This window comes from Paenarthrobacter nicotinovorans, assembly GCF_021919345.1.
GTDB lineage: Bacteria > Actinomycetota > Actinomycetes > Actinomycetales > Micrococcaceae > Arthrobacter > Arthrobacter nicotinovorans.
The window spans coordinates 112712-337145 of record NZ_CP089293.1 but is presented as its reverse complement, the minus strand read 5'-3'; the positions used below and the strand labels follow the sequence as shown (position 1 = coordinate 337145).

General features: G+C 63.1%; 217 protein-coding genes, 1 tRNA gene, 6 rRNA genes and 2 pseudogenes (2 of these 226 cut by a window edge). 91 read left to right on the top strand and 135 right to left on the bottom strand.

What is annotated here, in order from left to right; genetic code table 11:
- Positions 1 to 140: the start of an EamA family transporter gene (locus tag JMY29_RS01680; RefSeq protein WP_039239372.1), read on the bottom strand. It extends 718 nt beyond the left edge of the window; 140 of the gene's 858 nt are visible here — the first part of the coding sequence; it begins with the start codon at positions 138 to 140; the stop codon falls past the left edge of the window.
- 85 nt (positions 141 to 225) lie between these two features.
- On the opposite strand from JMY29_RS01680, the gene JMY29_RS01675 reads away from it, so the two are divergent.
- Positions 226 to 1077 carry a LysR family transcriptional regulator gene (locus JMY29_RS01675; RefSeq protein ID WP_079582353.1) on the top strand — a complete coding sequence of 284 codons (852 nt, stop codon included), beginning with the start codon at positions 226 to 228 and terminating at the stop codon, positions 1075 to 1077.
- A 44-nt stretch (positions 1078 to 1121) separates the two neighbouring features.
- Here JMY29_RS01675 and JMY29_RS01670 read toward each other — a convergent pair whose 3' ends face one another.
- Together JMY29_RS01670 and ilvD are read right to left on the bottom strand one after the other, a co-directional pair.
- On the bottom strand, positions 1122 to 2780 hold the full coding sequence (locus JMY29_RS01670; protein WP_189076422.1) for an HNH endonuclease signature motif containing protein: 1659 nt from the start codon (positions 2778 to 2780) through the stop codon (positions 1122 to 1124).
- 165 nt (positions 2781 to 2945) lie between these two features.
- Positions 2946 to 4808, bottom strand: coding sequence for a dihydroxy-acid dehydratase (gene ilvD, locus JMY29_RS01665; RefSeq protein WP_189076421.1), 1863 nt, complete (start codon positions 4806 to 4808; stop codon positions 2946 to 2948).
- Positions 4809 to 4894: 86 nt separating this feature from the next.
- On the opposite strand from ilvD, the gene JMY29_RS01660 reads away from it, so the two are divergent.
- Positions 4895 to 5731 (top strand): helix-turn-helix transcriptional regulator, encoded by an 837-nt coding sequence (locus JMY29_RS01660; RefSeq protein ID WP_064723575.1) that lies wholly within the window; start codon positions 4895 to 4897, stop codon positions 5729 to 5731.
- A gap of 10 nt (positions 5732 to 5741) precedes the next feature.
- Here JMY29_RS01660 and JMY29_RS01655 read toward each other — a convergent pair whose 3' ends face one another.
- Positions 5742 to 6692 (bottom strand): cation diffusion facilitator family transporter, encoded by a 951-nt coding sequence (locus tag JMY29_RS01655; protein ID WP_189076420.1) that lies wholly within the window; start codon positions 6690 to 6692, stop codon positions 5742 to 5744.
- A 113-nt stretch (positions 6693 to 6805) separates the two neighbouring features.
- Between JMY29_RS01655 and JMY29_RS01650 the strand changes: the two genes are divergently transcribed.
- Positions 6806 to 7687 carry an SGNH/GDSL hydrolase family protein gene (locus tag JMY29_RS01650; protein ID WP_018778906.1) on the top strand — a complete coding sequence of 294 codons (882 nt, stop codon included), beginning with the start codon at positions 6806 to 6808 and terminating at the stop codon, positions 7685 to 7687.
- A 94-nt stretch (positions 7688 to 7781) separates the two neighbouring features.
- Here the strand turns inward: JMY29_RS01650 and JMY29_RS01645 are convergent, their stop codons facing one another.
- Both JMY29_RS01645 and JMY29_RS01640 read right to left on the bottom strand, forming a co-directional pair.
- Complete coding sequence (locus JMY29_RS01645; RefSeq protein ID WP_189076419.1) at positions 7782 to 8888, bottom strand: EAL domain-containing protein; 1107 nt, start codon at positions 8886 to 8888, stop codon at positions 7782 to 7784.
- A 133-nt stretch (positions 8889 to 9021) separates the two neighbouring features.
- Entirely contained in the window at positions 9022 to 9609 is a 588-nt protein-coding gene (locus JMY29_RS01640; protein WP_189076418.1) for a MarR family winged helix-turn-helix transcriptional regulator, read from the bottom strand.
- 105 nt (positions 9610 to 9714) lie between these two features.
- Between JMY29_RS01640 and idi the strand changes: the two genes are divergently transcribed.
- The 6 genes from idi to JMY29_RS01610 are packed head-to-tail and all read left to right on the top strand — an operon-like array spanning position 9715 to position 15550.
- Positions 9715 to 10269, top strand: a complete 555-nt coding sequence (gene idi, locus JMY29_RS01635) for an isopentenyl-diphosphate Delta-isomerase (protein WP_039239340.1) — start codon at positions 9715 to 9717, stop codon at positions 10267 to 10269.
- Positions 10266 to 11453: a polyprenyl synthetase family protein gene (locus JMY29_RS01630; protein WP_189076417.1), complete on the top strand. Its 1188-nt coding sequence runs from the start codon at positions 10266 to 10268 to the stop codon at positions 11451 to 11453. The genes idi and JMY29_RS01630 overlap by 4 nt, the downstream gene beginning before the upstream one ends.
- Complete coding sequence (locus JMY29_RS01625) at positions 11450 to 12355, top strand: phytoene/squalene synthase family protein (protein ID WP_055977341.1); 906 nt, start codon at positions 11450 to 11452, stop codon at positions 12353 to 12355. Before JMY29_RS01630 ends, JMY29_RS01625 begins: the two co-directional genes overlap by 4 nt.
- Positions 12352 to 14004: a phytoene desaturase family protein gene (gene crtI / locus JMY29_RS01620; protein ID WP_189076416.1), complete on the top strand. Its 1653-nt coding sequence runs from the start codon at positions 12352 to 12354 to the stop codon at positions 14002 to 14004. Before JMY29_RS01625 ends, crtI begins: the two co-directional genes overlap by 4 nt.
- Complete coding sequence (locus JMY29_RS01615) at positions 14004 to 14354, top strand: lycopene cyclase domain-containing protein (RefSeq protein WP_018778913.1); 351 nt, start codon at positions 14004 to 14006, stop codon at positions 14352 to 14354. Before crtI ends, JMY29_RS01615 begins: the two co-directional genes overlap by 1 nt.
- Entirely contained in the window at positions 14351 to 15550 is a 1200-nt protein-coding gene (locus JMY29_RS01610) for a prenyltransferase (RefSeq protein WP_189076415.1), read from the top strand. The genes JMY29_RS01615 and JMY29_RS01610 overlap by 4 nt, the downstream gene beginning before the upstream one ends.
- On the opposite strand, the gene JMY29_RS01605 is transcribed toward JMY29_RS01610, so the two are convergent.
- Positions 15545 to 16066, bottom strand: a complete 522-nt coding sequence (locus JMY29_RS01605; RefSeq protein WP_018778915.1) for a MarR family winged helix-turn-helix transcriptional regulator — start codon at positions 16064 to 16066, stop codon at positions 15545 to 15547. The two genes, JMY29_RS01610 and JMY29_RS01605, sit on opposite strands and share 6 nt — an antisense overlap.
- A gap of 111 nt (positions 16067 to 16177) precedes the next feature.
- Here JMY29_RS01605 and JMY29_RS01600 point away from each other — a divergent pair, with 111 nt between their 5' ends.
- Positions 16178 to 16999, top strand: a complete 822-nt coding sequence (locus JMY29_RS01600) for a tryptophan-rich sensory protein (RefSeq protein ID WP_189076414.1) — start codon at positions 16178 to 16180, stop codon at positions 16997 to 16999.
- 25 nt (positions 17000 to 17024) lie between these two features.
- Here JMY29_RS01600 and srmL read toward each other — a convergent pair whose 3' ends face one another.
- Both srmL and JMY29_RS01590 read right to left on the bottom strand, forming a co-directional pair.
- On the bottom strand, positions 17025 to 18143 hold the full coding sequence (srmL, locus tag JMY29_RS01595; RefSeq protein ID WP_110505960.1) for a PheS-related mystery ligase SrmL: 1119 nt from the start codon (positions 18141 to 18143) through the stop codon (positions 17025 to 17027).
- Positions 18144 to 18413: 270 nt separating this feature from the next.
- Complete coding sequence (locus tag JMY29_RS01590) at positions 18414 to 19169, bottom strand: class I SAM-dependent methyltransferase (protein ID WP_189076413.1); 756 nt, start codon at positions 19167 to 19169, stop codon at positions 18414 to 18416.
- A gap of 121 nt (positions 19170 to 19290) precedes the next feature.
- On the opposite strand from JMY29_RS01590, the gene JMY29_RS01585 reads away from it, so the two are divergent.
- Complete coding sequence (locus tag JMY29_RS01585) at positions 19291 to 19671, top strand: hypothetical protein (protein WP_018778919.1); 381 nt, start codon at positions 19291 to 19293, stop codon at positions 19669 to 19671.
- Positions 19672 to 19863 (top strand): YegP family protein, encoded by a 192-nt coding sequence (locus JMY29_RS01580; RefSeq protein WP_018778920.1) that lies wholly within the window; start codon positions 19672 to 19674, stop codon positions 19861 to 19863. It begins immediately after the preceding gene.
- Between the two features lie 5 nt (positions 19864 to 19868).
- On the opposite strand, the gene JMY29_RS01575 is transcribed toward JMY29_RS01580, so the two are convergent.
- From JMY29_RS01575 to JMY29_RS01560, 4 genes are all read right to left on the bottom strand, one after another.
- Positions 19869 to 22226 carry a glycoside hydrolase family 65 protein gene (locus tag JMY29_RS01575; protein WP_189076412.1) on the bottom strand — a complete coding sequence of 786 codons (2358 nt, stop codon included), beginning with the start codon at positions 22224 to 22226 and terminating at the stop codon, positions 19869 to 19871.
- Between the two features lie 30 nt (positions 22227 to 22256).
- Entirely contained in the window at positions 22257 to 22988 is a 732-nt protein-coding gene (locus JMY29_RS01570) for an HAD family hydrolase (RefSeq protein WP_189076411.1), read from the bottom strand.
- Between the two features lie 8 nt (positions 22989 to 22996).
- Positions 22997 to 23998, bottom strand: coding sequence for a LacI family DNA-binding transcriptional regulator (locus JMY29_RS01565; protein ID WP_229778651.1), 1002 nt, complete (start codon positions 23996 to 23998; stop codon positions 22997 to 22999).
- 204 nt (positions 23999 to 24202) lie between these two features.
- A complete protein-coding gene (locus JMY29_RS01560; RefSeq protein ID WP_189076409.1) occupies positions 24203 to 24820 on the bottom strand; it encodes an alpha/beta hydrolase in 618 nt (205 codons plus the stop codon).
- A 26-nt stretch (positions 24821 to 24846) separates the two neighbouring features.
- On the opposite strand from JMY29_RS01560, the gene JMY29_RS01555 reads away from it, so the two are divergent.
- Positions 24847 to 25296 carry a helix-turn-helix transcriptional regulator gene (locus JMY29_RS01555; protein WP_018778925.1) on the top strand — a complete coding sequence of 150 codons (450 nt, stop codon included), beginning with the start codon at positions 24847 to 24849 and terminating at the stop codon, positions 25294 to 25296.
- Between the two features lie 10 nt (positions 25297 to 25306).
- Positions 25307 to 25708 carry a VOC family protein gene (locus tag JMY29_RS01550; protein WP_026267320.1) on the top strand — a complete coding sequence of 134 codons (402 nt, stop codon included), beginning with the start codon at positions 25307 to 25309 and terminating at the stop codon, positions 25706 to 25708.
- 87 nt (positions 25709 to 25795) lie between these two features.
- Here JMY29_RS01550 and JMY29_RS01545 read toward each other — a convergent pair whose 3' ends face one another.
- The 3 genes from JMY29_RS01545 to JMY29_RS01535 all read right to left on the bottom strand — a co-directional run bounded on the left by JMY29_RS01545 (position 25796) and on the right by JMY29_RS01535 (position 28403).
- Positions 25796 to 26932 carry a glutamate--cysteine ligase gene (locus JMY29_RS01545; protein ID WP_189076408.1) on the bottom strand — a complete coding sequence of 379 codons (1137 nt, stop codon included), beginning with the start codon at positions 26930 to 26932 and terminating at the stop codon, positions 25796 to 25798.
- 40 nt (positions 26933 to 26972) lie between these two features.
- Positions 26973 to 27422 carry a hypothetical protein gene (locus JMY29_RS01540; RefSeq protein ID WP_018778928.1) on the bottom strand — a complete coding sequence of 150 codons (450 nt, stop codon included), beginning with the start codon at positions 27420 to 27422 and terminating at the stop codon, positions 26973 to 26975.
- Positions 27423 to 27638: 216 nt separating this feature from the next.
- Complete coding sequence (locus tag JMY29_RS01535; protein WP_370584097.1) at positions 27639 to 28403, bottom strand: GAF and ANTAR domain-containing protein; 765 nt, start codon at positions 28401 to 28403, stop codon at positions 27639 to 27641.
- 287 nt (positions 28404 to 28690) lie between these two features.
- Between JMY29_RS01535 and JMY29_RS01530 the strand changes: the two genes are divergently transcribed.
- The 5 genes from JMY29_RS01530 to JMY29_RS01510 all read left to right on the top strand — a co-directional run bounded on the left by JMY29_RS01530 (position 28691) and on the right by JMY29_RS01510 (position 33883).
- Positions 28691 to 29023, top strand: a complete 333-nt coding sequence (locus tag JMY29_RS01530; protein WP_229778650.1) for a hypothetical protein — start codon at positions 28691 to 28693, stop codon at positions 29021 to 29023.
- A gap of 734 nt (positions 29024 to 29757) precedes the next feature.
- Complete coding sequence (locus tag JMY29_RS01525) at positions 29758 to 30549, top strand: DeoR/GlpR family DNA-binding transcription regulator (RefSeq protein ID WP_018778931.1); 792 nt, start codon at positions 29758 to 29760, stop codon at positions 30547 to 30549.
- Positions 30546 to 31538, top strand: coding sequence for a 1-phosphofructokinase family hexose kinase (locus JMY29_RS01520; protein ID WP_039239324.1), 993 nt, complete (start codon positions 30546 to 30548; stop codon positions 31536 to 31538). Before JMY29_RS01525 ends, JMY29_RS01520 begins: the two co-directional genes overlap by 4 nt.
- Positions 31535 to 33565 (top strand): PTS fructose transporter subunit IIABC, encoded by a 2031-nt coding sequence (locus tag JMY29_RS01515; protein WP_039239323.1) that lies wholly within the window; start codon positions 31535 to 31537, stop codon positions 33563 to 33565. The genes JMY29_RS01520 and JMY29_RS01515 overlap by 4 nt, the downstream gene beginning before the upstream one ends.
- Before the next feature lie 39 nt (positions 33566 to 33604).
- Positions 33605 to 33883: an HPr family phosphocarrier protein gene (locus tag JMY29_RS01510; RefSeq protein ID WP_018778934.1), complete on the top strand. Its 279-nt coding sequence runs from the start codon at positions 33605 to 33607 to the stop codon at positions 33881 to 33883.
- Between the two features lie 122 nt (positions 33884 to 34005).
- On the opposite strand, the gene JMY29_RS01505 is transcribed toward JMY29_RS01510, so the two are convergent.
- From JMY29_RS01505 to JMY29_RS01490, 4 genes are all read right to left on the bottom strand, one after another.
- The gene (locus JMY29_RS01505; protein WP_189076407.1) at positions 34006 to 34593 is read right to left on the bottom strand and encodes a TetR/AcrR family transcriptional regulator; all 588 of its coding nucleotides are present in this window, start codon (positions 34591 to 34593) and stop codon (positions 34006 to 34008) included.
- 4 nt (positions 34594 to 34597) lie between these two features.
- On the bottom strand, positions 34598 to 35155 hold the full coding sequence (locus JMY29_RS01500; protein ID WP_018778936.1) for a hypothetical protein: 558 nt from the start codon (positions 35153 to 35155) through the stop codon (positions 34598 to 34600).
- An 85-nt stretch (positions 35156 to 35240) separates the two neighbouring features.
- The gene (locus tag JMY29_RS01495) at positions 35241 to 36200 is read right to left on the bottom strand and encodes a DNA topoisomerase IB (RefSeq protein WP_189076406.1); all 960 of its coding nucleotides are present in this window, start codon (positions 36198 to 36200) and stop codon (positions 35241 to 35243) included.
- 41 nt (positions 36201 to 36241) lie between these two features.
- Positions 36242 to 36721 (bottom strand): Dps family protein, encoded by a 480-nt coding sequence (locus JMY29_RS01490; RefSeq protein WP_014920468.1) that lies wholly within the window; start codon positions 36719 to 36721, stop codon positions 36242 to 36244.
- 308 nt (positions 36722 to 37029) lie between these two features.
- On the opposite strand from JMY29_RS01490, the gene JMY29_RS01485 reads away from it, so the two are divergent.
- Positions 37030 to 37200 carry a hypothetical protein gene (locus tag JMY29_RS01485; protein ID WP_018778938.1) on the top strand — a complete coding sequence of 57 codons (171 nt, stop codon included), beginning with the start codon at positions 37030 to 37032 and terminating at the stop codon, positions 37198 to 37200.
- A gap of 82 nt (positions 37201 to 37282) precedes the next feature.
- On the opposite strand, the gene JMY29_RS01480 is transcribed toward JMY29_RS01485, so the two are convergent.
- Positions 37283 to 37504 (bottom strand): hypothetical protein, encoded by a 222-nt coding sequence (locus tag JMY29_RS01480; protein ID WP_018778939.1) that lies wholly within the window; start codon positions 37502 to 37504, stop codon positions 37283 to 37285.
- 115 nt (positions 37505 to 37619) lie between these two features.
- On the opposite strand from JMY29_RS01480, the gene JMY29_RS01475 reads away from it, so the two are divergent.
- Positions 37620 to 38132, top strand: a complete 513-nt coding sequence (locus JMY29_RS01475; RefSeq protein ID WP_018778940.1) for a DUF6328 family protein — start codon at positions 37620 to 37622, stop codon at positions 38130 to 38132.
- A 69-nt stretch (positions 38133 to 38201) separates the two neighbouring features.
- Entirely contained in the window at positions 38202 to 38468 is a 267-nt protein-coding gene (locus tag JMY29_RS01470; protein WP_055977300.1) for a DUF7218 family protein, read from the top strand.
- Between the two features lie 43 nt (positions 38469 to 38511).
- Here JMY29_RS01470 and JMY29_RS01465 read toward each other — a convergent pair whose 3' ends face one another.
- Positions 38512 to 39198 carry a FadR/GntR family transcriptional regulator gene (locus tag JMY29_RS01465; protein WP_018778942.1) on the bottom strand — a complete coding sequence of 229 codons (687 nt, stop codon included), beginning with the start codon at positions 39196 to 39198 and terminating at the stop codon, positions 38512 to 38514.
- A 280-nt stretch (positions 39199 to 39478) separates the two neighbouring features.
- Here JMY29_RS01465 and JMY29_RS01460 point away from each other — a divergent pair, with 280 nt between their 5' ends.
- The 4 genes from JMY29_RS01460 to JMY29_RS01445 are packed head-to-tail and all read left to right on the top strand — an operon-like array spanning position 39479 to position 43826.
- Positions 39479 to 40660: an aminotransferase class V-fold PLP-dependent enzyme gene (locus JMY29_RS01460; RefSeq protein ID WP_052247094.1), complete on the top strand. Its 1182-nt coding sequence runs from the start codon at positions 39479 to 39481 to the stop codon at positions 40658 to 40660.
- Positions 40661 to 40719: 59 nt separating this feature from the next.
- Positions 40720 to 42015 (top strand): ABC transporter substrate-binding protein, encoded by a 1296-nt coding sequence (locus tag JMY29_RS01455; protein ID WP_026267322.1) that lies wholly within the window; start codon positions 40720 to 40722, stop codon positions 42013 to 42015.
- A 6-nt stretch (positions 42016 to 42021) separates the two neighbouring features.
- Positions 42022 to 42993: a carbohydrate ABC transporter permease gene (locus tag JMY29_RS01450; protein WP_110505953.1), complete on the top strand. Its 972-nt coding sequence runs from the start codon at positions 42022 to 42024 to the stop codon at positions 42991 to 42993.
- Positions 42990 to 43826, top strand: coding sequence for a carbohydrate ABC transporter permease (locus tag JMY29_RS01445; RefSeq protein WP_039239318.1), 837 nt, complete (start codon positions 42990 to 42992; stop codon positions 43824 to 43826). Before JMY29_RS01450 ends, JMY29_RS01445 begins: the two co-directional genes overlap by 4 nt.
- 88 nt (positions 43827 to 43914) lie before the next feature.
- Here the strand turns inward: JMY29_RS01445 and ku are convergent, their stop codons facing one another.
- Positions 43915 to 44781: a non-homologous end joining protein Ku gene (ku, locus tag JMY29_RS01440; RefSeq protein WP_026267323.1), complete on the bottom strand. Its 867-nt coding sequence runs from the start codon at positions 44779 to 44781 to the stop codon at positions 43915 to 43917.
- A 38-nt stretch (positions 44782 to 44819) separates the two neighbouring features.
- Between ku and JMY29_RS01435 the strand changes: the two genes are divergently transcribed.
- On the top strand, positions 44820 to 47390 hold the full coding sequence (locus JMY29_RS01435; protein WP_189076405.1) for an ATP-dependent DNA ligase: 2571 nt from the start codon (positions 44820 to 44822) through the stop codon (positions 47388 to 47390).
- Between the two features lie 68 nt (positions 47391 to 47458).
- Here the strand turns inward: JMY29_RS01435 and JMY29_RS01430 are convergent, their stop codons facing one another.
- Complete coding sequence (locus tag JMY29_RS01430) at positions 47459 to 47719, bottom strand: hypothetical protein (RefSeq protein WP_189076404.1); 261 nt, start codon at positions 47717 to 47719, stop codon at positions 47459 to 47461.
- Positions 47720 to 47753: 34 nt separating this feature from the next.
- Complete coding sequence (locus JMY29_RS01425; RefSeq protein ID WP_039239315.1) at positions 47754 to 47954, bottom strand: hypothetical protein; 201 nt, start codon at positions 47952 to 47954, stop codon at positions 47754 to 47756.
- A 237-nt stretch (positions 47955 to 48191) separates the two neighbouring features.
- Here JMY29_RS01425 and JMY29_RS01420 point away from each other — a divergent pair, with 237 nt between their 5' ends.
- Both JMY29_RS01420 and JMY29_RS01415 read left to right on the top strand, forming a co-directional pair.
- Entirely contained in the window at positions 48192 to 48995 is an 804-nt protein-coding gene (locus tag JMY29_RS01420) for a putative protein N(5)-glutamine methyltransferase (protein ID WP_189076403.1), read from the top strand.
- A 278-nt stretch (positions 48996 to 49273) separates the two neighbouring features.
- Positions 49274 to 50908, top strand: a complete 1635-nt coding sequence (locus tag JMY29_RS01415; RefSeq protein ID WP_018778952.1) for an MFS transporter — start codon at positions 49274 to 49276, stop codon at positions 50906 to 50908.
- A 127-nt stretch (positions 50909 to 51035) separates the two neighbouring features.
- On the opposite strand, the gene JMY29_RS01410 is transcribed toward JMY29_RS01415, so the two are convergent.
- On the bottom strand, positions 51036 to 52451 hold the full coding sequence (locus tag JMY29_RS01410) for an aminotransferase-like domain-containing protein (protein ID WP_026267325.1): 1416 nt from the start codon (positions 52449 to 52451) through the stop codon (positions 51036 to 51038).
- Between JMY29_RS01410 and JMY29_RS01405 the strand changes: the two genes are divergently transcribed.
- From JMY29_RS01405 to JMY29_RS01395, 3 genes are read left to right on the top strand one after another with little or no spacing between them, the layout of a single operon-like run.
- Positions 52450 to 53382 (top strand): DMT family transporter, encoded by a 933-nt coding sequence (locus JMY29_RS01405; protein ID WP_189076402.1) that lies wholly within the window; start codon positions 52450 to 52452, stop codon positions 53380 to 53382. The two genes, JMY29_RS01410 and JMY29_RS01405, sit on opposite strands and share 2 nt — an antisense overlap.
- A 20-nt stretch (positions 53383 to 53402) precedes the next feature.
- The gene (locus JMY29_RS01400; protein WP_189076401.1) at positions 53403 to 54026 is read left to right on the top strand and encodes an FMN-binding negative transcriptional regulator; all 624 of its coding nucleotides are present in this window, start codon (positions 53403 to 53405) and stop codon (positions 54024 to 54026) included.
- Positions 54027 to 54035: 9 nt separating this feature from the next.
- A complete protein-coding gene (locus JMY29_RS01395) occupies positions 54036 to 54455 on the top strand; it encodes a VOC family protein (protein WP_018778956.1) in 420 nt (139 codons plus the stop codon).
- On the opposite strand, the gene JMY29_RS01390 is transcribed toward JMY29_RS01395, so the two are convergent.
- The gene (locus JMY29_RS01390; protein WP_039239309.1) at positions 54456 to 54971 is read right to left on the bottom strand and encodes a GNAT family N-acetyltransferase; all 516 of its coding nucleotides are present in this window, start codon (positions 54969 to 54971) and stop codon (positions 54456 to 54458) included.
- Complete coding sequence (locus JMY29_RS01385; protein WP_189076400.1) at positions 54968 to 55432, bottom strand: SRPBCC family protein; 465 nt, start codon at positions 55430 to 55432, stop codon at positions 54968 to 54970. The genes JMY29_RS01390 and JMY29_RS01385 overlap by 4 nt, the downstream gene beginning before the upstream one ends.
- A 122-nt stretch (positions 55433 to 55554) precedes the next feature.
- Between JMY29_RS01385 and JMY29_RS01380 the strand changes: the two genes are divergently transcribed.
- Both JMY29_RS01380 and JMY29_RS01375 read left to right on the top strand, forming a co-directional pair.
- Positions 55555 to 56625, top strand: coding sequence for an FUSC family protein (locus JMY29_RS01380; RefSeq protein WP_229778655.1), 1071 nt, complete (start codon positions 55555 to 55557; stop codon positions 56623 to 56625).
- Positions 56626 to 56669: 44 nt separating this feature from the next.
- Positions 56670 to 57224, top strand: coding sequence for a TOPRIM nucleotidyl transferase/hydrolase domain-containing protein (locus tag JMY29_RS01375; protein WP_189076399.1), 555 nt, complete (start codon positions 56670 to 56672; stop codon positions 57222 to 57224).
- Here the strand turns inward: JMY29_RS01375 and JMY29_RS01370 are convergent.
- The 17 genes from JMY29_RS01370 to JMY29_RS01290 form a co-directional block, all read right to left on the bottom strand.
- Positions 57221 to 58000: an SDR family NAD(P)-dependent oxidoreductase gene (locus tag JMY29_RS01370; RefSeq protein WP_018778961.1), complete on the bottom strand. Its 780-nt coding sequence runs from the start codon at positions 57998 to 58000 to the stop codon at positions 57221 to 57223. The two genes, JMY29_RS01375 and JMY29_RS01370, sit on opposite strands and share 4 nt — an antisense overlap.
- A 54-nt stretch (positions 58001 to 58054) precedes the next feature.
- On the bottom strand, positions 58055 to 59260 hold the full coding sequence (locus JMY29_RS01365; protein WP_018778962.1) for a YcaO-like family protein: 1206 nt from the start codon (positions 59258 to 59260) through the stop codon (positions 58055 to 58057).
- Positions 59250 to 60497 carry an iron-containing alcohol dehydrogenase gene (locus JMY29_RS01360; RefSeq protein WP_189076398.1) on the bottom strand — a complete coding sequence of 416 codons (1248 nt, stop codon included), beginning with the start codon at positions 60495 to 60497 and terminating at the stop codon, positions 59250 to 59252. The genes JMY29_RS01365 and JMY29_RS01360 overlap by 11 nt, the downstream gene beginning before the upstream one ends.
- Positions 60494 to 61741, bottom strand: a complete 1248-nt coding sequence (locus JMY29_RS01355; RefSeq protein ID WP_018778964.1) for an aminotransferase class III-fold pyridoxal phosphate-dependent enzyme — start codon at positions 61739 to 61741, stop codon at positions 60494 to 60496. The genes JMY29_RS01360 and JMY29_RS01355 overlap by 4 nt, the downstream gene beginning before the upstream one ends.
- Complete coding sequence (locus JMY29_RS01350; RefSeq protein ID WP_018778965.1) at positions 61734 to 62510, bottom strand: class I SAM-dependent methyltransferase; 777 nt, start codon at positions 62508 to 62510, stop codon at positions 61734 to 61736. The genes JMY29_RS01355 and JMY29_RS01350 overlap by 8 nt, the downstream gene beginning before the upstream one ends.
- Complete coding sequence (locus JMY29_RS01345; RefSeq protein WP_018778966.1) at positions 62507 to 63595, bottom strand: hypothetical protein; 1089 nt, start codon at positions 63593 to 63595, stop codon at positions 62507 to 62509. Before JMY29_RS01345 ends, JMY29_RS01350 begins: the two co-directional genes overlap by 4 nt.
- Complete coding sequence (locus JMY29_RS01340; RefSeq protein ID WP_018778967.1) at positions 63588 to 64685, bottom strand: glycosyltransferase family 2 protein; 1098 nt, start codon at positions 64683 to 64685, stop codon at positions 63588 to 63590. The genes JMY29_RS01345 and JMY29_RS01340 overlap by 8 nt, the downstream gene beginning before the upstream one ends.
- Complete coding sequence (gene mpaP / locus JMY29_RS01335; RefSeq protein ID WP_189076396.1) at positions 64682 to 66301, bottom strand: daptide biosynthesis intramembrane metalloprotease; 1620 nt, start codon at positions 66299 to 66301, stop codon at positions 64682 to 64684. Before mpaP ends, JMY29_RS01340 begins: the two co-directional genes overlap by 4 nt.
- The gene (locus JMY29_RS01330) at positions 66298 to 67035 is read right to left on the bottom strand and encodes a hypothetical protein (protein ID WP_018778969.1); all 738 of its coding nucleotides are present in this window, start codon (positions 67033 to 67035) and stop codon (positions 66298 to 66300) included. The genes mpaP and JMY29_RS01330 overlap by 4 nt, the downstream gene beginning before the upstream one ends.
- Positions 67032 to 67763, bottom strand: a complete 732-nt coding sequence (locus tag JMY29_RS01325; protein ID WP_162239614.1) for an ABC transporter ATP-binding protein — start codon at positions 67761 to 67763, stop codon at positions 67032 to 67034. The genes JMY29_RS01330 and JMY29_RS01325 overlap by 4 nt, the downstream gene beginning before the upstream one ends.
- Before the next feature lie 29 nt (positions 67764 to 67792).
- Positions 67793 to 67984: a hypothetical protein gene (locus JMY29_RS01320; protein ID WP_018778971.1), complete on the bottom strand. Its 192-nt coding sequence runs from the start codon at positions 67982 to 67984 to the stop codon at positions 67793 to 67795.
- Positions 67985 to 68075: 91 nt separating this feature from the next.
- Positions 68076 to 68252 carry a hypothetical protein gene (locus JMY29_RS01315; RefSeq protein WP_018778972.1) on the bottom strand — a complete coding sequence of 59 codons (177 nt, stop codon included), beginning with the start codon at positions 68250 to 68252 and terminating at the stop codon, positions 68076 to 68078.
- Between the two features lie 53 nt (positions 68253 to 68305).
- Entirely contained in the window at positions 68306 to 68452 is a 147-nt protein-coding gene (locus JMY29_RS01310) for a hypothetical protein (RefSeq protein ID WP_018778973.1), read from the bottom strand.
- Positions 68453 to 68674: 222 nt separating this feature from the next.
- On the bottom strand, positions 68675 to 70570 hold the full coding sequence (locus JMY29_RS01305; protein WP_189076395.1) for an IucA/IucC family protein: 1896 nt from the start codon (positions 70568 to 70570) through the stop codon (positions 68675 to 68677).
- The gene (locus tag JMY29_RS01300) at positions 70567 to 71157 is read right to left on the bottom strand and encodes a GNAT family N-acetyltransferase (protein WP_079582630.1); all 591 of its coding nucleotides are present in this window, start codon (positions 71155 to 71157) and stop codon (positions 70567 to 70569) included. The genes JMY29_RS01305 and JMY29_RS01300 overlap by 4 nt, the downstream gene beginning before the upstream one ends.
- A complete protein-coding gene (locus tag JMY29_RS01295; RefSeq protein ID WP_189076394.1) occupies positions 71154 to 72497 on the bottom strand; it encodes a lysine N(6)-hydroxylase/L-ornithine N(5)-oxygenase family protein in 1344 nt (447 codons plus the stop codon). Before JMY29_RS01295 ends, JMY29_RS01300 begins: the two co-directional genes overlap by 4 nt.
- The gene (locus JMY29_RS01290; protein WP_272932232.1) at positions 72494 to 74056 is read right to left on the bottom strand and encodes a pyridoxal phosphate-dependent decarboxylase family protein; all 1563 of its coding nucleotides are present in this window, start codon (positions 74054 to 74056) and stop codon (positions 72494 to 72496) included. Before JMY29_RS01290 ends, JMY29_RS01295 begins: the two co-directional genes overlap by 4 nt.
- 288 nt (positions 74057 to 74344) lie before the next feature.
- Between JMY29_RS01290 and JMY29_RS01285 the strand changes: the two genes are divergently transcribed.
- On the top strand, positions 74345 to 74716 hold the full coding sequence (locus tag JMY29_RS01285) for a hypothetical protein (RefSeq protein ID WP_189076393.1): 372 nt from the start codon (positions 74345 to 74347) through the stop codon (positions 74714 to 74716).
- A gap of 74 nt (positions 74717 to 74790) precedes the next feature.
- On the opposite strand, the gene JMY29_RS01280 is transcribed toward JMY29_RS01285, so the two are convergent.
- From JMY29_RS01280 to JMY29_RS01270, 3 genes are all read right to left on the bottom strand, one after another.
- Positions 74791 to 75219, bottom strand: a complete 429-nt coding sequence (locus JMY29_RS01280) for a hypothetical protein (protein ID WP_055977230.1) — start codon at positions 75217 to 75219, stop codon at positions 74791 to 74793.
- Between the two features lie 92 nt (positions 75220 to 75311).
- Entirely contained in the window at positions 75312 to 82706 is a 7395-nt protein-coding gene (locus tag JMY29_RS01275; RefSeq protein ID WP_229778649.1) for a DUF7507 domain-containing protein, read from the bottom strand.
- Positions 82707 to 82983: 277 nt separating this feature from the next.
- Positions 82984 to 84618 (bottom strand): sigma-70 family RNA polymerase sigma factor, encoded by a 1635-nt coding sequence (locus JMY29_RS01270; RefSeq protein WP_189076392.1) that lies wholly within the window; start codon positions 84616 to 84618, stop codon positions 82984 to 82986.
- A 373-nt stretch (positions 84619 to 84991) separates the two neighbouring features.
- Between JMY29_RS01270 and JMY29_RS01265 the strand changes: the two genes are divergently transcribed.
- Positions 84992 to 85393 carry a hypothetical protein gene (locus tag JMY29_RS01265; protein WP_155845952.1) on the top strand — a complete coding sequence of 134 codons (402 nt, stop codon included), beginning with the start codon at positions 84992 to 84994 and terminating at the stop codon, positions 85391 to 85393.
- Positions 85394 to 85403: 10 nt separating this feature from the next.
- Here the strand turns inward: JMY29_RS01265 and JMY29_RS01260 are convergent, their stop codons facing one another.
- Both JMY29_RS01260 and JMY29_RS01255 read right to left on the bottom strand, forming a co-directional pair.
- Positions 85404 to 85766: a GNAT family N-acetyltransferase gene (locus JMY29_RS01260; protein WP_018778983.1), complete on the bottom strand. Its 363-nt coding sequence runs from the start codon at positions 85764 to 85766 to the stop codon at positions 85404 to 85406.
- The gene (locus JMY29_RS01255; protein ID WP_189076391.1) at positions 85763 to 87115 is read right to left on the bottom strand and encodes an acyltransferase family protein; all 1353 of its coding nucleotides are present in this window, start codon (positions 87113 to 87115) and stop codon (positions 85763 to 85765) included. The genes JMY29_RS01260 and JMY29_RS01255 overlap by 4 nt, the downstream gene beginning before the upstream one ends.
- Before the next feature lie 161 nt (positions 87116 to 87276).
- On the opposite strand from JMY29_RS01255, the gene JMY29_RS01250 reads away from it, so the two are divergent.
- A complete protein-coding gene (locus JMY29_RS01250; RefSeq protein WP_018778986.1) occupies positions 87277 to 87696 on the top strand; it encodes a VOC family protein in 420 nt (139 codons plus the stop codon).
- Here the strand turns inward: JMY29_RS01250 and JMY29_RS01245 are convergent.
- The 5 genes from JMY29_RS01245 to JMY29_RS01225 form a co-directional block, all read right to left on the bottom strand.
- Positions 87693 to 88085 (bottom strand): DUF1304 domain-containing protein, encoded by a 393-nt coding sequence (locus JMY29_RS01245; protein WP_039239292.1) that lies wholly within the window; start codon positions 88083 to 88085, stop codon positions 87693 to 87695. The two genes, JMY29_RS01250 and JMY29_RS01245, sit on opposite strands and share 4 nt — an antisense overlap.
- A 38-nt stretch (positions 88086 to 88123) precedes the next feature.
- A complete protein-coding gene (locus tag JMY29_RS01240; protein WP_189076390.1) occupies positions 88124 to 88993 on the bottom strand; it encodes a class II fructose-bisphosphate aldolase in 870 nt (289 codons plus the stop codon).
- Positions 88993 to 90459 carry a GntP family transporter gene (locus tag JMY29_RS01235; RefSeq protein ID WP_018778989.1) on the bottom strand — a complete coding sequence of 489 codons (1467 nt, stop codon included), beginning with the start codon at positions 90457 to 90459 and terminating at the stop codon, positions 88993 to 88995. The genes JMY29_RS01240 and JMY29_RS01235 overlap by 1 nt, the downstream gene beginning before the upstream one ends.
- Before the next feature lie 175 nt (positions 90460 to 90634).
- Complete coding sequence (locus JMY29_RS01230) at positions 90635 to 91537, bottom strand: NAD(P)-dependent oxidoreductase (RefSeq protein ID WP_189076389.1); 903 nt, start codon at positions 91535 to 91537, stop codon at positions 90635 to 90637.
- A 25-nt stretch (positions 91538 to 91562) separates the two neighbouring features.
- Positions 91563 to 93077, bottom strand: coding sequence for a four-carbon acid sugar kinase family protein (locus JMY29_RS01225; RefSeq protein ID WP_189076388.1), 1515 nt, complete (start codon positions 93075 to 93077; stop codon positions 91563 to 91565).
- A gap of 129 nt (positions 93078 to 93206) precedes the next feature.
- On the opposite strand from JMY29_RS01225, the gene JMY29_RS01220 reads away from it, so the two are divergent.
- Positions 93207 to 94010 carry an alpha/beta fold hydrolase gene (locus JMY29_RS01220; protein ID WP_189076387.1) on the top strand — a complete coding sequence of 268 codons (804 nt, stop codon included), beginning with the start codon at positions 93207 to 93209 and terminating at the stop codon, positions 94008 to 94010.
- 68 nt (positions 94011 to 94078) lie between these two features.
- The gene (locus tag JMY29_RS01215) at positions 94079 to 94780 is read left to right on the top strand and encodes a FadR/GntR family transcriptional regulator (RefSeq protein WP_039239287.1); all 702 of its coding nucleotides are present in this window, start codon (positions 94079 to 94081) and stop codon (positions 94778 to 94780) included.
- Here the strand turns inward: JMY29_RS01215 and JMY29_RS01210 are convergent, their stop codons facing one another.
- Complete coding sequence (locus tag JMY29_RS01210) at positions 94781 to 95749, bottom strand: AraC family transcriptional regulator (RefSeq protein WP_039239285.1); 969 nt, start codon at positions 95747 to 95749, stop codon at positions 94781 to 94783.
- A gap of 149 nt (positions 95750 to 95898) precedes the next feature.
- On the opposite strand from JMY29_RS01210, the gene JMY29_RS01205 reads away from it, so the two are divergent.
- The 7 genes from JMY29_RS01205 (at position 95899) to JMY29_RS01175 (ending at position 104182) form a co-directional block, all read left to right on the top strand.
- On the top strand, positions 95899 to 96048 hold the full coding sequence (locus JMY29_RS01205) for a hypothetical protein (RefSeq protein WP_189076386.1): 150 nt from the start codon (positions 95899 to 95901) through the stop codon (positions 96046 to 96048).
- Positions 96049 to 96171: 123 nt separating this feature from the next.
- A complete protein-coding gene (locus tag JMY29_RS01200; protein ID WP_055977204.1) occupies positions 96172 to 96960 on the top strand; it encodes an SDR family oxidoreductase in 789 nt (262 codons plus the stop codon).
- A gap of 37 nt (positions 96961 to 96997) precedes the next feature.
- A complete protein-coding gene (locus JMY29_RS01195; protein WP_055977200.1) occupies positions 96998 to 98239 on the top strand; it encodes a styrene monooxygenase/indole monooxygenase family protein in 1242 nt (413 codons plus the stop codon).
- A 39-nt stretch (positions 98240 to 98278) separates the two neighbouring features.
- Complete coding sequence (locus tag JMY29_RS01190; protein WP_055977196.1) at positions 98279 to 100057, top strand: flavin reductase; 1779 nt, start codon at positions 98279 to 98281, stop codon at positions 100055 to 100057.
- A gap of 21 nt (positions 100058 to 100078) precedes the next feature.
- Positions 100079 to 101710 carry a phytoene desaturase family protein gene (locus JMY29_RS01185; RefSeq protein WP_189076385.1) on the top strand — a complete coding sequence of 544 codons (1632 nt, stop codon included), beginning with the start codon at positions 100079 to 100081 and terminating at the stop codon, positions 101708 to 101710.
- A gap of 7 nt (positions 101711 to 101717) precedes the next feature.
- On the top strand, positions 101718 to 102509 hold the full coding sequence (locus tag JMY29_RS01180; protein WP_189076384.1) for a cyclase family protein: 792 nt from the start codon (positions 101718 to 101720) through the stop codon (positions 102507 to 102509).
- Positions 102506 to 104182 carry a thiamine pyrophosphate-binding protein gene (locus JMY29_RS01175; protein WP_189076383.1) on the top strand — a complete coding sequence of 559 codons (1677 nt, stop codon included), beginning with the start codon at positions 102506 to 102508 and terminating at the stop codon, positions 104180 to 104182. The genes JMY29_RS01180 and JMY29_RS01175 overlap by 4 nt, the downstream gene beginning before the upstream one ends.
- A gap of 76 nt (positions 104183 to 104258) precedes the next feature.
- Here the strand turns inward: JMY29_RS01175 and JMY29_RS01170 are convergent.
- Positions 104259 to 104926: pseudogene (locus JMY29_RS01170) on the bottom strand (recombinase family protein).
- 271 nt (positions 104927 to 105197) lie between these two features.
- On the opposite strand from JMY29_RS01170, the gene JMY29_RS01165 reads away from it, so the two are divergent.
- From JMY29_RS01165 to JMY29_RS01150, 4 genes are all read left to right on the top strand, one after another.
- Positions 105198 to 105410 (top strand): hypothetical protein, encoded by a 213-nt coding sequence (locus tag JMY29_RS01165; protein WP_189076382.1) that lies wholly within the window; start codon positions 105198 to 105200, stop codon positions 105408 to 105410.
- 85 nt (positions 105411 to 105495) lie between these two features.
- On the top strand, positions 105496 to 106020 hold the full coding sequence (locus tag JMY29_RS01160; protein WP_189076381.1) for a hypothetical protein: 525 nt from the start codon (positions 105496 to 105498) through the stop codon (positions 106018 to 106020).
- A gap of 873 nt (positions 106021 to 106893) precedes the next feature.
- Positions 106894 to 107355: a DUF6188 family protein gene (locus JMY29_RS01155; protein ID WP_110505921.1), complete on the top strand. Its 462-nt coding sequence runs from the start codon at positions 106894 to 106896 to the stop codon at positions 107353 to 107355.
- Positions 107356 to 107453: 98 nt separating this feature from the next.
- The gene (locus tag JMY29_RS01150; protein WP_110505920.1) at positions 107454 to 108032 is read left to right on the top strand and encodes an SMI1/KNR4 family protein; all 579 of its coding nucleotides are present in this window, start codon (positions 107454 to 107456) and stop codon (positions 108030 to 108032) included.
- 227 nt (positions 108033 to 108259) lie between these two features.
- Here JMY29_RS01150 and JMY29_RS01145 read toward each other — a convergent pair whose 3' ends face one another.
- From JMY29_RS01145 to JMY29_RS01135, 3 genes are all read right to left on the bottom strand, one after another.
- Positions 108260 to 109192: a hypothetical protein gene (locus tag JMY29_RS01145; RefSeq protein WP_064723804.1), complete on the bottom strand. Its 933-nt coding sequence runs from the start codon at positions 109190 to 109192 to the stop codon at positions 108260 to 108262.
- 100 nt (positions 109193 to 109292) lie between these two features.
- A complete protein-coding gene (locus JMY29_RS01140; RefSeq protein WP_039239260.1) occupies positions 109293 to 109655 on the bottom strand; it encodes an immunity protein Imm33 domain-containing protein in 363 nt (120 codons plus the stop codon).
- Between the two features lie 816 nt (positions 109656 to 110471).
- A complete protein-coding gene (locus tag JMY29_RS01135; RefSeq protein ID WP_018780363.1) occupies positions 110472 to 110903 on the bottom strand; it encodes a universal stress protein in 432 nt (143 codons plus the stop codon).
- 160 nt (positions 110904 to 111063) lie between these two features.
- On the opposite strand from JMY29_RS01135, the gene JMY29_RS01130 reads away from it, so the two are divergent.
- Both JMY29_RS01130 and JMY29_RS01125 read left to right on the top strand, forming a co-directional pair.
- Positions 111064 to 111870 carry an SDR family oxidoreductase gene (locus JMY29_RS01130; protein ID WP_110505918.1) on the top strand — a complete coding sequence of 269 codons (807 nt, stop codon included), beginning with the start codon at positions 111064 to 111066 and terminating at the stop codon, positions 111868 to 111870.
- Between the two features lie 111 nt (positions 111871 to 111981).
- The gene (locus tag JMY29_RS01125) at positions 111982 to 112191 is read left to right on the top strand and encodes a dodecin (RefSeq protein WP_011773002.1); all 210 of its coding nucleotides are present in this window, start codon (positions 111982 to 111984) and stop codon (positions 112189 to 112191) included.
- 53 nt (positions 112192 to 112244) lie between these two features.
- On the opposite strand, the gene JMY29_RS01120 is transcribed toward JMY29_RS01125, so the two are convergent.
- The gene (locus JMY29_RS01120) at positions 112245 to 113135 is read right to left on the bottom strand and encodes a helix-turn-helix transcriptional regulator (RefSeq protein WP_189076380.1); all 891 of its coding nucleotides are present in this window, start codon (positions 113133 to 113135) and stop codon (positions 112245 to 112247) included.
- Between the two features lie 216 nt (positions 113136 to 113351).
- Between JMY29_RS01120 and JMY29_RS01115 the strand changes: the two genes are divergently transcribed.
- The 5 genes from JMY29_RS01115 to JMY29_RS01095 are packed head-to-tail and all read left to right on the top strand — an operon-like array spanning position 113352 to position 118148.
- Complete coding sequence (locus JMY29_RS01115; RefSeq protein WP_018780205.1) at positions 113352 to 114173, top strand: aldo/keto reductase; 822 nt, start codon at positions 113352 to 113354, stop codon at positions 114171 to 114173.
- Between the two features lie 33 nt (positions 114174 to 114206).
- The gene (locus JMY29_RS01110) at positions 114207 to 115178 is read left to right on the top strand and encodes an aldo/keto reductase (RefSeq protein WP_039239253.1); all 972 of its coding nucleotides are present in this window, start codon (positions 114207 to 114209) and stop codon (positions 115176 to 115178) included.
- The gene (locus tag JMY29_RS01105; RefSeq protein WP_189076379.1) at positions 115175 to 116212 is read left to right on the top strand and encodes an NAD-dependent epimerase/dehydratase family protein; all 1038 of its coding nucleotides are present in this window, start codon (positions 115175 to 115177) and stop codon (positions 116210 to 116212) included. The genes JMY29_RS01110 and JMY29_RS01105 overlap by 4 nt, the downstream gene beginning before the upstream one ends.
- Before the next feature lie 60 nt (positions 116213 to 116272).
- The gene (locus JMY29_RS01100; protein ID WP_018780208.1) at positions 116273 to 117103 is read left to right on the top strand and encodes an aldo/keto reductase; all 831 of its coding nucleotides are present in this window, start codon (positions 116273 to 116275) and stop codon (positions 117101 to 117103) included.
- A gap of 1 nt (position 117104) precedes the next feature.
- The gene (locus tag JMY29_RS01095; RefSeq protein ID WP_189076378.1) at positions 117105 to 118148 is read left to right on the top strand and encodes a lactonase family protein; all 1044 of its coding nucleotides are present in this window, start codon (positions 117105 to 117107) and stop codon (positions 118146 to 118148) included.
- Positions 118149 to 118220: 72 nt separating this feature from the next.
- Here JMY29_RS01095 and JMY29_RS01090 read toward each other — a convergent pair whose 3' ends face one another.
- Together JMY29_RS01090 and JMY29_RS01085 are read right to left on the bottom strand one after the other, a co-directional pair.
- Positions 118221 to 118451 carry a hypothetical protein gene (locus JMY29_RS01090; RefSeq protein ID WP_018780210.1) on the bottom strand — a complete coding sequence of 77 codons (231 nt, stop codon included), beginning with the start codon at positions 118449 to 118451 and terminating at the stop codon, positions 118221 to 118223.
- The gene (locus tag JMY29_RS01085; RefSeq protein ID WP_064723466.1) at positions 118448 to 118645 is read right to left on the bottom strand and encodes a hypothetical protein; all 198 of its coding nucleotides are present in this window, start codon (positions 118643 to 118645) and stop codon (positions 118448 to 118450) included. Before JMY29_RS01085 ends, JMY29_RS01090 begins: the two co-directional genes overlap by 4 nt.
- Positions 118646 to 119007: 362 nt before the next feature.
- On the opposite strand from JMY29_RS01085, the gene JMY29_RS01080 reads away from it, so the two are divergent.
- Complete coding sequence (locus JMY29_RS01080) at positions 119008 to 121734, top strand: alpha-amylase family glycosyl hydrolase (RefSeq protein WP_229778654.1); 2727 nt, start codon at positions 119008 to 119010, stop codon at positions 121732 to 121734.
- Here JMY29_RS01080 and JMY29_RS01075 read toward each other — a convergent pair.
- The 4 genes from JMY29_RS01075 to JMY29_RS01060 all read right to left on the bottom strand — a co-directional run bounded on the left by JMY29_RS01075 (position 121731) and on the right by JMY29_RS01060 (position 124009).
- Entirely contained in the window at positions 121731 to 122159 is a 429-nt protein-coding gene (locus JMY29_RS01075) for a GNAT family N-acetyltransferase (RefSeq protein WP_229778648.1), read from the bottom strand. The genes JMY29_RS01080 and JMY29_RS01075 overlap by 4 nt on opposite strands.
- Positions 122160 to 122192: 33 nt before the next feature.
- Positions 122193 to 122342 (bottom strand): hypothetical protein, encoded by a 150-nt coding sequence (locus tag JMY29_RS01070; protein WP_229778647.1) that lies wholly within the window; start codon positions 122340 to 122342, stop codon positions 122193 to 122195.
- A gap of 135 nt (positions 122343 to 122477) precedes the next feature.
- Positions 122478 to 123494 (bottom strand): hypothetical protein, encoded by a 1017-nt coding sequence (locus JMY29_RS01065; RefSeq protein ID WP_189076376.1) that lies wholly within the window; start codon positions 123492 to 123494, stop codon positions 122478 to 122480.
- Positions 123495 to 123499: 5 nt separating this feature from the next.
- Complete coding sequence (locus tag JMY29_RS01060; protein WP_189076375.1) at positions 123500 to 124009, bottom strand: RNA polymerase sigma factor; 510 nt, start codon at positions 124007 to 124009, stop codon at positions 123500 to 123502.
- 151 nt (positions 124010 to 124160) lie between these two features.
- Between JMY29_RS01060 and JMY29_RS01055 the strand changes: the two genes are divergently transcribed.
- On the top strand, positions 124161 to 125138 hold the full coding sequence (locus JMY29_RS01055; RefSeq protein WP_018780216.1) for a serine hydrolase domain-containing protein: 978 nt from the start codon (positions 124161 to 124163) through the stop codon (positions 125136 to 125138).
- Here the strand turns inward: JMY29_RS01055 and JMY29_RS01050 are convergent.
- The 8 genes from JMY29_RS01050 to JMY29_RS01015 all read right to left on the bottom strand — a co-directional run bounded on the left by JMY29_RS01050 (position 125135) and on the right by JMY29_RS01015 (position 131703).
- On the bottom strand, positions 125135 to 126181 hold the full coding sequence (locus JMY29_RS01050; RefSeq protein ID WP_189076374.1) for a HoxN/HupN/NixA family nickel/cobalt transporter: 1047 nt from the start codon (positions 126179 to 126181) through the stop codon (positions 125135 to 125137). The genes JMY29_RS01055 and JMY29_RS01050 overlap by 4 nt on opposite strands.
- Positions 126181 to 127101, bottom strand: coding sequence for an urease accessory protein UreD (locus JMY29_RS01045; RefSeq protein WP_039239233.1), 921 nt, complete (start codon positions 127099 to 127101; stop codon positions 126181 to 126183). The genes JMY29_RS01050 and JMY29_RS01045 overlap by 1 nt, the downstream gene beginning before the upstream one ends.
- A gap of 202 nt (positions 127102 to 127303) precedes the next feature.
- Positions 127304 to 127921 (bottom strand): urease accessory protein UreG, encoded by a 618-nt coding sequence (gene ureG, locus JMY29_RS01040; protein ID WP_189076373.1) that lies wholly within the window; start codon positions 127919 to 127921, stop codon positions 127304 to 127306.
- A gap of 21 nt (positions 127922 to 127942) precedes the next feature.
- Positions 127943 to 128614 carry an urease accessory protein UreF gene (locus JMY29_RS01035; protein ID WP_189076372.1) on the bottom strand — a complete coding sequence of 224 codons (672 nt, stop codon included), beginning with the start codon at positions 128612 to 128614 and terminating at the stop codon, positions 127943 to 127945.
- Between the two features lie 198 nt (positions 128615 to 128812).
- Positions 128813 to 129289 carry an urease accessory protein UreE gene (gene ureE / locus JMY29_RS01030; protein ID WP_189076371.1) on the bottom strand — a complete coding sequence of 159 codons (477 nt, stop codon included), beginning with the start codon at positions 129287 to 129289 and terminating at the stop codon, positions 128813 to 128815.
- 7 nt (positions 129290 to 129296) lie between these two features.
- Positions 129297 to 131027, bottom strand: coding sequence for an urease subunit alpha (ureC, locus tag JMY29_RS01025; RefSeq protein ID WP_189076370.1), 1731 nt, complete (start codon positions 131025 to 131027; stop codon positions 129297 to 129299).
- Positions 131024 to 131392, bottom strand: a complete 369-nt coding sequence (locus JMY29_RS01020) for an urease subunit beta (RefSeq protein ID WP_018780223.1) — start codon at positions 131390 to 131392, stop codon at positions 131024 to 131026. Before JMY29_RS01020 ends, ureC begins: the two co-directional genes overlap by 4 nt.
- An 8-nt stretch (positions 131393 to 131400) precedes the next feature.
- A complete protein-coding gene (locus JMY29_RS01015; RefSeq protein WP_018780224.1) occupies positions 131401 to 131703 on the bottom strand; it encodes an urease subunit gamma in 303 nt (100 codons plus the stop codon).
- A gap of 196 nt (positions 131704 to 131899) precedes the next feature.
- Here JMY29_RS01015 and JMY29_RS01010 point away from each other — a divergent pair, with 196 nt between their 5' ends.
- A complete protein-coding gene (locus JMY29_RS01010; RefSeq protein ID WP_055973678.1) occupies positions 131900 to 132421 on the top strand; it encodes a flavin reductase family protein in 522 nt (173 codons plus the stop codon).
- Here JMY29_RS01010 and JMY29_RS01005 read toward each other — a convergent pair.
- Complete coding sequence (locus tag JMY29_RS01005; protein ID WP_189076369.1) at positions 132418 to 133518, bottom strand: D-TA family PLP-dependent enzyme; 1101 nt, start codon at positions 133516 to 133518, stop codon at positions 132418 to 132420. The two genes, JMY29_RS01010 and JMY29_RS01005, sit on opposite strands and share 4 nt — an antisense overlap.
- An 18-nt stretch (positions 133519 to 133536) precedes the next feature.
- On the bottom strand, positions 133537 to 134541 hold the full coding sequence (locus JMY29_RS01000) for a LacI family DNA-binding transcriptional regulator (protein WP_189076368.1): 1005 nt from the start codon (positions 134539 to 134541) through the stop codon (positions 133537 to 133539).
- 181 nt (positions 134542 to 134722) lie between these two features.
- Here JMY29_RS01000 and JMY29_RS00995 point away from each other — a divergent pair, with 181 nt between their 5' ends.
- The gene (locus JMY29_RS00995) at positions 134723 to 135088 is read left to right on the top strand and encodes a hypothetical protein (protein ID WP_055973688.1); all 366 of its coding nucleotides are present in this window, start codon (positions 134723 to 134725) and stop codon (positions 135086 to 135088) included.
- A gap of 69 nt (positions 135089 to 135157) precedes the next feature.
- Here JMY29_RS00995 and arfA read toward each other — a convergent pair whose 3' ends face one another.
- Positions 135158 to 136681, bottom strand: a complete 1524-nt coding sequence (arfA, locus tag JMY29_RS00990) for an arabinosylfuranosidase ArfA (protein WP_189076367.1) — start codon at positions 136679 to 136681, stop codon at positions 135158 to 135160.
- Positions 136682 to 136874: 193 nt separating this feature from the next.
- On the opposite strand from arfA, the gene JMY29_RS00985 reads away from it, so the two are divergent.
- A complete protein-coding gene (locus tag JMY29_RS00985; protein ID WP_189076366.1) occupies positions 136875 to 137480 on the top strand; it encodes a class I SAM-dependent methyltransferase in 606 nt (201 codons plus the stop codon).
- A gap of 124 nt (positions 137481 to 137604) precedes the next feature.
- Here the strand turns inward: JMY29_RS00985 and JMY29_RS00980 are convergent.
- Positions 137605 to 137677: transfer RNA gene (locus JMY29_RS00980), tRNA-Lys, on the bottom strand.
- Between the two features lie 235 nt (positions 137678 to 137912).
- Between JMY29_RS00980 and JMY29_RS00975 the strand changes: the two genes are divergently transcribed.
- Positions 137913 to 138572 carry a hypothetical protein gene (locus JMY29_RS00975; protein ID WP_018780231.1) on the top strand — a complete coding sequence of 220 codons (660 nt, stop codon included), beginning with the start codon at positions 137913 to 137915 and terminating at the stop codon, positions 138570 to 138572.
- 234 nt (positions 138573 to 138806) lie between these two features.
- Here the strand turns inward: JMY29_RS00975 and JMY29_RS00970 are convergent, their stop codons facing one another.
- Positions 138807 to 139532 carry a hypothetical protein gene (locus tag JMY29_RS00970; RefSeq protein ID WP_018780232.1) on the bottom strand — a complete coding sequence of 242 codons (726 nt, stop codon included), beginning with the start codon at positions 139530 to 139532 and terminating at the stop codon, positions 138807 to 138809.
- Positions 139533 to 139729: 197 nt separating this feature from the next.
- Between JMY29_RS00970 and JMY29_RS00965 the strand changes: the two genes are divergently transcribed.
- A complete protein-coding gene (locus JMY29_RS00965; RefSeq protein ID WP_018780233.1) occupies positions 139730 to 140347 on the top strand; it encodes a DUF47 domain-containing protein in 618 nt (205 codons plus the stop codon).
- 1 nt (position 140348) lies between these two features.
- Positions 140349 to 141365 (top strand): inorganic phosphate transporter, encoded by a 1017-nt coding sequence (locus tag JMY29_RS00960; protein WP_189076365.1) that lies wholly within the window; start codon positions 140349 to 140351, stop codon positions 141363 to 141365.
- A gap of 99 nt (positions 141366 to 141464) precedes the next feature.
- On the opposite strand, the gene JMY29_RS00955 is transcribed toward JMY29_RS00960, so the two are convergent.
- The 8 genes from JMY29_RS00955 to pstS all read right to left on the bottom strand — a co-directional run bounded on the left by JMY29_RS00955 (position 141465) and on the right by pstS (position 148982).
- The gene (locus JMY29_RS00955) at positions 141465 to 142337 is read right to left on the bottom strand and encodes a hypothetical protein (RefSeq protein WP_189076364.1); all 873 of its coding nucleotides are present in this window, start codon (positions 142335 to 142337) and stop codon (positions 141465 to 141467) included.
- A gap of 2 nt (positions 142338 to 142339) precedes the next feature.
- The gene (locus JMY29_RS00950) at positions 142340 to 142846 is read right to left on the bottom strand and encodes an RNA polymerase sigma factor (protein ID WP_189076363.1); all 507 of its coding nucleotides are present in this window, start codon (positions 142844 to 142846) and stop codon (positions 142340 to 142342) included.
- Positions 142847 to 143017: 171 nt separating this feature from the next.
- Positions 143018 to 143230 carry a hypothetical protein gene (locus tag JMY29_RS00945; RefSeq protein WP_189076362.1) on the bottom strand — a complete coding sequence of 71 codons (213 nt, stop codon included), beginning with the start codon at positions 143228 to 143230 and terminating at the stop codon, positions 143018 to 143020.
- Between the two features lie 31 nt (positions 143231 to 143261).
- Positions 143262 to 144344: a hypothetical protein gene (locus tag JMY29_RS00940; protein WP_189076361.1), complete on the bottom strand. Its 1083-nt coding sequence runs from the start codon at positions 144342 to 144344 to the stop codon at positions 143262 to 143264.
- 500 nt (positions 144345 to 144844) lie between these two features.
- The gene (pstB, locus tag JMY29_RS00935; protein ID WP_039239203.1) at positions 144845 to 145624 is read right to left on the bottom strand and encodes a phosphate ABC transporter ATP-binding protein PstB; all 780 of its coding nucleotides are present in this window, start codon (positions 145622 to 145624) and stop codon (positions 144845 to 144847) included.
- Between the two features lie 63 nt (positions 145625 to 145687).
- On the bottom strand, positions 145688 to 146791 hold the full coding sequence (gene pstA, locus JMY29_RS00930) for a phosphate ABC transporter permease PstA (RefSeq protein ID WP_039239201.1): 1104 nt from the start codon (positions 146789 to 146791) through the stop codon (positions 145688 to 145690).
- On the bottom strand, positions 146792 to 147724 hold the full coding sequence (gene pstC, locus JMY29_RS00925) for a phosphate ABC transporter permease subunit PstC (RefSeq protein WP_018780127.1): 933 nt from the start codon (positions 147722 to 147724) through the stop codon (positions 146792 to 146794).
- 136 nt (positions 147725 to 147860) lie between these two features.
- A complete protein-coding gene (pstS, locus tag JMY29_RS00920) occupies positions 147861 to 148982 on the bottom strand; it encodes a phosphate ABC transporter substrate-binding protein PstS (RefSeq protein WP_189076360.1) in 1122 nt (373 codons plus the stop codon).
- Between the two features lie 249 nt (positions 148983 to 149231).
- On the opposite strand from pstS, the gene JMY29_RS00915 reads away from it, so the two are divergent.
- The 8 genes and pseudogenes from JMY29_RS00915 to disA all read left to right on the top strand — a co-directional run bounded on the left by JMY29_RS00915 (position 149232) and on the right by disA (position 156653).
- On the top strand, positions 149232 to 150359 hold the full coding sequence (locus JMY29_RS00915; RefSeq protein WP_018780125.1) for an FUSC family protein: 1128 nt from the start codon (positions 149232 to 149234) through the stop codon (positions 150357 to 150359).
- 53 nt (positions 150360 to 150412) lie between these two features.
- The gene (locus JMY29_RS00910) at positions 150413 to 151120 is read left to right on the top strand and encodes a phosphatase PAP2 family protein (RefSeq protein WP_189076359.1); all 708 of its coding nucleotides are present in this window, start codon (positions 150413 to 150415) and stop codon (positions 151118 to 151120) included.
- Positions 151121 to 151242: 122 nt separating this feature from the next.
- Positions 151243 to 151392 (top strand): annotated as a pseudogene (locus JMY29_RS20955) (helix-turn-helix domain-containing protein); the annotation flags it as partial.
- Positions 151393 to 151586: 194 nt separating this feature from the next.
- Entirely contained in the window at positions 151587 to 152417 is an 831-nt protein-coding gene (locus tag JMY29_RS00905) for an ImmA/IrrE family metallo-endopeptidase (RefSeq protein ID WP_189076358.1), read from the top strand.
- Positions 152418 to 152420: 3 nt separating this feature from the next.
- Positions 152421 to 153083, top strand: a complete 663-nt coding sequence (locus JMY29_RS00900) for a PIN domain-containing protein (RefSeq protein ID WP_189076357.1) — start codon at positions 152421 to 152423, stop codon at positions 153081 to 153083.
- A gap of 138 nt (positions 153084 to 153221) precedes the next feature.
- Complete coding sequence (gene radA, locus JMY29_RS00895) at positions 153222 to 154595, top strand: DNA repair protein RadA (RefSeq protein WP_189076356.1); 1374 nt, start codon at positions 153222 to 153224, stop codon at positions 154593 to 154595.
- Positions 154596 to 154648: 53 nt separating this feature from the next.
- Positions 154649 to 155272 carry a Pr6Pr family membrane protein gene (locus JMY29_RS00890; protein ID WP_018780122.1) on the top strand — a complete coding sequence of 208 codons (624 nt, stop codon included), beginning with the start codon at positions 154649 to 154651 and terminating at the stop codon, positions 155270 to 155272.
- 304 nt (positions 155273 to 155576) lie between these two features.
- On the top strand, positions 155577 to 156653 hold the full coding sequence (gene disA, locus JMY29_RS00885; RefSeq protein WP_018780121.1) for a DNA integrity scanning diadenylate cyclase DisA: 1077 nt from the start codon (positions 155577 to 155579) through the stop codon (positions 156651 to 156653).
- A gap of 36 nt (positions 156654 to 156689) precedes the next feature.
- Here disA and JMY29_RS00880 read toward each other — a convergent pair whose 3' ends face one another.
- On the bottom strand, positions 156690 to 157391 hold the full coding sequence (locus JMY29_RS00880; RefSeq protein WP_189076355.1) for a hypothetical protein: 702 nt from the start codon (positions 157389 to 157391) through the stop codon (positions 156690 to 156692).
- A 125-nt stretch (positions 157392 to 157516) separates the two neighbouring features.
- Here JMY29_RS00880 and JMY29_RS00875 point away from each other — a divergent pair, with 125 nt between their 5' ends.
- From JMY29_RS00875 to JMY29_RS00865, 3 genes are all read left to right on the top strand, one after another.
- Positions 157517 to 158467, top strand: coding sequence for an A/G-specific adenine glycosylase (locus JMY29_RS00875; protein WP_189076354.1), 951 nt, complete (start codon positions 157517 to 157519; stop codon positions 158465 to 158467).
- A gap of 31 nt (positions 158468 to 158498) precedes the next feature.
- Entirely contained in the window at positions 158499 to 158981 is a 483-nt protein-coding gene (locus tag JMY29_RS00870; protein ID WP_189076353.1) for a hypothetical protein, read from the top strand.
- 158 nt (positions 158982 to 159139) lie between these two features.
- Complete coding sequence (locus JMY29_RS00865) at positions 159140 to 160525, top strand: cation:dicarboxylate symporter family transporter (protein WP_189076352.1); 1386 nt, start codon at positions 159140 to 159142, stop codon at positions 160523 to 160525.
- Here JMY29_RS00865 and JMY29_RS00860 read toward each other — a convergent pair.
- Complete coding sequence (locus JMY29_RS00860) at positions 160485 to 161291, bottom strand: helix-turn-helix domain-containing protein (protein WP_189076351.1); 807 nt, start codon at positions 161289 to 161291, stop codon at positions 160485 to 160487. The genes JMY29_RS00865 and JMY29_RS00860 overlap by 41 nt on opposite strands.
- A gap of 262 nt (positions 161292 to 161553) precedes the next feature.
- Between JMY29_RS00860 and JMY29_RS00855 the strand changes: the two genes are divergently transcribed.
- On the top strand, positions 161554 to 162285 hold the full coding sequence (locus JMY29_RS00855; RefSeq protein ID WP_229778645.1) for a GAF and ANTAR domain-containing protein: 732 nt from the start codon (positions 161554 to 161556) through the stop codon (positions 162283 to 162285).
- 30 nt (positions 162286 to 162315) lie between these two features.
- Here JMY29_RS00855 and JMY29_RS00850 read toward each other — a convergent pair whose 3' ends face one another.
- Entirely contained in the window at positions 162316 to 162468 is a 153-nt protein-coding gene (locus tag JMY29_RS00850) for a hypothetical protein (protein WP_229778644.1), read from the bottom strand.
- A gap of 166 nt (positions 162469 to 162634) precedes the next feature.
- On the opposite strand from JMY29_RS00850, the gene JMY29_RS00845 reads away from it, so the two are divergent.
- Positions 162635 to 163147: a VOC family protein gene (locus tag JMY29_RS00845; protein WP_189076350.1), complete on the top strand. Its 513-nt coding sequence runs from the start codon at positions 162635 to 162637 to the stop codon at positions 163145 to 163147.
- Here JMY29_RS00845 and JMY29_RS00840 read toward each other — a convergent pair.
- The 15 genes from JMY29_RS00840 to lysS form a co-directional block, all read right to left on the bottom strand.
- A complete protein-coding gene (locus tag JMY29_RS00840; RefSeq protein ID WP_018780112.1) occupies positions 163144 to 163503 on the bottom strand; it encodes a VOC family protein in 360 nt (119 codons plus the stop codon). The genes JMY29_RS00845 and JMY29_RS00840 overlap by 4 nt on opposite strands.
- 2 nt (positions 163504 to 163505) lie before the next feature.
- Positions 163506 to 163766: a DUF4235 domain-containing protein gene (locus JMY29_RS00835; RefSeq protein WP_018780111.1), complete on the bottom strand. Its 261-nt coding sequence runs from the start codon at positions 163764 to 163766 to the stop codon at positions 163506 to 163508.
- A 91-nt stretch (positions 163767 to 163857) separates the two neighbouring features.
- Positions 163858 to 164034, bottom strand: coding sequence for a CsbD family protein (locus JMY29_RS00830; RefSeq protein ID WP_018780110.1), 177 nt, complete (start codon positions 164032 to 164034; stop codon positions 163858 to 163860).
- A gap of 89 nt (positions 164035 to 164123) precedes the next feature.
- Complete coding sequence (gene dhaM / locus JMY29_RS00825; protein WP_189076349.1) at positions 164124 to 164825, bottom strand: dihydroxyacetone kinase phosphoryl donor subunit DhaM; 702 nt, start codon at positions 164823 to 164825, stop codon at positions 164124 to 164126.
- Positions 164822 to 165484 (bottom strand): dihydroxyacetone kinase subunit DhaL, encoded by a 663-nt coding sequence (dhaL, locus tag JMY29_RS00820; protein ID WP_189076348.1) that lies wholly within the window; start codon positions 165482 to 165484, stop codon positions 164822 to 164824. The genes dhaM and dhaL overlap by 4 nt, the downstream gene beginning before the upstream one ends.
- A 2-nt stretch (positions 165485 to 165486) precedes the next feature.
- Positions 165487 to 166488 (bottom strand): dihydroxyacetone kinase subunit DhaK, encoded by a 1002-nt coding sequence (gene dhaK / locus JMY29_RS00815; RefSeq protein WP_189076347.1) that lies wholly within the window; start codon positions 166486 to 166488, stop codon positions 165487 to 165489.
- A 147-nt stretch (positions 166489 to 166635) separates the two neighbouring features.
- On the bottom strand, positions 166636 to 166824 hold the full coding sequence (locus tag JMY29_RS00810; RefSeq protein ID WP_018780106.1) for a hypothetical protein: 189 nt from the start codon (positions 166822 to 166824) through the stop codon (positions 166636 to 166638).
- 14 nt (positions 166825 to 166838) lie between these two features.
- Positions 166839 to 168284: an FAD-binding oxidoreductase gene (locus tag JMY29_RS00805; RefSeq protein WP_189076346.1), complete on the bottom strand. Its 1446-nt coding sequence runs from the start codon at positions 168282 to 168284 to the stop codon at positions 166839 to 166841.
- Between the two features lie 191 nt (positions 168285 to 168475).
- A complete protein-coding gene (locus tag JMY29_RS00800; RefSeq protein ID WP_237567105.1) occupies positions 168476 to 168985 on the bottom strand; it encodes an amino-acid N-acetyltransferase in 510 nt (169 codons plus the stop codon).
- Between the two features lie 273 nt (positions 168986 to 169258).
- Positions 169259 to 171361 (bottom strand): S9 family peptidase, encoded by a 2103-nt coding sequence (locus JMY29_RS00795; protein ID WP_189076439.1) that lies wholly within the window; start codon positions 171359 to 171361, stop codon positions 169259 to 169261.
- 84 nt (positions 171362 to 171445) lie between these two features.
- The gene (locus JMY29_RS00790; RefSeq protein ID WP_189076345.1) at positions 171446 to 172669 is read right to left on the bottom strand and encodes a glycosyltransferase; all 1224 of its coding nucleotides are present in this window, start codon (positions 172667 to 172669) and stop codon (positions 171446 to 171448) included.
- 80 nt (positions 172670 to 172749) lie between these two features.
- Positions 172750 to 175242, bottom strand: coding sequence for an ATP-dependent Clp protease ATP-binding subunit (locus tag JMY29_RS00785; protein WP_018780101.1), 2493 nt, complete (start codon positions 175240 to 175242; stop codon positions 172750 to 172752).
- Between the two features lie 357 nt (positions 175243 to 175599).
- Positions 175600 to 175923 (bottom strand): histone-like nucleoid-structuring protein Lsr2, encoded by a 324-nt coding sequence (locus JMY29_RS00780; RefSeq protein WP_189076344.1) that lies wholly within the window; start codon positions 175921 to 175923, stop codon positions 175600 to 175602.
- A 129-nt stretch (positions 175924 to 176052) separates the two neighbouring features.
- Entirely contained in the window at positions 176053 to 176226 is a 174-nt protein-coding gene (locus JMY29_RS00775) for a hypothetical protein (protein WP_018780099.1), read from the bottom strand.
- 2 nt (positions 176227 to 176228) lie between these two features.
- Positions 176229 to 177758 (bottom strand): lysine--tRNA ligase, encoded by a 1530-nt coding sequence (gene lysS / locus JMY29_RS00770; RefSeq protein WP_039239172.1) that lies wholly within the window; start codon positions 177756 to 177758, stop codon positions 176229 to 176231.
- A gap of 76 nt (positions 177759 to 177834) precedes the next feature.
- Here lysS and JMY29_RS00765 point away from each other — a divergent pair, with 76 nt between their 5' ends.
- The 3 genes from JMY29_RS00765 to JMY29_RS00755 all read left to right on the top strand — a co-directional run bounded on the left by JMY29_RS00765 (position 177835) and on the right by JMY29_RS00755 (position 180493).
- Positions 177835 to 178731 (top strand): alpha/beta fold hydrolase, encoded by an 897-nt coding sequence (locus JMY29_RS00765; protein ID WP_018780097.1) that lies wholly within the window; start codon positions 177835 to 177837, stop codon positions 178729 to 178731.
- Between the two features lie 9 nt (positions 178732 to 178740).
- Entirely contained in the window at positions 178741 to 179595 is an 855-nt protein-coding gene (locus JMY29_RS00760) for an alpha/beta fold hydrolase (RefSeq protein ID WP_018780096.1), read from the top strand.
- Between the two features lie 64 nt (positions 179596 to 179659).
- A complete protein-coding gene (locus JMY29_RS00755) occupies positions 179660 to 180493 on the top strand; it encodes an alpha/beta fold hydrolase (protein ID WP_018780095.1) in 834 nt (277 codons plus the stop codon).
- Positions 180494 to 180588: 95 nt separating this feature from the next.
- On the opposite strand, the gene rrf (JMY29_RS00750) is transcribed toward JMY29_RS00755, so the two are convergent.
- The 3 genes from rrf (JMY29_RS00750) to JMY29_RS00740 all read right to left on the bottom strand — a co-directional run bounded on the left by rrf (JMY29_RS00750) (position 180589) and on the right by JMY29_RS00740 (position 186063).
- Positions 180589 to 180705 (bottom strand): 5S ribosomal RNA (gene rrf / locus JMY29_RS00750).
- A gap of 150 nt (positions 180706 to 180855) precedes the next feature.
- Positions 180856 to 183999, bottom strand: a 23S ribosomal RNA gene (locus JMY29_RS00745).
- A gap of 545 nt (positions 184000 to 184544) precedes the next feature.
- Positions 184545 to 186063, bottom strand: a 16S ribosomal RNA gene (locus JMY29_RS00740).
- A 468-nt stretch (positions 186064 to 186531) separates the two neighbouring features.
- Between JMY29_RS00740 and JMY29_RS00735 the strand changes: the two genes are divergently transcribed.
- Complete coding sequence (locus JMY29_RS00735; protein WP_055975588.1) at positions 186532 to 187125, top strand: HhH-GPD-type base excision DNA repair protein; 594 nt, start codon at positions 186532 to 186534, stop codon at positions 187123 to 187125.
- Between the two features lie 284 nt (positions 187126 to 187409).
- On the opposite strand, the gene rrf (JMY29_RS00730) is transcribed toward JMY29_RS00735, so the two are convergent.
- The 19 genes from rrf (JMY29_RS00730) to dacB form a co-directional block, all read right to left on the bottom strand.
- A 5S ribosomal RNA gene (rrf, locus tag JMY29_RS00730) occupies positions 187410 to 187526 on the bottom strand.
- Positions 187527 to 187674: 148 nt separating this feature from the next.
- Positions 187675 to 190818: ribosomal RNA gene (locus JMY29_RS00725) — 23S ribosomal RNA — on the bottom strand.
- Positions 190819 to 191363: 545 nt separating this feature from the next.
- Positions 191364 to 192882: ribosomal RNA gene (locus JMY29_RS00720) — 16S ribosomal RNA — on the bottom strand.
- The 16S, 23S and 5S rRNA genes sit together here, the layout of an rRNA operon.
- 731 nt (positions 192883 to 193613) lie before the next feature.
- Complete coding sequence (locus JMY29_RS00715) at positions 193614 to 195101, bottom strand: DHA2 family efflux MFS transporter permease subunit (protein ID WP_189076524.1); 1488 nt, start codon at positions 195099 to 195101, stop codon at positions 193614 to 193616.
- Positions 195102 to 195206: 105 nt separating this feature from the next.
- On the bottom strand, positions 195207 to 196109 hold the full coding sequence (panC, locus tag JMY29_RS00710; RefSeq protein WP_079581979.1) for a pantoate--beta-alanine ligase: 903 nt from the start codon (positions 196107 to 196109) through the stop codon (positions 195207 to 195209).
- A gap of 6 nt (positions 196110 to 196115) precedes the next feature.
- On the bottom strand, positions 196116 to 197024 hold the full coding sequence (locus JMY29_RS00705; RefSeq protein ID WP_018778335.1) for a Rossmann-like and DUF2520 domain-containing protein: 909 nt from the start codon (positions 197022 to 197024) through the stop codon (positions 196116 to 196118).
- A complete protein-coding gene (locus tag JMY29_RS00700; protein ID WP_229778664.1) occupies positions 197017 to 198561 on the bottom strand; it encodes a PH domain-containing protein in 1545 nt (514 codons plus the stop codon). Before JMY29_RS00700 ends, JMY29_RS00705 begins: the two co-directional genes overlap by 8 nt.
- Entirely contained in the window at positions 198558 to 199070 is a 513-nt protein-coding gene (locus JMY29_RS00695; RefSeq protein WP_018778337.1) for a PH domain-containing protein, read from the bottom strand. Before JMY29_RS00695 ends, JMY29_RS00700 begins: the two co-directional genes overlap by 4 nt.
- Positions 199051 to 199572: a DUF3180 domain-containing protein gene (locus JMY29_RS00690; RefSeq protein ID WP_018778338.1), complete on the bottom strand. Its 522-nt coding sequence runs from the start codon at positions 199570 to 199572 to the stop codon at positions 199051 to 199053. Before JMY29_RS00690 ends, JMY29_RS00695 begins: the two co-directional genes overlap by 20 nt.
- Positions 199569 to 200114 carry a 2-amino-4-hydroxy-6-hydroxymethyldihydropteridine diphosphokinase gene (gene folK, locus JMY29_RS00685; protein WP_055976521.1) on the bottom strand — a complete coding sequence of 182 codons (546 nt, stop codon included), beginning with the start codon at positions 200112 to 200114 and terminating at the stop codon, positions 199569 to 199571. Before folK ends, JMY29_RS00690 begins: the two co-directional genes overlap by 4 nt.
- On the bottom strand, positions 200111 to 200470 hold the full coding sequence (gene folB / locus JMY29_RS00680; RefSeq protein ID WP_018778340.1) for a dihydroneopterin aldolase: 360 nt from the start codon (positions 200468 to 200470) through the stop codon (positions 200111 to 200113). The genes folK and folB overlap by 4 nt, the downstream gene beginning before the upstream one ends.
- 12 nt (positions 200471 to 200482) lie before the next feature.
- On the bottom strand, positions 200483 to 201388 hold the full coding sequence (gene folP, locus JMY29_RS00675; RefSeq protein WP_018778341.1) for a dihydropteroate synthase: 906 nt from the start codon (positions 201386 to 201388) through the stop codon (positions 200483 to 200485).
- A 6-nt stretch (positions 201389 to 201394) separates the two neighbouring features.
- A complete protein-coding gene (gene folE, locus JMY29_RS00670; protein WP_018778342.1) occupies positions 201395 to 202027 on the bottom strand; it encodes a GTP cyclohydrolase I FolE in 633 nt (210 codons plus the stop codon).
- A gap of 10 nt (positions 202028 to 202037) precedes the next feature.
- Positions 202038 to 204107 carry an ATP-dependent zinc metalloprotease FtsH gene (ftsH, locus tag JMY29_RS00665; protein WP_018778343.1) on the bottom strand — a complete coding sequence of 690 codons (2070 nt, stop codon included), beginning with the start codon at positions 204105 to 204107 and terminating at the stop codon, positions 202038 to 202040.
- A 193-nt stretch (positions 204108 to 204300) separates the two neighbouring features.
- Positions 204301 to 205146, bottom strand: a complete 846-nt coding sequence (locus JMY29_RS00660; protein ID WP_189076523.1) for a hypothetical protein — start codon at positions 205144 to 205146, stop codon at positions 204301 to 204303.
- A gap of 171 nt (positions 205147 to 205317) precedes the next feature.
- Positions 205318 to 205869, bottom strand: coding sequence for a hypoxanthine phosphoribosyltransferase (gene hpt / locus JMY29_RS00655; protein WP_011772910.1), 552 nt, complete (start codon positions 205867 to 205869; stop codon positions 205318 to 205320).
- A 31-nt stretch (positions 205870 to 205900) separates the two neighbouring features.
- Complete coding sequence (gene tilS, locus JMY29_RS00650; protein ID WP_189076531.1) at positions 205901 to 206971, bottom strand: tRNA lysidine(34) synthetase TilS; 1071 nt, start codon at positions 206969 to 206971, stop codon at positions 205901 to 205903.
- Positions 206972 to 207081: 110 nt separating this feature from the next.
- The gene (locus tag JMY29_RS00645) at positions 207082 to 208203 is read right to left on the bottom strand and encodes a zinc-dependent metalloprotease (protein ID WP_189076522.1); all 1122 of its coding nucleotides are present in this window, start codon (positions 208201 to 208203) and stop codon (positions 207082 to 207084) included.
- A 61-nt stretch (positions 208204 to 208264) separates the two neighbouring features.
- Positions 208265 to 209710 carry a D-alanyl-D-alanine carboxypeptidase/D-alanyl-D-alanine endopeptidase gene (gene dacB / locus JMY29_RS00640; RefSeq protein ID WP_189076530.1) on the bottom strand — a complete coding sequence of 482 codons (1446 nt, stop codon included), beginning with the start codon at positions 209708 to 209710 and terminating at the stop codon, positions 208265 to 208267.
- Between the two features lie 212 nt (positions 209711 to 209922).
- Between dacB and JMY29_RS00635 the strand changes: the two genes are divergently transcribed.
- The 6 genes from JMY29_RS00635 to JMY29_RS00610 all read left to right on the top strand — a co-directional run bounded on the left by JMY29_RS00635 (position 209923) and on the right by JMY29_RS00610 (position 214316).
- On the top strand, positions 209923 to 210414 hold the full coding sequence (locus tag JMY29_RS00635) for an inorganic diphosphatase (protein WP_039239147.1): 492 nt from the start codon (positions 209923 to 209925) through the stop codon (positions 210412 to 210414).
- A gap of 220 nt (positions 210415 to 210634) precedes the next feature.
- Positions 210635 to 211648 carry a hypothetical protein gene (locus JMY29_RS00630; protein WP_189076521.1) on the top strand — a complete coding sequence of 338 codons (1014 nt, stop codon included), beginning with the start codon at positions 210635 to 210637 and terminating at the stop codon, positions 211646 to 211648.
- The gene (locus JMY29_RS00625; RefSeq protein ID WP_189076520.1) at positions 211645 to 212451 is read left to right on the top strand and encodes a hypothetical protein; all 807 of its coding nucleotides are present in this window, start codon (positions 211645 to 211647) and stop codon (positions 212449 to 212451) included. Before JMY29_RS00630 ends, JMY29_RS00625 begins: the two co-directional genes overlap by 4 nt.
- A gap of 46 nt (positions 212452 to 212497) precedes the next feature.
- The gene (locus tag JMY29_RS00620; protein ID WP_189076519.1) at positions 212498 to 213133 is read left to right on the top strand and encodes a hypothetical protein; all 636 of its coding nucleotides are present in this window, start codon (positions 212498 to 212500) and stop codon (positions 213131 to 213133) included.
- Positions 213105 to 213755: a hypothetical protein gene (locus JMY29_RS00615; protein WP_229778662.1), complete on the top strand. Its 651-nt coding sequence runs from the start codon at positions 213105 to 213107 to the stop codon at positions 213753 to 213755. Before JMY29_RS00620 ends, JMY29_RS00615 begins: the two co-directional genes overlap by 29 nt.
- Positions 213756 to 213848: 93 nt before the next feature.
- Positions 213849 to 214316: a hypothetical protein gene (locus tag JMY29_RS00610; RefSeq protein WP_237567104.1), complete on the top strand. Its 468-nt coding sequence runs from the start codon at positions 213849 to 213851 to the stop codon at positions 214314 to 214316.
- Between the two features lie 81 nt (positions 214317 to 214397).
- On the opposite strand, the gene JMY29_RS00605 is transcribed toward JMY29_RS00610, so the two are convergent.
- Genes JMY29_RS00605 through JMY29_RS00595 form a run of 3 tightly spaced genes read right to left on the bottom strand, consistent with a single transcriptional unit; the run spans position 214398 to position 216333 of the window.
- Positions 214398 to 214973, bottom strand: coding sequence for a DUF3618 domain-containing protein (locus JMY29_RS00605; protein WP_018778354.1), 576 nt, complete (start codon positions 214971 to 214973; stop codon positions 214398 to 214400).
- Positions 214970 to 215401 carry a phage holin family protein gene (locus tag JMY29_RS00600; protein WP_018778355.1) on the bottom strand — a complete coding sequence of 144 codons (432 nt, stop codon included), beginning with the start codon at positions 215399 to 215401 and terminating at the stop codon, positions 214970 to 214972. Before JMY29_RS00600 ends, JMY29_RS00605 begins: the two co-directional genes overlap by 4 nt.
- Positions 215398 to 216333: a hypothetical protein gene (locus JMY29_RS00595; RefSeq protein ID WP_189076518.1), complete on the bottom strand. Its 936-nt coding sequence runs from the start codon at positions 216331 to 216333 to the stop codon at positions 215398 to 215400. The genes JMY29_RS00600 and JMY29_RS00595 overlap by 4 nt, the downstream gene beginning before the upstream one ends.
- Positions 216334 to 216516: 183 nt before the next feature.
- On the opposite strand from JMY29_RS00595, the gene JMY29_RS00590 reads away from it, so the two are divergent.
- Complete coding sequence (locus tag JMY29_RS00590) at positions 216517 to 217599, top strand: FUSC family protein (RefSeq protein ID WP_227453624.1); 1083 nt, start codon at positions 216517 to 216519, stop codon at positions 217597 to 217599.
- Positions 217600 to 217659: 60 nt separating this feature from the next.
- Here the strand turns inward: JMY29_RS00590 and JMY29_RS00585 are convergent, their stop codons facing one another.
- A complete protein-coding gene (locus tag JMY29_RS00585) occupies positions 217660 to 218496 on the bottom strand; it encodes a sigma-70 family RNA polymerase sigma factor (RefSeq protein WP_189076517.1) in 837 nt (278 codons plus the stop codon).
- Positions 218497 to 218630: 134 nt separating this feature from the next.
- On the opposite strand from JMY29_RS00585, the gene JMY29_RS00580 reads away from it, so the two are divergent.
- Positions 218631 to 219371, top strand: coding sequence for a GAF and ANTAR domain-containing protein (locus JMY29_RS00580; protein WP_189076516.1), 741 nt, complete (start codon positions 218631 to 218633; stop codon positions 219369 to 219371).
- A 10-nt stretch (positions 219372 to 219381) separates the two neighbouring features.
- On the opposite strand, the gene JMY29_RS00575 is transcribed toward JMY29_RS00580, so the two are convergent.
- Positions 219382 to 220227 carry a Cof-type HAD-IIB family hydrolase gene (locus JMY29_RS00575; protein ID WP_039239123.1) on the bottom strand — a complete coding sequence of 282 codons (846 nt, stop codon included), beginning with the start codon at positions 220225 to 220227 and terminating at the stop codon, positions 219382 to 219384.
- Positions 220228 to 220308: 81 nt separating this feature from the next.
- Positions 220309 to 222492: an RNA polymerase recycling motor ATPase HelR gene (gene helR / locus JMY29_RS00570; protein ID WP_189076515.1), complete on the bottom strand. Its 2184-nt coding sequence runs from the start codon at positions 222490 to 222492 to the stop codon at positions 220309 to 220311.
- Between the two features lie 186 nt (positions 222493 to 222678).
- On the opposite strand from helR, the gene JMY29_RS00565 reads away from it, so the two are divergent.
- A complete protein-coding gene (locus JMY29_RS00565; protein WP_189076514.1) occupies positions 222679 to 223419 on the top strand; it encodes a class I SAM-dependent methyltransferase in 741 nt (246 codons plus the stop codon).
- On the opposite strand, the gene serS is transcribed toward JMY29_RS00565, so the two are convergent.
- Positions 223420 to 224434: the 3' portion of a serine--tRNA ligase gene (gene serS, locus JMY29_RS00560; RefSeq protein WP_189076513.1), read on the bottom strand. Its footprint extends 266 nt past the window's final position; the window shows 1015 of its 1281 coding nt (coding positions 267-1281); the start codon falls outside the window, past its right edge; its stop codon occupies positions 223420 to 223422. It abuts the gene before it with no gap.

Here is a 224434-nt window from a genome sequence, read left to right as displayed (position 1 = left end):
CGAACAGCAACGACGCCCACAGGTCCCATGACAGGAAAAGCGAGCGAACCGCTGGCGGCCCCCAGTTGGTTGGAGAGCGCACTGGCGACAAGGGTTGCGGCTCCCCCGGCCTTGCCCGCTGCGGCGTTGGTCTGTTCCATGAGGAGATTCTGCACGCCGGGGGTTCAGGCGCTAAATGCATGAATTGGCGTATTTATGCGCTGCGTGCATGAATAAGATGAGGACATGGACGTGGAACTGCGCCAATTGCGCTGTCTTATCGCGGTAGTGGAGCAAGGCACGTTCACCGACGCCGCCATCGAGCTTCGAATGTCCCAGGCCGCCGTGTCACGAAGCATCGCAGCCCTTGAGCAAGCACTGGGGACACGCGTTGTGGAGCGAACCACCCGCAGCGTGGGGCTGACAGCCGCCGGTGAGCGCGCACTGGGCAAGGCCCGCAGGATCATCGCTCTCCTGGCCGATCTTGAACGTGATGCCCGGGCCGGAACGGGGCAGATCCGCATGGGTTACGCGTGGTCGGCTCTGGGTGAGCACACAACCGAATTCCAACACCGCTGGAAATTGCGCTTCCCGCACACCGGGCTTCAACTCACCCGTTCCAACACCCCCAGCGGCGGCCTGATGGATGGAACCACCGATTACGCAATCCTTCGACGACTCCCGCAGGCCGCCGCCGTCGAGCATGTGCGCGTCGGCGAGGAAAAGCGCTACTGCGCCATGTCCACTGACGATCCGCTGGCCCCAAGGAGGTCAGTGTCTTTGGCGCAAATCGCCACATTGCCCGTGGCAATGGACCTGCGCACAGGCAGCACAACACTGGACCTATGGCCGGAGCAGGGTAAGCCCCCGGAGGTTATCCCTATCCACGACATCGACGATTGGCTGACCGTGATCGGCAGCGGGGCCGCGCGGGGTATCACTGCAGCCTCCACGGCACATCAATATCGACGCCGGGGAGTCGCCTACCGGCCGGTGCGTGACGCACCCATGGTTCCGGTGTACGTGGCGTGGCTGAAGAACGACCCGCCCCAGGATCACCAGGCTGTGGTTGCATTGCTGGCCGAGCTCTATCGGTAGGCCGCCTTTGACAGTCGCCCGCCATGGCCGTGAAGGCTGGCGGTCTATGTCCGCAGCGGTGCGTGGTGATGGTTCCGTCGGGCGGCTTGGCTGGGATCGACGTGCGCCGGCGGGATGAACCACGGGATGCCGTTTCTGCTCGCAATCATCCACTGTTCCTTGTGGATGACGTGATGATGGTGTGAGCACAAGAGCACGCCGTTGTCGGTGTTGGTGGGGCCACCTTGCGACCAGTAGGTGATGTGGTGGGCTTCGCACCAAGGCGCCGGCATGGTGCAGTCCGGGAAAGCACATCCTTGGTCGCGGGCCTGGAGGGCCTTGCGGATGTGGGGCGGGAAGATCCGGCTGGTCCGGCCAATTCCGAGGACCTGGCCTTCGGTGCCGAGCAGGACCGGGAGGATATCGGCGTCGCAGGCGATCTTCCGGATGACGTTCGGGTGGATGGGTCCTTGGAAGGTTGATACCGCGCTGCTGAGCCTGGGGTGCAGGCCGCCCGTGCCTGTTGTGCCGTTGCCTGCCGCTTTTGTGCCCGGGTCGGTTTCACCGGCGCCCACAGGGTTGCCGGTTTGTTGATTGGCAGCGTGGCTCTGGAGCTGGTCAAAGAGATCCCGGTAGTCGATGGTGACCATGACTTGGGGTTTCAAGCCGCCATTGGCTGGTAGCTGACCGGTTCTCAGGGCCAACGCGCAGCCACCGACCAGACCGTCGAGGAGTTTCTGGGCGCGGGAGCGGCGACCCGGTTCCGGAATCGGGTTCCTCCCGTTCGCGGGCTCCATGCGAACGGTGGCGGCTACCCTGCCCTCTGGGGTGCGGACCTGAGCGGCTGAACTCCGACCCCTGGTGTCCGCGCCACGCTGGGTGGTATGGACAGCCGTGCGGCTTGGGCCATTTCTCCCTCCCGGGCCGCCAGAACTGCCAGTATTGCGCACCTCGCCCTCAACGAGGCGGGGGTTCGTGGCGGCGTTCATGACGGTGGTGAGGGTCTCGAACTGCTCGGCCGTTGCGAAGATTTCGAGATGATTCAGGCCAAAGCGTGGCTTTCGAATGAACGCACCTTGGAGTTGCCGAAGCACTTCTTCCGTGGGTTCGGCACCGTCTTGGTCAATGAAATCCATCCAGCGGCGGGCCGTCGTGGAAACGAAATCCGTGTCGGACTGGATGGCTGTGGACGTGAGGTCCTTCTCCATCCTGGTGATGGTGTCCTGATCGGTCAGAAGCTGGACGCTGTCCAGTGCTGTGCTGATCAGGGTGGCCGAGCCGCCGGATACCAGTGCGTCGGCCACAGCGAAGGCCAGCTGTTCGCGCTGCGGCGGGACCGGCTCTCCGGCAATGCCGACGCCGGGCAGGACGGCGTCCGCAAGGGCCAGGCGACGCCGGGCTTCCTTGGCTGTGATCCGCAGCCGTGCACGGAGGAAATCTGCAGCGTTCCGGTACCCGTCATCGAGCACAGCGGCAGTTCCGGCTTCCTTGCGGGTTCGCTCCACGGCCCGGGCTGCGACGAGCTGAAGGTACTCCACGGTCCGGGCAATATCCTCGACCCTGGCTGCGAAAGCGCTCGCCTCGCCGAAATCGAACATCGAAGCTTGAGCAAGGATCGACGCCCTCACACCATCCAGGGCATCAACACCGTCTTCGAGGCAGTCCACCGCAGAGTCCGATGAAGACTCCGCCTGTCCTTCAGCCACCTGCCCTCCGATCCCCATAAAGCAAGCCTGTCACGGCCACAATCCCCAGTAACCACGCCAATCTGTGTATGTGGATAACGCATCAACCGCAGTTAAGCAGAAAAAGGCCGCCTGCCGCCGTCGTGCGTTGTAAAAGCACGACGGCGGCAGGCGGCCCGGGCACAAAAGGCGCGGCGCTAGGCCTTAGAGGTTTTCCACCAGCGAGACGTCCCGGACGGCGCCCTTGTCAGCGGAGAGTGCCATGGCCGCGTAGGCGCGGAGAGCCGGCGACACCTGGCGGTCGCGGTTCTTGGGCTTATACCCGCCGTTGACTTCGAGCTTCTCGCGGCGTTCGGCGAGGATCTCGTCGGAAACCTGCAACTGGAGCGAGCGCTGGGTGATATCGATGCTGATGATGTCACCGTTCTCCACCAAGGCGATGGCGCCGCCGGAGGCAGCTTCCGGGGAAATGTGCCCGATCGACAGCCCGGAGGTACCGCCGGAGAAGCGACCGTCGGTGATGAGGGCGCACTTCTTGCCCAAACCACGGCCCTTAAGGAACGACGTCGGGTAGAGCATTTCCTGCATGCCCGGGCCACCGCGGGGGCCTTCGTAGCGGATGACCACCACGTCGCCTTCCTTGATGGTTTTGTTCAGGATCATTTCCACGGCTTCGTCCTGCGACTCGCACACAACGGCAGGGCCCTCGAAGGTCCAGATGGACTCGTCCACGCCTGCGGTCTTCACCACGGCACCGTCCACCGCCACATTGCCGCGCAGCACAGCGAGGCCGCCGTCCTTGGAGAACGCGTGCTCCACGGAACGGATGCAGCCACCCTCGGCGTCGGTGTCCAGGGAGGTCCACTCATTCGATTGCGAGAACGCTGTTGAGGAACGGACGCCGCCGGGAGCCGCGTGCCACAGTGCCTGCGCCTCTTCCGTTGCCTTGCCGCCGCGGATGTCCCAGTCGTCCAGCCAGCCGTCGAGGTCGGCGGAGTGCACTGAGTGGACGTTCTTGTGCAGGAGGCCGCCGCGGTTCAGCTCACCCAGCAGGGCGGGGATGCCACCGGCGCGGTGCACGTCTTCCATGTAGTAGGTCTTGTTTCCGGCGACGTTCGGGGCCACCTTGGCCAGGCAGGGCACCTGGCGGGACTTGGCGTCCATTTCGGCCAGTCCGTACTCCACGCCGGCTTCCTGGGCCGCAGCCAGCAGGTGCAGGATGGTGTTGGTGGAGCCGCCCATGGAGATGTCCAGCGCCATGGCGTTGTCAAAGGCCTCAGCGGTGGCGATGGAGCGCGGCAACACGGAGTCGTCGTCGCCGTCGTAATAGCGCTTCACGAGCTCGACGACGGTGGCACCGGCCTTCTCGTACAGCGCCTTGCGGGCGGTGTGGGTCGCGAGGACCGAGCCGTTGCCCGGCAGGGCCAGGCCGATGACCTCGGCGAGGCAGTTCATGGAGTTGGCCGTGAACATGCCCGAGCACGAACCGCAGGTGGGGCAGGCGTTCTCTTCGATGAGGTTGATGTCCTCGTCGGAGATGGATTCGTCCACGGCGTCGGCGATGGCGTTCACCAGGTCCAGGGAACGCACGGAACCGTCGGTCAGGGTCACGCGGCCGGCCTCCATGGGACCGCCGGAGACGAAGACCACCGGGATGTTCAGGCGCAGCGCGGCCATGAGCATGCCCGGAGTGATCTTGTCGCAGTTGGAGATGCACACGAGGGCGTCCGCGCAGTGTGCGTTGACCATGTACTCAACGGAGTCGGCGATCAGGTCGCGGGACGGCAGGGAGTAGAGCATCCCGGAGTGGCCCATGGCGATGCCGTCGTCCACTGCGATGGTGTTGAATTCGCGCGGTACTGCGCCGGCGGCGAGGATCGCGTCCGAGACGATCCGGCCCACGGGGGCAAGGTGGGTGTGACCGGGGACGAACTCGGTGAAGGAGTTTGCCACGGCAATGATCGGCTTGCCGATGTCCGTGTTGGCGACGCCGGAGGCGCGCAGCAGTGCGCGGGCGCCGGCCATGTTGCGGCCGTGGGTGACTGTTCGTGAGCGTAGTGCAGGCATAAGTACCATCCTGCTGGGGTTTTGTTACCCCCGGAAGACGGTGCTGCTACTAGTAGTGAAAGTACCAGAGTAATAGTGTTGTCAGTGTGAAAGATGAGAGGCGCAAGGAACTGGGGCTTTACCTCAGGACCCGCCGCAACCAGGCCCTGCGCTCCGACTACGGGCTGCCCCCGGTGGGGCGGTCCCGCGAGCGCGGACTGCGCCGGGAGGAGATCGCGTTCCTGTCCGGGGTGAGCGTCACCTGGTACACCTGGCTCGAACAAGGCCGGGACATCAGCCCTTCCCGGCAGGTCCTTGAGTCCATCGCACGGGCCCTGCACCTTTCGGATACCGGGCTCGGCTACGTGCTCTCCTTGGGCGGATACGCCTCCACCATTCCCAAGGGTCCGGTTGCCGCCGATGCACCGGCGCATGTCCAGCGCCTGTTGGACGCCTTGGATCCCAATCCCTCGTATGCGCTTTCACCGGACTGGGGCGTGGCCGGGTGGAACCGCGCCTACGAGGCGCTGTACCCGAACATTGGAACTTTCGACGCCGCCGACAGGAACCTTTTGTGGCTCGTCTTCACCGACCCCTACGTCCGGGACCTGCTTCCGGACTGGGACGTCACCAGCAAGAGGTTCCTCGCCGAATTTCGTGCAGAGACGGGTCAGCGGCTGGGTGATCCGGATGTCGCCTATCAGGTGGAACGACTCAAGGAGGCCAGCCCGGAATTCCAGGAAAGCTGGGACCGCTACGACATCCTTGGCTTTGAGTCCCGCGAGCGCCTTTTCCACCATCCCGCAGTGGGAGTGCTGCAGCTGGAGCACCACCAGGTATCGCCGTCGGACCGGCCGGACCTGCACATTGTGGTTTACACCCCGGCACCAGGCAGTGACGCCGGTGAGCAGATGGAGCGACTGCTGGAGACCGGGCGGTCGTAACCCGGCGTTCCTACAACTGCAGGGACGATTCGTCCGGGGTGGCAAGCGTCAGCACTGCTTCCTCCACAGTCTCGTGGTCCTCCAGCTCCCTCTCGATCCTGCGCAGCACCACGGCAACCTCGTGTTCCGGGTGGTCGCCTTGCAAGTCCACGGCCGCTACAAGATAGAGCCTGCGGGGGCCCACGAATTCCAGGTGGAGGTACGTCAGCCGTGCAATGTCCGGGTGTTCCAGGAGCTGCCGCCCCATGGACCGTTCTATGTCCGGCGTGACCCCCTGCCCTACCAGGAACCGGCGGTTGCGGTCGATCAGAACGACGGCAACAACCGCCAAGAGGACACCGACGACAATCGATCCGACAGCATCGGGCAAGGGCGAACCCGTGACCTGATGGAGGAAGACGCCAGTGAATGCGATCACCAGCCCAGCCAGGGCTGCGGCATCCTCCGCAAAGACGGCACGCAGCGTGGGATCCGAGCTGACAAGAACCTGTTCCAAGGTCCGCCGTTCCAGCTTCCTGGCCGCCTTTCGGGTCTGGCGGAAGGCCTGGACGAAGGAAAACCCTTCCAGGACAAAGGCCACTGCCAGAACCACGTACGCAATCAGGAAGTCAGACGCAGGCTCCGGCTCAATGATCTGCTGGATCCCGTGCATGATGGAAACCACGGCGCCGGCAGTGAACAGCCCGAAAGCGGCAAACATGGACCAGACGTACGCTTCGCGGCCATAACCCATGGGATGTCCCGTATCGCGCGGACGTTGAGAGCGGCGTTCGGCCAGGAACAGGAACACCTGGTTGCCGGTGTCGGCCCAGGAGTGCGCCGCCTCAGCAGTCATGGACGCCGACCCGGTGAGCGCCGCGGCCACTGATTTGGCCGCTGCAACCAGGGCGTTCGCCGCGAAAGCGATGACGACGGTCAGCAGGGTGGAGCTGGAGTCCGATCGCTTTCGTGAGGCAGCCATAGGCTTACCGTACCCAACAGCGCAGGAAATGGACGGCGGACCGAGGTTCCGCAGCTGAATAAAAGAATTCCCGTTTCAGCACACATTTTCAGGATGTGGCGCACTATGGAGGGATGGACGCTCCTGATGCCGGCGGTTTGGCGCAGGACGGTTCCGGTAGCTTCCGGGCTGGACTGCACCCGTGGAGCCGTTATGTGGCATTGGGGGACTCGTTCACGGAGGGTCTGGGCGACCCCGAACCCCGCAGCCCGGGCGGACTCCGGGGATGGGCGGACCGTGTTGCTGAAGAGTTGAGTACGGACCACCACGATTTCGCCTATGCCAACCTGGCGATCAGCGGGAAGCTCCTCCATCAGATCCTGGAGGAGCAAGTGGGTCCGGCATTGGACCTCAAACCCGATCTCATTACTCTCAACGCCGGCGGCAACGACCTGCTCTTTCATAGGAGCGACCCCGACAAGCTGGCACTGGAACTGGATCGTGGCGTGGAAACGCTGGCCTCAACGGGCGCCACCATCGTCCTCTTCACCGGCCCGGACTGGGGCGCGACCCCGGTGCTTGGCAGGACCCGCGGCAAAGTGGCTGTTTTCAACGAGAACATCCGCGTGGTGGCCGCCCGTCATGATGCCGTGATTGCCGATCTCTGGGCTTTGCGCCAACTCACCGATCCCCGGATGTGGGATCCGGACCGGCTCCATTTCTCTCCGCTCGGCCAGCACATCATCGCCATCATGGTCCTGGAGTCATTGAACGTCCCGCATTCCCTTGAACCGCTGGCTCCGCGGCCGCTTCCCGAGCGCCGTTGGCGCGAGGCCCGCGCGGATGACATCGTGTGGGCCCGGGAGCACCTTTTTCCTTGGGTTGTGCGGAGGTTGACGCAGCGGAACGCCGACGGCGGTCGGCACCCCAAGCGTCCACAACCCGGGCCGGTTTTCGGTGCGGCGATGCCGCCAGGCAGCTATGTCGGGAACGATCCCCGCCGTATGACGGACTGAACAACTGACTGACCGGCCGCCGAACAACTGACCGGCCACGCGGCCTGCCGTCTGGCACCCCGGGCGTGGACCGGCGTCGTCGATTCAACGACGGTCAGCTGGCAGGCTGCGGTTCCGTTTGCGCCCGGACGCTCCAGGCCGACCAATCAAGCGGGTGCACCGAGGGGCGGCCCAAAAGGTATCCCTGCGCAGCGGTGACCTTCAAGGCGGTGACTTCCTGCAGTTCTTCGGCCGTTTCGATGCCTTGCGCGTGGACATCTGCCCCGATCTCACGGGCCAGCTCAACGATGGCCTTGGCACGGAGCTTCTGGCCGTCGTTTCCGGCGATTCCTTCAATCAGGTGACGGTCCAATTTGATGATGTCGGGGCGCAATTGCTCGATTCTGTCCAGCGAGACCAATGCGGCACCCGAGGCGCTGATCGCCACCCGCAACCCCAAGGCCCGCAGTTGTTCGAGGCCTTCGCCGGCCGGCTGGGCCGCCATGGATTCCAGGCTGCCCGTCAGCTCAACGATGATCCTCTCGGGGGCCAAGGCGGCAGCGGCCAAAAGGTTCCGCACCCGGGGATCGTGCGAGGTGGCCGGGGTGAGATTCAGAGTGACAAACATGTTTTCCGGGACGTCGTGCGCAGCCATCAGGGCGCAATGCAGCGCTGCAATCTCCAGCTCAGTTCCCAGACCGGCAGCAGCAGCTTCACTGAACCACACGTCGGCGCCCGCACCGTCCTCACCGATGAACCTTGTCAGGGCCTCGACGCCGATCGGGTCGCCCTTGGGAAGGGAGTGGATCGGCTGGAACGCCGTCAGGAGAAGCTTGTCGGCCAGGATCGATTGGATGCCGGCGCGGACGTCGTGGCTGACAGGGACCAGCACGGTTCGTGACGCGTCGGACGATTCCAGATGCAGGCTGGCGTGTTCCAAGTGAACAGGCACGTTGGACGCCGGCTGTGATGTTTTCCGAGTGAGGAGCAGGTGCTTCAGCAATGCACCCTCGGGGTCGTCCGGCCGCGCGTCAAGAAGCTCACGGAGCTTGTTCCTGGCCCCTTCACTGCGCGGTTCAGCGTCCTCAAGAATGGACTCGATGATGTCCAGGACCTGTGCCCGCATGGTCTCTTCATCCGCGAACGGTGTGTCCCCTGCGCCGTCATGGTTGCTGCTGTCCGCGTCGTTACCCGGTGATAGAGAGCCCGCTTCTTGAGCCATCAATTATTCCTTTGTGTATCCCCCGCTGGCCAGGCCAGACAACTGCCGGCCCGCCGCATGAGGGCCTTGCCTCGAATCTTACAGAGAAAAGTGTCACTTGGCTCACACTTATCACTCGAATCACAGGAAGCTTTTAGCGTGGAGCCGCAGCCCACGGCTCGTCCGCCACTTCGATCTCCCGCGCCATGTCATCGAGGAACCGCATCACGGCCACGCGCTCGTCGGGAGTGAGGCGTGCGGCCGCTAGGAACCGCTTCGCCTGTTGCTTGCCCACAGTACGCATAGCGGCTTCGTGCGTTTCCGGGGTAATGGCGATCGCGAGGGCCCGACGGTCGGAGGGGTGCGCCTGCCGGGTGACGTGGCCGGCACGTTCCAGCCGGTCCAGCAATTTGGTGGTTGACGCCGTCGAGATGTTCAGGTGGGAAGCTATGGCTCCGGGCGTGGCTATGACGCCATGGTTGGCACAGACGATCAGGTAATGCAGCGCCCGCATGTCCGATTGGTTCAGTTTCATATATCGGAGTGAGGCCTCCGCCAAGCGCTGTTCGGCGTCGCGGAGCCTCCCGAGCGCTGCCATGAGTTCGCTGATCTGTACGATGTCGGCTTCGGAGAACCGGGAGCGGTCAATCAACTGTTGATGGGGATCGTTGGCGTCCAGATGATAGAGGCCGGATGAGACCGGGAACCCGGCTTCTTCAGGCAGTTCTTCAAGACTGGACATGCTGAGTATGTTACACCTAACTTCCTACATGGTAGCCTTTCTTCTAGCTTGTCTAGCAATATTCGGGCTGCTGTAAAGACTCAGGTTGCAGGAGGAAGGCGCAGTATGAACGCTACAGAGATGGTTGTCCTCCTTGACGACGCCGGCACACCCATAGGCGAAGCCCCCAAAGCAGGGGTCCACACACAGGAAACGCCCCTCCACCTCGCATTCTCCTGCTACCTCCTCAACGATGACGGCGAGGTCCTCCTGACCCGCCGCTCGCCGGAGAAGAAAACCTGGCCCGGAGTGTGGACCAACAGCTTTTGCGGACACCCGGCACCCGGCGAGGACCCCTTGGACGCAGTAGCCCGCCGGGCGCAGTTCGAACTCGGGGTGGATGCCAACCAGGTTGAAATGGCGCTCCCCCACTTCCGGTACAGGGCCGTGGACCCCACGGGAATTGTGGAAAACGAAATCTGCCCGGTCTACGTCGCCAGGATCGCCGGCGATCTAAACCCCAATCCTTCAGAGGTAGCGGACTGGGCCTGGATGTCACCGGCCCTGCTGGCCAACTCCCTGGAGCGCACCCCCTCCGCTTTCAGCCCGTGGTTGGGACTCCAGTTCCCCCAGCTGCTTGAAGCGCGGGTACTCCCCCTCGGGACCGGAGCCAAAGCATGACCGTCACCTCCGGTGCTTTACGCAGCCGCACCGACCTTTGCACGGCGATTGAGAACGAGCTCAGCGGGCTCATCGGCAAGCGGGCCGCCGCCGCAACAACGTATGGGCCGCATTTCACCAGACTCTGGGAACTGGCCGGCCACAACGTCCTGGGTGGAAAGTTCGTGCGTCCCTTGCTGCTCATGGAGACCTACGATGCCCTCAGGGGGCGCGGCACGGACGGGACAGCCCCGCACGGGACAAGCCAGCCCCGCACCAACCAGCCCCAAGCCAGCCCACCGGACACGGGCCACCGCGAAACGGCCATCAGCATTGCGGCCGCGATCGAACTCCTCCACTACTCCTTCCTGCTCCACGACGACGTGATCGACGGAGACCTGGTCCGGCGCGGGCACCCGAACCTCATCGGCTCCCTCCTCGCAGAAGCAAAGTCGCTTTCAGAAACCCAGTCACTTCCCCGGACCAACAGTGGTGAAGGCGCCCGGGAAGGCAGCGACCTCCACTGGGCCCAAACCGGCGGCATCCTCATGGGGGACATGCTCCTCGCCGCCACCCACCAGGCCTTCGCCAGGGCAGACCTCCCGCATGCACTGAGGCTGCGGCTCCTGGATCTCCTGGAACACACCATCAACGAAACAGTGGCCGGTGAGCAGCTGGACGTGGGCCTCGGGGACGGCATCATCGACCCCCACCTCGAGACCATCCTGGTGATGTGCGGCTACAAAACCGCCACCTACACCTTCGAACTTCCCCTGCGGGCCGCAGCCGCGCTGGCGGGCGCGGACTTCGCCGTCGAAAATGCGCTCGCCACGGCCGGCCGCCATCTGGGCCTCGCCTTCCAACTCCAGGACGACCTCCTATCAACGTTCGGGGACCCCCGCCGGCACGGCAAGGATCCCTTTTCGGATCTGCGGGAGGGAAAAGAAACGGCCATCATCGCCCATGCACGAACCACGGCGGCCTGGCCGGACATTGAGCCTTTCTTCGGCAGGCCGGAGCTGAACGGCTCGGAATGCGAATACGTTCGCCGGCACTTGGCCGATTGCGGGGCGGAAACGTTCGTCAACGGACTCATCGAGGAGCAGATGCGGGCCTTCAACGAGCTGCTGACCAGCACCATCCCGCAGGGCGTGTGCAATGTGTTGCTGGACCTCGCCGGGCAATTGGAAGGACGGCAGTCATGAGCCTCGCCTCAGACACCTCATTCACCCATTTCACCCGGACGGCCGAGCGGGCCGCCAACCAGGTGATCGCCGCGTATTCCACCTCGTTCGGGCTGGCGTGCAGGCTGCTCGGGCGGCGGCACCGCCAACATGTCCGGAACATCTACGCCTTGGTGCGCGTCGCGGACGAACTCGTGGATGGTGTCACCGCGGAGGCCGGCCTCAGCTACCAGGAACAGTGCGATGCCCTGGCCCACTTCATCGACGAGACCCACCGGGCCGTCAAGCTGGGCTACAGCAGCGACCTCATCATCCATGCCTTCGCGCAGACTGCCCGCGCGGCCCGGATTGACGAGTCGCTCATTAATCCGTTCTTCGACTCCATGCGCACGGACCTCGGCGAGCGCACCGGGACGCCGGAGACCCCCCTGCGTTTCGACGCCGACGCCCACCAGGGTTACGTCCACGGCTCCGCCGAGGTTGTAGGGCTGATGTGCCTGCGCGTTTTCATGCGGGATGAAAACATCGACGACGGCGACGCCGCGGCTTTGCAGCATGGCGCCAGCCGGCTGGGGGCTGCTTTCCAGAACATCAATTTCCTGCGCGACCTGGCCGATGACACCACCCGTCTGGGGCGAAATTACCTGGGCACCTCCGAGCACCTTGAGGACCGCGACCGCGTGGAATGGGTACGCACCATCCGCGCCCAGTTGGCCGACGCCGACGCCGTCATCCCCTTGCTGCCGCGCGATGCCCGGGCCGCTGTCCGCAGCGCCCTTTCCCTCTTCACAGCCCTGACGGACAGGATCGAGCAGACCACCGTGGACGAGCTCTACCGTTCACGGGTACGCGTCCCGGATGCCGTGAAGGCCGGCCTTGCCGCGCGGGCAGTCACCTCTACCTGGATGGAGCTGCACCGATGACCCGGACAGTAGTGATCGGCGGTGGCATCGCTGGGCTTGCCACCGCCGCCCTCCTCGCCCACGAAGGACACGAAGTCCAACTCCTTGAGCAACGTGACCGCGTTGGCGGGCGCGCCGGCAGCCTTGAGCGCGACGGCTTCCGCTTTGATACGGGCCCCTCCTGGTACCTGATGCCCGGCGTCTTCGACCATTTTTTCGAGCTTCTGGGCACCAGCACCGCGGAACAGTTGGATCTCCGCACGCTCAGTCCCGCGTACCGCGTGTTCAGCGAACCAAACCTCGACGGCGTCCGGCCGGACACGCTAACCGTTCCCTTGGGCAGCGAACAGGTTTTGGAAACGTTCGAGGACGTGGAACCCGGCAGCGCCAGGAAGCTGGCCACCTATCTGGCATCGGCGCGGCACACCACCGACATGGCGGAGCGCTTCTTCCTCTACAACCCCTTCACCAGGTTGCAAGGACTGCTCCAACCCGAGGTGCTGCGCAGCCTGCCCAAGCTTGCGCAGCTTCTGCTGACGCCCCTGGACAAATACGTTGCCCGGCGTTTCCAGCATCCTGTGCTGCGGCAGGTCCTGGGTTATCCGGCCGTCTTCCTGGGCACCAGCCCTTCCGATGCTCCTGCCATGTACCACTTGATGAGTGCGCTGGACCTCGGTGACGGGGTGCAATACCCAATGGGCGGCTTCTGGGAGCTCGTGGGCCGGCTTGAGGATCTGGCAGTCCAGGCCGGGGTTCGGATCCACACCGGCGCCGAGGCCCTCAAGATCACCACCCGCGCCGTCAGCAGGACCAAGAAGGTGGGACGGTTCGACGGCGTCAAGCTTCCGGCCGCCTTGACCGGCAAGGACAGCCGTGAAGTCACCGGCGTGACCTGGCGTGACACCTCCGGGAACGAGCACTACAGCGTGGCGGACCTCGTGGTCTCCGGCGCCGATCTGCACCACACCGAAACCCAACTGCTGGGCGTGCGGGACCGCAGCTACCCCGGTTCCTGGTGGCAGCGGCGTACCAGCGGTCCGGGAGCAGTCCTGGTGATGCTGGGAGTCAAGGGCAAGCTCCCTGAATTGCCGCACCACTCTTTGTTCTTCACCCGTGATTGGGAGGCAAACTTCGCCTCCATCTTCGGTGAAAACCCGGCCATTCCGGACCCGGCGTCAATCTATGTCTGCAAACCCAGCGCAACCGATCCCGCCGTAGCGCCCACAGACCACGAGAACCTCTTCGTCCTGGTTCCCATCCCGGCCGATCCCGCACTGGGAGCCGGCGGGCCGGACGGGGCGGGAGATGTGCTCATAGAACGAACCGCCGACGCGGCGATCGACCAGATCGCCCAATGGGCAGGCATCCCGGACCTTCGCGAGAGGATCGTGATCCGGCAGACAACAGGACCAGCGGACTTCGCCCGTGACTACAACTCGTGGCGCGGAGGCATGCTGGGACCGGCCCACACACTGGGACAAAGCGCCATGTTCCGGCCCCAGAATGCCTCCAAGCGCGTGCAGGGCCTCTACTACGCCGGTGCCACAACGGCCCCTGGCGTGGGTGTGCCCATGTGCCTGATCAGCGCCGAGCTGGTCTTGAAAAGGATCCGCGGCGATCACAGCACCGGCCCTGTCACCGTGAGGCCTGTAGCCAGCAGGATTGGCTGATGGGAGTCCTCTACTTGGCCTCGTTGCTGCTCGGCATCACCTGCATGCTGCTGCTGGATCACAGATTCCGCCTGTTCTTTTGGCATGACGCGAAGGCAGCGGCGATCGTAACCGCCGTCGGGGTTTTGTTCTTCCTCGGCTGGGACGCGGCCGGAATCGGACTCGGGATTTTCCTCCGCGGGGAAGGAACCATAGCCACGGGCCTGTTGATCGCTCCCGAGCTGCCCATTGAGGAGCCCGTGTTCCTGCTCTTCCTGACCCTGTGCACCATGGTCCTGTACACGGGCGCCCGGCGGTTGCTGGAACGGTCTCCCGCGAGGCAAGCGGAGCGGGAGCGGGAGAACGCATGACGTACCTGTGGCTCGCACTTGCCTTCATCGCCGCGGCAGCCGTCGCCGGCGTGATCTTTGCCCGCCGGGGTGCCCGGCAGGGCGAAGCCTCCAGGCATTGGAAAGCCGTGGGGCTGGCGTTCGCCGCCCTGGCTGTGCTGACCGCGGTGTTCGACTCCGTGATGATCGGCATGGAGCTTTTCCACTACGACGCCTCGCACATTCTTGGCTTGAAGGCCGGGCTGGCACCCATCGAGGATTTCGCCTATCCGCTGGCAGGGGTCGTGGTGCTTCCCGGGCTGTGGATGTGGCTGACCCGCCGTCGGAGTGCCGGAGCAAAATCCGACCTCACAGGCCTGGTTCCGCAGGCAATACTGGCGTCCCGGCCGGTCAGTTGGATCAACACCGCGTATCCGTTTGCCGCGGCCATGCTCCTGACCACCCGCGAAATCGACTGGGTCCTGATCGTGGGCACGTTCTACTTCCTGATCCCCTACAACCTGGCCATGTACGGCATCAACGACGTCTTTGATTACGAATCGGACCTCAAGAATCCGCGCAAGGGCGGCATCGAAGGCGCACTCCTCCGGCCCCAGCTGCACCGGCCAATGCTGTGGCTCGCCGCCGTCACCAACGTGCCGTTCCTGCTGGTCCTCGCCTTCGCCGGCGGACCGGCAGTGTGGCTGAGCCTGGCCGTGAGTGCCTTCGCCGTGGTGGCCTACTCCGTGGCGGGACTCCGCTTCAAGGAACGCCCCGTCCTGGACTCGCTGACGTCGAGTACGCACTTCGTGAGTCCCGCCGTCGTCGGTTTGGCCCTCGCCGGTGCCGAGGTGACGCCCGGCCTCCTCCTTCTGCTGGCCGCGTTCTTCCTCTGGGGCATGGCCGCCCACGCCTTCGGTGCCGTACAGGACATCGAGCCCGACCGGCAGGCGGGCATCGGCTCCATCGCAACGGTCATCGGTGCCCGCCGGACGGTGCGGCTCGCCGTCGTCCTGTGGTTTGTTGCGGGACTGGCGATGCTGGCCACGCCGTGGCCCGGGCCGCTGGCGGCTATCATCGCCGTCCCGTACATCGTTAATTGCGCACCGTACTGGAACGTCACGGATACGACGGCGGCACGCACCAATGTGGCATGGCGGCGGTTTATCTGGCTCAACTACGGTTCAGGATTCCTGGTGACCCTGATCTTCATCCTGCAGTGGGGCCTGACGTCATGACCCGGACGGTTCTCCGGGCTCTTCGTCGATGGTGTCCAACGCCTCCCGCATATGCTGCAGGAAATCCACCACGACCCGTGACTCGTCCGGGCTCAGCGCAGACGCTGCGTCCAACATCCGGCGGTGCATCCCGCCCAGGGTGTGCCGGACTTCCTGGTCCGATCCCGGGGTGGCCTTCAGGATCAGCGCGCGACGATCGGTGGGATGGGGTTCACGGCGGATGTGGCCGGACTCCACCAGACGGTCAATCAAGGTGGTCATGGACGCCGACGTTATTCCCAGCTTGTCGCCCAGGTCCTTCGGCTTCATCACTTTGCCGTCGGCTTCCGCCTCAAAAAGGTACCGCAGGGCCAGCAAGTCTTTCTCGCCCATCCCCATGGACGAGCGGGTCCTGCGGCGCATCGCTTGTTCGGAGGCTCGATAGTCCCGCAGCGCGTTCAGGACATCGATGGCGATGGCCTTCTGCCCGGGGTCTTTCCCGTACCAATAGCCCTTTGCGTGGCCTTCCGAATCCATCCGATGTTCCTTCGATAAGCATAAAGCTCGCTTCACTAGCAATTTGATACTAAGTCACGGACACCCCGAATGCATGAATCCGCACATCCCATCAGGAAAGAGGCGCAGCATATGGCAACCGGAAGCCCCGATCCCACACGACAGATCGCTGTAACGGCGAGTCTGGCTGTCTGCATTGTTGGCTCGATGATCGGAGTCGGAGTCTTTGGCGGCACGCCCATTGCCCAGGCCGCGGGCGGTGCCCTGGCCGCTGATTCCACCCTCCTGGCGCCGGCCACGCCCGCGTTCTCCATCTGGTCCGTGGTTTACACCGGACTGGTTGCCTACACCGTGTGGCAGTGGTTGCCGTCCCAGCGTTCCAGTAACCGGCAGCGGGCGTTGGGCTGGGTGGTTGCCGCGTCGATGATCCTGAATGCGGCATGGATCTTGTCAGTGCAGGCGGGATGGCTTTTTGTCAGCGTCCTGGTGATCCTGGCACTCCTTGCGACCCTCGTCCTGGCGTTTCTCCGCTACAGCCGGACCCGCGCGTCCTCATGGGTGGAGGCCGTTGTGGTGGACGGAACTTTGGGCCTCTATCTTGGGTGGACCAGCGTGGCGGTGTGCGCCAATATCGCTGCCGCTTTGAAGGCTGCCGGATTCTCCGGATTCGGCCTGCAACCCGAGGTGTGGTCCGTTGCCGTGCTGGTGGTGGTGGCGGTCATTGGCGTCGCCTTGGCCTTCAAAGGCCATGGCCGTCTCGCCCTCGCTGCGGCCATCACGTGGGGCCTGGTATGGATCACGGTTGGCCGCAGCTCGGACGCACCTGAGTCATTCCCGACGGCGGTCGCGGCCGCCGTCGCAGCTGCACTGGTCCTGGGTGCTGCGATCGCGGTAAGGACGCGGGTGGCCTTGGCCGGGGCAGGTACCCGGAGTTCGTCCTCCCCGCTGCAATAGCCCGGCGGCCTTGGCACGGGTTGCTTCAGCCTGCGATGAGCTCCTTCACCGGGCCTTCGTGCAACGCCAGATAGACATCGTCCCGGACTTGGTTGGCTTCCGGATCCGTCATCGTGCGGCCGAGAGGCCGCAAGACGAGCCGGATCAGCGCGTTGGCCTGCCCGGCGAGGATCTGCAAACGGTCCCGCGCTCTGGCAGGAAGCTCGTCGTACGCAGTCAAGGCCATCAGTTCGACGCTTTCCAGGTCCTCCGCCCGGTAACCCAGAGCCGTCCGCACCCGGTCTCCGAGCACTTCGCCATCCATATCCGCGGCAACGACGATTGAGATGTCCCTGCTGATGGACGGCATGTGGGACACCGGTCTCCACGGTGAGAGGTCCAGCATCTGCTGTTGAATCCGGGGATCGTCCGAGCTGAGCAATCTGATGTCGGGAACGCCCTTGCGGAGCATCAGGGCCCGGTCCAAGCCCATCCCGAGAGCCAGTCCCGACCAGTGACCGGGGTTCAATCCGGCATCCAGGAACAGCTGTGGGGCCATCAGCCCGCACTCCGCAAGCTCCAGCCACTCACCGTTCATACGCACATCGAGCTGCAGGCCGTTGTGCGTGTAGGGATGGGTTGCCGGAACCGTCCGCCACTCCGCGCCCGGCAGCACAGCGTTCACCAGCGAGGCAACCATTTCCCCTAGATGGGAGGCCGTCAGCGTCTCCTTGGAAGAGACGCGCCACAAATCCACTTGGTGCGGCGTCCCTACATGGGTCCGGTCAATGGCGTCCCGACGATAAACCACGCCGGGGATTGCCCAGAGCTCGTCGAGGGACCCATCCGGATCCAGCGAACGCAGCAACGACGGGATGGACGCGGAGGTGTGACTGCGCAGCATGACGGTAGGGCTGATGTAGCGGGAGTACTTCTGGTCGCGCGTGACGTCCGCGGCGCTGAAGCCGAGCCGATCGTAATTGTCGGAAACGCTGACCAAGGGACTATGGCGGATGATCCGCTCCGACACGTTCCACTGCCCGCGCAGGCCGCGCACGGTGTCATGGAGGAGTTGCTGCATGGCGTGCGGGCCTTGGTCCGGATTGGAGAGGTCCCGGATGGTCAGGGCTTCATGGAGTTCTGTGGGTTTGAGATATGAAGGCATGGCTGGTCCTTGGATTCGGTGTGGGTGGAGGTCTCCTCCCCCGACCCTCTCCGTGCCAGGACCTAGGCGCGCGCCAAACAGCCCTCGCGACCGGAGACCGGTCGGGGGCAAGTAAATCGACGCAATGAAGGCATGGGCCGACTATACCCGGGTCCGTGGCGACTGCACAGGGCACCGGACCTATGGCAAGGCCCGGAAGCCTTACTGCAGACCGCTTGACAGGCCCGCACCGGACAACCCGTGATGGGCTTGGTCACAGTCAGGTTGACCCTAACGGTGCACGAGCCGGTACACCGACACGTGGCTCCTGGACTCGGCCGTGAAGTCGCTGCGGTCCCAGTCCGCCCACCTGGATTCGAGCTGGAACCCGGCTATCCGCGCCATGAGGTCCAGTTCGCTGGGCCAGATGTAGCGGTGTGGCGTCCGGCTGATGCGCGCATCCCTGCCGTCGGACAGGCCCGGGCCGAAGCGCACGTGGTGGGAGATGACATGCTGGCGAAGAACGTCATAGCTGTCCACCAAGAGGTAACCAGGCTGGCTCACTTCAACTGTTCCACCGTGTCCGGGCGGCAGTGAGCGCAGCTGCGGCACCCACAGCTCAATGACGAAACGACCGCCTGGCGCCAGATGCCTGGCCGCGTTCTGGAAGCAGCGGACCTGCTCCTCCTGGGTCAGGAGGTTGGCGATGGTGTTGAACACCAGGTACGCCAACGTGAACTCGCCCTGCACCTGCGCTTCGGCCATGTCGCCCTGAACCACCGGGATGGTGGCCGCGTCTGCCTTCGACCGCAGCCGCCGGATCATCGCGTGGGAAAGTTCTATGCCGCTCACGGGCACACCTGCTTCGACGAGGGGCACCGCCACCCTGCCGGTACCGATCGCGAATTCGACGACGGCACCGTCACCGGCGAGTTCCGACAACACCTGAACGGTGGGGCCCAGCACGTCGGGCGAGAACATGCCTTCACCGGGGGTGTCGTACTGCTGCGCGGTTTCTTCGTTCCAGAGCTCCTGCTGGTCGGTCATCCTGCCACTATTGCAGGTCCCGGCAACCGCGCGTAACGATTGACATGACATAACTCACATTCTGTAAGCTGGATTCAGAGTCACGCAGTCGGCTTTCATCGCTCTCATCAGGGAGGTCCTCATGGCCCCCAATTCCTTCAAAGCCAACATTCTTCTCACCCATGGTGTCGCAGCTTCCGCAGCCTCCGTTGCTCGACGAAGAGCAGCAGTCACCCAAGGAAGCCATGGCGCAGCCAACAAACCCGACGCCCTGCTGGGTGCCATAGCCGTAAGGCAGCTTTTTCACCGCTGGCCGCTGGTGCCCTCCCGCGAACTGGAGAGGATCCGCCACGTCCTCCTTCACTGCGACCAGCTGGGTTCCCCGGACACCCACCACCTGTCCGAGCCGGCCCAAGCGCTGCTGGAACTGATCAACAGCGAGTTGGACCGGCGTCGAACCGCGGAAGGCCGCCCGCAGGCGCCCGCAGCAGAGGCACCCGCCACCAGGAAGGGGGCGGCGTAAATGGCCGGCCACTTTGAACTGTTCGACGAATCAGGCGGTGATTGCCGGGTCCGCCTCGTCGATGCCGACGGGACTGAACTCGCGCTCTCCATCTGTTTCCAGGACAGGGCCACGGCAGCCAAAGCCATTTATTCGCTGCGGGAAATCGCGGCGAGTGGCCTGATTGAAGACCACACGTCGCGGGCTTCCTGAACGGGTTACCGGATGATCGGAAGACCCGCCGTCGGGAAAACGCTGGGGAAGATCGACGGCGGCGGGACGGGAACGTCCTCCAGCGGCACCTGGACGGTGGCGGCACCAACAGTGACGTCGTAGTCCCGCACTTTCACCTGCAACGGCTCCTCGCTGTAGTCGGGGCCAGGCACGAGGGTCAACGCAATGGACCCTTGTTCCAGCTCGACGGCCAGCAGTCGGCCCTGCACCTTGAGCCGGAAGGACAAGCCGTCCCATTCAACAGGCAGCCGGGGATCGAAGCGCAGCACCTCGCCCTGGTCCCGCATTCCCGCGAAACCACAGACCAAGGAGCTCCAGATGCCGCCGGTGGAGGCAATGTGGACGCCGTCAATGGTGTTGCCGTGCGAGTTGTCGAGGTCGATGAACAAGGCCTCGGTGAAGTGCTGCAACGCGACGTCCCCGTAACCGACCTCGGCCGCCATGATGCCCTGCACGCACGCGGACAGGGTGGAGTCGCCGGTCGTGATGGGATCGTAGAAGTCGAAAGCGCGCTGCTTCTCTTCAGCGGTGAAGTCCTGCCACTGGAGGAACATGGCCAGCACCGTGTCAGCCTGCTTGAGGACCTGGTGGCGGTAAATCACCAGCGGGTGGAAGTTCAGGAGCAACGGGTACTTGGACTTGGGCGTATTCCAGTCCCAGGGTTCCAGGGTCATGAAGTCGTTGTCCTGGCTGAAGACCTGGAGGTGGGGGTCGTACGGGAGGGACATCCGTTCAGCGGCCTGCCTCCACACCATGCGCTCGGTTTCGGCGATGCCCTCGTGTTCCAGCGCGGCCGCTGCCCGGAGGTTAAAGCGTGCCATGACGTTGGTGTACAGGTTGTCGTTCACCACAGCCGTGTACTCGTCCGGCCCGGTGACGCCGTGGATGTGGAACATTCCGTCCTTGCCGAAGAATCCCAGCGAGGCCCACATGCGGGCCGTCTCGATCAGCAGGTCGGCACCCAGCTCTGCGCTGAACGTGTCATCGCCGCTGGCCCACTGGTAGCGGTTGGCAGCGAACGCAATGGCGGCGGCGATGTGGAACTGGGCAGTTCCCGCCGCATAGTAGGCACTCGCTTCCAGGCCGTTGATGGTGCGCCACGGGAACAACGCACCGTCCACGCTGAGTTCCTTGGCCCGTACCCTCGCATCCGGCAGCATCGCGTGGCGTGATTCGAGCACTTTCCTGGCGCCGCAGGGGTTGGTGTAGGTCAGGTAAGGCAGGAGGTAGATCTCCTGGTCCCAGAAGTAGTGGCCCTCGTAGCCGGAGCCGCTGACCCCCTTCGCGGGAATGCCGGCCACACCGGCACGGGCAGTGGCTTGCGCGAGTTGGAACAGACCCCAGCGCACTGCCTGCTGCATCTCGGCCTGGCCGCCGATCGATACATCAGCAGTGGTCCAGTACTCGTCGTAATGCGCTTTGCTCTGGGCCAGGATCTCGGAGAACGGCACCAGGTTGGCCTCCGCCTCAGCGGCCAGGCTCTCGCCACGGTCCTCGGCATCCCCGGCTGACCCGGCCACGACGTAACTGACCGTCTTCTCCAAACGGAAAGTGTCGCCGTCGTGGATTGCCAGAACGTAACGGACGGAGGACTCGTCCTCCGCCACCAGCGTTTCGAACGGCTGGCCTTCGGCCGAAATCCAGTGGTCGACGGCCATCGCCACGCGCTGGCGCGACTCCGACGTTTCCCAGGCAAGGCGGAGCGAACCATCGGCGCCTTGGAGGTGAAGTGGCAGCAGTACCCGCCCGGCGTGCCGCCCCGAACGCCGGGGGTCATGGACCGAGTGGTCCTCCACAGGCTGGTCCTGGCGGTTCACGACGCCGGAGGTGATGTCCGCGGACACGTCACGGTCCGCTGACAACGACAGTTCAAGGCCAAGGCATCCGCGGGAATCGAAGCCGACCGCGCGGCGCTCCACTGTGGTGACGGTCGCGCCGGACCGGCAGGACCACACGATGCGTTCCTCGTAAACGCCTGTGGAGAAGTCCACACTGCGGTGATAGTCCAACACCGTGGACTCGGCAAGGCTCAGGGCTTCGCCATCAATGGAAACCGTGAAGTTGTTGGCATCCGGTACGTACACGATCCGTTGGCCCGTCCGTGCGAATCCATAGGCGTTTTCGGCATGCTTGATGTCCCAGATCTCATGGAAACCGTTGATGAACGTGCCGGGAAGCTCGCTGTCTCCCGCCGTGGAATGGGATCCACGGATGCCGAGGTGGCCGTTGCCGAGCGCGAACAGCGTTTCCAACGTTCCCTCGTCACCGGGTACGTGGATGTTTTCCACAAGCTTCCAGGGCTCGCAGGGGAAACGCAGCCGATCGGAGCTGATGAGTGCCATGGGCTGTTGAAGTCCTTCGAAAAAGTAGGGTCAGAGAAGTTCGTTGAGGTCGTCGACCACCAGCGTGGCGCCGGCATCGAGCAAGGTCTGGCGGCCCGCACCGCGGTCCACGCCGATCACGGCGTAGAAGGGAGCTCCCGCGCCGGCCTGCACCCCGGACACGGCGTCTTCCACGACGATGCATTCCTCCACGGGTACGCCCAGCAGGCCTGCTCCATACACGTAGGTGGCCGGGTCCGGCTTGCCGGGAAGTCCGACGGCGGCGGCCACCTGGCCGTCGACGACTACCTCGAAGTTGTGGTCGAGTCCCGCTGCCTTCAGCACGGCAGGAGCGTTCCTTGACGAGGAGACGACTGCGATCTTGAGTCCCCGTTCCAAGGCCGCATTGATGAATTTGACGGAACCTTCGTAGGGCTCCACTCCCCGGGTGTCCACGATTTCGTTGAAGATGGCGTTCTTGCGGTTGCCGAGCCCCTGGACGGTCTGGTTCGTGGGTGAGTCGGCCGTTGGGCCTTCCGGGAGCGTGATGCCCCGGGAGGTCAGGAAGTCCCGGACGCCGTCAAAGCGCGGCTTGCCATCGATGTGGTCGAAGTAGTCGCTCTCCTGGTAGCCCTCCTGGTGCCCGATCCGGGCCAGGTAACCGTCGAACAGTTCCTGCCATGCCTGCTCGTGCACCACGGCAGTGGGCGTCAGCACGCCGTCGAGATCGAACAGGAGCGCCGAGGCGCCGGTCCAGGCATTACGAAGGTCAGTCATGTGCATAGTTCCGTTCAGCGCTTGTGGCGCGTGGTTTTGCGTTCGATGAGCTTGGTATCGAGCAAGTGGTTGGAGGGTTGGTGGGGGGATTCGTTATTCAGGAGTCGTTCGCACAGCAGGTTCGCAGCGAAGGCGCCCTGGTCAGCTACCGGCTGCGCCACGGTGCTGAGACCCAGGAACCAGCTCATCGGGTGGTCATCTATTCCGATCACGGACACGTTTTTCGGCACGGACAAGCCGTATTCCCGGAGCGCGGTCAATGCACCGAACGCGGCCTCGTCACAGTGGGCGAACACTGCCGTGGGCTTCGCGCCGCGGGTGATGAGCTCAGTCATGGCCCGCCGCCCGTCGTCGATACCTGGCCCTGAAGCCACCACAAGGTCCGGGTGGACGGTGAGGTGGTGTTCATCCAGCGCACGCCGGAAGCCACGGAACCGAGGTGTCTCAGTCACAACGGAGTGTTCATTGCTCGAGAGAACGGCCAAGTTCCAATGGCCCAGCCCCAGCAGGTGTTGGGTTGCCTGCCAGGCAGCGTGTTCGTCATCGATACCTACATTGTCCCACGGAACATTTCGCATGCCCACGCTGGTCACTGCCAGTCCGCAGGCTTCCAACGCTTCCAGTTCTCCGGGGTCGAGGTCAATGTTGAGCAACAGCAGTCCGTCGACCCTCTGCGCGAGGTTTTCAAGGTCCGCGAAGAACTGCTTCCGGACAGTGGCCTTGTTGCGGAGGCTGATCAGGACCGTGTCGTAGCCACTGTCACCCAGAACCTCCTCTGCAGCTTCCACGGCCTGGGAGAAGAACCACGATGTGGCGGTGGGGGCGACGATCGCCACCGCCCCTGTGTTTCCGCCGGCCAGCCTGGATGCGGCGGCCGAGGCTTTGTAGCCGAGCTTGCTGGCAGCTTCAGCCACCCGCGACTGGGCCTTTTCGGAAACGTTGGGGAGCTTCCTGAGTGCCCGCGATACCGTGCAAATCGACAACCCGGAAAGGACGGCTACGTCCTGGATTGTCACCCTGTGAGTCCTAACCATGCAACACGGCCTCAACCCTTTCCATGCTCGCCTGACGCCTTGGCGTATGTCCCGGACCGGGTCACCAGCCAAAAGTGTAAGCGCTTACAATTTTGTCATTCAATAGAGTGCGGTTGAATGCGAAATTGTGACGCGAATCTCACCAACAGGTTTGATTCCGGGGTGGGAATGCCTTCTAATCCAGCCCTAGCCCAGCACGTAGTACTTCAGGAAAGCACTGACATCCACCAATTCGACAGGGTCTATCCGGTGCCCCATCCCGGGATAGGTACGTGCCGTCAACGCCGTGTTGGCGTTCAACCACTCCTCCGTGTGGGCGATCGCGTCCTCGTTGATCACGGGGTCCGCATTGTCCCTTCCCCAAAAGAACGGCGGCGGGGTGTCGAATGATTCACTCAGGGCAAGCAGGTCGTTGTCCAGGACAAATCCGGACAAGCCGACGGTGGCTTTGAACGACCCGGGCCGCAACCGCAGAAGCGTGCTGGCCATGGCCATGCCCTGTGAGTAGCCGAGCAAACTGACGCTGCTGTGGTTGTCTTTCACGGAGTTGATCCAGTCGAACACCGCATTTGTGGAGGCAATCACATCCGCGAAGTCGTTGGTCAGGAAGTAGTCCAGCAGGAACCACCCGTAATCGTCGCCGATAACCTTGGGCCCCCGCAACGCGGCACAGGTGAAGTCCGTGGGCAGTTGGTCAAAAAGGTTGACCATGCGCTGCTCGCTGGTGCCGTAACCATGCAGCATCACCAGCAAAGGAGTGCCCTTGCGCTGGTTTTCGGGCTTTGACCAGACCACTGATTCCATGGGCATGAGCCTAGTAGACTGACGCCATGACACCGCAGGAACTGGCCAATCTGGCCCATCTGCGGCGCGCCCGCGACTTCATAGACCGCGAGTACGCGCGTCCTTTGGACGTGCCCACCATGGCAGCCGGCGCCCTCATGTCACCGGCGCACTTCTCCCGCCAGTTCAAGGCCGCATACGGCGAATCGCCCTACAACTACCTGATGACCCGGCGGATAGAACGGGCCATGGCCCTCCTTCGTGCCGGGACCAGCGTTACGGATGCCTGCATGGAAGTCGGCTGTACCTCCCTGGGCTCCTTCAGCAGCCGCTTCACTGAAATCGTAGGGATCACGCCCAGCGAGTACCGCTCCCGGGAGCACCACGCCGTGAAAGCCATGCCGAACTGCATCGCCAAACAGCACACTCGCCCCGACAGGAAGGGCAACACCAACCTGAGCAGGATTGAAGAAGCGCAGGCTCCCAAGCTGCAATAGCGTGTGGTTCATGAACATTTCATTGAAGTACGCACACGTCACTGTCAACGATGTCGATGAGTCGCTCGCCTTCTACCGCGACGCGCTCGGCCTGGAGGTCCGCAACGACGTCGGCTCCGATGGCCAGCGCTGGGTGACCTTGGGCAGCGACGCCCAGCCCGACCTCGAACTGGTCCTCTCCCCGCCGCACGCCGGCCGCTCCCAGGCTGACGGCGACGCCATCCAGGAACTCCTCACCAAGGGCGTCATGCCGATGCTCGTCTTCAGCACGGACGACCTCGACGCCACCTTCGAGAAACTCCGGGCGTCCGGCGCAGAGGTCCTCCAGGAACCGATCGACCAGCCGTGGGGACCGCGCGACTGCGCCTTCCGCGACCCCTCCGGCAACATGATCCGCATCAACCAGGGCTGACCGTCCGGGCACTTCATCGGAGGCTACGGCCCGCACAAGGCGCGACGACGGCGGCTCCTCGGCCCGCCGTCGTCGGGCCTTCGACTGCTAGTGGCTGAGCAGCCCGGCGTCCGAAAGTTCCCCGTACTCGTGCGTGGAGGCGATGGCTGCGGTCACGACGTCGGACAGCCGCCGCCGGCGCGCGTACGCCTGGCGCTGCAGCCGCTCGCCTGAACCGCGGCGGAGGATGCCGGCCACCCCGGCCCGCGCCAGCGACAGGTCTCCGGCCTTGCCCAGGGCAGGCTTGATGTGGCGCAGCAAGGCGCCGGCAACTTCCGGAGCAGCAACCGGGCTCTGGTCCTGCGGGTGAAGCAGCTCGCGGTTGATGCCAAAGCGGCTCGCCTTCCAGTTGGCCATGCGGATGACCTGGGTCAAAGCACTCGACGGCGGATCGCCCGACCGCCATTCAGCGGCCGAAGTTTCCACGAGAGCGCGCGCGATCACCGCCAGGGTGAGCGCGTCTTCTGCGTAGAGGCAAACATCCGCGATCCGGAGTTCGACAGTTGGATGGCCCCTGGAAAGGCGGGCGTCGAAGTAGATCATGCCCTCGTCCATGGGAACTCCGGTGCCCAGCAGCGCCCCCAGGACTGCGCGGTATGCATCGGCCGAACCAAATACGTCCATGGGCCCGGCAGTAGGCCACCGGTTCCAGATCTGTGTTCGATAGCTCGCGAAGCCGGTGTCGGCCCCCATCCAGAAGGGAGAGTTGGCGCTGAGGGCAAGCAGCACGGGGAGCCAGTGCCGCATGCGGTCCAGGACCCCAACGCCTTCCTCAGGCGACTCGATGGATACGTGGACATGAAAACCGCATGTGAGTTGCTCACGCGAAATCAGGCCGAATTCCGTGCCCATGGCAGCGTAGCGCTGATTGCCCAAGGTGGGCGTCGCATGGAATACCGGCGGGGTAGCCAGCGCGGCCACCCGCGCACCCACGGCTCTGGCCGCCTTGTCGGACAAGGCCCGGCCGGCACGGATTTCAGCCCTGAGCTCAGCAGCCGTCCGGCAAGGGCGGGAGTTAACTTCGATCTGCTCCTGCTTGAATTCGGACTTCAGGGAAGCGGCGTCACCGTCAACATCCCCGCCGTGGGCAGCCGCCACGTCCAGAATGTCTGTGGCGAGGGCCAATGGCATGCCGTCCGAAGGATCGGCAATCAGAAGTTCCTCCTCGACACCAAACGTGCGCACAGACCCACCCCTCCCGCTATGGATTATTCAGAGACGGTGGTTACCCAACGTGGCGCGGAACCTCCATTTGGAAACCACAACGGCAATGCAGGACCTGGGTCTGCAAGTAGACCTCAAGGAGATTGGGGCTTTCAGGATCTTCAGTGCTCCGGGGGGCCTCAATCACGCGTTCAGTGGGACGTCCCAGCGTCATGGGGTCGCCGCAATGTGTGCAGCTGAACCACAGTCCTGCTGCTGCAGTGGAAAGGAATTCCTGTTGGATCTCCGGCACCAGCGTTGCCAGGCGGACGGGGTGGGCGTAGAAGGTATCGCATTCGCTGCAGGTGTAGCTGACGTCGACCACTTCCGTCTGGTGTGGTTCGGCTTCCACCACGGTCTCAACAAAAATGTAGGAATCGGTGCCGCAGACAGTGCACCATGGCCGCACTCCGGCCTGGGCAGGTTCGGGCCCTTGTGAAGGTTTCGGGACAGGAAGGGAACCAAGCGTCATTGCCATTCTCCTTTTACAACTCCAAGGAGCCGCATGCATTGACGCTGCGAGCCGGCCGATAATGGCCACGGCTGAAAGTGCAGTTCTTGGACCATCCGGGATGGCACCACGTCATGAGGCTCCAAGGGCTATCTGCTTAACCCACCTAAAATGTAGTTCACCAGTGGCTTGCGTCACAAGTCATCGGCTGGCCGCGGACCCTCGGGGCGATGTCCCTCAGGGTTCGAAATGAGCCACGGGTGACTCTTTCGCAACGCTCTTGATCAGCGACTCGGCGACGTCACGCAGCTTCTGGTTCCGGGCGCTTGAGGCCTTTTTGAGGATCTGGAAGGCGTCGTCCTGGCTGCACCTGTTCTGCCCCATGATGATGCCGCACGCGAGGTCGATCACGGTGCGGGACTGCATCGCATCCTGGAGGTCATCGGCGTGCTGCTGCTTTACTCCGATCCGGACTGCCAGGCGCAATGAGCGTTCGGCCTGGCTGGCATAGAGCTCACAGTCCCGGATGGTGGCCGCGTCAAAAGCGTCGATCCGCGGAGCGAAGAAGTTAAGGGCCGCGGTTGCACCTTCGTCCAGCTCCAAAGGGACACAGAGTGCCGAAAGATGGCCACGGTCCGCGATGACCTTGCAGTAGTCGGGCCAGCGCCCCTCGGTGGAGGTGTCGGGCACATGCACGGTGGCATGGCTACGCATTGCTTCCAGGCATGGGCCGTCCCCGTACGCCTGCTGTACTTCGTCAATCAATCTGGCTTCCGGGGTGCTTCCGGCCACCGTGGCCGTCCGCCTCCGCCTGCTCAATGTGATGCCACAATGCACGTTCACACCCACCGCATTGGACACTGCCGCTGCGGAAAACACAGCAAGCTCTCCGAGGAATCCACCGACGTCTTCGCTATCGATAACGAGGTCCTGAAGCTGCTCGGGCACCGAAACTTCGTCGGGCGCCGAGGCGGCATCAGGCAGCGCCAATTCAACGTTCATTTCGTCCATGCCTTAGTTTACGATCGCCGGGTCACTGCCTGTCACCCCTTTGGGGAATGACAACAGAATCCTTGCATATGCCGTGCACCTATGTGCACAATCTAGCTACAGTCCCGCATTTTCAGGACCAGGCTTTACAGCTCATGCAGACGGGCGACCCGCATTTTTTGATGCCGAGGTAAACACCCATGCCGGCCCAGCCAGCGTCCAGAGTCCCGGACGAAGCCCACCAACCGCCCGATGAGCGTCTTTGGTGTACCCGGTGCAATACGGACAAGCACCTCCTGGTGAATTCGATCCAGTCCCACTATCCGCCCGCGCCCAACTTGGTGGACGTGGCGTACGAGTGCCATGTCTGCAGGTATTCCTACCAGCAGATCGCGTCTGTCCAGAGGGTTGCCGCGGTACTCAACCGACCCGGTATTTCCCAGGGGGTACTTCAGTTCGGCGGTCAGTATCTTCACTGCGGCGAACCCATGAAGACCAGCAGCTGCGAGCTCCGGAGGATTCAAACTCCCCTCGTCCTGAAACCGGGTGGGCAGCTGCGGATGTACGAGGTTCTCATCAACACGAGGATTCTTGGATGCCACTGCGGCTTCCGGATGGAAATTCCGGACTGAACGTGACGGGCGCAGCCATGAGGAGCAGCACCAATTCTGAAGCCACAGGAAGGGACAGCATGCACGCAGAATCACAGAAAAGAGAGTCTTCCACTGCCACCCGGGGCCTTGGCCAGCATAACCAGCATGGTCAACCCGGCAAGCACAAGCTGCCGGATCCACCTGACCCGGACAACCTGCCCATCGACTACATGGGGTCCGGATGGGATTCCAGCCGGTACCCTTCCAGCACGCCGCAAAGCCTCCGCCCGACGCATTCGTCCCGGAGAAGGAGCGCTTGATGATGAGCGGTTTCCCCACGGATCCCTCACACCCCGATCCAACCCGGGAACCCGGGCCTACGCCTGAGCCTGTACCGTTGCCGGAACCGGGCCCGCCGCCAGTCCCGGAACCCACCCCGGGACCGGCAGTCCCACCGCCCCCGGGACCAGGGAACCCCCCTTCGCTTTAGGGCTGTTCCGCACCCAACAAGACCGGATCCCGGCATATCCCCCAGTCAGGATCCGATAGAAGGGCATGTCGCGCTACAGGGAGCGCGACATGCCCTTTCGTCGTCTCCGGAGCCCTCACGGTACGCGCCCGGACCACCTCGGACGCAGCAGTGATCTTTGTTTATGTTGGTTTCTATTGACTTACCAACATAAACAAAGATAGAGTCAAGCAATTCCACATCGTTGTGACAGCAGTCACGGAAGTGGCCGCAACGAACTTGGCTTTACCGCAATGGAGGGTAAGTGTTCGCAGAAGAACGCCAGCAACTGATCTCCGCACTCGTCGCAGAGCGCGGACGCGTGAGCGTCACGGACCTCGCAGACCGTTTCAGCATCACCACCGAAACCATCCGCCGCGACCTCGCGGCCCTTGAAGTTTCCGGAAATCTCCGCCGCGTCCACGGCGGCGCAGTCCCCTCCGACCGCCTGAGCACCCGCGAGGAGAGCATCCTGGAGCGGGCAGTGCAGCGCCAGGCCGAAAAACTCCGTATCGCGAACGCCGCTCTTGCACTGATCCCGGAACCCACCACCGGCAGCATCCTGCTCGACGCCGGTTCCACCACTGAAACCCTGGCGGACCTGCTGGCCCAGCGGACTCCGTCCACCAATGGGAACGACGAGCTCGTGGTCATCACCCACGCGATTCCGATTGCCGGCAAGCTCTCCTCCACGCAGGGCGTCGCACTCCAGATCCTCGGCGGCCGTGTCCGCGGACTCACGCAGGCCGCCGTCGGGCAGTCCACCGTTGAGGCCGCTTACAGGCTTCGTCCGGACATCGCCTTCGTGGGCGCCAACGGGATCCACGCCGTCTTCGGGCTCAGCACGCCGGATCCCGAGGAAGCCGCGGTGAAAGCCGCTTTCGTCCAGTCCGCCCGCCGCGTTGTAGCCCTGGCCGACTCGTCCAAGCTGGATGCCGAAACACTGGTCCAGTTCGCCACCCTGAAGGATGTTGACACCTTGATTACTGACCAGCAGCCCTCGGCTGAACTTGCGGCGGCTTTGGCCGACGCCGGCGTCGACGTGGTGATCGCATGATCGTCACGCTCACCGCCAACCCCAGCCTGGACCGCACGGTGGAACTCCCGGGCGCCCTGGCCCGCGGCGAAGTTCAGCGCGCGGTGGCCGTCCACCAGGAATCCGGCGGAAAGGGCGTCAACGTTTCCCGGGCGCTCGTGGCCTCCGGCCTCGAAACGTTGGCAGTCCTTCCCGGCGCGGATTCAGACCCCGTCCTGTCCGGACTGCACGACGGCGGCGTGCCCTTTGCGGCGCTGCCCATCGGTCAGGCGCTGCGCAGCAACGTCACGCTCACCGAACCGGATGGGGTCACCACCAAGATCAACGAACCCGGCCCGGAGCTGAGTGGCGAACAGCAGGAAGCCCTGATCGGGCTGCTGCTGGAGCGCTCCCGTGGCGCCAGCTGGGTGGTTCTCGCAGGCTCGCTCCCACCAGGGGTGCCCGCGGATTTCTACGCCACAATCGCGCGTCGGCTCCGGTCGAACGCTGATGGAACGGCCGCCCCCGGCATCGCCATCGACTCCTCCGGAGCTCCGCTTGCGGCGGCCCTGGTGGGCGATGCCGCAGGAAAGCCCGACCTCCTCAAGCCGAACGCGGAAGAGCTTGCCGAGCTCGCCGCCGCCGCCGGTTTCACCAACGTCTACACAGCTGACGAACTGGAAGCGGACCCGGCCAAAGCCGCCCAAGCCGCTGCCGCCGTCGTCGCCAGCGGTGTAGGCGCCGTTCTCGCAACACTCGGGTCCAAGGGCGCAGTCCTGGTGACCGCAGACGGAGCGTGGTTCGCCACGCATCCGCCGATCAAGGCAGTCAGCACGGTGGGCGCAGGGGATTCTTCCCTTGCCGGCTACCTGCTGGCCGCAACCCAGGGCGGTTCCGCGCAGGACTGCCTCCGTCAAGCCGTGGCACATGGTGCCGCAGCTGCTTCGCTGCCGGGCTCCACTGTCCCGGCAGTCCACCAGACAACCCCCGACGCCGTATCCATCACGGCCCTCCAGAAGGAATCACAGTGACCCAGCTGATCACCCCACAATTGGTCACCCTCGACCAAAACCTGGGCGACTCCCCCGCCGACGTCATCCGCGTCCTGGCAGGCAAAGTTGCCGCCTCCGGCCGAGCTTCCGAGGTTGAGGGGCTCTTCGCCGACGCCTTCGCCCGCGAGCAGAAGACGGCGACCGGCGTCCCCGGCGGCATCGCCATCCCGCACTGCCGCTCGGCCGCCGTCACGGAGCCTGCCCTTGCCATGGCCCGCCTCTCCCACAAGGTGGACTTCGGTGCCAAGGACGGCCCGGCTGACCTCATCTTCTTTATCGCAGCCCCGGACGGCGCCGACCAGGAACACCTGAAGCTGCTCTCCAAGCTGGCACGTTCACTGATCAAGAAGGACTTCACCGCAGCACTGCGCGCGGCGGCCTCTCCCGAAGAGATCGTGGAACTGGTTGACGGCGCCTTGGCAGACAAGCCGGCTGCTGCACCAGCCGCTGCGGCTGCTCCCGCAGAAAACACGACGACGACTGCCGCACCCAAGCGCATCGTCGCAGTGACCGCCTGCCCAACCGGCATCGCACACACGTACATGGCGGCTGATTCGCTGGTTGCCGCTGCAAAGGAAATGGGCGTTGACCTGCAGGTCGAGACCCAGGGCTCCTCCGGCGCCAAGCCGCTGGATCCGGCAGTGATTGCTGCGGCCGACGCCGTGATCTTCGCCGTCGACGTCGACGTCCGCGGCAAGGAGCGCTTCGCCGGCAAGCCGGTCATCAACGCTCCGGTCAAGCGTGGCATCGATGAGCCCACCAAGATGGTCGAGGAAGCCCTGGCTGCCGCCGTCGACCCCCACGCACGCCGTGTTCCGCACTTCGGTGCCGAAGAGCAGGCTGAGCGTGCCGAGGAGGAAAAGGGCGAGCACATCGGCCAGAAGCTGAAGCGCGCACTCCTCACCGGCGTCAGCTACATGATTCCGTTCGTTGCGGGTGGCGGCCTCTTGATCGCCCTTGGCTTCCTCATGGGCGGTTATCTCATCACCAACTTCGCCGACAAGATCGTTGTTGAAAACAGCATCTTCAACCTTCCCACCGATTTCCCCGAGAACGCCTGGGGTCCGCTGGGTGCCTACATCGGCGCAGTCCTGTTCAAGATCGGCGCCCTGTCCCTCGGGTTCCTGGTTCCCGCACTGGCCGGTTACATTGCCTACGCCATCGCTGACCGCCCGGGTATCGCCCCCGGCTTTGTAGCCGGTGCTGTGTCCGGCTTCATGGGCGCCGGCTTCCTGGGAGGCATCGTTGGTGGTCTCCTGGCCGGCTACGTGGCCTACCAGATCGGCAAGCTGGACGTCCCGCGCTGGCTTCGCGGCCTGATGCCCGTGGTGATCATCCCTCTGCTCGCGTCCCTGGTGGCGTCCGGTTTGATGTTCCTGATCCTCGGCCGTCCGATCGTGGATCTGACCAACGCCCTCAATGCCGGACTTTCCAGCCTCACGGGAGCCGGAGCTGTGGTCCTCGGCATCATCCTGGGCCTCATGATGTGCTTCGACCTCGGTGGTCCCGTCAACAAGGTTGCGTACGCATTTGCCGTTGCGGGCCTCGGTGCTGCGAGTGTCAGCAACCAGGCTCCCTGGCAGATCATGGCAGCCGTCATGGCTGCAGGTATGGTTCCGCCGCTGGCCATGGCCCTCGCCACCGTCCTGGACAAGAAACTGTTCTCCTTGGCAGAGCGTGAAAATGGCAAGGCAGCCTGGCTCCTCGGGGCATCCTTCATCTCCGAAGGCGCCATCCCGTTCGCAGCTGCTGATCCACTCCGTGTGATCCCCGCCAGCATGGTGGGCGGCGCCGTCACCGGTGCCCTGTCGATGGCCTTCGGTGTCACCTCCAAGGCTCCACACGGCGGTTTGTTCGTCTTCTTCGCCATCGACAACTTCCTGCTGTTCTTCCTTTCGATCGCCGTCGGCGTGGTCATCACTGCGCTGCTGGTCATCGCCCTCAAGCGTTGGGCCGTGAAGAAGCCGGTAGAGGCAGAAACCACCCCGGCAACCGTCAGCGTCTAGACTTCCCACAAAGCCACCCACCACCACAAAGGAGCACCAATGCCTGAACGTACAGCCACCATCGCTAGCCGCGTCGGCCTCCACGCCCGCCCGGCAGCCATCTTCGCCGAGGCTGCGGGAGACCTGGATATCGATGTCACCATCGCCCGCCCGGGAGAGCCAGCCGACGACGCCATGGACGCCGCCAGCATCCTTTCCCTGATGAGCCTGGGCGCTGCCCACGGTGACGTGGTGGTGCTGCGTGCCGAAGGTGAAGGTGCGGACGCAGCACTGGACAGCCTGGTGAAGATCCTCGAAACGGACCACGACGCCGAGTAGGGACACCCAAACCCCTCAGCGACACGCAAAGAGCCTGGTGCCACCCGGATATGGGTGGCGCCAGGCTCTTTGCATGTCCGAGGTACTTTTGCGTGTCCGGGGTGCTCTGCTTGCCTAAGGTGCTAGGGACCCGCCAGCTCGTCGAGATGGCGCGAGAGCACCCGGAGCATCGGACCCGCCTCCGGGAGTTCACCGCTCCACAATCCGTGCATCGCGATCCCATCAAGGAGCGCACGCAAGCGCTGGGCTTCATAGCCGGGGTCGCGCCCCGGGTTGAACTGTCCCGCTTCGGCCAGGAGCTGGAGGGCAACGTGACACACGCGGTCCACTCCCTCGCTGAGCCTGATCGCGGCAGGACGTAGTGCACTATCCGTCAGTGAGAGGACACCAAGCTGGACCTGCGCCACGAGTTCCAGCCGCCGTTCCTTGTCGAGAGGAAGCAACTGCAGGAGCAAGCCATCAACCAACGCCCGGCCAGTGAGCTCAAGGGCGGCGATTCGGGCGGTGACCCGGTCCTCAATGAGTTGCAGGCAGAACTCCCGCAGGGCATGTTGCGTGGCAAACGCACGCCGTAGCGAAGCGGCTGCGATGCCCGCTTCCGCTGCCACCCCGCGCACTGAAAGGCCCGAAAGGCCATCACGTTCGAGGACCCGCAGGGAAGCTTCCGCAATTGCTGCACTGCGTGCCTCTGTATCGATTCTCCGGGGCATGGAATCAGCGCGACGGCGTAGCAGCGGGCAAGGCGCGGGCAGCCTTCTTCGGCCAGATCGTGTAGCTCAAAGCCCAGAGGAAGTCGATGGCGAAGATGATGCCCAGGATGCGGAAGAAGTCCGAGAGCGCTGCGGTTCTTTCGGCGTCGTTGACGAGGAAGATAATCGCGCCAAGGGTCGCCGCTGCGATGGCAACCGCCAACCCGGTAAGGAGCACATCCCGCCAGCATTTGATGGTGTAGCGGGTTCCAGTGAGACGTTCCGGCGCAGGTCCGCCCGCGAACCGGTGCTGGAAGTGCGCATCGGCCCAAGCCACCATGCGCTTGCCGTACGCGACAGAGACACCGATGTAGACCGCGGCGAGTCCGTGGTGCCATGAGGCTGTACCGCCGCCCAGCAAATCGACGGCGACCAAGGCAAGCAGGATGGCATCAATAACCGGAGCAAGGATCAGGAGGGCTCCGCCCAGGCGGGGACGACGCAGCAGATACCGTGCTGCGAGCCCGGCAAGGATCGCCACCCAGAACGCAACTTCACACACCACGATTGCCAACAGAATCATTTACGGCCCCCAGACGCCACGTCCATCAATTTTTATTAGTACGAGTGTACTCATAAAAACGACAGGCCTTCTCGAGAGGCACGGTTTAACTCGATGTTTCGCCGTTCAAGTAGGCGGCAACCGACGCTTCCGTTGGCTTGACGTCTTTAAGCTCCTCCGAGAGGTAGCCCTCGATAATCCGCGGATCCACATAGGAGGAACGCGCCACAGAGGGCGTGTTGCCCAAGAGTTCGGACGCCTCTTTGATGGCCCGCACAATGGCTTGCCTGGGGGTTCCCTTATGCCCGGACTTGATGAGGCAGAGGGCGGCAGCCGCAGTGCCTTTCCAGGTCCGGAAATCCTTGGAGGTGTACGCCTCCCCTGAGATGCCCCTGAGGTATTCATTGATCATGGACGCATCCACCGACACCCAGGTGCCGTTGGCCTGGTAAGCAAGCAGCCGTTCCTTGCCGGGACGGTCCGCCAGCGGCTCCAAAAAGGCCGCCAAAGCGGGATCGTGGATGGAGGTATCCCAGAGCTGGCCGCTCTTGCCGGGGAACTTAAGGAAGACGTCAGGGCCCTCCACCCGCGCGTGGCGGCATCGGAGGGTGGTGAGTCCGTAGGAACCGTTCTGTTTCATGTAGACCTCGGAACCTACGCGCAGCGCGCCAAGGTCCATGAACCGTACAGCTGCTGCGAGCGTCTGCTGCCGGGGATCCGCGGCGTCCTGGAGATGGACCGTCACGTTGCGGCGGACCGTTGGCAGCACCAGGCCAAGTTTGGCTGCACGGATGAACTTCTCGGTGTCCTTACGTTCCCGCCACCCAGGGTGATAGATGTACTGGCTCCGTCCGGCAGCATCCACTCCCGTGGCCAGGATGTGGCCATGCTCGTAGGGACTGATCCACACATCGGTCCATGCAGGCGGGATCGCCAGCGCGTTGATGCGCTGGCGATCCTCCTTGCTGACCAGACTGCCGTCAGGGTGGCGGTAGCTGAACCCCGTACCAACCTTCCGGCGGACGATGCCGGGCTTGGAAAGGTCGCTTCTCTTCAGCCGCGGCATGGTCGGCGGGTCTCTCTGTCTTCAGCCGGTCCGGTTGATGCTCAGGCTTCGTCCGGATCGGTAACGGCAGCGCCGGCGTTCATGATCTCTGCGTTGATCATCCAGACCAGTTGCTCAAGGCGGGCGATAAACGCGTGCAGCAGGTCCGCCGTCGTGGGATCTTCCTCGTCCACCTCGTCATGGACGTCGCGCATGGTCTGGACAGCGCGTTCCACGCGGTCGGTAACCAGCTTGACGGCGTTCTTGGTGTTGACCAGGCCTGCCGGGAATTCCTCCAGGCGGGTGCCCTTGGCGATGGTCGCGCTGCGGCCGTCCGGCAGGGCATGGAGGGCACGCATGCGCTCGGCGGTGTCGTCAGCGAACTGGCGGGTGGCCAGGACGAGTTCGTCCAGCTGGAGGTGAAGATCGCGGAAGTTCGGTCCCACGATGTTCCAGTGTGCCTGCTTTCCCTGGAGCTGCAGCTCGATGAGGTCTGTCAGGACGATTTGAAGGTTGTCTGCAAGCTGCTGTGACGCTTTCATGTGTTCCTCTCATGGACTTTCATGTGAGCCAAAAACGCGCCGCAAGATTTCTGCGACGACTGCCCAATCATCAGGTGACGACTGCAATAAGCCTTTCATAAGGGCGCTTAGTAGTACAATGAGGAGTGTTACTGTTCACAGCTGGCGAACTTCATCACCCGATGAAACGCCGGCTGACAGGGGCAAAGGCACTTCGAGGCGGCGGAACGCCTCCAAGTACCGGCAAAACTAAATCGAAGTAAAACCGGAATGCATAGTTGGGAATCGGCGATTATTCAATGATTTCCCCGGAAAGGAATGTGCTGACCATGAATACGCTTCTGATCATTGCTGGTGTAGTAGCAATTGTTCTTCTTCTTGTGGGCGGCTTCTCGCAGGCCCTGAACTGGTTGCTGTGGGTAGGCGTTGTCCTTCTCGTCATCGCGGCCATCGGGTGGCTGCTGAGCTTCATGTCGGGACGCCGGGGCCATACGGTATAACCACCACCGAGGACTTCCGACAGGTCAACGAGGGCTGTACCTGCGCCCATCATTTGCACGCAGGGACGGCCCTCAGGCGCCCTTACCCTCCCTCAGGCTCCTGCCCTGTAGCCTCTGACGGCGGCGCAGCATCCGGATCCTTGGGCGTGGGGAACTCGTCACCCGGCACTTCGGGAACTCCTTCAGCCGGCCGCTCCGGCGTTTCGCGCCCGTCGCCGCTGCCGGGCATCTCCTGTTCGGGAGTCGGCGTACCGTAGCCGCCGGGCTCGCTGTCCGGGTCCACGCGGTGCTCGTCCTGACTCATTTTCTTCCTCCTTGGAAATCCGTTGAGGCCCCGATAAGAGTTCGAGGAATGCTGACAGTCCGACCGTAGTCCGGCACATCCCCGGCGTCCACCACACAGCTGCGGAGGCATGCGAATGGCAGAACAGGAACAAGTTCCCAGAATCGGCAGGAACGAGTCCACGGAAGAACGCATGGACCGCAACTGGATGGAACTCATCCAGGAGCTGCGGGTATTGCAAACGGGCGTCCAGATCCTGGGTGGCTTCCTGTTGACACTGCCGTTCCAGTCACGATTCGGGGAACTGGACGACTGGCAGCGCGGCCTTTACCTGTTCAACGTGATGGTGGCTGCCCTCACTACAGTGCTCATCGTCATTCCGGTCAGCGTTCATCGGCGACTCTTCCGCCGCGGGCTCAAGGCCACACTCGTCTCCAGCGCCGACATTGTCACCAAATGGGCCTTGGGAGGCGTCGCACTACTGATCGTAGGGTCCGCCACGCTGGTCTTCGATTTCACAGCTGGAAGGACCGCAGGCATTGTGGCCGGCGGCTTCATTGTCCTGACGTTGCTGTTGCTGGTGGTCGGCATGCCCCTGTGGCTCTACCGCCGGGGAATGAGCAGCAACGGACACAACAAGGAGGAGTGAGTCGCCCTGGAAGCTGCCACGAACTCCGAAGTATCACATGACCACAAACTCAGGGAAAGGAACCTGAACATGCCGGAAAAGAAGAACCCAAGCATCAAAGACCCTGAACTCTACGAGGAACTGCGCGACGACGGAGCCTCCAAGGAAAAAGCAGCCCGGATCTCCAACGCAGCGGCAGCCCGGGGACGCAAGGACGTGGGCCGTAAGGGAGGCAAATCAGGGGACTATGACGATTGGACCGTCGACAAACTGAAAGCCCGCGCCAAAGAACTCGGCCTGAAGGGTTACTCGGACAAGAAGAAGTCCGAACTCATTTCAATGCTGCGGAACCACTGACCCCGGAACCACTAACTCGTCCCCCGCCCCGGCCATGGCAACGTCAGAGCCGGGGCTCCGGCCTTAGTTTCCTGAGCCAGGTCTCCGTCTGGGCGATATGTGCGGCCGTCGCTGTCGCCGCCATGGTGGGATCACGCCGGGCGATCGCAGCCACGATCGCACTATGGCCTGCAGTGCTGTCCCTGCGCACGGCCGCGCCGTCCTCGCCGTCGAAAATGTGGAAATGCCCGCCTCGGGAGCGGAAAAGCCTGACCAGCGCATTCAGCGTCGAGTTGCCGCCCGCACGGCAAATTTCCTCATGGAACTCTGAATCCAGCTCGGAGTATTCGCCGGGGTCGACCGTGGCCTCCATGCTCTCCACAAGCGCGGTCAACTTCGCCAGGACTTCAGGAGTGGCATTGGCAGCCGCCGCCGCAGCGGCATGGGATTCCATGAGACGGCGGATCTCGAAGAGTTCCAGCAGACCGTCCAACGGCAACAGGTCCACCAGCAGGGCAAAGTTCTGAAGGATCACCGTGGGCTCCAGGGACGAGACATACGTTCCAGAGCCATGCCTGGATTCCATGACGCCCAGTGCCGACATCGCCCTCACTGCCTCCCTGAGGGAACTCCGCGATACGCCCAGCTGCGCCGCCAACTCCGCTTCCGGAGGACATTTCTGACCAGCCGCGAGTTCACCCGAGGCAATTTTGTTCCTCAGGCCCTGCATCGCCGTTTCGACAGCACCCAATACGTCGCCTCCTCCAGATTCCGGTATCACGCTACCGCACCGGGGCGTCCGGGCAGCTGAGTGAGGGCATTGTCATGCCTTCTGTTCAAGACATCGTATCTTTAGACCCAAACATGGGCTGATGAGGCAGGAATCTCATCGGAAAACGACAGAGTCATCTTATGACTATTTTGGATTGTCCGTTGTCTTGGTCAAAGCTGTGATGTAACTTACAGAGCGTTGACCCATTCCTCCGACGAAGGACGCCGTGTTCCCAGCACCCCTCACAGTCCCCCGCCCGATGTTGACCCCAGAGGGCCAGCCCGCAATGGCCGACTGGAGCCTTACACCGTCCAAGGTCCACCTCAACCACGGTTCATATGGGTCCGTTCCCCGCGCTGCCCAGGCACATCAGTTGAAGCTCAAGGAGCTTATGGACCAGAACCCCTGTCCGTGGTTCATGGGCCAATTCGAGCTGGTAGCCACGGCGCGACGGGAGATTGCAGAGTTCCTCAGGGTCGATCCGCAACACGTGGCGCTGGTCCACAACGCCAGCGCGGGCGTCAGTGCCGTCTACAACTCACTGGACTTCGCTCCCGGCGCCGAAATCGTGACCACCAACCACGCCTACGGAGCGGTGCTGCAGGGCGCAGAGCGGGTCGCTCGCAGGTGCGGCGGCCAGGTCCGGATCGCAGAGATACCCCTCGAGGCGGATGCGGAGGCAGTTTGCGCCCTGGTCATGGCGGAAGTAACGCCCAGGACAGCTCTGATCGTGGTGGACCACATCACCTCCGCAACTGCCCGGGCCTTCCCCGTTGAGGGAATCGCCCGCGCGGCTTCCCGCCTGGGTGTACCTGTGCTGGTGGACGCCGCCCACGCTCCGGGAGTTCTGGAGTTCCCGGTCCCCGATTTTGAGGGCTTTTGGGTTGGTAACCTGCACAAATTCGCTTGTGCGCCACGAGGCACCGCAGCGTTGGTGGCGCGCGGACCAGAAGCACAGGCACTGGAACCGTTGATCGATTCGTGGGGGTTCCCGTACAGCTTCCCGGAGAACTTCGACCACGTGGGAACCCAGGACGTGACCTCGTGGATGGCGGCCCGGACCGCCTTCGACACCATAGAGGAGCGATACGGCTGGGCAGCTTTCCGCAGCTACGCCAAGGAGTTGTGCGACTATGGCCAATCACTGATCAGCGAGGCATTTGCCAGTGCCACAGGGCAGAACCCGGCAGTGGACGTCGGCATGCCGGTGGGACCCCTGCGCCTGATCCGCCTGCCGGAGGGGCTCGCCACTACCCACGAGGATTCCCACGCGGTCCGCGGCTACATCTCAGACCACCTGGACATCGAAACTGCCATCACCACGTTCAACGGACAAGGTTTCCTGCGGCTTTCGGCCCATTTGTACAACTCCCCCAAGGACTACGAGATATTCGCGGAAAAGGCAGTCCCGGAACTCGTCCGGCTTGCCCGTTCCCTCTAGACCCCACCCGCACCCGCTCAGCCGGTGCAAATCACTTAACCAATCAACGGAGGACCCACGTGAAATCCAGAATTATGGCGTCTGCGGCAGCAGGCCTGGCGGCAGTTCTTGCACTTGCCGGGTGTGGAGGCGGCCAGTCAGCGGCCGATGGCAAGGTCACCTTGAAGATGGTGGAAAGCCTGACGAACCCCACCCGCACGGAAACCCTGAAGAAGCTCATTTCCGGTTTCGAACAGGCCAACCCCGACATCAAGGTGGAGCTCATTTCGCCTCCCACCGATCAGGCGGACCAGAAAATCCAGCAGATGCTCCAGTCCGGCAAAGGCATCGATGTGGTGGAGGCCCGTGACATCACCGTGGGTTCCTTCGGCGCCAACAACTGGCTCTACGACATGACCAAGGACCTCGATGGCTGGGACGGCTGGAACAACCTGACAGACAACGCGGTCACGTACTCGAAGCAAAACGGCAAGACCTACTACATCCCGTACGGTTTCTACGGCCTTTCCCTTTTCTACCGTTCGGACCTGGTCAAGGAGGCCGGATTCGACGGCCCTCCGAACAGTTGGGAAGAGATGGCGAAGCAGGCCGAGGCACTCAACAAACCGGCCGAAAACAAGTTCGGTTACGCCTTCCGTGGCGGCACCAATGCCAACTCCAACGCCGTCGCCATCATCGAGGCATACGTGGCAGACGAGATCGACCGGGAAAACGCCTTCAAGCTGACGAACGGCAAGACGATCTTCTCCTCCCCCAAGGCCCAGCAAGCCATGGATCTGTACATTGACCTGTTCAAGAAGGGTTCCCCGCCGTCGTCGGTAGCCTGGGGCTACCCCGAAATGGTGCAGGGCTTCAGCAACGGCTCCACGGCTTTCCTGCTCCAGGACCCCGAAGTCATTGCCACCGTCAAAGAGTCACAGTCCATCAAGCAGGACCAATGGAACGTCGCACCCTTGCTGGTAGGACCAGGCGGCAAGGCAATCCAGCCCGTGGCTTCGGCGGGTTGGGGCATCGCTGAGTCATCCAAGTCCAAGCCCGAGGCAGTCAAGCTCATCAAGTACCTGGCACAGGGAGATGCTGCCACTACGTTCAGCAAGGACAACAGCCTGGTGCCCACACTGAAGTCCGCAGCGCAGGACACCTTCTACAGCACCGGACCATGGGCTGCCTACGTCAAGATGACTGAGAACCCTGATACGTACGTCTCGGCGATCCAGCCCCGCAGCGTCTCCTGGTGGACTGAATGGATCAAGAAGTCCGACGGTGAACTTCAACGGGTCCTCACGGGCCAGATGTCCACGTCTGACCTGCTGTCCAGTTGGGACAGTTACTGGACCGAAAAGATGAAGGGATAGCTTCCGGTGACTCTCGACGTCAAGCAGGCCGCACCGCCCCCTTCCGGGCGGAAAGCCGCGCGGTCGGAACCGGGCAGGGGCAACCCGTCCAAGCGACGGTTCAGCGGCCGGACAGCGCTGACCCTGCTGGCTTTCCTGGCTCCGGCTGCGGTCTTCGTGGGGATCTTCACGTACTACCCCATGATTGCCGGCAGCCAGATGGCGTTCCGGAACTGGAACCTGAACGACCTTTCCGATACCTCCTGGGTAGGTTTGGGGAACTTCCAGAGCCTGTTCGATGCCCCCGAGTTCGGGACGATTGTCCGCAATACGGTGGTGTGGGTTGTTGGCTCCCTGGTTCCGCAGGTGGTCATTGGCTTCGCGGTGGCACTGTTCCTGAAGCGCCGGTTCCGGATGCGCGGGGCGTACCAGGCCATGATCTTCTTCCCGTGGGCGGTGTCGGGTTTCCTCATCGGCATGCTGTTCCGGTGGATGTTCAATGCGGAGTTCGGGGTGGTCAACGACCTTCTGATGAAGGCGGGGCTCATCAGTTCGCCTATTCCGTGGCTGTCCGACCCCGGCTTCGCGATGACAGCGATCATCATTGCCAACATCTGGTACGGCGTGACGTTCTTCGCCATCATGATCCTCGCGGCGCTGCAGTCGGTGTCCGACGAAATGTATGAGGCAGCCGCTTTGGATGGTGCGGGCAAGGTACGGACGTTCTTCAGCATCACGCTGCCAAGCATTTCGACGACACTGGCGCTGACCATCCTGTTGCGGGTGATCTGGATCTTCAACTTCCCGGACATCATCTTCGCCATGACAGGCGGCGGACCGGCCGACCAGACGCACATCATCACCACGTACATGATCAAAATTACCCAGGAGGGCGACTACGGAAAGGCGTCCGCCCTGGGGTTGATCGTAATGGTCACCCTCATGCTGTTTGCAGCCTTCTACCTCATGGCTGTCCGTTTCCGAAAGGCAGACCGATGATCAACACTCCCTCGCTCTTCGGCCGGGTTTCAAAGGTCGTCTTTTTGGGCTTGTGCCTGATCGTCACCGTCTTTCCGCTGTATTGGATCGTGGTGACATCCCTCAAGGAGCCGGGGGCCATCTATTCGCTGCCCTTGGATTACTGGCCACGGCAGCTGTCGCTGGACAACTACATCGGTCTTTTCACTAAGTCCGACTTTGGCCAGTACATGCTCAACAGCCTGGTGGTAGCACTGGTGGCGTCGTCGGTGGCCACGCTCATCTCGTTGCTCTCCGCGTATGTCCTGGCGAGGTTCCAGTTCTCCGGACGAGGGGCTGTGCTTGGCGCGTTCCTCATCACGCAGATGATTCCCGGGTTCATTGCATTGGGCCCGCTGTACCTGATGATGACCGACTTCGGGCTGGTGGATTCCAAGACCGGCCTGATCCTGATCTACATCGCCATCTGCATCCCGTTCTGCACCATCATGCTCCGCGGCTTCTTCGAGAACGTCCCCGACGCTTTGGAAGAGGCCGCCATGATTGATGGCTGTTCGAGGCTGAGCGCGCTCTTCAGGGTGATCGTTCCGGTGATGCTTCCGGGCATTGCGGCGAGTTTCGTCTTCAACTTCGTCAACTGCTGGAACGAGTTGTTCCTGTCCGTGACACTCATGAACAGCGACAGCAACAAGACCATCCCGACGGCGTTGGCCGGCTTTATCTCCAGCTTCAACATTGACTGGGGTTCCATGTCCGCTGCCGCGGTTTTGACAGTGGTACCCACGCTGGTGATTTTCGCGTTCGCCAGCAAGTTCATTGTCCAGGGGCTCACTGCGGGCTCAGTCAAGGGCTGAGCCAGGCACGCAAGAGGAAAGCAGCGCCGGTACCTTCCAGCGCTGCTTTCCAATTGCGTATCAAACGATTAGACACCCGACGCCGGACTCACGCCTTTTTCTTCGCCCGCGCCTTTGGCTTGCCGGCAGTTTTGCTGGCGGCAGCGTCGTCGTCGGACGCTTTTTCCTTGCCGCGTTTCTTGTCGAGGCTGCGTTTCAGGGCCTCCATGAGGTCGATGACGTCGCCGCCTTCTCCTTCGCCTTCGACGTTGCCGAAAGTGGCCTCCGTGTCCAGGGCCTCACCCTTTTCGAGCTTGGCTTCGATGAGTGTCTTCAACTGGGCCTGGTAGTCGTCGGTGTATTCATCCGGGTCGAAGTCGTGGGCCATGGATTCCACCAGTGCGGAGGACATTTCCAGTTCCTTGTCGGAAATCTTGATGTCTGTTTCCAAGGACGGGAACTTGGCTTCGCGGACTTCGTCACCCCATAGGAGCGCCTGCAGCAGCAGCACATCTCCACGCACGCGCAGGGCCCCCAACCGGGTCTTCTGGCGCAGCGCATACTGGACGATCGCGATCCTGTCCGTGTCCTCCAGCGTCTGGCGCAGCAGCATGTAGGCCTTGGGCGATTTGGAATCAGGCTCCAGGAAATAGCTGCGCTCGTACATGATCGGGTCCAGCTGCTCGGCGGGGATGAACTCCACCACCTCTATTTCGCGGCTGTTCTCCTCCGGCAGGGACTTCAGCTCGGCGGCGGTGAGGACCACGGTGCGGCCCTCTTCCTCGTAGGCCTTGTCGATGTCCTCGTAAGCTACGACTTCGCTGCAAATTTCGCATTTACGCTGGTACCTGATGCGTCCGCCGTCCTTATTGTGGACTTGGTGCAGGCCAATGTCGTGATCCTCCGTGGCACTGTAGAGCTTCACTGGTACGTTGACCAGACCGAACGCGATAGATCCCTTCCATATAGCCCTCATGCACCCAGTCAACAGCACAACACAGCGGAGGAGAAGAGGTGGCAGGCAAGCAGCAGGAGCGGGTGACCGTGGAAGGCCACGAACTCACCCTCACCAACCTGGGCAAAATCATTTACCCGGAAACCGGGACCACCAAGGCTGAGGTCCTTGAGTACTACGCCACCGTGGCCCCCTTCCTCATCCCCGCCGCGGCCAACCGGCCCGTCACGCGCAAACGCTGGGTCAACGGCGTGGGCACGGCCGAACATCCCGGTGAGGTGTTCTTCCAGAAGAACCTGGAGGACTCAGCGCCACGCTGGATCCCCCGGGCCGCCATCCAGCATTCGGACCACACCAACGTCTATCCGATGGTGAACAACCTGGCCACGCTCACGTGGATGGCCCAGATCGCGTCCCTGGAAATCCACGTTCCGCAATGGCAGGTGGATGCTGCGGGCAAGCCCCTCAGGCCGGACCGCTTCGTCCTGGATCTGGACCCCGGTCCCGGCGCCGGACTGCCCCAGTGCGTGGAAGTGGCCACCCTGGCCCGTTCCATCCTGCAGGACATGGGCATGGAACCTGTCCCCGTCACCAGCGGAAGCAAAGGCATCCATCTCTATACAGGGCTCGACGGCACGTTGAAATCCGAGCAAGTGTCCGCGTTCGCCCATGAGCTCGCGCGCGCCCTGGAAGCCGATCACCCTGACCTCGTGGTCAGCGATATGAAGAAGTCCCTGCGCAAGGGCAAGGTCCTGGTGGACTGGAGCCAGAACAGCGGGAACAAGACAACGATCGTGCCGTACTCCTTGCGTGGCAGAGCCCAACCAACGGTGGCGGCTCCCCGGACGTGGCAGGAGCTGGCCTCTCCTTCCCTTGACCAGTTGGACTACACGGAAGTGATGGAACGGGTCAGTTCGGGCAAGGACCACTTCGCGCCCATTTCGGACCGGCACCTGCCGCCGCATAGCGAGGACGACAATGACGACGCCGGCGCGTCCGCTGTGTCGGGCGGTGGCCGCGAGCGCGGGGTAACGGTCGGGAATCGTCTCGCCAAATACGTCGGGATGCGCGATCCGGGCAAAACCCCGGAGCCGTTTCCGTCGTCGTCGGCTGCTTCTGCGGTGTCGCAGGGCCCCGCTCCCTCCGCGCAGCCCAAGCCGGGCGATCCTGCGCCGGCCGGCGGAATCTTCGTGATCCAGGAGCACCACGCCCGCCGCTACCATCTTGACCTGCGCCTGGAGCACAACGGCGTCCTGGCTTCCTGGGCGCTGCCCCGCGGTGTCCCGGAAACGTCCGAGCGAAACAACCTGGCCGTGCACACCGAGGACCACCCCATGGAGTACGCAACGTTCGCCGGGGTCATTCCGAAGGGCGAGTACGGGGCGGGAACCATGACCATTTGGGACCGCGGCGAGTTCACGTGCGAGAAGTGGCGCGATGGCAAGGAAGTCATCGCGACGCTCACGGGCGAGCCGGGTGGTGGACTGGGCGGCACCAAACGCCTGGCCCTGATCAATACGGGCGACCGCTGGCTGATCCACCTGATGAAGGAACAGCCGGGCGCCAGGCGGACCGCCGCAACCGCGCCCGCAGCGAAGCGCCAGGCCCCGCCGGAACCGGAGTCAGCGCCCGAGCCCAAGCAGGAGCCACAGCCCTTGCGCGACTACGCTCCGATGCTCGCCACGTCCGGGACCACCGCTGATCTTCGCGGCGACAACTGGCTGTATGAGCTCAAGTGGGACGGTATCCGGGCCATCATCACCGGTACCGAGGGCCGGATCCGCCTTATGAGCCGCAATGGAAACGACCTCACCGCGGCCTATCCAGAACTGACGGACCGCGCGTGCTGGCCCGAAGGGGACTTCGTGGCGGACGGCGAAATCGTCGCCCTCGGCAAGGGGTCCAGGCCGGATTTCGGCCGGCTGCAGCTCCGTATGAACCTGGTGAAAACGGCCGACATCGAGCGGGCCCGGGTCTCGGTGCCGGTACAGCTCATGCTCTTTGATTTGTTGTACGACGCCGGCGCGGACTTGAGCGGGCTGCCTTTCGTCGAGCGTCGCGAAAGGCTGGACGCGTTCGCCGGACGCATGCCCGGCGGCTGCCCGGTTCACATTTCCGCCGTGTTGGATCACGACGTCGACGACCTCATGACCAGCGCCGCGGATCTGGGCCTGGAGGGCATGATGGCCAAGAAAGCCGACAGCCGTTATGTGGTCGGCCGTCGCAGTGCTTCATGGATCAAGCTCAAGCTGGAGCAGAGCCAGGAGGTAGTGGTGGGCGGCTGGCGGCCCGGCGCGGGCGCCCGAAGCGGAACTTTCGGGGCGTTGCTGCTGGGCATTCCCGACGGCGACACCTTGCACTACGTGGGAAGGGTGGGCACGGGGTTCAAGGACTGGCAGCTGCGGGACATCATGGAGCAGTTGGAGCCGCTGGTGGTGGACGACTCCCCGTTCAAAGACATTCCGAGGGAGGACGCAGCCGGAGCGCACTGGGTGAAGCCGGTGCTGGTGGCCGAGGTGACTTTCGGCAACTGGACAGGCCCTGGCAGGCTTCGTCATCCGGTGTGGCGGGGCTGGCGTCCGGACAAGTCTCCCTCAGACGTCAGCCAGCCCAACCAGGGGGATCGATAACGCTGTACTGACGGGTCAATACGACGCTAGCTGTCCCCCGGTTGGGCTGGCTGTGCTGCTTGGTGCGGCTAGGAGGAGTGTGGCATCTGCGGGCGGCTGGTCCGGTGGATCGCCGTCACGGCTGCTCCCTGGCCCATGCGTCCGTGGGCCTGGTCGCGTTCCTTCGGGTGGCGGCGTTTGCCGTTTCCGTCAGGCCACTGCTTGCTTTGGTCCGCGCCCAAGGCCACGGCAATGGTTGTTGGCTCGGGCATGGGAGCCATGTCCATGGCCTCCACCAAGTGGCTTGCAACCTCAGGATCGATGCTCTCAGTATTGTGATTCGCAGTCATGGTTCTTCCTTTCCAGTGCGCCTGTCCGCTGGACTTACCAGCGGACCTTTTTCTCGGTCTTGGCCTGCTTACCGCTCGCGGCCGTGGGTTTGTGCCCCTTACCGGTGCTTTGCCAGCCGGCCGGTGCGCCACCGCCGGACTTACTGGCCAGCATCGCCCTCTGGGCGTCGGTCAGCTTGGATTTGATACCGCCGGCAGCGGGGGTTTTGTTGTTATCTGTCGGGTTGGCAGTCATATGGACTCCTGGAAGTAAGTGAGTCCTGAAGAGACACGTATCCCGTGGCGTTCGGTTCGAGAAAAGGCGTCGACAACGGGAACGGCATGGAGGCAAGCCTCAACAGGCGTGGATTTTTGTCTTCTGTCAGGCAGGGCGTGCTCACAGCAGAGCACGGGCCTGTCTACTCAAAAATCAGTGTTCCCATGCGTCATACCCTAACCGCGATCCTCCATATTTGTGAACCCCTCGGCTAGCATGACTCTCGTGATCCGGACTACGTCGATCGTCGCTGCCCTTCGCGATGCCGGTTGTGTTTTTGCCGAGGACGAGGCCCGTCTCCTGATCGATGCCGCCACCCATCCGGAGGAGCTCAACCGGATGGTGGACCTGCGCGTCGCCGGACTGCCACTGGAGCACATTCTCGGATGGGTGGATTTCTGCGGGACCCGGATAGCTGTTGATCCGGGGGTGTTCGTGCCCCGGCGTCGCACCGGGTTCCTGGTGCGACAAGCGGCTCTCAAAGCCTGTCGGTCAATCGTTGGGCGCCGTGCCGTCGTCGTGGATCTCTGCTGCGGGTCCGGAGCGATAGGTGCCGCCCTCAACGACATCCTGGACGGCTGCGAACTGCACGCCGCGGATATCGATCCTGCCGCGGTGGCGTGCGCCAGGCGCAACCTGGAGCCTCGTGGCGGCACTGCTTATCTGGGCGATCTCTTCGATCCGCTCCCCCGCCGGCTGCTGGGCCGGGTTGACGTGCTCCTGGTCAATGCTCCCTATGTCCCCACGGAGTCGATCAGCCTGATGCCTCCGGAAGCGCGGCTGCACGAGCCCGCTGTGGCGCTCGACGGCGGCGCTGACGGTTTGGATGTGCAGCGTCGGGTGGCGCTTGGGGCGCCTGGGTGGTTGGCGCCGGGCGGGTGGCTCCTGATCGAGACCTCGCGGCAGCAGTCCGTCGAAACGGCCGCCCTTCTGAGCGCCTCGGGGTTGATGGTCGACGTGGTGACGGATGAGGATCTCGATGCCACACTGGTGGTGGGGGCTGCACTCGGCCAGGGATGATTCGTCACTTTTAGGGCCGGAAATGGCCCTGTTAAGTGGGCATAGCTAAACAATTTGGTAACAACGCGCCTCGCGGGGCAAAAACCACCCGACTTCCGCGTCCTTACAGGGCAAAAGCCGGTAATGAGATGCAACACACCTAGGCAATTTGCACCCTCTTAGGGGCCAAAAATAGGATCTCAACTCGGGTTTTGGGGCTGAACCGCGTAAAATTGAAACCCTGCCCAGAGCGGGGCAGCAGAAGTCGCAAGCAAATGACCTCCCTAGGAGAAGCCCAAATGCCCACAGACCAAAGCAACACCGTCTCTCCGGATGGCGCAAGGAACGCCACCGGGAACCAGGTATTGGCAGGCCACACCCCGGCCGCCACGAACGCAGCAAACGCAATTAAGACCGCAGCAAAGAAAACGAAGCTCCGCCCGAAGCGCCGATTGAAAGAATCGGACGTCAACGTGGTGGATAAGCCGATGCTGCGCAAAGCACTCGGCGGCACCATCGTCGGCAACACCATGGAATGGTACGACGTCGGTGTCTTCGGCTACCTCATCACAACCATGGGCCCTGTCTTCCTCCCGGAAGCAGACAAGTCCGTCCAGACACTCTTCCTTCTGGGCACCTTCGCCGCAACCTTCATCGCCCGCCCCCTCGGCGGCGTCGTGTTCGGTTGGCTCGGCGACAAGGTGGGCCGCCAGAAGGTCCTCGCAGCAACACTGATGCTGATGGCGGCAAGTACGTTCGCCGTCGGCCTCCTTCCCGGTTACGCGCAGATCGGCATCTGGGCCGCCGCGTTGCTGGTGATCCTGAAGCTCATCCAGGGCTTCTCCACCGGTGGCGAGTACGCCGGTGCCACAACCTTCGTCAGCGAGTACGCCCCGGACAAGCGCCGCGGCTACTTCGCCAGCTTCCTTGATATGGGCAGCTACATCGGCTTCGCCCTCGGCGCCGCCCTGGTTTCGGTCCTGCAGCTCACGCTGGGACAGGCCGCCATGGAGGAATGGGGTTGGAGGATTCCGTTCCTGATTGCCGGTCCTCTGGGCCTCATCGCGGTGTACTTCCGTAGCAAGATCGAAGAGTCCCCCCAGTTCCAGGCAACCCTGGACGCGCAGGAGGCTTCCGCCAAGGACGCAGCTTCGCAGGACGCCGCAGTCGCCAAGGGGCCCATCGGCATCGTCAAGGCCTACTGGCGCCAGATCGTGCTGGCCATGATCCTCGCGGCCGCTGCCAACACCGTCGGCTACGCGCTGACGTCCTACATGCCTACGTACCTCACTGACTCCAAGGGCTACGACCCCGTGCACGGCACCTTGCTGACCATCCCGGTCCTGGTGATCATGGCTGTTTGTATCCCGCTGACAGGTAAGTTGTCCGACCGCATCGGACGCCGCCCGGTCCTGTGGGTTGGCGCAGGCAGCACCATCGTGTTCTCCGTCCCCGCGTTCCTGCTGATCGGTATCGGCGAGATCTGGTCCACGCTGGCCGGCCTTGCGCTGATCGCCTTCCCGGTGACGTTCTACATCGCCAACCTGGCCTCGGCTTTGCCGGCCTTGTTCCCGACGTCCAGCCGTTACGGCGGAATGGGCATCGCTTACAACTTCTCGGTTGCGATCTTCGGTGGAACCACACCGTTCATCGTGCAGGGCCTGATCGAAGGCACGGGCGATGACATGATGCCGGCGTACTACCTGATGGCCACGTCCATTGTGGGCGCCATCGCCATTTACTTCCTGCGTGAATCGGCCCAGCGTCCGTTGCCGGGCTCCATGCCCAGCGTTGACACCCAGGCTGAAGCACGCGAGCTCGTAGCAACGCAGGACACCAACCCGCTCATCAACCTGGACGAGATGCCGTTCGACGGCCAGCCGATCGATGATGCCGTGTTTGGTAAAGGCAAGTCGGATCTGACCCCCGCGTAGGCCCCCTTTGCCTGCAACTTCTGCATAGCGACGCTCACTCCAAGCGTCACGGATAGTTCGCGGCAGCTGCCGCCCACCGCAGCCACCAGCCCCAAGGCGCTCTCCTTGAGGTTGGTGGCTGCGGCTGTTAAAGCCCGGATTGCGCAGCCACTGCCTCGCCGATAATCCGCGCCCCCTCAGGGAATCGACCGGGATTCGGACCGGCGTAGTTGAGCCGGATGTAGGGGCCTTCCGGTTCTGCCGGGAACCACTCGGTCCCGGCCGCAATCAGGACACCGGCCGCTTCGCAATCCTTGGTGAGCTGCTCGACGTCGAACCCGTCCGGCATCCGCAGCCACAGGTTCAAACCGCCCTTGGGAAGGTGGCTCAGGTGCGCCTGCGGTACGTGCTCGCGGAGGCTGGTGACCAGGAGGTCGCGCCGCGACTGCAGCTGATGACTGAGTCCGCGAAGGTGCGTTTGCCACGCGGGCTGAGTGACGACGTCGAGCGCTGCCGCCTGCAGCAGCCCGCTGACGTACATCGACTCGGCAGCCTGGGCGCCCATGATCCGTTCACGGGCGGGGCCTCGGGCGATGATCGCAGCCACCCGGATGGATGGCGAGACGCTTTTGGTCAGGGAGCGGATGTAGACGACGTGCCCGGAGTCGTCCTTTGCCGCGACGGGCACCGACGGCGCCGTGATGCCAAAATCGTGGGCCCAGTCGTCCTCCACAAGGAAGGCCCCGTGGCGCTGCACGATCCGCAGCACTTCCTCGCCGCGCTCCGCGGACCACTGAGCGCCCGTGGGATTGGCGAAGTTGGGCTGCGCATAGAAGAGCCTCGCCCCGGATTCCTCGAACGCCCTGTCCAGTTCGTCCGGGTCCGGCCCCTCCGGGCCGCTGGGGACAGGAATGACGTTCACGCCCGCCTGCCCGGCGGCAAGCAGCGCTCCCCAGTAGCTTGGCGACTCCACCAGCAGCGGCTGCCCATGGCCCACCAGGCCGCGGAAAATCGAGCTCAGTCCGCTTTGGCTCCCGGGAAGAATGACGACGTCGCTCGGCTGGGGAGGCGTGACGCCCACCGGCGTTGAGGTACTGAGCTCCTGCGCGAACCAGGATTGGAGTTCCGGAAAACCCTGCGCCGGGGGCCGCGACAACGCGGCATCGCCCCGGGCTGCGCGGGTCAGCGCGGCGCGGACCTGCCGCTCCGGGAGGAGTTCCCGAGCAGGATAGCCGGAATGGAAAGCGATGACGTCGTTGGAGGCGCTGCGCATGGCGGCGGAGTTCAATGGCCTGGCGGTTTGGGCCGATCGCAGGGCGGCTGTCTGCCAGCCGTAGTCGGAGGGCCTGGCCGTGCGGTAGGCGCGAACGAACGTCCCCACGCCCGGCCGGCTCTCGATCAGGCCTTGCGCAGTGAGGGTTCGCAGCGCTTTTTGCACCGTTACGGGGCTCGCCTGGTACTCCGCGACGAGTTGCCTGGTAGATGGCAGTTTTGCTCCCGGAGCGGCTCCGGCGATCCACTCTTTTACTCGCGAGACGATCCGGGAACTGCTATCGTTGTTCATGAGTCACAATAGTAGCGCTACTACACTTTCGCGGCCAGTGATATCCACCAAGACCTCGACCGGCATCTGGTGGGGGCTCCTCGGCGTCCTGGCATTTTCCTTCACGGTCCCGCTGACCCGCGTGGCTGTAGAGGGCATGTCTCCTCTCTTCATCGGAGCCGGAAGGGCAGTGGTTGCGGCCCTCCTTGCCGCGCTGGCACTGGGCCTGACCCGTCAACGCTTCCCCCGCGGCCGTCAATGGTTCCGCTTGGCCGTAGTAGCGGGCGGGATCGTGGCAGGTTTCCCCTTGCTGACGACCTTCGCCCTCACCAGCACCTCTGCAAGCCACGGTGCTGTCGTGATCGCGCTACTGCCCGCCGCCACCGCCACGATAGCGGTGATCCGCGGCAGGGAACGCCCCCGTCCATTGTTCTGGATCCTCACGGCAGTAGGTGTCGTGGCCGCCCTGGTTTTCGCCCTGGTCCAATCCGGCGGATTCGGCTCCCTGCACTGGGCTGATCTCCTGCTGCTCGGTGCTGTCCTGGCTGCAGCCATCGGCTACGCGGAGGGCGGACTGCTGGCCCGTGAACTGGGCGCCTGGCAGACCATCTCCTGGGCATTGGTGGTGGCCTCCCCCGTCATGATTTTGCTGACACTGGTCTCGCTGGGTTCCGGAATGCCGGCCGCGTCACCCGTCCAGTGGTTGTGTTTCGCCTACCTGGGGGTCGTGAGCATGTTCCTGGGCTTCTTCGCCTGGTACCACGGACTCGCGATCGGTCCCATGGCCCAGGTCAGCCAGATCCAACTGGTCCAACCCGTCATGAGCATCGCGTGGGCCGGGCTGTTGCTGGGTGAGCCGATGACGTGGACCACCGTTGTGGGCGGACTGGCGGTGATCCTCTGCGCAGGAGCCGCTGTCCGCGTAAGGCTCAACCCGCCGTCGAAATCCTGAACGCACTGAAAGGAAGAAACATGTACACCCCAGCGCATTTCGCGGCATCCGATGAGGCCATGGCCAATCTGCTCAACCACGGCGGGGCCGCCAACCTTGTCACCATGACGCCGCACGGGCTGCTCGCCACCCTCCTGCCCTTCGTGTACGAACCGGCGGTCGGTGAGCACGGGGCGCTGCAGGCCCACATGGCCCGGAACAACACCCAATGGTCCTCCCCCGTTACCGGTGAAGCCCTGATGATCGTCCAAGGCGCGGACGCGTACATTTCGCCCTCGTGGTACGCGTCGAAAGCCGAGCACGGCCGTGTGGTGCCAACCTGGAACTACTCCACAGCGCATGTCTACGGTGAGCTTGTTGTTCATGACGACGCCGAATGGCTGGGCCGGCATGTCCGTCGCCTCTCCGGGCAGCACGAGGCCGGCATGCCCCGGCCGTGGACGGTGGATGAAGCACCCGAGCGGTTCATTGCCGGACAACTGAGGGCGATTGTCGGCGTCGAACTCGTGATTACCCGGGTGGAGGCGAAGACCAAACTCAGCCAGAACCGTCCTCCAGCGGATGTTGACGGCGTGATTGCCGGGCTCCGTGCCTCCGGCGACGCGGCGAGCGCGGCGGATGTGGAACGGGCGCGGACCTCGTAGACTCGGCGCATGCGCGAGGAAACTGCACAATCCCGGGGGCCTGTCGGCTCGATCCACCATCTGGAAATCTGGGTGCCGTTCCTTGAACGCGCCAGGGAAGAGTGGGGTTGGCTCCTGGGCCAGCTCGGCTACGAGCCGTTCCAGCAGTGGCCCACCGGGTGCAGTTGGAAGCTCGGCGGGACGTACGTGGTGGTGGAACAGACCGATGCGATCACGGGTACGGCCCACCGCCGGACCGATCCCGGGGTCAACCACGTGGCCTTTCACGCAGGCACGCGGGAGAACGTGGACAGGATCCGGTCGCTCGGTGCGGACGCGGGCTGGTACGAGATGTTCGAGTCCAAGTATCCGCATGCCGGCGGTCCGGACCACTACGCCGCCTACCTGCTTAACACCGACAGCTACGAGGTTGAACTCGTAGCTGAATAATTACACCGGAGGAACAGCAGGACGCCACATCGCCACCCGCGGCCAACGGGTCAGCCCCAACTGTGCCTCGTGTTCCATGAGGTGAGTGAGCTCCGGACCCCAGCTGCCGGCGTCGAGCACTTCAAAACCAAGCCGACGATAGTACGGAGCGTTCCAGGGCACATCCCGGAACGTGCTCAATGTTTGCCGTTGCATGCCGTGGCCGCGCGTCCAGATCCGCGCGGCGTGCAGCAGTTCGTGGCCGATGCCCTGATGTGCGTAGTCGGGGTGGACGCTGACCTGCTCCACGTGGCCGTTTCCATCGACGACGTCGGCCAGCAAGTACGCCACGGGATAGTCGAGTCCGTCGACGTACACCCAAGCACGTCCGGCTGCCGCGTAGGCGCCCAACGTTTCCACGGGAAAAGGCTCGTCGTCCGCGATCTGGTCCATGCCGAGCTGCCGGAAAGTCTCCCCCGCGGCGCGCTCGATGTCCTGCATCATCTGCAGGTCGTCCGAGTGGGCCAGCCGGATCATTGCCGTGCGTCCAGCGCGGGAGGAGCCACCAGGAATTTATTACGTTCTTCAATGAGGTTCTGCATGTACCGGGCGAGGACCAGCTTTTCCGCCAGCCGGCCCAGCGGTCCGAACGGCGCCGCGAATTCGATCGTGTCCACCATCAGTGTCCCGCTGCCCTCGGGCCGGAACTCATGCGTGTGGCGGAGGTACTTGAAGGGGCCCTTCACCTGTTCGTCAGAGAACGACGCCGGAGCCTCCATCCGCTCGATGCGGCTGGTCATGCGGAACCGGACTCCCAGGTGCCAGGCCTGCCAGGTGACGGTCTCGCCTTCCGAGATCAACCCGGACGTCACCCCGGCGATGGCTTTCTCACGACTCTTGGTCATCGAACCCACGTGGGCGTCGATGTTCCGTGACAGGTCGAACAGCTCCTGCGGCGACATGCTGGAGCGGGTGCGGCAAACGAAGGCGACAGGCATACCTCGATCTTCCCAGACGTTCCCGGTTCGGCATGCCCCGGTTCACTACGGGTTGTGACCGGGCTTATGGCGGCGTACGGACAGCCCTGATAATTTCGAGAACAAACCCTGAATGATTGGTGGTGTTCCCTGTGCCCGCGCTTCTGATGCACGCCCGCGAACTCCACCGTCTTGGCCCGGCGAACAACGATCGTCTTTCCGCCGTGAGGGTCGCCCTGAGCGTTGCGCTGCCTGGGCTCTTCCTGATCCTCGTCGGCCGCCCCGACCTCATGCTGTACGCAGTTTTCGGTGCGCTCACGGGGATGTACGGCCGCAACGAGCCCCACCAACTCCGGCTCAAGCACCAGGCACAGGCCGCGTTGATCCTGGTGGGCGGACTTACGATCGGCGTTTTCCTGTCCGTGAACCACATCCATTCGTGGTGGCTGGTGCTGGTGGCTACCCTGTTTGCCGGTGCCGGGTCCCTGTACTCGGACCGCGTCCGCCTCAAACCGATCGGACCGTTCTTCGGCATCCTCGCGTTGGGCGCCTGCGCTTCCGTCCCCACCAGCGTGCCCTTCTCGACGGCGGTACTCATCGGAGCTGCCTCGGCTGCCTTCTCCTTGGTGGTCGGTTTCGCCGGCTGGTTCAGGCGCCGCACCTGGGTGGCCGGTGCTGCGCGGGAAGCCCCTGCCCTCCGGGGCGCGCTTCGCCATGCAGCCCTGGTCCATGCCGCGCGCTACTCCTTGGCGGTGAGCGCGGCCGGCGCCATCGGTGTTCTGAGCGGCAGCGGCCACCCGCACTGGGCCATGGCTGCAGCCGCAGTGCCGCTGGCCGGTGCCGACCTCCCAAGCCGCGTCCACCGGGGCATCCACCGCATTGTGGGGACGTTCCTCGGGTTGGCGGTGGTCGCCGTCGTCCTCTTCCCTGGTCCGTTGTCGCCACTGCAGTACTTCCCCGGCCATTCCGCCCTGGTCCTGGCTGTCGTGGTGATGCTCTGCCAGTTCCCCACGGAGCTGTTCATGGCCCGGCATTACGGCTGGGCGATGGTGTTCTTCACGCCGGTAGTCCTGCTGATCGCGCAGCTTGCGGCTCCGGTGGACCCGGGTGTGCTGGTGATGGAACGCGCCATTGAGACGTTTATAGGTGCAGTGGTCGGAATCTCGGTGGCGGTGTTCGTGCGGAAGCCGCGCACCAAGGCACTCCCGGCCTGACATCCACGGGCCCCGTCTTCAGCTGCCTGCGGCATACTGGTTCAATGCAGGCGACGACTGTCCTGGTCGAGGGCGAAAGCGACCGGCTCGCGGTCGAGATGCTCGCGCGCCGTCGCGGATATGACCTGGACGCGGCGCATGTATCGGTGGTCCCCATGGGAGGCGCCACCAGCATCGTCCGTTACCTCGATATTTACGGCCCGGCCGGCGCAAACCACCGGCTCCTTGGGCTGTGCGACGAGGGCGAGTCCCGTGGCGTTGCCCGCGCGCTGGGCCGGGCCGGACTCGGCGCGGGCCCCTTGTACGAACTCGGATTCCAGGTTTGCCGTGCTGATCTTGAGGACGAACTCATACGCTGCCTCGGCATTGATGCCGTGCTCGGTGTCATCGACGCCCAGGGTGAGCTGGCGTCGTTCCGGCTGCTCCAACGCCAGCCTTCGCAACGAGGACGGCCGGTTCCGTCGCAACTACGCCGTTTCTTTGGTGGACGCAGCGGGAACAAGATCCGCTACGCGCCCCTGTTGGTGGCAGCCCTGCCAGCGGGCCAAGCTCCGGATCCACTCGCGCGGCTTGTCGACGCGTTGGCGAACGGGAGTTAGGGCTCCAGCGGCCGGCGCGGTGGTCCGGCGGTCAGCTTTGCCGGAAGAACGCGAGCGAAGAAGCTGACCACTTTGTACCGTTTGGTGGGGATGGAAACGCCCTTCCCCTTGGCGTTGTCCTCCAACCCTTCCCGCACCACACGCTCGGCGGTGAGCCACAGGAAGCGGGGGGCCACCGATTTGTCCATGCCCATGCGGTCGTGGAATTCGGTGTGGGTGAAACCCGGGCAGACGGCGGTGACCAGCACCCCGGACTTGGCGTACGTGGTGTTGGCCCAACGGCTGAACGTCACCTGCCATGCCTTGGCTGCGGAGTAGGTGCCCCGGTTGGCGAAGGCGGCAACACTGGCCACATTGATGATCCGGCCCTTGCCGCGGGCCAGCATCACTTCCAGCGCGGCATGGCACAGTTCCATGGGCGTTTGGACGTGCAGCCTCAAATGGCGGCGTTCCTCGGCCAATTCGTTGTCCTCGAACGACTTCAAGAGCCCCACTCCGGCGTTGTTGATCAGCACATCCACCGGCCTCGCAGCGTCCCGGAGGCGGTCCGCCACAGCCGAAACGCCGACGTCGGTGGTCAGGTCCGCGGGCAGCACCTCTGCCAGGATGCTGAAGTCGCGTTCAAGCTCCGCGGCTTTTTCCTTCAACCGCTGCTCGTCCCTTGCCACCAAAACCAGGTGGTGTCCCGACTCGGCGAGCTGACGGGCGAACTCGGCACCGAGCCCGGCAGTTGCTCCAGTAACAAGTGCGGTGAGTTCATTGGCTCGAGTCGTCATGGCCCAAGACTAGCCCCCGCTCCTTACCAGCAGGCCCCGATCGACGCAGGGTTCCTAGATGAAGGGATGCGGGAGCACGTTTGCTTGCAGGCCGCCGGGTCCGGACAAGCTGCCACGGTGGAGGACGTTCCATTCCAGGGCATCGGACATGCGCAGTGGCTGCAACGTGTCGCAGAAGATTTTCACCACACACCAGCCCATGTCCCGGATGGCTGGCGGAAGGCGCGGCGTCAGGTCAACCACTGTGTGCTCCGGCAGGCTCTCCAGCCATGCGGCGTTTTTTCCCTTGACGTGCGGCGGCTCCGCGGCTCCGGCAAACCGCTCTGCCCGGGGTATACGCGCCAGCCACCCACGGATGCGCCCAATGCTGGCGTCCGAGGCCCAATACCGCGCTCTGTCCATCTCGTTCGCAACCGGCAGGGACACGGCCTTTTCGCCCTCGAAACTCTTCATATTGATGAGCAACGACCTGATCTGAAGCGACTCCTGGACGGCCCGGAGTACTCCGATGGAAGGGTCCCGTTCCAGTCCGAGGCCCGCCCCCACAACCCCCTGAACGCCGTCAATGGCCACCACCATCCATACCGCGTGGCCGTGTGGCTCTTCAAGCCGGATGACTTCCAGCTCCACACCCTGGGCGGCTGCCACGGAGCCAAGGTCCAGGGCCTGCCGGCCGAACGCCTCATCACGCAGGGCGTACCGCCGGGCTCCTTCCGGTTGTGCCCAACCCAGCATCGCCGAGCTCCGTTCGATGATCTCCTTCGCGGCAGAATTGGCCGCCGAGGTCAGATCAACGCCGGCTGCGGTTCCGGAAGGGCCGGGGTCAAAAAGGTCTGTCACGCCGGGCAGCGGCGGAAAGTCAACCGCGGCCGCAGGGACAGCAACGGCCGCCGTCGCGCCATCTCCGCTGTACCTTGTTCCTGTATAGAGAGGCAGATCCGTCGCTACGGAAATGTCGCCCCACGACGCACCGCGGGGAGCCATCGGAAATCCGTCGCCGGCAGGCAGTTTTGTCCCGGGAATGAGAGCACTGCGCTCAACAGCTTCGCCGGCGGCACGGGCAAGGGTAGGCGCACGCCGGATTCCGGCCGCGCCAACCCAGCTCATGTCGATTCCGGCGTCCGCCTCATCGGGTCGTTCCTGACCAATATCCACTGCGACGGTCCAGAGCAGGTTCGTGGACCCGTCGGGACGGAGCACACGGACGCTGCGGGCAAGCCCGTTCGCAGGATTCAGTGTCTGCTGATAGTCAACGGCCATATGAATCGCTCCCTGTTTGCTGCAGGCCGGCTTGCTGGAAATTGGCAGGGGACAAGGCAGCCGCAAAGAGATCCACGAGCTCCCCATGTCCCACTGCCCGCTTCATGGGACGTCCACGGCCGAAGCGTCCAAGGGTCCTGGTGGCCAAGGAATCGGCCAGATCGTCCACCTGCATTCCGTCTCCGCCGGCCAGTCCGCCGACCAAGGCACCGCCGTCGGGCCCCTTCAGTGTTGCGGTCACCGCAGCGGCGGCTCCAACGGAAACCAGGGGCCAGAGCTCGTCCAGTTTCCGCTGGTTTCCCCATGCTGCCTTCCCGTTGCCTACAGCTTCCAACCAGGGCCGCAGCAGGAGCGCGGAGGCTTGGTTCTTGCGCAAACCCAAAGCCATGGACAGCTCGTTGGCCGGAAACCAGAGCGACGACGGCGCGGGGCCACGTCCGCGCAAGGACCAACCAGCGTGCGATTCGGCGCTCAGCAGGGCAGCATCCACTCGTTCAGACGGGGACAACCGGAAGTCCGTCTTCTGCCCGGCCGCCAAGTGTTCTCCTGCCTCCGCAAGGAGCCAGCTGCCCTGCGCATCGGAGTAGGCCAGGTCCGGGGTCCCCTCAACAAGGGACGTCAGGAGCCGGACTGCCGGTTCCAGGAGGCCTTCGGCAATGAGCCAGGGCGGCGCTTCAAGGAATTCCGGATCATAAGCGACTGCCGAGGTTTTCAGTCCCTCCAGCAGGACAAGGCTCTTGGCACGGAATCCGCCGTGACCGTCGGCCGGCCCAGCGGATTCGAAGCAGGCGCCTGAGGTGACCTCGGACCCGGTGCCAAAGGTAGTGGGTATGGCGGACACTTCGATGTGGCTACTGAGCGGCCGGGGCAGGACCACCACGCCGGCAGGGCCACCGCTACGGGTCACAACTGATTCCACCAACGGATCCGCCGCCATGGACACCGCCAGCTTCGCGAAGTCCATGGTGTTTCCGCCTCCAACGCTGAGGACACGCTCCACTCCGTGCTCCCGAAGCCTGCGGCCGAACCCGGCTGCATGTTCTGCGCTGACCACCGGCGGAGCAATTTCCAGCCACAGGAATCCTCCGGCCAAAAGTCTCTCGGCCCGACCCATCACGGCAGGGTCCACCACCAATACCGACTTGGTGTCGCGGAAACCGGCAGCCAGATGGCGGGCGGACCCCGCTCCTGCAATCTGCAATGGGGTGGGAGGCCTGCTGACGGGAGCAGGGATCACGCCGGCTTCCCGGCCACGTAGTCCTCCACAACGCTGTGGATCCGTGAGAAGAGCACATCCAGCTCCTCGTCGGGATAGTTGAGGGCCGGAACGAATTGCAGTGCCCCCGGAGAAGGCTGGACAATCGCCCCGCGCCGGCGGCACTCGCCCACCAGCTCGAACACCTTGTCCGTTCCGATGAGTTCCCCCGCCCCATCAAACAGCTGGACCGCCCGGAACGCTCCCAGGCCAAATCCCTTGACCCGTGGGGACAATCCCTCCAGGGTGCTGACAAATTCGGCCAGCTTCTTCCCCACACGGGCTGCCGACTCTTCGATGTCCAACCGCTCGATTTCATCCAGTGTCGCCACAATCGCTGCACAGGACTGCGGCGATCCGGCTTGGGTCTCACCATGCCAGAAGACTTGCTGGGCCTGGTCGAACGAGTCCACTACGCGGCGCCCCAGGAGGAGCGCAGACGCTGCACAGGTGCCGTTGGTCAGGGCCTTGCTCACCACCATCACGTCCGGTTGCGGCCAAAGGTGGCTGGCGAATTTCGGTCCCGTTCTATGGAAACCGGTAGCCACCTCGTCGGCAACAACAAGGAAACCCTCGGACTCCCGGAAAGCGTAAACAGCATCAACGATTTCCTGTGGAACAGGTAAGGTTCCGGAGCCAAGAACGGGCTCCATGATGACTGCTGCCACTTCCGGGCCAAACCTCTTCATCACGATTTCCAAGGCATTGACATCGTCGTACGGGATCTTGATGTTGAGCCGTTGGTCCACTTGATAGACGTCCTGGAAGAGATAAGACCCGGTCACGGCCATAGCCCCCATGGTCACTCCGTGGTAACTGCCTGTAAAGCTGATCACGCGGCGGCGTTTTGGGTTACCGGCGATGTCGTGGAACTGCCGGCTGAGCTTCACCACGGCGTCAAGAGCGGAACTGCCGGACGTTGAATAGAAGACCGATGCGTATTCATGGGGCCGTGCGAATTCCAGGAGCCGCGCGGCCGCTTCGCGGGAGTAAGCACTACCCCTGCGGAATATGGGCAGGGTAGCCGCGTGGAGGTTCGCGTGGTTGATCGCTTCGGCCACCGCCAGGTTGCCGTAGCCCAGGCTGGCATTCCACAGGCCGCTGATCCCGCAGAGCGCTTCACTGCCGTCGGAGAACGTAACGGTGTTACCGCGGGCCGTGACGGCCTCCGCATTGCCCCAGTCCTTCGATGGCAAGTAGAACTCGAAGTAATCCCCGCTACCCATGCGTGTGGCCCTCCTTGATACCGGCACCCGCAGCTGAAGCATGGGCCCTGAAAAGTTTGTAATTGCCGATGGCATCTGCGCGGTTCCGCGGGCCAACATCGAATGCTGCTGCCACAGCAAACCCGGCAGCACCCAGTTCCGCCCTGAACTCAGCCTCGGTCAGCAAATGGGTTGTCACGGAATACTCCGCCACCCGTTCCCCGGCGTCATTCCGTTCCACCAGCTTTGAGGTGAACGTCCCGGCAGTGACATCAAAAGATTCCTCGATGGCCAGCTGAGGGGAAACCTCGTGCACGTAGAAGTCACTTCCCCCCAGCTCGGGGGTCCGCAGGGAAATCAGGAGCTCCCCGCCGGGAAGCAGCCATCGTTGGATGTCGCCCAAGAGCGAGCGGCGTTGGTCCGCGTCAAAGAGGCAAAGGGAGGTAGTCCCCAGAATCACGGCGTCGAACTGGTCCGTCAGCTCCAACCGCAGGATGTCGGCCAGGACCGCGTCCACTTTTGCTGCGTTCTTGACCCGCTCCGGCTTGGCCAGTTCCTCCTGCAGGATGGACAGGAGCTCAGCCGAATTGTCCACTGCGGTCACCGATCTGACAAACGGCAGGACGGCCAAGGTTATCCGCCCGGAACCTGCCGCCAGTTCAAGCACCCGCGCGTCCTTGCCCCGGAGGCAGCGGATGATCTCCCGCAGCTCCGAGCTGTCAGACTGAACAATCGCATGGTAGAGCTCTGCGCCCCGTCCGGTGTATAACGTTGCCGGCTTCCCGCTCATGTGACGATGACCGGAACAATGGTCAGGGCAGGGTTCACCGGGACGGCCACCGCGGGGATTCCGGGCGTCTCCGTTTCAGGAGCAATGGCGAGGTGCTCGAAAAGCTTCTGCAGTTCTTTGCTCCGGCGGATCTGTGCCGCCGGAGAAAGGTCCTTGCCTGAGAGCTTCAGGCCCAGCCGCGCCTGAAGTTCCTGGCTCGGCTCCGCAGCAGACAGGACACACTCCACCACTTCGGCCACATCCTTGGGAACCTTGCTGAGCTTTCCCGTGCTGAGGTCCGTCAGGTAGTACGCGTCTTCAGCGACCAGCACGTAAACACTGTCGCGCCGAGACCGCTCACCCGGGGTTTCTCCCTGGACCAGCCGGAAACCGAACCCTGCCACCTGGACGCCGGCGGGGAAACGACTCTGCGCAGCGCGGAGGACTTTGGCCGCGCCAAAAAAGCGCCCGATACCAGGGTTATCCGCAAGCAGCCGGGCGTTGTCTTCACCGGCTACGGGGGCGGATGTCCGGCAGCTGTCGCCGGATACCTCCACTGATCCGCCGGCCGGACCGGAAAGCAGCTCCGATCCCCCCTCGGCCACGTAAAGGCGGGCCGGGTCAGTCCCCAGCCGTCCGCTGTTCTGCCAGAACTGCTGGTCCAGGACCGTCACCAACTGCGTCAGGAGAAACCGTGGAAACACCCCGGACGCGAAGGCAGTATCGGCGTCGGCTGCAGCAGCTTCGCGGTCTGCATCCTCATCAAGTGAGAAAACTGTGGGACACGAGATCGCGACATAGGGCGCAGTTGCATACCCCTCCAGCTGGAGGACAAAGCTGTCACCGATCCCGATTTCGCCACCGTTGGTGGAGAACTCACCGCTATAGCCGACGACGGTCGACGTCGTCAGGGATTTGGCTGTCTCAACCTGCGATTCCTCGACGAACACGAGCGAGGTGCCCGACGCCGGCAACAGCCGCATCCGCTCCTCGTCCACGTCCCCCACCATCAATGCGTCCCGGATACCGGGGCCGGGGCGTCCTCCTTCAAGCCACAAACGCAGGCGTTCTGACATTGCGGGCTCCGCCAACAACTCTTCACTCATGATTCCCCCTCTTGGATTGTGCATTCTTCATCTGCTCGCCTATGCCCCCGCACCGGAGCGACACTCCGGATTCCAGGCGCCCCATCGCTTCGGGGAACCGCGTCCTCAGGACCCGTTGCATCGCCTGGCGATGACCACGGCTGACAACAGGAGCTGCGATGCCCACCAACCAACCATCGTGACCACCAGGGAATGCACCCACAGTGAACGCCATGTGCGGCGCGGTTGAAACTGAGGGGCCCGGGCGTTCTGCCGTTTCCTCCGGCAGGCAGCCGCCAGACCCGTTGTTCGCCAACGGCAACATCACCAGCGGGTCGAGGTCGATCTCCCCTGCCCAGCGGAGGAAGTCCGCGGCAAATACTTCGGCCAGTCTCGCCTGGGACCAGTCTTCAACCGCGGCCCGGGCCGCTGACGCACTGGCAGTTCCCGCCAAAGGAACCACCAAGTGGTGGTCCAAGGTGTGCCGGCGGGTCGTCCCGGAAATGGACACAACCGCCGTCGTTTCATCCACGGGCTGAAGGCCGGCCCCTCGGGAACTCATACGCCACCAAAGGTCCCAGTCCTCCAGTCCCCTGGCTGCTCTGCGCCAGCCGCCGGCCGCCGTGAGGACAGGCATCCTGTGCGCCACACGGGAAGGCTCCGCGTAGGGATCCACCACGGCAAGTTCCGGATGCCACAGCAGGCTGCGTCCGCCGAGAATGGTTGACGAGCCGTCGTCATGGCGATAATCCCCACCGCTGGCCGCCCACTCTGCACCAGAGTCCAAGACCGACCCCAGAACCGCCAGGTGGTCCTCCCGCCACACATCGTCGTGGTCAATGTAGGCCACGTACCCCTGGCCGGCTTGCCCGCACAGCCGGTTTCGCACCAACCCGGGATCGCCCGTGTGGGCCAGCCGCACTAACTTCACACGGCTGTCGGCGCGTGCGAACCCGGCGACGATGTCGTCCGTATCATCTGTTGAACCATCAGAGCCAACAAGTAGTTCGAAGTCTCCCCTGGTTTGTTTCAGGACACTCTCAATGGTTGCCGCTATCGGAGCCGAGCGGTTATAGGCGGGGCAAATAACCGTAAACCTCGGGCGGATCATGGGCCGACCGCCCTTGTTCCCAGATTGGCCACCCACTGGGCGATTGTCTGGCCGGGGACCTGCCATACTGCCGTGCCGGTGCGGGGCGCCGTGCCGGCATAGTCCAGCCGGACGCACAGGGCGTCCAGGGTCAGGTCCGACTCCTTGACGGCAACCGTTGCTGCCAGGGGAACCGTACACGGCTCGGGATCGCCGGCGGCTGTCGCCGTCCCGATCCTGCTGCCCGGCACAAGCCCTGGCCCGAACAGGTCAACTGTCCCGCCCGTTGCTCCAGCGGATCCTCCCAGGACCACGAACCTGGGCCCATCACCATCACTGTAAAGGCCGCCGCGAACGTTGTTGGGGAACGGAACAACGACCACCAGTGCCACTGCGGCAAGCAACAGTGCAGCGCCATAGACCGTTACAGGACCCTTGGCGATGCCGGATTTCCGCAGTCCGACCATATGGCCGATCCCCCTCAGCAGCAGCCAAACGACAAGTCCACCTGCCAGGAACAACTGGATCCACGCTGCAACTTTCCCCCATGACGCCAGGTAGCTTCCAGCAGCGGCCACCACTCCAATAAGGATCAAGAGTGGGAAAACGATGCACAGGAATCCGAAGATCAGCCGCTTTGGGGACGCCGGGACCTGGCTCGGGGATCCCTGACGGAAGATCAAGCCTCTGGTCCATGCCTGGAACTCTGCCATGCAGCTCGCCCGGAGGTTTGGCTTGTCGAGGTATCCCACCAACGCGATGTACCCGTCCAACTTCACGAAGGGGATCAGGTTCAGCAGCCCGTAGAGGAAACACAACACACTAAAGGCCGCGGCAAGGGTGGCAAGGTCTCTGGGCAGAACAAAGGAGAGGACCCCGGCAATTGCACCCAGATTTCCTTGGGCTGCGATGCCCGCCAAGGCAACCTTGGCGCGATCAGCAGGCTTGAGGTTCCACGCATCCGTTACATCACAGAAGAAAGCAGGAACCAAATAGAACAGCATGAAACCGACGCGGTGCGAACGGCCACCGAAAGCGACCAACGTCGCCGCGTGGGAAAACTCATGAATGAAGACGGCAAGGTACAGGGCCACCAAAAGCCAGAGGTAGCCAGTCACCGTCGTGGTGTCATGAAGGGCGCTTCCCTGGTCCATGAGCAGCACGGCCACGGCAGCCACACCCACACCGTTGAGGGCGGCGACAGTCCACCAAAAGCCGGAAGAACGAATGATCCGCCGGGTCCAGGGCATGCGGCCAAGCAGCCACGATGGGTCCAGAAGGGTCAGCTGGATGGAAAATGGCTTTCGGAACTGCAGGCGCCGGACCGGAGACACGTCCAGCCGGGCCAGTGCCGGGTTCTTTGCCAGCGTGTCCAGCAGCAGTTGCACTTCTGCCGCCGTCAGCTGCGAACGATCGGTCTTGGTCTGGCCACTCTGCGTCCCGCTGCCGGCACGTATCCGTTCCGCGATACCGTGGGCATCCACGTCGGGCAATGCTTGCTGGGCTTCGCGGACGATTTCTCCGAGGGCCTGCGGCAGACGCAGGACCGGACCTGCAGCGGTGCTGATGAGGATCCGCCCGCTCTCGTCCTGCTCGGAGAGCCGGATCTGGCTGAGCCACTGATACTGGCTGCTCACAGGAGGTCCGTTCGTCTGAGCCGGATCCCCGCGGCGGCAAACAGGACCACCAGCCATCCCAAATAGACGGCATAACCGGCACCTACTGGAAGCGTGTCAAAGGTGGCCGAGGCATCAAGGGTCATGGCTTGGCCCGCGCCGCCGGGCAGGAACTTGCCCGCGGCAGGAAGAATGTTGATCAGATTCGGTTCCAAGACCAGCGTCCACGCGACCAGGGCGATAACCACGGGCAGGGACTTCCTGCCCTGCCAGGCGATGAAATGACCAAGGTAGGCCGCGAAGATGATGGTGAAGAACACTCCGGCCAGGGTTGCGCGGCCGTCGCCGTCGAGGACAAAGTGGCCGCCCTTCGAGGAAACGGCAACCATGGCGACCACCACCACTGAAACTGTTCCTGCAACCGCGAAGGCAATCGCGGGAACCGCCAAGGCAAAGGCCCGCAGGGACAGCAGTCGCACAGCGCCGCCTGAGAGGAATGCACTCCGGCCGATGGACGCATTGCCAAAATCACGCGTGACGCTGATGGCCCCGAAAATCATGGAAAAGAGGCTGGCACCGAAACCGAGGCCCACCAGTGCCGCGGTGGCCTTCTCTGAAGCACCGGGGGCAGCGAGTCCCGCATCGAAACCCGTGGACGTGCCATATGCAGCCAGGACATTGAGCACCAGGGCTGTCAGGAGCAGGATGGGAAGTGACCATCCCCTGGTCAGGCGGAAAACTTCGGCGCGTATCACGAAGCGTCACCCTTTCCAGCACTGGAGGCTTTGTCCAGGGTGTTCTCCGAGCCATCATGGACGAGGGAGAGGTACCAGCGTTCCAAGTCGGCATCCCCAAGTTCGGGAACAGGGCCGTCATAGCGTTGGGTCGTACGGACCACAATTGCCCTGTCCGCCAACCGCCGGACTTCCGAAAGATTGTGGCTGGAAATGAGGGTCGTTTGGTTGCGGGCGGTGCGTTCTTCGATTTTTATTCGAAGCCAGCGCGTCGATTCGATGTCGAGTCCGTTCATGGGTTCGTCCAACACCAGGACATCGGGCCCACCCATCATGGCAGCCGCCAAGGCTGCCCTCTGCCGCTGGCCTGTGGACAGCTTACGGACCCGCCGCCCCATGAACTCCGTCAGATCAAAGTCCTCGGCAACCGCGGCGACGGCGCCGCGTCCCAGGTTTTGGGCCATCGATTCGATAGTCAGGCAGTCCCGGACAGTAAGGTCCGGCGGGAGGCCGGCAGGGTCAAAGACAAAGCCAAGCGTCTTGCCCGGCTCCTTCACCGCCCCGGGATCCTGGTTGAAGATCCGGACGCTTCCCTCTGTGGGCCGCATCAGACCGCACAAGATCTTCAAAAGCGTGGATTTCCCCGCCCCGTTGGGGCCCAGAAGCCCCACACACTCACCCCGGCCCAAGCCGAAGGTGACGCCTGAAACTCCCGTTTTTTGGCCGTACCTTTTTTCAACGCCTGTCATCGAAACGATGGGCTCCACTGGCATGGTTGTCAGCTGCGCTTTCTTAGGAGTCCGATGAAGATGCCCAGCACAACAAGCAAGATCATGCCAATAGCCAAGGTGAGGCCGAAAAGCACTGGCTGGTTTCCGGTTGCCGCGAGCATCGCGGTGAGACCGCCCATGATGGCAACCAATGCACCAAGTACGGCGATGAGCGGGATGAATGCCTTGCTTTGAGTCATTCGCGTCGTCACTCTTTCTGCAGATTGATGTTTGGACAATGCCTGTGGGGGCCGAATCACAATGCCCGGCCCCCACAAGTACTGTCATTTCCTAGGTGATGGCTACGCCGATGCCGATGCCGCCGGCGACAACGCCTGCAGCACCGACTCCGATCGCCACGCCGCCGAAGAATTCTCCCCAGTTCCAAGCCGCGTCAAGCGACTCCAAGGGTTCAATTCCGGCAACGAGGGCACTGAATTCGCTGTTCACATCAAGAGTGGTTTCCATTTCACCTCCCCATAGGCTTCATGTCTGACGGTCTGGAAGGTCAATCTCCTGTGTCAGGTGATCGCAACGCCGATGGCGATTCCGCCGTAAATCAGGCCGCCGCCAACAACTGCGCCTACGCCGATTCCGGCAACCCACTCGCCCCAGCCGGGTGCGTCGAGTTCATCAAGCTGCTCAATCTGAGCCAGTTGGTTCTCCATATTTTTTACCTCCCCCCAAAGAGATAGATGGTCGAACTAATCCATTCACTGGACAAAACTGAACCTAGCAAAATCCGGAGGGCACATCGTTCCCGGGTTTTGTCGCTGGGCCGTGTGACTTGCAGTGTTTGGCAACCCGTGAAATATTCTGCGGCCACAAGCGGATCCGAAGGTTTCCGAACCACTGCAGGCGGAAATTCGGGCCTCCAGGCCTCGGGATGCCTATGACTGTGATGGACCAGTGATTCCAGATTTTGCTGACAGCGAAACAGCATCCCCGTGTCTTCCCGCCAAGGGGTTGGTCAAGCGGCCGGCCATTTGCAGCCCTCCGGAAGGGTCCGAGATGTCAAGCATCTGCTGGTTGTTCCGGAGCTGGAGACGGTTGAGGCAGGACAGCTCGAAGTCCGCCGCGAACAGGTCATGCATGGCGAACTGGTCTGCAAGCTCCGGATGGCGCTGCTGGTATTCGCGCAGCACAGCAGCGGTGGTCTCCCAGAATTCGTCCTCGGCCAGTGTCCCGTCCTCCACGAGAATTGCGGACAGGAAACGGAAGATGCAGTCGAACACGTCGGTGAAGATGGCCAGAACCATTTCCTCGGCGGGGATCTCGGCCTTGACCCGGGAGACTTCTTCCGGCAGCTCCAGCCGGTCCCCCATGACAACGATTTCCTCGGCGATGTCCTTCATGATCGCCCGGACCGGCACGCCGTTTTCGAGGATCAGGATCACGTTCTCCCCGTGCGGCATGAAGGCGAGCTCGTACTCATAGAGACAGTGGACCAGCGGCACCAGGTAGGCCTCGAAGTAGCGGCGAAGCCATTCGGTGGGCGCCAGGCCGGACCGGGAAATCAGGGCCGAAACCACGGAGTTCCCGGACGAATCCACGTGCAGCAATGAAGCCATGGTGGCCAGCTGTTGCCCGTCCTTGAGCATCGGCAGCGGACTCTCCCTCCACAGGGCCGAGAGCATCTTGCGGTAGGGCGAACCCTTGGCGGAAGCCGCCTCGTAGTAGTGGTTGTGATAACCGATGGCAGCGGTTTCACGGATCATGGCCAGGCCCCGGCTCTGGAGCTCCTGGTCATTGCCGATCAGTTCCTGAAGCCAGTCGTTGATGGCCGGCGTTGCCTTCATGTACAGCGGAGACAGGCCACGCATGAAGCCCATGTTCAATACGGACATGGCCGTCTTCACGTACGCCTTCTCCGGTGAGGTGGTGTTGAAGAACGTACGGATGGACTGCTGCGCCTGGTAGTTGTCCTCCCCCGTACCCAGGTTCACGATGTGTCGCTGGGCGATTTCTGCCGCGAACGTCACGGTGAGCTTGTTGTCCCACTGCCACGGATGGACCGGCATGAGGAGATAGTCCTCGGGATCCAGGCCGGACGCGGATAGCTCTGCGTTGAACCACGCCAAGGTGGCCGGCCCGAGTTCAGCTTCGAAGTGTGTCCGGTAGTCCAGCCCCGCGCTCGAGGTGAAAACTGCCTTGCTGCGGTGCACTGCGATCCATTGAAGCTTGACGGTTGCCCCGGTTTCCGGCGCGAACGCATGGTAGTCCGCGATCCCGAAACCAAGCCGGCCGTTGTTGGCCACGAAACAGGGGTGGCCTTCGGTCATGCTGTGCTCAATGGCCTGGAAGTCAGCGGCCGGGTCGGTCCCGCCCGTGATGCCCGCTGCCAGCTCGGCCGAGCTGAACGGCTTGCCCTGCTTATACGCGTGGCTGGCCAGCGTGCTGCTGATCTCCTCGAGGTACACCGGCAGCATTTCCATCCGGATGGCCAGTGCCTCGTGAAACTCGGCGATGAAGTCCAAGGCGTCAATGGGCAACTCCCCGCCGTCGCGCAGGCGCACTATGGAGTCGGCGAAAACAGACCAGTGCTCAAGCTGCAGCAGCCGTGCACGGAAACGGTATTCGGTGGCGTCATCGTCGCTCATTACGCGGTAAAGCCCAATGCCGGCGCCTTCATCGCGAATAAGCTCCGGCACCAGGATGCGTTCGTGCGAGAACTCCGCGATTGCCTTGCGAACCAGATGGCGGTTTGCTGCCGCCCAGCGTTCAGGGGTCAAGTGCGACACGGAATCAACGGCGGTGGTCGTCGCTTTGTCGGCAGTGGTGGTCACAGGGATTCTCCTCTGGTCGCCGCGGCAGGCGCGGCCAGAATCGGGGTCAGGGTGGCGAGGAAATCCTCGCGGGCGCAGAAGCTCAACAGAGCCTTTTTGTGGTCTTCGGCAGGGTCGACGGCGGGCAGGGTCACCACGCCGCGCGGGCGGAAGCCCACCTTTTCGTTGAGGACATGGATCTTGTGGTTGCGGGCGTCAGGCTCGACGACGATCCGCCGGGTTGCGGGGTCCGCGAACAGTTCCGTCATCACGGACTGCATAACGGCCGTGGTGTAGCCCGGTTGCGGCTCACCGACCGGCGGCGACACCAGCAGGTGCATGCCAACATCGCCGGGCTGGACGTCGTAAACGTCCGCCAGCGGCGAAGACTCCGGACGGTACCGCTCCATCAGGAAGGCGGGGACGCCGTCGTCGAGTCCCAGGAACGCTTGGTGGTGACCGGAGGCGGCGATCTTTGAGTATTCCTCCACAACGTCCTGCTCAGTGGCCGAAACCATTCCCCAGAAGCGGGCATACTCCTGGCTCACCCAGCTGTGAAGGACAGGTGCGTCGGCTACGGGGTCCACAGCGCGGAAGGTGAAGCTCATGCCGTCACCCCGGCGTTCTCCGGGACGCCGGCCGGCACGGGAGCGGGCGCTCCAAACTGCTGGAAGGCGATGCTGCGCTCGATCGGGTAGACCTCGCGTCCGGTAATTTCGCGCAGGATGCAGGAGTTGCGGTAGGCGGCCATGCCAAGGTCCGGAGTCACGAAACCGTGAGTGTGGAGTTCAGCGTTCTGGACGAAGATCTCGCCGGGTTCGACGCCGGTTCCATAGTTGCGCTCGACGTCGAAGCGGCCCTTGGAGTCGCGGCGGATGCGGTCGTTGATGCCGGCGAGGAAGGCAGGTTCCTTGTAGCTGTAGCCGGTCGCCAGGACCACGGCTTCGGACTCGAGGCTGTAGTCGCGGCCGTGTTCCTCGTGGTGCAGCTGGAGGGTATGGGTGCCCGTCGCCGCGTCCCACGCCGCTGCGGTCAGTGTCGAATGGGTGTGCAGCTGCGTGTCCACCATGCCGGAGAGGCTCTTGGTATAGAGGAGGTCGTAGATGTCGTCGATCAGGTCCGAGTTAATGCCCTTGTACAGGTTCTTCTGGCTCTTGATCAGTGAATCGCGCTGCTCGCCCGGCAGCGAATGGAAGTAGTCGACGTACTCCGGCGACGTCATCTCGAGCGTGAGCTTGGTGTACTCCAGCGGGAAGAAGCGCCCGGAGCGGGTGACCCAGTTCAGTTGGTAGCCGTAGACGTCGATTTCCTGAAGGAGTTCGTAGTAGAGCTCCGCAGCGCTCTGGCCGCTGCCCACGATGGTGATGCTGCGCTTGGACTGCAGCTCACTCTTCCTCGACAGGTAGTCGGCGTTGTGGAGGACGAGTCCCCCGGCGTGCACTACTCCTGCACAGGAGTCCGGAATGTACGGGGACGTTCCGGTGCCAAGGACCAGTCGACGGGCGCGAAGCACCTCAGCGCCATCCGGTCCCTGCACCGAAAGGCGGTACACGCCGTCGTCGTAGCTGATATCCAGCACATCCGTGCTAAAACGAACGGACTCAAGCTGGCCCGCGACCCACTGGCAGTACTGGTTGTACTCGGCGCGCAACGGGTAGAAATTCTCCCGGATGTAGAAGCGGTACAAACGGCCCGTCTGCTTCAGGAAGTTCAGGAAAGAGAAAGGCGACGTCGGGTCGGCAAGGGTGACGAGGTCCGCCATGAAAGGAACCTGCAAGTGCGCCGGCTCAAGCATCATGCCAGGGTGCCAGTCGAAGGACTCACGGCGGTCCAGGAACACGCAGTCCAAGTCTTCCAGCGGCTCGCTCAGCGCGGCCAGCCCCAGGTTGAAAGGCCCGACGCCGATGCCTGCGACGTCGTAGATCCTGCCGTTGTCAGGGGTGCTCATGCTGCTTCCTCCGTGGTGTTTGCGAGGAGGCTGGCGCCGGTCCTGCGGATCAGTTCGATGATTTCGTGGATGTCCCCCAGGCTGGCTTCAGCGTTGAGGAGGGTGAATTTCAGGTAGTGGCGTCCGGCGACCTTGGTTCCGGCAACGACAGCCTCACCCGAGGCGAAGATGGCCGCACGGATGGCTGGGTTGAGGATGTCTGCCGCGTCTTCGGCCAGTCGTGAACCCTCAGCCTCGGGGCGGTACCGGAACACGAGGGTGCTCAGCTGCGGTGCTGCCGCGAGCTCGAATTCAGGGTCGTCAGCCAGCAGCATGCCCACGCGGCCCGTCAGGTCAATGGCCTCGTCGAAGAGCGCCCCAATGGCGTCCGCACCCATGATGCGCAGCGTGAGCCATAGCTTCAGGGCATCGAAACGGCGTGTGGTCTGGATGCTCTTGTCCACCTGGTTGGGGATCTCGGCCTTCGCGGCGCTCTCAGGGTTGAGGTAGTCCGCGTAGTAGGTGACGTGGCCAAGCATGGAACCGTTACGGACCAGGACTGCACTGGAGCTGACCGGCTGGAAGAAGGTCTTATGGAAGTCCACAGTGACGGAATCGGCCAGGTGGATACCGTCCAAAAGGTGCCGGTAACGCCCGGAAACGATCAGGCCTCCGCCGTAGGCCGCATCGACATGCAGCCAGGAATCGTAGGCGCGGACCAGTGCGGCGAGCTCGGAGAGCGGGTCAACCGAGCCGAAGTCCGTGGTCCCGGCGGTGGCCACGACGGCCATGGGTACCAGACCGGCGTCGTGAGCTTCCGCCAAAGCGGCCGCAAGCGCGGCGGGGTCCATGCGGTGGTCTTCGGCAGTAGGAATCGCGATGACGGCGTCAAAACCGAGGCCCAGCATGGAAGCCGACTTCTGGATGCTGAAGTGGCTGTCCGCGGAGGTGAAGATCCGGAGCCGGTCCAGGAGGTGCGGCAGGCGGGCGTCCCCGTTCGCGGCCCGCAGCTTGGAGACGGCGTGGTTGCGGGCGATCAGCAAGGCCTGGAAGTTGGACTGGCTGCCACCTGAGGTGAAGACGCCATCAGCCTCCGCGTTGAAGCCGATGCGCTCAGCGGTCCAATCGATAAGGCGACGCTCGATCATGGTGGCGCCCGCGCTCTGGTCCCAGGTGTCCATGGAAGAGTTCACGGCCGAGAGCACTGCTTCACCCACCAAGGCGGGGATGACCACGGGGCAGTTCAAGTGCGCTGCGTAGCGGGAGTCGTGGAAGTAGACAGCGTCCTTGAGGTAAAGCTCATCGAGTTCCTCAAGGGCGGCAGCGGTGTCAGGCAACGGACGCTCAAGGTCAACCGCGCCGACCTTCGCTTTGAGATCTGCATGCCCCACACCAGTGAAGGGCCGGGCGGTCCGTTGGACCTTGGTGGAGACGGCATTGACTCCCTGAAGCACCTGCGCCACGTAGCTGGGCGAATTGCGGGCGTTGAACAGCTGGTTTGTGGCAGCGAGGGCCAGCTCCACCTTGGAACCAAAATCCGGTTCCTGAGCGATCCGCTCTTCGACACTGGGTGACGTCACGTCAGCTTCCTTCCGTTTGCGTTGGGGCGCTTGTTAGCAAGGTAAGCCTTACTTAGGTAAGCCTTTCCGTCAAACTTTTGTGACCTATTTCGCTCGGAAGGCGGTTTCTGGGTCCACAACTGCAAGATCGCTCCGTCATTGACTTTTCCGGACGGGGTTTTGCGTGGAGAATACGGCCGCTTTCGGCGGAGACGGCGGGTATTTAGGTCCTTCAGGAGCCGGTACCCCAACCTCGGATCTACGGGGAGTAGAGTGCAGGAACAAGGACATTCCGCGGTTGGGGGACCCATGAAAGACCACGTTCACGAGCGGATCGGTTTCCGCGAAATCGACGAGCATGGCAATGCCGTACAGGCAGTCAGCCCGCATGTTCCGGAGACAGCGGGCCCGCCGCCCCGGCGCCTGTCCGTGAACCCCTTCATCATCGCCCTCTGGGTTCTTGACGCAGGCTTGCTCTGGGTGGGGATCTGGGCCATTAGCACCGCTGCCGCGGCATTGGTCGGGCCCGCGCCGGCGCCGTATCAATCAGCCTCAACGGCCCAGTTCACGTACATGATGTTGTCGAACGCTCCTTACGCGCTCCTGGGCGGCGTTCTGCTCACGGCAGGGCTTCTCTTTTGGCATGCCATCCAGTGGCAAAAAAAGCGGCCAACCGGGTAGTGGATACCTGGTTGGCCGCTTCTCCAAAGGAACAGCGGTCCCGGCTGCTTGAGACCGGCTGCTGGAGCCGCGCGCTAGAGCACCGTGGCCCCGAGGACGCACTTGACGTCCACCCCTGGCTTGGAGACTTCTGCGTTGATGGTCCAGTCGAGAGCTTTGTCTGCTGCGGCATCCTTGAAGGTCTGCTCTCCACGGGCAAGCACGGCAGAAGTCTTTGAATCCACCCAGCTGACGGTGATCTTGACTGCTCCTTTGGCACGGGCCGGAGGAGTCACCGTCCCTTTCGCCGTCACCTTCCCGGGCGCCGTGTCACAGGAGGTCATGGAGGTTGCCTCGATGATGCCAGTGCCCGGGTTCGCCGGCTTTGCCTCGCCTGTGGTGGCGGCTTGGGTTGTGGTCGACGACGGCGGATTGCCCGCTTCGCTGCTTTGCGGCGAAGAGCAAGCGGACAATGCCGAGACTGCAACCAGCACGCCCACGAGGCCCGCGACTGATTTCTTCATGTGATGGCTACCTGGATCTTTCGTGATGTGTAAATGAACGGACGTGTGCGTGGCAGCCGGGCTGTGAACCCGGCTGCCACGCACACTGCTACCTAGGCCTCGGAACGCTTGCGGCGCCCAGCGAGGAACAGGAAGAGACCCGCGCCAACCACCAGAAGGCTGATGGGCAGCACGGTGAGAACAACACCAGTGCTGGCCAGCGACCCTCCGGACTGATCCGACGCCGACGGCGCGGCCGGCGGGACGGTCGGCGGGAAGGTCACTTCAGCCGTTGCAGGTGGCGTGCTCACCGGCGGTCCCGCGGGCGGAATGCCGGTGGCAGTTGCGGTGTTGGCCACCTTGCCTGCGTTGATATCCGCCTGCGTGATGGCGTACGTCGCCGTAGCCGTCACCGTCTGGCCGGGGAGCAGGACTCCCGCATCACCGGGCCAGGCGTAGTTCAAGGCAGACAGACCAGGCATGGAGTCGTTCACCACAACGCCCTTCAGGGGAACGTTTCCGGTGTTCTTCACCGTGAACGTGTAAGTGATCAGATCACCCACATGGGTGGGATCACCTACCGCAGAAGCGTCAGCCGTCTTGGTGAACTCCAAACCTGCCGCCGGGGTCAACGGAGTGTCCGTGGTACCCGGAGGAGGCGTCACCGAGGGACCGGTGGGAGGAGTTCCCGTGGTGGTGGCCGAGTTGGCGACGTGACCGGCATTGATGTCCGCCTGGGTGATGGCGTACGTTGCCGTAGCCGTCACCGTTTGACCCGGAAGAAGGGTTCCTGCTGCACCGGGCCACGTGTAGCTCAGCGCAGAGAGTCCAGCCAGGGGGTCGTCGATGGAGACGTTGGTCAACGTGACGTTCCCTGTGTTCTTCGCCGTGAAGGTGTAAGTGATCAGGTCACCGACCTTGGAAGGCGAGTGAACAGCGGAGGCGTCAGCCGTCTTGGTGAACTCCATGCCCGGAGCCGGGGTCAACGGAGTGTCCGTTTCACCCGGAGGCGGCGTTACCGGCGGACCAACGGGAGGAGTGCCCGTGGTCGTGGCCGAGTTGGCGACGTGGCCGGCGTCGATGTCCGCCTGGGTGATGGCGTACGTTGCCGTAGCCGTCACTGTCTCACCGGGAAGCAGGGTTCCTGCTGCACCGGGCCAGCTGTACGTCAAAGCCGAGAGGCCAGCCAGGGGATCATCAATGACCACATTCTTCAACGTGACGTTGCCGGTGTTCTTCGCCGTGAAGGTGTAAGTGATCAGGTCACCGGCCTTCGACGGGTCATGAACTGCGGAATCATCGGCAGACTTGGTGAACTCCATTGCCGGAGCCGGGGTCAACGGGGTATCCGTCGTTCCCGGAGGAGGCGTCACCGGAGGACCGGACGGAGGAGTGCCCGTCGTCGTGGCGCTGTTAGCCACGTGACCGGCGTCGATATCCGCCTGGGTGATGGCATACGTTGCCGTAGCCGTCACCGTCTGACCCGGAAGCAGCTCACCCGGAGTACCCGGCCAGTTGTAGCTCAGAGCCGACAACCCAGCCAGCTGATCCGTGATGGTCACGTTCTTCAACGTGACGTTACCCGTGTTCTTCGCCGTGAATGCGTACTTGACGATGTCACCCACCTTGGTGGGGTTCTGGACCCCCGAGGCGTCCGCCGTCTTGGTGAACTCCATCGCCGGAGCCGGGGTCAACGGAGTATCCGTCGTTGCCGGAGGAGGCGTCACCGGAGGACCGGACGGCGGAGTGCCCGTCGTCGTGGCGCTGTTAGCGACATGGCCGGCGTCGATATCCGCCTGCGTCACCGCGTAGGTTGCCGTAGCCGTCACCGTCTCACCGGGCAGCAGGATTCCTGCAGCACCGGGCCAGGTGTACGTCAACGCCGACAAGCCAGCCAACGGATCCGTGATTGCCACGTTCTTCAGCGTGACGTTGCCACTGTTCTTCGCCGTGAACGTGTAAGTGATCACGTCACCCACTTCGGTGGGGTTCTGAACAGCCGAGGCATCCGCCGACTTGGTGAACTCCATCGCCGGAGCCGGGGTCAACGGGGTATCCGTCGTTCCCGGAGGAGGCGTCACCGGAGGACCGGTGGGAGGAGTACCAGTAGTGGTGGCCGAGTTCGCAACGTGGCCCGCCTCGATATCCGCCTGCGTCACCGCGTACGTTGCCGTAGCCGTCACGGTCTGGCCCGGAAGCAGCTCGCCTGCGGTGCCCGGCCAGGAGTAGACCAAAGCCGAGAGACCAGCCAACTGATCCGTGATGGTCACGTTCTTCAGCGTGACGTTGCCCGTGTTCTTCGCGGAGAAGGAATACGTGATCACGTCGCCCACCTTGGTGGGGTTCTGGATTGCCGAGGCATCCGCCGTCTTGGTGAACTCCATGCCCGGCTCGGGGGTCAACGGAGTGTCCGTCGTTCCCGGAGGAGGCGTGACCGGAGGACCGGACGGCGGAGTACCAGTGGTGGTGGCGCTGTTGGCGACATGACCGGCGTCGATATCCGACTGGGTGATGGCATACGTTGCCGTAGCCGTGACGGTCTGGCTCGGAAGCAGCTCGCCCGGAGTACCCGGCCAAACGTAGTTCAGGGCGGACAACCCAGCCAAGGGATCCGTGATGGAAACGTTGCTCAGGTTCACGTTGCCGGTGTTCTTCGCCGTGAAGGTATACGTGATCACGTCACCGACCATGGAAGGATCCTTGACGGCCGACGTATCAGCTGACTTGGTGAACTGCATGGCCGGAGCCGGGGTCAACGGAGTGTCCGTCGTTCCCGGAGGAGGCGTCACCGGAGGACCAACAGGCGGGGTGCCCGTCGTCGTGGCCGAGTTCACCACATGACCTGCATTGATGTCAGCCTGGGTAATGGCATACGTTGCCGTAGCCGTCACCGTCTGACCCGGAAGCAGCTCGCCCGGAGTGCCCGGCCAAACGTAGCTCAGGGCAGACAACCCAGCCAACGGGTCAGTGATGGAAACGTTCTTCAACGTGACGTTGCCGGTGTTCTTGGCCGTGAACGTGTAGGTGATGATGTCACCCACAACCGACGGATCCTGGATCGCCGAGGAGTCAGCAGACTTGGTGAACTCCATCGCCGGAGCCGGGGTCAACGGGGTGTCCGTCGTTCCCGGAGGAGGCGTGACCGGAGGACCGGACGGCGGAGTACCAGTGGTGGTGGCGCTGTTGGCAACATGGCCGGCGTCGATATCAGCCTGGGCGATTGCATACGTTGCCGTAGCCGTGACGGTCTGGCCCGGGAGCAACTCGCCGGGAGTTCCCGGCCAGGTGTAAGCCAGAGCCGACAGACCAGCCAGCGGGTCAGTGATGGAAACGTTGCTCAACTTCACGTTGCCGGTGTTCTTCGCCGTGAAGGTGTAGATGATGCGGTCACCTACTACGGACGGGTTCTGGATACCGGAGGCGTCCGCCGTCTTGGTGAACTCCATTGCCGGAGCCGGGGTCAACGGGGTGTCCGTCGTTCCCGGAGGAGGCGTGACCGGAGGACCGGACGGCGGAGTACCCGTCGTCGTGGCGCTGTTGGCGACATGACCGGCGTCGATATCAGCCTGGGCGATTGCATACGTTGCCGTAGCCGTGACGGTCTGGCCCGGAAGCAACTCACCGGCAGTACCCGGCCAGGTGTAAGCCAAAGCTGACAGACCAGCCAGCGGGTCAGTGATGGAAACGTTGCTCAACTTCACGTTGCCCGTGTTCTTGGCCGTGAACGTGTAGGTGATGATGTCACCTACAACAGAAGGGTTCTGGATGCCGGAGGCATCCGCCGACTTGGTGAACTCCATCGCCGGAGCCGGGGTCAACGGGGTATCCGTCGTTCCCGGAGGGGGCGTGACCGGAGGACCGGACGGCGGAGTGCCCGTCGTCGTGGCGCTGTTGGCGACATGGCCGGCGTCGATATCCGCCTGCGTCACCGCGTACGTTGCCGTAGCCGTCACGGTCTGGCCCGGAAGCAGTTCACCCGGGGTGCCCGGCCAGTTGTATGCCAGGGCAGACAAACCAGGCAGCGGATCCGAGATGGAGACGTTCTTCAACGTGACGTTGCCCGTGTTCTTCGCGGAGAAGGAGTACGTGATCACGTCACCCACCTTGGTGGGGTTCTGAACAGCTGAGGAGTCAGCCGACTTGGTGAACTCCATGGCCGGACCCGGGGTCAACGGAGTGTCCGTCGTTCCCGGAGGAGGCGTCACCGGAGGACCGGACGGAGGAATACCCGTCGTCGTGGCGCTGTTAGCCACGTGACCGGCGTCGATATCCGCCTGGGTGATGGCATACGTTGCCGTAGCCGTCACCGTCTGACCGGGAAGCAGTTCACCCGGGGTGCCCGGCCAGTTGTAGGCCAAAGCCGAAAGACCAGCCAGCGGATCCGTGATTGAGACGTTGCTCAACTTCACATTGCCGGTGTTCTTCGCCGTGAACGTGTAGGTGATGACGTCACCCACGACGGAGGGGTTCCGGATAGCCGAAGCGTCCGCCGTCTTGGTGAACTCCATGGCCGGGCCAGGGGTCAGCGGTGTATCGGTGCCCGCAGGGGGCGGGGTCACGGCAGGACCTGTGGGAGGGGTACCGGTGGTGGTTGCCGTGTTCGCAACGTGGCCGGCCTCGATGTCCGCCTGGGTCACTGCGTAGCTTGCCGTAGCCGTCACGGTCTGACCCGGAAGCAGTTCACCCGCGGTGCCCGGCCAGGTGTAAGCCAAAGCCGACAAACCAGCCAGCGGATCCGTGATGGAGACGTTGGTCAACTTCACGTTGCCGGTGTTCTTCGCCGTGAAGGTGTAAGTGATCACGTCGCCCACCTTGGTGGGGTTCTGAACAGCTGAGTCATCCGCCGTCTTGGTGAGCTCCATGGCCGGAGCCGGGGTCAACGGGGTGTCCGTAGTTCCCGGAGGAGGCGTCACCGGAGGACCAACGGGCGGAGTGCCCGTGGTGGTTGCCGTGTTGGCCACGTGGCCGGCCTCGATGTCAGCCTGGGTAATGGCGTACGTTGCCGTAGCCGTCACTGTCTGGCCCGGGAGCAACTCGCCCGGAGTGCCCGGCCAGGTGTAAGCCAAAGCCGACAGACCAGCCAACGGATCCGTGATGGACACGTTCTTCAACGTCACGTTGCCGGTGTTCCTTGCAGTGAAGGTGTAGGTGATGACGTCACCCACGACGGAGGGGTTCCGGATAGCTGAAGCGTCCGCCGTCTTGGTGAACTCCATGGCCGGGCCAGGAGTCAGCGGTGTATCGGTGCCCGCAGGGGGCGGGGTCACGGCAGGACCTGTAGGAGGGGTTCCCGTGGTGGTTGCCGTGTTCGCAACGTGACCGGCGTCGATGTCCGCCTGGGTGATGGCATACGTTGCCGTAGCCGTGACGGTCTGGCCCGGGAGCAACTCGCCCGGAGTGCCCGGCCACGAGTAAACCAGAGCCGACAGACCAGCCAGCGGGTCATTGATGGAAACGTTGCTCAACTTCACGTTGCCGGTGTTCTTCGCCGTGAAGGTGTAGGTGATGATGTCGCCGACGACGGACGGGTTCTGGATGTCGGATGCATCGGCCGACTTGCTGAATTCCATGGCGGGGCCAGGAGTCAGCGGAGTGTCGGTGGTGCCGGGTGGCGGGATGACGGGCGGACCGGTCGAAGGATTACCCGAGGTGGTGGCCGAGTTGGCTACGTGTCCTGCGTCGATGTCCGCCTGCGTGATGGAGTAGGTTGCCATGGCGGTGACAGTCTCGCCCGGAAGCAGAGTACCCGGGGTGCCGGGCCAGCTGTACGTCAGGGTGGAGAGGCCAGCCAGCGGATCGGTGATGACAACATCCGTCAACGCCACATTTCCGGTGTTGGTAGCCGTGAACATGTAGGTGATCTTGTCGCCCACTACAGCCGGCGACTGAATCCCGGACGCGTCCGCGCTCTTGGTGAACGTCATCGAAGGAGCCGACTGCGCGGTGTTGGTCAGCACGCAGTCAATGTCGGCGCCGGCCACAGGTACGAGCGCCAGGGATCCCTCAAATGCAACGCCGCTTGGCAGATTGGCCTGCAGTCCGTTGGCATCTGTACAGGTGATGGTCTTCGCGTAATCGGACAAGTTGGAGCCACCCGACTCGGTCAGGTAGTAGCTGGCACCAGTGTCAGCGACGTACTTCCCCGTGGTGCCGGTTCCGGTGGAAACGGTGGAGCCGGAACCACTGGTGGTGGAGTTGGCGGGGTTGCTGACAACCTGGCCGGTGGCAGAGCCCGAACGGATCTCCATGGTGAACTGATCAGCATCAGACAGTCGCGGAGCGTCCAGGGCCTTGCTCAAGGTAATCCGGGGGGCACGCACAATGAGCGTCGCGTCTGCCGGCGGGTTCAGGTTGGTGACGATGTTATCCGGACCGTTGACGTACGTTCCTTCGGTATCCGATGTGACGTCAACCGTGACGGTGCAGGACTCCATGCCGGCAGCGAGGTCGCCGCCGGTGACAGAGATGGAATTGCCGCCGGCGACCGCCGTCTTGACGAACGGCGCAGTGCCCGCAGCCTGAACACAGGTCCCGCCAATATTGGGGGTACCTGCGACAACCAGCCCGGCCGGAAGGGTATCCGTAATGGACCAGTCGCTCTTGGCCTTGACGTCGTCAGTGTTGGTTACGGTCAGGGTAACCGTGGAGGTTCCACCCGGCCCGATGAGGGCAGGCGTGAAAGCTTTGTCCAGCTGCGGCGTTACATCCACGATCTGGGGAAGGTCGAAGGTCACATCGTTGCCCGACCCGGTGGTTGCTTCGTTGCGAAGCTCCAAGCCCAACGATGGCGAGGTGCCCTCGGGAATCTTGAACGCGCCGGACTGCAGCTTGGTGACCTGGACTTCCGGCGAGGTGCTGCCGCCGCAGGGGTCGAGACCCGTCCCCAGCACGATCGGTGTGCCGTTGACCAGGAGGCTGAAAGTCTCGCTGGCGTGCGCCGCGTGGCAGTTAACCTCCGCAAAGTACGCCGAGACAGCGTAGTAGTGGCCGGATACGGCTGGGATGGAATTCTTTGTCGTCCGGAACATCACGCCGGGATCGATCACGCCGGAGCTTGCGTTGGTGTACTCGGAGAGAGCCTGGTTGCTGGCGGCTTGGGCAGCAGTTTGGCCCTGAGCCAGGCCAAGCGCCTGAGCCATGGACCGGATCTGGTTCCAGCCTGCCGGTTGGTTCCTGTAGCAACCCAGGTCGGTTGGCGGCGTTGGTGTTGAAGAGTTGAGGATCCATCCGTCGCACTGCCCGCCGGCGGGCGTATACGGGGTATCGGCCGTGTACGTCTCATTGGCGGCGGCGGCGCCTCCGGTGTAGTTCAGGAGGCTGATGGCATTACTTGTCGCGTTCTGGTTGGAGAAATCCTCCGTGTAGACCGGCGTCCCTGGCTGGGTGACGCCCGGGGTTCCCGGCGTGGTTGCCAGGGCTGGCGGCGCCATGGCACCACCCACTCCCAGGGAAATTATGGCTGTAGCGAGCGCACCCGCCAACAGCTTTCTTGGATATGAATGTTTCATTGGCTCTCTTGCCTGTCTGGACCACGCCTGGGATCCGGTCGAGCTTGGAATCCTCGCGTGATGGCTGTGAAATGCGGAAGGCTACTCCCAGTTGCCTTGTGCGCTTCCATAACCATTCGTGACGCAGAAAAGCGCCAAATTTTCCTGACAGCACCAGGGCATAGAGCACCCAACTTCTTAGTGGGCGAAACTCACGAATCGTGACGCGAAATCAGCAAGAATTTTTTCAAGCCGCCAAGAACAGCCCTTTCGGGCGCCTTAATGACTTTCGGGCGCCTTAATGAAAGGTATTGGTGAACGTCTTCGGCACGATTCCTTGCCCGCTGAACTGGTAGTCCAGGGTGCCGCTCTCCGCACCGTCCGGCAGGGTCACAGCGACGACAAAGGTCAACTGCTGCGGGTCCAGCGTGGCTGTGGTGCAGCGGATCCGGCGAGCCTCGGATGCGCTGCACTCCCAGCCCTCCGGCACCACCGTCTTCCCTGCTATGAAAGTAGCGTCCGCCGGCAGGGCAAAGACCACTTCTCCGGATGTCGGCGAACCATCCCCGGCCAGGGAAAACTGGACGCCAAGGTCGCGTTCAAGGGGGCTTGGTCCCTGGCTGGCCGAGAACGTCGCCTCAACCGTTTGCGTCAAGGGTGCCGCCGAAGCGGTGGCCTGCGGCGCCGTCGTCGAATAGATGACGCCCGGGTCTACGACAACAGCGCGCCGTCCCGACGGCTCTTCCGGCGGAACCACGACGGCGGGAGGTTGACTGGGAGCCAAAGATGGCACAGCCGTTGGGGCAACGACAGGGAGGAGGGGCGGCTCCACAATGGCACTGGGTTCAGGCGACGCACTGCTGCTTGGAACCGGGGCCGACGCCGTTTCCTCGGCCGTCGGAATACTGGCAGGAGATTCTGCAACAACTACAGAAGCGGGACCGGGTTCGGGTTGCAGGAACCAGGTGATGACCCCCGCCAGAGCTGCGGCACCCACCACCATGGCCGCCGGGATTTTCCAGGATTGGCTCACTCCGTGAAGGCCAACGACGGCGGCCTTGCCGCCGCCCGCTGCGACACCGCCTCCCGCTGCGACACCGGCGCCTGGCCACCCGACCGCTGCGGCAGCTGCCGGGGTAAAGGCAACGCCCGCAACCAAGGGGAAAAGGATGGCACGCATGCCGCCCTGGACGTCATTGAGTTCCATCAACAACGCGGTGCACTTGGCACAGTCTTCCAGGTGGGCACCCACTTTTTCCTTGGACGTGCGTTTGAGGGCGTTGCGCACATACTTGCCGAGCTGGCTGGCAAATTCGTCGCAGGCCTGGTCAACGCTGCGGCTGATGTGGTGTTGCAGGTAGGCCTGACGCAAACCTTCCCTGGCCCGGATGGCCAAGGATGAGACGCCGTTCGGCGTGAGACCCACCAGTGGCGCAACAGCAGCCGGCTTCAATCCCTCGATATCAAGGTGGAAGAGAACGGCCTGCCAACGTTCCGGCAGCGATTTGAAGGCATTGGCCATGATGCTCGACTCAAGATCGCCAACCACGGGATCGTCATCATGGACGGCCGCGTCCAGGATGGCGTCGTCCGCGGCGGTTTGCGTGAGCCTGGCTTTTCGGTTGCGTTCATGCGCCGTACGCCGCACCACCGTCAGGAGGTAGGAACGGAAAAACTCCTTGGGGCCTTTGCCGTCCTTCAAGGACTGGAAGATGGTGGCAAAGGCCTCTGCGACGACATCATCGGCGTCGCTGGGGTTGTCGGACTGTGTGCGCGCGACGTAGTGGGCGATCTGAACGTGCCGCTTGTAGAGGGTGTCAAAGGCGTCCGTGACGCCCTGGCGGACAAGGTTCAGGATATGGGGATCGCTGTCATTTTCGGCAGCCAAAGTTGGGGACGCCCCACCGGCCCCGGACATTAATACTTGATCCATAAACAATAGTGTGACACCAGATTGCATCTTGACTTGAATCACAGGTTACTTAGGACTATAAGGGGCGAAAAGTTTCGTCGAATAAGCGACATAAAACTGTTCCCGCCACCACTAATCAGGCATGAAGTTTCACAACTCCGGCGAAGTGCGACGAGTAGCGCGTTTCAAAGGGCGGTCGTCATTGTCGAGGGCGGTCCGGAGTGTCTCCGCGGGCACCGCAATCCACTCGCGAAGTGCGAAAACACCGTTTTCGCACTTCCGGCATCACGGCAACCGGCCGCTGGTTGCGCAAGCGAAATGCATCACATTGATCCACGGCGCGGACAAGTGCACGGCCGTCCCCGGTGAGACGGTGATCTTCACGGCATGGATCATGAACGACTCCACGTGCCATCTCCGTAACATTCGTCTTATTCCGCGGTCCTTCACCAACGAGGCCATGGAGCCCCTGGTTTATACCTCCAGCCCGGACCGTCGCCATCTGTCAGTCGGCTCCCTGGCCCCGGGCGAAGGCGTCATGCGGAGTTTCTCCTACCGCGTCACGGAGTCGGACCATGTCCACGGCGGCAGCCTGGTAAGTGCCATGCAGGTCAGGGCGTGGTGCCGCGGCCAGGAAGTTGTTGATGAACACGACGCCATCGTGGCGCTCTCGGATGCGCGGCTGGATTGGCTTCCACGGTCATCGCGACCAGGCCTGGGCTACTGGGCTTCAGCAACGGTCACGTCAGTCTCGCCGCGACGAAGGCCGCATTCGCCGAGAGGGCGGACCGACTGACCCGGCGCGGTCAGTTGTTGTCAGGCTCCGCGTCAACCGTAGGCTTTTCTTTCGGCCAGTCGACGTCCTGTTCATATCCCTCGTGCCTTTTCAGGTAACCGGCAATGAACGGGCAATGCGGAATGATGCGCTTCCCCGACGCCACAACGTCATCCAGGGCGAAGTGTGCCAGAACGTTCGCCAGTCCTTGGCCCTTGAATTGGGGTTTCGTCTCTGTGTGGATGAAGTCGATGTGACCGGGCCTGTCCAGGAACTGCGAAATCACCGCCAACTCCCCGTCTACGTGTAACTCGTAGCGGTGGAACTTGTCGTTGCGCAATGTAGTTACACCGGGGCGGAACGACTCGGCCAGTGAATCCGTATTCTCGGTCATGGTTCGAGATTGGCACTTAAATCGTGTGCTGGCAACGTGGCCGGGGTCGCCTGCGGCGCTTCCGCAGGTTCTGCCTCCGCCGCCGGGGGGACCGGCGTCGGAACCCTGCCCAAAAGCAGGACGGACAGCGCGAAGCACGCCGCTCCCCCACCCAGCAACGCGAGCGTCAGTCCGTTGAAGGCGGCGTCCGCCACTGGGATAAAGACCACGACGGCGGCCGTCACCACGGCGGCCCGCCCCGGGCCTCGAGCATGGCTGGCTGCCATGGGACGATCCTCAAGCCGGCCGAAAAGCATCGTCACCGGGACGAGCAGTGCAACCACGGCGATGAAGACGGGAATGCGGGCCCACCACCACTCTGCGGTCTCGGCCACCGGCCTGGGCACGTCGGTGAGCAACAACAAACCGGCCATGCCGACCAGGAGGGGGAGATGCCATAGATAAACGGTCATGGAGCGGCGTCCCGCCACAGCGATCCCGGCACGGATCCACCGGACGTCAGCGAGCCACCGCAGTCCTGGACCCAGCAGTTGCAGGGTGGCTGTCTGGGAAATGCCCAGCAGAAGCAGGCACAAGTTGGGCGGGTTGATGTTCACCACCATGTTCCCCGGATACACAGCGACTCCGGTGACAAGTCCCAGGAGGAGATTGCTGCAGATGATGGCGCCCACCAGCCAGGTGCGGCTCCGGTGTTCGAAGAAGCCATCGGCCTTGAAGAAGCCCAGCTGCTGCACGGCGCACCATACGAAAATCATGTTGGTAAACGCCAGCACGGGAATGGCGCCGCGGAGGGAATCGACGGCGATGATGAAGGCCACCAGAACCCCGAAAGTCAGCAGCGGTGCACGTTCATGGAATCTTGCCAAGAGGGGGATGCTCAGCTGGGCCGTGAGGTACGCGGCGAGGAACCACAACGGCATCGCAGCTCCGGCAGTCATCAGCTGGATGACTTGCGGATGGACACCCAGCAGCAGCGCGATCCACAACCCTCCCCACATGACGGCGAGCAGGGCCATGGCGGGACGCACCAATCGCAGGAGGCGCAGCTGGGCGAAGTCGAATCCTGTCCCGCCGGCCGTTCTCAACCGCCGCCACGACTGGAGGCCGGTAACACCGCCAAGGACAAAGAAGAGCGGAACGATCATCAGGACCCAGAGCACAGGCGTGAACCAGGCTTGCTCCATGAGGACGTTGCGGGTCTCGACTGTCCCGTCCTTGTGCAAAACGGGGCTCACCATCATGCAGTGGGCTGCGACCACCAGCAGCAGGCACATGAATCGGACAAGGTCGATCACCGGATCCCTCTGCGCAGCCGTTGGGCTGACCGCAGGAAACGCCTCCCGCTCCATGGCTCTCCCTACCGGGCCGGCACCTGCGTGCTGACTCCCAGTGTGCTGACTCCATTGTCCGCCTCGCGGAGCGGCGGAGCCAGCAGGGTGGCTTCCGCCCTGTCCACATGGTCGCATTCCATGTCTGGACGGGACGCCGAAACAACGGCAGGATCAGACGCATGACTACGTCCATTTTCGTGAATCTTCCTGTCAGCGACCTCGAGGCATCCAAGGCTTTCTACACAGCACTTGGCTACACGATCAACCCGAACTTCACCGACGAAACCGCGGCATGCGTGGTTTTCAGCGACACGATCTACACAATGCTGCTTACGCACGACAAGTTCAGCCAGTTCACCAAGCAGCCCATCGCGGATACCAGGAATTCGACGGCGGCCATCGTCGCCATTTCGGCCGACAGCCGGGAAGACGTGGATGCTTTGGCGGGCAAAGCCCTGGAAGCCGGCGGCTCAGAAACCTATGACCCGCAGGATCTCGGTTTCATGTACAGCCGGGCCTTCAGGGACCTCGACGGCCACCACTGGGAAGTGCTGTGGATGGACGACGCCGCAGCCCAGGCAGGCCCACCGGAACACTAGCCCAGCGTTACGGCCAGGATTCCAAGCACGACGGCGAGCAGCGGCGTCGTGCCTTGGATGGTCGCTGCCCGGAGGTACTTCTTACCGCTCGCCACGAGGACCAGAGACGCAAGAAGCATCGAGCCACAGCTGCTGAAGACGAGGGTCCAACCGACCTGGGGTGCACCCATGGCCACTGCGACAATCCCGACCAATGCACCGATGGCGAGGAAGAGGTTGTAGAAGCCCTGGTTGTACGCCATGGACTTGGTGGTATCCGCTTCGGCCTGGGACGTGATGCTGAATGTCTTCCACGTAGCGGGCTTGGTCCAGGTGATGGACTCCATGGTGAAGATGTAGACGTGAAGAAGGGCGGCAATCGTCGCGAAAATCAGGGAGGCCAGGATCATGGTCTGATCCTAGCCTCCCCGTGTTCCTGCGCTGCGTGTCAGGCGCTGAGCAACTCAAGCGTGGCGCCGGCAAAGGATGCTGCCGAACCGTTCCACCGGGCCAGCAATCCCTGGAGATTCTCGCCGTCTGCCCGGTACGCCGCTGTTTCCGACTCCAACGCGGCCAGGATCCCGGTCCGCAGCTCCGTGTTGAAGTTCACTTTGCCTACCTGCATTCCGGAAGCTTTGGCAAGCTCACTGGCCGGGATTCCAGAGGCGCCGTGGAGCACCAGAGGGACCTCTGTCCGTGCAGCGACATCCTGCAACACATCCCACCGAATGTTGGGCTCACCCGTATACTTGCCGTGGACGTTTCCCACGGCCACAGCGAGCAATTGCGCACCCGTTTGCTCCACGAAGCCGGCCACCTGCTCCGGGTCGGTGAGACCGGGGACGGAAGCACCGGCGTCGGGCGTTGATGACCCGAACGCGCGGTCCTCGTCGCCTGCCAGTCCGCCCAACTCCGCTTCGATCACGACGCCGGCATGGCCCGCCGCGTCCAGCGCGGCACGGACCTCGCGGACCAGGCGGATGTTGTCCTTGAGCGGCTTGGATGAGCCATCGGCCAGGACGGCATCAGCTCCGGCAGCCACGGCTTCCAGGATGACGTTCAGATCCGAAGCATGGTCCAGCTGGACGGACACCGGGACGCTCGCGGAGTCCGCCAGGCCCCGGAGGGCAGTGATGAGCCGCAGGCCGTTGGCGGTGGACGCGGTTTTCGGCGCCACCAACAGGATTACGCCAAGGCGGGCCTCCTCCGCAGCTGACACGACGGCGAGCGCGGTGGTGAAGTCGTAGCAGGTGAAAGCTGGAACAGCGGAGCCGGTGACCAACGCGGAATTGACCAGGTGGTCGAGTTTCGTGCGCATCAGTGGGCCAGGCCTCCTACCAGGATCCAGGCAACGTACGTCAGGACGAAGCCGGCCAGGCCCAGGATGGTGGTCAGGACGGTCCAGGTCTTGAGGCCGTCGGAGACCGTGAGGCCGTAGTAGCGGATCACGGTCCAGAAGCCGGCATCGGTCACGTGGGACAGGCCGAGCGCGCCGAAGCCGATGGCAATCACTATCACTGCGATCTGCGCCGGCGAGTAGCCGCCTTCCATGACCGCTGAGGTGAGCAGGCCCGTCGTCGTGACGATTGCAACCGTCGCCGAACCCTGTGCTGCGCGCAAGGCCAGCGAGATGATGAAGCCGAGCACGATCACGGGCAGGCCGAGGCTGTCCAAGGTGTGGGAGAGCGCGGCTCCGATGCCGGAAGTGCGGAGGACTTCACCGAAGACGCCACCGGCAGCAACCACCATCAGGATGGAAGCGATGGGCGGCAGGGCACCCTCGAAAATCTCGCCTGTTTCCTTGAGGGACCAGTTGCGGCGGACAGCCAGCAGGAAGAACGACAACGCAACGGCAACGAGGAGGGCGAAGAACGGGTTGCCGATGAACGAGGCCACGCCGTACCAGTAGTTGTCCTTGGCGATGGTGAGCGTGCCAACGGTCCCAAGGAGAATCTGGACGATGGGAGCCGCGATCAGGAACATGATCAGGCCCGGTCGCGGAGGGGCGATTGCGCGGGCACCCGGACCGTCGTGGCCCACGTGGACCAGGGAATCGGAACCGAATTCCTCAACCTGCTGCTTCACGCCGGGGAGGAGTTCGTAGTCCTTGCGGTTCATGATGCTGGCAACCCAGTAGGACAGGAAGCCCAAGGGAATGCAGATGATCAGGGAGATCATGGTGATCAGGCCGATGTCGGCACCGAATACGCCGGCGCCGGCGACGATGCCCGGGTGCGGCGGAACAGCCACATGGATGGACAGCATGATTCCGGCCATGGGCAGGCCGAACTTGATGGGGTGGACCTTGGCGATTTTGGCGAAGGCGTAAACGATCGGAACGAGAACGATCACTCCCACCTCGAAGAACACCGGAATCGCGACCAGGAAGCCGACGGCCGTCAACGCGACGGCAACGCGCTTGGCACCGAGCTTCTCCGTGAAGTGCGTGGCCAAGGACTGCACGCCGCCGGAGACCTCGATCATGCGGCCGAGGATGGCGCCGAGGGCAATCAACAAGGCGACCTTGCCCATGGTGCTTCCAACACCGTTGGTCACCACCGTGAAGATGTCTTTGAGCGGAATCTGCGCGGCCACGCCCACCAGGATGCTGACGGCGAGCAGGGCAACGAATGCCTGGATCTTGAATCGGATGATCAGGACCAGCAGCAAGGCGATGCCTGCCGCGGCGATGGTCAGCAGAAGCGGTGTTCCCAGCTCCACTGCGGGTTTGATGGCAGGGGCATCTGCGGCCCCGGCCATGAGGGAGTTGACGAGGGGGTTCATTGGGGCGGTGTCTCCTTTGACAAACCGGTGCGCACAGCAGACCGGCGGGAGGTGGCGGCGACGGCGAAGGGGGGATCGCCGTCGTCGCGCGTTCTGGGGTGGGTGGAGTTTTTGTACAGCTAATGACCTTTAGGGCGCCCCATGAGGGCGTTAGGTGTACAAAAACTCCCGGGGGTTAAGCGGTGCGCTTGGCGGGCGCTACTACCTTGATGACGGCGGAGTCATCAGCGGCGGCGAGACCCTGGGCCTGGCCGAGCAGGTAGAGCTGCTCGGCGGCAGCGGCAACGGGTGCGGCGAGTCCGGTGGCCCGGGTTGCCTTGCCTACGATGCCCATGTCCTTGACGAAAATGTCCAGGCGGCTGAGGACCTCGGCGCCGTCTTCGGTGTAGGCCTCGAGGATGCGCGGGCCACGGTTGGAGAGCATGAAGGAACCGGCGGCTCCGGCTTCGAGGGCTGCGAGGGTCTTGGCCTGGTCGAGGCCGAGGGCGTCCGCGAGGGCCATGGCCTCGGCGGCGGCAGCGATGTGGACTCCGCAGAGCAACTGGTTGACGGTCTTCAGGGCCTGGCCGTCGCCGGGCTTGTCGCCCACGATGCTCAATGTGGAGGCCAGCAATTCCAAGGCAGGGCGCGCCTTCTCCAGCGCCTCCGGCTCGGCTCCGACCACGATCAATAGATCGCCTTCACCGGCACGCTTGGGGCCGCCGGACAGCGGAGCGTCAACCAGCGAAACACCGTACTCGGCAAGCTTGGCGACCGTCGCCGGGATGGCTTCAGTTCCCACCGTGCTGCCCAGGATTACGACGGCGCCCGGCTTCAGAACGGCAGCGACACCGTTCTCGCCAAACAGGACGTCGTTGAGCTGCTCACCGTTGCGGACGGCGAGCAGCAGCGCATCTGCGTCCTGCGAAGCTTCGCGGGCCGAGGCGAAGGTCTTGATACCGGCCGCGGCGGCGAGTTCCAGACGGGGCTCGGCAATGTCGAAGCCGTGCACAGTCAGCTCGGACGCGAGCCGGGTTGCCATGGGCAGGCCCATGGCACCAAGGCCCAGGACGGTGACGGTGTAGTTGCTGCTGGTCATGGTGTTCTCCATTGAATTTTGGCTGTTAGAAGGTTGCGCTGAGCTTGCGGGTGACCTGGGTCAGGGATTGGTCGTCACCCACGTTGCCGGCGAAGACGATGTACGGGATGCCCTTTGCAGGGCCGTCCACCGGCTCCCAGAGGGAGACGATGCCCGGGAGCATGGGGCCGCGGACGATCGCGTGGCGGATTTCCAGGCCGTGGGCGGCCACGTCCGAGGATGTGATGCCGCCCTTGGCGATGACGAAGCGCGGCGGGAAGCTCTTGAGCGTGCGGTTCACGACGGCCACGACGGCGGCGGAGACGGTGCGGGCGATCTTCAGGCTGGCTGCGGCGTCGTCGGTCTTGATGAGCAGGCGGCTGGTGTGGACGATCACGTCACCGCTGCGGAGGGCATCCACGACGTCGGCCACTACCGTTCCGATGTACGCGTCGGCTTCTGCTTCGCCCTGGGTTTTGGTGCCGGCAATGAGCTTCTCGACGTCGATTTCGATGGTCCTCGCCGAGCTGTGCTGTGCCGTGAGGTCGTTGAGCTGCCGGGTGGTGACGCCCACGTGGGAACCCACGACGATCAAGCCTCCGGCCGTTGAGGGAGTGTTGCCCGCAAAGGCCTCTTCGGAGGTCAGCGCGGTGCGGATCTCCTGGCCGATGCGTCCACGGACGAAAGGCGGACCCACGCGGTAGAGGAGCTTCTTGCCGCGGCGTTCTGCTTCCTCCAGGCCCAGAGCAAGGGCGCGGAAGTCATTCTCGGTGACGATGTCGGCCACGATCGGGGTGGAATTGTTGGCGGATTCCAGGGCGTCTGCGATGGCCTTCGCGGAGATGGCGGGGTCCTGGGCGGAAGCACCGGCGCGGATGATGTTCAGGTCCAGGACGATCACGTCGCTGGCGGGGAACCGCCCCTGCGACTTCTCCTCCACATACTTGGCCATCTCTGAGTTGGCGAAGCCGAAGCTCGCGTCCTTGGCGAACTCCGTCTCGGCAACGGGGGTGAGGGAACCGGCATCTTCTCCGGTCCCACGCATGTAGTGCACACCGCCGATGGTGACGCGACCGGCGTCGGGGAACGCGGGGACGATCACCACGCCGTCGGTGGTTTCGCCGGTTTCAGCAGCCACGGTGGCGGCGATGACGTCCGGCTCCAGCGGGTAGTGGCCGCGGAGGGTGGAGTCGCTCCGGCTGACGAAACCCAGGCGCAGTCCGTCGGCAGAAGCAGCTGCCGCGAGCGCATTCCGGACGATTTCCTCGTTGCGGGCTGCGGCTTCTGCGGGGTCCAGGCTACGGGTGTTGGTCAGCACATAGACGGCGGGCTTGGTCTGGTTGTCACGGATGTGGGCGAAGGCCCAGGTGAAGTCAGCGACATCCCAGCTGGTCAGCACTGCGAGATCTGCCACGGATTGGGTGCCTGTGGGGTCGTCGTCGAGGACCACCAGGACGCGGGGGCTGCTTGCCGAGGACGCGGCAACGGCATCGGCCACGAGCTGAGCAGGAATCTGGACTTCCGCCGGGAAAGCGGCCAGAACGTCGGCTTCAAGGGTCACTGTTCACTCCATCGTGGGAAATCTTTGCTGCGGTTTGTGAATGTAAGATGTCAGACATCTAACATTTGAATTAGTGTGACACAACGCTCCCGGCCTGCGCAAGGAGACCAGCGTCACTAGGCTGGGTGCATGGCTGGCAGCGAAGCACCGTTCACCTCCGTGGATATCCGCACGCCTGTTGTTTCCGCAGGTGAAACGGCGCCGGCGGTCCTGATCCACGGCTGGGCCTCAACATCCGCCTACTGGGAACCATTGGCCGGAAAGCTGCTCGACGCCGGATACCCGGCATGGATTGCGGACCTCCCCGGCTATCACCCCGGCGAGGTACTCTCCCCGGAGTTCGAATGGACCCTGGAGTCTGCGGCAGCCTCCTTGGCGGCGGCAATCGAAGCCAAACACAGCGGCCCCGTTCACCTGGTGGGGCACTCCCTGGGTGGCAGCGTGGCCCTGACGCTTGCCGCCGGCTTCCCGCAGCTGACGGCAACCCTAACGCTGGTTGGCATGGTTCCGGCGCCGCCCAACGAAGGCTTCCGGTCCATGCTGCAAGCGCAATGGAAACAAGGTTTCATCGACGCCGGAACCAAGGCCCGATGCATGGCAGCCTGGTACGGCGACCCGCCGTACCAGGACGAAGAACTACTCAGCCGCGGGTTCGATATCCCGTTCGAAGTCCTGGGCCCGAGCGGCGAGGCGGCCATGACCGGCGTCGAACCTTCAATACCTGGGCGCGTCCACGCTCCGCTGCTGGTGCTGGCCGGAACAGCGGACCGCGTGCGGTCCATGGAACAGATGGCCGCGTTTGTGGACGCGGACCCACGACGCCGGCTGAAGGCCATTCCCGGGGCGGGCCACAGTGTCCACTGGGAGCAACCGCAACAATGTGCGGAAGCGTTGCAGGAGTTTTGGAAAACCAGCTGGCCACCGCCAGCGTAAGATGTCTGACATCCATCCCGCCCCGGGGAAGCCGGGCGCAGGATGGGCGGATACAGGAATGGGGATACATGGCACGCAAGTCGCTGGTTGGCGTCGTCGCTGATGAGTTGCTGGACCGGATCATCGCGGGCGAATTTCCACCCGGCACGGTTGTCCCGGGCGAGCTGGAGCTCAGCGCCAAGCACGAGGTGAGCCGCATGACCGTGCGTGAAGCCATGAAGACCCTGGAAGCGCAGCGGATCCTCAGCGTCGAACGAGGCCGGGGCACGTTCGTGAATCCGCTGAATCAGTGGGCATCCCTGGAGGCCGTGCTGCGCGCAGCGTCGGAGGGCACCAAGGATGCCGCGGCGGCCATCCAATTGATCGAACTCCGCCGCATGCTGGAGACGGGCGCCTGCGAACTGGCCGCCGAGCGTATCTCAGACGACGAACTCATCACGCTCAAAGAGCATGTGGCAAAGATGCAGTCCTCCCACGAGGACAATGACCTGGCCGGTTTCGTTGAAGCCGACCTGGCCTTCCATGACGTGATTCTGCACGCCTCCGGCAACGTCTTCGTGGCCGTACTGTTCGAACCCCTGCACCGCGTCCTGGAGGCACGCCGCCGGGAGACGTCCGCTTTCGCGGAGATCCAGGAACACGCCATCGGACACCATCGGAAGATTGCCGCGGCGCTGGAATCCCGCAACCCCAACGAGGCGCGGCTCGCGATGGACGCGCACATGCAGCAGACGCTGGACGACCTGAAGACGTACGTCCTGGAGGCGTAGCTAGCGGCGCAGTGTCTCCGACGGCAACTCCCCGAAGGTCTTCAGATACAGCGCCGAGAACCGCCCCTGGTGCGTGAAGCCGCACGACTCCGCAACCGCCGTCACGCTTTGCTCGCGCGGGCCGGCTTCCAGGAGCATTTCGCGGGCGCGATCCAACCGGATGCTCCGCAGCAGGTCCGACGGCGTCGCCCCCGTTTCGGCGCGCAGTGCGGTCTGCAGGGTCCGGACCGAAACGCCAAGGCACTCGGCGATATCGGGCACCGTGAGTTCCTCTGTGGCGTGACGCTCCAGGAGTTCGCGGCATTCACGGACCAGCCGGCCCTCCGCCTCCGTGTTCCGGGCCTCCTCCGCAGGCGGCTGCATCGCCATCAGCAGCCGGGACACCATGCTGTCCGCCAACAAGCCTTGAACGAACACCGGCGCGGCGGTCTGCGGCCGGCTTATCAGGTCGTCATGAAGCTCGACGACGGACCTCAGGAAGGCGCGACCGGCGGCGCCTGACAGGTCCATGCCGTAGCCAAGCTCCACAGCGCCGTCCCCGTACAGTTGCCCGGCAACCCGTTCCAGCGCCGTTCGCCGCACATAGACGATCAGGTGCGGGCTGCCGCCGTCCCAACTCATGGAGAATGGCCTGTCGATCGGCGGAACAGTGGCCATGTGCGGGCTGGATTCCACCGTGCTGGTCCCTACCCGCATGGACGCATGCCCGGCGAGCGGGATCTGCACCAGATGGAAATCCTGCAGTCCTTCAGGCTCAATGCGGACGTCGGCGCCGTAGTCAAGGAACTCGATGCCCACGTCGCCCCGGTGCAGGGAACGCAGCTTCATATCCACTGCCGAGGTCCGGGTCCGCGGTGCGAGCTCGTGGCTGCAGAACAGCTCGGCGATCCTGGCGTGGGCTTCGTCCACGTCAGTTGTGGCCATCGTCGGCCGCCCCCGCAGGACATCGCGGGGAAGAATTTTCACCATTTGGGCACCCACTCCACAGTTCTGCGCTTTTCGGATGATCCCCGCGCTACGTGGATATTCCGGATTTCAACGGCCGCCTAGAGTCGCTTTCAGAACCAGTATGACGCAGCTCACATCACGATAACAGCACTGAAAGCGAGGTGGGACCAGTGAAGAACATCAAGCTCGTGCATGACCGGCGGGACGAGTGGGATCGACACCATTTCGAATTCTGGGCGGCGGAACTTCAAGCCAAGGACGCTCAGCTCACCTCAGCGGCGTGGGTTGGTTGGCACGAAGAAGAGGAAGACCCTGCGTAATCCGGATGACTTTTGCGCTTAGTGGATAGCCCGGCCAACAGCGACTGCCTAGAGTCGCTTATGGATAAACCATGACGGACGTCACATTTCTTCAACATTACAAGTACGGGAAAGGTTTGGGCCATGTCAGGACTCGACGGCAGGACAGCAATTGTCACCGGTGGGGCAACCAAGGTGGGACAAGGCGTGGTGACCTCGTTGCGGGACGCCGGAGCCACGGTGGTGGTTGCGGATATAGCTCCCGACGGCGGCACCCTCACCAAAGCACTCGGGGAAGGAATCCACTATTCCCACACGGACATCACCGATGACGCCGCAGTGCGCGAACTCGTGGAGGAAACCGTAGCCCTCCACGGCGGTCTCGACATCCTGGTCAACCTGGCCTGCACCTACAAGGACGATGGCCCGGCATCCGGTCGCAGCGACTGGCTCGAGGCCCTCAACGTCAACCTCGTGAGTGCAGTGGTGGCAAGCAACACCGCGCGCCCACACCTCAAAGCGTCAGGGCACGGCGCCATCATCAACTTCACCTCGATCTCCAGTTCCATCGCCCAAACCGGCCGCTGGCTCTACCCGGCCAGCAAAGCGGCCCTCGTCCAGCTCACGCGCAGCATGGCCGTGGACTTCGCGGCGGACGGCATCCGGGTGAACTCCGTCAGCCCCGGATGGGTGTGGAGCAACATCATGGACACGCTCAGCAACGGTGATCTTGCCAAGACCGATTCCGTGGCCGCCCCTTTCCACGCTCTCAAGCGCGTCGGCCGCCCGCACGAGGTTGGGGACGTCGTCGCGTTTCTCGCCGGCGACCAGGCAAGTTTCGTGACCGGCGCCGATTGGGCGGTCGACGGCGGCTACTCCGCCTTGGGTCCTGAACGCGCCGAAGAAACCATCCCCCTGCTGGCCGCCAACTGACGCCAGGCTCCACCACACTCCATAGAAGGGCAACACCATGACGCAACGCCACATCACCATCGTCGGAGCCGGCCAGTCCGGGCTTCAGCTGGGCATCGGACTGCTGGACGCCGGCTACTCCGTGACCACCATTTCCAACCGCACACCCGAAGAAATCCGGGACGGCAAGGTCGCCTCCAGCCAATGCATCTTCCACAACGCACTGGAGCACGAGCGGGCGCTGGGGTTGGACTTCTGGCCCGATGCCCCCACGGTCGACGGCATTTCCTTCACCATCCCCCACCCCGAACTCCCGGGCGAGAAGGCCATCAGCTGGGCATCCCGCCTGGATAACCATGCCAAGTCCATCGACCAGCGCGTGAAGTTCCCGCGGTTCATGGAAGAGTTCACGGCACGCGGCGGGGAACTCGTTTTCGAAGACGCAGGCGTGGCCGAGCTGGAGAAGTACGCGCAGAACTCGGACCTGGTGATTGTCGCCGCGGGCAAGGGAGACATCGCCCAGCTGTTCACCCGCGACGCCGAACGGAGCACCTACGACGCCCCGCAGCGTGCCCTGGCGCTGACCTACGTGAAGGGCCTCAAGCCCCGCGAAGAGTACTCTGCGGTTTCTTTCAACCTCATCCCCGGCGTCGGCGAATACTTCGTGTTCCCCGCACTCACCACCAGCGGCCCCTGCGAAATCATGGTCTTCGAGGGCGTGCCCGGCGGTCCCATGGACACCTGGAAGGGCCTCTCCCCGGAGGAACATCTGGAGAATTCCACGAACATCCTCAAGACCTTCCTGCCATGGGAAGCCGAGCGGGCAACGGATGTGGAACTCACCGACCCCAACGGCGTCCTCCAGGGCAGGTTTGCGCCCACTGTCCGCCACCCGATCGCCACGTTGCCGAGCGGCCGGCAGGTACTGGGCCTGGCCGACGTCGTGGTGTTGAACGATCCCATCACCGGCCAAGGTTCCAACAACGCCAGCAAGTGCGCGGCGTCCTACCTGGACAGCATCATCCGGCACGGCGAACAGCCGTTCGGCGCTGAGTTCATGCAGGCCACATTCGAGCGCTATTGGGATTACGCACAGCACGTTGCACACTGGACCAATGCCCTCCTGGCCCCGCCGCCGCCCCACGTCCTTGAACTCCTGGGCGCCGCCAACAGCGAGCCGGACATCGCCCGCAGGTTCGCCAACGGCTTCAACCATCCGCCGGAATTCCAGGAGTGGTTCATGTCTCCCGACAAGGCAGCCGGCTACTTGGCACGCCTTTCCGCAGCCAAAGTCTCCTAGCCACGTTTTTTGGCACAGACAAGCTAAAAAGGACCCATCATGCGAAAGATAGCAATCGTGGGCGCCGGCGAATCCGGTGCCCAACTGGCCCTGGGCCTGCAACGGGAAGGCTACGCAGTGACACTGCTGTCCGACCGTTCCGCAGCCCAGATCCGCACCGGGAAAGTCATGTCCAGCCAGTGCATGTTCTCCACGGCCCTGGATGCCGAGGCACAGATGGGGACCGCCCTCACCGAATACTACGAATCCGGAGCAGTCCCGGCCATCACCTCCATCCAGCTCCGGGTGGACGCGGAAGAACCCATCGAATGGGCAGCTCCCTTGGACGGGACTGCCCGCTCCATCGACCAACGGATCAAAAGCGCCCTGTGGATCGAGACGTTCGTCGCTGCCGGTGGCGATTTCCGCATCGAGAAGGTCACCCCGCGCATGCTCGAGGAACTCGCCCGCGACTACGAGCTGGTCATTGTGAGCACGGGCAAAGGCGAAATCGGGCAGATCTTCCCGCGGGACAAGGCAAAGTCGCCTTTCGACCGCCCGCAGCGCGTCCTTGCGCTGAACTACGTCAAGCCCGACGCCGGTGCTGCCGCCGGCGCTGTAGGTCACGGCGCAGTGGGTGACGGCGCTGTGGGTGACGGCGCAGTGGGTGACGCCATCCGCATGTCCATGGCCCCCGGCGTCGGCGAGTTTTTCACCTTCCCGGGCCTGACCGTCTCCGGCCCGTGCCGCATGATGGTGTTCGAGGGCGTGGTGGGTGGCCCCATGGACCGGTGGACCGACGTCGGAAGTCCTGAGGAGCAGCTTGAGCGGTCGCTGGCGATCCTGCGCGAGCATTTTCCGCACGAAGCCGGGAACTTCGCCGGAGCCGAACTGACGGATGACGGCGCCACGCTTCTGGGACGCATCACGCCTACGGTGAGGTCCGCCGTCGGGGAACTCGGCAACGGAAAGCTGGTGTTCGGGCTGGGTGATGCCGTGGTCCTCAACGATCCCCTCACCGGGCAGGGCTCCAACAATGCAACCCTGGCTGCAAAGTACTACCTGGACTCGATCGTCCGCCGTGGCCAGCAACCATTCGATCGCCACTGGATGGAGCGCACTTTCGACGAATTCTGGCGGGGCTGGGGGCAGTGGGCCGTTGAATGGACCAACGATCTCCTGAAACCGCGCCGGGACCACCAGAAAACGCTGCTCAGCGAAGCCGCTGAACATCCCGCGTTGGCGGCGAGCATCGTGAACGGTTTCGACGACCCCCGAACGTCCTACCCGTGGTGGTTTGATCCCACCGCTGCTGCTGACTTCATGCAGGCCAGGAAGGAAGAAGACACCTCGGCGTTCGACGTCCGTGACTTCCGGAGCGCGCTGGGACAATTCGCCACCGGCGTCACAGTGGTCACCACCGTTTCCGCGGACGGCAGGAAGGTGGGCATGACAGCGAACTCCTTCACGTCGGTCTCCATGGATCCCCCGCTGGTGCTGTGGTGCCCCAGCAAACGGGCACCCAGCCTGGGCGATTTCGAGGAAGCCACACACTTTGCCATCAATATCCTGGCAAGCGACCAGCACGTCCTTTCCCGCCAATTCGCTACCCCGGCCACGGACAAGTTCGCCGGAGTGGAAACCGTGGAAGGCATCGCCGGTGTGCCGCTGCTGGACGGCGCGGTGGCGACCTTCCAATGCCGGACCGTCTCGCGACATGATGCCGGGGATCACGTCATCTATGTGGGTGAGGTGGAAAGCTACAACCACGACGGCGGCGCTCCCCTGGTGTTCCACGGCGGCAAGTACCACGCCACTGCCAGCCACCCTGATTTCTGAGCACTCTTGAAAGGAACGGTTATGGACGAATCCTGTGAGGTCGCGATCATTGGCTCGGGAATCAACTCCCTGGTGGCGGCAGCCGAGCTTGCCCTGGACGGAAAGCGCGTGTGCATCATCGAGCGCTCGGACCGGCTGGGTGGGTTCATCGACTCCTCCGAACGGACCTTGCCTGGTTTCATCCACGACACGTTCTCCTCCTGGCATCCGCTGTTTGTGTCCGGCGGCGCCTATGAAGTGCTGGGCAAGGAACTGCACGCCCGGGGCCTCGAGTATTGCAATACCACCGGGCCCGTGACGGCGAGCGTAGCGGCGGACCCGGCGACGGGGGCGCACCGCGTAGTCATTGCGCGCCGGGATCCAGCCGAGACAAGCGCTGCATTCAAGGAGCCCCGGGACCAGGCCGCTTACCTGGCGATGCTCGATGACCTGGGCCGGAACGCCGGAACGGTTTTCGGGGCCTTCGGGGCCGAGCTGCGGTCCTTTCCTGAGGTGGCAAAGATCGCCTTTGGTGCCGTGCGGCGTGGGCGGCTGGCCGCAAACGAGTCATTCATCCGGGACTCCGTGATGAGCGGCCGCAACTACGTCCGCAGCCGCTTTGACGGCTGGGAGACGGACCAGTTGTGGTCGCCGTGGCTCCTGCACGCCGGGCTGGGACCGGACCAAGCCACGGGAGGGGTGATGCTGCCCGTCATGGCCATGAGCATGCACGGTTTTGGGCTGCCCGTCGTGAAGGGCGGGGCATCGCGGTTCGTTGCGGCGTTCGAGTCGCTCCTGAGGGACAACGGCGTCAGGATCATGCTCGGTGCCGAAGCCGAGGAGGTCCTGGTTTCAGGCACAGCGGTCACGGGTGTCCGGACGTCACAGGGCAGTGTTTCTGCCGACACCGTGCTGGCCAACGTCTCCCCGCAGGCCCTTTACACGTCTTTGCTTCACGAGCCCCCGCCCGCGGCTGCCCGGGCCGCTGAAAAGTACCAGAACGGCCGCGGAGCCATGCAGATCCACTTGGCCTTGGACAAGCCCGTTGAGTGGCTCGATCCCCGGCTCAACACCGTGCCGCTGGTGCACCTCAGCAACGGTTCGGACAGCACGGGAGTTGCCTGCGCCCAGGCCGAAGCGGGACTGCTGCCGGCCGAACCAACGGTTGTGGTGGGGCAGCAATACGTGCTGGATCCGTCGCGGGCACCGGAGGGGAAGGCCACGCTGTGGTTGCAGCTGCAGGAGGTGCCGTTCGCGCCTGTGGGCGATGCCGCAGGCGAACTGGACGTCAGCAAGGGGTGGAGTGGCGAACTTAAAGCCGGCTACCTGGAGCGGGTCCTGGCCAGATTGGAACAGTTTGCTCCGGGGACGCGTGCGAGTGTCCTCGCCTCCGACATCCTGGCACCGACGGACCTTGCCTTGGCCAATCCCAATGCCGTCAACGGGGATCCCTACGGCGGCTCGGCTGAGCTCTTCCAGAACCTTCTGTGGCGGCCTTTCCCGGAAGCCGCCGGACACCGCACGGCCATCCAAGGTCTCTGGCACTTCGGGGCTTCAACCCACCCCGGTCCTGGACTTTCGGGCGGCTCCGGACACCTGGTGGCGCAGAAACTGACCGCACCGCCGTCACGATTTTCCCGTATCCAAGAAGCACTGAAACCACGTAAGCGATAGGAGAACAATGTCTGTTCTGGCCGGGCTCACTGCAGCCCTTTCGAATGGTTCGGTGGAGATCATCGACCTCACCACTCCCCTCAGCTCCGAGACGCCCATTTTGAACCTGCCGCAGCCTTTCGCGAACACGGTGGGGCTCTCCGTCTCGCCGGTGAGCAATTTCGACGACGCCGGACCCGCCTGGGCCTGGAACGACGTCACGGTGGGCGAGCACGCAGGAACACACCTGGACGCGCCGGTGCACTGGATCACCGGCAAGGACGGCAAGTCCGTGGACCAGATCGAACCGCACCGCCTGGTAGGTCCCCTCGTGGTGATCGACAAATCCGCCGAGGCGACGCAGGACCCTGATTTCCTCCTGGAACCGGAGCATTTTGAGCAATGGCAGGAAGAGCACGGCGCGTTCCCGGAGAACTGCTGGGTCATCTTCCGGACCGGTTGGGCGGCCCGCGGCGCTGACGCTGCGGCTTTCGTCAACGCGGACGACGCCGGACCCCACACTCCCGGGGTCTCTGCTGCAGGTGCCAAGTGGCTCGCCGGAAACGCCTCGATCAGCGGTTTCGGCGTGGAAACCGTGGGCATCGACGCCGGCCAGGCCGGTACCCTCGATCCGATGTTCCCGGTCCACTCGTTCCTGCTCGGGGCGGACAAGTACGGCGTCACGTCGCTGCGGAATGTGGACCGGCTTCCTATCACCGGTGCCACGCTGGTGGTTGCTCCCCTGCCGATCGTTGGTGGCACCGGAAGCCCCAGCCGCGTGTATGCGCTGGTTGAAAAAGACGCGGTGGAGAAGGCATGAGCGGGCAGGTTCGGGTTTCCGCGCTGGTCGGCAGGACCTTGGCGAAGCTCGGTGTCGGACACGTTTTCGGGGTGGTGGGCTCCGGAAACTTCGATGTCACCGGAACGCTCACGGCCGAGGGCATCCCGTTCACCGCGGCCCGGCATGAGGGTGGAGCGGCGACCATGGCGGACGCCTACACCCGGATGTCGGGCAAGGTGGGCGTGGTCACCACACATCAAGGCTGCGGGCTGAGCAACGCCATCACCGGGATTGGGGAGGCCGCGAAAAGCCGGACACCCATGATCGTTCTGACCGCCGACACCCAGGCCGCAGCCATCCGCTCCAACTTCAAGATCGACCAGGACGCCCTGGCCCGCAGCGTCGGCGCTGTAGCCGAGCGGATCCACTCCCCGGCCACGGCGGTCGCTGACACGGTCAGGGCTTTCCGGACGGCTGTGAACGAGCGCCGCACGGTGGTTCTGAGCTTGCCGTTGGACATCCAAAGTGCCACCGCAGCGGACGAGGTGGGTGCCGCCGTCGTGCCTCAACCGCCCAAGGTGCGCCCCGACGCTGGCGCCGTTGAGCAACTGGTGGCACTGATTTCCGCGGCTGAACGACCCGTGTTCGTGGCCGGACGCGGAGGGCGCGGCGCCAGGGACGAAATCCTCGCGCTGGCGCGCCATGCCGGAGCCCTCGTGGCGACGTCCGCGGTGGCGAGCGGGCTGTTCAACGGCGACGCGCACAACTTGGGCATTTCCGGGGGGTTCTCTTCGCCCGCAACGGCGGAGTTCATCAGCGGCGCCGACCTGATCGTGGGCTGGGGCTGCGCACTGAACATGTGGACCATGCGGCACGGGCGGCTCATTGCGTCCGGCACCAAGGTGGTCCAGGTCGACGTCGAAGACTCCGCCCTGGGTGCCAACCGTCCCATCACTCTGGGGGTGCTGGGCGATTCGGCGCTGACGGCTGCTGATGCCCTGACGGCGCTGCGGACCGTGCAATCCGAGCCCGCTGGGAAGTACCGCACCGAAGCCAACGCCCTGGCCATCAAACAGAGCTCACGGTGGCGGGACGTTTCCACAGCGGACCTGTCCACGGCAACCTCCATCGATCCTCGCATCCTCACCCGGGAACTCGACACCCTGCTCCCTGCCGAGCGGATCGTCGCGGTCGATTCGGGCAACTTCATGGGCTACCCCAGCCAATACCTTGCCGTGCCGGACGAGTTCGGGTTCTGCTTCACGCAGGCTTTCCAGGCGATCGGACTGGGCCTGTACACGGCCATCGGCGCCGCCGTGGCCCAGCCGCACCGCCTGCCGGTCCTGGGTGCAGGAGACGGCGGGTTCCTCATGGGTATCAGCGAACTCGAGACCGCGGCGAGACTGAAGATGCCGCTTGTGTGCATCGTCTACAACGACGCTGCGTACGGAGCCGAGGTGCACCATTTCGCTTCAGGGCACTCCGAAGCCGAGTTGTCCAGCGTCGTGTTCCCGGCCACCGACATTGCCGCGATCGCCCGGGGATTCGGTGCGGAAGGGGTGACAGTGCGGACCGTAGCTGACCTCGAAGCTGTTCGCCCGTGGATAGCTGCTTACGAAGCCGGGACGCAGGACCGGCCGCTGGTCATCGATGCCAAGATCGCCTCCGACGGCGGTTCCTGGTGGCTGGCCGAGGCCTTCCAGGGCCACTAAGTGCCGGCGTCGTTTTCCGAAGTCGTCTGCACACGCTGCCCTGAAAGTACTGAACTTGTGCAGACGGGTATGGAAATCAGAGTGTCCAAAGTCCCCTGCACGAGGCGTCACACTTTGGTCGAGAGTCCTCTGCACGAAGGCTCCCGGCAGTGCGTTCACTGCCGGGAAGCGATCGCGTGGTCGGCGCAGCGCGCTGGATGGCCCGGTAGACGGTGGAGCGAGCGACGCCGAAGAGTTCAGCAATCTCCGTTGTCGTGTGTTCCACCCTGATGAAGGCTCAGGAGGTGGGCCTCCTGCCTTTTGGAGAGCTTGGGCTGTCGACCCCGAAGCTTGCCCTTCGACTTCGCCACCGCAATGCCTTCACGGGCTCCGGGCGCGAATAGGGGCGGATTCAAATTCCGCGACCATGCCCAGGATGTTGAACAGCAGCTTTCCAACCGGGTCATGGGGATCGTAGATACTGCCTCCGATGTTGAGGATTACGCCCTTGCGCGTGAGTTCGTCGGCAATATCCCTTGCGTCCGGCAGGGACCTTGCCAACCGGTCAAGTTTGGTGACAACGGAGGTGTCGCCGTTGCGGCACGCAGCCACGGCCTTTTCCAGACCGGGCCGGTCTCGTTTAGCGCCGGTGAATCCGTGGTCGACGTGGACCATCTCGTCGTCAACTCCCAAGGCATGGAGAGCATGACGCTGGGCGGTGAGGTCCTGACTGCTGGTCGAGCAGCGGGCATAACCGATGGGCATGATTGGGCTGTAGCGTATAAGGCCCCTTCACCGGGCATTAAATTCGGGCGGGGTTTGCGGGAATCCGGCCTTGGCGGAGAAACGCAGATTTGGAGAGAGCCGATGGGCAGCGCCGGCACGTCCGGTGGACGACCGGCTTGCGGGCAGTCCAGACACTTCAGTGAGTAACGGGTCTTATGATCCAGTTATGGCTCTCCCGGACCTCTCGTTCCTTACTGAAGACCTTCAATCTGGAGCACGGTTCGACCCTAACGGTGAAGTGAGTTGGCCGATGTCCCAAGCTTCAGCCGCCATTGAAGCACTTGCCGACTCAGGTCGGCTGGTTCTCGGACTGGATATCAGGGACTACCAAAGTGACGGAATGCTCGTCGAGGTGCCCTGGTGGTCCTACACAGGGTCCGACACGGAAGAAGCCCGTAGCTTTGCACTGGACGCTCTCAGCCATGGAGGTCTACCTGGGGACTGGGTCCTCGTTACGTGGTGAGCCATCGGCTTGCGGACAGAAGGAAGCTCGATCCGTACTTGCGCGCCGTCGTGGGTTTATGGTCGAACCTAAGTACCTTCGAACCATGACATTGCCTTTTGTCGGAGATGAAATTGTTCATCTCGATTCCGGGACCTTTATGTGGGTCCAGTTGACGCGTTTCCTCATCGAACCGGACCAGGACGACCGATCCCTTCTTGAGAGCCTGATCGAGAGCCCAGGGTACCAGCACGATTATGCCTCTCCCTTTCCCTCCAGGGGCGGCAGAGAGCCCAGCGACTGGGGAATCCACGGGCGGTGGAGGATTGGTGCCATCCACCCGGATCTGTTCGAGCCATCGACCGCCGAGGCAGCCAAAGCAGAGATAAATGCCTGGGCCAAGGACCAAGAATGGACGGACCCGGAATACTCCCAGCCTCCCGATGTCATCCAAAGGCTGGAGTCCATCTTTACACTCTTGGGCTCTGGCCCTGTCCTGAAGCTACGCAACCCCTCACGGGAAGCCGAACATGACTATGGCTTCGTCACCGGAAATCTCGGCTTCCACGAGTTCATCGTGATTGATCGCGTTCTCCACATACTTCACGTCATCGTCGCGTCGGATGACTGAATTGCTCTGCCCCGTTGTCATCACTCGCAGAGCCCTAAATTGGAGTCACTGATGGCATCCAAACCAGCGAGTGTTTACCTCCGCCATAGGGACCAGGGACACGAAAGGGCCTGCCGCACTGCTTATCCGAAGCTACCAGGACTAATCCCAGGCAGCACGGTAAGGGATTCTCTACCGGGCAACCAGCGCGTACCGGTAATTCACCAGCCTATGGGGCGCTGTCCTAAAGGGCATGCTGCTTCTGCGCTTCGACTTTGGGTTCTTTCCAAGATCTCGGCGAAGTGCTGGCGGTCGAGATAGTCCGCGCCAGCTAGCCGGATGATGCGCCCCATGTAGGGATCTCGCTGCATCAACTTCCTGTTGCCAAGGCGGATGGTTGTGTAACCAGCCTTCCTTTCAGCATCTTCCCTGAAGCCTGCCCAGTTGATGAGGACGATCAGTAGGAGCGCTGAAAGGAGTAGTAGACCTAACACCAAATCGGTAAAAAAGACTGAGGGACACCAGAGTTGTTTAGATAGAGACCTAACAGTCCATCCAGCGCAATAAACCCCGTGACACGGTGGCGCCACCGTGTCACTTGAAAGGCAGTTCTGCCAGTAATCAAGCCACTACGGGATCCTGTTTTTACCAAGTCTCAGCTCCGTTCTTTGCGCAAGCACTCCCCAGCTCTCATCGTGCCATGTCCCTAAAGTCGTCCTAGGCGATGCGGTAACCCGGTGAGATCCTTAACCGGACAAATCGATGCCCGGACTACTGCGTGTTCCGGGAGGGCATAATCCTGCTACCGTGCTAGCTATCCTGCGCCGAGGAACCTAAAGGGCCCTGCTCGGGCAGCAGACGACGTTCCGCAAACGAGCAATCACGCGAGGCAAAATGACCGACGACAGGCCGTTTATCCGGGCCAAAACCTGGGTCAGCCGCGCAAGCGGAGACGATCAGGAAATCACAATTGCCAATGGCCTCATCCGAGCTGTCCTCGGGTACCAACTTGTACAGGTCCGCATAGGCTACGGGGTCCACCTTGAATTGGGAAACGACTTCGAGATCACGATCGAGACGGAATTCACCGTAGAAGCCGGCGAGATACGGTGGACCGGCGAGCCACTGACGAAAGAGGCCGCGGGAGTCCTCTCACCCCTGACCTTGACGACGGTATCGGAAGCCGCGATCGGCAAAGATGGCACATTACGTCTCGCCCTAGGCCAGGCGACGCTGACGGTTTCGCCGCACCCTCTTTACGAGGCATGGCAAGTCAGAGGATCCCGAGGCTTGCTGATTATTTGCTCGCCCGGCGGTGATTACGTCGCGTGTTGGGCGCCGACACCTGCCCCCTAGCGCTGCCCCGCTAAGGGATCCCTCAGCGGGGCAGCTATCCCTTCCGAGGCCGCCAACAAAATCCAAGACGGCGATCGCTATTATGTTAGGTCTATACCATGACGAAATCATTAGCTCAGTCGACAAGAATCATCGACGAGTACACCCATCGCTTGAAGCGACCTACACGCTCGCTTTATGATCCGGGGGCTTCCATTAAGGCTATTGTGGATCCACTGAGGCAGAGGGGTTTGCACGTAAGTGATGAATTGATTGCCCTCTACAGTTGGCACAACGGCACTCATGCAGACGAGGAGACCGTCCTGGGAGACATGCACATTATGCCCGGGTACTACTTTCTTAGCCTGGAAGAAGCCCTTGCAACCTACGACGAGTTTGTCAATACTCTCAACAAGAACCCGGCCTGGTTTCCTTTGCTCTCGGACGGTGCCGGCGGCTACGCTTTCCTAGACTGCTCAGCTTCAGAAACGCAGCCCATCTATGACTTCATGTTCGACGAACCAGATCATAAGGTCATTTTCCGCTCCATCGAAGATATGCTTCGAACATTCGCCGAAGCATACGTTCGCGGGGTCTTTTTCGTGGGTGAAGATGGTTTCCTCGACATGGATTCATCCGAATATGATGAGCTCGCGGCTGAAATGAACCCAAACGCAAACTATTGGTCAGCTATATAGTCGCTTTCCTGCTAAAGACTGCTGACAGCCTTAGCTACAGGAAATTCATGCAGCGAGATCCATATATGGGGCGCACCATCAGGCTAGCCGGCGCGGACTATCTCGACCGTCAGCATTTCGTCGAGATCTTGGAAGAACTAAAACGGAAGCGGCGAAGACGCAGCAGCCCCTGTAGGCAACGTCCGTACGACGATCCCTTTTACGGGCGGGAGGCCGCCTCAACACGACTACCCTTGAGGCTCGGTCACAGTTGTTTGGTACAGGGCTTTTACGAACAGGTACCCAAGGTAAATCCAATCGTCTGCTGATGCTTGCTCGTCGGCAATTTGATTTAGACAGGCGGCGATCGGCATATCCGCAAAGGCGGGCAATAGGTGCGGAACGGAGTGGTCCGCCCATGCGGCGATAACGCCGCGTCGGCTTGCCGACTTTTCCATGCCAGCCCAGATCTCCGGCCCGGCCTCTGGCACGCGTACGTTCGCGAAGTCTCCCGCTCTGGGCCACGACTCCCAGGCACTGTTCAAAGCCGTCTCGAACGCAGGCCTTTCGTTGGGCAGTCGGTTTACGCCGTAGGCCAGGACACCAAGTGCCAAGCCCTCGGCTATCCGCTTGGTCTGTTGACGCGTCGTGACGGATCCCGTCCCTGTGGCATTCTCACCCGCCCCCATTGGCAGCAGCACCGCGGTCGGCTCCAACTGTGGGCGCACCGGCACCCTCCAACTGGCTGGTGGAGGGAAGAGCGGCTTTGCCCACTCTGAATCGCTTTCCGGAGACTCGTCCGTTGAAGGCCCGTTCTCGGGCCAGTTTCTGCTGCCACCCATCTTGCGTTGGATCGCTCTGAGGATCCTTATGGTTTCGTCGTCTTGATAGCCGGTGACGATAGACCAGTCCAGCCCAACCCCAACTGTGTTGCTAGCGAAAGCAATCTCGGTTGCCAGCAGGGCCCGGCGCCATTCAGCCTTCGTCAAGGGTCGGCCGGCCCGAATGAACCCAGCGATTCGATCGCCTTCGGCAATCAAATCAGCAACGTCACGAAAGCCCATAGCCAAGGCCATGGCCTCCGTGGGGGCCGCTGGCCCCGCCCAGTCGGTCAGTCCTCGCCTCAGTACCTCACGCTCGTCCTCATCGAGGTCGAACTGAACCCTTTCATGCGCACTCACAGCTCATCTTCCATCACTTCGACATACTGCGGCCACCGTCTCCCCGTAACAAGTCCCGGCACCTCAGGCGAATCCCGAATGTGAGATTGAGCCGTCCGGGTCAGCTTCCCTCAATATTCAACAACGACTCGTCAAACCAGACATCTTCGTAGCCAGGTGCCAAGAGGAATCGCCACCCCGCGGGCAGAGCGAGATAGGGAACGGCTTCAGGACACCAGGTCGTCAGATGCTCGACGTGCAACGGATCGAAGAAGTCATCCGCCGTTCCGAGATCTTCACCCCGCCAGATGAACCAGCCACTCGTACCAGCAGCGGCTGAATGCCTCAGCCCGTTGAGGGGATGAACATCTGGCGACCGCACGTTCTTGGAGACTCCCACCTTCACGCCCTGCAACGGCGGTGTAGGGACAGCCGCGAACCTGGCGGTCAGCTGCATCTGGATGAAAAGGATCGAATCGTGCATATCTAGCATCTTCGCCTATGAAAGCGCGCATAGCCCTGCCCGGTGAAGGATCGTTTAGCGGACACCGAATGGCTGGTGGCCGTAGCCAATTAGACTGCAGCTTGAATGGACGTTCTAAGGACGGACCCTTCTACCTGCGGCCGCCTGTGGCCGTCGGTCGCCCCTTTGGCCTGGCCTCTCGGTCATGCCCGGCAGCTGCTTTCTAACTGGCTGTCGCCCTTTGCGAATGGAATACGAATCACGGGATGGAAACTTCTATAGCAGCTGGGTTGGTCGACGGACCCACCGCGTTCATCTTGTGGCGGTGGCGATACCGTTTCACAACAATAACGGTTGGGTCCTGCGGGGCTTTAGCCGTCCTGAGTCGATCAGGCGTACCCCAAACCTGGTACGTCAACGTACTTGGCGTGGTGATGATGCTAGGCGGGCTTGGCGTAATAGTTCTCATCAACTGGTGTGCGGTGCGGGACCGCGCGGAGAAAAAAGCTGGTTACACAACTGTCCGTCTCGGCAATAGGAAGCTGATGCAGCGAGATCCCTACATGGGGCACATTATCCGGCTAGCCGACGCGAACTACCTCGACCGTCAGCACTTCTCCGGGATCTTGGAAAGAACTAAGGCCGAAGCGAAACGCAGCAGCCCCTCTCGGCAACGTCCGTAAGACGGTGGCTTTCCGAACGCTCCAAGCGTACGGTGAAGGATCCTCTACAGGCGGTTGTGCAGACGAGTTCGGAAACTGACAGCCTCAGGACCCATCCGGATAGCAGAAGAGGCCGTTTTGAATGCTCAAAACGGCCTCTTTGCTTGCTTGGGTGTTACGCGTCCACTTCCGTGTTCACGATGTACACGTCGCACGGAGCGCCGTGTGCCACGCTGTTGGCGATGCTGCCCAGGACGCGGCCCAAGCCCTTCATGCGCTTGTTGCCCACGACGATCAGGGAGGCGTTGTTGGTCTCGGCGTAGTTGATCAGGGCGTTGGCCGGGTTGCCACGGGCAGCGTAGTACTTGACGCTGCCGGCCGGAACGTCAAGTTCTTCGGAGACCTTGCGGGCCACGTATTCCGCGGAGTCGGCCGAAGAGACAGTGATGCGGTCGCTGCCGCTGCCGAATTCTTCAATGCGGTCGTCCGAGAAGCCGCTGATGACGTGCAGTTCGGCACCGAGGGCGGTGGCGAGCTTCGCTGCCGCCATTGCTGCACGCTTGGCCGTTTCACTGTTGTCGACGCCGACGACAATAACTTCTGACATGAGAACTCCTGGTTGTGGGGATTCGCGGGGTGCTGCTGCAAGAAATCTACACTCCATGGCTGCACACCGGGGTGACCCTTTTGTGCCGGGAGTGTTTACTGCATGCGCCAGGGGGTAGGGATAAATCATCGGCACCACCACTTCACTGAAAGGCAGGACCATGAGCGACGCATCATTCGCCCCACAGACCGCCATCGTCACAGGCTCGGATTCAGGGATCGGGCGGGCCACGGCGGTGGCGCTGGCAAAAGCCGGCATGGACGTGGGAATCACCTGGCACTCGGACCAGCAGGGTGCCGAGGAAACCGCCGAGGAGGTCCGCCGCCTGGGACGCAAGGCGGTGGTCCACCAACTGGACACCACCGATGCCCGCGGAACGGCGGCCGCCGTGGACACCCTTGCCGAGGAACTCGGGGGCGTGGATGTCTTCGTGAACAACTCCGGAACCGGCGACGGCACCAAGTTCCTGGATCTCGACTACGAAACCTGGATGACCACGCTGGACACCAACCTCAATGGGGCCTTCGTGGCCATGCAGACGGCAGCCAAGCGCATGGTGAAGGCGGGCCGAGGGGGACGCATCATCGCCGTCACCAGCGTCCACGAATTCCAGCCCCGCGTTGGGGCCTCGGCCTACGACGCCTCCAAGCACGGTCTGGGTGGGCTCATCAAAACCATGGCGCTGGAACTCGCCGAGCACGGGATTACCGCCAACAACGTGGCGCCCGGCGAAATCGCGACCCCCATGACGGGCCAGGAGGACGAGGATCCCACCCAGAAGGAGCGGCCCGGAGTGCCCCTGGGACGCCCCGGAGACGCACGCGAAATCGCCGCCGTCATCGCTTTCCTTGCCTCCCCGGCGTCAAGCTACGTCAACGGCGCGTCGTGGGCGGTGGACGGCGGAATGCTGCAAATGGGACCCCAGGCCGGCTCGCACATCACCAGCAACGACTGGCGTGAAAGCTAAGCTGCGGGACCTCTGGCCGCACAGGGATCCGTGGGCTAGTCTGCATGGACAGCCCGCCCTGCGGGTCTGATTTCTTTTCCAAAGATTCGTATGACGTTGATGAGGAGCACCATGGCTGGCCACACGTATAGCGTTTCCGAAATTGTAGGAACTTCCACCGAGGGCGTGGACGACGCCATCAAGAACGGCATCGCGACAGCGTCCCAAACGTTGCGGAACCTCGATTGGTTTGAGGTCAAGGAAATCCGCGGTCACCTCGAGGACGGCGCGGTTGCCGACTGGCAGGTCACTATTAAGCTCGGTTTCCGCCTGGAGCGCTGACCGACCTCAACGCGAGCTGACAGTCGATGCCAATGTTTTTGGAAACATTGGCATCAACTGTCATCCCGGCGGGCAGGGGCGGGTTCGGGCACGGCGGCCTCGGCATGGGTGCCCACGTCTCCAAAGTTCAGCAGTGTCAGAGCGTCCGACGACGGCGACCCGGCTTTGGCGGAATAGATCCTCAGCAGCTGGTCGGGGTCGTCCGGGAGACTCAGCGTCTCAAAGTTCAGTTCCAGGTCCCCCACCACTGGGTGGTGCAACCTGACGGTCCCTGCGGCGCGGGTGGCGACCCTGTGCCCGGCCCACCACTGACGAAAGTGTTCGCTGTGGACGGCCAGTTCGCCCACGAGCTGGTTTGTTTCGGGGTCATTCGGGTGCCGGCCCACGTCCATGCGCAAGGCACCGACGGCTTCAGCGGCAACGGTCTTCCAGTCGCGGAACAAAGAACCGGCCGCAGGGTCCAGGATGAGCCAACGGGTGAGGTTGCGCTCAGCGGCCGGCAGCAGGCTGAAATCCGTGAACAAAAGGTGTGCCATCCGGTTGCATGCCAGGACATCTGCACGCCTGCCAAGGACCATGGCCGGGACGTCACCCACTGCATCGAGCAGCTGTTGGACAGCCGGACGTACCTTTTGGACGGGGCCGGGGCTGCCTGCGGAGCTGGCGCAATGCTCCAGCAGATCCATCATGTGTGCCTGCTCCCCTGCATCCAGCCGCAACGCACGGGCAACTGCGTCGAGGACCGCCCTGGACGGGTGGATATTGCGGCCCTGTTCCAGGCGGGTGTAATAGTCCGTGCTCACTCCGGAGAGCCGCGCCACCTCTTCGCGGCGAAGCCCGGGCACCCTGCGGGAACCGCTGGATTCCTGCGCGCCGGCGTCCTCCGGCTGGAGACGGGCACGCATGATTTTGAGGAACTTACCGAACTCGGCGCTTTGACCCATTGGTCCATTCTGCCGTCCGGGGTGTGTGAAAGGCCACCGTTATGGGTAGGACTACCAGACCTAGGAAAAACAGGATCAGGCTGTGTTGCTGACTCTGCCGGCAAAACTGCATAGGCTCAGTACTGAGCCTCCGAAAACGCTTTCTGGAACCGGCTTACGGCCTTAGCCAGAAACCGGAGCGCCACGGCCATAACCATCCCGTCGAAGGAGACCGTCATGCCAGAGCTGACACTGAACAACGGCGTCACCATCCCCCAGCTGGGTTTTGGTGTTTTCCAAGTGCCTGCCGACGAAACGCAGAAGGTGGTGGAAGATGCCCTGGAAACCGGCTACCGCCACATCGATACCGCTGCCGCCTACCGGAACGAGGCAGGAGTCGGCGCCGCAATCAAAGCCTCGGGCATTCCCCGCGAAGAACTCTTCATCACCACCAAGCTCCGCAACGGCGAACAAGGCGAAGCCTATGACGCCTTCCAGCGAAGCAGGGACGCCTTGGGCCTGGAAGTCGTTGACCTCTACCTGATCCACTGGCCGGTCCCGTCACAGGGCCTCTTCACGAAGGCCTGGAAGGAAATGGAGAAGCTTTACCAGGACAAGCAGATCCGGGCCATCGGCATTTCCAACTTCCTGGCCGATCACGTGGACACGCTGCTCCGGGAAGCCGAGGTAGTGCCCGCCGTGAACCAGATCGAGCTCCACCCCACGTTCCAGCAGGCAGAACTGGCCAACAAGTGCCGTGACCTTGGCATTGCCGTTGAGGCATACAGCCCGTTGGGACAGGGAAAAGACCTGAACGCCGAGCAAGTGGCCCTTGTCGCGGCAGCACACGGCACTACCCCTGCACAGGTGATCCTCGCCTGGCACCTCGCGCAGGGAACCATCGTGATCCCGAAGTCCGCGGACTCGTCCCGGATGCGGGAGAACTTCGGTGCGGCGGATTTGAGCCTCACCGAATCCGAACTCGCCGCCATCACCGCTCTTGAAGCAGGCGCGCGGATCGGTTCCGATCCCGCCGTCGCCGCTTTCACCCAGCTCTAAGACCGCAAGCCAAGCACAAAGGACCCAACAGACATGCAGTACACCCACCTGGGCCGTTCCGGCCTGAAAGTTTCACGCCTCTGCCTTGGAACCATGAACTTCGGCCCGCAGACGGACGAGGAAACAGCGCATTCCATCATGGACTCCGCGTTGGACTCCGGCATCAACTTCTTCGACACCGCCAATGTTTACGGTGGCGTGGAGCACCGGGGCTGGACCGAAGAAATCATCGGCCGCTGGTTCGCCAAGGGCGGCGAGCGCCGCGAAAGGACCGTGCTGGCCACCAAGCTGTACGGCACCATGACGGACCGCCCCAACGAGTCCAAGTTGTCCGCGCTTAACATACGGCGCGCACTTGATGCGAGCCTTAAGCGGCTGCAAACGGACTACATCGACATTTACCAGTTCCACCACATCGACCGGGATACGCCGTGGGATGAGATCTGGCAGGCGATTGAGGTTGCAGTCCAGCAGGGCAAGATCCTCTACTCGGGCAGCAGCAACTTTGCCGGCTGGCACATCGCCCAGGCACAGGAAGCAGCGCGCCGCCGGAACTACACCGGCTTGGTGAGCGAGCAGTCCATCTACAACCTTTTCAAGCGCGAATTGGAGCTTGAGGTCATCCCGGCCGCGCAGCAGTATGGCTTGGGCCTGATCCCGTGGTCGCCGTTGCAAGGAGGGCTGCTGGGCGGCGTGCTGAAGAAGGAAGAGCAAGGCGTCCGCCGCACTGAGGGCCGGGCACTTGAGACCCTGAAGAAGCATGAGGACCAGATCCGCCAGTACGAGGATTTCGCTGACGAACTCGGCCATGCACCCGGAGACGTCGCGCTGGCGTGGCTCCTCCACCAGCCTGCCGTGACTGCACCGATTGTTGGGCCGCGTACGCAGGAGCAATTGGACGCAGCCATCCGCGCGCTGGATGTCTCCCTGAACGAGGACGCCCTCAAGCGCCTCGATGACATCTTCCCGGGCCACCGCCCCGCCCCCGAAGACTACGCCTGGTGAGCAGCCTCCTTCCGGACAGCCTCGGAGCGGCGGCGGACACGGTCTCGCCGCGGAACATCCTGTTCATCGGCGGGACCGGGGTCATTAGTGCGTCGGCGGCTGAACGCGCCGTCGCGCTGGGCCACCGGCTGACCATCCTTAACCGGGGACGGTCGGCCGGTCGGCCGGTCCCCGATGGGGCGGAGGTGCTGCACGCGGACGTCCGCGATCCGCAGGCTGTGCGTGAGGTACTTCAGGGAAGGGAGTTCGACGCCGTTGCGGACTTCATTTCCTTCACGCCGGATCAGGCGCGGGCCGGCTTGGAGATGTTCCGTGGCAGGACGGGTCAGTACGTCTTCATCAGTTCGGCGTCGGCGTACCAAAAGCCACCAACCACGCTGCCCATCCGGGAATCCACTCCGTTGAAGAATCCTTTCTGGAAGTACTCGCAGGACAAGATTGCCTGTGAGGAGCTGCTGTTCGAGGCGTACCGCGATCAGGACTTCCCTTTGACGGTGGTTCGCCCATCCCACACCTATGACCGAACGAAGATTGCCTTGGTGGGCGGCTGGACTGACATCCACCGGATGCGCGCCGGGATGCCGGTCATGGTGCATGGTGACGGAACCTCGCTCTGGACATTGACCCACAGCCGGGATTTTGCCAAGGCCTTCGTTGGCCTCCTGGGCAGGCCGCAGGCCGTTGGCGAAAGCTACACGATCACCTCGGATGAGTTCCTGCCGTGGAACCAGATTTACCGCTTGTTCGCGCGTGCTGCAGGGGTGGAGGAGCCGGAGTTGTTCCACGTTTCCTCGGAGACCATTGCAGCTCACAGTGCGGAGCTCGGTCCCAACTTGCTGGGCGACCGTTCGCACTCGGTGGTGTTCGACAATTCCAAGATCAAGGCGCTCGTTCCCGATTACCGGGCAACCATCCCGTTTGCGGACGGAGCCCGGGAGATCGTGGCGTGGCATGATGCCCACCCGGAACTGCAGGTGGTGAGTGAGGACTACATGGAGCTGAGCGACAAACTCCATGACTGGTCGCGTCGGTAGCTGTTGCCAAGCAGCAAGCGGCCAGCGTAGAAACGAAGAAACCCGGAGGAGACCCAGCCCATGACACGTGCACCGCTTATCGAACTCAACGACGGCCACAAGATCCCGCAACTGGGCCTCGGCACTTGGCCCTTGAATGACGCCCAGGTTGCCGATGCCGTGGTGGAGGCGGTGAGCCACGGCTACCGGCACATCGATACCGCGGTGAAGTACGGGAACGAGAAGGGCGTGGGCAACGGTATCCGCACATCCGGGGTGGACCGTGGGGAACTGTTCATCACCACCAAGCTCGACGGCGAGTACCAGGGTTCCGGGAGGGCTGTTGCCGGCTTGGAGGGTTCACTGGAACGTCTGGGATTGGACTACGTGGACCTGCTGCTGATTCACTGGCCGCTCCCCCGGCGCGACGAGTTCGTCTCAACCTGGAGAACCTTTGAGGAACTTCAAGCGTCGGGGAAAGCGCGCTCCATCGGAGTTTCCAACTTCAAGCCGGCGCACCTCGACCGCCTGTTCCGGGAAACGGACGTGGTTCCGGCCGTGAACCAGATCCAGCTGAGTCCTTCCGTCCCGAGGTCGGCTGCCCGGGCCTTCAACGAACGCAACGGAATCGTCACAGAGTCCTACAGCCCGCTGGGTGCCAGCAGCGACCTTTTGAATGCCCCGGTCCTGGCGACGGTTGGTGAAAAGTATGGAAAGACGCCGGGACAGGTTGTGCTCCGCTGGCACGTCCAGCAGGGCCTGGTTGCCATACCCAAAACCGCCAACCCCCAGCGCATGAAAGAGAACCTGGACGTTTTCGACTTCGAGCTGGACCAGGACGACCTCACCACGCTTCAGACTCTCGACGGCGGACCAGACGCCGGCGTCGACTCGGACGTGCAGGGGCATTGAGATGACAACGCACGAATCATTGCTCTGGGTTGGCTCCTACACGGCCGACAGGAACGGCCACGGCAAGGGCATCACGGCGCTCTCGGCGGACAGTGAAGGTGGGCTGACGGCCATTGGCTTGGCCGTCGAAGCCAATTCGCCGTCCTTCCTGGCGCTGCACCCGACGCTTCCCGTGGTTTACGCCGTAGCGGAGGAAGGCAAGACGGTGCGGGCTTATCGCCGGAGTGGCGACACTGCGTTGGAGGCTTTCGGCGATCCTTGGCCCGCGGGCGATGCCACGTGCCACGTCGCTGCGGATCCGCAGGGCCGCTTCATCGTGGCCACCTGTTGGGGCGACGGTCAGGTCATCCTCTACCAACTGGACGACGACGGCGCCATCACCTCGCGCAGGAGCGCGGCGGCCGCCGTCGATCCCCACTCGGCCGCAGCCCCCAGAGGTGAGCGGCCAAGCCGCGCGCATTCGAGCTTGATGCTTCCTGACGGCCGGGTCATGACCACGGATTTGGGGCATGACTTGGTCCGTGTGTGGAGGTACGTGCCGGGTGAAGGCCTGCAGCCCGACCACCAGGTGGTCCTGCCTATGGGTTCGGGTCCCCGGCACGTGGCCCGCCACCGGAGCGGGACGGTCTTTGTCGACACGGAGTATTCGGTGGAGGTGGCAGCGGTCCGGATGGAACCGGACGGCACTTACGAGCTCGCATCCGTGGTCCCGGCAAGCGCCACGGGAGCCAAGGACGGCGATGCCGGTGCAGAGATCGCTCTCTCCCCGGATGGACGCTTCGCCTATGTGGGCGTGCGGGGTACCAACCGCATCTGCGTCCTGGAGGTCTCGGGCGAAGGCACCGGGGTTGAGCCGCGCGGAGAGGTACTGTGCGGCGGCGAGTGGCCCCGCCATCATCTGGTTCGCGAAGGCTGGCTGTACGTAGCGAACGAAGGTTCGGACGACGTCGTCAGTTTCAGGCTTGACCCGGAAACCGGGCTGCCGGACGGCCCTGTGGGGCGTGCGGAGATTGGTTCACCCAGCATGTTGCTCGTCGCGGGCTAATTGACACCGGGACAGCACTTGGTACCTATGATCCGCTCAGACATTGGTATCAAGCGCCATCCCGGCGGGTCTTCAGGCTGACCAGACCTCGACGTCGTCCGTGCCGCAAATGAGTTTGCGCCCGGTCGGTTCGAGGACTACCCAGAGCAATTCCTGGTGTTTGGACACGTCGTCCACGCGGCCCGTGCCGGCACCCCAAGCGACGTCGTATATCCACACGGGATCGCCGGCGCTGAGCTCGGCCCATTCGGCCGCAGGCACGTGGCGGTAGCCGGCCGGCCTGTTCAGGATGGAGCTGGTCATGCCGAAACTTCAGCGGCGGCCTGCCGCCGCCATACCGTGGCCACGCCGTTGTGGGCCGGCAGCACATGGCCTTCAGCAAAAACCTGGACGACATCCGGCTCGCAGTCCGGGCTCCACAGTCCCGATGCCGGGCAGTGGGAACCGGTGGGCATGACGCGGGTGGCTCGTTCGCGCAAGAGGGCGATGCTCTTCATCGTTGAAACTCATCCTTGGGTAGTTCGCGGTACTTTGTGAAGCAGATCTCTTCAACCCTATGCAAGCGAGTGACGCTTTGTTATGGGCGGCCGCACAACATTCTGAGTTATGGATGGGCAAAGGCACAGCATCCTGCAGCATCAATCCAGATCGGCAATTCTGCAAACGCTTCCAGATTTTCTGCAATCAGGGGACTAATCCGACGAATCAACGGCCGCCTAATCTGGATTAACATCACGCAAGCGCTTACAGTTGTGACTTGTCCCACAGCACTGTCGCTAGAGGAAGGCTTCACTTGTCACTCCGCAGCTCCGGATCCCCCAACAACACGTCCTTCAAGAGAAGGGCGGCTGTCGTCCTCATGACGACGGCCGTCCTCACCGCATCGGCGGTACTCCCGGCAGGCGCCGCGCCCGGCGTCTCCGCGAAGAACCCTGACCCCACGGCCCAACACTCCATTCGGGGCGGTGTCAGCAACCAGAACTTCTACTTCGTCATGGCCGACCGCTTCAAGAACGGAACCGCCGGCAATGACGACGGGGGCCTGGGGTCCGATCCCATGGTGTCCGGCTTCGATCCCACCCGCAAAGGCTTCTACAACGGGGGCGATCTGAAGGGCCTGCAGGACCAGCTGGACTACATCCAGGGCTTGGGCACCAACGCCCTCTGGCTCACTCCCAGTTTCAAGAACAAGGCCGTACAAGGTGACGGAACGCCGGCGAACAGCTCCGCCGGATATCACGGGTATTGGGTCACCGACTTCACCCAGATCGACCCCCACCTGGGCACCAACGCCGAGCTCAAGACGCTCATAGATGCCGCCCACGCCCGCGGCATGAAGGTGTACTTCGACATTATCACCAACCACACGGCCGATGTGATCCAGTACCAGGAGACGTCCTCGGCTCCGTACATTTCCAAGGAAACCGAGCCCTACCGCGCCGCCACGGGCGAGGTCTTCGATGACCGCGAGTACGCCGGGACGCAGGACTTCCCTGCCCTGGACGCGGCAACGTCGTTCCCCTATACGCCCGTAGTCCCCGCGGCTGAGAAGGACGTCAAGGTTCCTTCCTGGCTGAACGACCCCACGCTCTACCACAACCGCGGCAACACCAACTTTGCCGGCGAAGACTCCCTGTACGGCGACTTCTTCGGGCTGGATGACCTTTTCACCGAGAACCCCAAGGTGGTCAACGGGATGATGGACGTCTACAAAACGTGGATCAGGGACTTCGGAGTGGACGGCTTCCGCATTGACACCATGAAACACGTCAATGACGAGTTTTGGCAGCAGTTCGGCCCACAAGTGCTCAGCTATGCCAAGGAGCAGGGCAAGGACGAGTTCTTCATGTTCGGGGAGGTCTTCGATACCTCCAAGACCGTCACGTCCAAGTTCACCACCAAGAACAAGATGCAAGCCGTCCTGGACTTCGGCTTCCAAGGTGCAGCCCGCAGCTTCGCATCACAAGGCAGCAAGGCCACCGGCCTGGCAGACTTCTTCAACGGTGATGACTGGTACACGGATGCCGATTCCAACGTCTACCAACTGCCCACATTCCTGGGTAACCATGACATGGGCCGCATCGGCACCTTTATCGCCCAGGACAACCCGGGAGCATCCGACGCGGAACTGTTGGAGCGCGACGAGCTGGCCCATGAGCTGATGTACTTCTCGCGCGGCAACCCGGTGATCTATTACGGCGATGAGCAGGGCTTCACCGGCGCCGGCGGGGACCAGGACTCGAGGCAGACCATGTTCGCCAGCAAGGTCCAGGAGTATTTGGATGATGACCTTTTGGGAACCAACGCCACGCATGCCACGGACAACTTCAACACCGGGCACCCGCTGTACAAAAAGATCAGCGAGCTCGCGGCCCTCGCAGCGGACCACCCCACGCTCCGTACCGGTGCCCAGCAAGACCGCTACGCCGCTGATGGGGCCGGGATCTACGCCTTCTCACGCATCGACGCCAAGGAACAGCGTGAATACATCGTGGCTGTGAACAACAGCGAGACCGCACAGACCGCGGCGATCCCAACGTACGAAGCGAAACAGCCGTTCAAGCTGGTTTACGGTGAGGCCGCCAAGAACGCCAAGTCCGGTCAGGATGCGAAGCTGGCTGTCACCGTCCCGCCGCTTTCCGCAGTGGTTTATGAAGCAGCGGGGCGACTCGCCAAATCGAAGGCCGCACCCGCCGTCGTACTCAAGAAGCCGGTCACGGCGGCTGGGGACGCCACCCGCCAGAAGGTGACGGCCGACGTCGACGGTAACTCGTTCTATGAGGTCACCTTCCAGGCGCGTACTGCAGGTGGCAACTGGGCGTCGATCGGCACGGACGACAACGCGCCGTATCAGGTGTTCCACGACGTCTCGTCGCTGGAGTCCGGCACGTCCGTGGAGTACCGCGCTGTGGTGCTGGACAACCGCGGGCAGACGTCCGCCAGTGAGCCCCGCAGCGGTGTGGTGGGAGAACCGACACAGCCCGAGACCGTCACGGTGGCCGGCAGCCTCAACACCGAACTGGGTTGCACCGAAGACTGGCAGCCGTCCTGCGGGCAGGGGCTCATGAGCTACGAGCCGACGCACCGACTGTGGCAGCTGAATGTCCCCAACCTGCCCGCGGGCACGTATGAATTCAAGGCCGCACTCAACGGCACGTGGGACGAAAACTACGGCGCGGGTGGCGAGTTGAATGGCCCCAACGTCGTGTTCACGCACCCCGGCGGCGCCGTCACGTTCCTTTACGACCACTCCACCAACGTGATCAGCGCGGTCTCCGCGGGCCCGCAGCCGGCGGCCGTTTCGGTACCCGGCAGCCTGAATTCCGAGCTTGGCTGCTCGGGCGACTGGATGCCGGACTGCGCCCAGGCGCAGCTGCAGCTGGACCCGTCGGATGGGATCTGGAAGCTGTCAGTGCCCAACCTGGCCGCCGGCAGTTACGAGTTCAAGGCCGCCATCAATGGCTCCTGGGCTGAGAACTACGGTCTCGGCGGCGCCCCGAACGGCAGCAATATCGCCTTGAAGCACGACGGCGGCCCGGTCACCTTCCGGTACGACCCCGCCGGACATCTGGTCACCGTCCGCTAACCCAAAGGAGGGGACAGCAGACGTCGCTCCGGGCTGCCAGCTGCCGGGCGGGGTGCCCGGCGCATTGAATGGACAGTGGGCCCACCCGGAATCACCGTGGTGTCCGTGACAAGGAAACCAAGGCGTCCGTAAAGGCGCACGTTACGCTCGTCCGAGGTTTCAAGCACCACGGCACCTGCCTCTCGATCTATTCGCGTGAGACCCTCCGAGGCCACGGCCGTACCCAGCCCTTTGCCTTGATGTGCCGGGTCTACGCCCACGGTGGCCAAGGTCCACGCCGGCCCCTTTGGCTGGGGCAAGCTCAGATCAATCAACGCGGTCGCTCGAGAACCCAGCAGTTCCAGAACTTCGATCTGCATATCGGGACCAGGCTCGGGCGCATCAGGAGGAAGGAATGCAGCGACGGAGCGCAGTTGTTCATCCACCAGGACCAATCCATGGGTAAGCGCATGTCCCAGCTAGAGGTACTGCAGCCGTTCGAGTCTCTGTTCATAATCAACGTCAGGAATCGACCATCTCGTCCAAGGGTAAGTCTCAAAGGCAAGGCCGAGTACTCGGGCAGCAACCCCGAGGTCTGCGCCGGTTGCCTGGCGAACCATGTCTGTCATGAGAAATGCTCCTAGCGAATAAAGGCCTTCTGGCAAAGTACCTGAGATTACGGCAGCGCCAGTCAAGGTCCCCTCAGGGGACAGCAAACGTCGCTCCGGGCTGCCAGAGCGACGTTTGCTATCCCCCGGATGGGGCTATTTGTAGCTCACGCTCAGAAGCATCGACTTCAACTGGGCGTACTGCGTTGTGTTCATCCAGGCCTTGGCCGCTTCCGGGGTGGCAAAGGTGGGCCGTTTGTTGATGTCAAACTTCACGTAGGCCATCATGAACCCGTTGGGCACCTTGATCTGGTTTGTGCCGGAAGAAGCCTGCCCGGATTGAAGCTCAGAGGACAGCCGGATGTCCATGACGTACGCCGGGGGAGTGTCGGAACGCCCAGTAGCCGTGGGCATTCCACCGTTACCGGAGTTGTAGTCGAAGTTCATGAAGTAGTTCAAGGAAAAACCGAATTCCACCTGGTTTCCTGCTGTATCCGTTACCCCGGGAACCACGGCACGGTCCAGAACTGTGCGGTCCACCAGTCCGGCAGTACCGTCGCCGTAGAAACCGCTGCTCATGAAAGCGACCTCGGCGCCGGTGCTGTCCAAAACGGTGACTCCGTCGGAAGGACCTTGTTCCGGGCGAACGGTCCAGCCCACGGGGTAGGTGAAGGAAACGTGTCCATCCGGGAAAGTGAACGTCTGCGCTGTGGCCACGGGAGCAGGCGGCTGCGTTGGAGCCGTTGTCGGTGCAACCGCCGGAACAGTCGGAGCCGCCGGCGGAGTGGTGACCGGAACAGTCGCCTCCGGGGTGGCCGAGGGCGTGGGTGTGGCTGTGGGAGTAGGGGTGGGGGTAACGGAAGCACTCGGCGTAGGTGCCGGCTCAGTCGGGCTGACGGTCACTGCCGGCGCGGGAGCCACTGTGAGCGGGCCAAAGTTGGCCGCAACCAGGACACCCGCGGTGACAGCCGCAGCACCAAGCAACAACCCGCCCGCGATCCGGGCCTTGCGGCGCTTGCGGTCTTCAAGGGACACCACTCCGGCTGCCGGGTTGCTGTCGCTGAAAACCCGAGGGCCTGTGAGCATGCGCGCCAAAGCTTCTTCAGAGTTGACCTCGGTGCGCTCGTCCGCAAGCGGGTCAATCGCTGATATCTGGTTCTTGATCGGATCCATTGTCTTCAGACCCCCATCTTTTGTGTAGTCGTTTCGGCGCCGGCGGGCAGCTGTTTCCGGAACGCGGTCCGGGCCCGGTGCAGACGGACCTTGGCTGCTGATTCACTGCACTGCAGCACTCCGGCGATGTCAGTGGTACCCAGTCCGTCCCAGTAGGCCAGCTGCAGAATTTCGCGGTCCTGCACCCGCAAGCGGTCCATCGCATCCTGTACCGCGACGTTCCCGGAGTCATCCCCGAAACGTTCCACCGCCGTCGTGCGCAGCTTTTCCTGCAGAGCCTGCTGCCGGTCGCGGCTGCGGTAGGCATTACCCACAAGGTTGCGCGCTATGGCGAGCAAGTAACCGAGTTCCGGCCGGGCATCATCCGACCATTTTTGCCATACGACCCGGAAAACGTCCGCGGCGATCTCTTCAGCCATCTCCGCCGATTCGACGCGTCGGCGCACGAACCTGAAGACGGATGGATAGCTGTCTTTGTGAATGGCGATGAACGCCAATTCGCGCTCGGAAAGCACGATTTCCCCCTGAAAAGTAGAGCCCTGAACTGCAGGATACTTGTATAGTTTCCGGCCAGGCCGCCGGGGTTACACGTGGCGGTAGGTTTCTTCTCAACGCCATCACGATAGATTCAAGACACCGAATCCCGAGCGAAAGCGTGGCACAGCAATGGTGCAGACAGGACCCGCGGCAAAATGGGCCCGCAAACAGGTTGAGCTCGGGCGCGTGCCCGTTGCCGTGCTGGGGATCGCCTCCAGCCAGGGCATCGAGGACATTGTGGCGTTCGGGACCGACGGCGGAAGGCAGGCAACAGCCGAGGACCACTTTGCGCTGTTCTCGGTGACAAAGCCGGTCACTGCCCTGACCGTCATGCGGCAGGTCGAGCTCGGGAAGTTGTCACTGGGCAACACACTGGGTGACGTCCTCCCGGACTTCGGCGCGGGCCGCACGGACACCGTAACGCTGGAGCACCTTCTCAGCCACCGCTCCGGGATTGCTGATCCGGCGCTCGACGGCGGCGCTCCTCTCCGCGAGGACCTCACCTCCGCCGAACAGGCCTTCTATGCGGGTTCCCTTGTCCAGTATTGCAATATCGCTTTCGAAGGTGCTGCAGCGATGGCCGAGTGGGCTGACGGGCGCCCGTTCGAGGAGCAACTCCTGTCCCTGGCCGGTGACACAGGTGCCGGCGGCCTGACGTTCGGCACCGACTGCAACCCGCACAGAATCCACGGCACCGAGGCTGCGGGTTTGAACGTGGATGCCATGTATCGGAAGAGGCATCCGGGTGCGGGGCTGTTCGGTACGGCAGCGGACCTGCTCAACCTGGGTTCCGAGCTTCTGGGGCAGACCGGGAAGGCCGTTCGCCCCGCCACGCTGACTGCGATGCGCCGTCCGCGGACCACTGAGGTTTCCCACATCACCACCCGGCCCGAGCCCCTCCGCCACACCGGGCTGGGATTCCAGCTGCCCGCCAACGAGTCTGAGCTGCTGGCACAGGGAATCTACGGCCATCCCGGGTGGGCCGGGACGGAGTGGTGGATGCTCCCCGAACAGGACCGCTGCGTCGTGTTTCTGACCAACGTGCTGGACACCCCGGATCTCGGCGTGGACACCACCGAGCTTTTCAACGCGGTAGCGGTTTCCTAGGACCCGGCCGTGACATACCGGCCACGCCAGGCGGACACGGCCCACACCAGCACGAACAGGCCCACCAGGATCAGGCCTGCGTCGCCGAGGTCGATCTCCCCTAGCCAGGTTGTCAGGGGATCCTCCAACCCGAACGCGGCATTGACGAAGCCGCCGAGCGTGATCACGGAGATGAACAGCGCCGAGACGGCCGAAATGCCCGTGATGACAGCGTTGAAACCGAGCTTGCGTTGCGGGTTACGGATGGCGGTTTTGTACATCTTCATCATGGCCACGCCGTTGGCGGAATCGCACAGGGTCATGGCTGCTGTGAACGCGAGCGGGAGGGCCATCAAGGCCAGCGGCGAGACTCCGGCGAGTGACGCCGTCGTCGTGAGGACCAGCAGCCCGATGGTGGTGGCGGTGTCGAAACCCAAGCCGAACAGGAAGCCGATCACGTAAATGTTCCGCGGCCGCTCCACCTTCGACAAGGGCTTGGCGAGCAGCCGGGTCACCAGGCCTTTTGCTTCCAGGTCTTCTGGGCGCACGTCCCCGCCGGCCTGGACTTTCCGGTATGCCTGCGTGGCGCGAACAAACGCGGAGCCGTTGAACAGTCCCATGGTCAGCAGGAACAACCCGGACACACCGCTGCCGATGAGGCCCAGGATCTTGTTGCCCGTGGTGCCGTCTTCCATGAACTGGCCGATCAGCGTCGCCCCGGCCACTACCAGCACTCCCGCGAGGATCACCACGGAGCTGTGCCCCAGGCTGAACGCGAATCCCACGCTCACGGGGTCCTTGTGCTGCGCCACGAATTTGCGGGTGGAGTTGTCGATCGCGGCGATGTGGTCCCAGTCGTAGCTGTGCTTGATGCCGGCCACGTAAGCGGTAATCACCAACCCGAGCGCCAGCGGCTGGGCGCCACCGGCGGAACCAAACAACAAAAGCACGACGGCGGCAACGTGCAAAGCGGCCACGGCACCAAAAGTGAACAGCAGCCGGGTCCGCAGGGACAACGTTTCCCGCTCCCGGTACATGGTGGCGAATTCGGTCAGCGCAGTCATCAGTACTTCCTCAGGTTCAAGGGCGCCTGTCCGTACCAACGGTCGCGCAGAACGCCCGTACAAGCACCCAGCAATGTGTTGAGTTCCTCGGTGCTGTTCGACAACGATCGCAGCACAAGCCCGGTGGTCCCGGCAATAGTCGCGGTCAAAGAAACTCCGGTATACGCGTCAAAATCCCTGGCAATTCGGGCCAGTTCATCAGCAAGCTCCTGGTTCACCCGCGGATCCACTACCACCAACGATCCCAGGTGGCTGAAACCCTCCATGAACCCCATCCCGGTCACATCCCCCAGGGGCGGCCGGATCAGGAGATTATCCAGGGCCAGCAGTTCCTGGTGCTCCCCCGTTCGGACGTGAATCTCATTCCGCAGTCTCACTTCTTCGAACTTGAAGGATGCCCCGTCCGGGGACCACCCCGGCGTGACCACCTCAGCCATGACAAGGCACGACGCCGGGTGGAGACTGATGCGCGAATTCTGCCGATAGCTCGCCTCTCGATAGGCGATCAACTGATCGGGCACCAACTCCAGCCGCGCGCCTTCCCCCAGTTTGATACTCATCCGCTGCTCAGCGAACGACCCCGGAGTCCGGTACACCTTGGTGGCCGACTGCGTGGTCAACAACAGATCAGCCCCCGCCTCAACCTCCACCTCAATGACGAACACATCCGCCCCCAGATACGCCCCGCCGGGATTGACCATGACGTAGCAAACCTGCCCGGACCCATCCAAGTAATGCGGCCTGAGCACCCTCAAAGCGCCCTCATGAAACTGCCGCGAAGCAACGGACCGCCCACCCCGCACACTAACGCCCAGCTCCAACCGCCCCCGCACAGGCCCTTCGCCCAAGGCCAACGTGGAGCCGGGCCCCAGGTTCCCCACAACGTCTGAGCCGAAATCGACCTGCGTCGTCGTGTTCATACGCGTATCTCGCGTCGTGTCGTAACCACCGAGGCGGCGGAGCCGGGGATAAGGAACTGGCCTTTTGTCGCGGCAATGCGGGTGGGGCGATCCGCGAACGCGGATGAAGGGGGCCGCGGCGTGGCGGGCATCGCGGAGCGGGCACGGCCCCCTTCATCCGCGGGCGCCGCCCAAGGTGACTTAACCGCCAACTCGCATCGGTTCATTGGGCCAAGTCAAGCATCAGGACATCGCGTCGGATCCAGTTCAGGACGTCCTCAAGTCCTTCATCCGTCTTGAGGTTCGTGAAGCAGAACGGCTTATTGCCGCGGAATTCCTTGGAGTCGCGCTCCATGATGGAGAGGTCTGCTCCGACGTGGGGTGCCAGGTCCGTTTTGTTGATGATGAAGAGGTCGGACTTGATCATCCCTTGGCCGGCTTTGCGCGGGATCTTCTCGCCTTGGGCGACGTCGATGATGTAGATGGAGAAGTCGACGAGTTCGGGGCTGAAGGTGGCGGAGAGGTTGTCGCCGCCGGATTCGACGAAGATGACCTGGAGCTCCGGGTGCCGGGTCTTGAGTTCTTCGATGGCCGCAGTGTTCATGGAGGTGTCTTCGCGGATGGCGGTGTGGGGGCAACCGCCGGTTTCGACGCCGATGATCCGGTCCTCGGGGAGGATGCCGTTGGCGGCGAGGATTTTGGCGTCTTCGATGGTGTAGATGTCGTTGGTGATGGCGGCCATGGAGATGTCCCGGCTCATGTGGCGGGTGATGCGTTCCACGAGCTGTGTCTTGCCTGCTCCGACGGGTCCGCCGATTCCGATTTTGATGGGTTCAGTCATGTCTTCTGTCCTTTGCACTAACTAGCTCATGAACATGCGGGCGCGTTGCCGTTCGTGCCGCATTTGTGAAATTTCCAGTCCGGGGCTGACTGCCCCAAAGTCGTCCCAGCACAGCTGTGCTACATCCCGGCCGGCGGCAGCAACGGCGTCGTGTGCTTGGCGAAGTACCCGCTGCCCGGCGTTCTGCCCAAGCGGTATGGCGCGCACGGCGTTCTGCGTCAACGAAGTAACCGTGGCAAACAAGTAAGCGGAAAGCGCCGCTTCAAAAGGAACGCCGAGCGACCGCGCAATAACCCCAAAAGCCAAAGGCTGATGCCCCATGGCACCCCCCTGACGAACGAGCCCCCGATAAGCCTCCAACTCCCCTGACGGAAACACCTCCCCGCCAATCTCAAGCAACCGTCCGCCCATCTTCAAAGAAGCCTCCCGAACCTCCCGAGCCAACAGCTGCCCGGTAAGAACAGAATCCAACAGGCCAACATCCACCCCCTCATAAAGGAAACGCAGAGCCAACCCATCCGAATAAACCAACTGCTGCCCCACAAATGCGCTCAACCAAGTACCGAAAGTGACCTCATCCCCCACAAGCCCCCGATCGATATAGCTCTCAAACCCCAAAGAATGAGCAAAAGCGCCCGTCGGCAAAGCCGAGTCGGTCAACTGTTGGAGAGCCAGCTGATATGTCGCACTCAAAGCGCACCCCCGGCGGTGCGGACTGTGCGCTGGAGCGGAGCTGGGAAGGGGGCCGCGGCGTGGCGGGCCACGCGGGGGGCCCACTGCCGCGAGGGCCCCGACCTGAGCTTGCGAAGGTTGGGAGCGGCTGGGGACGGGCACGGCCCCCTTCCCAGCGAAGCGAAAGCGCACGCACCCAACCTGCCGGGGCGCATGACTTTAGTGCGAGTGCTCAGCATGGCGGAAGGGCACCGGCATGACCCGCTCTTGCCTGTCGTAGGGGACGCCGACGCTCTTCAGATAGTCCTCTACGGTGTGGTCGTACTGGCACACCATGACTTCGGCTTCGTATTCGGATGCGGCATCAAAGAATTGCGCCTGCAGATGCCGGTTGCCGAGCGAGTGCGCCACTACACCCATTTCGTGGATGCTCCTTGGCGCTATCACCAGGACGTCCGTTGGCAGCACGGAGATGACGATGACGTTGTGGTCGTCGACTGCCAGGATGTCACCGTCGCGGAGGTCGCCGGAGCCGCTGGGCAGACGGATGCCGAGTTCCTTGCCGTGGTCGGTGGTGACCCGTTGGATCCTTTTGACGAGGAGGCTGCTGGGGAGGACGACTTTTTCCGTGTGCCTGCCCGCATAGCTGCCTGCGGGCAGTTCGTGGACGTTGCCCAGAATTTGTTCGATGATCATCGGGCTCCTAGAAGAGGAAGTAGCGCTGCGCCATGGGCAGGACGTCGGAGGGCTGGGAGGTGACTTCTTCGCCGTCGACCGTCACCTTGTAGGTTTCGGGGTCGACGGCGATGTCCGGGGTTTCGCCGTTGTATTTCAGGTCCGCTTTGGTGAGGTTGCGGATGCCGGACACGGGTTTGATGATGCGTTCGAGGCCGAGTTCGGCGGGCACTCCGGCGTCGATGGCTGCCTGGGACAGGAAGGTGATGGACGTTTGCTGGAGCGCCTTCCCGTAGGTGGCGAACATGGGCCGCATGGTGCGGGGTTGGGGCGTGGGGATGGAGGCGTTGGAGTCTCCCATCAGCGCGTAGGCGATCTGGCCGCCTTTGATGACGAGTTCGGGTTTCACGCCGAAGAACGCGGGGTCCCAAAGGGCGAGGTCCGCGAATTTGCCTTCTTCCACGGAACCGATCACGTCTGCCATTCCTTGGGCGATGGCCGCGTTGATGGTGTATTTGGCGACGTAGCGTTTGAGACGGAAGTTGTCGGAGCCGGCGGAGCCGTGGGTGGTCCCGGTTGGATCCGTCAGCACTCCCCGTTGCCGTTTCATGGCGTCGGCTACCTGCCAGGTGCGCGTCACTACTTCGCCTACCCGGCCCATGGCCTGGGAGTCCGATGACGTAATGGCGAAGATGCCGAGGTCGTGCAGGACGTCTTCGGCGGCGATGGTTTCGGCCCGGATCCGGGAGTCGGCGAAGGCCACGTCTTCGGGAATGTCCGGGTTGAGGTGGTGGCAGACCATGAGCATGTCCAAGTGCTCTTCGATGGTGTTGCGCGTGTACGGCAGCGTGGGGTTGGTGGAGGCGGGAAGGACGTTGGGCAGCCCGGCGATTTTGATGATGTCCGGGGCGTGGCCGCCGCCTGCGCCTTCGGTGTGGAAGGTGTGGATGACCCGGCCGTCGATGGCCCGGATGGTGTCTTCGACGAAGCCGCACTCGTTGAGGGTGTCGGTGTGGATGGCCACCTGGATGTCGTATTCGTCGGCGACGCGCAGCGACATGTCAATGGATGAGGTGGTGGAGCCCCAGTCCTCGTGGACTTTCAGTCCTACGGCACCTGCCCGGATCTGCTCTGCGAGGGGCTCGACGGCGGACGCGTGGCCTTTGCCGAACAGGCCGATGTTCACGGGGAGCCCTTCGGCGGCCTGAAGCATCCGCGAGATGTGCCAGGCTCCGGGGGTGATGGTGGTGGCTTTGGTTCCTTCGGCCGGGCCGGTGCCACCTCCAACCATCGTGGTGATGCCGTTGCACAGGGCCGCAGGGACCTGTTCCGGGGAGATGAAGTGGATGTGGGTGTCGATGCCGCCGGCTGTGAGGATCTTCCGTTCGCCGGCGATGATCTCCGTGCTGGCGCCGATCACGATGTCCACGCCGTCAGTGATCTGCGGGTTCCCGGCCTTGCCGATCTTGAAAATATGCCCGTCTTTGAGCGCGACGTCGGCTTTGTAGATCCCGGTGTAATCCAGGACCACCACGTTGGTGATCACGGTGTCCGGGATGTCTTCGACGCGGGTCAGTTGGCCGTTTTGGCCCATGCCGTCGCGGATTACTTTTCCACCGCCGAACACTACTTCTTCGCCGTGGACCGTGTGGTCCTTCTCGATCTCAAGGAACAGTTCGGTATCCGCCAGACGGATGGCATCCCCGGTGGTGGGTCCGTACAGTTCGGAGTATTGCTTGCGGGAAATCTCGAAGCTCACTGGTGGTCCCTTTCCGCTGCGACGCCCGGGCGGGGTTCACCGGCAACGTCAGTGCCGCCGTCGAGCTTTCCGTTGACTGCGTTGCTGAGGCCGAACACTTCGCGTGACCCGGCGAGTTCAATCAGCCGGACCGTTTTCCTGTCCCCGGGTTCGAAACGCGCGGCGGTGCCCGCCGGGATGTCCAGGCGGCGGCCGTACGCGGCGTCGCGGTCGAATTCCAAGGCGCGGTTCGCTTCGGCGAAGTGATAGTGCGAACCGATCTGCACCGGCCGGTCGCCGCGGTTCACTACCTCGACGGCGATCGCCTCACGGCCGCTGTTGCAGGCGATGGAACCTGGCTGGAGCCTGTATTCACCGGGGATCATTGGGGCTCCTAACGGATGGGGTTGTGGACGGTGACGAGCTTGGTGCCGTCAGGGAAGGTGGCTTCAATCTGGACGTCATGGATCATCTCCGGCACACCTTCCATCACGTCGTCCCGGCTGAGGAGGGTGGTTCCGTAGCTCATGAGTTCGGCCACGGTTTTGCCGTCGCGGGCGCCCTCAATGAGCTCATAGCTGATGACAGCCACAGCCTCGGGGTAGTTCAGCTTGAGCCCTCGGCCTTGTCGGCGCCGTGCAAGGTCGGCGGCCACCACGATCATGAGTTTTTCCTGCTCACGGGGCAAAAGGTGCACGGCATCTCCTTGTGGCTGGGCACAGCTGGGACTGATGTGACCAGCGTAGGGAGCGGAAGTTTCAGGCACGTTTCCAATCCGTCTCAGGCGGGGGTCGAATAGCCCCGAATTGACCTCAACTATTGTTGAGGTTCTAGCATCGGATATTGTGCGCCCAGCGGCGTCATTCCGAGCAAGTTCCACCAAAGGTATAGCGATGACCCACCACAATCCCCTGCCGTCCCCGGCCGTCGGCGAGCTCTTCAGGTCCGCGTTCCGCGCGCACCCGGCGGGAGTCGCGATCGTCACTGCCTCCGGTCCCGAGGGCGCTGTAGGGCTCACGGCGTCTTCGGTGGCATCCGTCGCGGTGGATCCGCCAACGCTCGCGTTCTCAGTCACCGGCGGCCGGTCGGCGTCGGTTATCGCGGCCGCGCAGTCAATCGTGGTGCACCTTGTGGGCGCCGGCCAGTTGGAACTGGCGCGCACGTTCGCAGACCCCGCAGCCCCGCGCTTCACACAGGACATGGACTGGGAGTTGCTGCCTACCGGCGAGCCCCTCCTCCGGGAAGCCCAGTGGGCGCTGCGCTGCGACATCATCCACCGGGCACCGCTGGGAGGCTCTGTGCTTCTGGCCGCGACGGTCCTGGACATCAGGGCGAACCCCGGCGCCTCAGCCCCGTTGGTTTACCACAACCGCGAGTTCCACACGCTGCTCGAAACCGCACAGGCCATGGGCTAGTTGTTGCGCCCCCGCGCCGCCACGGCCCACGTCTCCACGACGGACCCATCGCGCACCACCGTGACCTCGTCCACGAGGTTCATCGCCAGGCACACGTGGTTCGGAATCACCCTGAGCCTCGTACCCAGAGCCGGAAGATCCGACGAGTCCGGCCAAACGACCGTGGCGTGGTGCTCGGACAGTGCGGTTACCTTCGCTTCGGGGTACTCCGGGAGCCGGCCGTATCCGGTGGCCCAGTCCGGACGGTCACTGCCCAGGACCTTGCTGCCCGCGTCCACCACAACCCGGCGCACATTTCCGTCGGCTGCCTCGTTGCGGCTGACCACAGTTGCTGCCACGGTCAGGGAGATGTCCTCCCAGGCACACCGTTCGAGTTCCAGTTGCTGGGCGTCGCCGAAAACGTAGACGCCTGGACGAAGCTCGGTCGCCACAGTTTCGCCGTCAATCAATGCAGTGGGCGTGGAGCCGCCGCTGATGGTGGTCACCTCGAAACCTGCGGACGTCAGGGCCGTCGCGGCCAGGCCGAGCGCCTCATTCTCGTTGCTTGCCGCGCCGGTCGGCATGCCCGGCTTGTAGCTGTGTCCGGGGAACGTGAAGACGCCCTGAACGCTCAGTCCGGCTGCAGCCGCGGCGTTGGCAACATCCACCACTTCGTCAGGCAGCACGCCGCTGCGATGGTGTCCGCTGTCCACTTCGATCAGCACCTCCACGCTCGCCGCATCGGCTCCGAGGTGGCGCCCCATCGCCGTCGCGCTTTCCGCTGAATCGACGCCGACAGCAAGGCGGCATGCGGCCGTCAGGGCCCGAAGACGGTCCGCGTGGGAGGCTTCGACCCAGAGCGGGTAGGCGATGAAGATGTCCTTGACTCCATCCGCCGCGAAGACTTCGGCCTCGCCGATAGTCGCCACCGTGATTCCAATGGCGCCCGCCGCAAGCTGTTTGCGCGCGATTTGCAACGTCTTGTGCGTCTTCACGTGCGGGCGGAGGTTGAGCCCTCTGCTGAGCATGGCGGCAGCCATCCGCTGGATATTCCGGTCAAGGATGTCGGCATCGATCATGACGGCAGGGGTGACGACTTCAGCGGGAATCACGTTCATTCCTCAAACACTAACGGCCTACGGCGCGGACTGCCTGACCCGCAGCTCGAACGCCGCCTCCGGCTGCTGCACGGCGGGAGCGGCCAGGTTGCTTTCGATCCGCTCGATCAGAAGTTCGACGGCGCGCTCCGCGATTTCCGTACGACCGGGCGCCACCGTTGTCAGCGACGGCGAGGCAAACCGGGCCTCCTCAATGTCATCGAAACCGGCTACGGCAATCTCCCCGGGAACTTTCCGGCCGCGAAGCAGGAGTTCGTGGAGCGCTCCCAAAGCAATAACGTCGTTGAGGCCGAAAACGGCGTCGAATTCCGCGCCCGCATCCAACAGCTTCGCTACCGCCTCAGCGCCCCCGTCCCGCCGCCACTCGCACCGCACCACCAGGGCGGGGTCGTACTCCACCCCGGCCTCAGCGAGCGCAGCCTTGTAGCCGCTGAGGCGCAGGCCGGCACTGCCGGTTGTGTCGCCGTCGTCGGCGCCCAGGACAGCTATCCGACGGCGACCGCCCGCCAACAGGTGCGTGGTCACCGCCGCGGCAGCCTCGTAGTTCCGGATGAGGACCATGTCCAGGCGCGGGTCCTGCACGAATTCGCCCAGGAGGACCAACGGCTTCTTGCCGGCAGCGGCGATGATCTGCTCGGCGTCGAGCGCGAGCGGGATGAACAGGAGGCCGTCGGTGAGGCTGCGGAACTGCCCTTGGAGTGCCGCCTTCTCGTGTTCTGCCTCGTTGCCGGACTGCTCCACCAGCACCCGGTAACCGCGGGCCCACGCCGCCTTCATGATGTCCGATGCCAGTTCCGCGTAGTACGGGATGGAGAGGTCTGCCAGGACCAGGCCGAGCATGCTGGTCTTGCCGGACCGGAGGCTGCGGGCTGTGAGGTTGGTTTCGTAGCCGAGTTCCTCGATCGCATCAAGGACGCGCTGCTTGGTGGCAGGGCGGATGAACTCGTAGTTGTTGATGACGTTGGAGACCGTCTTCAACGAGACTCCGGCGGCGCGTGCGACGTCGTTCATGGTGACGGCCATGCAGGGGCTCCTTCGTTGCGTTTTCATACATCGTTGCAGATGGAGCGGCTTCCGGGCTTTGACCGACCACGAATGCAATGCCTCTTGTTCCGTCACACATCGCTCATCCCCTTGCAACGCCCCTGCAACAAACATGCGCAATGCTGGGGCGAATGGAAGGCGACAGCCGCGGGGAGCAGACATGAGCATCGCAAACAGGGACTTGTTCCAGGCCCTGAAGACACAGGCAAGCCTGGCGCAGGCATTCGGAACCATGCCGGGCAGCCAAGAGGACCCGCACCCGTTGAGCCCGGGCAGCTACGTCGAGGCATGGCACAACGGACGGCTCTACCACCGGGGCACCGTGGTCAAGACAGTGGCAGGAACGGACCTCTTCTGGCTCAATGACCACACCGGAAGCCGGCGGCTGCTGGACATGGAGTCCATGGAGATCGTGACCGTCGACGAGCCGGCTCCGGAGCCCGCAGCGCAGGCACCGGAACCAGCCACCGTCACACCTATTTCCGCGTACCCCATGTTCCACGACGGTACGCAGCAGATCGCCTAGTTTCCCACTGTTCAGGACGCCCCGTGGTGTCCTGGCCGCCCTGTGGTGTCCTGGCCGCCCTGTGTTGCCCTAGGACTCCAGGGACAGCCTGATCATGGTCCAGCTCACGGGCGGAAGCCCGGCGGTGAGGCGGCCGCCGTCGAGCTTGACGCTGACGTTTTCGGACGGCAGGACCGACGTCGAATCGTCCGCCGTCGCCTGCCAGTACGGGTCCTTGTTCGTGTACGTGATGGCCTCGATAACCTTCTGCGCGTTGAGGCTTCCGACGGCGGCGTCCAGGGTCAGCGCGTCAGTCGCCGAACGGTTCACGGCGAAGACGACGGCCTCCTTGGCATCGGCGTCATGCGTTGCCACCGCTGACAACGCGCTGAAGGCGGGCGTTTTTTCGCTGTCCAGCTGCGGCGATTCGACGGCGAGGTTCAGCACATCGCCCGAGGCATGTTGCGACGTGAGTGCGAACGGGTGGAACGTTGTCTGCTTCCAGGCACGGCCACCGGGCTCGGTCATGATGGGCGCGATCACGTTGACCAGTTGAGCAAGGCTGGCTGAATGGACGCGGTCCGTGTTGCGAAGCAGCGTTATCAGGAGGTCACCCACCACTACGGCGTCCGCCACTGTGTAGCGGTCCTCCAGCAGTACCGGGGCGACCGGCCAGTCATCACCGGCGGGTGCCTTCGATTCGTCCCGGGACATGTGCCAGACGTTCCACTCGTCGAAGGAAATGTTGACCTGCTTGCCGGATTTCGTTGCAGATTTCACGTGGTCGATGTGGGACACCAGGTCCTTGATGAAGGCCTCCATCCTGTGCCCGGCGGACAGGTGTTCCTGCAGATCGCCGAAGTCCTCGAAGTACTGGTGGGCTGAGATCAGGTCCACGAGTTCGTAGGTTTCGTTGAGGACCACACGCTCCCATTCGCCGAATGTGGGGAGGTCCGGGCCGGAACTTCCACACGCCACCAGCTCCAGGTCCGGGTTCACCATGCGCATGGCCCGGGCTGTTTCAGCCGCAACCCGGGCGTACTCTGCGGCCGTTTTGTGGCCGATCTGCCAGAAACCATCCATCTCGTTGCCGAGGCACCACATGTTGATGTTGTGGGGCTCGACGGCGCCATTGGCCTTGCGCTGTTCGGACAGGGCCGTACCGCCCTTGATGTTGGAGTATTCCAGCAGGTCCAGGGCTTCCTGCGTTCCCCTGGTGCCCAGGTTCACTGCCATCATGGGCTCGACCCCGGCCTTTTCGGACCATTTGGCGAACTCGTCCACGCCCACCAGGTTGGGGTCGCTGGAGTGCCAGGCGAGATCCAGGCGGGTGGGGCGGTCTTCCTTGGGACCCACCCCGTCCTCCCAGCGGTAGCCCGAAACGAAATTCCCTCCGGGGTAGCGGACGGTGGAGACGCCGAGTTCCCTGGTGAGCTCCAGGACGTCGGTACGGAATCCGTCCTCGTCAGCCTGCGGGTGCTCCGGTTCGAAGATTCCTGTGTAGACGCAGCGGCCCAGGTGCTCGACGAAGGCCCCAAAGGTTTTTCTCCGGACCGGACCGATGACAAATGCGGGGTCGATAGTGATTTTGGCGGTGTTGTTCTGGTCTCCCAAGGCATGGGTCCTTGTCTGCTGGGTTGTTCGGGGGCTTACGAGTCAATTTACAACGTTATAGAACCATGCTGTCGGTGTATCGATGACGAGTCAAGGACTTTCTTTGCTTTGCGCGGCGCTTGCTACGGTGGCACGCCGTTTTGCGGCGGGAATTCACGCCGAGCGGGTTGGGGAGCGGCCTAGGCTGGAGTCCATGTCATCCGGGATCACCGCGTCCGCCTATTCCGCCCGCGCGGCCGAGTACACCTCGCTGTTCGGGTCCATCAGCAGCACCAACACCGACGATCGCGCGCTTGTCCAGGACTGGGCCGGCAGCCTTGACGGGAAAGTTATCGACGCCGGCTGCGGCCCAGGCCAGTGGACGCACTTCATGCACTCGATTGGCGTGGATGCCAAGGGTGTGGACCTGGTGCCTGAGTTCATCGAGACCGCCCGGCAGCGCTACCCGGACATCCCCTTCACACTGGGCGACCTCAAGGATCTGCCGACGCCGGAGCAGTCACTCGCCGGGATCCTCGCCTGGTACTCGGTGATTCATACTCCCCCTGAAGACATCGGCGCGGTCCTGGACGAATTTGCCCGATGCCTCAGGCCCAACGGCGGTCTCCTGCTGGGATTCTTCGAGGGAGTCACCCTGAAGGTCTTCCCGCATGCCGTGACGCCCGCCTATTTTTGGCCCGTGGAGGAGATGGCCGCCCGGCTCCAGGATGCGGGCTTTACCGTGACCAGCACACACTCCCGCGCAGACCCCGGAGTCCGTCCGCATGCCGCCATCGTTGCTCGGCGGGCGAAATCCTGACGCCCACGCTGACCTTTGCGCCGTTCACGGCTGTGCGGCGGGAGATAGGGCCAAGACCGCCAGTCCGTGGGCGGACAACAAAAAACAGGCCGGAGACTCAGCGTCTCCGGCCTGTTTTGGAGGGTGGGCCCTGTGGGGATCGAACCCACGACCCACGGATTAAAAGTCCGATGCTCTACCAACTGAGCTAAAGGCCCTCCAGCTGTTGAAACAGCCATAAATACTGTACCCCAAGGTCAAGGCAGGTATGGAACCGAAGGCGCGCTGCGGCGTCGTCACCTTCTTTGTGCGGGAAGTCGACGACGACGCGCGGCAGCTGCGGCGTGTCTGTCTCAGGGCGACGGCAAAGCGGGTAGCGAAGGCCCGCCCCGGCAACAACGGCCCAAGGAACCGTTACTCGACCCCACCAGAGCACAGGAGTACGGTGAACTCATGAGCGAACAGCCAGGATCACGTGCGTACGGCGGAGCAAACAGGCACCACAAGCCCAAGCCCTTCGCCCCCATCGATTTCGAACCGTTCGCCGGTGGGGCAGACCCGGCACGCGTTTCCGAGGCAGCGCACCTGGCTGCCCAGGCGCTGGTGAAGCGCGGCCGCGACAGCGACGACCCCAAAGTCACCCGCAGGCTGGTGAAGCTGGCCGATGAGCAAGGCCTCGAAGCCATCGCCGAGATGTGGGCTGAAAGCCCTGCCCGAAGCCTGCCGGGCGCCCTCTGGCGGCTGTATGCCCTTCGCGCCGCAACCATCCAGAACCCGGAGCGCATCTCCGTGTACTTCCGGGCCGGGCGTGACACCGCGCAGGTTTCGAACGTGGTGGCAGGGGCGGCTGAACCGCCGGGAGCCGACGAGATGAAGACCATGGCTGACGCGATTTTGTCGGGCGCCTTCGACGGCGAGTTCGACGTCGCGCTGGAACGTTCGGCTGCGTTCTGCCGGGTGGTGGCACTCGGCCAGGCGACACTTGCCGACGGCGCCGAACACACCAATGAGGGCCACGCGAGCAAGCTCACCCGCAACTCCCACCAGCTGGTGAAAACCGCGGAAGACCTCGAACATGCCGCAAACGCGTGGAGGCTTGGAGAGCTGGACTAACTCAGCAGAAGGGCGAAACGTACCCACGCCCGGCCCGGACTGTCAATGTTGACTTAGCCAGCCAGACGGGGAAAACTAAAACTGGTGTCGAACCGCGAAACCCCCGGGCTTCAACTTATAGCCGCTTCGAGCGGCCTACCGCCGAGAGGCGTATCCGGTTCGGCACCATTTTTATGCCCGAACGCAGTTTGCCCGGGCCTGTCCTGAAACGGGCCCGGGCAAACGCGGCAGGAACTACTTCAAAGTGACCGTAGTTTCGGCGGTTTCCTTCTTGTCGTGATCCAGGTCGCCGGCCGCGTCCTGCGGCGTCATGGTGGCCTTGATCTCGGTTTCCTTGCCTGCGGTGTAGGCGAAGTTCTCGGCGATGTTGAACGACTCACCCGGCTTCAGCACGAACGGGTCCTTTTCCTTCAGCTTGATGCCTGAGCTGGTGAGGCCGTGCTTCTTGAAACCGTCGCTGCTGGAATCGGACGGCATGCCGCCAAGGTACTTCCAGTCCGTGTACTTCGCAGAAGGCGTCACCAGCGAGTGGCTCAGGGGGATATCCGCCGAAGAGGTGTTGGTGACCACGTAGTTCACGTAAACAATCGGAGCGCCCTTCTTCAGCAGGTTCTCCTTCGTTTCCTTGTCCACGAACATGCTGTCCTTGGATGCGACGTCCGTGGCCACCTGGAAGACATCCACGGAGAAGCTGTCACCCTTCATGCTGCCCAGCTTCTCGCCGGCGTCCGAGATGGGAAGCGCCCAGGCGGCAACCTTATAGTCTCCCGAGGAAGTGCCTTCGGAGGCAGCAGAAGAAGCAGAGGACGACGACGACGCTGAAGGCGAAGCGGACGACGACGAGGACGACGATTCGGAGCCAGCCGGCGTCGGGCTCGACGCAGCGGGTCCACAGGCACTCAAGGCGAGCATCCCGGCAGCCGCCAAGCCGGTGATCTTCACAACATTGTTGAAACGCATAATTCCCCCATTGATTGGATTAAATATTTGTCTTGCCAAGTGTTGCATGGATGTGCAGCACCTCGCGATGGGGACAACTTCCCGCAACGTTCCCGCGCGCATCCCGCAGCTCGCCGCCGGACCGGTAAAGTTGGGAGCGAAACGGGTCGCGTCAAGTCAAGCGGCCTGCGCCCACCCGTCCCCAGCCCGGAAGCGACATGAAGCTGCGCCTTTTCCCCCAGGAACCTGCCGGGCTCGTACTGCTCGCACAGATGGCCGGCGTCATCGTGGCAGCCACCGGAACCCTGTCCGAGATTCTCGGCGCCCCCGCCGGCGAGCACGACCGCCTTGCCGAGGAACTGCACGAGCATGAGTCGAAATCCCTGGACCTGCACTTCGCACTCCTGACGCACATGCGCACCAGTTTCGTGAACCCCCTCCCGCGCGAGGACATGTACACCTTGTCGCGCCACCTCAACGAGGCCATGGAGAAGCTGGATGCCGCCGGCGACCTCGTCGCGATCTACAAGCTGGACCGGCTCCCCAAACGCGCCGCCGACCAGCTGGAGATCATCAGCCGGCAGGCCGAGCTGACGGTGGACGCCATGCGGAAGCTCGAGGACCTTGATGAACTCGAGGACTACTGGATTGAAATCCTCCGGCTCACCAAGCGTGCAGAACGCACCCATCGGATCTGGGTGGCCGAGATGCTCAAGGACATGAAGTCCGCGCAGTACGCGCGGCACCGGGACATCGCCAACCAGTTGGTGGAAGTGACCAAAGACATGCGGAAGGTCGCCACGCAGGTAGGCAGCATCATCGTCAAGGAATCATGACGTGACCATCGCCGCCCTGGTCCTGGTAGTTGCCTTGGCTGCCGGGTTCGCATTCCTCAACGGCTTCCGGGATGTCTCCAACGCCGTCGCGCTTTCCACCCGGACCCGTGCCCTTACGCCGTCCATCGCCGTGCTCCTGGCTGCCGTCTTCAACTTCGTGGGCGCCATGCTCAGCGGCACGTTCGTCCTCGCCTTCACGCAGTCATGGATCACCCTGCCCGATGGCACCAGCGGCCTCACCATGCTCGCCTCAGCCTTGGCGGCATCAATACTGTGGGGAGTTTATGCGTGGTGGCGTGGCATTCCTTTGTCTTCCACGAACTCGCTGGTGGGCGGCCTGATCGGCGCGGGCAGCGCGAGCATCCTGGTGGGTGGAAACTCCATCGGGGGCGTGGACGGCATCGTTGTCACACAGGTGGTCCTCCCCCTGGTGCTGTCGCCGTTGATAGCCTTCGGGGCGGCTTACCTCCTGGTGTGGCCGGTGACGTGGGCCGCCCGCTACACGCAGCCGAACGTCGTCAACAGGCGATTCCGGCGTGCGCAGGCCGTTTCCAGTGCGGCTGTTGCGTTCGGCCATGGCCTCCAGGACGGGCAGCGAACGGCCGCGGTCATTCTTCTGGCAATCGTGGCTGCCGGGTTCTCGGGCGGGGACGACGTCCCTCTGTGGATCCTGCTCCTCACCGCCGTCATGCTCACGGCGGGAACCCTGTTGGGCGGCTGGCGGATCTCCCACACGTTGGGGCACAAGCTCATCCGGGTTGATCCGCTGCGTGGATTCGTGGCCCAGACCCTGACGTCGGTGATGCTGTTTATCGGCGCGATCGGATTTCAGCTGCCGCTTTCCACCACGCACACACTCACGGCCTCGATACTGGGCGGCGGCGTCAACCAACGCTTCCACACCGTCAACCGGCGCCTGGTCCGCAGGATCCTGCTGTTCTGGGTAGCAACGCCACTGGTCACCGCAATAGCTGCGTTCATCCTGGAGCTTGCGCTCTCCCCGCTCACACGCCTGTAACCCCAACTGGGAAGGACAACGACGCGGATCCTGCAACGGCTAGTACGAGACTGCCGTTTCCGGGCCCAATGCCGGTCGTTAGGTCCAGATCAGAGGCGGTCATGGTGTGCCGGTTCCCGTTGGGGCTGTAGGGCCGGGGCCGACAAGCTGCGTCCTGAGTCGGACAGGAATGCCATAAGTGGCAAACTGGGCATCCATACCCTCTTGCACGGTTGCGTATTTCCCGTTTTGGACGTCAAAGGCGAGAAAGTCCCAGTTATGGACGCTGGTCCACAACTGTGTGAAATCGGTCAGGTATCGGCCGTTGCTTTGGAGCGTGGCAAAGTTGAAATAAACGTTGCCACCGTCGAGGCCGATGGCCCTGATCCCCTCATCTGAAATGAAGTACGCAAGCCAGCCTTCGGCGCACCCAAGGACGGTGTAGTACTGCTGCTCATTGGCCGGGATCGGCTTAATCGCCTGGACTTGGTCGTTCCGCCGGATATCGATGTTGTCAGGGGTGCAGGCGCCCGCAGCTGGGCCGGCGGGCGCGGCCGCTGGTGGTGCCGTGGTCGGCGCCGGGATCGGGGTGACAACCGTGGTCGAGGTCGGAGAAGGGGTCCATGCCGGGGTTTCGGTTGGGGTGGTTGTCGGTGTGGGGCTTGCCGTCGCGGAAGGGGTAACCGTTGGCGACGCGGTGGGCGTTGGCGTAGGGGTGGCCGTGACAGTGGCAGTGTCGGTAGTGGCCGGTGCCGGCGCCGATTGCGGGACGAGGTTGCCGGCTACGACGACCGCCCCGATGACAGCTGCCGCAGCGAGAACCACACCTGTGGTGGCCGCCCACCCTTTACGCCGAGGTTTGCGGTCGGCGAGAGAAACGACGTTGGGATCATCGGAGAAGACATGGGACCGGCTCGGCAGGACACCGGGGGTGGTGCCGGGTTCGGGGACGTTTGGTTTTGCGTTTTTCATGAGTTGTTCGATGCGGTCCATGGTTAGACTTCCCGTTCTGTCATGAGGTGTTGTGGTGCGGCTTTCGCGAACGCTTTCCGGGCCCGGTGGAGCCTGACCGCGGCAGCGGAGGCTGTACACCCAAGGCTTTCAGCCAGTTCCGCGGTGGTGAGGTCATCCCAGTACGAGAGCATCAGGATTTCCCGATCGCGGTCCTTGAGCCTGGAGAGGATCTCCGCAACGGTGGCCTGCTGCTCGTCATCGCTGGTAGTAACGGCCTGGACCCGGGCTTCTTCGGCCAGGCGCTGCATGAGTTGATCGCGACGACTCCTGCCTTTGTACTCATTGCCCAGTACATTCCTGGCTGTGGCTATCAGCCATCCGAAGCCGGGCGGCTCGGGCGGTTGTTTTTCCCACACGATTCGGAACACGTCATTGGCCAGTTCCTCGGCCCGTTCGCGGTCGTTGATCCGGTACGCGATGTACTGGTAGATGCGGCTGAAGTGTTCAGCGTGAAGAGCAATCAGTTTCTGCTCTCTGGTAGCCAACATCCTTGTTCTGTTCCCCCGGACTAGTGCGATGTGATGTGTCAACCACTAAGTGTCCCGGGAATCGTTGTTTCTTACATAACCGTAGAAAAAGTTTAAGCATCTGTTCCGGTAGCCCTCTTAAATGAAGAGATACCCGGCAAAATCCCCCAATGAGCGTGCCGGGTATCTCTTTTAGAGCCGCTGCGCGGCCAAGTCGTCGCCGCTGGGTCTCTGCTTGCCTGCGTGACGGACCGACCACACGCTTCTGCAGGCATGCACGACCGCGACGACGACGAACATCGCGGCTACCAGGACAACTGTCGAAACGGCGACGACGATCACGCCGATGAGATGAACGAGCAGTACGCCGAAGATCACCACTGAGTGGGCGTCTATGAATTCCATGGTTAATTTCTTGTGCTTGGAGTGGAGGTGGTTACGGAGCGCCGGTTGCTGGGCCGGGACCAACAAGTTGTTCCCTCAGCCGGACTGGGATGCCGTTTGTGGCGAACTGGGCGTCCATAGCCTCTTGCACGGTGGCGTATTTTCCGTCCCGTACGACAAAGGCAAGGAATTCCCAGTTATGGACGCTGGTCCACAACTGTGTGAAGTCAGTCAGGTATCGGCCGTTGCTTTGGAGCGTGGCAACGTTGTACCAGGCGTTGCCACCGTCGAGGCCGATGGCCCTGATCCCCTCATCTGAAATGGAGTACGCAAGCCAGCCTTCGGCGCACCCAAGGACCGTGTAGTACTGCAGCTCATTGGCCGGGATGGGCTTAATCGCCCGGACTTGGTCGTTCCGCCGGATATCGATGTTGTCAGGGGTGCACGCGCCCGCGGTGGGACCACCGGGTGCTGGGGTCGCGGGGCCGGGGCCGACAAGCTGCGTCCTGAGTCGGACAGGAATGCCATAAGTGGCAAACTGGGCATCCATACCCTCTTGCACGGTTGCGTATTTCCCGTTTTGGACGTCATAGGCGAGAAAGTCCCAGTTATGGACGCTGGTCCACAACTGTGTGAAATCGGTCAGGTATCGGCCGTTGCTTTGGAGCGTGGCAAAGTTGAAATAAACGTTGCCACCGTCGAGGCCGATGGCCCTGATCCCCTCATCTGAAATGGAGTATGCGAGCCAGCCTTCGGCGCACCCAAGGACGGTGTAGTACTGCTGCTCATTGGCCGGGATCGGCTTAATCGCCTGGACTTGGTCGTTCCGCCGGATATCGATGTTGTCAGGGGTGCAGGCGCCCGCGGCTGGGCCGGCGGGCGCGGGCGCTGGTGGTGCGGCTGGCGGAGCGGTCGCCTGTGGGGCAGTAGCGATTGGTGGGGCAGCAGCAGGAACGGGCGCCGCTGCTGGCACGGTACCTGACTGTTCCTGGGATGGTGCAACGGTAGCCGCGGGGACCATGACCGATGATGGCACTTCGAGCAGGACCGGGTTTTCCAGCCGATTAGTGGCGCTGGATTCAGGCGCCGGCAGTATCTGATCAATAACTACGGCGAGAGGCTGGGTGGCGGGCATAGGGCGTTCTGATACTCCCCGAGCGGTGGAAATACCCGGCGGGTTTGCAGGTATGCAGGCTGTAAGTGTCAGTGCCAGCGCAAGCGATGCCAGAGTGGCGGACTTGGCAAAGCGGGATCGGTGGTACTTCATTGGTCTGGGTCCTTCCCCCCCCTGGAACAACTGAGCAGAATGGCCTGCTCGTACATGTTGTTTCCGGTTCGGGACGAATAATTACACCACCAGCAAAAATCACTGCATTGTCGTCTAATGCCTCAGGCCCGCACTCCTGACCTGCCACTGGTCACCGCAATAGCGGCGTTCATCCTGGAGCCTGCGCTCTCCCCGCTCACACGCCTGCAACCCCAACTGGGAAGGACAACGGCCCAGTGAGCAGTCATTGGGTCGATATCTGCCCCCTCAGTTGGGCAACAAAAAACGACGGCGGCCGTACCCCCAAGGCGACGGCCGCCGTCGTTCTGTGCCGACTCCCCCATAGAAAGCCGGAACCCGCGGAACCCTTATCCGAAGCGACCGGACACGTAGTCTTCCGTGGCCTTCTGGGACGGGTTGTTGAAGATGCTGGTGGTATCGGCGAACTCGATCAGCTTGCCGGGCTTGCCGGTGCCTGCGATGTTGAAGAACGCGGTCTTGTCGGACACGCGGGCGGCCTGCTGCATATTGTGGGTCACGATCACCACGGTGTACTGGTCCTTGAGCTCGTTGATGAGGTCTTCGACGGCCAGCGTGGAGATGGGGTCAAGGGCGGAGCAGGGCTCATCCATGAGGATCACCTGAGGCTCGACGGCGATGGCGCGGGCGATGCACAGACGCTGCTGCTGGCCACCGGAAAGACCGGACCCCGGCTTGTCCAGGCGGTCCTTGACCTCGTTCCAAAGGTTGGCACCAACAAGGGACTTCTCAACGAGTGCATCGGCTGCTCCCTTGGAGATCTTCTTGTTGTTCAGCTTCACGCCCGCCAGCACGTTGTCGCGGATGGACATGGTGGGGAACGGGTTGGGGCGCTGGAAGACCATGCCCACCTGGGTGCGGACGGTCACGGGGTCCACGCCGGGACCGTAAAGGTTGTCGCCGTCCAGCAGCACTTCGCCCTCGACGCGGGCGCCGGGAAGGACCTCGTGCATGCGGTTCAGCGTGCGGAGGAAGGTGGACTTGCCGCAGCCGGAAGGGCCAATGAAAGCCGTGACGGACTTCGCTTGGATGTTGATGTTGACGTCCTCGACGGCCAGGAAATTGCCGTAGTAGACATTCAGGTCTTTGACGTCGATGCGCTTGGACATGGTGTTCCTTTGTTCCTTGGGGGTTCTGGAAGTTTTGAGTGCCGGGCGGCCCGGCAGACCCGGCTAGCGGCCCGTCTTGGGCGCGAACATGCGGGCGATGAGGCGGGCTCCGAGGTTCAGGAGCATCACCAGGATGATCAGCACCAGCGCGGCGCCCCAAGCACGCTGGTCCGAGGGACCAGGGTTGGACGGCGACGTCGGGTTGAGGATCTGCGTGTAGATGAACGTGGGCAGCGAGGCCATCCAACCGCCGAACACGTTGTTGTTGATGGTGGTGGCGAACCCGGCGGTCACCAGGATGGGGGCGGTTTCACCGATCACTCGGGCGATCGCCAAGGTGACGCCGGAAGCGATGCCGGAGATCGCCGTCGGGATGACCACTTTGGTGATGGTGCGCCACTTGCGCACGCCCAGCGCGTAGGAGGCCTCGCGGAGCTCGTTCGGGACGATCTTCAGCATTTCCTCGCTGGAGCGGACCACCACCGGGATCATCAGGACGGAAAGCGCGACGGCGGCCACCGCACCGGTCTTGGTGCCCGGGCCGACGATGGCGAAGAAGAACGCTGCCGCGAAGAGGCCGGCCACGATCGAGGGAATGCCTGTCATGACATCCACAAAGAACGTGATGGCACGGGCCAGCGGACGGTCGTTGCCGTATTCCACGAGGTAGATCGAGGTGAGCAGGCCCACCGGCACCGAGATGACAGTGGCCAGGAGGGTGATCTGGATGGTGCCCATCAGGGCGTGGTAGATGCCGCCCAGCACGGGGGCGCCTTCTTCTGCTGCCTTGTTGTCGAACGCTCCGGTGACGCCGTTCATGGAGGTGCCCAGGAATCCGGGTGTGATGAGCCCCGGGATGCCGTTGATCAGCACCGTGACGATCACCGAAATCAAGGGCAGGAGCGCGATCAGGAACGCACCCACCACCAGGCAGGTGGCCAGCTTGTCCTTGGCTTTGCGGGCGCCTTCAATAGCGCCGCTCCAGGAAACCAGGCCGACAGCGAAGAGGATCGCGGCGACAATGCCCCAGCCGAAGGCGTTGAAGCCGATCAGTGCCATAATGGCCGCTGCGACGACGAGTGCGACGGCCAGCACGATGTAGGGCGCGAACTTTGGCAGTTGGCCCTTGGTGAGTGCGGAGCGCTTGCGGGCTACTGTGGCGGTCATTTAGTTGGCTCCCGAGAATTCTTTGTGCCGTGTGATGATCCAGCGGGCGATCATGTTCACGCCGAGGGTGATGACGAAGAGCACCAGGCCGGCAGCGATCAGGGTGTTGACCTTCAGGCCGCTGGCTTCGGGGAAGTTCAGGGCGATCTCCGCGGCAATGGTCTGGTTGCCGGACTGGATGAGGCTCGCGGTGAGGACGCCCGAGGACAACACCAGGGCAACAGCCATGGTCTCCCCCAGGGCCCGGCCAAGCCCGAGCATGATGGCGCTGATGATGCCGGGGCGACCGAACGGCAGCACAGCCATCTTGATCATTTCCCAGCGGGTGGCTCCCAGTGCCAGTGCTGCTTCTTCGTGCAGCTTGGGGGTCTGCAGGAAGATTTCGCGGGACAGGGAGGTGATGATGGGAAGGACCATGACGGACAGGACAATGCCGGCGGTGAGGATGGTCTTGCCGGTGGCCGAAGCGGGACCTTCGAAGATCGGGATCCAGCCGAGGTAGGTGGCCAGCCAGTCATAGGCGGGCGAGATTTCCTTGGCCAGGAAAGCCGCGCCCCAAGCGCCGTAAACAACGGAAGGGATGGCGGCCAGGAGGTCCACCACGTAGCCCAGGCCGGCGGCGAGCCTGCGCGGGGCGTAGTGCGAGATGAACAGGGCAACGCCGATTGCCACGGGGGTGGCGATGACCAATGCGATCACGGCGGCGATCAACGTGCCCACTACGATCGGGGCGATGTAGGCGAAGAAGCCGTGTCCGCCCTGGATGTCGGCGGGCGGTGCGGTGAGCGCGGGGATCGCCTGCACCACGAGGAACAACGCGACTCCGAAGAGAACCGCAAGAATAAGGCACCCTGCGGCCATTGCGGCCCCGGAGAAAACCTTGTCCCCGGCGCGTCCTGCGCCTTGGGAGGTTGTCAGGGAGTTGGTGGTCACTTCACGATCCTTCAGTCTGGAGTGAACTGGTCATACATGGCTAAGTTCCCTGCCCCGCCCGGGCGGCTCTGCGGCCACTCCGTGCAGGACAGGGAACTTCAGTGTTCAGCCGGGTTCAGCGAACCCGCCGGGAACCTTAGGCCTTGGCCTTGATGGATTCGATGGCGGTCTTTGCCTTGTCCTGCAGGGTCTTGGAGAGCGGTGCGGACTTCGCGGCGTCGGCAGCGGTCTTCTGTCCCTCATCCGAAACTACGTAGGTTTCGAAGGCCTTGACCAGGTCAGCAACTTCCTTGGTCTCGTAGGTGGTGCAGACAACGTGGTACGAGACGAGGACTACCGGGTAGGCACCCGATGCGGTGGTCTTGCGGTCCAGCTTGATGGCAACGTCGTTGCTGGCGCGGCCGTCAACGGGCTTGCCTGCTTCGACAGCCTTGGCAGCAGCGTCGGCAGAGATCTTGACGAACTCTTCGCCCACCTTGATGGAGGCGGTGCCCAGCTTGCCGGAAACTGCGGAGTCATCGGCGTAGGTCACGGCACCCGGGGTGTCGGTGACGGTCTTGACGACGCCGGAGGTTCCCTTGGCGTTTTCGCCCTTCAGGGATGCGGGCCATACGCCGGCAGCCTTGTCGGTCCAGACCTCGGGAGCAGCGGCTGCGAGGTAGTCGGTGAAGTTGGTGGTGGTGCCGGAGTCATCGGAGCGGTTCACCGGGGTGACCTTGAGGTCCGGGAGGGTGACGCCTGCATTGAGGGCTGCGATGGCGGGATCGTTCCAGTTGGCGATTTCGCCGCGGAAGATCTTGGCGACCGTTGCGGCGTCGAGCTTCAGTTCCTTGACGTCAGGGATGTTGAAGGCGACGGCGATCGGGGAGATGTAGACCGGGATGTTGATGGCACCCTCGGGGCCGCACTTGGCCTTGGAAGCCACGAGCTCGTCATCCTTCAGGTAGGCATCCGAGCCGGCGAACTGTGCCGAGCCGTCGATGATTGCCTTGCGGCCCGCGCCGGACCCGTCCGGGGAGTACTGGACAGTGGCGCCCTGGTTTGCGGAGGCGAAACCGGCCTTCCAAGCGTCCATTGCTGCGCCGGTGGAGGAGGCGCCGATACCGGTCAGGGTGCCGGTTACCTTGGTGCCGGCTGCTGCGGACTGGGTGCCGCCAGTGGTGCCGGTTGCGTTGTCAGAACCGCAAGCGGTGAGCGCGAGTGCGCCTGCTGCGATGACCGCGATTGCCGCGTTGCGGCCGAAGCGAGTTGCCTTCACTTGGATGTGCCCCTTCCAGGGATTTCTCAGATGCGTTCCGAACGGAGATTTCGGCGTGCGCGAGCTGTGGACCTTTTTGTTCCTTTACTGAAGGTAAGGAGCGCAGGTAACGGGATCTGCGGTGGCAGGTGAACGGAAGGTGAACGACGGCGGACCATTGGGTTATGTGGCGCGCGCCACCTTGAGTGGTTCCCCGGTTGCGCTCGTCGCTCCCTGGCACATGGCGGGCGGGGAAATAGACTGAAGGACATGGCTGCCGCTAAGGGACTGAACGCAAGCAAGAGGTTTCTGCGGGCCAGAGTCAGGACCGGCCTGGTCCGGAGCCGGAACTCGTTGACGCCGGCCATCCAAATGACGGTTTGCGCGGTTGGCGCCTACGCTTTCGCCGAATACGTGTTGGGCCACCAGGGGCCTCTGTTCGCCGCAACGTCTTCCCTGATTGCCTTGGGTTTCTCACGCGATCCCAGGCTGCGCCGGGTGATAGAGGTAGGCCTGGGCTGCACACTGGGCATCGTGGTTGGTGATTTGCTGCTTCACTGGCTGGGCGCCGGGATCTGGCAGGCCGCCGTCGTACTTCTCTTCTCGATCCTGTTGGCCAGGTTCCTGGACAGCGGGACTATTTTCACCACCCAGCTGGGGCTGCAGTCGCTTCTGGTGGTGTTGCTTCCGGCGCCGGCCGGCGGGCCTTTTACGCGCAGCCTGGATGCCGTGGTGGGTGGCGTGTTTGCGCTGCTGGTGACCATCCTGGTGCCCAAGGATCCGCGCCGGGAACCGCGGAAGGACATCCAGAAGATCCTGCACGAGCTCGCCGAGGTTCTTCGTGAGTGTGCCACGGCCATGATCGAAAGCGACTCCACCACTGCCTGGCACGCCCTGATCCGTGGCCGCAACTGCCAGCCTTTGGTGGACCGGATGCGGCAAACGCTGCGGGCTTCCGGCGAGGTGGCGACGCTGGCCCCGGCGCATCGCCGGCACCGCGATGAACTCGCCGGCCTGGAGCATTCGCTGGAGTACATCGACCTCGCACTGCGCAACAGCCGGGTGTTCGCACGCCGCCTCACCAGTGCCATCAACCACGCGGCTTTGTCCGACGAGGCGATCGAGAGCATCTCGGAGGTCCTGCAGGAAACTGCGGCCGCCATCGACGAGATGACCATCGGGCTGTCCGAGCAGAGCGAAGGAACGCGCAGGGTGCATCTGCGGCGGGCCAGGAACGACCTCTCGGACATCGCCGCCCGGCTGCACCCGAAGATGCTTGACGTCCAGAGGCTCGAAGGCGAAACCGTGGTGATGCTGTTCCGGCCGCTCATGGTGGACCTGCTTGAGGCCAGCGGGATGGAACCTGAGGAAGCCCGGGCGGTACTGCCCGCGCTGTAGCTTTCGCCCGGCGTTCCCAGCCAAGTCCCATTTACGCTGTGGATAATGGGCCGATGCTTTCTGCACCTTCTGCGCGTCTGGCCCTGCGCCCAAAACCTGCCCCCGCCCTTCGGGTGCGGCAGCGGGTCCTGTTCCTGTGGGCGGGCGGGTTGTTTGTTGCCGGGGACGTGGTCTTCTGGTTGATGTTCGCTTCCGTGTTGTCCTCGAGCGGCCTGGCGACGCTCGACGGAGCCGTTCACTCGGTGGTTGTCGATTCGCGCAACGCTTTGGCAACGGCCTTCCTGGCCGGCGTCTCGGAAGCCACCTCACCCACCATGATGTCCATCATCGGCGGCCTGGTCGCCGTGGCATGGGCCCTGTGGAAGAAGGAACTGTGGCGTCCGGCCATCCTGATGGGCGCGATGGTGCTTTCCGTGGTGCTCGCGGCGGTCATCAAGCTGGACGTTTCCCGGTCGCGGCCGTCGTCGTCGGACTTCCTCCTGGGTCCCGATGACGCCCTGTCCTTCCCCTCCGGCCACACGCTCGGCGCCGCGGTCTTCACGCTTGTCCTGGCCTACTTGCTGGTATCTCGTTCAGGAACACGCACGACGGCGGTGGCCGCCTACGCAGGGGCCGCCCTGCTGACGCTGCTGGTCGCCTACAGCCGGCTCTACCTTGGCTACCACTGGCTCACCGACGTGGTGGCGTCGATGGGTGTGGCACTGGGCGTGTTTGGCCTGGCAGTGTTCGTTGACGCGGTGCGCTACGGACGGGCCGCTTGAATCGAGGAGGTTGTTTCCCGAATCTCGATACGGGGCCCGAAACGACATGCGCCGTGAGCCATCGGGATGCCTCGGGGTGTCAAATGCGCTAGACTTGAATCAAGTTTTCGAAAATTGATTCAGTGGGGGTTCCCGTGGCGACGGCTGACTTAGGACAACGAATTGCCGCCCGACGAGCAGAAGCCGGGCGGACCCAGCGGGACCTCGAGGCAGAGACGGGCATCTCACAGTCCACGCTGGCGCGCATTGAAAGCGGCCTCCGGAGGCCGAGGATGGACGAGATAATTTCGATTGCTTGGGCTTTGGGCTGCCCGGCGGAGGCACTTCTCGCTGAGAACCCAGTCCGCGATCGTGTGCTCGTGGCCAGCCGAGCAAATCTTCCTACAGCCGATGCCGCGGAAGTGAAAAGGAAGCTCACCCAGTTCCTGGAAATGGACGCGTACCTGGCCAGTCACGGCATCGGCGCATGACGCCAGAGCGCGCTCCAATTCCGCACAGCATCGGACCAAGCGAGCGGGAGGCCTATCTCGCAGCTGAAGGCATCAGGAATAGCCTGGGACTGGGCCTCGGACCCATAGCCGACCTTCACGAACTCATTGGCCTTGTTGCTCCGGGAGTCGATGTAGCGATTCTGGAAATGCCGGCAGGCATGGATGGCATGGTGTTGACAGATCCGGTTCGCGAAAAATCTGTGATTGGTGTTGCAACGACCGGTGTTCCGGGTCGCCAAAGATCGTCCCTTGGCCATGAGCTGGGACATATCGTCTTCAAAGACAACGAGGCCGGACTACCACATGACCCCTCAGCCAGAAGGCCCGAAGAGATCAGAGCCGACACCTTTTCGCGCCACCTCTTGGCTCCGGTTGGGGGAGTCTCAGCTTTCCTTGAAGATTTGAATGTCGATAAGGGTAGCGCCCGGCTCCGTGACGTTTCGTCCGTTGTGCGGCACTATCAGGTCTCCCCGAACTTCGCACTCATCCAAATGCACTCAGAAGGCTGGATCACAACTACGCAGAAAACACAGTGGTGGCCTCAGACTGCACATTCGCTGGCACTTCGGTTCGGCTGGATCGGCGACTACAGAGCCATGGCCGCCGAAAGCCTCACCCCAAGACCACCGCAGCGCCTGGTTGAGAATGCCACGGAGGGGTATATTCGCAACCTGGTTTCAGTCCAAGGTTTGGCCGCACTCAGCGGCGTAGACACAGACCAACTGCTCCGCGAGCTCGAAGAGGCAGGCATTCATCCTGAAGTTATCGACGTCGCATGGGCCGACCTCGACGCTTTCGGAGACTGAGCGATGGCCGCACAGATTACAATCCTCGATGCAGGACCCTGCATCACTTTCTGCGCGGCCGCCAAGCACGCATTGCTCCTCGAAGTGCTCCGACGGGGTTCCAATCAACTGCATGTCCCCGACGTAGTGGATGGTGAAATCACCAATCGCGGATCTAACCGCCGCGACTTTCCGCCCGCCACCGTTCCAAACTGGCACTGGCTTGTCAGCCACGACCATATTGGGATCCTGGACTCCCATGTCTCAGAAGAGGACCTGAACGCACTTTCAGAGGCAGTCGTAAAACTAACGGGAATGCCGCTCGCTCAGAGGCTCATGGAGGGTCGCGATTTAGGCGAGGTTCTCGTGATCGCCCACGCAATGGTGCGGAAAGACCGCGGGGAAGACGTATATGTGGTGATCGACGAGTACAGAGGCCAGCAGTTGGCCAGCAAGTTTGGACTCAAAATCATTGACACGCCTTGGATCCTCAGTAGCGCGGTGAGACGCGGGCTGATTGCGGATCGCGGCGAAATGAGGAAGGTCTACAACGCACTACGGCAATTCGATGCCGGTCTGATTCACATCGACCAGACTCACCTTTTGGGCAAACCGCTTTGGGCGCAGAAACCAACGTCAATGAGCGACGTAGGCGCCGATGAAACCGCGGCACTCTCAGAGCCGTGACAGCCCACACATACAAATCGCCCGCGCAGCAATAGATCTCCAAGGGTCGAAGGCTACGTTAACGAGTGCGAATTGCACTTAAGGCCGTACTGTCGGTCCCGGCCAATACTGTCAGTCCCCACGACTAGTCTGGAACGCATGGCTTCAAAGACATCGCGCGCATCCAAGACACCCGCCTACAAGTGCGCAGAATGCGGCTGGACAGCCATCAAGTGGGTGGGGCGCTGCGGTGAGTGCCAGGCCTGGGGAACCGTCGAGGAATACGGCGCCACTGTTGCGCGCACGACGGCGGCCGCCACCGTTTTGGAGCCGGCCCGCCGCATCGCCGAGGTCGACGGGACCACCGCCGCGTTCCTGCCCACCGGAGTGGACGAACTGGACCGCGTCCTGGGAGGCGGGCTTGTTCCTGGTGCCGTGATCCTGCTCGCCGGGGAACCCGGCGTCGGAAAATCCACGCTGCTGCTGGACGTCGCGGCCAAGTTCGCGCGGACCGGGCAGGACGTCCTTTACATCACGGGCGAGGAGTCGGCAGCCCAGGTGAAGCTGCGCGCTGAGCGGATCGACGCCGTCGCCCACACCCTTTACCTGTCAGCGGAGACCGACCTCGGGCAGGCGCTGGGCCAGGTGGAGAAGCTTGAGCCCAAGCTGCTGATTGTTGACTCCGTGCAAACGTTGAGCAGCGCGAATGTGGAGGGCAGCGCCGGCGGTGTTTCGCAGGTACGCGAGGTTGCGGCCTCCATCATTGCCGCGGCCAAAAAGCGCAACATGACCACCTTGCTGGTGGGCCACGTGACCAAGGAAGGCACCATCGCCGGTCCGCGTTTGCTGGAGCACCTGGTGGACGTCGTGTGCCAGTTCGAAGGCGAGCGCCATTCGCGTCTCCGCCTGCTGCGGGCCGTCAAGAACCGGTACGGCGCCACGGACGATGTCGGGTGTTTCGACCTCAACGAAACAGGCATCGAAGGACTGGCTGATCCCAGCGGACTGTTCGTTTCACGCACCCGTGAGCCGGTGTCCGGGACGTGCATCACGGTCACCATGGAAGGCCGCCGGCCTTTGCTCGCCGAGGTCCAGTCGCTCCTTGCCGAGAGCCCCAACTCCCAGCCTCGCCGCGCCACCAGCGGCCTGGAAAGCTCCCGCGTGGCAATGCTGCTGGCAGTCCTGCAGCAACGTGCGGGCTGCATGCTCCATAAGGACGATTCCTACGTGGCAACGGTGGGCGGCGTGAAACTTACGGAGCCCGCCACGGACCTGGCGGTGGCGCTGGCCGTTGCGTCGGCAAAGTCGCGGAAGGCCCTCCCCCAGCGGCTCATTGCGTTCGGCGAAGTGGGCCTGGCGGGCGAGGTCCGCCCTGTTCCCGGGATCAACCAGCGCATCCAGGAGGCCCACCGGCTCGGGTTCACCCACGCGATCGTTCCAGCGAGTCCTGCCGGGGCCGGGGTCATCCCGGATGGCTTCTCCGTGCGCGAGGTGGGGCACCTTGCAGAGGCACTGGAACTGCTGATCACTTAACACTTTCGGGGTGTCGGGCCACCCACCGACTTCCTTTGGGCAAGGATTGGCCCATGACCAAGAGAAATGTGCTTGTCGGGGGACGCTTCTTCTTTGGCCTTTTGACCTTGATAGCGGTGGGTACACAGCTGACGGTTCATTTGGGCATGGGCTACGACCTCTGGAACTTCTTCAGCTACTTCACCAATCTGTCCAACATCTTTGCTGCGTTGGTGCTCCTCATCAGCGGCTACCGGGTCCTGATCCGGAAACGCCCCTCGGAGGCCGACGACGTGACCCGCGGGACCGCCACCATCGCCATGGCGGTGGTGGGGCTGGTGTTCGGTGCCCTACTTGCGGGCGAGGACCTCGGGTCCCTGCTCCCGTGGGTGAACTTCGTGGTCCACTACCTGATGCCTGTGGTGATGGTGGCGGATTGGCTGTTCCAGCCGCCCCGGACCACCCTCAAGCCCAAGCACATCTGGTATTGGCTTCTCTACCCCATCGGTTACCTGGTCTACAGCCTGATCCGGGGAGCCTTTGTGAACTGGTATCCCTACTGGTTCATCGACCCGGCGCGTGCGGGTGGCTGGACGGGTGTGGTGGTCTTCGCTCTGGCCATATCAGTCGGCTTCCTCGTAGTGAGCCTTGCGATGCTGTGGCTGGGAAACAAGCTCAAGCGACAGGTTGATTACTGAGGTCCATGGATGAACGGGCAGCATCGGTCTCAGCCGGGCAATAAATACACCAACTTGTTATATGAGCCCGCGTCAACGGGCCTCGTTCGTAAAGTGCGCCTGCCGGGCGTCGTCGAAAACCCGCCGCCGGAGCACTGCCGAACATAACGAAATGGCCCACTTTGGGGCTTGCTGGTGCGGTTAAGGGTGCGATGAAGCCCTATCATTGAGCTTGTCGTCACAAGGCCATTTTTCGGATGCGCCAACTGACACCGCATTCAGCATGTCTGCGAGCCATGGGCTTGCACCTTCGAAGGGAAACCCTATGGCCCGGAGCCCGGAAGAGTCGCTCAAGGCGACCCTGGCCAGAGTCGCACCCGGAACTCCGTTGCGTGACGGCCTGGAGCGCATCCTCCGCGGGCGCACAGGCGCTTTGATCGTGCTGGGATATGACCGCACCATCGATTCCATCTGCTCGGGTGGCTTCGACATCGGCATCGATTTCTCCCCCACACGGCTTCGCGAGCTGGCAAAGATGGATGGGGCCATCATCTGCGACAAGGACGCCAGCAACATTGTCCGCGCCGCCGTGCAACTGGTCCCGGACTCGAGCATCGAAACCCAGGAATCCGGTACCCGGCACCGCACGGCCGAACGCGTCGCGATTCAAACAGGTGTTCCCGTCATCTCGGTGAGTCAATCCATGCAGATCATCGCGTTGTACGTGAACGGCCTGCGCCACGTCCTGGAAGGGTCGGAGAAGGTCCTGGCCCGCGCCAACCAGGCACTGGCGACCCTGGAGCGTTACAGCGCCAGGTTGGACCAGGTCACCAGTTCGCTTTCAGCCTTGGAGATCGAGGCTTTGGTCACGGTCAGGGACGTTGCCGTGACCCTGCAGCGCCAGGAAATGGTCCGGCGCATCTCTGAGGAAATTGCCCAGTACGTCCTGGAACTTGGCGAAGACGGCCGCTTGTTGTCCCTGCAGGTTGAGGAACTCACTGTGGGCCGCGGACCTGGCAGTGAAGTGATCATCCGGGATTACTCGGACCCCAACACCACACCCGAGGAGATTGAGGAAGCCGTGCAGGCGCTGCTCAACCTCGGACCCACGGAATTGATCGACCTCAGCCGCATCGCCCACATCATCGGGTTTGCCGGTGGCGTTGAGCAGTTGGACGCGGTGGTCCAGCCGCGCGGCTACCGTTTGCTGTCCGGTTTGAAGTCCGTGCCCAAGGCTGTCGCCGACCGTCTGGTGGACTACTTCGGCGGGCTGCAGAACCTGATGGCCGCCACTATCGACGATCTCATGACCGTGGACGGCATCGGCGATCAGCGTGCCCGTACGGTCCGCGAGGGTTTGAGCCGCATGGCCGAGGCGAGCCTGCTGGACCGGTTCCTCTAAGCCGCCGGCCGCCGTCGGAACGCTTTCCGGCGGGTGTCAGTTCAGCTGGAAAACCGCTTTGGGACTGGCCTTGTTTCCCAGCCGCGCCTCAAATGTGTAGTAGGCGCCCCCGGCGCCGGGTTTGGCGTCGATCACGCCGCAGCCTTCCAGCGACCTGTTCCGCTGCCAGGGGAAGTTCGCAGTCTCGCTCTTGCCCGGTTGGATGGTCTTCACCAGGTCCTCCCCGCCGGTCTGGCAGTCCTTGGAGGAGAAAATGCGGTCGGATCCGCTCATCACCACGTATTCCATCTGGGACGTGCCCACGTTGACTTCGCAAGGTGCAGTGCCGCCGTTGGTGATTGTCATGGTGAGGAGCGGCTTTTCTTCCGCACCGTAGGCGGGCTTGTCGGTTTTCGCGGCGACGGTCATCAGGTTGAAGTCGCATACGGGACTGGGCGAAGCCGATGGCGACGGCGACGTGGACGCTGCGCTCCCCTGCGTAGGCGCTTGCGCGGGTTCGGAGGTTGACACCGCTTGCGGCTCAGGACTCCCGGCGAAAGTCCCGGCGACAGCCAGCACCCCCACAACCACCAGGGCAATCACCAGCAGCAGGCCGCCGAAAACAACCTGCCGACGACGGCGGTACACGGCAGGGCTGGGCCGCCTCTTTTTCGCCGGGGTTCCGGAGGAGCCGCGGGCAGCACCCTTCGCCGGCGCTGTTGAGCGCGCGGTCGACTGCTGCTTACCGTTGGAGGCCATGCTTCTAGGCTAGGCTCGCGGTTGTCAGGGCACCTAACCTACACGCCGCAGGGCAGCAATCCGGGGCTGTGTGACGTCGGCCATGGGCGGGTGCGCGCGGCCGTTCCACTACAGTGGATGGCAGTATGACACTTCCCGATTCCGTCCAGCTCGCCGGCCTCCACGACGCCCTGGACCAGTGGTTTTCCCGGACAGCCAGGGACCTCCCATGGCGCGAGCCCGACTGCAGCCCGTGGGGCATTCTGGTCAGCGAAGTCATGCTCCAGCAAACCCCCGTGGTCCGGGTCCTGCCCGTGTGGCTCGACTGGATGGAGCGCTGGCCCACCCCCGCCCGGCTGGCCGCCGAGCCCTCCGGTGAGGCGGTCCGCCACTGGGGGCGCCTGGGTTATCCGCGCCGCGCGCTCCGGCTGCACGCTGCCGCCGTCGCCATCCGCGAGCAGCATGACGGCAAGGTTCCCGATACTTATCCGGAGCTCCTGGGGCTGCCGGGTGTTGGCAGCTACACAGCTGCCGCCGTCGCCGCTTTTGCCTTCGGGCGGCGCGAGACCGTGGTGGACACCAACATCCGCCGCGTCCACGCACGGCTGATCTCGGGGAATGCCCTGCCGGCGCCTGCGCTCACTGCGGCGGAAATGCGCCTCGCCGACTCGCTCCTCCCCGACGACCAGGCCATGTCCGTCCGCTGGAACGCCTCCGTCATGGAGTTGGGAGCGATGGTCTGCACGGCCCGCAATCCCAAATGCGCGGACTGTCCCGTCCGCTCCAGCTGCGCGTGGCTCGCGGCCGGTGAGCCGCCGCCGTCGTACACGCCCAAGGGGCAGTCCTGGCACGGCACCGACCGCCAGGTTCGCGGCGCCGTGATGGCCGTCCTGCGCGAAGCGTCACACCCCGTTCCGCGCGACATGTTTGAGCGGGCGCCCGCAGACCTTGGATTCGAGGCCTCGGCCATCGGCATTCCGCTGGCCGCCCTGCACCGGCTGAACTCGGCACCTGAGCAGCTTGCGCGGGCACTGGACGGACTGTTGGCCGACGGCCTGGCGGAGATGCACGACGACGGCTTGCGGCTTCCGGCGTAGCGGTGCGGCCACCGCCGTCCTACTCTGAAGCATGGGGAACATCGGAGTAGCTTTCACGCTGGCGGGGGCCGTGGCCCTGCTGACCGGCTGCATTGCCGAGCCGGTCGCCTGCCCGGCGATTGGCCATGTGGCGGGAGTGTCCCTCACTGTGGTTGCCGAGTACGCGGACCAGGTCGGCTCCCTGCGGCTGAAGGCCTGCCAGGACGCCGCGTGCACAGAGAAGGACATCATGCTGAACCCAGGCGCCGTGACAGCGGACGAAAGCTGCACGCCGGACGGGGTGTGCTCGGCTACCTCATCTCCGGATGGCACCCTGCAGGGCTTCCTCGAGTTGCCGGCACTGAGTGAGTCTCCCCTCGAAGTGACGGTGAACGGCACTTCCAAGACCGGCGCCCCGCTGCCCACCCGCACACTGGAGTTCACACCGAAGGGCGACTACCCGTACGGCGAGAAGTGCGGAAGGGTCATTGCGGCCGGCGTGTGGCTGGATGCGGCGGGGCTGCGGCAACGCTGAGTCGGATTCAAATTGGGTTTCCGCATTGTGGAAACTTGCTTCCGATATTAAACATAGCGGGACCTTGGAATTAGCATTCCGGAAACAAGCCTTCCATAGCGTCTTATGTGATCCCGGACCGTGACCTTGCGCGGCCGTTTGCATAGATAGGCGCCATTGTGAAGATTCCAACATCCGCCACGGCTGTGAGCCCCGCGGCAAAGAAGCCCTTGTACAAATCCTTGTTCTTCCAGATCCTGGTGGCCGTGGTGTTGGGGATCGCCATCGGCTATCTCTGGCCGGACCTTGGTTCCGCTCTCCGCCCACTGGGCGACGGCTTCATCCAGCTCATCAAAATGATCATCGCCCCGCTTATTTTCCTGGTTATCGTCACAGGTATCTCCGCTGTGGGTGACGTGAAAGCCGTGGGCCGGGTAGGAGTGAAAGCGCTGATCTACTTCACTGCCGCCACGCTGTTCGCGCTGGCATTCGGCCTTGTAGTAGCCAACGTCGTGCAGCCGGGTGCAGGCCTGAACATCGATCCCGCCACCTTGTCAGCGGATGCGGTGAACGCCAAGACCACCGCTGCTCCGCCCAAAGACGCGGGCCAATTCCTGCTCGGAATCATCCCCACCAGTGTGGTGGGGGCGTTCGCGTCCAACTCCTTGCTTCAGGTCCTGTGCTTCGCTGTGTTCTTTGGCGCCGCCATCGTGGTTGTCGGGCGCGAGAAGTGCAAGCCCGTCGTCGATGTCATGGAGACCACCCTGGAGCTCTTCTTCAAGATCATGGGCTGGGTCATGCGGGTTGCGCCAGTGGGGGCTTTCGGTGCCATGGCCTTCATCATCGGCCAGTACGGTCTCAGCTCGCTCGGTACCTACGCCCTGCTGATTGCGGCTTGCTATGGCTCAGCCGTGGTCTTCATAGCCTTGCTGTTCGTCGTCGCCTGGGTCTACCCACGCGTCCCGCTGTGGCAGTTCATCAAGTACACCCGCGAAGAGTTCCTGCTTGCCCTGGGTACAGCCTCCACCGAATCGGTGCTGCCCCGCATCATGACCAAGCTGACCAACGCCGGCTGCTCCCGGGCGACTACAGGCCTGGTGGTTCCCACCGGATACTCCTTCAACCTCGACGGCGCCGCGCTCTACCTCTCCATCTCCCTCCTGTTCCTGGCGCAGGCCTTCGGACACAATCTGGACCTCGGGCAGCAGCTGGCCGCCCTCGGCATCCTGATGCTGACGTCCAAAGGCATGGCCGGCGTTCCCGGATCGGCCTTCCTGGCCCTCTCCGCGACGGCAGGCGCCCTGGGGATCTTCCCGGTAGCGGGAGTGGCCCTGCTTCTGGGTGCCGACCGGCTGATGGACTCCATGCGCGTCGTGGTCAACCTCCTGGGCAATTGTGTTGCCACCTTCGTCGTCTCCAAGTGGGAGGGGCAGTTCGATCGCGAGGCCATGCTGGCGGCATTCCGCGGCGAAACAACCAACACAGAGGTCAGTGAAACCGCCGCTGAACCTTCCGTCCCGGCACTCACGACTCCCCGGCTGACCTCCGATACGTACTCGGCGTAAAGCCCAGGTATTTCCGGAAGTCGTTCGTCAGGTGCGCATGGTCTGCGTAACCAAGTTCGACGGCGATCGCGGCAAGGTCCGCTGTTGGATCGGACCTTGCGCGCTCGGCGGCATCCTGCAGCCTGCGACGCCGGATAAGGGCCGAGGGGCTCAGGCCAACGTACTTCCTGGCAAGTCTCTGCAAGGTCCTCGGCGATACTGCCAGGCGGCGTGCTGCATCCTCAATCAGGAGCACGTCCGGCTCGGATGCGATGATGTCCACCATCCGGTTGGCGAGCAACGCCTCTTCGGACGGGACCACGTCCCGGGAAGCCAGCCAGCGAGCGAAGGCAGCCGCCGCACGCTCACGGCGGGTGCCGCCGTCGGGCTGAGCCTTTCCGGTAGGCGGCTCCATCGCTGCTGAGACAGCGGAGACAAGGTCTTTTAGGGGCAAGGCCACTTCCTGGTCGCGCATAGTCCCGGGATCGTCGGTGAAGAGCGGGACCGCAGCCGGGCGGAGCAGGGCGCCAACGGCCCAACCCTTGCCGGTGAGGTCCCGGAATGCCGCCCGGGTGGTGGGACCCGAAAACCCCGCAGCTCCGCTTTGCACCACCAGATTGGAGGCGGGGTAGGCGATCAGGTGCTGCCGGGAGGACCGGCCGGGCTCGATATCCCATTCGGGGATCCAGAACCACTGCACCAGATGGGACACCGCCTCGGGCGCTGGAACGCGATGGAAGGTGGGCAACCGCGCCGGATAGAGGACGCCCTTGAAGGAGCTCTCCACAGGACCTCCGTTCGGTGTGCTGCCGTCAGCGACGAATATACCGCCCCCGGTTGCCGACTGCAGGGGCCACCAGTGGTACTGCCGCGGTGGAGCGCCAGAGTCCCGTCCCTCAAGACCGGAATTGCTGCTAGATTATTGCCGGAACTTTGGTACCAAGCGGCGGCCTGGGTGCTTCGCATCCCCCGGTTCTCCCGCACCGGAGTGTCCCGGGCTTCAGCAGGGAGGCCCCTGGTGCTTTGTTCTTGTTTGCGAAGGGCGGGTGGTGTTTGTGCGTTCCGGGGCCGCGGAGGACTGGTCGGATGACGCCAACAAGCTGGCTGATCTGATTGCCAGTGCGGAAGACATCAGGGCGTTCCTGAACGGGCTTACTGAACTGGGCGCGGCGGTAGCGTCCCGGTCCACAGGAACAGCAATTGAGTGTGCGGTGACGTTGGGCCGACGCAAACGTACTGCGACGATTGGAGGCAGCAGCGAACAGGCGATGCTGCTGGACCGGATCGAGCAGTCGCTGGAGCAAGGTCCCTGCATCGACGCCCTGGAGAGCGGGCGCCCCGTCCTTCTCGATGACGCGTTGTCCTCGCCGCAGTGGGACAAATACTGCCAGGAGCTGGCCGCCGTCGGAATGCGGAGCACTCTTGGCGTGCCGATGGAGCTGGAGCATGACTCTGCAGCTGTCCTGAACTTCTTTGCTCCCAAGCCCGGAACATTTACCCGCGAGGCCGTTGCTGACACGCTGACCTTCGCGGGAATCGCAGGCAAGGCCTTGCGGGTAGCAATCCGGATAACCACCCTGAACGAAACAGCGGAGAACCTTGACGCCGCCATGGAAACCCGGTCGGTCATCGACACTGCCTGCGGTGTGATTATTTCGCAGAACAGGTGCACCCCGGATGAAGCATTCCGGATCCTGAAGAAGGCCTCCAACGACCGGAACCAAAAACTGCATGAATTGGCCCGGGCCCTTGTCAACGGCGTCGCCGGCCGCCGACCATAGCCAGGACTGAACCCGCCGTGAACGGCTTCCTCAGCCGCCCTGCAGCCTCTCCGTGGCCCATCCAAGAAGAGTGAGCTCGAAGGCGGGAGGCCTGAGGGCTTCATGCACGTAGGCATCCAGCTCCAGGAGATCCGCGCTTCCACCTTCTGCCCAATACCGGATCCATAACCGCTCAATCGTCACGATATCCAGTTCAAGAAGATTCCGAGCTGATTGCCTTGGATCGTTCATCACTGTTCCCCCTAGGTCCGCGCGTATCGATCGTCGGTTCCGTCCTGCCGGCCCCCACACGTGAAGCTGTCGTGAATCTGCAAGCGTCGCTGCCCGGCTGGCGCGTAGCGTCGTAGCCATGACCGACACAACAAGCACAGAATCAACCACTGCAGCCAACGGCCAGTACACCACCCATGGCGTACCCAACGGCCTGACCAGCCTCACGCCGTTCCTGGCCGTGGCCAACGCGAAGGAAGCCATACGGTTCTATCGCAATGTCTTCGGAGCCCGTGTGGTGGGCGAGACGGAGATGGGTGGTGTTGTTGTCCACGCGGAGTTGGACTTCGGCCACGGCCATCTCCAACTCGGCGAGCCAAACCCCGACTACCACCTGGTACCGGCTCCGAATGGCGAGGACGATTGCTACTCCCTGGGCCTGTACTGCGCCGACGCGGACGGCCTGGTCAGGAAGGCCGAGCAAGCGGGCGCAACCGTCCGGGAACCGCTGGCCACCTTTGTTTCAGGTGACCGGTACGCCAGCATCCGGGACCCCTTCGGCGTTCGCTGGTCCATCATGACCCGTGTTGAGGACCTCTCCGAGGAGGAGAGCAACCGCCGGGTAGAGCAGTGGGCGGCCCGGCAGGGTTAGCTAAGGCAGAGGCAGAACGGGTGTCCGGCCGGGTCAAGGAGCACCCGGAATGTTTCCCCTGGCTGGTGATCCGCCTTGCTGGCGCCGAGGGAGAGGGCAACTTCCTCGCCCTTGTCCAGGTCCTCCACAATCATGTCCAGGTGCATTTGCTGCGGGATGGTCTGGCCGGGCCACACGGGAGCCTGGTACACGTCCACCTGCTGGAAAGAGATGCAGTTGCTGCCGTCACTTGGCCGGATATCGAACCACCCGCCCTTGTCCTCGACTTCCCAGCCGAAGAGTTCGGCGTAGAAGGCAGCCAGTGCGGCCGCATCGGGACAATCGATGACAACACTCGGGAATTTAGCTATAGCCATGGTTAAACCTCGTCAGCTGTCTTTTTCATGCGGGCCAGGGCACTCTTCGTGCCCCGTTGGGTGAGGACGTGGACAACTGCGCCAACGCCGGCGGACACAATGGCGAACACCAGGACGCCAGGCAAAGAGTCATTGAGGTCCGTGCCGTCCTTGGGCGCGGGCTTGCCCGTTTTCTTCTCCCAGAGGCCTTCCAGCGTCTTGTTGGCGAGCGCGCCGGCGCCCAGGCTCACGGCGAGTCCAAACAGCTTTACCAGTATGTTCACGAAGATCCTCCATCAAGTCAGCTCACTGCCGGAGCAGTATCTCGCACAACAAGACGGGGCCGCTGCAACAGCAGCGGCCCCGTCCACATTCCTAGTCCTTCTTGAAGGCGTCTTTCACCTTTTCGCCGGCACCCTTGAGGTCTGCCTTGACCTGGTCGCCTTTGCCTTCAGCTTCGAGGCCCTTGTCGTCAGTCAGCTTGCCGGCAGCTTCCTTGGCCTTGCCGCCGAGCTTCTCGCCGGCATTTTCCATCTTGTCGTCTGCACCCATGTCGCACCTCTTTCGTCGTAGGAACCTTGTACCTCTACAACATCACTAATCAGCATACTTAGCAATATTTGGCGGAAAATCCGCGCAAACTAAAGCTCACCGAAGCCCTCTTTCACCAGGCGGCCCACGTACTCGACGGCCTTCGAAGCATCCTTCCCCCGGGCTTCTACGTGGAGGCTGGAGCCCTGCCCCGCGGCGAGCGCCATGAGCGCCATGATGGACATGCCGTCAGCGCCGTTCACCGTCACTTCGGCGTCCAGCCCGGATAGTCCGCCTGCAATCTTTGCCGCCGGACGCGCGTGCATTCCCAGGGGGTTGATGAGTTCGAAGTCGCCGGTTGCATCCGGGTCGCCCAGGCCGCTGGCTTCGGCCGGCCCGTCGCGCCGGTCCGGCCCAGCCCCGCCGCCGCCGAAGCTGACCGCCTCGGCGGCCTTGCGCACATCGTCGACGCCGGCACCTCCTTGCGCAGCGACTGCAGCCGCCACGAGCCCTTCCACCAGCGGCGCATCCGCCAGCTGGACGGCGTCCGGATTGCTGGCGAACTCCATTGCCGACTCAGCCGTCATTACCGCCGAGCCTAGGTCCGTCAGCACCACCACACCGTCACCACCGGAATCCACCAGGGACTGTTCGACGGCGGCCAGCACCTTCTCCAGGCTGGTCCCGATCCGGTCGTCGTCAGTGCCCCCGGCGGCGACGAGCTCGACGTCGGGCGCCATCTGGGCGGCGAGTTCAACTGCCCCTTCAGCGATCTTGCTGCTGTGCGAAACAACCACGATCCCAACCGTCATCCGTCGCCTGCTCCCGCGCCGTCGACTGGACCGGCCGCTGCTTCAGCGGCTGCCCGCAGCAGCAGCGCGGTTGACGCCGCGCCGGGATCACGATGACCGGCACTGCGGTCGCCCAGGTAGCTTGCCCGGCCTTTACGCGCCACCAGAGGGTCCGTTGCCTTGGCCCCGGCCTCCGCTGCGTCCGCGGCAGCTTCCAGCACGGCCAATGCTGCCAGGCCGCTGGCCGCAGCCTTACTTGCTGCCTCCACGGCAGGAGTCCAGGCATCGATCATTGTCTTGTCGCCAACTTCTGCCTTGCCGCGTGCCACGATGCCATCCCGCGCAGCGATGAGGGCCGCTGCGAGCGCGTCAGGATCGACGTCGGTGGCCTCACCCAGGGAGGTTGCCGCACGCAGGTACGCCGTGCCATAGAGCGGGCCGGCAGCACCACCCACCTTGGACATGAGAGCCATGGCCGCAGCCTTCAACGCAGCTCCGGCGGTTTCTGGCGGGCTTTCATCGAGCTTCTGAAGCACGGCCTGGAAGCCGCGGTCCATGTTTTCGCCGTGGTCGGAGTCGCCAATGGGCCGGTCCAGCTCAATCAGCTCCACCCTGTGCTCCGCCATCGCCTTGGCAGACAGCCTCAACCATTCCTGCGCCCATTTGACGTCAAGGCCCATGCTCAGGCTCCCCATCGCAGGGCGGCGGTGTGAACAGGGGCGTCCCAGAGCCTGGTCATTTCATCGTCAAGGCGCAGCACCGAGACGGAACAGCCCTGCATTTCCAGGGACGTCACATAGTTGCCCACCAAGGAGCGCTCCACGGTGGCACCACGCTCGGCGAGGACGTGCGCCGCTCGCCGGTAGACGATGTACAACTCACTCAGCGGCGTCCCGCCCATGCCGTTGACGAACAACAACACCTTGTCGCCGGAGGCCAGGGAAAGGTCCTCCAACACAGGTTCAAGCAAGCGGTCCGTGATGGCGTCGGCGCTTTCCATGGCGATCCTGTGGCGGCCGGGCTCTCCGTGGATGCCGATGCCGATCTCGATCTCGTCATCGGCCAGTTCGAAGCTCGGCGTTCCCGCGTGGGGCACCGTGCAACCGGACAGGGCGACGCCCATGGTACGGACGTTGGCAACTACCCTCTCGGCGATGGCCGTCACGGCGTCGAGGTCGTCTCCGCGTTGCGCGGAAGCTCCCGCGATCTTCTCCACCAGGACGGTCCCGCCAACACCGCGGCGCCCGGCCGTGTACAGCGAGTCCTCCACGGCAACGTCGTCGTTGACCAGCACCGACCGGACGCGCACACCTTCGGCCTGCGCCATTTCGGCTGCGGTTTCAAAGTTCAGGACGTCACCGGTGTAGTTCTTCACGATATGCACGACGCCGGCACCCGAGTCGACGGCGACGGTCGCCGGAATGATCTGGTCCGGTGTTGGTGAGGTGAAGACAGCGCCGGGGACAGCGGCGTCGAGCATGCCGAGTCCGACGAAGCCTGCGTGGAGGGGCTCGTGGCCGCTGCCACCGCCGGAGACGAGGGCAACTTTGCCCGCAACCGGTGCACCTTTCCGGACGACGAACTTGGGGTCGGGGTGGACGTCCGCGATGTCGGCATGCGCCATGCCGAACCCGTCAACGGACTCGTCCACCACGGCGCGTGGATCATTGATGAGCTTTTTCATTGGATGCTCCTGGCGTGCTGTGGCTGGTGCCCTGACCCTACTACCGGCAGCCGGGGCCCCGGTAGGCCTTACCGGGTGGGAAACAGTACTTAAATAGCGGCAGGAACAGCCCTGATAGCTGTCCCTGCCGCTGTCGATGACGAGCCCCTAGTCCTTGGTGGGCGGAGCCGTCACTCCGTCCGCCTCCGGCCTGGGATTGAACTCGGGCCAGAACGCCGAGTAGAGGTCCGGGTCCGAATTCCTGTCGCCGGTCCAGTGGACTTCATGCGGCCACGGCCCGTGGGGGAGGTCGATCTGGAAGGCGGAGAAATCCGGGAACGTGACCCTATGGTCCATTGTCCGCATCCCCTTCAGCTGTTCAGAACGGCGTCGCCGCCGGTGGCAACGTCTTCCAGCAGGACGGTCTGGTCGATGACCGGCAGCCCTACGACGTGCCCAAAGCTGAACATGTTGTGCGGATCCAATTCGGCCTTGGCCTTGCGGAGGCGCTCACGGACGCTTGGTCCCCACGGACGCTCCCTGTCCTCGGCGTCCACGAAGTGTCCGTGCAGGTTGACGAACGTCCCGCCGCTGGAGGCGTCGCGCAGGTCCTCGCGAACGGCGTCGAACACGCCCGGAAGCAGCTCCGCCACAGGCGGGACAGCCATGCCCGCCATGAAGAAACTGAACGCGGCGTCGCGGGCTCCCACCATGTCTTCCCCGTCAGCGCAGACAGCCAAAGCCCCACCCAGGAGCCGGATTTCGGCCATCAGCACGGGACTTGGGACGTCGGGACCGAAGTGCCGCAGGATGGCATCCTTGGCGCCCTGGTCCAGTCGGTCCAGCAGGAAGCCCCGTTCCCGCACGGGCACTGGCTGCTCCGGATCCTGATGGACCATGTCCATTTGGGTGGATTCCAGGGGGCCCGTTCCGTCCATCATGAACGGAGCGCTCTTGCGCATTGGCTCCAGGAGCTGCGTGGCCACAGCGGCATCGCCTTGGTAGGCGTAGCGAAGGTGCACGACGAACTTGCCGCGCAGGGGCTCGGGGACGATGTCCATATCCGGCAGCCGCAGGAACGCCAACGACGCCGATGCTTCCGGTGGCAGCTCCGGCACCCATTCGCTGAACTGCTGCAAGACAGCGGCTGCATGGACGCCGTCGTAGTAGAGGCCGCCGGCAAAGAGGTCCGAACTTGGGAACAAATGGAATTCCATGGCAGTGACGATGCCGAGATTCCCTTTGCCTCCGCGCAAGAGGTAGAAGAGTTCGGAGTTCTCGTCCTTGGTCACCCTGCGCTGGGTGCCATCGGCGGTGACGAGCTCAAAGGCAATGACGTGGTCCGAGGCGAAACCGTACTTGCGGCCGAGGATCGGCAAGCCGCCGCCCAGCGTGTAACCCACCACGCCGACGTCGGTGGTGGAACCGCAGAGTCCCATCAATCCGAAGGTCGCGGCGTGGTCCACCACCGCCCTCCAGCGGACGCCCGCACCCACGCGGGCCGTCTTCTCGATGGGATCGATGCTGAGTTCCAGCATGCGGCGGGTGCTGATCAGCAGCCCGCCTTCAATGGCATTGGTTGCGCCGTGCCCGGTGGACTGTACGGAAACGGGCATCCTGCGTTCTGCAGCCCAACGGACCGCCGCCGCAACGTCCTCTGCGTCGAGGGCGCCGAAGGCAAGATCCGGTTGGTGCTGGGTGGACAAATTAAAGGCCGCTACCTCTGCGGCGAAGCCGGGATCGGCAGGCGTGAACACTGGACCGCGCACGCTGAGTTGGAGTTCTGAAACATCTGAAAAGGACGCGTGGGACTGCATGATCTTCTCTCAAATTGACCGAGTGGTGGAAGCTTCCCCAGCAAGCCTTGACCAGTTTATCCATCAACTGGATATATGAGAAGAGTTAATAAATCACCCATAATCGGGCAGGGTTGATCGCACGCCAAGTTGCGTGGATTTTTTGCGTGGATCTTTTCGCCTGGATCTTTTCGGGAAGTGCCGCGTACGCCCTAAAGCTGCTTGATCATGCGGGTGTTGCCCAGGGTATTGGGCTTGACCCGGGCGAGGTCCAGGAATTCTGCCGCACCTTCGTCATGCGAGCGCAGCAACTCGGAGTAGACCTGCGGGTCAACGGCCGACTGGTCCGCCATGACTTCGAATCCATGGCGCTTGAAGAAGTCCACTTCAAAAGTCAGGCAGAACACCCGGCTGACACCCAGCGCCTTCGCCTCTTCCAGCAGATTCTCCACCAGCACATGCCCCACGCCGCGGCCACGCCAGGAGTCAGCTGCGGCCAGAGTGCGGATCTCTGCCAGATCCTCCCACATCACGTGCAGAGCTCCGCAGCCGATGACCTCGCCGGCATCGGACTCGGCAATCCGGAATTCCTGGAGACTCTCGTAGTAAGCCACAGTCTCCTTGGCCATCAGGATCCGCTCCTCGGCCAAGGGTGCCACCAACCTCTTGATGGCCGCCACATCGCTGGTGCGGGCAGGGCGAAGGCTGAAGGACGAATTCACTCCCCCATCCTAACGAGGTGCGCGGGAGTGGGGGCTTCGTGACCACAAACGTGGGCGCCGCGGTCCTGCGCCAAGACTTATTGGCCTAAGAGTTGGTACGACAGCAATCCTCTTGCGCACGGAATCGGCTTCCAGTTCGCAAAGTTCATCCAACGCCAGGCCACGGCCGCAAGCGCATCTGGCAGCACCGCGGAATACTGGAGATTCCCAACGCCTACACCCCCGGCATCCGGCGGTTGTGCGGAAGCTGATCCGCCAAGCTGCCGGCCTGCATCAGACCCCCAGCTCCTCCGGCAGCGCAACGTCCTCACCCAGCACCTGCTTGGCCAGGAAGTGCTCCACCACGCCATACCAGACCTTCGCGTGCTGCGGCTGCAGCACCCAGTGGTTTTCGTCCGGGAAGTACAGGAAGCGGTGCGGGCTCTGGCCATTCTCATCAGCAGGCAGCTGGGAGGAGGACAGGAGCTCGTACCAAAGACGCAGGCCTTCACCGATCGGCACCCGGTAATCCTTGTCTCCATGGATCACCAGCATGGGCGTTTTGATGTTGCCCACGTTCAGGTGCGGGGAATTGGCCATGGCCATCTCCACGGTCATTTCCTTCAGCCAGTACTGGGCCGCATCGGTGGTGGGACCGAACTGGTCCAGCGCCCACAGGCTGGCGTGGGTGACGATCGCCTTGAACCGATCCGTCTGGCCGGCCACCCAGTTGGCCATGTAGCCGCCGAACGAGCCACCCATGGCCGCAGTCCTTGTTTCGTCAATGTCCTGCCTAGCCACAACCGCGTCAGTAATAGCCATCAGGTCCGTGAAGGGCTTCTTTCCCCATTCACCCCAGCCGCGCTGGATGAATTCCTGCCCGTAGCCCGTGGACAGGGCGGGATCCGGCAGCAGGACGGCGTAGCCCTTGGCAACCAACAGCCACGGGTTCCAGCGCCAGGTCCAGGCATTCCACGAGCCCAGGGGGCCACCATGGATCCACAGGAGCAGCGGTGCGGGGCTGTCTGCGGAGGCCTTGTCCGGGAGCGCCAGATAAGCGGGCACGCGTGAGCCGTCTTCCGCCGTCGTCTCCACACGCTCCAACCTGCCCTTGTAGGCGGGACGTTCCGCCGGCGCCGGCAGCCGGACCACTTCTCCGGTGGCGAGGTCGATCCGCACGGCCTCGGGCGGGAACCCGTACGAGCTGCGCAACGCATACGCTGTGGTTCCGTCGGGTGAAACCACGACGTCGGTGTACGCCGCACCGTCCTTCGTCACCTGGGTAACGCCACCGTCGGCGACGTTGATCCTGAAAATCGGCGACGCGCCGTCGTCGTCCGCTTTGGCAAGGATGGCAGAGCCGTCCGGCAGCCAGGCGAGCGCAGTTGCCCATCGGTCCCACTGGTGGGCGAGGGGCTCCAGATCAGTGGTTTCTCCGCCCGCAACGTTCAGCAGGTGAAGCTTTACCTGGGGCGCCTGCGTGGGCGTCGTGTCGCTTTCGCTCTCCACCACCAGCGTGCGGTTGTCCGGGCCGACCGGCCCAGGGAAGTAGCTCATGCCCTCATGGTCCAGCAGCACCTTGATGGCGCCCGTGGCGACGTCGACGGCGGCGAGCACCTCGCGGCTGTCTGCTTTCGCAAGCGCTTTGGTCATGCTTGTGTAGATGGTCTTGCCGTCGGGACTCACCACGGTTTTGGCCTCGCGCAGCGAACCGCCGACGCCGGGCGTCAAGTTGCGAAGCGTGAGCGGCGCGCTGGCATCCACGGTGGAAGGTTTGCCGGGCTCCTTCGCCTCGCCCGGCTCCACAGCGAAGAGCCGCGGCTCTGCGGGACCGAGGTCGGCATCCCAGTAGCGTACGGGGTAGCCCGTGTGCAGAATGGCGGAAACTTTTTTATCCTTGCGGGCCTTGCGGCGTTCTTCGTCGTTGTCCTCGTCCGTGGAACCGGCCAGGACCTCGGCATTGACGAAGGTCGCGTCTGCGTCCTTCGCGGCCATGACGGAACTGATCCCGCCGGCCCGGGAGTGCACCACGCGGGCTTCTCCTCCGTCCGCGGGGAGCAGCCATAGTGCGTTGACGGGGTCGGCGTCCGGGCTTTCCGGATCCGGGCGCGCCGAGGTGAAGTACAGGTCGCCATTGGCGGCGAAGACGGCGCCGGCCTCACCTTTGGCGCTTCGGGTGATGCGGCGTGCGTGGTTCCGGCCGCTGGGGTCGAGCTCCCAGAGGGCCGTAGCGAATTCTGTCGCCTTGCCGTTCAGCGTCGTCACGGTGGTGACAAGGCGCTTGCCGTCCGGGCTTAGGGTGAGGCCGGCAACCCGTGGAATGGAGAGGTAGTGGTCCAGATCGTGGAACGGTGTTTCGGGCTGTTCGCCCGAGGCATGAGTGTCAGCAGAGTCCATGCTCTGATTCAACACGAAATGTGCTCCTGATCACACATGTTTTCACTCAGAGTGAAACAGTACTTTCAGATATTCCCCAAGGTCTCAGAGGCGCCGCAAAGCCTCGACTACTGCGACGGTTCCATCTTCGGTAGCTATGCGCGCCGCGAGTTCCTCCGCCCGCTGTGCATACGACGGGGTGTTCACGGCCTGATTGATGGCCTCTCCGAGCCGTTCTGCAGTGAGCTTCTTGTACGGGATTGGCCCGGGTCCGGCACCGAGGGCGGCCACCCGGGAAGCCCAGAGAGGCTGGTCCGTGTAAACGGGCACGGCCACGGTCGGCATACCGGCACGCAAGCCGGCGGCGGTTGTTCCCGCCCCTGCGTGATGAACCACGGCAGCCATGCGCGGGAACAACCACTCATGCGGAACACTTCCGATGCCGATCGCGTCCGGACCCAGGGACTCCTCCACGCCCTGCACCACAGCCCTCACCCCGGCGCGGCGCGTGGCTTCGAGGATGAACTCCGGGTCAATGTGTGCACTGCTGCCAAAGCCCACGAAAACAGGCGGCGGACCGTCGGCCAGGAAATCCACCAGGCCAGCAGGCGGTTGCCAATCCTGTTTGACGGCGGGCCACCAGTATCCGGCCATCACCAAGCCGGGATGCCAATCGGCGGGCCTCGGGAGAACGGTCGGGCTGATGCCGTGCAGGACAGTGGCCGATGCCTTCCTTCGCCTCCGCTCTCCGGCCGCACGGCTTTCCTTTTTCAGCCCCAGCGCCTTTCGAAGGCGGGCGCTGGGGGCGTCATAGGGCGCCGGGCCAGCGGATGCGCGCTCACCAATGATCCTGTTCCCCAGCGAACCAAGACTGCGTGCCGAGTTCATCAGCACAGGCGGATAGGCGGCGCTTGGTTCGGTCGGCTGCAGGTGTGCCCCGAGGGCGGGAATGCCGAATGCCTCCGCAACGTCATACGCGTAGGGCGCCACCGAATTGGCCAGAATCACGTCGGCCCCAGCCTCGGCCGCCGCGAGAGTGCCGGTGGCGGCATGGTCCATGTACTCCCGGAGGTTTCTCCAGAAATCGAGCACGCTTGCACCCTGGGCCTTTGCACCCGGGGCCTTTGCACCCGGGGCCGGGTGGCTGATCAAAGCCGCCAGGTCACCGGGCAGGAGCCTGAATTCGCACCCCGAATCCACCACCAAAGGCGCATAGGCAGGGTTGGCCGCAATCGCAACCTCGAAGCCCAGGCCCTGCAAGCGGCTACCTAGCCCGGCCATGGGGGCAACGTCACCCCGCGTGCCCGGAGCCACCATCAAAACGCGCATGAATTCCTTTCTCGGATTGCACAAAGCCCCGCCTGCTCCTTGCGGAGCGGGCGGGGCCTTGTGCTGTGAGGCTATGTGCCTTACGCGGTGGGAGCGATCTCCGGGATGCGCGGCTTGGCGTTCCCTTCGAACGTGAACTTGGCGTCGTCACCTTCGCCATCCACATCCACCACGACGATGTCGCCGGAGTGGATCTCACCGAACAGGATCTTCTCGGACAGCTGATCCTCGATCTCGCGCTGGATGGTCCGGCGCAGCGGTCGGGCACCCATGGCGGGATCGTAACCACGCGTGGCCAAAAGTACCTTGGCTGCGGGCGTGAGTTCGATGCCCATGTCCTTGTCCTTGAGGCGGCGCTCCAGGCGGGTGACGAACAGGTCCACGATCTCGATGATCTCGTCCTGGGTCAGCTGCGGGAACACCACGACGTCGTCAACACGGTTGAGGAACTCGGGGCGGAAGTGCTGCTTGAGCTCTTCCGTGACCCGGGCACGCATCCGGTTGTAGCCCGTCTGGGTGTCCGTGCCGGACTGGAAGCCCGTGGCCACGCTCTTGGAGATGTCGCGGGTACCAAGGTTGGTGGTCATGATGATCACGGTGTTCTTGAAGTCCACCACGCGGCCCTGGGAGTCGGTCAAGCGGCCGTCTTCCAGAATCTGCAGCAGGGAGTTGAAGAGGTCCGCGTGGGCCTTCTCTACTTCATCGAACAGGACCACGGAGAACGGACGCCTGCGGACCTTCTCGGTGAGCTGGCCGCCTTCTTCGTAGCCGACGTAGCCCGGAGGAGCACCGAAGAGACGCGAAACCGTGTGCTTCTCGGAGTACTCGGACATGTCCAGCGTGATGAGGGCGTCCTCTTCACCGAACAGGAACTCGGCAAGAGCCTTGGCGAGTTCGGTCTTTCCGACGCCGGTCGGGCCGGCGAAGATGAACGAGCCACCGGGACGCTTGGGGTCCTTCAGGCCTGCACGGGTGCGGCGGATGGCCTGCGACAGGGCCTTGATGGCCTCGTCCTGGCCGACGACGCGCTTGTGCAGTTCGTCTTCCATCTTGAGCAGTCGAGAGGACTCTTCCTCGGTGAGCTTGAAGACAGGGATGCCCGTGGAGTTCGCAAGAACTTCGGCAATCAGGTCTTCGTCAACCTCGGAAATGTCGTCCATGCCGCCGGACTTCCAGTTGCGTTCCTTCTCCGCGCGCTCGGCAATGAGTTTCTGCTCCTTGTCGCGCAGTGAGGCAGCACCCTCAAAGTCCTGGGCGTCGATGGCGGATTCCTTCTCCATCTTCACTTCGGCAATGCGCTCGTCCATGGCCTTGAGCTCCGGCGGAGCCGTCATCCGACGGATGCGCAGGCGTGCGCCGGCTTCATCGATGAGGTCGATCGCCTTGTCCGGCAGGAAGCGGTCCGAAATGTAGCGTTCGGCCAGCTGCGCGGCTGAGGCGAGGGCGCCGTCGGTGATCGTGACGCGGTGGTGTGCCTCGTAACGGTCGCGAAGGCCCTTGAGGATCTCGATCGCGTGCGCGACGGAGGGTTCCTTGACCTGGATCGGCTGGAAGCGGCGCTCAAGAGCGGCGTCCTTCTCGATGTGCTTGCGGTACTCGTCCAGGGTGGTGGCACCAATGGTCTGGAGTTCGCCACGGGCAAGCATCGGCTTCAGGATGGACGCAGCATCAATGGCGCCTTCGGCAGCACCTGCACCAACGAGGGTGTGGATCTCGTCGATGAACAGGATGATGTCGCCGCGGGTGCGGATTTCCTTGAGGACCTTCTTCAGGCGCTCTTCGAAGTCACCGCGGTAGCGGGAGCCGGCAACCAGTGAGCCAAGGTCCAGCGTGTAGAGCTGCTTGTCCTTAATGGTCTCCGGGACATCGCCGCGGACGATCGCCTGGGCGAGGCCTTCGACGACGGCGGTCTTGCCGACGCCCGGCTCACCGATCAGCACAGGGTTGTTCTTGGTGCGGCGGGAGAGGACCTGCATGACGCGTTCCATCTCCTGCTCGCGGCCGATCACAGGATCGAGCTTGTTTTCGCGGGCAGCCTGCGTCAGGTTGCGGCCGAACTGGTCCAGCACCACTGAGCCGGCGGGGGTACCTTCGGGCTGGCCCTGGCCGGAGCCGCTGCCTGCGGTCTCCTTGCCCTGGTAGCCGGAGAGCAGCTGGATGACCTGCTGGCGGACCCGGTTGAGGTCGGCACCAAGCTTGACCAGCACCTGTGCGGCAACGCCTTCGCCTTCGCGAATGAGGCCGAGCAGGATGTGCTCAGTACCGATGTAGTTGTGGCCGAGCTGCAGTGCCTCGCGGAGCGAAAGCTCAAGCACCTTCTTGGCGCGCGGCGTGAAGGGGATGTGACCGGACGGGGCCTGCTGGCCCTGGCCGATGATCTCCTGCACCTGCTCGCGAACGCCATCGAGCGAAATGCTCAGGGACTCGAGCGCCTTGGCTGCAACGCCTTCACCCTCGTGGATCAGACCCAAGAGGATGTGCTCGGTACCAATGTAATTGTGGTTGAGCATCCGTGCCTCTTCTTGGGCAAGGACGACCACGCGACGGGCACGGTCCGTAAATCTCTCAAACATTTCGCCACACTCCTAGCTACGACGTACTTTGATGCTACGTGCCCGGGCAACACTTTTGGAGCGTGTTCGCCACAGGGGAAACATGACGTCGTTGCGGAATAAATCCAGTTGGCAGCCTTGACCGGAAGCGCCGGCGGTGACACCCTGCCGCCCTGCCCGCAGGCGGAACCCGGGCTGTGGGTTTTCGGACCCGGGCCCCTGGAATCGCGGTGAATCAAAAATGGGCTCTAAGGAGCCTTTCCACCCGGGCAGGGGATTCACAGAATATTCCCAGCCATGGGCTCGCCGGAGCCTAAACAAACCCCGCTTAAACAACGAATGCCCCGGCAGCATCTGCCGGGGCATTGAAGTGATGAATCAGGAATTGGCCTTTTGGTAAGCTTCCTGAATTTCTGCCTGAATACGACCACGGCTGTTGACCATGTAACCGTTGTCACGGGCCCATTGCCGGATCTGCGCGGAATCCTGGTTACGGGCTGCAGTAGCGCGGCCCCTCGTTGCACGACCGGAAGTCTTCCGGGCCTTGGCTACGTATGGTTCCAGGGCCTTCCGGAGGGAAGCTGCGTTAGCGGTGGACAGGTCCATCTCGTAGCTCACGCCGTCCAGGCCAAAGCGGACAGTTTCGTCCGCGGCCCCTTCATCCAGGTCATCGACGAGGATGATTTTTACTTTCTGTGCCATGAGTTGCCTCTCATTCGGAGGGTTGGATAATCAGAAATTCCCCGGGTTTCTTTCTTGATTATCTGTCACGGCAAGCATGCACGTCAAAGCACAATTGGATTCCTCCGTTAGCGGAAGCCAATTGCGGGCTTATTTAGCCGCTGGACCTTCCGGAGCCGGACCCTGATTTCTCAAATTGGCCTCCTCCTGCGCGCGGGCTTCCGCTTGGCGCTCGGATTTATCCGCGTTGAAGATCGACTTCATGGCGAACCAGAAAATCAAACCGACCACCACGGACGGCGCCAGGACTGCGATGTACTCCATGATCAGTGCCCTTCAGGCTTCAACAAGGGGAAAAGAATGGTTTCGCGGATTCCGGCACCGGTGAACAACATGACCAGGCGGTCGATGCCAAGTCCGATTCCACCCATGGGCGGCGCGCCATATTCGAGTGCGCGGAGGAAGTCCTCATCCAGCTGCATGGCTTCTTCATCACCGGCGGCAGACCTGCGGGATTGCTCCGTGAGGCGTTCGCGCTGGATAACAGGGTCAATCAACTCGGAGAATGCAGTACCGCGCTCCATTCCGCCAATAATGAGGTCCCAGGCCTCAATCAGGCGGCCATCCTCGCGGTGCGGGCGGGCCAGGGGCTGGGCCGACGGCGGGTAGTCATAGACAAAAGTCGGGTTAAGGAGCGTGGGCTCGACGATTTCGCCGAAGAGTTCCACCACGATCTTCTCGGCATCCCATTTCGGGTCCACCTTGACGTCATGCTTGGCGGCAATCGCCAACAACTCCTCCACGGTGGTATCCGGCGTAATTTCCACGCCCACTGCTTCGGAAATACCGGGGTATACCGCAAGCCAGGCCCACTCGCCGTCGAGGTTTATTTCCCCGGCTTCGGTCTGGATGGTGCGGGTACCCACAACATCTGCCACATTCAGGATGATTTCCTTCATGCGATCGGCCATGACGAACTGGTCAGCCCATGCCTCGTAGCATTCAAGCGTGGTGAATTCCGGACTGTGGGTGGAGTCCACGCCCTCGTTGCGGAAGACCCTGCCCATGTCGTAAACACGATCAATTCCGCCCACGACTGCGCGCTTAAGGAAAAGCTCCGTGGCAATGCGGAGGGTCATTTTCTGGTCGAATGCATTCATATGCGTTTCGAACGGACGGGCCGTGGCGCCGCCGTGGACCAGCTGCAGGATCGGGGTTTCCACCTCCACGTATCCGTGGCGGTCAAGGGTGTCGCGGACCGAACGGGTGATGGCGGCACGCTTGTAAACCATCTCGCGGGCTTCGTCACGGACCATGAGGTCCACGTAGCGCTGGCGGACGCGGGTTTCTTCGTTCAACTCTGCGTGCAGCACGGGAAGCGGGCGCAGGGCCTTGGAAGCCATGGACCAGGAATCTGCCATCACGGACAGCTCGCCGCGGCGGGAGGAGATGACCTCTCCCTTGATGAATACGTGGTCGCCGAGGTCGACCAGGGCCTTCCAATCGGCCAGTGCTTCTTCGCCTACGTTCGCGAGGCTCAGCATGGCCTGCACGCGCACGCCCTTGCCGTCCACGCCGCCTTCCTGGAGGGTGGCGAAGCAGAGCTTGCCGGTGTTGCGCACAAAGACCACGCGGCCGGTGATGCCTACGACGTCTCCGGTGGTCTCATCGGCCTGGAGGTGCCCGTATTTCTCGCGGATTTCGCCGAGGGAATGGGTCCGTTCGACACCCACCGGATAAGCCTCTGTGCCCCGCTCGATCAGCTTGGCGCGCTTCTCCATGCGGATGCGCATTTGCTCGCTGGCGTCGACGGGCTCTGCGGAGGTGTTCAGGGCTGGGGTGTTTGCGGAAGTCACAGTCCTTAAGTTTACCGGTGATTGCGGACCTTCATTTCCGGACTTCGCCCGACGGTGAAAAGCATAGACTCGGACGGTGGAGACATGGACAGTTGAAACGAACGACGGCGGCGGGCACCTTGAGGTGCACAGCTTCAGGCCCGCGTCGGCTGCCACAATCCCCGGTTCCAAAGCGCCCGCGGAAACGGCCGGCGTCGTGCTTGTCCACGGCACCCTGGTGACCGACGCCCTCTACTGGCCGTTCGCGCGTACCCTCAGCGTGATGCTGGGCCGCCCGGTCCACAGCTACAACCGCCGCGGCCGTGGCCATTCGGCACCGCAGCCCCCGGGCTATTCCGTCGACACTGAGATCGCGGACCTCCAGGCAGTCATGGAAAAGAGCGGATCCACCGACGTCGTAGCGCACAGCTACGGTGGGTTCGTGGCGCTCCAGGCCGCACGGCGGACCACCATCAACCGGTTGGTCACCTACGACGCCGCGGTGTCGTTGTCCGGCAACCTGAGCAGCCGGTGGCGGCCGGAGCTGGAGGAAGCAGTCACCGCGGGCCAATTGGACCAGGCCTGGGCACACCTTGTACAGGGGTTGGGAACGGCTGGCCCGATTTCCTATCTTCCGATGCGGGCCCTGCGGACTTTGAGTGTGCTGTCCGCCCAAACCAGGCTGGGACTGGAGATGCGTTCCCTGCTGCCCACCGCCGTCGTGGAAATGCGGGCGGTCCTTGACGCCGACGCGCACATTGGGGACTTCACAAAAATCTCCACTCCAACCCTCATGCTCAGCGGCGGCTGGAGTCCGTCATACTTCGCCGAAACGGCCCGGGCGCTGGCCGGCGCGGTGCCCGCGATCGCATTCGCGCAGGTGCCGCTGCAATTCCACGAAGGCCCGCTGCGCCCGGGACGGCGGCTTGCCGCACGGGTGGCCCGGTTCCTCTCGGGGAACCACCTCCCCGTAGGACAGGCAGAAGCCACCTAAGATGTTCCGGTGAAGGAACGCGGGATCAGGACACACGACGGCGGCAGGCTCGCCTTGTACAGCTACGGCGCCGAAGAGGCGCCCGGGGAGCGCAGGGTGGTGCTGATCGGGGGCGCGTTTCTGACGGCCCTCATCTACCGGCCGTTCTCCATCGCTTTGGCCAAGGGCCTGGGTGACGGCTGGGCCGTGGACGTCTACGACCGCCGTGGCCGGGGAAAGTCCACAGGGCAGCCGCACAACTACTCCATGGCGACGGAAGTAGAGGATGTCCGCACCGTTATGGACGCCACCGGTGCACGGAACATCCTTGGCCACAGCCTGGGCGGATCCGTCGCGCTGAATGCCGCACAGGACTTCGCCGGGACCGGCCACGAACCCGGCAAACTCGCTGTCTACGATGCCGCCGTCAACATCGACGGAAGCATGGACCTGGATTGGCTGCCCGGCTTCGCGGACGCTGTGGACAAGGGCGACATCAACCGCGCGATGGCACGGATGCGGCGTGGAATGGAGCCCGGAACAGCCTTGGCACGAGTACCCGAGCCCATCCTGGCAGGACTCATGGCAGTGGTTTCACGTACCAAGGTGAACAAGGTCTTCCGGGAACTCCTGCCCTCCGGTGTCGGCGAGCTGAAGGCCGCCTTCGAGGACGCTGACACGCCCCGGGACTTCGCTGTGCTGCCGTCGAACACCCATTTCATGGTGGGCAAGAAAAGCCCGCAGTTCTACAAAGTCGCCGCAGCCAGGTTGAACAGGGCCGTCCCAGGGAGCACGTTGGAAGTCTCCCCCAAAGGCTTCCATGGCTCAGTCCCCGCGGCAGTGAATGAACTGGTTTCGGATATCTCGGAGTACTTCAAGAGCTGATTCGGTATCCACATACGGGGTTGCCATGCGGCCGGCTGTCGGGTGGCTCGGCTAGGCTCAAGACATGACGCGCGACATCATCATGACCCACGACGGCGGACACCTCGAACTCCTCACCACAGGTGGTGACCTGGCAGCGGCAGGCTCCGGCGTAGTCGTCGTTCCTGCCTCCATGGTGACCGCCTCCGATTACACGCGTTTCGCCCAGAAGCTCAGTGAGGCGCTCGGCCGGCCGGTCCACACGTTCAATCGGCGTGGCAGGGGCGACTCATCGCCCCAAGCCGAGGACTACACGTTGGAAGCCGATATCCGGGACCTTCAAACGGTTATGGAGCACACGTCCAGCACCGACGTGTTCGGCCATAGCTTCGGCGGTGCGGTGGCGCTGCATGCAGCACGCACGCTCCCGGTGGAGCGGCTGGCCGTCTACGATCCCGCCGTGTCGGTCAACCACAGCGTCAAAGCCGACTGGACGCCCGATTATGAACGCGCGACGGCGGCGGGAGACTACGACCGCGCCCTCGCCGTCCTCATCAAGGGAGTTGAGACAGGCGGCGCTTTCGCGCGAATGCCGCTCTCGATGCTGACACTGGCCAACAAGCTGGCCGCCGGCACCCCTGTCGGCAAGCAGATGCGGGAGCTCATGACCTGCGGCGTCCGGGAAATCAAGGCCGTCATTGCGGCCGACATGCCCGCCGAGCCGTTCCTGGCACTGCCGCTGGAGACCTTGATCGTGGTGGGTGAAAAGAGCCCCGCCTACTTCGGTGTTGCCTGCGGACAGATCCACGATGTCCTGTCCGGGTCCAGCTACACCATCCTTCCCGGCTTCGGGCACGACGGCCCCAACAAAGCCCCGGACAAGCTGATCTCGGAATTGTCCGAGTTCTTCTCCGGCTAGTTTCAGCGGGCGATCCGGCTGCAGCCCGCTGGGGCCTGACTGGCTTTGTTAAATGGAAGAGCCCCAACCGTGGTTGGGGCTCTTCGTTAATGGTTGTCCGGCGGTGTCCTACTCTCCCACACCCTCCCGGGTGCAGTACCATCGGCGCTGTGGGTCTTAGCTTCCGGGTTCGGAATGGGACCGGGCGTTTCCCCCACGCTATGACCGCCGTAACTCTGTTACCCGTCCCGACCCCGTTGGTGTGGGGGTGGGTGGGAAGCTTTGTGGTTACAACTGTGGTGTTATGTAGTTGTTGTTGTTGTTGGTTCCTGGAACGGTTGTTGTTCGGGAACCACATAGTGGACGCGTGCAGTGTTTTGTGTGTGGTGTAAGTTGTTGGCCTATTAGTACCGGTCAGCTTCACGAGTCTTTAGTCCTCGCTTCCACATCCGGCCTATCAACCCAGTGGTCTGGCTGGGGGCCTCTCACACATAATGTGTATGGAAATCTCATCTTGAAGCGAGCTTCCCGCTTAGATGCTTTCAGCGGTTATCCCATCCGAACGTAGCTAATCAGCGATGCACTTGGCAGTACAACTGACACACCAGAGGTTCGTCCGTCCCGGTCCTCTCGTACTAAGGACAGCCCTTCTCAAATTTCCTGCGCGCGCAGCGGATAGGGACCGAACTGTCTCACGACGTTCTAAACCCAGCTCGCGTACCGCTTTAATGGGCGAACAGCCCAACCCTTGGGACCTACTCCAGCCCCAGGATGCGACGAGCCGACATCGAGGTGCCAAACCATGCCGTCGATATGGACTCTTGGGCAAGATCAGCCTGTTATCCCCGAGGTACCTTTTATCCGTTGAGCGACGGCCATTCCACAATGTACCGCCGGATCACTAGTCCCGACTTTCGTCCCTGCTCGAGATGTCTCTCTCACAGTCAAGCTCCCTTGTGCACTTACACTCGACACCTGATTGCCAACCAGGCTGAGGGAACCTTTGGGCGCCTCCGTTACTTTTTAGGAGGCAACCGCCCCAGTTAAACTACCCATCAGGCACTGTCCCTGACCCGGATCACGGGCCGAAGTTAGATGTCCAAAGTGACCAGAGTGGTATTTCAACGATGACTCCACCCGAACTGGCGTCCGGGTTTCAACGTCTCCCACCTATCCTACACAAGCCACTCCGAACACCAATACCAAACTATAGTAAAGGTCTCGGGGTCTTTCCGTCCTGCTGCGCGTAACGAGCATCTTTACTCGTACTGCAATTTCGCCGAGTTTATGGTTGAGACAGCGGGGAAGTCGTTACTCCATTCGTGCAGGTCGGAACTTACCCGACAAGGAATTTCGCTACCTTAGGATGGTTATAGTTACCACCGCCGTTTACTGGGGCTTAAATTCTCAGCTTCGCCACAAGTGGCTAACCGGTCCTCTTAACCTTCCAGCACCGGGCAGGAGTCAGTCCGTATACATCGTCTTGCGACTTCGCACGGACCTGTGTTTTTAGTAAACAGTCGCTTCCCCCTGGTCTCTGCGGCCCACACCCGCTCACGGAGAGCAAGTCTCCATCACGGGGCAGGCCCCCCTTCTCCCGAAGTTACGGGGGCATTTTGCCGAGTTCCTTAACCATAATTCTCTCGATCGCCTTGGTATTCTCTACCTGATCACCTGTGTCGGTTTGGGGTACGGGCGGCTAAAACCTCGCGTCGATGCTTTTCTTGGCAGCATAGGATCACCGGATCCCCCCTTACGGGAGTCCCATCAGATCTCAGGAACGTGCTCGAAGCACACAGGAACGGATTTGCCTATCCCTGACCCTACATCCTTAGACCGGGGCAACCATCGCCCGGCCCGGCTACCTTCCTGCGTCACACCTGTTAATACGCTTACCTCCCGGGATCAGGTCCCGCGCTCGGCCAAAACCCACAACACCACAAGGGTGAGCGGGCAGGCTCCGGGCGGTTAGTATCCCCCGCTTGGCATGGGCGGTTTTTCGCCGGTACGGGAATATCAACCCGTTGTCCATCGACTACGCCTGTCGGCCTCGCCTTAGGTCCCGACTTACCCAGGGCAGATTAGCTTGACCCTGGAACCCTTGATCATTCGGCGGACGGGTTTCTCACCCGTCTTTCGCTACTCATGCCTGCATTCTCACTCGTGTAGGCTCCACCGCTGGTTTCCACCGCGACTTCACTGCCCACACGACGCTCCCCTACCACTCCACACCCCTGAACCACGAAGGCTAGGGTACTGTGTGAAATCCACAACTTCGGCGGTGTACTTGAGCCCCGCTACATTGTCGGCGCGGAATCACTTGACCAGTGAGCTATTACGCACTCTTTCAAGGATGGCTGCTTCTAAGCCAACCTCCTGGTTGTCTTCGCAACTCCACATCCTTTCCCACTTAGCACACGCTTAGGGGCCTTAGTTGGTGGTCTGGGCTGTTTCCCTCTCGACTATGAAGCTTATCCCCCACAGTCTCACTGCTGCGCTCTGACTTACCGGCATTCGGAGTTTGGCTGACGTCAGTAACCTTGTAGGGCCCATCGGCCATCCAGTAGCTCTACCTCCGGCAAGAAACACGCAACGCTGCACCTAAATGCATTTCGGGGAGAACCAGCTATCACGGAGTTTGATTGGCCTTTCACCCCTACCCACAGCTCATCCCCTCCATTTTCAACTGAAGTGGGTTCGGTCCTCCACGACGTCTTACCGTCGCTTCAACCTGGCCATGGGTAGATCACTCCGCTTCGGGTCTAGATCACGCCACTACACTCGCCCTATTCAGACTCGCTTTCGCTACGGCTACCCCACACGGGTTAACCTCGCGACGTAACACTAACTCGCAGGCTCATTCTTCAAAAGGCACGCCGTCACAGTAACAAGACTGCTCCGACGGATTGTAAGCACACGGTTTCAGGTACTGTTTCACTCCCCTCCCGGGGTACTTTTCACCTTTCCCTCACGGTACTGGTCCGCTATCGGTCATTAGGAAGTATTTAGGCTTATCAGGTGGTCCTGACAGATTCGCACGGGATTTCTCGGGCCCCGTGCTACTTGGGATACTCTCCAGGCGGCACACAACATTACGGTTACGGGGCTCACACCCTCTCTGGCCGGCCTTTCAAGACCGTTCACCTATGCACGCACTCTCACCTCACTGGCCCGGCAGAACCAGAACGGAAAGTCCCACAACCCCGCCCATGCAACGCCCGCCGGCTATCACACATGGAAACGGTTTAGCCTGATCCGCGTTCGCTCGCCACTACTAACGGAATCACTCTTGTTTTCTCTTCCTGCGGGTACTGAGATGTTTCACTTCCCCGCGTTCCCCCCACGCACCCTATGTGTTCAGATGCGGGTCACACAATCACCATGACAGCGTTGTGCGGGGTTTCCCCATTCGGACATCCTGGGATCAACGCTCGGTTATCAACTCCCCCAGGCTTATCGCAGATTCCTACGTCCTTCTTCGGCTCCTAATGCCAAGGCATCCACCGTGTGCCCTTAAAAACTTGACCACACAAACATGATCAAAAACTTACTCGAGAGAACCACGAGCCACTACGGCCCAAGGTTCATTCATAAGAAATTGCTGTATGGAACACACACACCAAAGCGTGTATGTCCCAGATGCTCGCGTCCACTATGTAGTTCTCAAACAACAACCCCATCAACCAACCCCCCAACCCGCCACAACCCACACACGCAGGCCGCAACACAAAGACCGGAGGAACCGGCTGCAGGAACAAAAGAAACACCAGAAGTGCCCCCCTGCATTGCTGCAAAAAGGTCCTGTTGCCTCAGGACCCAACAGTGCGCCAAACACAACCCCCACCAGCCGCACCCCGGACACGTTCCCAACAACCCACACCCCCACACAAAGCAGGAGCACGAACCGCCGTACTAGCACCAGGACACAACCACGAAAGCCATGCCAAAAAAATGATTCGTTGATATTCCACCCATGAGCACCCACCGCAGAACAAACGCCTGCGCAATGGGCAACACTGACAACAACCAGACACCCCATGCAGGGCACCAATCATTGCAAGCAGCTCCTTAGAAAGGAGGTGATCCAGCCGCACCTTCCGGTACGGCTACCTTGTTACGACTTAGTCCCAATCGCCGGTCCCACCTTCGACGGCTCCCCCCACAAGGGTTAGGCCACCGGCTTCGGGTGTTACCAACTTTCGTGACTTGACGGGCGGTGTGTACAAGGCCCGGGAACGTATTCACCGCAGCGTTGCTGATCTGCGATTACTAGCGACTCCGACTTCATGGGGTCGAGTTGCAGACCCCAATCCGAACTGAGACCGGCTTTTTGGGATTAGCTCCACCTCACAGTATCGCAACCCTTTGTACCGGCCATTGTAGCATGCGTGAAGCCCAAGACATAAGGGGCATGATGATTTGACGTCGTCCCCACCTTCCTCCGAGTTGACCCCGGCAGTCTCCTATGAGTCCCCGGCCGAACCGCTGGCAACATAGAACGAGGGTTGCGCTCGTTGCGGGACTTAACCCAACATCTCACGACACGAGCTGACGACAACCATGCACCACCTGTAAACCGACCGCAAGCGGGGCACCTGTTTCCAGGTCTTTCCGGTTCATGTCAAGCCTTGGTAAGGTTCTTCGCGTTGCATCGAATTAATCCGCATGCTCCGCCGCTTGTGCGGGCCCCCGTCAATTCCTTTGAGTTTTAGCCTTGCGGCCGTACTCCCCAGGCGGGGCACTTAATGCGTTAGCTACGGCGCGGAAAACGTGGAATGTCCCCCACACCTAGTGCCCAACGTTTACGGCATGGACTACCAGGGTATCTAATCCTGTTCGCTCCCCATGCTTTCGCTCCTCAGCGTCAGTTACAGCCCAGAGACCTGCCTTCGCCATCGGTGTTCCTCCTGATATCTGCGCATTTCACCGCTACACCAGGAATTCCAGTCTCCCCTACTGCACTCTAGTCTGCCCGTACCCACTGCAGAACCGGAGTTGAGCCCCGGTCTTTCACAGCAGACGCGACAAACCGCCTACGAGCTCTTTACGCCCAATAATTCCGGATAACGCTTGCGCCCTACGTATTACCGCGGCTGCTGGCACGTAGTTAGCCGGCGCTTCTTCTGCAGGTACCGTCACTTACGCTTCTTCCCTACTGAAAGAGGTTTACAACCCGAAGGCCGTCATCCCTCACGCGGCGTCGCTGCATCAGGCTTGCGCCCATTGTGCAATATTCCCCACTGCTGCCTCCCGTAGGAGTCTGGGCCGTGTCTCAGTCCCAGTGTGGCCGGTCACCCTCTCAGGCCGGCTACCCGTCGTCGCCTTGGTAGGCCATTACCCCACCAACAAGCTGATAGGCCGCGAGTCCATCCAAAACCACAAAAGCTTTCCACCCCCCACCATGCGATGAGGAGTCATATCCGGTATTAGACCCAGTTTCCCAGGCTTATCCCAGAGTCAAGGGCAGGTTACTCACGTGTTACTCACCCGTTCGCCACTAATCCCCCAGCAAGCTGGGATCATCGTTCGACTTGCATGTGTTAAGCACGCCGCCAGCGTTCATCCTGAGCCAGGATCAAACTCTCCGTTGAAGTAAAACAAAATCAAACAGACACAACCACACCCACCGGAAATAACGGCAAAACGCGGCTGCACAAAATTCGAAACCAGCTGAAAACCAGACCACCACACACGGGGGTGCGCAGCAACCTGGCAAAATTTCAACCAATCAATAAAACAATCGGTATCAACAAACTTGGCACACTATTGAGTTCTCAAACAACAGACCCCCCAAAACATCACCCCACCGGAACACCACACAAAGCAGCGCACCACAACAGGGCCATTGGAAAAGAAGAGTTATTTTTGGCCGCCTACCGAACCGTACACACCTTCCGGCTTTCCGTTTCGCACCCGGCGACTCAGAAAACAATACACGCCCCACAACCCCAACGCAAATCCACCACCCAACACCCCCACACCAACCCCCAAAACCCACCAAACCGCCGTCGAACACCACCTACAACACGACCGTGACGACACCGCCGGTGGGTGGGAGGATGGGACGCATGGAACTCCACATCACAGGCGAAGACGCCGCCGACCAGCTGCTCAGTCAAGACGCCTTTGCATTGTTGACGGGCATGCTGCTCGATCAACAGGTCACCATGGAATCGGCCTTTGCCGGCCCGGAGAAGATCCGTACGCGTCTGGGCACCCTCGATCCGGGCGTCATCGCTGGCCAGGATCCGGCCGGCTTCGTGGAGCTCTTCAAGGAGAGGCCCGCCGTCCACCGCTTTCCGGGCTCCATGGCAGGCAGGGTCCAGGCCCTCGCTGCCACGGTGCACAGTGACTGGGACGGAGATGCAGCAGCGATCTGGACGAAGGGTAACCCTGACGGCCCCGAAGTGCTCCGCAGGCTCAAGGCACTGCCCGGTTACGGAGAACAAAAGGCGAAGATCTTCCTGGCGCTTTTGGGCAAGCAATGCGGTCTCAAAGCCACCGGATGGCGTGAGGCCGCCGGCCACTACGGAGAAGACGGCTCCTACTTGTCCGTGGCCGACATCGTGGACCCTGCATCCCTGGCCAAGGTCCGCGCCAGCAAGCAAGCAGCGAAAGCCGCAGCAAAGGCTGCAAAGACAAGCGGCTCCTGAACCCGCCGCCCGCCCGGCATATTCAATGTCGGGTGGGTTGTGTGGGTGGCCGTCTACGGCATTGCCGTAGATTACGTTGACGCACGCGCGACTCTCCGCAGCAATGGCGGCCTCCGAGTTGGCGATGCGAAGCTCCAGGCAACCGCAGGCGTGAGCCAGGAACGACTCCCGGCAATGCCCTAACGCGCATACTTCCACGAGGAGGCAGGGCCGGTGCTTGTGTGGGGGTTGTGTGTGTTAAATGGAAGAGCCCCAACCGTGGTTGGGGCTCTTCGTTAATGGTTGTCCGGCGGTGTCCTACTCTCCCACACCCTCCCGGGTGCAGTACCATCGGCGCTGTGGGTCTTAGCTTCCGGGTTCGGAATGGGACCGGGCGTTTCCCCCACGCTATGACCGCCGTAACTCTGTTACCCGTCCCAACCCCGCGTTGGTGTGGGGGTGGGTGGGAAGCTTGTGGTTACAACTGTGGTGTTATGTAGTTGTTGTTGTTGGTTCCTGGAACGGTTGTTGTTCGGGAACCACATAGTGGACGCGTGCAGTGTTTTGTGTGTGGTGTAAGTTGTTGGCCTATTAGTACCGGTCAGCTTCACGAGTCTTTAGTCCTCGCTTCCACATCCGGCCTATCAACCCAGTGGTCTGGCTGGGGGCCTCTCACACATAATGTGTATGGAAATCTCATCTTGAAGCGAGCTTCCCGCTTAGATGCTTTCAGCGGTTATCCCATCCGAACGTAGCTAATCAGCGATGCACTTGGCAGTACAACTGACACACCAGAGGTTCGTCCGTCCCGGTCCTCTCGTACTAAGGACAGCCCTTCTCAAATTTCCTGCGCGCGCAGCGGATAGGGACCGAACTGTCTCACGACGTTCTAAACCCAGCTCGCGTACCGCTTTAATGGGCGAACAGCCCAACCCTTGGGACCTACTCCAGCCCCAGGATGCGACGAGCCGACATCGAGGTGCCAAACCATGCCGTCGATATGGACTCTTGGGCAAGATCAGCCTGTTATCCCCGAGGTACCTTTTATCCGTTGAGCGACGGCCATTCCACAATGTACCGCCGGATCACTAGTCCCGACTTTCGTCCCTGCTCGAGATGTCTCTCTCACAGTCAAGCTCCCTTGTGCACTTACACTCGACACCTGATTGCCAACCAGGCTGAGGGAACCTTTGGGCGCCTCCGTTACTTTTTAGGAGGCAACCGCCCCAGTTAAACTACCCATCAGGCACTGTCCCTGACCCGGATCACGGGCCGAAGTTAGATGTCCAAAGTGACCAGAGTGGTATTTCAACGATGACTCCACCCGAACTGGCGTCCGGGTTTCAACGTCTCCCACCTATCCTACACAAGCCACTCCGAACACCAATACCAAACTATAGTAAAGGTCTCGGGGTCTTTCCGTCCTGCTGCGCGTAACGAGCATCTTTACTCGTACTGCAATTTCGCCGAGTTTATGGTTGAGACAGCGGGGAAGTCGTTACTCCATTCGTGCAGGTCGGAACTTACCCGACAAGGAATTTCGCTACCTTAGGATGGTTATAGTTACCACCGCCGTTTACTGGGGCTTAAATTCTCAGCTTCGCCACAAGTGGCTAACCGGTCCTCTTAACCTTCCAGCACCGGGCAGGAGTCAGTCCGTATACATCGTCTTGCGACTTCGCACGGACCTGTGTTTTTAGTAAACAGTCGCTTCCCCCTGGTCTCTGCGGCCCACACCCGCTCACGGAGAGCAAGTCTCCATCACGGGGCAGGCCCCCCTTCTCCCGAAGTTACGGGGGCATTTTGCCGAGTTCCTTAACCATAATTCTCTCGATCGCCTTGGTATTCTCTACCTGATCACCTGTGTCGGTTTGGGGTACGGGCGGCTAAAACCTCGCGTCGATGCTTTTCTTGGCAGCATAGGATCACCGGATCCCCCCTTACGGGAGTCCCATCAGATCTCAGGAACGTGCTCGAAGCACACAGGAACGGATTTGCCTATCCCTGACCCTACATCCTTAGACCGGGGCAACCATCGCCCGGCCCGGCTACCTTCCTGCGTCACACCTGTTAATACGCTTACCTCCCGGGATCAGGTCCCGCGCTCGGCCAAAACCCACAACACCACAAGGGTGAGCGGGCAGGCTCCGGGCGGTTAGTATCCCCCGCTTGGCATGGGCGGTTTTTCGCCGGTACGGGAATATCAACCCGTTGTCCATCGACTACGCCTGTCGGCCTCGCCTTAGGTCCCGACTTACCCAGGGCAGATTAGCTTGACCCTGGAACCCTTGATCATTCGGCGGACGGGTTTCTCACCCGTCTTTCGCTACTCATGCCTGCATTCTCACTCGTGTAGGCTCCACCGCTGGTTTCCACCGCGACTTCACTGCCCACACGACGCTCCCCTACCACTCCACACCCCTGAACCACGAAGGCTAGGGTACTGTGTGAAATCCACAACTTCGGCGGTGTACTTGAGCCCCGCTACATTGTCGGCGCGGAATCACTTGACCAGTGAGCTATTACGCACTCTTTCAAGGATGGCTGCTTCTAAGCCAACCTCCTGGTTGTCTTCGCAACTCCACATCCTTTCCCACTTAGCACACGCTTAGGGGCCTTAGTTGGTGGTCTGGGCTGTTTCCCTCTCGACTATGAAGCTTATCCCCCACAGTCTCACTGCTGCGCTCTGACTTACCGGCATTCGGAGTTTGGCTGACGTCAGTAACCTTGTAGGGCCCATCGGCCATCCAGTAGCTCTACCTCCGGCAAGAAACACGCAACGCTGCACCTAAATGCATTTCGGGGAGAACCAGCTATCACGGAGTTTGATTGGCCTTTCACCCCTACCCACAGCTCATCCCCTCCATTTTCAACTGAAGTGGGTTCGGTCCTCCACGACGTCTTACCGTCGCTTCAACCTGGCCATGGGTAGATCACTCCGCTTCGGGTCTAGATCACGCCACTACACTCGCCCTATTCAGACTCGCTTTCGCTACGGCTACCCCACACGGGTTAACCTCGCGACGTAACACTAACTCGCAGGCTCATTCTTCAAAAGGCACGCCGTCACAGTAACAAGACTGCTCCGACGGATTGTAAGCACACGGTTTCAGGTACTGTTTCACTCCCCTCCCGGGGTACTTTTCACCTTTCCCTCACGGTACTGGTCCGCTATCGGTCATTAGGAAGTATTTAGGCTTATCAGGTGGTCCTGACAGATTCGCACGGGATTTCTCGGGCCCCGTGCTACTTGGGATACTCTCCAGGCGGCACACAACATTACGGTTACGGGGCTCACACCCTCTCTGGCCGGCCTTTCAAGACCGTTCACCTATGCACGCACTCTCACCTCACTGGCCCGGCAGAACCAGAACGGAAAGTCCCACAACCCCGCCCATGCAACGCCCGCCGGCTATCACACATGGAAACGGTTTAGCCTGATCCGCGTTCGCTCGCCACTACTAACGGAATCACTCTTGTTTTCTCTTCCTGCGGGTACTGAGATGTTTCACTTCCCCGCGTTCCCCCCACGCACCCTATGTGTTCAGATGCGGGTCACACAATCACCATGACAGCGTTGTGCGGGGTTTCCCCATTCGGACATCCTGGGATCAACGCTCGGTTATCAACTCCCCCAGGCTTATCGCAGATTCCTACGTCCTTCTTCGGCTCCTAATGCCAAGGCATCCACCGTGTGCCCTTAAAAACTTGACCACACAAACATGATCAAAAACTTACTCGAGAGAACCACGAGCCACTACGGCCCAAGGTTCATTCATAAGAAATTGCTGTATGGAACACACACACCAAAGCGTGTATGTCCCAGATGCTCGCGTCCACTATGTAGTTCTCAAACAACAACCCCATCAACCAACCCCCCAACCCGCCACAACCCACACACGCAGGCCGCAACACAAAGACCGGAGGAACCGGCTGCAGGAACAAAAGAAACACCAGAAGTGCCCCCCTGCATTGCTGCAAAAAGGTCCTGTTGCCTCAGGACCCAACAGTGCGCCAAACACAACCCCCACCAGCCGCACCCCGGACACGTTCCCAACAACCCACACCCCCACACAAAGCAGGAGCACGAACCGCCGTACTAGCACCAGGACACAACCACGAAAGCCATGCCAAAAAAATGATTCGTTGATATTCCACCCATGAGCACCCACCGCAGAACAAACGCCTGCGCAATGGGCAACACTGACAACAACCAGACACCCCATGCAGGGCACCAATCATTGCAAGCAGCTCCTTAGAAAGGAGGTGATCCAGCCGCACCTTCCGGTACGGCTACCTTGTTACGACTTAGTCCCAATCGCCGGTCCCACCTTCGACGGCTCCCCCCACAAGGGTTAGGCCACCGGCTTCGGGTGTTACCAACTTTCGTGACTTGACGGGCGGTGTGTACAAGGCCCGGGAACGTATTCACCGCAGCGTTGCTGATCTGCGATTACTAGCGACTCCGACTTCATGGGGTCGAGTTGCAGACCCCAATCCGAACTGAGACCGGCTTTTTGGGATTAGCTCCACCTCACAGTATCGCAACCCTTTGTACCGGCCATTGTAGCATGCGTGAAGCCCAAGACATAAGGGGCATGATGATTTGACGTCGTCCCCACCTTCCTCCGAGTTGACCCCGGCAGTCTCCTATGAGTCCCCGGCCGAACCGCTGGCAACATAGAACGAGGGTTGCGCTCGTTGCGGGACTTAACCCAACATCTCACGACACGAGCTGACGACAACCATGCACCACCTGTAAACCGACCGCAAGCGGGGCACCTGTTTCCAGGTCTTTCCGGTTCATGTCAAGCCTTGGTAAGGTTCTTCGCGTTGCATCGAATTAATCCGCATGCTCCGCCGCTTGTGCGGGCCCCCGTCAATTCCTTTGAGTTTTAGCCTTGCGGCCGTACTCCCCAGGCGGGGCACTTAATGCGTTAGCTACGGCGCGGAAAACGTGGAATGTCCCCCACACCTAGTGCCCAACGTTTACGGCATGGACTACCAGGGTATCTAATCCTGTTCGCTCCCCATGCTTTCGCTCCTCAGCGTCAGTTACAGCCCAGAGACCTGCCTTCGCCATCGGTGTTCCTCCTGATATCTGCGCATTTCACCGCTACACCAGGAATTCCAGTCTCCCCTACTGCACTCTAGTCTGCCCGTACCCACTGCAGAACCGGAGTTGAGCCCCGGTCTTTCACAGCAGACGCGACAAACCGCCTACGAGCTCTTTACGCCCAATAATTCCGGATAACGCTTGCGCCCTACGTATTACCGCGGCTGCTGGCACGTAGTTAGCCGGCGCTTCTTCTGCAGGTACCGTCACTTACGCTTCTTCCCTACTGAAAGAGGTTTACAACCCGAAGGCCGTCATCCCTCACGCGGCGTCGCTGCATCAGGCTTGCGCCCATTGTGCAATATTCCCCACTGCTGCCTCCCGTAGGAGTCTGGGCCGTGTCTCAGTCCCAGTGTGGCCGGTCACCCTCTCAGGCCGGCTACCCGTCGTCGCCTTGGTAGGCCATTACCCCACCAACAAGCTGATAGGCCGCGAGTCCATCCAAAACCACAAAAGCTTTCCACCCCCCACCATGCGATGAGGAGTCATATCCGGTATTAGACCCAGTTTCCCAGGCTTATCCCAGAGTCAAGGGCAGGTTACTCACGTGTTACTCACCCGTTCGCCACTAATCCCCCAGCAAGCTGGGATCATCGTTCGACTTGCATGTGTTAAGCACGCCGCCAGCGTTCATCCTGAGCCAGGATCAAACTCTCCGTTGAAGTAAAACAAAATCAAACAGACACAACCACACCCACCGGAAATAACGGCAAACACGGCTGCACAAAATTCGAAACCAGCTGAAAACCAGACCACCACACACGGGGGTGCGCAGCAACCTGGCAAAATTTCAACCAATCAATAAAACAATCGGTATCAACAAACTTGGCACACTATTGAGTTCTCAAACAACAGACACAACCGGCACCACCCACACCCCACAGGGTCCAGGATCGCTCCGGAGCAACTTTCCAAACTTACCCGAACCGGCCGCACAAAGCAAACCAAACCCCGGGCCTCCCCCACCCACCAGAAGCACACAAAAGCACAACCGGAACCGGTGATTTGAAAGGGAGTCGGTCGCTATCTTTCCGCATCAGCGGCGGCGACTCGAATAACTTTACACGCGCCCCACCCCCACACCAAATCCACCCCAACACCACCCAAAAACCCCGCAAACACAACCCAAACAACCCCACCAACCCAACAAACAACCCCCAAACCCACCAAAACAACCACCGTGAACCCCATCACAACCCACCCACACCCCCCCGACACCCACGCACCCAACCCAACAACCGCCGTCGAACACCCAAAGACGACACCCGACACCAAAACAACAACGCTCCCCCACCAAAGTGAGAGAGCGTCGAAGAAAATGAGCAAGCGTCCGATTCAAACCCACGGAACGTGAGCAAGCGTCCGGTCCAAACCCGTGGGATGTGAGCGAGGGTCAGTGGCCGCCCTGGCCTCCCGCGCCTTCGGTCTTCCGCATCATGGCGCTGAGCACCACGGCGGCGAGGGCAATGACGGTCGCGGCCAGGAAGGCCGCCTGCATGCCGGCAACTAGACCAGACGAAGCAGAAACCACAGCGTAAATGGACACGAGCAGCGCGGTACCGGCTGCACCTGAAACCTGCTGGGCCGTGCTGATGATCGCCGAACCGTGCGAGTAGAGGTGCGGCGGGAGCGGGTTCAGGCCCGTGGTGAAGGCCGGAGTGAACAGCAGCGCAAGGCCGAAGCTCAAGGCCACGTGAAGGGCAATCACCCAACCAAGCGAACTGGCCTCATCAAGCCGCGAGAACTGCCACAGGGTCAGCACCATCAGGACCGAACCGGACAGGGTCAGGGGCAGAGGGCCCACCTTGTCGAAGATCCTGCCGATGACGGGACCCAGCAGGCCCATGGCCAAACCGCCGGGCAGCAAGGCCAGCCCGGTCTCCAGGGGCTGCAAGTGCAAGGTGTTCTGCAGGTACAGCGGAAGCAGGATGACGCCGCCAAACAGCGCCATCATTGCCACCACCATCAACAGCGTGGACACCGTGAACATGCGGAACTTGAAGGCGCGCAGGTCCAGCAGCGGAGCATCGGACTTCTGCAGCTTGAGCTGCCGGACAACAAACAGCGCCAGGCATAGAAGGCCAACCACCAGGGCGATCACCGGAACAACCCCCGCGTTGGAACCACCGATCTGGCTAAGGCCATAGACCAGTCCACCGAAGGCCGGAACCGTCAGGATCACGGACGTGACATCGAGGGTCGTCTTCTCGCGCTCCCCCACATTGGTGAGGTACTTGGCACCAATCGCGAAAGCAGCCAAGGCGACCGGCAACACGAACACGAACATGAAACGCCACGAGAAATGGTCAAGGATGATGCCGGAAACGGTGGGCCCCATCGCAGGCGCCACGGAAATGGCAATGCTCACGTTGCCCATGACGGCGCCGCGCTTGGACATGGGAACCAACGTGAGGATGGTGGTCATCAGCAGCGGCAGCATGATGGCCGTTCCGCCGGCCTGGACGATGCGGGCCAGCAGCAGCACCAGGAATCCGGGTGCCAACGCCGCCAGCAAAGTGCCGCCGCTGAAGAGTCCCATGGCAAGCATGAACGCGCCCCGGGTACTCATGCGTTGCAGGATGAAGCCCGTGGTGGGGATGACCACTGCCATGGTGAGCATGAACCCGGTGGCAAGCCACTGAACCGTGGAAGCACTCACCTGAAGATCCGTCATGAGGCGCTGCAAGGCAACGTTCATGATGGTCTCGTTGAGGATCACCACGAAGGTCGCCACCAGCAGCGTGACGATGACCGTCACGGACTCACGCGACATCTTTCCGGAGGCGGGAGCCTGCGTGGACGTTGTCCCTGCCGAGGCGACGGCTCCGGAAGTGCCGGATTCGGGTTTGCCGTTAGCGTCGGACGTGACGTCGGTAGACATGAGGATTCCCCAAGGTTTGGATTTGGTGTCCGGCGAGCGGTGCCGGTGAAGACTTGAACAGTCTAAACGCCCAGCGAATTCCCGTCAAGGGGAAAAAACCAAACCTTAGGAAAACAATGGGGCGTTGTCGATGAGCCGGACCGGACCGACTTTGGCCGCGATGATCGCCAGACCTTCGCCGCGGAACGGCGTTTCCTTGCAGTTTTCGGCGAGGGGTTCCAAGGTAGCGGGGTCGACGACGTCGAAGTAGTCCAGTTCCACCAACGGCTGGGATTCAACAAGCGCGACGGCGGAATCCAGGTCAAGCGGTTCGTGCGCGTTTGCGCGCGACTCAATAAGGCGCAAAGCCCGCGACAACACCAGGGCGGCCTCGTGCTCTTCGTCCGAGAGGAACCGGTTGCGGCTGGACAGCGCCAATCCGTCGTCGCTCCGGACAATCGGCACGGGAACAATCTCCACGGGGAAGTTCAGGTCCGAGACCATCCGCTTCACCAAGGCCAGCTGCTGCGCGTCCTTCTGCCCAAAGTAGGCACGGTAGGCCGCCGTCGTGCCGTCCGCTGCCGCTCCGCCGGGGAGTCCATAGTGCAGCAGTTTGGCAACCACGGTCAGGGCGCCGTCGAAATGCCCGGGACGCGAGGCGCCTTCCCACTTTTCGCCCAGCGGGCCGGCGGTCACCCGCACCAACGGTTGCCCGCCCGGGTAGACCTCCTCCAAGGACGGCGCGAAAACAAGGTCCACGCCTTCGGCATCGAGGAGGTCCATGTCGGCCTCAAGCGTGCGGGGATAACGGTCCAGATCCACGGCATCACCGAACTGCAGCGGGTTGACGAAAACCGTGGCCACCACAACATCGTTATCAGCCACCGCAGTGCGGGCCAACGCTGCGTGGCCCTGGTGCAGTGCGCCCATGGTGGGGACCAGGCCCTGAGAACTCCCGCGTTTTTCAGCGAGAAGCCGGGCACTTTCCGCACGCAATTCCGATGCTGTGGTGACGAGTTTGATGGCCATTGTTGTTCAGTTTCCTTCCGGCGCCTTGGGATCTGCGTCCAAAGCCTCGTCGATACCAGTCAATTGTTCCGGGCGCAGCAGTCCCCTGTTGCCTGCCCTGCGTGCGGTGGCCCGGGCCATGGCCTGGTAGGCGGCGAGGACATCGCCGCCCGCACCGGCGTCGTACTCCTTCAACGCCTGGGCGTGCGCCGTTACCGTACCCACATCTCCGCGGGCCACCGGGCCGGTCAGTGCGGATTCGCCCGATGCGAGGGCATTTTCCAGCGTGGCGCGCAGCAGCGGACCGAGCATGGATTCCGGTGTCTCAACGCCGATTTCCCGCAGCATCTGCGAGGCCTGGGCCACCAAGGTGACCATGTGGTTCGAGCTGTGCGCGAGGGCTGCGTGATAGAGGGTGCGGTCGGCTTCGGCGATCGCCACGGGCTCCGCGCCCATCTCCACTACGAGCGCTTGGGCAATCGGCAGCATGGCAGCGTCCGCGGTGACGCCGAAAGTGCAGTCCATGAGGCGGGTCAGATCCAGGCTCATGCCCGTGAAGGTCATGGCCGGGTGAAGGGCCAGTGGAATCGCGCCGGCGGACCGCACAGGGTTGAGGATTCCGACCCCGAACCGGCCCGAGGTGTGGGCCACCAACTGGCCGGGCTGCCAGGCTCCCAGCTTTGCCAGGCCCGCCACCAATTCGCCCAGCGAATCATCCGGCACGGCCAACAGCACCAGCTCGGAACGCTCGACGATGTCCTGGATTTCAAGGATCGGAACGCCCGGCAGCAGATTTTCGGCCCGCTCCCGGCTCGCCTCGGACACAGCGGAAACCCCGACGACGGCGTGCTCGGCCGCGCGCAAAGCCGCGCCCAGGACGGCGCCCACTTTGCCTGCACCTACGATCCCGACTCCGAGTCGTCCTGGCTTAGCCATCGTGGCGGTCCTCCTGGTTGGGTGTTTGGGGTTCTTCTGGCTGTGCTGCCGCTGCGGCGACTTCCGGGGCTTGCGGCGCCACCTGCGCCAGCCATTGTTCGCTGGTCTGCCGCTTCCGTGCCTCCCGGGCACGGGCGGCCTGCTGGTCGAAAAGCTCAACTGCCTGGGACACCCCGGCCTGGAACACGCGGGGAAGCACCGGGCCCGCTGTGGTGTGGAGGACAAGATCAGCCACACCAAAGCGCCGTGCCAGCGGCCCTTGGTGCAACGCCATGGACTGTGTGCGTTGATGCGGCACCATTACCAGGGTGCGCCACCATCGGCCGGACCGGATCAGCAGGGCGGTGCCGGTGGCCAAAAAGCCGTTCCGACGCCAGCCCAACGGAGCCAGCAACCGTGCACGGCGGGGTGTCGTAACGAATCCATCAGTGCCGGCCGGGACGCGGCCCGACGGCGCCAGTCCCTCCAAGCCGGCATCAAAGACGGCCGCAGGTTCGTCCACCCCGGGATCCGGCAACACCAAGGACATCATCCGCAGGACGTCCGGCTTCAACCCCACGGGGAGCAGCATGGTGCGGGCAGCGCCGTCGGAATTCCCCGCGGCGCCGTAGCCGGCCACATTGACGTGCATCCGGTACCAGCCGAAGAGCCTCCAGATGGGGGGCTGCCTGACCATCACGGCCTGGATACGGCCCGGGGGGAGCGTCTGGGCCTGCGTATCCAGGAGTCCGTAGCGGAGCCGGATGCCGTCCGGCGATATGGCCGCGGTGAAGTTGTAGCCCTTGTTGAATGAACTCCAATACGAAGCACCGATACCTAGGATGGCGGGGATGAGGGCCAGGAAGATTGCTGTGTTGTCCAGAAGGACCGAGGTTGAGACCACCGCGGCGGCCCCGAGGAGGATGCCCACGGTCTGTTCACTCAGCAGCAGGGAACCGAGGAGGCGCGCCGGAGGCACGGACAGGACAACATGCTCCGGGGCTTCCGGGATCTCTTGCTCCGACCCGGCCTCGCTGACCACACCCGCCGCCCGCGCAAGGATCGTGGCGCGCAGCTGCTTGGCCTGGTCGATGGGAAGGTACGCCAGCCGCACGGCCGACTCGCCGGCGTCGGCCACCTCAAACTTGAGTTCTGCGAGACCGAAAATCCGTGCCAGAAGCGGCTGCACAATGTCGATGGCCTGAACGCGGTCCAGGCGCGCCTGCCGCTGCTGCTTGAACAGGAAACCCGTGTTCACCCGGACAAAGCCTTCGGCCACCTGGTAGCGGGTGAAGTACCAGCTGAGAATGAAACCGCCGACTGTCAGGAGCAGCACCACAGCGCCACCGGCCAGGAGCCATGGCACACGGCCGCTCAGGTGCGGATCCACAAAATCCCGGCCCTGCAGCATCCGTTCGAAAGCGTCCCTGCTGAAGAAGAACCCGACGGCGGCCAACGCCACCCAGCCGCGGACGAAAGGCGAGGCAGGATGGACCCGCTTCCAGTCGCCGTCGACGGCTTTGTCCGGTAACACCACAGCAGAGTCTCCCGGGCTCACAGCCCGGCCAGCCTGGCTTCTCCGCGGGCCGAAAGCTGTTCGCGCAAGCGGGCGCCTTCCTGGGCAGGAAGGCCGGGGAGCTGGGCATTCGTACCGGTGGAAGCGGTGTGGAGTTTCAGCGTGCACAGCCCCAGGCTGCGCTCAACCGGCCCGACGGCGACATCAACGTATTGCATGCGGCCGTACGGAACCACCATGGTGCGCTGGAAGAAGATGCCCCGGCGAATGAGCAGGTCATCATCGCGTTCGGCGTATCCAATGGCACGCACCTGGCGCGGAATGAGGGCCAGACGCCAGAGTGCAAGCACCAGCATCACGGCAGGAACAGCAATGGCCAGCCACAACGGGGGCCACCGCCACCATCCCAGAAGCACGAAGACAAGCGGCAGGCTGAGGACGGCAACCATCAGCACATTTCCGATGGCCCACTCCACCAAGCGGACAGTGACGTACTTGGGGGAAACCCGGAGCCACTGGACGCCGGGAGGATCAATCGCCTCGGTAGGCATATTCGCCTTCGCCTTTGGTTTCGCCCCGGCGGGTTTCAGGACCGGCGGAGCCGCCTTCGATGTCCTCCGGCGGTATCCGGCAAAAACGCTCCACTACCAGGCCGACGACCACCATCACCACACCGCCGCCACCCATCAGCAGTGCATTCCACAGGATGCCTTCACCGCTGCGCAGCGTGCCGATCCGCAGGAGGTCCACGCCGATACCCGCATGCCAGCCAAGGAGGAGCGTTCCAGCGTAAGCGCAGGCCTGGGCAAGGATCAGGGTCCTGGCGGCAAGAATCGGATTCAGCATGTTCTTCTTCTTGCCGTTTCGCCACCGCAGGACCCGCACGCCCATGACGAGCGTGAGTCCGGCGATGACACCCATGGTGATCAACGCGGACGTTGGCAGGACAGGGGTGGGCATGCTGAAACGGTTGGTAGAGACAGTGGCCAGCCAGCCTACGACGGCAGCGATGACGGCGATGAGCACCAAAACAACCGGGCGCATGGCTTTCACTGCGGCTCCACCGCCCCTGTGGCCGGTACGCCGGCGACGTCGCCAAAGCCGTCGAACCTGCGGATGTCCGGCATGTCGGCTGCGACGGCGGCCAGTTCAGCCACGCTGTGGCCATTCAGCCGGGCGTGTGGTTCAAGCAGCGACCAGGGGTAGAGCACGAAAGCCCGCTCGGCTGCCCTGGGATGCGGGATGGTGAGGACGGGGTCGTCGCTTGCAAGGTCCCCGAAAACGATGATGTCCACATCCAGAGTCCTGGGACCCCAACGCACTTCACGGGTTCGGTGATGCTTCTGTTCGATCTCGTGGCAATGCTTGAGCAGCTCCAAGGGAGTGAGCGTGGTCTCCACCGCCATGACCATATTCAGGAAATCAGGCTGGCCTTCCGGCCCCCCGACGGCTTTGGTCTGCACCACCGGAGAAACCCCCAGGAGGCGGACCTCCGGCGGATCAACGAGGTCGGCAACGGCCGTGGAAAGAGTGTCGTTGCGCTCCCCCAGGTTGCTGCCCAAAGCCAGAATGACCTTGGTATAGCCAGGGCTCATGATCGCTCCCGGTGGACGCTGACGGTCACATCGCCAAACGGAACCTCAATGGGCGCCTTGGGTTTGTGGACGGTAACGTCGACGGCGGTCACGCTGTAGTTCGCGAGGATGGCCTCGGCGATCCTGACCGCGAGACCCTCGATCAGGTTCAAGGGCTCGCCCTCGATGTGCTTCGTGATCAACTCGGCGACTTCGCCGTAGTGCGCTGTGTACTGCAGGTCGTCGGTCTCGGCAGCCTTGGTGAAATCCGTGTGCAGCACGGCATCCACGACGAAGGGCTGGCCGTCACGGCGCTCGAAATCGAACACCCCGTGATAACCGACGGCGGTGACGCCGGTCAGCGTAATCCTGTCCACAGCGTTATCCAATCAGCGGGCGATACGGGCGGCAACCTTGACGGCGTCAAGGCTGGGGCCGACGTCGTGGACGCGGACAGCCCAAGCGCCTTGGGCAGCACTCAGAGCGGTGATGGCGGCGGTGGCGGAGTCGCGCTCCAACGGCGCTGCCGACTTGCCGGCCACTGTGAGGAGCGAGCCAAGGAAGCGCTTGCGGGAAGCGGCCACCATCACCTTGTGTCCCAGGACGAACAACTGGTCCAGGTTCTTCAGGAGTTCCCAGTTCTGGTTCTCGTTCTTGGAGAACCCGATACCGGGATCGACGATGATCTGTTCCGGGGCAACGCCGGCGGCATACAGCTTGTCGCGGACGCCGCTGAGCTCGGCCACCACGTCCTCGGTGACGTTGTTGTAGTCCGTCAGGCTGTCCATGGTCAGGGCGTCGCCCCGGCGGTGCGTCAGGATGTACGGGACCTTGGTGCGGGCCACGAGCTCGGGCATATCGGGCTCGATGGTCAGGCCGGACACATCGTTGATGATGGCAGCTCCGGCCTCAACAGCGGCGGCCGCCGTGGAGGTGTGCATGGTGTCGATGCTGACCAGCGCACCGGCCTTCACCAGGGCCTGGATCACCGGCAGCACGCGGCGCTGTTCTTCCTCGGGGGAAACAGGTTCCGCGCCCGAACGGGTGGACTCGCCGCCGACATCAATGATGTCAGCGCCGGCGTAGAACATCCGCAGGCCCAGCGCAATGGCTGTGTCCGGTGTGCGGTGCGTGCCGCCGTCGCTGAAGGAATCCGGGGTGACGTTGAGGATTCCCATGACGAGCGTGCGGTCCGTGGGCAGGTCCTCGAACCTGGCCGCGGGCCGCGGCTTACGGAGAACCGGCAGCGGGCTTGTGGCCGGGCCGGTTCCGGGTGCTGCAGCGAGGGAGTCCATAAATGCTTACCTTCCGATGATGAGGCTCATGGCCTCGGCGCGGGTGGCCGGGTCATGGAGTTGACCGCGCACCGCGCTGGTGACGGTCTTCGCGCCGGGCTTGCGGATGCCGCGCATGGACATACACATGTGTTCACATTCGACGACGACAATCGCCCCGCGCGGGTTGAGGTGCTTCACCAGGGCCTCCACGATCTGCGTGGTGAGGCGCTCCTGCACCTGCGGCCGGCGGGCGTAGATATCCACCAGCCGTGCCAGCTTGCTGAGGCCGGTCACCTTGCCGTCATGTGACGGAATGTAACCGACATGCGCTACTCCGTGGAACGGCACCAGGTGGTGTTCGCACGTGGAGTAGAAGGGAATGTCCTTCACCAGGACAAGCTCTTCGTGGTCGAGGTCGAAGGTGGTGGACAGGACGTCCGCGGGGTGCTGGTGCAGGCCCGCGAACACCTCGGCATAGGCTTTGGCCACGCGCTTTGGCGTGTCCTGCAGCCCGCCACGGTCAGGGTCTTCACCAATTGCCAGCAGGATCTCGCGGACAGCCGCTTCAATGCGCGGACGGTCCACCTTGGAGTGGGCCTTGGAGCCCGTGGCGGAACCGTGGGCGGCGGCGAGGTCGTCGTCGTCGAAATGAGTCACAGCAGAAAGCTTAGCCGTGATGCGGGTGGTCGTTGCCGCCGTCGGGCTGCGGCGCCTGGAAGGAGTCCTGGCTGCTGACGCCCTGTGCGTGCGGAGCTACGGTGTCCAACGGTTCGTCCAGGCGAGCCTTCTTGGCCTCCTCCTGGGCTTCCCGCTCGGCCTTTTCTGCACGGCTTTCCACCGGGGGAATGGACTGGACCGGACGGGATTCCTTGGACAACCAGATCTCGCGGAAATCTCGCTTCCGGATGTCGTGGAAGATCTCAGCGATCTCAGCCTGGTTCAGGGTTTCCCGTTCCAGGAGTTCCAGTGCCAGGCGGTCCAGGACGTCCCGGTTTTCGGTAAGGATGGCGTAGGCCTCGTCGTGTGCCTGGTCGATCAGGCGACGAACTTCCTCGTCCACGACGTACGCGATCTGGTCCGAGAAGTTGCGCTCCTGTGCGGCATCGCGGCCGAGGAACGGCTCGCCGCCACCCTGGCCCAGCTTCACGGCACCGACGCGTTCGCTCATGCCGTACTGCGTCACCATCTTGCGGGCAGTGGAGGTGGCCTTCTCGATGTCGTTGGAGGCACCGGTGGAGGGGTCGTGGAACACGATCTCCTCTGCGACGCGGCCGCCCATGGCGTAGGCCATCTGATCGAGCAGCTCGTTGCGGGTGACCGAGTACTTGTCATCCTCGGGGATCACCATGGTGTAGCCGAGTGCACGGCCGCGGGGAAGGATGGTGATCTTGGTGACCGGGGCGGAATTCCGCAGTGCTGCCGCCACCAAGGCGTGGCCGCCTTCGTGGTAGGCGGTGATCTTGCGCTCGAGTTCCTTCATGACGCGGCTGCGCTTTTGCGGGCCGGCCATGACGCGGTCGATTGCCTCGTCCAACGCACGGTCATCGATGAGGTTCGCATTTGAACGGGCGGTCAGCAGCGCGGCCTCGTTCAAGACGTTGGCCAGGTCGGCACCTGTGTAGCCGGGGGTCTTCTTGGCAACAGCCCTGAGGTCGATGCCGGGAGCCATGGGCTTGCCCTTGGCGTGGACATTGAGGATCTGTTCGCGACCGATCATGTCCGGAGCTTCCACGGTGATCTGGCGGTCAAAACGGCCCGGGCGCAACAGTGCGGGATCCAGGACGTCGGGACGGTTCGTCGCCGCGATGAGAATGACGTTGGTTTTGACGTCGAAGCCATCCATCTCCACAAGGAGCTGGTTCAGGGTTTGCTCACGCTCGTCGTTTCCGCCGCCGATGCCGGCACCGCGGTGACGGCCGACGGCGTCGATCTCGTCCACGAAGATGATTGCCGGGGAACTGGCCTTGGCCTGCTCGAAGAGGTCGCGGACGCGGGAGGCACCCACACCGACGAACATCTCCACGAAGTCCGAGCCGGAGATGGAGAAGAACGGAACACCGGCTTCGCCTGCGACAGCACGGGCGAGCAGGGTCTTACCGGTACCCGGAGGGCCGTAGAGCAGCACACCCTTGGGGATCTTGGCGCCGACCGCCTGGAACTTCGCCGGTTCCTGGAGGAATTCCTTGATTTCCTGGAGCTCTTCCACGGCCTCGTCAGCACCGGCAACGTCGGAGAACGTCACCTGGGGCATGTCCTTGTTGACCAGCTTGGCCTTGGACTTGCCGAACTGCATGACCTTGGAGCCGCCGCCCTGCATGCGGGACAGCAGGAACCAGAACAGGACACCGAGCAACAGCACCGGGATAAGGAGCGAGAACAGGCCGGAGAACCAGTTGTTCTCGACGGGCTGGTCAGTAAAGCCCTTGTCCGGGTTGGCGTTGGTAACAGCCTTCACGACATCCGGACCACGATCCGTGACGTAGAAGAACTGGACGTTCTTGCCCTTGTCCTGTCCATCCAGGTTCAGGTTGTCCTTCAGCACCAAGTCGACGCGGTTCTCGGCGTCGAAGATCTTGGCCTGCTCGACCTTGCCGCTTTGCGACAGGAGATCCAGGCCTTCCTTGGTGTCAATGCGTGTGGAACCGCCCGGAGCCAGTGTTGCGAATGCCACCAGGAGCAAGCCAACGACGACAACAATCCAGATGCCCGGGCCCTTGAAGAAACTCTTAGCTTTCATCTGATCGGGGTTTTGCCCCGTCCCTCCTGGTAGTGCTGCAAGGCGCAACTTCTGCGCGCGAGTGGTGCTGCTTCGGTTTCAAGCTATACACCGTTCCCAGTAATTCACGCACTGGAAAGTCCAAAAGTTCCCTCTGGGCGTACACAGGATACTCGCGGTGGGCTCGAGTGGACAGGGTTTGTTGCTGGTTCGTTCAGGCCGCAGCGACGGGGAGCACCAGCAAGTAGCCGGTCGGGAGTCCGCTGCTCCAGCGTCGGGGCTCCCGGACCACGAACTGCGTGGCCAGCTGCTCCGGACTGAGCAGGCTGTTGGGCTCGGGCGATGGCCCCCACTGCCCGCTGCCATATGGGTACAGCGGATCCATGACGTGAATCCCCGTTATCTTGAAGTCCGGGAACAGGGCGGGATCGCCCATCGATTCGAATCCGCTCATGACCCACGCGTGGCGGCCGCTCCACATGACCAGGCCAACCGGTCGCCCGGTACCCGCCATGGCGCGCGCAGCCGTTTGCAGGGCGCCGCCATAATCCGCGACGCTCACCACCGTGTACGGCCCCATGCCGGATTCGGTCAGCACCTGCGCCCAACCGAACGGGTTGGCACCGTTGAACGAATCGGATGATCTGGCCCTTGCCATCTCCCACAGCTGACCCTGCTGCGCAGAGTCGGTCCAGGAAGCCCCGCCGGTGTCGTCAATGAGGTTGTGGGCCATCTGCACGCTCGCCGCAACGCACCAATCGAAGGTGTACTGCGGAACGAAGTCACCCGCCTGGTACAGGTTGAACGCGAACGGCTGGGGAATCGCCGGAGGCGCCGCCGGGACGGGAGGCGCAGCTGGGATTGGAGCCACAGCCGGAGCGGGAGGTTGGGTGTTCGTAGACGGGACCGCGGCGGTTTCGCTCGCAGTCGGCACGGCGGAAGAGGTCGCGACCGGCTGGCCGGCATCGGTCCCGGGGAGGTCGACGGCGGGAGTGCAGGCCGTGAGGAGCGTCGCCATGACGGCAAGCCAAGTCAGAAGACGGGCAGAAGCACCGGTCATGGTTCAGTTTAGCCCCGGCAAGCGGAGAGGCGGCAGGCCCGGCCAAGCCAAAGATCAACCACCCAGGCCATTCGCACCCTTTAAACAGCAACGCCGCGCCCCTTCCGCCAAAAGCACCAGGTTGCAGGTGCCTTTGGCGGAAAGTGGCGCGGCGAAGCGGGAACCGGGTGGTTACTCGTAAACGTGCGGGGCCAGGGTGCCCACGAAGTCGAGGTTGCGGTACTTCTCGGCGTAGTCCAGGCCGTAGCCGACAACGAACTCGTTGGGAATGTCGTAGCCGACGTACTTGACGTCGATTTCCACCTTGGCGGCGGTCGGCTTCCGGAAAGCGGTGCAGATCTCGACGCTGGCGGTACCGCGGGATTCGAGGTTCGACTTCAGCCAGGAAAGAGTGAGGCCGGAATCGATGATGTCCTCAACAATGAGCACGTCTTTGCCCATGAGGTCGGTGTCGAGGTCCTTGAGGATCCGGACGACGCCGGAGGACTGGGTGCCGGAGCCATAGGACGAGACAGCCATCCAGTCCATGCTGACGTGGCTGTGCAGTGCGCGGGCAAGGTCAGCCATGACCATGACCGCACCCTTGAGGACCCCGACAATGAGGATGTCGCGGCCTTCGTAGTCCTTGTCGATCTGCGCTGCGAGTTCCGCGATACGCGTTTGGATCTGCTCTTTGGTGTAAAGAACGTGCTTGAGATCTGCCTGGACGTCGTTTGAATCCACCAATGGCTCCTGTTTTGATGCTCGGGTGCGGCTACTGCTGGGACGGTTTCTGATGCCGGAATACTAGCTTCCCACAGCGCGCGGCTTCGCGGGGACCGGCGTTGGCCGAATCACCGGTCGCATCCGCCGGCGGAGCGCCTGCGGAAACAGTCCTTTCCTGCGCCAGATCGCTGAGGGACAGACGTGAAACGCTGACGTGGCCGGGAAGCTGCACGGGCCCGGCCGACCCCTGCCTGCGCAGCAGGGCTTCCGCGGCTTGAAGCCGACCGTACCCGGGTTGTTGACCCCCGACGTCGGCTGCAGCCTTGGCGATGACCCGGAACCTTAGCGCCGGTGCAAGTCCGCGGACGGTATCCTCCGGCAGCCAGACGCCCCCATCCTCACGATGGACGAGTGAGAGATAGGTCTCGTTGGCCAAATCCTCGAGGAAATCCGCATCCTGCTGAAGGATCGCCGCAGTCCGGGCCAGGGATTCAGCCACCCCGGGCCCAAGCTTTTCTTCGAGGACCGGCATGACTTCCACGCGTGTCCTGGAGCGGGCGAAGGCGGGATCGGCGTTGCTCGGATCGTGCCAGGGGTCCAGTTCCTCGACGTCGCAGATCTCCACTGTTTCCTGGCGGCGGAGACCGAGGAATGGGCGGAGAAGCCGGCCGCGGGCAGGGCGCATGCCCGCCAAGGAGCGTGTCCCGGAACCCCGGGCCAGGCCCAGGAGCACCTGTTCAGCCTGGTCATCCAAGGTATGGCCGAGCAGGATCGCATCACACCCCAGGTCATCGGCGGCGGATTCAAGGGCCGCATGCCGGGCGTCCCGCGCTGCGGCCTCGGGGCCATACCCGGTTGCTGCGACGTCCACTGTCCGCACTTCCACGGGAGAAAGCCCCAGCTCGCGCAAGACAGATGCGGTCCTGGCAGCTACTTCCGCCGATCCGTCCTGCAGTTGATGGTCAACCACGACGGCGGCAACGGACACCGGATTTCCATCCACGTGGCCGCGCCTGCCGAAATGGGCTGCAATGGCTGCGAGCGCCAGGGAATCCGGACCTCCGCTGCAGGCCACGAGCACCCGCGCGGGGTACCCGGCAGCGGCGAGGGCGTTCTGCAACTGTTTCCGTGCCTTGCCGACGACTGGCGCCAATCGTCCGGGCCGGCGTCGTCCTTTGCCTGCTGAACCCGCACCGGAACCTGAACCAGCACCGGAACCGGCCGGAAGGCTCAAAGGCCCATCCGCTCTAGCCACAGCCGGGAGTTATGGATTTCTTCTTCGGTGGGCAGGTACTCGGCGGATTCCCAGACGCTGTTGAAGCCTTCCATCCCGGCCACGGCAACGACTTCGCGGACGAATTTGGCGCCGTCGGTGTACTGGCGCATCTTGGCATCCAGGCCGAGGAGGTTGCGGATGAACTTCTCCACAACGCCCCGGTCCTTGCCGCGGTCGTTGAAGCGCTGGCGGATGGTCTTCACGGAGGGGACGATGCTGGAATCGACGGCATCCATCACGACGTTGGCGTGGCCCTCGAGGAGGCTCATGACAGCGGTGATGTGGGAGAGGGACGCTTTTTCTTCGGGATTCTGCAGGAGGTCCAGGATGGCACCACGGCCCGGTGTCTTCTCTGTGGGATTGCGGTCCCGGAGGGACTTGGCCACTGCGCCGGCCCGTTCAACGAGGGAGTCCATGTTGCCCAGGAGGTTGCCGCTGAGTTTCTCGATTTCGTCGAGCATGTGGTGCCTGAGCCAGGGTGCGGCCGCGAACTGGACGCGGTGCGTTTGCTCGTGGAGGCACACCCAGAGGCGGAAGTCGTCCGGGTGGACGTTGAGTTCGCGTTCCACGGAGATGATGTTCGGCGCCACAAGCAGGAGGCGGCCGCCCGGGGGCACAGTGGAATCGGGTGCCAGGGCAGCGAAGGGATCATACTGGCCGAGCACTTTGCTGGAGAGGAAGGCCAGTACGGCGCCGAGCTGGGTTCCGGTGATGGCCCCGCTGGTTGCAGCTGCCGCCGGTGTCATGGCAACCCCGCTGCGGCTTTCCAGCATCTTCTTCAGCGCAGGCTGGAGCATCACCGAGAAACTCTGGGTATTGGCCTTGGACCACGAGGCCCGGTCCACCACCAGGACATGGGAATCGCGCAGGTCCCGCGCGGCGTCCAGGCCTGTGATGTCGTGCACGTGGGGCACGGAGATATCCGCATTGAAGCGCAGGTTCTCTACCGCCTTGCCGATTTCCCCGGCGCTGAGCTCAGGGCCGGAGGGGGCAAGCCGGGCAGCCGTAGCGGCGGCCAGATCCCAATTGATCAGGGACTGGGCCCCTGCTGACGATTCGCGGGCAGATGACACCATACGGTCCATCACACCACACGTGGCTGACAGTGAACCCTTAAGTTCGCTGGACGCGGAGCTTTCAGCCCCGGCAGCCGCAGGAGGCCAGTACGGACGCGGATCGGTCCATGGCCACTTTGTTGCCGGCCGCACCGGGGTCCAGTCCGTTGCCTATGAAGGAGAACACCAGGAGCCGTCCGTCCGCATCCACCACATAACCGCTCAGGGCGATGACGGTGTTGAGGGTTCCGGTCTTGGCGCGGACCAGTCCCGCTCCCCCGGCGGTGCTGGCGTCGCCGTACCTGTCGTTGAGGGTGCCGGTGAGTCCCGCAACGGGAAAACCGTCCAGGGCTGAACGAAGCGCAGGATCCGGACCACTGGTGATGGCCCGGACGACCTCGGCGAACTGCCGGGCACTGACCTGGTTCTCCAACGCCAGTCCCGAAACGTCGGCCAGCTGCATTGAGTCCGTGGCGATACCCAACTCCCCCAGCCTTTGCCGCACGGCTGCAGTGGCGGCGTCGTAGGTGGTTTCCTTGCCGCTGGCGGCAGCGGTCATCCGCCCCAGGGCCTCGGCCAGGAAGTTATCGGAGGTCTCCAGCATCAGGTCCACTTGCTCGCTGACCGTGGCGGATTCAGCGGTGGCCAGGACTTTGGTGGGGAGGCCTTTGGCGCGTTCGACGCCGGGACTCACCACGACGCCGGCCGCCGCCAACTGCTCCGCGAAAGCCTGGGCGGTGGTCATGGCAGAGTCCTGGGGCCTGGGACCTGTTTGAACGCCGGGTGAATAGCGTCCGGAGTTCAGCGCGAGGGAATACAAGGGAGCGGTTTCGCCGGCCGCCACGTCGTCGAGGCTCCAGGCCGGGTTCAGGGCCGGTCCGGTGAAGAGGGAGTCGTCCACCTTCACCGTGATGGGGCCCTGCACGCCCGCTGCGGCCAGGGCTGCCGCAGTGTCCGCGGCCAGGGAAGCCAGGCCGGCACGTCCAAGAATGGCGGAAGGGTCGGAAGCGGACGCACCCAGCAGCACGTCCCCGCCGCCGGTCAGGACCACTGTGGAGGGATTGTCGGATCCGAGAACCTTGGTGGTGAACCGCGCGTCAGGCCCGAGTGCCTTCAGGGCGGCGACGGCGGTCAACAATTTCATGTTGGACGCCGGGATCCTGTTGGCGTTGGCGTCGCGGTCGAACAGGACCTTCCCCGTGATGGCGTCGATGACCATGCCGCTGATGTTGCCCGCGCCATCTGGTTTCAGGGTCCCGTCCAGGAGCCGGGACACTTCGGACGGCAGGGGGACGGGCGCTTTGTCATCCAGGGGCAGCAGCGCGCTGGAGCCGGACAGTTGCCTGGGTTGCTGCTGCCATGCGGGGATCGACGGCGAAGGCCGGGGAACACTGAACAACCCGGGCGCCATTCCGGACACCACGACGGCGCCGACACAGAGCAGGACAACTGCCAACAGCACCGGCCACATCAAGCGCCCCCACGCCGTGGGCACCCTCTTCCGGGAACCCCCGTTTTTAACGCCCATCATGGAAGTTGCTTGGTCCTGTCAGTCCTGAAATGTCCCCGCCGGTTCAAGAAACCCGGGCCTCTCGCTATATCCTCAATAGTAGTCGGCGGCACCGGCTGTACTTTTGCCTGCCGCCAGCCCCGGGCTAAGCAGCCTGCCTGAGGCACCGTCACCCGTGGCGGCCGCTTCGGCGGAGCAACGCCCCACCCTCACCCGTCAAGGAGCATTCCATGAAGCACGACGTGACCATCGAGATCCCCAAGGGATCGCGCGTCAAGTACGAAGTTGACCACGAAACCGGCCGTGTCCGCCTGGACCGCGTCCTGTTCACCTCCATGCAGTACCCCACGCACTACGGTTTCTTCGAGAACACCCTGGGCGAAGACGGCGACCCTCTGGACGCACTGGTGCTCCTGCAGGACTTCGACCTCCACCCGGGCGTCATCGTTGAATCCCGCCCCATCGGCGTCTTCAACATGACCGACGACGGCGGCGGAGATGCCAAGGTCCTTTGCGTTCCCGTTGACGCACGCTTCGACCACATCCAGGAAGTCAGCGACGTCAGCGAATTCCTGATCAAGGAAATCGAGCACTTCTTCACCCGTTACAAGGACCTGGAGCCCGGCAAGTGGGTCAAGGCCGAGGGTTGGGGCGACCGCGCCGCCGCCGAAGCCGAGCTGGAAGCCTCCATCAAGCGCTACGTTCCGGCCGCAGGCCACTAACGCAGACCACGACGGCGGCTGGCGGGGTTCCCTGGAACCCCACCAACCGCCGTCGTGCTTTTAAAGCAACGCGGGGTCACTTATGGCCCATTCGGGAGTCGAACATGGGCCATAAGTGACCCCGCGTTGCTTTGATGGGCATGACTACCCATCGCGGGAGCTTGGCCGGCCCCCTAGGCTGGGACGAGACTTTTCGATGCTTGCACACAGGGGGTTCCATATGGCTGGGTTTTACGGCGCGGATATCGCGCAGCTTCGCAGTCTGGCGGGTGTGATGGGCAAAGCCGCCGACGCCATCAGCCTGCAAAGCACGCAACTGTCCAACGCGATCAATTCCACGACAGCCTGGCAAGGCCGCGACGCCACTGTCTTCAAGGGTGACTGGAACAGCCAGCACCGGCAGAGCCTGGTCAAGGCCGCCAACATGCTCCGGCAAAACGCGAGCCAGCTGAAGAAGCACGCCAACCAGCAGGAATTCGCCAGCCACAATGACGGCTCGGGCACGTCGGTGGGCGTCCTCAAGGATGTCTACGACACCGCCATGGGCGCCAAAGGTGTGGCTGCACCGCTGTGGACGGCCTTCAAGTACCTCCTTCCGGTCAAGCCGGACGCCGCCGGAAACGTCATCCCCCGGCACCTGCGGTACGGGCAGACCAAAGAGATCCTGACCAACTGGCGCGCCGGTGGCAGCGTGCTGCGGGACGGCATCACCGCGCTGCGCAACGGCGAAAAGGTCACGGACGTCATCACCGACCTCAAAGCCAACATCCCGTACAGCACGGCATTCCAGGAGGCGAGCAAGTTCTCCAAGGGGCTCCGGATCGCCGGGGCTGTCGCTGCACCACTGAACATCGTGGGCGGCATCAGCGACATGATCAGCCCCCAGCACGACGGTTGGCGCGGAACCGGCGACAGGGTTGCCGGCGGGCTGTCCGTGGTGGGCGGCGTGGGCAGCATCATGCTCATGACGGCCGGCGGCGCGGCCCTTCTGGGTCCCATCGGTGCGCCGATCGTCATCGGTGCCGGGCTGGTTGCCGGAGCGTGGGCGCTGGGCAACCTGGTGGCTGACAATTGGGATTCCATCTCCAACTTTGCCCGCAACCCCGGCAGTTACATTGCCGACGGCGCCAAGGAAGTGGGCAATTTCGCCAAGGATGTAGGCAGTAAGGTGGCAGACGGAGTCAGTAATGCCGCCAAGTCGGTCGGAAACTTTGTCGGAGGGATATTCGGATGACAACGAGCACCATGAATTGGACCGAACGGGATGTCCAGGCCGCAGCCAAGATCCTGGCATCAGCCAGCGCCATCGGAGCGCCCCTGCCCACGCTGACCGATGAGGAAGTCGTGGCACTGGACGGCGTCCAGCACGAGCAACTGGTGGCATTGCCGTGGCTTTCAGCCCAGGACGCCAACAAGGACATCATGTGCGCCGTGGCCTTGCGCGGGCTGCTCGCCAAGGAACTCGTATACCCGGTGATCTTTGAAGGCGAAACGGAACCCTCCCGTTTGCACGCCACGGAGGAAATCACCGGCGCCCTGACCCTTCGCCGCAGCGGCAGCAACGTTGTTTCCGTTGAACGGACCGTCTCCACCGGCAAGCGCTGGCTCTACGGCTACGTCCATGACGAAGGCGTCCTGCTGGAGGAAGTGGACGAAGGCGGCCTTCACGGCTTCACCGTTATCACCCGGGACCAACTGGTACCGCGCCTCGCCGAATTCGTGGATCCCGAGCACGCCGCCGCCCGCGACTCGGACCCTGCGGTGTACACGGAAGCCCAGTTCGAAGCCCATGCCGCCACGGCCCTGGCCGATACGCAGGCCGCAAGCAACGTTGTTGCGTTCAACTCCGACACCAATGAATTTCCTACCGTCACCGTTTACACCGGCCCGTCCGGCGTCCACGTCCTGACGCCTCGCGTGGAGGGCTCGCAGGAACCCGGCCTTCCGGAGCAGGGCGAGGGCGTTTCCTTCGAACTGAAGGAAACATCGGCCCCGTCCCTGGCCCGCGTCCTGGGCGGACTTGCCGGGCTGGCCTGATCTCCCGCAACCAAGCCGCAACCCGCCGTCGAACCGAAAGCCCCTCATGAGCGCTACGAAGCCCACAACCGCAACCGGCATGGTGGACCCCCTCACCGGACGTGCCGTACGCCGCCACCCCGACACGGGCGCCTACTTCGTCAAGGCATCCGGAGCAGCCCACTTTTGGGGCCGCGTGCTGGATGCGGTCGTGTTCCTGGTGGGCTACATCCTCCTGGCAGCCATCGCCGCAGTGGTCCGTGAGTCCATGATGAACAGCGGCTCGACGCTCGGGTTCAATGACGGCTTCTGGCTGACCCTCTACGTCGTCCTGTGGTTCGTGGGTCTGTTCATCTACGGCATGATCTGGGGAACTGTGGGCAGCGTCGGTGACGCCGCTGCAGGCATGCGCTCGGTGCGGATCAAGAACGGCACGACGGCGGGCGCCTGGTTGGGCGGATGGCGCGCCATCTGCTGGTCGTTCTTCCCCTTCTTCGTGGTGATGGTTATCGCTGCTGCATTGAGCGGCGGCGGAGATGACACCTGGGATCCCAAGTTTGCTGCCATGGACCGGCGCTCCGGCATCGCCAAAGGCCAGCAGCCGGTCCCGGATCCCAAAGCCGTTGCCGCGGAGCAAGCGGCCTCGGCACAACAGCAAAACCTGCCCAACCTCTATGGCCAGCGCCCGGATGCGCGGCCGTAACTGGCTGGTACGACGTGTTGAGCGCCGGCTTGGACCCGGGCTGGGGCGACTCCGGTATGTCGCTTCTTCGCGGCGCATCTACTGGAAGGCGCTGATTCTCTGCCTGCTGGTTGGCTTCCTCTTTGGAACCATCGCCGAGTTCGTCAGCCCGCTCCGCTCCACCCGGGAGGCCGGACATTTCGGTGAGCCCCTGCTCTTCATTGCCGCCAGCGCCCTCACCGGTTTGGTGCTGTGGTCCATGACCCTGCTGGGCAGTTTCCGGAAACTCCTGGTCTTTGACGGGGGAATCGTGGCCAAGTACTCGCAAAAGAGCACCCTTCTGGTGTTTCCTTGGAACGCGATCGCGCCCGGGACGCTCAAGGCCGTGACTACCGCCGACAACACTGATCCGGACAGGCGCCTGGTGGCAAGGAACAAGGTCTCGCTGGGTGCGGGCGGCAGGAACGCAGTAGTGTTCCGGGCCCGCGATACGTTCTGGGTCTTCGCCGCGAACGAGGATCCGGCCCCGCTGGTGAAGGCCATCCAAGGAGCCATGCGGGACTCCGACACACCCGGCGCCGGCCGTCCAGCGGCAGGTGCGCTGCCCGCCGTCGTACTGACTGGACCCACCGCCCTGGACTGAGCCGCCGGAAGTTCGCGGAGCCCGTCACGAAGCAAGTAACAGGGGAATTGTGCCCTTGCAGAGCTGCTACCAGCCGGTAGCATGTGATCCACTATGTTCACTCTCACCATCAACCAGCGCGACAGCCGCCGCGACGGCGATCTTGTGCCGCAGTTGCTCAAGGACCTGCGGCACATTCCTGCCCGCCTGGATTTCGACCGCTCGGTTGAGGATGAGGTGCAGGGCATCGTGGAATCCAGCCACCAGGCCGTGGACAGGCTGCGGTCCAGCAAGGAGCGGATACCCGTCGCGGTGGACGGCCCTCTGGCCGCCCTGGCTTCCGAAGCAGAAGCCGTACTGCGGCTTCTTGGCCATATTGTTCAACACCGCAGCGCTGCGGAGTGGCGGGTGCTGGACCTGCTGACGCCCGGAGTCCGGGGCCAGCAAAAAGCCGTTGCCCAGGAACTGGGCATCACTACGCAGGCTGTGAGCAAGGCACTGGCCCGCGCGCAATGGGCCGAAGAGCACGCAGCACGCCCGGCTGCTGCGCGGCTGCTGCAAATGATCCTCGAAGTGCGCTGACACCCGGAAAGGGGACAACTTACGTCGCAATGAGGATGCACTGCGGCGTTTGCTGTCCCCTTCCCGGGTTGGCAGGCCGGCTTACTGGTTGCTGACGTTGTCCTTGGCTGTCTCTGCCCGGTCCTGGACGTCGGCGGCCGCGGCCTGGCCTTCATCCTTGACGTTGGCAGCAGCTTCCGTGGCGCTGTCCTTGACGTTCTGCATGGCGTCTTGGGCGGGCTCGCGAAGGTGCTCCGCGACTTCCTGTGCCGCGTGGCTCAGCTCATCGGTGAGCGGCTGGGCTGCTTCCTTGACTGCCTGCGCTGCTTCGCGCTCCTTTTCAGAGGCGGGGAACAGCGAGGAGACCAGAAGGCCGGCGCCGAAAGCAATCAGCCCTGCGGCGACAGGGCTGCCCTGGGCTTTGCGGGTGATGGCCTGCGGGGCATCGCCGATATCCGAAACCACTCCGGACACAGTGTCCTGTGCTTGGTGGGCGGCGGTGCTTGCCCGGTCCTGGACGTCGTCGCGGGCGCCGAAAACAGCTGTCTTGATCTTGTCCACCCGGCGGTTGACGATGTGTGACGGCGTGACTTTGTCAGCCACGGCATCAACGTTGGTGCTGAGCCGGCGGCGCGTTTCTTCAATGTCCGCGCGCAGGGCGTCGGGGTTCTGCGTCATCGTGTCTCCTCAGTGTTGGGTTTCAAAGCGGGTGGTATTTCCTTGACCGTCTCAGCGGTCCGGGGCATGCCTTTGATGGTGTTCAGTTCCTTGCGGCCCTTGACCGCCAGGACCGCAGCGACGATTCCCCAGATGACCGCGACGATGACGGCGGACCACCCGAGTCCAACGAGCTGGCCCAAGGCCCACCAGAGCGCTATGGACAGGAACAGCACCGTGATGTGGCCGGCGTAGGCAGCTCCGCCCAGCAGTCCGGCGCCCTTCCCTGCCTTGGTGGCGGACTCCTTGAGTTCCACCTTGGCCAGCTCCACTTCCTGGCGCATCAACGTCGAAACGTCACGCGTCAGGTCGCCCAGCAGCTCGCCGAGTGGCAGGTTTTCCGCCTTCTCGTGGGCCGCGGTGGGGGGCAAATCGGTGGGACTGCTCATCGGTTACCTCCGTACTGGGGGTTGTCCGGATCAAGCGGGCCCGCGAGCGGATCGCCCTGGGCCTTGATCCCACCGGCTTCGGTCTCCGGGTACGGGAGCGTGGAGCCTTCGAAGCTTCCGGTGGTTCCGGCGTCGTACCCAGGCGTTCCGGGAGTTCCCACGGTGGTTGCCGAGCCGTATCCTGCAGTGGTTGCCTGCGGTCCGGGCAGATCCACGGCCGGAGGCGTTACCGCTCCGCCGGAAGAGGGGTAGTACTCCGCGCCGGGGGTGGTTGCCGGCGTCGTGCTTTGCGCCGAGGCGGCGTCGGAGGCGTTACCGGCCATGCCGCGGCCCAGTCGACCTGCAAGGACACCGGCTCCGGCGGCCAACAGGAGGAACGTCCCTGGCTTGCGGCGGGCAAAGCCCTTGACCTCGTCGAGCAGCGAACCGGGATCGCGGCCTTCCAGCCACTGCGCAACGGATGAAGACCGCTGGGCAGCCTGTTGGACGAGATCCGTGGCAACGCCGCCGTCCTGGGTGGAATTTGCCATGGTCGACAGTTCGTCAGATATGGAGCGCAGCCCTTCGGCAACGCGCTGCTGCTGGACCTGGGCCTGGTCGGCAAGCTCACCCTTGGTCTGGGTGAGCAGCTGGCGGGCGTTCACCTTGACCTCACGGGCTACGTGGCCGGCCTCGGTTTTGGCGGTGTCCACCACTCCGCTGGCCGCGTCACCGACGGCTCCGGCCACACCCGCGGCCTCTTGCTTGGCAGTTTCAACGGTGCCGGAATCCGCAGATCCGGTACCGGAACCTGCGGAACCAGTTGTTAGCGTGGCATCGGTTTCAACGTCCGGCGAGTCCAGGTAGCTTCCGGAAAAAGGCTCGGTCCCTGCGTGGGCTCCGCCTCTCGGCGCCGCGAAGCTTCCGTCCTGCGGCGATTGGCGCTCAGTCATTGTTGCTCTCTTTCCACAGTTGGCAGGCTGCGGACAGCAGCCGGAATAGTAAGCATCGTTACTATCAATGGATGTGTACCCGGATGCCGTGGTTCTAATCACATGAATCCAGTAATCATGGTTCCGCTCACGTTCAGCGCTTTCCGCTCGACACCAGGGCACATACCTGCGACCGTTGGATTGATGAGCCCCATGCCCTCCAGGCGACGGCTGATTCCCGCGCTGCGCAAAACCGTCACACGCCATCGACTCCTGTTCGCCGCCAAAACAGCCATCGCTGCTGGATTGGCCTGGTACATCGCCCCTTTCATGCCCGGCCCCGCCGCTGAATACCCGTACTACGCGCCCCTGGGTGCCTTGGTCAGCATGCACCCCACCGTGGCGGACTCCGCCAAGCACGGACTCCAGAGCCTGGCCGGCCTGGTGCTGGGTATCGGCATGGCCTTCGCCATCACAACGGTCACCGCACCAACAGCCTTCGCCGTCGCCCTGGTCGTGGGACTTGGCGTGCTGATCGGCGGCCTGCCCCGGCTGGGAAGTGCCTCTGAATGGATTCCCATGGCTGCGTTGTTCGTCCTGGTGTTGGGCGACTCGAACACGGAGGGGTTCTCCTTCGCGTACGTCCTGCAGATGGCATTGGGCGTCGCCGTGGGGTTCGCCGTCAACTGGCTGGTGGTTCCGCCCCTGCACCTGGACGACATCGACCCCGCGATCGCCGGCCACCAGGAAGCACTTTCACGGCAGCTCAAAGACATGGCGAAGGCCATGGAGGAGTCCTGGCCGCCCAACCACGAAGCATGGGCGAGCCGCAGCGACGAACTGTCCCTAACTGCGGCCGCGGTGCGGACAGCGGTGCACCAAGCGGAGCTGAGCGCCAAGGCGAATCCCAGGTCCCGGCGTCGTGCGACCCGCCTGCCGGCCGACCTCTCAGGTTTGCGGACCCTCGAACGGCTCACTTTCCACGTCCAGGACATCACCGACGTCCTGGCAAGTGCCATCTGGGAAGAAGGCGCCGGAACAGTCATCCCGGATGCTGTGGTGGGCTACCTTTCGGAGTCTTTGGAAGCCGTGGCCTCTGTTGTGGACCATTGGCGGGACGGGGAATCCGGCGAGCTGACCAGACGCATGGCTGATGCGAAGGACAGCATCACCGCCCTGAGCAACGCCGTGGCCGAGGCTGCGGCGGGCCAGGCACCCGTGAACGCACCGGCTTCCGTGGCCATGAGCCTGCGCCGGATCCTGACCGTGGTGCTGTCGTCGGAATAGGGCTGGACTTACCTCAGCGCGGCCTCAGCGGCGGCGAACCCGTCCGGCCCTTGCCCGCTCTTATCCGAACTGCAGTGCGAGCTCCGGGTACCGGCCTTGGCCCAGCCTGCGTTGTGGTCCTGATCGTTCGGTCCCGTTCCGGAGCTGGGCTTCGTCGTCCAGCAGTTGCTTCTGGAGGGCAACCAGAACCCTTGAGAGTTTCCGTGACACCTGCATCTGCGAGATTCCCAGGGCTTCGGCGATGGTGGACTGCGTTTCCTCCTGGTAATAGCGCCGGTAGAGCAGGTGCCGGTCTTCCGCACTCAATCCGCGGATGGCGTTCCGCAGCGCAAGAACGTCTTCGAGCCTGTCTGTCGGGCAACCGAAGGCGGACAAGGATCCGTGAAGTCCGTCGCGGCCTTCCGCGGCGGGGGCATCCAGCGAATCGGGCCGCTTGCTGGTTCCAGCCGTCAGGGCTTCCTGCACCAGGCCCGGCTCAAGCTTCAGGTCCGTTGCCACATCTTGCGGTGACGGCGTCCGCTGCAGGGTTTGGGTCATCTCTTCCGTGCGGGCCAACACTTGGCGCCGCACGTCCTGGATGGGACGCGGTGGCCGCACTACCCAGCAATGGTCGCGAAGGTACCTTTTCACCTCGCCGGCAATTGTTGGGGCTGCGTAGGCCGGGAAGCTGACGCCCTTGGCTTTGTCGTAGCCGCGTGCCGCCTTGATCAGGCCCATGTAGGCAACCTGGCGGACGTCATCCAGGTCATGGGTGTGGGCGGAGTATCGGGCGGCAATGGACTTGGCCAGATTGAGATGGTCCAGGACCAGGCTGTCCTGGAAGCTTTGCCGGATGCTCCCTTCGGGTGCATTGGCGGGGGGACGTGTCAGGACGTCGGACGGTGGGATTTGTCGCATGGGGCTTCAATCCTCAAACCTGCTGGGGTGGTGAGCCCACGGCAAGACTCCTTAAAAAGAGAAGCACACTTACTATTAGCTTTCAACGGGGTTAGGCTCAAAAGGAAGCCGCGTCCACCGAATCGGAGATTTACATGGAAGAACCACAGCTCGCAGCGCCGAGCACGGTCCTGGCCGATATCCAGGACATGCTGCTCAACACCCCGGATGTGGAAGTGTTCCTCGAGGAGTTGGCACGGCACTCGGCCGGCATGTTCAGCAACTCCGATTCAGAGGTCTACTGCGGAATTACGCTGATGCGTCAGAGGACCGCGGGCACGGTGGCCAGCAGCAGCGAACGTGCGCGGCGACTCGACGAGGTTCAATACGCGTTCGCCGATGGACCTTGCCTCCACGCCTGCCGCGAGGGCACCCAGGTCCACATACCCGACTTTGAAAAAGACAACACCTGGCCGGAATACAACGAGGCCATCACTGGCCACGGCGTACGTTCAGTGTTGGCCGTTCCCTTCCCGCTCCCGGACGACACGTCCACGGCGGGCCTGAACCTGTATTCCGACCGCCCCAACGCCTTCGACGCAGCGGCCGTGCAGCGCGCCAACGACTACGTGGTGCAGGCTTCCAAGGGTCTTCAGCTGGCCATACTTCTGGCACAGCACAGCCAAACAGCGGCAAACCTGCGTGCCGCGATGGAATCCCGCACCGTGATCGACGTGGCGACCGGCATCATCATCGCCCAGAACCGCTGCACCCAGGAAGAAGCGATCGAACTGATCAAGAAGGCTTCGAGCAACCGGAACGTCAAGCTCCGGGCGGTGGCACAGGCAATCGTCGAGTCAGCCGGGGGCGGGCAGGTTCAGACGTACTTCCAGTGAGTGCGGATCCTTACAGCAGGCCGCGCAAAACCAGCGCCGCGCCGTCGTCGAGCACTGACGCGGTGACCTCGTCGGCAACGGCGAGCACCTCATCGGGAGCCTGGCCCATGGCGATGCCGCGGCCGGCCCAGGTGAGCATCTCGATGTCGTTGCGGCCGTCGCCCACGGCCACCGTGTTGGCCTGGTCCGTGCCGAGCCGGCGACGGAGAGCCTCCAAGGCGCTGGCCTTGGTGACACCCTCAGCGGCAATATCCAGCCAGGCAGTCCACCCCACCGAGTAGGTCACACCGGATAGCCCGATGTGCCGGATGGCCTCGTTGAACTCCTCGGAAGTGTTCTCGCTGCTGAACACCACTACGCGGACGGCCGTGGCATCGAGCATCGTCTGGAAATCGACACCGATGGACTCCACGCCGAAGCTGGCATCCTGGAAACGCTCCGTGGAAAGGAAGTTGCCGTCCTCGTCCTCCAGGGCGTACTTGGCGTTGGGCAGCCGTTCCCGCAGCGCCTTCAGGGCGGGAGCGGGGTCGAACGTTGCTTTGTGGATGATCTCGTAACCGGATTCCAAGGCGGGATCCAGTCGAAGGGTCACGCCGCCGTTGCAGCACACTGCATAGCCCCGCTCCATGCCGATCTGCTGGATGATCGGCAGCGTCGCGTTGAGGGACCGGCCGGTGGCGATCATGACGTCGTGCCCCTTGGCGACCACTGCCTGGGCAGCGGAGCGAACCTCTTGAGTCATGTGGCCGTCATGGTCGACCAGGGTGCCATCGACGTCCAGGGCGATCATGAGTTTGGTGTTTTCGTTGGGCTGGTCATCGATGCCAGCAACTGGAGTATCAGTCAAAATAGTCATGCTTCCAGTAGACCAGACACCGCCGACACTCAACTAGGACCGGCGCCACAGCGGGCGGTTAACGGAGCGTGAACAGTGTCATCACAGTGCGCTCCGGAGGACGGCGAGTTGCTGCGTCGCCCGGGTCATCGCCACGTACCGGTCCACGGCGCCTTCGATCCCGGCACCGAAATCGTCCGGGTCGATGAGGACCACGAGGTCGAATTCAAGGCCCTTGGACAACTCCGGGGTGAGCCGGCTGACCCGCTCCCACTGCGGGTTTTCGCCCAGGACCGGCTGGCTGATGACGCAGGCGGTGCCCTCACTGTTCGCATCGAGCCACGCATCCACTATCGTTTCCAGGTCCTCTCTCACGCCATGGAGCACCGGAATCCCGCTTCTCCGCACCGACGTTGGCACATTGGCGTCCGGGAGGGCGGCACGGATGACGGGTTCGGCCTCCACCATGACTTCTTCGGGAGTGCGGTAGTTGATGCTGAGGCCGGCCAGGGCAACATTTTCCATGCCCACCCGGTGAAGGCGTTCCTCCCACGATTCCGTAAACCCGTGCCGGGCTTGGGCGCGGTCCCCCACCACTGTGAAGCTACGGGACGGGCAGCGCTGCAGCAGCATCCGCCACTCTGCGTCCGTCAGCTCCTGGGCTTCGTCCACCACGATGTGCGCGAAGGGTCCGGTGAGGACATCCGGATCGGGTATTTCCACAGCGTCCTGGCCTGCCAGCTTCTCCCTCATGTCGTCGCCGCGCAGCATGTACATTTCCAGGTTCTCGGAATCATCGGCGGCAATGAGGTCGTCCACCACCCGGTCCATGAGTTCGCGCTCCGCCGCCAGGACCGCCGCCTGCCGCCGGCGTCGCGTGGATGCCTCCGGGTCGCCGAGGCGCAACCGAGCCGAATCCAGCAACGGGAGGTCGGCCGTAGTCCACGCCTCCGGGTTTTCGCGATGAAGCATCTCCCGCTCGCCAGGCTGCAGGTGCGGAGCGCACAACCGGAGGTAGGCCGGCACGCGCCACAGGTCCGCCACCAGGGCTGCGTAATCGAGAAGCGGCCACGCCCTGTTGAAGGCCGACTGCAGCTCCGCGCTCTGGCTCAAAGCCCTGCGCCGCATGGCCTCCGGCACATCGTGCTCGCCCAGCTTGTCCGCCAGGATATCGAGCAACGCATCCCAGACGTCGTCCCTCGCTTCGTTGTGCGGCGTACCGGGCTCGGCCGCGTCAAAAGCCTCCGCCCAATCGTCGCTGCCCAGCCAAATATCGGCATAGGGGGTCTCCACTTCCATGCCCTCGGTTGGCGGCTCTTCGTAAAACCTCACACCGCGTTCAATTGCCTTGATCATCTCCACGGAAGATTTGAGCCGGGCAACCTCAGCATCGCGTTCGACGCCGGCGCCGGCACCTTCGGGGACAAGGTCCCGCAACGTGCACGTTTGCACGCCCTCCTCCCCCAGGCTTGGGAGGACATCGGCCACGTACGCCAAATAGCGCTGATGCGGTCCGACGAACAGTACGTCGCTTCTTCCGTGGTTGTTGCGGTGGCTGAGCCGGGGATCGGAGTACAGAAGGTAGGCCGTGCGGTGCAGGGCAACCACCGTCTTACCGGTACCAGGACCGCCGTCGACCACCAGCGCCCCACGCGAGCCGGCACGGATGATCCGGTCCTGGTCGGATTGGATAGTCCCCAGGACATCCCGCATGCGCGGCGAGCGGCTGCTCCCAAGGCTCGCGATAAAGGCGGACTGGTCATCAAGCGCGGCATTTCCTTCCATGCCGTCAGCGGTGAAAACTTCGTCCCAGTAGTCGGTCACTCTGGCACGGGTCCAGCGGTACCGGCGCCGGCTCACCAGGCCCATCGGGTTGGCGTGTGTTGCTCCGAAGAACGGTTCGGCAGCGGGTGACCGCCAATCGATCAGGAGCCTCTTCCCCTGGCTGTCGGTGAGGCCCAGCCTGCCGACGTAAACCGGTTCCGGGCTACCGGGTGTCACCATGCGGCCAAGACACAGATCCAATCCAAAGCGGCGGAGTCCCCGCAGCCGGGCAGTAAGCCTGTGGATCTCCTGGTCGCGGTCCAAGGCAGCCTGGCCACGGCCGCCGGGCTGCTTGCGGGTGACCTCCAACCGGGCGGACAGTTCAGCGATCGATTCCTCAAGGCTGGTTGCAATGGCGTCGAACTGCCGCTCATCGGCGCCGATCAGTTGCGGATCCGCTTTGCGTGCAAGGTGCCCGGGCAGGGCAAAGGCACTGGTTCCCAGGCGGTTGTTTTCAGGCATCCCACGACTCCCTTTTGCGTTGGTTATGGGGTTCGGGGATCAATTGTTCGGCACCAGGGGGGCCTTGCCGCAAGCCCCCGGGTGGGTTATACATTGAATATGGAAGGGATAATTCCCTTCCTTTTTTGTGCCCGTTTCATGCCCGGGTTGCGTGCCCGCCCCTTGCGCGTTGGGTAGGGTTGCCGGATGCGTTCACGACTGACCGGAACCCAGCTCTCCGCACTCTACGACCTGGAAAACCGCTGGGCAGAGGACGACGATTTCTTCTTCGACTTCGTGAACGAGCAAGCAAACCGACGGGTCCTGGACCTGGGGTGCGGGACGGGGAGAATCACCTTGGCATTGGCCGCCCAGGGGCATGACATGGTGGGCGTCGATCCGAATCCCGACTCCCTCGCGGCCGCCCGCGGCAAGCCTGGCGCTGATGGTGTCAGGTGGATCGCAGGCACATCGGCCCAGATCCCGGAGGGGGAAGTTTTCGACGTCGCAATCATGACGGCGCACGTCGCCCAGGCCATCCACGACGACGGCGAATGGTCCCGTACGCTTGCCGACGTTCACCGCGCGTTGATACCCGGGGGGCGGTTGGCCTTCGATTCCCGGGACCCGGCTGCCCGCGCATGGGAAAGCTGGACGCCGACGGCGACGCGGCGCCGGCACACGCTTCCCGACGGCACAGCGGTGGAAACGTGGATGGAGAGTGATCAGCTCCCCGAAGGACTCGTTACCCTCACCGAATACCGTGTCCTCGACGAAAGCAGCAGTGAGACAGGGACCTCGATGCTTGCGTTCCGCCCAGAGGAACAACTGCGCCGGGATCTGGGCACAGCGGGATTCACCGTGGAAGGGATCCTCGGCGGCTGGGCCGGCGAAAGCGTGGGCAGCGGCCAGGGCGAGCTGATCGTCCTGGCGCGCAAGCCCAGCTGACTAAAGAACCGGAAGGACCTCAAGGCCACCAAGGTACTTCTGCAGCGCCTTGGGAACATTGACCGAACCATCAGGGTTCTGGTGGTGCTCCAGGATGGCCACGATCCAGCGCGTAGTGGCCAGGGTGCCGTTCAGCGTTGCAACGGCACGTGTTCCCTTGGCTACGCCTTCGTCGTTGACCACGCGTTCACGGATGTTCAGGCGACGGGCCTGGAACGTGGTGCAGTTGGACGTGGACGTGAGCTCTCGGTAGGCGTTCTGCGTGGGGACCCAGGCTTCACAGTCGAACTTCCGGGCCGCGGACATGCCGAGATCACCGGCAGCGGTGTCGATGACGCGGTAGGGAAGCTCGCACTTGGCTAGCATCTCCTCTTCCCAGGCCAGCAGGCGCTCGTGCTCGGCGGCTGCTTCTTCAACCGTGGTGTAGATGAACATCTCCACCTTGTTGAACTGGTGCACACGGATGATGCCGCGGGTGTCCTTGCCGTGCGAACCGGCCTCGCGGCGGTAGCAGGAGCTCTGGCCGGCATAGCGGATGGGGCCTGCTGAGAGGTCCAGGATTTCGTCTGCGTGGTAGCCGGCGAGGGCCACCTCCGAGGTTCCCACCAGGTAAAGGTCGTCTTCAGCGAGACGGTAGATCTCGGCGTCGTGCTTTACGTCGAAACCGGTGCCCTGCATGGTCTCCGGACGCACCAAAGTGGGGGTGATCATGGGGACGAAGCCGGCGTCGATGGCCTGCTCCATGGCCATCTGCAGCAGTGCCATTTCCAGCCGGGCGCCCACGCCGCGGAGGAAGTAGAAGCGTGAGCCGGAAACCTTGGCGCCACGCTCCATGTCGATCGCGCCGATCAGTTCACCGATTTCCAAGTGGTCCTTCGGCTCAAAGTCGGTGAACTCACGCGGTGTGCCGACGGTCTTGACCACAACGTAGTCGTCCTCGCCGCCCTCGGGAACGCCGTCCACCACCAGGTTGGGGATGACGCGCAGCAGCTCGTCCTGCTTGGCCTGGGCAGCG

Excerpts from the sequence above, each read along its gene's own strand:
- JMY29_RS01675 (WP_079582353.1), top strand. The coding sequence starts at position 226 with ATGGACGTGGAACTGCGCCAATTGCGCTGTCTTATCGCGGTAGTGGAG.
- JMY29_RS01670 (WP_189076422.1), bottom strand. The coding sequence starts at position 2,780 with ATGGGGATCGGAGGGCAGGTGGCTGAAGGACAGGCGGAGTCTTCATCG.
- ilvD (WP_189076421.1), bottom strand. The coding sequence starts at position 4,808 with ATGCCTGCACTACGCTCACGAACAGTCACCCACGGCCGCAACATGGCC.
- JMY29_RS01655 (WP_189076420.1), bottom strand. The coding sequence starts at position 6,692 with ATGGCTGCCTCACGAAAGCGATCGGACTCCAGCTCCACCCTGCTGACC.
- JMY29_RS01650 (WP_018778906.1), top strand. The coding sequence starts at position 6,806 with ATGGACGCTCCTGATGCCGGCGGTTTGGCGCAGGACGGTTCCGGTAGC.
- JMY29_RS01645 (WP_189076419.1), bottom strand. The coding sequence starts at position 8,888 with ATGGCTCAAGAAGCGGGCTCTCTATCACCGGGTAACGACGCGGACAGC.
- JMY29_RS01640 (WP_189076418.1), bottom strand. The coding sequence starts at position 9,609 with ATGTCCAGTCTTGAAGAACTGCCTGAAGAAGCCGGGTTCCCGGTCTCA.
- idi (WP_039239340.1), top strand. The coding sequence starts at position 9,715 with ATGAACGCTACAGAGATGGTTGTCCTCCTTGACGACGCCGGCACACCC.
- JMY29_RS01630 (WP_189076417.1), top strand. The coding sequence starts at position 10,266 with ATGACCGTCACCTCCGGTGCTTTACGCAGCCGCACCGACCTTTGCACG.
- JMY29_RS01625 (WP_055977341.1), top strand. The coding sequence starts at position 11,450 with ATGAGCCTCGCCTCAGACACCTCATTCACCCATTTCACCCGGACGGCC.
- crtI (WP_189076416.1), top strand. The coding sequence starts at position 12,352 with ATGACCCGGACAGTAGTGATCGGCGGTGGCATCGCTGGGCTTGCCACC.
- JMY29_RS01615 (WP_018778913.1), top strand. The coding sequence starts at position 14,004 with ATGGGAGTCCTCTACTTGGCCTCGTTGCTGCTCGGCATCACCTGCATG.
- JMY29_RS01610 (WP_189076415.1), top strand. The coding sequence starts at position 14,351 with ATGACGTACCTGTGGCTCGCACTTGCCTTCATCGCCGCGGCAGCCGTC.
- JMY29_RS01605 (WP_018778915.1), bottom strand. The coding sequence starts at position 16,066 with ATGGATTCGGAAGGCCACGCAAAGGGCTATTGGTACGGGAAAGACCCC.
- JMY29_RS01600 (WP_189076414.1), top strand. The coding sequence starts at position 16,178 with ATGGCAACCGGAAGCCCCGATCCCACACGACAGATCGCTGTAACGGCG.
- srmL (WP_110505960.1), bottom strand. The coding sequence starts at position 18,143 with ATGCCTTCATATCTCAAACCCACAGAACTCCATGAAGCCCTGACCATC.
- JMY29_RS01590 (WP_189076413.1), bottom strand. The coding sequence starts at position 19,169 with ATGACCGACCAGCAGGAGCTCTGGAACGAAGAAACCGCGCAGCAGTAC.
- JMY29_RS01585 (WP_018778919.1), top strand. The coding sequence starts at position 19,291 with ATGGCCCCCAATTCCTTCAAAGCCAACATTCTTCTCACCCATGGTGTC.
- JMY29_RS01580 (WP_018778920.1), top strand. The coding sequence starts at position 19,672 with ATGGCCGGCCACTTTGAACTGTTCGACGAATCAGGCGGTGATTGCCGG.
- JMY29_RS01575 (WP_189076412.1), bottom strand. The coding sequence starts at position 22,226 with ATGGCACTCATCAGCTCCGATCGGCTGCGTTTCCCCTGCGAGCCCTGG.
- JMY29_RS01570 (WP_189076411.1), bottom strand. The coding sequence starts at position 22,988 with ATGCACATGACTGACCTTCGTAATGCCTGGACCGGCGCCTCGGCGCTC.
- JMY29_RS01560 (WP_189076409.1), bottom strand. The coding sequence starts at position 24,820 with ATGGAATCAGTGGTCTGGTCAAAGCCCGAAAACCAGCGCAAGGGCACT.
- JMY29_RS01555 (WP_018778925.1), top strand. The coding sequence starts at position 24,847 with ATGACACCGCAGGAACTGGCCAATCTGGCCCATCTGCGGCGCGCCCGC.
- JMY29_RS01550 (WP_026267320.1), top strand. The coding sequence starts at position 25,307 with ATGAACATTTCATTGAAGTACGCACACGTCACTGTCAACGATGTCGAT.
- JMY29_RS01540 (WP_018778928.1), bottom strand. The coding sequence starts at position 27,422 with ATGACGCTTGGTTCCCTTCCTGTCCCGAAACCTTCACAAGGGCCCGAA.
- JMY29_RS01535 (WP_370584097.1), bottom strand. The coding sequence starts at position 28,403 with ATGAACGTTGAATTGGCGCTGCCTGATGCCGCCTCGGCGCCCGACGAA.
- JMY29_RS01520 (WP_039239324.1), top strand. The coding sequence starts at position 30,546 with ATGATCGTCACGCTCACCGCCAACCCCAGCCTGGACCGCACGGTGGAA.
- JMY29_RS01510 (WP_018778934.1), top strand. The coding sequence starts at position 33,605 with ATGCCTGAACGTACAGCCACCATCGCTAGCCGCGTCGGCCTCCACGCC.
- JMY29_RS01505 (WP_189076407.1), bottom strand. The coding sequence starts at position 34,593 with ATGCCCCGGAGAATCGATACAGAGGCACGCAGTGCAGCAATTGCGGAA.
- JMY29_RS01500 (WP_018778936.1), bottom strand. The coding sequence starts at position 35,155 with ATGATTCTGTTGGCAATCGTGGTGTGTGAAGTTGCGTTCTGGGTGGCG.
- JMY29_RS01495 (WP_189076406.1), bottom strand. The coding sequence starts at position 36,200 with ATGCCGCGGCTGAAGAGAAGCGACCTTTCCAAGCCCGGCATCGTCCGC.
- JMY29_RS01490 (WP_014920468.1), bottom strand. The coding sequence starts at position 36,721 with ATGAAAGCGTCACAGCAGCTTGCAGACAACCTTCAAATCGTCCTGACA.
- JMY29_RS01485 (WP_018778938.1), top strand. The coding sequence starts at position 37,030 with ATGAATACGCTTCTGATCATTGCTGGTGTAGTAGCAATTGTTCTTCTT.
- JMY29_RS01480 (WP_018778939.1), bottom strand. The coding sequence starts at position 37,504 with ATGAGTCAGGACGAGCACCGCGTGGACCCGGACAGCGAGCCCGGCGGC.
- JMY29_RS01475 (WP_018778940.1), top strand. The coding sequence starts at position 37,620 with ATGGCAGAACAGGAACAAGTTCCCAGAATCGGCAGGAACGAGTCCACG.
- JMY29_RS01470 (WP_055977300.1), top strand. The coding sequence starts at position 38,202 with ATGCCGGAAAAGAAGAACCCAAGCATCAAAGACCCTGAACTCTACGAG.
- JMY29_RS01460 (WP_052247094.1), top strand. The coding sequence starts at position 39,479 with ATGTTGACCCCAGAGGGCCAGCCCGCAATGGCCGACTGGAGCCTTACA.
- JMY29_RS01445 (WP_039239318.1), top strand. The coding sequence starts at position 42,990 with ATGATCAACACTCCCTCGCTCTTCGGCCGGGTTTCAAAGGTCGTCTTT.
- ku (WP_026267323.1), bottom strand. The coding sequence starts at position 44,781 with ATGAGGGCTATATGGAAGGGATCTATCGCGTTCGGTCTGGTCAACGTA.
- JMY29_RS01430 (WP_189076404.1), bottom strand. The coding sequence starts at position 47,719 with ATGACTGCGAATCACAATACTGAGAGCATCGATCCTGAGGTTGCAAGC.
- JMY29_RS01425 (WP_039239315.1), bottom strand. The coding sequence starts at position 47,954 with ATGACTGCCAACCCGACAGATAACAACAAAACCCCCGCTGCCGGCGGT.
- JMY29_RS01420 (WP_189076403.1), top strand. The coding sequence starts at position 48,192 with ATGACTCTCGTGATCCGGACTACGTCGATCGTCGCTGCCCTTCGCGAT.
- JMY29_RS01415 (WP_018778952.1), top strand. The coding sequence starts at position 49,274 with ATGCCCACAGACCAAAGCAACACCGTCTCTCCGGATGGCGCAAGGAAC.
- JMY29_RS01405 (WP_189076402.1), top strand. The coding sequence starts at position 52,450 with ATGAGTCACAATAGTAGCGCTACTACACTTTCGCGGCCAGTGATATCC.
- JMY29_RS01410 (WP_026267325.1), bottom strand. The coding sequence starts at position 52,451 with ATGAACAACGATAGCAGTTCCCGGATCGTCTCGCGAGTAAAAGAGTGG.
- JMY29_RS01400 (WP_189076401.1), top strand. The coding sequence starts at position 53,403 with ATGTACACCCCAGCGCATTTCGCGGCATCCGATGAGGCCATGGCCAAT.
- JMY29_RS01395 (WP_018778956.1), top strand. The coding sequence starts at position 54,036 with ATGCGCGAGGAAACTGCACAATCCCGGGGGCCTGTCGGCTCGATCCAC.
- JMY29_RS01390 (WP_039239309.1), bottom strand. The coding sequence starts at position 54,971 with ATGATCCGGCTGGCCCACTCGGACGACCTGCAGATGATGCAGGACATC.
- JMY29_RS01385 (WP_189076400.1), bottom strand. The coding sequence starts at position 55,432 with ATGCCTGTCGCCTTCGTTTGCCGCACCCGCTCCAGCATGTCGCCGCAG.
- JMY29_RS01375 (WP_189076399.1), top strand. The coding sequence starts at position 56,670 with ATGCAGGCGACGACTGTCCTGGTCGAGGGCGAAAGCGACCGGCTCGCG.
- JMY29_RS01370 (WP_018778961.1), bottom strand. The coding sequence starts at position 58,000 with ATGACGACTCGAGCCAATGAACTCACCGCACTTGTTACTGGAGCAACT.
- JMY29_RS01365 (WP_018778962.1), bottom strand. The coding sequence starts at position 59,260 with ATGGCCGTTGACTATCAGCAGACACTGAATCCTGCGAACGGGCTTGCC.
- JMY29_RS01355 (WP_018778964.1), bottom strand. The coding sequence starts at position 61,741 with ATGGGTAGCGGGGATTACTTCGAGTTCTACTTGCCATCGAAGGACTGG.
- JMY29_RS01350 (WP_018778965.1), bottom strand. The coding sequence starts at position 62,510 with ATGAGCGGGAAGCCGGCAACGTTATACACCGGACGGGGCGCAGAGCTC.
- JMY29_RS01345 (WP_018778966.1), bottom strand. The coding sequence starts at position 63,595 with ATGAGTGAAGAGTTGTTGGCGGAGCCCGCAATGTCAGAACGCCTGCGT.
- JMY29_RS01340 (WP_018778967.1), bottom strand. The coding sequence starts at position 64,685 with ATGATCCGCCCGAGGTTTACGGTTATTTGCCCCGCCTATAACCGCTCG.
- JMY29_RS01325 (WP_162239614.1), bottom strand. The coding sequence starts at position 67,763 with ATGACAGGCGTTGAAAAAAGGTACGGCCAAAAAACGGGAGTTTCAGGC.
- JMY29_RS01320 (WP_018778971.1), bottom strand. The coding sequence starts at position 67,984 with ATGACTCAAAGCAAGGCATTCATCCCGCTCATCGCCGTACTTGGTGCA.
- JMY29_RS01315 (WP_018778972.1), bottom strand. The coding sequence starts at position 68,252 with ATGGAAACCACTCTTGATGTGAACAGCGAATTCAGTGCCCTCGTTGCC.
- JMY29_RS01310 (WP_018778973.1), bottom strand. The coding sequence starts at position 68,452 with ATGGAGAACCAACTGGCTCAGATTGAGCAGCTTGATGAACTCGACGCA.
- JMY29_RS01300 (WP_079582630.1), bottom strand. The coding sequence starts at position 71,157 with ATGAGCTTCACCTTCCGCGCTGTGGACCCCGTAGCCGACGCACCTGTC.
- JMY29_RS01295 (WP_189076394.1), bottom strand. The coding sequence starts at position 72,497 with ATGAGCACCCCTGACAACGGCAGGATCTACGACGTCGCAGGCATCGGC.
- JMY29_RS01285 (WP_189076393.1), top strand. The coding sequence starts at position 74,345 with ATGAAAGACCACGTTCACGAGCGGATCGGTTTCCGCGAAATCGACGAG.
- JMY29_RS01280 (WP_055977230.1), bottom strand. The coding sequence starts at position 75,219 with ATGAAGAAATCAGTCGCGGGCCTCGTGGGCGTGCTGGTTGCAGTCTCG.
- JMY29_RS01275 (WP_229778649.1), bottom strand. The coding sequence starts at position 82,706 with ATGAAACATTCATATCCAAGAAAGCTGTTGGCGGGTGCGCTCGCTACA.
- JMY29_RS01270 (WP_189076392.1), bottom strand. The coding sequence starts at position 84,618 with ATGGATCAAGTATTAATGTCCGGGGCCGGTGGGGCGTCCCCAACTTTG.
- JMY29_RS01265 (WP_155845952.1), top strand. The coding sequence starts at position 84,992 with ATGAACGACTCCACGTGCCATCTCCGTAACATTCGTCTTATTCCGCGG.
- JMY29_RS01260 (WP_018778983.1), bottom strand. The coding sequence starts at position 85,766 with ATGACCGAGAATACGGATTCACTGGCCGAGTCGTTCCGCCCCGGTGTA.
- JMY29_RS01255 (WP_189076391.1), bottom strand. The coding sequence starts at position 87,115 with ATGGAGCGGGAGGCGTTTCCTGCGGTCAGCCCAACGGCTGCGCAGAGG.
- JMY29_RS01250 (WP_018778986.1), top strand. The coding sequence starts at position 87,277 with ATGACTACGTCCATTTTCGTGAATCTTCCTGTCAGCGACCTCGAGGCA.
- JMY29_RS01245 (WP_039239292.1), bottom strand. The coding sequence starts at position 88,085 with ATGATCCTGGCCTCCCTGATTTTCGCGACGATTGCCGCCCTTCTTCAC.
- JMY29_RS01240 (WP_189076390.1), bottom strand. The coding sequence starts at position 88,993 with ATGCGCACGAAACTCGACCACCTGGTCAATTCCGCGTTGGTCACCGGC.
- JMY29_RS01235 (WP_018778989.1), bottom strand. The coding sequence starts at position 90,459 with ATGAACCCCCTCGTCAACTCCCTCATGGCCGGGGCCGCAGATGCCCCT.
- JMY29_RS01230 (WP_189076389.1), bottom strand. The coding sequence starts at position 91,537 with ATGACCAGCAGCAACTACACCGTCACCGTCCTGGGCCTTGGTGCCATG.
- JMY29_RS01220 (WP_189076387.1), top strand. The coding sequence starts at position 93,207 with ATGGCTGGCAGCGAAGCACCGTTCACCTCCGTGGATATCCGCACGCCT.
- JMY29_RS01215 (WP_039239287.1), top strand. The coding sequence starts at position 94,079 with ATGGCACGCAAGTCGCTGGTTGGCGTCGTCGCTGATGAGTTGCTGGAC.
- JMY29_RS01210 (WP_039239285.1), bottom strand. The coding sequence starts at position 95,749 with ATGGTGAAAATTCTTCCCCGCGATGTCCTGCGGGGGCGGCCGACGATG.
- JMY29_RS01200 (WP_055977204.1), top strand. The coding sequence starts at position 96,172 with ATGTCAGGACTCGACGGCAGGACAGCAATTGTCACCGGTGGGGCAACC.
- JMY29_RS01195 (WP_055977200.1), top strand. The coding sequence starts at position 96,998 with ATGACGCAACGCCACATCACCATCGTCGGAGCCGGCCAGTCCGGGCTT.
- JMY29_RS01190 (WP_055977196.1), top strand. The coding sequence starts at position 98,279 with ATGCGAAAGATAGCAATCGTGGGCGCCGGCGAATCCGGTGCCCAACTG.
- JMY29_RS01185 (WP_189076385.1), top strand. The coding sequence starts at position 100,079 with ATGGACGAATCCTGTGAGGTCGCGATCATTGGCTCGGGAATCAACTCC.
- JMY29_RS01180 (WP_189076384.1), top strand. The coding sequence starts at position 101,718 with ATGTCTGTTCTGGCCGGGCTCACTGCAGCCCTTTCGAATGGTTCGGTG.
- JMY29_RS01175 (WP_189076383.1), top strand. The coding sequence starts at position 102,506 with ATGAGCGGGCAGGTTCGGGTTTCCGCGCTGGTCGGCAGGACCTTGGCG.
- JMY29_RS01165 (WP_189076382.1), top strand. The coding sequence starts at position 105,198 with ATGTCCCAAGCTTCAGCCGCCATTGAAGCACTTGCCGACTCAGGTCGG.
- JMY29_RS01160 (WP_189076381.1), top strand. The coding sequence starts at position 105,496 with ATGACATTGCCTTTTGTCGGAGATGAAATTGTTCATCTCGATTCCGGG.
- JMY29_RS01155 (WP_110505921.1), top strand. The coding sequence starts at position 106,894 with ATGACCGACGACAGGCCGTTTATCCGGGCCAAAACCTGGGTCAGCCGC.
- JMY29_RS01150 (WP_110505920.1), top strand. The coding sequence starts at position 107,454 with ATGACGAAATCATTAGCTCAGTCGACAAGAATCATCGACGAGTACACC.
- JMY29_RS01140 (WP_039239260.1), bottom strand. The coding sequence starts at position 109,655 with ATGCACGATTCGATCCTTTTCATCCAGATGCAGCTGACCGCCAGGTTC.
- JMY29_RS01135 (WP_018780363.1), bottom strand. The coding sequence starts at position 110,903 with ATGTCAGAAGTTATTGTCGTCGGCGTCGACAACAGTGAAACGGCCAAG.
- JMY29_RS01130 (WP_110505918.1), top strand. The coding sequence starts at position 111,064 with ATGAGCGACGCATCATTCGCCCCACAGACCGCCATCGTCACAGGCTCG.
- JMY29_RS01125 (WP_011773002.1), top strand. The coding sequence starts at position 111,982 with ATGGCTGGCCACACGTATAGCGTTTCCGAAATTGTAGGAACTTCCACC.
- JMY29_RS01120 (WP_189076380.1), bottom strand. The coding sequence starts at position 113,135 with ATGGGTCAAAGCGCCGAGTTCGGTAAGTTCCTCAAAATCATGCGTGCC.
- JMY29_RS01115 (WP_018780205.1), top strand. The coding sequence starts at position 113,352 with ATGCCAGAGCTGACACTGAACAACGGCGTCACCATCCCCCAGCTGGGT.
- JMY29_RS01110 (WP_039239253.1), top strand. The coding sequence starts at position 114,207 with ATGCAGTACACCCACCTGGGCCGTTCCGGCCTGAAAGTTTCACGCCTC.
- JMY29_RS01100 (WP_018780208.1), top strand. The coding sequence starts at position 116,273 with ATGACACGTGCACCGCTTATCGAACTCAACGACGGCCACAAGATCCCG.
- JMY29_RS01095 (WP_189076378.1), top strand. The coding sequence starts at position 117,105 with ATGACAACGCACGAATCATTGCTCTGGGTTGGCTCCTACACGGCCGAC.
- JMY29_RS01090 (WP_018780210.1), bottom strand. The coding sequence starts at position 118,451 with ATGACCAGCTCCATCCTGAACAGGCCGGCCGGCTACCGCCACGTGCCT.
- JMY29_RS01085 (WP_064723466.1), bottom strand. The coding sequence starts at position 118,645 with ATGAAGAGCATCGCCCTCTTGCGCGAACGAGCCACCCGCGTCATGCCC.
- JMY29_RS01080 (WP_229778654.1), top strand. The coding sequence starts at position 119,008 with ATGACGACGGCCGTCCTCACCGCATCGGCGGTACTCCCGGCAGGCGCC.
- JMY29_RS01070 (WP_229778647.1), bottom strand. The coding sequence starts at position 122,342 with ATGACAGACATGGTTCGCCAGGCAACCGGCGCAGACCTCGGGGTTGCT.
- JMY29_RS01065 (WP_189076376.1), bottom strand. The coding sequence starts at position 123,494 with ATGGATCCGATCAAGAACCAGATATCAGCGATTGACCCGCTTGCGGAC.
- JMY29_RS01055 (WP_018780216.1), top strand. The coding sequence starts at position 124,161 with ATGGTGCAGACAGGACCCGCGGCAAAATGGGCCCGCAAACAGGTTGAG.
- JMY29_RS01050 (WP_189076374.1), bottom strand. The coding sequence starts at position 126,181 with ATGACTGCGCTGACCGAATTCGCCACCATGTACCGGGAGCGGGAAACG.
- JMY29_RS01045 (WP_039239233.1), bottom strand. The coding sequence starts at position 127,101 with ATGAACACGACGACGCAGGTCGATTTCGGCTCAGACGTTGTGGGGAAC.
- ureG (WP_189076373.1), bottom strand. The coding sequence starts at position 127,921 with ATGACTGAACCCATCAAAATCGGAATCGGCGGACCCGTCGGAGCAGGC.
- ureE (WP_189076371.1), bottom strand. The coding sequence starts at position 129,289 with ATGATCATCGAACAAATTCTGGGCAACGTCCACGAACTGCCCGCAGGC.
- JMY29_RS01020 (WP_018780223.1), bottom strand. The coding sequence starts at position 131,392 with ATGATCCCCGGTGAATACAGGCTCCAGCCAGGTTCCATCGCCTGCAAC.
- JMY29_RS01010 (WP_055973678.1), top strand. The coding sequence starts at position 131,900 with ATGACCCACCACAATCCCCTGCCGTCCCCGGCCGTCGGCGAGCTCTTC.
- JMY29_RS01005 (WP_189076369.1), bottom strand. The coding sequence starts at position 133,518 with ATGAACGTGATTCCCGCTGAAGTCGTCACCCCTGCCGTCATGATCGAT.
- JMY29_RS01000 (WP_189076368.1), bottom strand. The coding sequence starts at position 134,541 with ATGGCCGTCACCATGAACGACGTCGCACGCGCCGCCGGAGTCTCGTTG.
- JMY29_RS00995 (WP_055973688.1), top strand. The coding sequence starts at position 134,723 with ATGAGCATCGCAAACAGGGACTTGTTCCAGGCCCTGAAGACACAGGCA.
- JMY29_RS00985 (WP_189076366.1), top strand. The coding sequence starts at position 136,875 with ATGTCATCCGGGATCACCGCGTCCGCCTATTCCGCCCGCGCGGCCGAG.
- JMY29_RS00975 (WP_018780231.1), top strand. The coding sequence starts at position 137,913 with ATGAGCGAACAGCCAGGATCACGTGCGTACGGCGGAGCAAACAGGCAC.
- JMY29_RS00970 (WP_018780232.1), bottom strand. The coding sequence starts at position 139,532 with ATGCGTTTCAACAATGTTGTGAAGATCACCGGCTTGGCGGCTGCCGGG.
- JMY29_RS00965 (WP_018780233.1), top strand. The coding sequence starts at position 139,730 with ATGAAGCTGCGCCTTTTCCCCCAGGAACCTGCCGGGCTCGTACTGCTC.
- JMY29_RS00955 (WP_189076364.1), bottom strand. The coding sequence starts at position 142,337 with ATGGACCGCATCGAACAACTCATGAAAAACGCAAAACCAAACGTCCCC.
- JMY29_RS00950 (WP_189076363.1), bottom strand. The coding sequence starts at position 142,846 with ATGTTGGCTACCAGAGAGCAGAAACTGATTGCTCTTCACGCTGAACAC.
- JMY29_RS00945 (WP_189076362.1), bottom strand. The coding sequence starts at position 143,230 with ATGGAATTCATAGACGCCCACTCAGTGGTGATCTTCGGCGTACTGCTC.
- JMY29_RS00940 (WP_189076361.1), bottom strand. The coding sequence starts at position 144,344 with ATGCCCGCCACCCAGCCTCTCGCCGTAGTTATTGATCAGATACTGCCG.
- pstB (WP_039239203.1), bottom strand. The coding sequence starts at position 145,624 with ATGTCCAAGCGCATCGACGTCAAAGACCTGAATGTCTACTACGGCAAT.
- pstA (WP_039239201.1), bottom strand. The coding sequence starts at position 146,791 with ATGACCGCCACAGTAGCCCGCAAGCGCTCCGCACTCACCAAGGGCCAA.
- JMY29_RS00915 (WP_018780125.1), top strand. The coding sequence starts at position 149,232 with ATGGCTGCCGCTAAGGGACTGAACGCAAGCAAGAGGTTTCTGCGGGCC.
- JMY29_RS00910 (WP_189076359.1), top strand. The coding sequence starts at position 150,413 with ATGCTTTCTGCACCTTCTGCGCGTCTGGCCCTGCGCCCAAAACCTGCC.
- JMY29_RS00905 (WP_189076358.1), top strand. The coding sequence starts at position 151,587 with ATGACGCCAGAGCGCGCTCCAATTCCGCACAGCATCGGACCAAGCGAG.
- JMY29_RS00900 (WP_189076357.1), top strand. The coding sequence starts at position 152,421 with ATGGCCGCACAGATTACAATCCTCGATGCAGGACCCTGCATCACTTTC.
- radA (WP_189076356.1), top strand. The coding sequence starts at position 153,222 with ATGGCTTCAAAGACATCGCGCGCATCCAAGACACCCGCCTACAAGTGC.
- JMY29_RS00890 (WP_018780122.1), top strand. The coding sequence starts at position 154,649 with ATGACCAAGAGAAATGTGCTTGTCGGGGGACGCTTCTTCTTTGGCCTT.
- disA (WP_018780121.1), top strand. The coding sequence starts at position 155,577 with ATGGCCCGGAGCCCGGAAGAGTCGCTCAAGGCGACCCTGGCCAGAGTC.
- JMY29_RS00880 (WP_189076355.1), bottom strand. The coding sequence starts at position 157,391 with ATGGCCTCCAACGGTAAGCAGCAGTCGACCGCGCGCTCAACAGCGCCG.
- JMY29_RS00875 (WP_189076354.1), top strand. The coding sequence starts at position 157,517 with ATGACACTTCCCGATTCCGTCCAGCTCGCCGGCCTCCACGACGCCCTG.
- JMY29_RS00870 (WP_189076353.1), top strand. The coding sequence starts at position 158,499 with ATGGGGAACATCGGAGTAGCTTTCACGCTGGCGGGGGCCGTGGCCCTG.
- JMY29_RS00845 (WP_189076350.1), top strand. The coding sequence starts at position 162,635 with ATGACCGACACAACAAGCACAGAATCAACCACTGCAGCCAACGGCCAG.
- JMY29_RS00840 (WP_018780112.1), bottom strand. The coding sequence starts at position 163,503 with ATGGCTATAGCTAAATTCCCGAGTGTTGTCATCGATTGTCCCGATGCG.
- JMY29_RS00830 (WP_018780110.1), bottom strand. The coding sequence starts at position 164,034 with ATGGGTGCAGACGACAAGATGGAAAATGCCGGCGAGAAGCTCGGCGGC.
- dhaM (WP_189076349.1), bottom strand. The coding sequence starts at position 164,825 with ATGACGGTTGGGATCGTGGTTGTTTCGCACAGCAGCAAGATCGCTGAA.
- dhaL (WP_189076348.1), bottom strand. The coding sequence starts at position 165,484 with ATGGGCCTTGACGTCAAATGGGCGCAGGAATGGTTGAGGCTGTCTGCC.
- dhaK (WP_189076347.1), bottom strand. The coding sequence starts at position 166,488 with ATGAAAAAGCTCATCAATGATCCACGCGCCGTGGTGGACGAGTCCGTT.
- JMY29_RS00810 (WP_018780106.1), bottom strand. The coding sequence starts at position 166,824 with ATGGACCATAGGGTCACGTTCCCGGATTTCTCCGCCTTCCAGATCGAC.
- JMY29_RS00805 (WP_189076346.1), bottom strand. The coding sequence starts at position 168,284 with ATGCAGTCCCACGCGTCCTTTTCAGATGTTTCAGAACTCCAACTCAGC.
- JMY29_RS00795 (WP_189076439.1), bottom strand. The coding sequence starts at position 171,361 with ATGGACTCTGCTGACACTCATGCCTCGGGCGAACAGCCCGAAACACCG.
- JMY29_RS00790 (WP_189076345.1), bottom strand. The coding sequence starts at position 172,669 with ATGCGCGTTTTGATGGTGGCTCCGGGCACGCGGGGTGACGTTGCCCCC.
- JMY29_RS00785 (WP_018780101.1), bottom strand. The coding sequence starts at position 175,242 with ATGTTTGAGAGATTTACGGACCGTGCCCGTCGCGTGGTCGTCCTTGCC.
- JMY29_RS00780 (WP_189076344.1), bottom strand. The coding sequence starts at position 175,923 with ATGGCACAGAAAGTAAAAATCATCCTCGTCGATGACCTGGATGAAGGG.
- JMY29_RS00775 (WP_018780099.1), bottom strand. The coding sequence starts at position 176,226 with ATGGAGTACATCGCAGTCCTGGCGCCGTCCGTGGTGGTCGGTTTGATT.
- JMY29_RS00755 (WP_018780095.1), top strand. The coding sequence starts at position 179,660 with ATGACGCGCGACATCATCATGACCCACGACGGCGGACACCTCGAACTC.
- JMY29_RS00735 (WP_055975588.1), top strand. The coding sequence starts at position 186,532 with ATGGGACGCATGGAACTCCACATCACAGGCGAAGACGCCGCCGACCAG.
- JMY29_RS00715 (WP_189076524.1), bottom strand. The coding sequence starts at position 195,101 with ATGTCTACCGACGTCACGTCCGACGCTAACGGCAAACCCGAATCCGGC.
- panC (WP_079581979.1), bottom strand. The coding sequence starts at position 196,109 with ATGGCCATCAAACTCGTCACCACAGCATCGGAATTGCGTGCGGAAAGT.
- JMY29_RS00705 (WP_018778335.1), bottom strand. The coding sequence starts at position 197,024 with ATGGCTAAGCCAGGACGACTCGGAGTCGGGATCGTAGGTGCAGGCAAA.
- JMY29_RS00695 (WP_018778337.1), bottom strand. The coding sequence starts at position 199,070 with ATGCCTACCGAGGCGATTGATCCTCCCGGCGTCCAGTGGCTCCGGGTT.
- folK (WP_055976521.1), bottom strand. The coding sequence starts at position 200,114 with ATGAGCCCTGGCTATACCAAGGTCATTCTGGCTTTGGGCAGCAACCTG.
- folP (WP_018778341.1), bottom strand. The coding sequence starts at position 201,388 with ATGGACTCCCTCGCTGCAGCACCCGGAACCGGCCCGGCCACAAGCCCG.
- ftsH (WP_018778343.1), bottom strand. The coding sequence starts at position 204,107 with ATGAAAGCTAAGAGTTTCTTCAAGGGCCCGGGCATCTGGATTGTTGTC.
- JMY29_RS00660 (WP_189076523.1), bottom strand. The coding sequence starts at position 205,146 with ATGACCGGTGCTTCTGCCCGTCTTCTGACTTGGCTTGCCGTCATGGCG.
- JMY29_RS00645 (WP_189076522.1), bottom strand. The coding sequence starts at position 208,203 with ATGGTGTCATCTGCCCGCGAATCGTCAGCAGGGGCCCAGTCCCTGATC.
- dacB (WP_189076530.1), bottom strand. The coding sequence starts at position 209,710 with ATGGGCGTTAAAAACGGGGGTTCCCGGAAGAGGGTGCCCACGGCGTGG.
- JMY29_RS00635 (WP_039239147.1), top strand. The coding sequence starts at position 209,923 with ATGAAGCACGACGTGACCATCGAGATCCCCAAGGGATCGCGCGTCAAG.
- JMY29_RS00630 (WP_189076521.1), top strand. The coding sequence starts at position 210,635 with ATGGCTGGGTTTTACGGCGCGGATATCGCGCAGCTTCGCAGTCTGGCG.
- JMY29_RS00625 (WP_189076520.1), top strand. The coding sequence starts at position 211,645 with ATGACAACGAGCACCATGAATTGGACCGAACGGGATGTCCAGGCCGCA.
- JMY29_RS00620 (WP_189076519.1), top strand. The coding sequence starts at position 212,498 with ATGAGCGCTACGAAGCCCACAACCGCAACCGGCATGGTGGACCCCCTC.
- JMY29_RS00615 (WP_229778662.1), top strand. The coding sequence starts at position 213,105 with ATGGCCAGCGCCCGGATGCGCGGCCGTAACTGGCTGGTACGACGTGTT.
- JMY29_RS00610 (WP_237567104.1), top strand. The coding sequence starts at position 213,849 with ATGTTCACTCTCACCATCAACCAGCGCGACAGCCGCCGCGACGGCGAT.
- JMY29_RS00605 (WP_018778354.1), bottom strand. The coding sequence starts at position 214,973 with ATGACGCAGAACCCCGACGCCCTGCGCGCGGACATTGAAGAAACGCGC.
- JMY29_RS00600 (WP_018778355.1), bottom strand. The coding sequence starts at position 215,401 with ATGAGCAGTCCCACCGATTTGCCCCCCACCGCGGCCCACGAGAAGGCG.
- JMY29_RS00595 (WP_189076518.1), bottom strand. The coding sequence starts at position 216,333 with ATGACTGAGCGCCAATCGCCGCAGGACGGAAGCTTCGCGGCGCCGAGA.
- JMY29_RS00590 (WP_227453624.1), top strand. The coding sequence starts at position 216,517 with ATGAGCCCCATGCCCTCCAGGCGACGGCTGATTCCCGCGCTGCGCAAA.
- JMY29_RS00585 (WP_189076517.1), bottom strand. The coding sequence starts at position 218,496 with ATGCGACAAATCCCACCGTCCGACGTCCTGACACGTCCCCCCGCCAAT.
- JMY29_RS00580 (WP_189076516.1), top strand. The coding sequence starts at position 218,631 with ATGGAAGAACCACAGCTCGCAGCGCCGAGCACGGTCCTGGCCGATATC.
- JMY29_RS00575 (WP_039239123.1), bottom strand. The coding sequence starts at position 220,227 with ATGACTATTTTGACTGATACTCCAGTTGCTGGCATCGATGACCAGCCC.
- helR (WP_189076515.1), bottom strand. The coding sequence starts at position 222,492 with ATGCCTGAAAACAACCGCCTGGGAACCAGTGCCTTTGCCCTGCCCGGG.
- JMY29_RS00565 (WP_189076514.1), top strand. The coding sequence starts at position 222,679 with ATGCGTTCACGACTGACCGGAACCCAGCTCTCCGCACTCTACGACCTG.